This window comes from Microbacterium sp. I2 (assembly GCF_051364985.1).
Classification (GTDB): Bacteria; Actinomycetota; Actinomycetes; order Actinomycetales; family Microbacteriaceae; genus Microbacterium.
The window spans coordinates 1-225415 of record NZ_JBLWIH010000023.1; the positions used below are offsets into that span (position 1 = coordinate 1).

At 70.1% G+C, this 225415-nt stretch carries 209 protein-coding genes, 1 pseudogene and 1 riboswitch (1 of these 211 cut by a window edge); of the genes and pseudogenes, 135 read left to right on the top strand and 75 right to left on the bottom strand.

Annotation, left to right across the window (positions count from 1 at the left end):
* Positions 1-268: pseudogene (locus tag ACLKM7_RS16920) on the bottom strand (methylenetetrahydrofolate reductase); the annotation flags it as partial.
* Positions 269-551: 283 nt separating this feature from the next.
* On the opposite strand from ACLKM7_RS16920, the gene ACLKM7_RS16925 reads away from it, so the two are divergent.
* The 9 genes from ACLKM7_RS16925 (at position 552) to ACLKM7_RS16965 (ending at position 9401) form a co-directional block, all read left to right on the top strand.
* Entirely contained in the window at positions 552-1535 is a 984-nt protein-coding gene (locus ACLKM7_RS16925; protein ID WP_436448430.1) for an ABC transporter permease, read from the top strand.
* A complete protein-coding gene (locus ACLKM7_RS16930; RefSeq protein WP_436448432.1) occupies positions 1532-2491 on the top strand; it encodes an ABC transporter permease in 960 nt (319 codons plus the stop codon). Before ACLKM7_RS16925 ends, ACLKM7_RS16930 begins: the two co-directional genes overlap by 4 nt.
* Positions 2488-3384: an ABC transporter ATP-binding protein gene (locus ACLKM7_RS16935; protein WP_436448434.1), complete on the top strand. Its 897-nt coding sequence runs from the start codon at positions 2488-2490 to the stop codon at positions 3382-3384. The genes ACLKM7_RS16930 and ACLKM7_RS16935 overlap by 4 nt, the downstream gene beginning before the upstream one ends.
* Positions 3374-4150 carry an ABC transporter ATP-binding protein gene (locus tag ACLKM7_RS16940; protein WP_436448436.1) on the top strand — a complete coding sequence of 259 codons (777 nt, stop codon included), beginning with the start codon at positions 3374-3376 and terminating at the stop codon, positions 4148-4150. Before ACLKM7_RS16935 ends, ACLKM7_RS16940 begins: the two co-directional genes overlap by 11 nt.
* A gap of 57 nt (positions 4151-4207) precedes the next feature.
* The gene (locus ACLKM7_RS16945; protein WP_436448438.1) at positions 4208-5797 is read left to right on the top strand and encodes an ABC transporter substrate-binding protein; all 1590 of its coding nucleotides are present in this window, start codon (positions 4208-4210) and stop codon (positions 5795-5797) included.
* A gap of 174 nt (positions 5798-5971) precedes the next feature.
* Complete coding sequence (locus ACLKM7_RS16950; RefSeq protein WP_436448440.1) at positions 5972-6793, top strand: IclR family transcriptional regulator; 822 nt, start codon at positions 5972-5974, stop codon at positions 6791-6793.
* An 89-nt stretch (positions 6794-6882) separates the two neighbouring features.
* The gene (locus ACLKM7_RS16955; RefSeq protein ID WP_436448442.1) at positions 6883-7437 is read left to right on the top strand and encodes a UGSC family (seleno)protein; all 555 of its coding nucleotides are present in this window, start codon (positions 6883-6885) and stop codon (positions 7435-7437) included.
* Complete coding sequence (locus tag ACLKM7_RS16960; protein WP_436448444.1) at positions 7434-8471, top strand: hypothetical protein; 1038 nt, start codon at positions 7434-7436, stop codon at positions 8469-8471. Before ACLKM7_RS16955 ends, ACLKM7_RS16960 begins: the two co-directional genes overlap by 4 nt.
* An 87-nt stretch (positions 8472-8558) precedes the next feature.
* On the top strand, positions 8559-9401 hold the full coding sequence (locus ACLKM7_RS16965; RefSeq protein ID WP_436448446.1) for an SDR family NAD(P)-dependent oxidoreductase: 843 nt from the start codon (positions 8559-8561) through the stop codon (positions 9399-9401).
* Between the two features lie 20 nt (positions 9402-9421).
* On the opposite strand, the gene ACLKM7_RS16970 is transcribed toward ACLKM7_RS16965, so the two are convergent.
* On the bottom strand, positions 9422-9967 hold the full coding sequence (locus ACLKM7_RS16970) for a MarR family winged helix-turn-helix transcriptional regulator (RefSeq protein WP_436448448.1): 546 nt from the start codon (positions 9965-9967) through the stop codon (positions 9422-9424).
* Between the two features lie 90 nt (positions 9968-10057).
* Complete coding sequence (locus ACLKM7_RS16975; protein ID WP_436448450.1) at positions 10058-11548, bottom strand: aldehyde dehydrogenase family protein; 1491 nt, start codon at positions 11546-11548, stop codon at positions 10058-10060.
* A 207-nt stretch (positions 11549-11755) separates the two neighbouring features.
* On the opposite strand from ACLKM7_RS16975, the gene ACLKM7_RS16980 reads away from it, so the two are divergent.
* The 8 genes from ACLKM7_RS16980 (at position 11756) to ACLKM7_RS17015 (ending at position 20132) form a co-directional block, all read left to right on the top strand.
* The gene (locus tag ACLKM7_RS16980) at positions 11756-12631 is read left to right on the top strand and encodes a transketolase (RefSeq protein ID WP_436448452.1); all 876 of its coding nucleotides are present in this window, start codon (positions 11756-11758) and stop codon (positions 12629-12631) included.
* Positions 12631-13596 carry a transketolase family protein gene (locus tag ACLKM7_RS16985; RefSeq protein ID WP_436448454.1) on the top strand — a complete coding sequence of 322 codons (966 nt, stop codon included), beginning with the start codon at positions 12631-12633 and terminating at the stop codon, positions 13594-13596. The genes ACLKM7_RS16980 and ACLKM7_RS16985 overlap by 1 nt, the downstream gene beginning before the upstream one ends.
* Before the next feature lie 25 nt (positions 13597-13621).
* Positions 13622-14692 (top strand): zinc-dependent alcohol dehydrogenase, encoded by a 1071-nt coding sequence (locus tag ACLKM7_RS16990; RefSeq protein WP_436448456.1) that lies wholly within the window; start codon positions 13622-13624, stop codon positions 14690-14692.
* Complete coding sequence (locus tag ACLKM7_RS16995; RefSeq protein WP_436448458.1) at positions 14689-16245, top strand: sugar ABC transporter ATP-binding protein; 1557 nt, start codon at positions 14689-14691, stop codon at positions 16243-16245. The genes ACLKM7_RS16990 and ACLKM7_RS16995 overlap by 4 nt, the downstream gene beginning before the upstream one ends.
* A gap of 1 nt (position 16246) precedes the next feature.
* Complete coding sequence (locus ACLKM7_RS17000; RefSeq protein WP_168911952.1) at positions 16247-17239, top strand: ABC transporter permease; 993 nt, start codon at positions 16247-16249, stop codon at positions 17237-17239.
* 94 nt (positions 17240-17333) lie between these two features.
* On the top strand, positions 17334-18323 hold the full coding sequence (locus tag ACLKM7_RS17005) for a sugar ABC transporter substrate-binding protein (RefSeq protein ID WP_436448461.1): 990 nt from the start codon (positions 17334-17336) through the stop codon (positions 18321-18323).
* A gap of 88 nt (positions 18324-18411) precedes the next feature.
* A complete protein-coding gene (locus ACLKM7_RS17010) occupies positions 18412-19194 on the top strand; it encodes an SDR family NAD(P)-dependent oxidoreductase (RefSeq protein WP_436448463.1) in 783 nt (260 codons plus the stop codon).
* A 17-nt stretch (positions 19195-19211) separates the two neighbouring features.
* A complete protein-coding gene (locus ACLKM7_RS17015) occupies positions 19212-20132 on the top strand; it encodes a sugar phosphate isomerase/epimerase family protein (RefSeq protein WP_436448465.1) in 921 nt (306 codons plus the stop codon).
* 12 nt (positions 20133-20144) lie between these two features.
* Here ACLKM7_RS17015 and ACLKM7_RS17020 read toward each other — a convergent pair whose 3' ends face one another.
* Positions 20145-21071 carry a LysR family transcriptional regulator gene (locus tag ACLKM7_RS17020; protein WP_436448467.1) on the bottom strand — a complete coding sequence of 309 codons (927 nt, stop codon included), beginning with the start codon at positions 21069-21071 and terminating at the stop codon, positions 20145-20147.
* A gap of 155 nt (positions 21072-21226) precedes the next feature.
* Here ACLKM7_RS17020 and ACLKM7_RS17025 point away from each other — a divergent pair, with 155 nt between their 5' ends.
* From ACLKM7_RS17025 to ACLKM7_RS17045, 5 genes are read left to right on the top strand one after another with little or no spacing between them, the layout of a single operon-like run.
* Positions 21227-22231, top strand: a complete 1005-nt coding sequence (locus ACLKM7_RS17025; protein WP_436448469.1) for an ABC transporter substrate-binding protein — start codon at positions 21227-21229, stop codon at positions 22229-22231.
* Between the two features lie 15 nt (positions 22232-22246).
* Positions 22247-23092 (top strand): ABC transporter permease, encoded by an 846-nt coding sequence (locus ACLKM7_RS17030; RefSeq protein WP_436448471.1) that lies wholly within the window; start codon positions 22247-22249, stop codon positions 23090-23092.
* Positions 23089-23862: an ABC transporter permease gene (locus ACLKM7_RS17035; protein ID WP_436448473.1), complete on the top strand. Its 774-nt coding sequence runs from the start codon at positions 23089-23091 to the stop codon at positions 23860-23862. The genes ACLKM7_RS17030 and ACLKM7_RS17035 overlap by 4 nt, the downstream gene beginning before the upstream one ends.
* Before the next feature lie 17 nt (positions 23863-23879).
* A complete protein-coding gene (locus ACLKM7_RS17040) occupies positions 23880-24677 on the top strand; it encodes an ABC transporter ATP-binding protein (RefSeq protein ID WP_436448475.1) in 798 nt (265 codons plus the stop codon).
* A 46-nt stretch (positions 24678-24723) separates the two neighbouring features.
* Positions 24724-26370: a thiamine pyrophosphate-binding protein gene (locus ACLKM7_RS17045; protein ID WP_436448477.1), complete on the top strand. Its 1647-nt coding sequence runs from the start codon at positions 24724-24726 to the stop codon at positions 26368-26370.
* 44 nt (positions 26371-26414) lie between these two features.
* Here the strand turns inward: ACLKM7_RS17045 and ACLKM7_RS17050 are convergent, their stop codons facing one another.
* Positions 26415-27518 carry an epoxide hydrolase family protein gene (locus ACLKM7_RS17050; RefSeq protein WP_436448479.1) on the bottom strand — a complete coding sequence of 368 codons (1104 nt, stop codon included), beginning with the start codon at positions 27516-27518 and terminating at the stop codon, positions 26415-26417.
* 209 nt (positions 27519-27727) lie between these two features.
* Here ACLKM7_RS17050 and ACLKM7_RS17055 point away from each other — a divergent pair, with 209 nt between their 5' ends.
* The 8 genes from ACLKM7_RS17055 to ACLKM7_RS17090 all read left to right on the top strand — a co-directional run bounded on the left by ACLKM7_RS17055 (position 27728) and on the right by ACLKM7_RS17090 (position 33767).
* Positions 27728-28714 carry an ABC transporter substrate-binding protein gene (locus ACLKM7_RS17055; protein WP_436448481.1) on the top strand — a complete coding sequence of 329 codons (987 nt, stop codon included), beginning with the start codon at positions 27728-27730 and terminating at the stop codon, positions 28712-28714.
* A gap of 173 nt (positions 28715-28887) precedes the next feature.
* The gene (locus tag ACLKM7_RS17060) at positions 28888-29739 is read left to right on the top strand and encodes an ABC transporter permease (protein ID WP_436448483.1); all 852 of its coding nucleotides are present in this window, start codon (positions 28888-28890) and stop codon (positions 29737-29739) included.
* On the top strand, positions 29736-30560 hold the full coding sequence (locus tag ACLKM7_RS17065) for an ABC transporter permease (RefSeq protein WP_436448485.1): 825 nt from the start codon (positions 29736-29738) through the stop codon (positions 30558-30560). The genes ACLKM7_RS17060 and ACLKM7_RS17065 overlap by 4 nt, the downstream gene beginning before the upstream one ends.
* Positions 30553-31356: an ABC transporter ATP-binding protein gene (locus tag ACLKM7_RS17070; RefSeq protein ID WP_436448487.1), complete on the top strand. Its 804-nt coding sequence runs from the start codon at positions 30553-30555 to the stop codon at positions 31354-31356. The genes ACLKM7_RS17065 and ACLKM7_RS17070 overlap by 8 nt, the downstream gene beginning before the upstream one ends.
* Entirely contained in the window at positions 31353-32204 is an 852-nt protein-coding gene (locus tag ACLKM7_RS17075; RefSeq protein WP_436448489.1) for a PaaX family transcriptional regulator, read from the top strand. Before ACLKM7_RS17070 ends, ACLKM7_RS17075 begins: the two co-directional genes overlap by 4 nt.
* Positions 32205-32325: 121 nt before the next feature.
* On the top strand, positions 32326-32694 hold the full coding sequence (locus ACLKM7_RS17080; RefSeq protein ID WP_436448491.1) for an ArsR/SmtB family transcription factor: 369 nt from the start codon (positions 32326-32328) through the stop codon (positions 32692-32694).
* Between the two features lie 9 nt (positions 32695-32703).
* On the top strand, positions 32704-33207 hold the full coding sequence (locus tag ACLKM7_RS17085; RefSeq protein WP_436448493.1) for an SRPBCC family protein: 504 nt from the start codon (positions 32704-32706) through the stop codon (positions 33205-33207).
* Positions 33204-33767 (top strand): dihydrofolate reductase family protein, encoded by a 564-nt coding sequence (locus ACLKM7_RS17090; protein ID WP_436448495.1) that lies wholly within the window; start codon positions 33204-33206, stop codon positions 33765-33767. Before ACLKM7_RS17085 ends, ACLKM7_RS17090 begins: the two co-directional genes overlap by 4 nt.
* Before the next feature lie 119 nt (positions 33768-33886).
* On the opposite strand, the gene menE is transcribed toward ACLKM7_RS17090, so the two are convergent.
* From menE to ACLKM7_RS17110, 4 genes are read right to left on the bottom strand one after another with little or no spacing between them, the layout of a single operon-like run.
* Complete coding sequence (menE, locus tag ACLKM7_RS17095) at positions 33887-35407, bottom strand: o-succinylbenzoate--CoA ligase (protein ID WP_436448497.1); 1521 nt, start codon at positions 35405-35407, stop codon at positions 33887-33889.
* A gap of 39 nt (positions 35408-35446) precedes the next feature.
* Positions 35447-35899, bottom strand: coding sequence for a MaoC family dehydratase (locus ACLKM7_RS17100; RefSeq protein WP_436448499.1), 453 nt, complete (start codon positions 35897-35899; stop codon positions 35447-35449).
* A gap of 9 nt (positions 35900-35908) precedes the next feature.
* The gene (locus ACLKM7_RS17105) at positions 35909-36826 is read right to left on the bottom strand and encodes an amidohydrolase family protein (protein WP_436448501.1); all 918 of its coding nucleotides are present in this window, start codon (positions 36824-36826) and stop codon (positions 35909-35911) included.
* A gap of 25 nt (positions 36827-36851) precedes the next feature.
* Positions 36852-37784: an SDR family oxidoreductase gene (locus tag ACLKM7_RS17110; protein WP_436448503.1), complete on the bottom strand. Its 933-nt coding sequence runs from the start codon at positions 37782-37784 to the stop codon at positions 36852-36854.
* A 118-nt stretch (positions 37785-37902) separates the two neighbouring features.
* On the opposite strand from ACLKM7_RS17110, the gene ACLKM7_RS17115 reads away from it, so the two are divergent.
* The gene (locus tag ACLKM7_RS17115) at positions 37903-38364 is read left to right on the top strand and encodes a MarR family winged helix-turn-helix transcriptional regulator (RefSeq protein WP_436448504.1); all 462 of its coding nucleotides are present in this window, start codon (positions 37903-37905) and stop codon (positions 38362-38364) included.
* Between the two features lie 25 nt (positions 38365-38389).
* Here ACLKM7_RS17115 and ACLKM7_RS17120 read toward each other — a convergent pair whose 3' ends face one another.
* Positions 38390-39616: an MFS transporter gene (locus tag ACLKM7_RS17120; RefSeq protein WP_436448505.1), complete on the bottom strand. Its 1227-nt coding sequence runs from the start codon at positions 39614-39616 to the stop codon at positions 38390-38392.
* Between the two features lie 101 nt (positions 39617-39717).
* On the opposite strand from ACLKM7_RS17120, the gene ACLKM7_RS17125 reads away from it, so the two are divergent.
* Positions 39718-40920 carry an MFS transporter gene (locus tag ACLKM7_RS17125; protein ID WP_436448506.1) on the top strand — a complete coding sequence of 401 codons (1203 nt, stop codon included), beginning with the start codon at positions 39718-39720 and terminating at the stop codon, positions 40918-40920.
* A 31-nt stretch (positions 40921-40951) separates the two neighbouring features.
* On the opposite strand, the gene ACLKM7_RS17130 is transcribed toward ACLKM7_RS17125, so the two are convergent.
* Both ACLKM7_RS17130 and ACLKM7_RS17135 read right to left on the bottom strand, forming a co-directional pair.
* Positions 40952-42136 carry a 4-hydroxybenzoate 3-monooxygenase gene (locus ACLKM7_RS17130; protein WP_436448507.1) on the bottom strand — a complete coding sequence of 395 codons (1185 nt, stop codon included), beginning with the start codon at positions 42134-42136 and terminating at the stop codon, positions 40952-40954.
* Between the two features lie 259 nt (positions 42137-42395).
* Positions 42396-43148 (bottom strand): IclR family transcriptional regulator, encoded by a 753-nt coding sequence (locus tag ACLKM7_RS17135; RefSeq protein WP_436448508.1) that lies wholly within the window; start codon positions 43146-43148, stop codon positions 42396-42398.
* A 72-nt stretch (positions 43149-43220) separates the two neighbouring features.
* On the opposite strand from ACLKM7_RS17135, the gene ACLKM7_RS17140 reads away from it, so the two are divergent.
* From ACLKM7_RS17140 to ACLKM7_RS17190, 11 genes are all read left to right on the top strand, one after another.
* A complete protein-coding gene (locus tag ACLKM7_RS17140; RefSeq protein ID WP_436448509.1) occupies positions 43221-43979 on the top strand; it encodes an IclR family transcriptional regulator in 759 nt (252 codons plus the stop codon).
* Positions 43980-44941: 962 nt separating this feature from the next.
* Positions 44942-45808, top strand: coding sequence for a protocatechuate 3,4-dioxygenase subunit beta (gene pcaH, locus ACLKM7_RS17145; protein ID WP_436448510.1), 867 nt, complete (start codon positions 44942-44944; stop codon positions 45806-45808).
* Positions 45808-46380 carry a protocatechuate 3,4-dioxygenase subunit alpha gene (gene pcaG, locus ACLKM7_RS17150; protein WP_436448511.1) on the top strand — a complete coding sequence of 191 codons (573 nt, stop codon included), beginning with the start codon at positions 45808-45810 and terminating at the stop codon, positions 46378-46380. Before pcaH ends, pcaG begins: the two co-directional genes overlap by 1 nt.
* A gap of 22 nt (positions 46381-46402) precedes the next feature.
* Entirely contained in the window at positions 46403-47791 is a 1389-nt protein-coding gene (locus ACLKM7_RS17155; protein WP_436448512.1) for a lyase family protein, read from the top strand.
* A complete protein-coding gene (locus ACLKM7_RS17160; protein ID WP_436448513.1) occupies positions 47788-48579 on the top strand; it encodes an alpha/beta fold hydrolase in 792 nt (263 codons plus the stop codon). Before ACLKM7_RS17155 ends, ACLKM7_RS17160 begins: the two co-directional genes overlap by 4 nt.
* On the top strand, positions 48576-48974 hold the full coding sequence (pcaC, locus tag ACLKM7_RS17165; RefSeq protein ID WP_436448514.1) for a 4-carboxymuconolactone decarboxylase: 399 nt from the start codon (positions 48576-48578) through the stop codon (positions 48972-48974). Before ACLKM7_RS17160 ends, pcaC begins: the two co-directional genes overlap by 4 nt.
* A 454-nt stretch (positions 48975-49428) precedes the next feature.
* The gene (locus ACLKM7_RS17170; RefSeq protein ID WP_436448515.1) at positions 49429-50193 is read left to right on the top strand and encodes a 3-oxoacid CoA-transferase subunit A; all 765 of its coding nucleotides are present in this window, start codon (positions 49429-49431) and stop codon (positions 50191-50193) included.
* A gap of 17 nt (positions 50194-50210) precedes the next feature.
* The gene (locus tag ACLKM7_RS17175) at positions 50211-50882 is read left to right on the top strand and encodes a 3-oxoacid CoA-transferase subunit B (RefSeq protein WP_436448680.1); all 672 of its coding nucleotides are present in this window, start codon (positions 50211-50213) and stop codon (positions 50880-50882) included.
* 1 nt (position 50883) lies between these two features.
* Positions 50884-52053 carry a thiolase family protein gene (locus ACLKM7_RS17180; RefSeq protein ID WP_436448516.1) on the top strand — a complete coding sequence of 390 codons (1170 nt, stop codon included), beginning with the start codon at positions 50884-50886 and terminating at the stop codon, positions 52051-52053.
* A gap of 169 nt (positions 52054-52222) precedes the next feature.
* A complete protein-coding gene (locus tag ACLKM7_RS17185; RefSeq protein ID WP_436448517.1) occupies positions 52223-52834 on the top strand; it encodes a cyclodeaminase/cyclohydrolase family protein in 612 nt (203 codons plus the stop codon).
* 64 nt (positions 52835-52898) lie between these two features.
* On the top strand, positions 52899-53681 hold the full coding sequence (locus tag ACLKM7_RS17190; RefSeq protein WP_436448518.1) for an IclR family transcriptional regulator domain-containing protein: 783 nt from the start codon (positions 52899-52901) through the stop codon (positions 53679-53681).
* Between the two features lie 114 nt (positions 53682-53795).
* Here the strand turns inward: ACLKM7_RS17190 and purU are convergent, their stop codons facing one another.
* Both purU and ACLKM7_RS17200 read right to left on the bottom strand, forming a co-directional pair.
* Positions 53796-54671, bottom strand: a complete 876-nt coding sequence (gene purU, locus ACLKM7_RS17195) for a formyltetrahydrofolate deformylase (protein WP_436448519.1) — start codon at positions 54669-54671, stop codon at positions 53796-53798.
* A 36-nt stretch (positions 54672-54707) separates the two neighbouring features.
* Positions 54708-55094: a MerR family transcriptional regulator gene (locus tag ACLKM7_RS17200; protein ID WP_436448520.1), complete on the bottom strand. Its 387-nt coding sequence runs from the start codon at positions 55092-55094 to the stop codon at positions 54708-54710.
* A 61-nt stretch (positions 55095-55155) separates the two neighbouring features.
* Here ACLKM7_RS17200 and ACLKM7_RS17205 point away from each other — a divergent pair, with 61 nt between their 5' ends.
* A complete protein-coding gene (locus tag ACLKM7_RS17205) occupies positions 55156-56382 on the top strand; it encodes an MFS transporter (protein ID WP_436448521.1) in 1227 nt (408 codons plus the stop codon).
* Between the two features lie 12 nt (positions 56383-56394).
* On the opposite strand, the gene ACLKM7_RS17210 is transcribed toward ACLKM7_RS17205, so the two are convergent.
* Positions 56395-57345 (bottom strand): LysR family transcriptional regulator, encoded by a 951-nt coding sequence (locus ACLKM7_RS17210; RefSeq protein WP_436448522.1) that lies wholly within the window; start codon positions 57343-57345, stop codon positions 56395-56397.
* Positions 57346-57492: 147 nt separating this feature from the next.
* On the opposite strand from ACLKM7_RS17210, the gene ACLKM7_RS17215 reads away from it, so the two are divergent.
* From ACLKM7_RS17215 to ACLKM7_RS17230, 4 genes are all read left to right on the top strand, one after another.
* The gene (locus tag ACLKM7_RS17215) at positions 57493-58512 is read left to right on the top strand and encodes a VOC family protein (protein WP_436448523.1); all 1020 of its coding nucleotides are present in this window, start codon (positions 57493-57495) and stop codon (positions 58510-58512) included.
* A 64-nt stretch (positions 58513-58576) separates the two neighbouring features.
* A complete protein-coding gene (locus ACLKM7_RS17220) occupies positions 58577-59542 on the top strand; it encodes a fumarylacetoacetate hydrolase family protein (protein ID WP_436448524.1) in 966 nt (321 codons plus the stop codon).
* A gap of 50 nt (positions 59543-59592) precedes the next feature.
* Positions 59593-60729: an FAD-dependent oxidoreductase gene (locus ACLKM7_RS17225; RefSeq protein WP_436448525.1), complete on the top strand. Its 1137-nt coding sequence runs from the start codon at positions 59593-59595 to the stop codon at positions 60727-60729.
* Positions 60726-61751 carry an amidohydrolase family protein gene (locus tag ACLKM7_RS17230; RefSeq protein ID WP_436448526.1) on the top strand — a complete coding sequence of 342 codons (1026 nt, stop codon included), beginning with the start codon at positions 60726-60728 and terminating at the stop codon, positions 61749-61751. Before ACLKM7_RS17225 ends, ACLKM7_RS17230 begins: the two co-directional genes overlap by 4 nt.
* A 77-nt stretch (positions 61752-61828) precedes the next feature.
* Here the strand turns inward: ACLKM7_RS17230 and ACLKM7_RS17235 are convergent, their stop codons facing one another.
* The 3 genes from ACLKM7_RS17235 to ACLKM7_RS17245 all read right to left on the bottom strand — a co-directional run bounded on the left by ACLKM7_RS17235 (position 61829) and on the right by ACLKM7_RS17245 (position 66320).
* On the bottom strand, positions 61829-63061 hold the full coding sequence (locus ACLKM7_RS17235) for an MFS transporter (protein ID WP_436448527.1): 1233 nt from the start codon (positions 63059-63061) through the stop codon (positions 61829-61831).
* A 108-nt stretch (positions 63062-63169) separates the two neighbouring features.
* Entirely contained in the window at positions 63170-64792 is a 1623-nt protein-coding gene (locus tag ACLKM7_RS17240; RefSeq protein WP_436448528.1) for a peptide MFS transporter, read from the bottom strand.
* Positions 64793-64916: 124 nt separating this feature from the next.
* Complete coding sequence (locus ACLKM7_RS17245) at positions 64917-66320, bottom strand: MFS transporter (RefSeq protein ID WP_436448681.1); 1404 nt, start codon at positions 66318-66320, stop codon at positions 64917-64919.
* A 97-nt stretch (positions 66321-66417) separates the two neighbouring features.
* Between ACLKM7_RS17245 and ACLKM7_RS17250 the strand changes: the two genes are divergently transcribed.
* Complete coding sequence (locus ACLKM7_RS17250) at positions 66418-67131, top strand: GNAT family N-acetyltransferase (protein ID WP_436448529.1); 714 nt, start codon at positions 66418-66420, stop codon at positions 67129-67131.
* Between the two features lie 9 nt (positions 67132-67140).
* Here ACLKM7_RS17250 and ACLKM7_RS17255 read toward each other — a convergent pair whose 3' ends face one another.
* Together ACLKM7_RS17255 and ACLKM7_RS17260 are read right to left on the bottom strand one after the other, a co-directional pair.
* Positions 67141-67365, bottom strand: a complete 225-nt coding sequence (locus ACLKM7_RS17255; RefSeq protein ID WP_436448530.1) for a hypothetical protein — start codon at positions 67363-67365, stop codon at positions 67141-67143.
* A gap of 2 nt (positions 67366-67367) precedes the next feature.
* Entirely contained in the window at positions 67368-68174 is an 807-nt protein-coding gene (locus tag ACLKM7_RS17260; RefSeq protein WP_436448531.1) for an SDR family oxidoreductase, read from the bottom strand.
* 391 nt (positions 68175-68565) lie between these two features.
* Here ACLKM7_RS17260 and ACLKM7_RS17265 point away from each other — a divergent pair, with 391 nt between their 5' ends.
* The 9 genes from ACLKM7_RS17265 (at position 68566) to ACLKM7_RS17305 (ending at position 78306) form a co-directional block, all read left to right on the top strand.
* Positions 68566-69501 (top strand): cyclase family protein, encoded by a 936-nt coding sequence (locus tag ACLKM7_RS17265; RefSeq protein WP_436448532.1) that lies wholly within the window; start codon positions 68566-68568, stop codon positions 69499-69501.
* A 92-nt stretch (positions 69502-69593) separates the two neighbouring features.
* Positions 69594-69758 carry a hypothetical protein gene (locus ACLKM7_RS17270; RefSeq protein ID WP_436448533.1) on the top strand — a complete coding sequence of 55 codons (165 nt, stop codon included), beginning with the start codon at positions 69594-69596 and terminating at the stop codon, positions 69756-69758.
* Between the two features lie 304 nt (positions 69759-70062).
* Entirely contained in the window at positions 70063-71196 is a 1134-nt protein-coding gene (menC, locus tag ACLKM7_RS17275; RefSeq protein ID WP_436448534.1) for an o-succinylbenzoate synthase, read from the top strand.
* A gap of 123 nt (positions 71197-71319) precedes the next feature.
* Positions 71320-72234 (top strand): hypothetical protein, encoded by a 915-nt coding sequence (locus tag ACLKM7_RS17280; RefSeq protein ID WP_436448535.1) that lies wholly within the window; start codon positions 71320-71322, stop codon positions 72232-72234.
* Between the two features lie 92 nt (positions 72235-72326).
* Positions 72327-73679: an alpha-hydroxy-acid oxidizing protein gene (locus ACLKM7_RS17285; protein WP_436448536.1), complete on the top strand. Its 1353-nt coding sequence runs from the start codon at positions 72327-72329 to the stop codon at positions 73677-73679.
* 147 nt (positions 73680-73826) lie between these two features.
* Complete coding sequence (locus ACLKM7_RS17290) at positions 73827-75203, top strand: TrkH family potassium uptake protein (RefSeq protein ID WP_436448537.1); 1377 nt, start codon at positions 73827-73829, stop codon at positions 75201-75203.
* Positions 75196-75897 carry a potassium channel family protein gene (locus ACLKM7_RS17295; RefSeq protein WP_436448538.1) on the top strand — a complete coding sequence of 234 codons (702 nt, stop codon included), beginning with the start codon at positions 75196-75198 and terminating at the stop codon, positions 75895-75897. The genes ACLKM7_RS17290 and ACLKM7_RS17295 overlap by 8 nt, the downstream gene beginning before the upstream one ends.
* A 125-nt stretch (positions 75898-76022) precedes the next feature.
* Positions 76023-77408: a glycine--tRNA ligase gene (locus ACLKM7_RS17300; RefSeq protein WP_436448539.1), complete on the top strand. Its 1386-nt coding sequence runs from the start codon at positions 76023-76025 to the stop codon at positions 77406-77408.
* Between the two features lie 85 nt (positions 77409-77493).
* Complete coding sequence (locus tag ACLKM7_RS17305) at positions 77494-78306, top strand: VOC family protein (RefSeq protein ID WP_436448540.1); 813 nt, start codon at positions 77494-77496, stop codon at positions 78304-78306.
* 40 nt (positions 78307-78346) lie between these two features.
* On the opposite strand, the gene ACLKM7_RS17310 is transcribed toward ACLKM7_RS17305, so the two are convergent.
* The 4 genes from ACLKM7_RS17310 to ACLKM7_RS17325 form a co-directional block, all read right to left on the bottom strand.
* The gene (locus tag ACLKM7_RS17310; RefSeq protein WP_436448541.1) at positions 78347-79852 is read right to left on the bottom strand and encodes a flotillin family protein; all 1506 of its coding nucleotides are present in this window, start codon (positions 79850-79852) and stop codon (positions 78347-78349) included.
* 48 nt (positions 79853-79900) lie between these two features.
* Complete coding sequence (locus tag ACLKM7_RS17315; protein WP_436448542.1) at positions 79901-80368, bottom strand: NfeD family protein; 468 nt, start codon at positions 80366-80368, stop codon at positions 79901-79903.
* Between the two features lie 91 nt (positions 80369-80459).
* Positions 80460-80882, bottom strand: a complete 423-nt coding sequence (locus tag ACLKM7_RS17320; protein WP_436448543.1) for a DUF1801 domain-containing protein — start codon at positions 80880-80882, stop codon at positions 80460-80462.
* Complete coding sequence (locus ACLKM7_RS17325) at positions 80879-81451, bottom strand: HhH-GPD-type base excision DNA repair protein (RefSeq protein WP_436448544.1); 573 nt, start codon at positions 81449-81451, stop codon at positions 80879-80881. Before ACLKM7_RS17325 ends, ACLKM7_RS17320 begins: the two co-directional genes overlap by 4 nt.
* 106 nt (positions 81452-81557) lie before the next feature.
* Between ACLKM7_RS17325 and ACLKM7_RS17330 the strand changes: the two genes are divergently transcribed.
* The 11 genes from ACLKM7_RS17330 (at position 81558) to ACLKM7_RS17380 (ending at position 93955) form a co-directional block, all read left to right on the top strand.
* Positions 81558-83951: an FtsX-like permease family protein gene (locus ACLKM7_RS17330; protein ID WP_436448545.1), complete on the top strand. Its 2394-nt coding sequence runs from the start codon at positions 81558-81560 to the stop codon at positions 83949-83951.
* Positions 83948-86662, top strand: coding sequence for an FtsX-like permease family protein (locus tag ACLKM7_RS17335; protein ID WP_436448546.1), 2715 nt, complete (start codon positions 83948-83950; stop codon positions 86660-86662). The genes ACLKM7_RS17330 and ACLKM7_RS17335 overlap by 4 nt, the downstream gene beginning before the upstream one ends.
* A gap of 4 nt (positions 86663-86666) precedes the next feature.
* Entirely contained in the window at positions 86667-87620 is a 954-nt protein-coding gene (locus tag ACLKM7_RS17340) for an ABC transporter ATP-binding protein (protein ID WP_436448547.1), read from the top strand.
* Positions 87617-88435 carry an ABC transporter ATP-binding protein gene (locus tag ACLKM7_RS17345; RefSeq protein ID WP_436448548.1) on the top strand — a complete coding sequence of 273 codons (819 nt, stop codon included), beginning with the start codon at positions 87617-87619 and terminating at the stop codon, positions 88433-88435. The genes ACLKM7_RS17340 and ACLKM7_RS17345 overlap by 4 nt, the downstream gene beginning before the upstream one ends.
* Positions 88436-88483: 48 nt before the next feature.
* On the top strand, positions 88484-90052 hold the full coding sequence (locus tag ACLKM7_RS17350) for a protoporphyrinogen/coproporphyrinogen oxidase (RefSeq protein ID WP_436448549.1): 1569 nt from the start codon (positions 88484-88486) through the stop codon (positions 90050-90052).
* A gap of 101 nt (positions 90053-90153) precedes the next feature.
* Positions 90154-90540 carry a hypothetical protein gene (locus ACLKM7_RS17355; protein WP_168911887.1) on the top strand — a complete coding sequence of 129 codons (387 nt, stop codon included), beginning with the start codon at positions 90154-90156 and terminating at the stop codon, positions 90538-90540.
* Position 90541: 1 nt separating this feature from the next.
* A complete protein-coding gene (locus tag ACLKM7_RS17360; protein WP_436448550.1) occupies positions 90542-90943 on the top strand; it encodes a phage holin family protein in 402 nt (133 codons plus the stop codon).
* The gene (locus ACLKM7_RS17365) at positions 90933-91211 is read left to right on the top strand and encodes a hypothetical protein (protein WP_436448551.1); all 279 of its coding nucleotides are present in this window, start codon (positions 90933-90935) and stop codon (positions 91209-91211) included. Before ACLKM7_RS17360 ends, ACLKM7_RS17365 begins: the two co-directional genes overlap by 11 nt.
* A gap of 176 nt (positions 91212-91387) precedes the next feature.
* Positions 91388-92227, top strand: a complete 840-nt coding sequence (locus tag ACLKM7_RS17370; RefSeq protein ID WP_436448552.1) for a uroporphyrinogen-III synthase — start codon at positions 91388-91390, stop codon at positions 92225-92227.
* Entirely contained in the window at positions 92224-93210 is a 987-nt protein-coding gene (gene cofD, locus ACLKM7_RS17375; protein WP_436448553.1) for a 2-phospho-L-lactate transferase, read from the top strand. Before ACLKM7_RS17370 ends, cofD begins: the two co-directional genes overlap by 4 nt.
* 1 nt (position 93211) lies before the next feature.
* Entirely contained in the window at positions 93212-93955 is a 744-nt protein-coding gene (locus ACLKM7_RS17380) for a sulfite exporter TauE/SafE family protein (protein WP_436448554.1), read from the top strand.
* A gap of 22 nt (positions 93956-93977) precedes the next feature.
* Here ACLKM7_RS17380 and ACLKM7_RS17385 read toward each other — a convergent pair whose 3' ends face one another.
* The 5 genes from ACLKM7_RS17385 to cofG form a co-directional block, all read right to left on the bottom strand.
* Positions 93978-94409, bottom strand: a complete 432-nt coding sequence (locus ACLKM7_RS17385; RefSeq protein WP_436448555.1) for a cupin domain-containing protein — start codon at positions 94407-94409, stop codon at positions 93978-93980.
* Positions 94410-94494: 85 nt separating this feature from the next.
* On the bottom strand, positions 94495-95118 hold the full coding sequence (gene cofC / locus ACLKM7_RS17390) for a 2-phospho-L-lactate guanylyltransferase (RefSeq protein WP_436448556.1): 624 nt from the start codon (positions 95116-95118) through the stop codon (positions 94495-94497).
* Between the two features lie 119 nt (positions 95119-95237).
* Positions 95238-96251: a glucose-6-phosphate dehydrogenase (coenzyme-F420) gene (gene fgd / locus ACLKM7_RS17395; RefSeq protein WP_436448557.1), complete on the bottom strand. Its 1014-nt coding sequence runs from the start codon at positions 96249-96251 to the stop codon at positions 95238-95240.
* Positions 96248-97771: a flavin-containing monooxygenase gene (locus ACLKM7_RS17400; RefSeq protein WP_436448558.1), complete on the bottom strand. Its 1524-nt coding sequence runs from the start codon at positions 97769-97771 to the stop codon at positions 96248-96250. The genes fgd and ACLKM7_RS17400 overlap by 4 nt, the downstream gene beginning before the upstream one ends.
* Complete coding sequence (cofG, locus tag ACLKM7_RS17405) at positions 97768-100242, bottom strand: 7,8-didemethyl-8-hydroxy-5-deazariboflavin synthase CofG (protein ID WP_436448682.1); 2475 nt, start codon at positions 100240-100242, stop codon at positions 97768-97770. The genes ACLKM7_RS17400 and cofG overlap by 4 nt, the downstream gene beginning before the upstream one ends.
* Positions 100243-100354: 112 nt before the next feature.
* Here cofG and ACLKM7_RS17410 point away from each other — a divergent pair, with 112 nt between their 5' ends.
* Positions 100355-100819: a hypothetical protein gene (locus ACLKM7_RS17410; protein ID WP_436448559.1), complete on the top strand. Its 465-nt coding sequence runs from the start codon at positions 100355-100357 to the stop codon at positions 100817-100819.
* 12 nt (positions 100820-100831) lie between these two features.
* Here the strand turns inward: ACLKM7_RS17410 and ACLKM7_RS17415 are convergent, their stop codons facing one another.
* Together ACLKM7_RS17415 and ACLKM7_RS17420 are read right to left on the bottom strand one after the other, a co-directional pair.
* Positions 100832-101647 carry an ABC transporter permease gene (locus ACLKM7_RS17415; RefSeq protein ID WP_436448560.1) on the bottom strand — a complete coding sequence of 272 codons (816 nt, stop codon included), beginning with the start codon at positions 101645-101647 and terminating at the stop codon, positions 100832-100834.
* On the bottom strand, positions 101644-103542 hold the full coding sequence (locus ACLKM7_RS17420) for an ATP-binding cassette domain-containing protein (protein WP_436448561.1): 1899 nt from the start codon (positions 103540-103542) through the stop codon (positions 101644-101646). The genes ACLKM7_RS17415 and ACLKM7_RS17420 overlap by 4 nt, the downstream gene beginning before the upstream one ends.
* 223 nt (positions 103543-103765) lie before the next feature.
* Here ACLKM7_RS17420 and ACLKM7_RS17425 point away from each other — a divergent pair, with 223 nt between their 5' ends.
* The 4 genes from ACLKM7_RS17425 to ACLKM7_RS17440 all read left to right on the top strand — a co-directional run bounded on the left by ACLKM7_RS17425 (position 103766) and on the right by ACLKM7_RS17440 (position 107217).
* Positions 103766-104830: an enoyl-CoA hydratase/isomerase family protein gene (locus ACLKM7_RS17425; protein ID WP_436448562.1), complete on the top strand. Its 1065-nt coding sequence runs from the start codon at positions 103766-103768 to the stop codon at positions 104828-104830.
* Positions 104831-104835: 5 nt separating this feature from the next.
* A complete protein-coding gene (locus ACLKM7_RS17430) occupies positions 104836-105678 on the top strand; it encodes an LssY C-terminal domain-containing protein (protein ID WP_436448563.1) in 843 nt (280 codons plus the stop codon).
* Positions 105675-106214 carry a hypothetical protein gene (locus ACLKM7_RS17435; RefSeq protein ID WP_436448564.1) on the top strand — a complete coding sequence of 180 codons (540 nt, stop codon included), beginning with the start codon at positions 105675-105677 and terminating at the stop codon, positions 106212-106214. Before ACLKM7_RS17430 ends, ACLKM7_RS17435 begins: the two co-directional genes overlap by 4 nt.
* Positions 106215-106290: 76 nt before the next feature.
* The gene (locus ACLKM7_RS17440) at positions 106291-107217 is read left to right on the top strand and encodes a DnaJ domain-containing protein (RefSeq protein ID WP_436448565.1); all 927 of its coding nucleotides are present in this window, start codon (positions 106291-106293) and stop codon (positions 107215-107217) included.
* Positions 107218-107244: 27 nt separating this feature from the next.
* Here the strand turns inward: ACLKM7_RS17440 and ACLKM7_RS17445 are convergent, their stop codons facing one another.
* Complete coding sequence (locus ACLKM7_RS17445) at positions 107245-108879, bottom strand: D-alanyl-D-alanine carboxypeptidase (protein ID WP_436448566.1); 1635 nt, start codon at positions 108877-108879, stop codon at positions 107245-107247.
* Positions 108880-108917: 38 nt separating this feature from the next.
* Positions 108918-109027: riboswitch (TPP riboswitch) on the top strand.
* Here ACLKM7_RS17445 and ACLKM7_RS17450 point away from each other — a divergent pair.
* The 3 genes from ACLKM7_RS17450 to ACLKM7_RS17460 all read left to right on the top strand — a co-directional run bounded on the left by ACLKM7_RS17450 (position 109020) and on the right by ACLKM7_RS17460 (position 112062).
* On the top strand, positions 109020-109664 hold the full coding sequence (locus ACLKM7_RS17450; protein ID WP_436448567.1) for an ECF transporter S component: 645 nt from the start codon (positions 109020-109022) through the stop codon (positions 109662-109664). (Overlaps the previous riboswitch by 8 nt.)
* Before the next feature lie 2 nt (positions 109665-109666).
* Positions 109667-111271, top strand: coding sequence for an ABC transporter ATP-binding protein (locus ACLKM7_RS17455; protein ID WP_436448568.1), 1605 nt, complete (start codon positions 109667-109669; stop codon positions 111269-111271).
* The gene (locus ACLKM7_RS17460; protein ID WP_436448569.1) at positions 111268-112062 is read left to right on the top strand and encodes an energy-coupling factor transporter transmembrane component T family protein; all 795 of its coding nucleotides are present in this window, start codon (positions 111268-111270) and stop codon (positions 112060-112062) included. The genes ACLKM7_RS17455 and ACLKM7_RS17460 overlap by 4 nt, the downstream gene beginning before the upstream one ends.
* A gap of 26 nt (positions 112063-112088) precedes the next feature.
* On the opposite strand, the gene ACLKM7_RS17465 is transcribed toward ACLKM7_RS17460, so the two are convergent.
* The 3 genes from ACLKM7_RS17465 to ACLKM7_RS17475 all read right to left on the bottom strand — a co-directional run bounded on the left by ACLKM7_RS17465 (position 112089) and on the right by ACLKM7_RS17475 (position 113889).
* Positions 112089-112595, bottom strand: coding sequence for an SRPBCC family protein (locus tag ACLKM7_RS17465; RefSeq protein WP_436448570.1), 507 nt, complete (start codon positions 112593-112595; stop codon positions 112089-112091).
* Positions 112592-113317, bottom strand: coding sequence for a phosphotransferase (locus tag ACLKM7_RS17470; RefSeq protein WP_436448571.1), 726 nt, complete (start codon positions 113315-113317; stop codon positions 112592-112594). The genes ACLKM7_RS17465 and ACLKM7_RS17470 overlap by 4 nt, the downstream gene beginning before the upstream one ends.
* A 221-nt stretch (positions 113318-113538) precedes the next feature.
* Entirely contained in the window at positions 113539-113889 is a 351-nt protein-coding gene (locus tag ACLKM7_RS17475) for a DUF488 domain-containing protein (protein WP_436448572.1), read from the bottom strand.
* 262 nt (positions 113890-114151) lie between these two features.
* Here ACLKM7_RS17475 and ACLKM7_RS17480 point away from each other — a divergent pair, with 262 nt between their 5' ends.
* The 4 genes from ACLKM7_RS17480 (at position 114152) to ACLKM7_RS17495 (ending at position 117089) form a co-directional block, all read left to right on the top strand.
* Positions 114152-114913: an SDR family NAD(P)-dependent oxidoreductase gene (locus tag ACLKM7_RS17480; RefSeq protein ID WP_436448573.1), complete on the top strand. Its 762-nt coding sequence runs from the start codon at positions 114152-114154 to the stop codon at positions 114911-114913.
* 8 nt (positions 114914-114921) lie between these two features.
* A complete protein-coding gene (locus ACLKM7_RS17485; RefSeq protein ID WP_436448574.1) occupies positions 114922-115713 on the top strand; it encodes an enoyl-CoA hydratase/isomerase family protein in 792 nt (263 codons plus the stop codon).
* A 72-nt stretch (positions 115714-115785) separates the two neighbouring features.
* Positions 115786-116685 (top strand): SDR family oxidoreductase, encoded by a 900-nt coding sequence (locus ACLKM7_RS17490; protein WP_436448575.1) that lies wholly within the window; start codon positions 115786-115788, stop codon positions 116683-116685.
* A gap of 23 nt (positions 116686-116708) precedes the next feature.
* Positions 116709-117089 carry a VOC family protein gene (locus tag ACLKM7_RS17495; protein WP_436448576.1) on the top strand — a complete coding sequence of 127 codons (381 nt, stop codon included), beginning with the start codon at positions 116709-116711 and terminating at the stop codon, positions 117087-117089.
* A gap of 98 nt (positions 117090-117187) precedes the next feature.
* Here ACLKM7_RS17495 and ACLKM7_RS17500 read toward each other — a convergent pair whose 3' ends face one another.
* The 3 genes from ACLKM7_RS17500 to ACLKM7_RS17510 are packed head-to-tail and all read right to left on the bottom strand — an operon-like array spanning position 117188 to position 119236.
* Positions 117188-118081, bottom strand: a complete 894-nt coding sequence (locus ACLKM7_RS17500; RefSeq protein WP_436448577.1) for an HAD family hydrolase — start codon at positions 118079-118081, stop codon at positions 117188-117190.
* A 1-nt stretch (position 118082) separates the two neighbouring features.
* On the bottom strand, positions 118083-118718 hold the full coding sequence (locus ACLKM7_RS17505) for a LysE family translocator (RefSeq protein WP_436448578.1): 636 nt from the start codon (positions 118716-118718) through the stop codon (positions 118083-118085).
* A gap of 44 nt (positions 118719-118762) precedes the next feature.
* Entirely contained in the window at positions 118763-119236 is a 474-nt protein-coding gene (locus tag ACLKM7_RS17510) for a GNAT family N-acetyltransferase (RefSeq protein ID WP_436448579.1), read from the bottom strand.
* Positions 119237-119308: 72 nt separating this feature from the next.
* Between ACLKM7_RS17510 and rlmN the strand changes: the two genes are divergently transcribed.
* The 3 genes from rlmN (at position 119309) to ACLKM7_RS17525 (ending at position 124646) form a co-directional block, all read left to right on the top strand.
* A complete protein-coding gene (gene rlmN / locus ACLKM7_RS17515; protein ID WP_436448580.1) occupies positions 119309-120577 on the top strand; it encodes a 23S rRNA (adenine(2503)-C(2))-methyltransferase RlmN in 1269 nt (422 codons plus the stop codon).
* A 209-nt stretch (positions 120578-120786) separates the two neighbouring features.
* Entirely contained in the window at positions 120787-122520 is a 1734-nt protein-coding gene (locus tag ACLKM7_RS17520) for an ABC transporter ATP-binding protein (protein WP_436448581.1), read from the top strand.
* A 59-nt stretch (positions 122521-122579) separates the two neighbouring features.
* Positions 122580-124646, top strand: coding sequence for an ABC transporter ATP-binding protein (locus ACLKM7_RS17525; protein ID WP_436448683.1), 2067 nt, complete (start codon positions 122580-122582; stop codon positions 124644-124646).
* 113 nt (positions 124647-124759) lie between these two features.
* Here ACLKM7_RS17525 and ACLKM7_RS17530 read toward each other — a convergent pair whose 3' ends face one another.
* Complete coding sequence (locus ACLKM7_RS17530; RefSeq protein ID WP_436448582.1) at positions 124760-125677, bottom strand: LysR family transcriptional regulator; 918 nt, start codon at positions 125675-125677, stop codon at positions 124760-124762.
* Positions 125678-125773: 96 nt separating this feature from the next.
* Between ACLKM7_RS17530 and ACLKM7_RS17535 the strand changes: the two genes are divergently transcribed.
* From ACLKM7_RS17535 to ACLKM7_RS17550, 4 genes are all read left to right on the top strand, one after another.
* Complete coding sequence (locus tag ACLKM7_RS17535; protein ID WP_436448583.1) at positions 125774-126709, top strand: aldo/keto reductase; 936 nt, start codon at positions 125774-125776, stop codon at positions 126707-126709.
* A gap of 61 nt (positions 126710-126770) precedes the next feature.
* The gene (locus ACLKM7_RS17540) at positions 126771-127784 is read left to right on the top strand and encodes an aldo/keto reductase family protein (protein WP_436448584.1); all 1014 of its coding nucleotides are present in this window, start codon (positions 126771-126773) and stop codon (positions 127782-127784) included.
* Between the two features lie 6 nt (positions 127785-127790).
* The gene (locus ACLKM7_RS17545) at positions 127791-128270 is read left to right on the top strand and encodes an NUDIX domain-containing protein (protein WP_436448585.1); all 480 of its coding nucleotides are present in this window, start codon (positions 127791-127793) and stop codon (positions 128268-128270) included.
* A gap of 73 nt (positions 128271-128343) precedes the next feature.
* Positions 128344-128706, top strand: a complete 363-nt coding sequence (locus tag ACLKM7_RS17550; RefSeq protein WP_436448586.1) for a VOC family protein — start codon at positions 128344-128346, stop codon at positions 128704-128706.
* A 30-nt stretch (positions 128707-128736) separates the two neighbouring features.
* Here ACLKM7_RS17550 and ACLKM7_RS17555 read toward each other — a convergent pair whose 3' ends face one another.
* Genes ACLKM7_RS17555 through ACLKM7_RS17570 form a run of 4 tightly spaced genes read right to left on the bottom strand, consistent with a single transcriptional unit; the run spans position 128737 to position 132335 of the window.
* Positions 128737-129282 carry a ribonuclease H family protein gene (locus ACLKM7_RS17555; protein ID WP_436448587.1) on the bottom strand — a complete coding sequence of 182 codons (546 nt, stop codon included), beginning with the start codon at positions 129280-129282 and terminating at the stop codon, positions 128737-128739.
* Positions 129283-129291: 9 nt separating this feature from the next.
* Positions 129292-129756, bottom strand: coding sequence for a GbsR/MarR family transcriptional regulator (locus ACLKM7_RS17560; RefSeq protein ID WP_436448588.1), 465 nt, complete (start codon positions 129754-129756; stop codon positions 129292-129294).
* Positions 129757-129765: 9 nt separating this feature from the next.
* Positions 129766-131385, bottom strand: a complete 1620-nt coding sequence (locus ACLKM7_RS17565; RefSeq protein WP_436448589.1) for an ABC transporter permease — start codon at positions 131383-131385, stop codon at positions 129766-129768.
* Entirely contained in the window at positions 131382-132335 is a 954-nt protein-coding gene (locus tag ACLKM7_RS17570) for an ABC transporter ATP-binding protein (RefSeq protein ID WP_436448590.1), read from the bottom strand. The genes ACLKM7_RS17565 and ACLKM7_RS17570 overlap by 4 nt, the downstream gene beginning before the upstream one ends.
* A 176-nt stretch (positions 132336-132511) precedes the next feature.
* Between ACLKM7_RS17570 and ACLKM7_RS17575 the strand changes: the two genes are divergently transcribed.
* The 6 genes from ACLKM7_RS17575 (at position 132512) to ACLKM7_RS17600 (ending at position 138899) form a co-directional block, all read left to right on the top strand.
* Positions 132512-133165 carry a GntR family transcriptional regulator gene (locus ACLKM7_RS17575; protein ID WP_436448684.1) on the top strand — a complete coding sequence of 218 codons (654 nt, stop codon included), beginning with the start codon at positions 132512-132514 and terminating at the stop codon, positions 133163-133165.
* A gap of 13 nt (positions 133166-133178) precedes the next feature.
* A complete protein-coding gene (locus tag ACLKM7_RS17580) occupies positions 133179-134705 on the top strand; it encodes an MmgE/PrpD family protein (protein WP_436448591.1) in 1527 nt (508 codons plus the stop codon).
* Between the two features lie 160 nt (positions 134706-134865).
* Positions 134866-135768, top strand: coding sequence for a methylisocitrate lyase (prpB, locus tag ACLKM7_RS17585; protein ID WP_436448592.1), 903 nt, complete (start codon positions 134866-134868; stop codon positions 135766-135768).
* Positions 135769-135811: 43 nt separating this feature from the next.
* Entirely contained in the window at positions 135812-136996 is a 1185-nt protein-coding gene (locus tag ACLKM7_RS17590) for a bifunctional 2-methylcitrate synthase/citrate synthase (RefSeq protein ID WP_436448593.1), read from the top strand.
* 4 nt (positions 136997-137000) lie between these two features.
* Positions 137001-137456, top strand: coding sequence for a hotdog fold thioesterase (locus ACLKM7_RS17595; protein ID WP_436448594.1), 456 nt, complete (start codon positions 137001-137003; stop codon positions 137454-137456).
* Between the two features lie 261 nt (positions 137457-137717).
* Complete coding sequence (locus ACLKM7_RS17600) at positions 137718-138899, top strand: thiolase family protein (RefSeq protein WP_436448595.1); 1182 nt, start codon at positions 137718-137720, stop codon at positions 138897-138899.
* Positions 138900-139043: 144 nt separating this feature from the next.
* Here the strand turns inward: ACLKM7_RS17600 and ACLKM7_RS17605 are convergent, their stop codons facing one another.
* From ACLKM7_RS17605 to ACLKM7_RS17615, 3 genes are all read right to left on the bottom strand, one after another.
* Positions 139044-139892 carry an NmrA family NAD(P)-binding protein gene (locus ACLKM7_RS17605; protein WP_436448596.1) on the bottom strand — a complete coding sequence of 283 codons (849 nt, stop codon included), beginning with the start codon at positions 139890-139892 and terminating at the stop codon, positions 139044-139046.
* An 81-nt stretch (positions 139893-139973) separates the two neighbouring features.
* Positions 139974-140342: a bleomycin resistance protein gene (locus ACLKM7_RS17610; protein WP_436448597.1), complete on the bottom strand. Its 369-nt coding sequence runs from the start codon at positions 140340-140342 to the stop codon at positions 139974-139976.
* 86 nt (positions 140343-140428) lie between these two features.
* Positions 140429-140608 carry a hypothetical protein gene (locus ACLKM7_RS17615; protein ID WP_436448598.1) on the bottom strand — a complete coding sequence of 60 codons (180 nt, stop codon included), beginning with the start codon at positions 140606-140608 and terminating at the stop codon, positions 140429-140431.
* Between the two features lie 266 nt (positions 140609-140874).
* Here ACLKM7_RS17615 and ACLKM7_RS17620 point away from each other — a divergent pair, with 266 nt between their 5' ends.
* The 3 genes from ACLKM7_RS17620 to ACLKM7_RS17630 all read left to right on the top strand — a co-directional run bounded on the left by ACLKM7_RS17620 (position 140875) and on the right by ACLKM7_RS17630 (position 144360).
* On the top strand, positions 140875-141213 hold the full coding sequence (locus tag ACLKM7_RS17620; protein WP_436448599.1) for a YciI family protein: 339 nt from the start codon (positions 140875-140877) through the stop codon (positions 141211-141213).
* A gap of 145 nt (positions 141214-141358) precedes the next feature.
* The gene (locus ACLKM7_RS17625) at positions 141359-143695 is read left to right on the top strand and encodes a PEP/pyruvate-binding domain-containing protein (protein WP_436448600.1); all 2337 of its coding nucleotides are present in this window, start codon (positions 141359-141361) and stop codon (positions 143693-143695) included.
* Entirely contained in the window at positions 143692-144360 is a 669-nt protein-coding gene (locus ACLKM7_RS17630) for a TetR/AcrR family transcriptional regulator (RefSeq protein ID WP_436448601.1), read from the top strand. Before ACLKM7_RS17625 ends, ACLKM7_RS17630 begins: the two co-directional genes overlap by 4 nt.
* A gap of 59 nt (positions 144361-144419) precedes the next feature.
* Here the strand turns inward: ACLKM7_RS17630 and ACLKM7_RS17635 are convergent, their stop codons facing one another.
* The gene (locus tag ACLKM7_RS17635; RefSeq protein WP_436448602.1) at positions 144420-148412 is read right to left on the bottom strand and encodes a choice-of-anchor I family protein; all 3993 of its coding nucleotides are present in this window, start codon (positions 148410-148412) and stop codon (positions 144420-144422) included.
* 238 nt (positions 148413-148650) lie between these two features.
* Here ACLKM7_RS17635 and ACLKM7_RS17640 point away from each other — a divergent pair, with 238 nt between their 5' ends.
* Genes ACLKM7_RS17640 through ACLKM7_RS17650 form a run of 3 tightly spaced genes read left to right on the top strand, consistent with a single transcriptional unit; the run spans position 148651 to position 151549 of the window.
* A complete protein-coding gene (locus tag ACLKM7_RS17640) occupies positions 148651-149838 on the top strand; it encodes an acyl-CoA dehydrogenase family protein (RefSeq protein ID WP_436448685.1) in 1188 nt (395 codons plus the stop codon).
* Between the two features lie 26 nt (positions 149839-149864).
* Positions 149865-150776, top strand: coding sequence for a 3-hydroxyisobutyrate dehydrogenase (gene mmsB, locus ACLKM7_RS17645; protein ID WP_436448603.1), 912 nt, complete (start codon positions 149865-149867; stop codon positions 150774-150776).
* The gene (locus tag ACLKM7_RS17650) at positions 150773-151549 is read left to right on the top strand and encodes an enoyl-CoA hydratase (RefSeq protein WP_436448604.1); all 777 of its coding nucleotides are present in this window, start codon (positions 150773-150775) and stop codon (positions 151547-151549) included. Before mmsB ends, ACLKM7_RS17650 begins: the two co-directional genes overlap by 4 nt.
* Before the next feature lie 4 nt (positions 151550-151553).
* Here ACLKM7_RS17650 and ACLKM7_RS17655 read toward each other — a convergent pair whose 3' ends face one another.
* Positions 151554-152090 carry a MarR family winged helix-turn-helix transcriptional regulator gene (locus ACLKM7_RS17655; protein ID WP_436448605.1) on the bottom strand — a complete coding sequence of 179 codons (537 nt, stop codon included), beginning with the start codon at positions 152088-152090 and terminating at the stop codon, positions 151554-151556.
* Between the two features lie 90 nt (positions 152091-152180).
* Between ACLKM7_RS17655 and ACLKM7_RS17660 the strand changes: the two genes are divergently transcribed.
* The 6 genes from ACLKM7_RS17660 (at position 152181) to ACLKM7_RS17685 (ending at position 158833) form a co-directional block, all read left to right on the top strand.
* Positions 152181-152957 carry an electron transfer flavoprotein subunit beta/FixA family protein gene (locus ACLKM7_RS17660; protein ID WP_436448606.1) on the top strand — a complete coding sequence of 259 codons (777 nt, stop codon included), beginning with the start codon at positions 152181-152183 and terminating at the stop codon, positions 152955-152957.
* An 11-nt stretch (positions 152958-152968) separates the two neighbouring features.
* Positions 152969-153937, top strand: a complete 969-nt coding sequence (locus ACLKM7_RS17665; RefSeq protein WP_436448607.1) for an electron transfer flavoprotein subunit alpha/FixB family protein — start codon at positions 152969-152971, stop codon at positions 153935-153937.
* A 297-nt stretch (positions 153938-154234) separates the two neighbouring features.
* The gene (locus ACLKM7_RS17670) at positions 154235-155902 is read left to right on the top strand and encodes a cytochrome b/b6 domain-containing protein (protein ID WP_436448608.1); all 1668 of its coding nucleotides are present in this window, start codon (positions 154235-154237) and stop codon (positions 155900-155902) included.
* 98 nt (positions 155903-156000) lie between these two features.
* On the top strand, positions 156001-157293 hold the full coding sequence (locus tag ACLKM7_RS17675; protein ID WP_436448609.1) for a histidine kinase: 1293 nt from the start codon (positions 156001-156003) through the stop codon (positions 157291-157293).
* Entirely contained in the window at positions 157281-157958 is a 678-nt protein-coding gene (locus tag ACLKM7_RS17680) for a LuxR C-terminal-related transcriptional regulator (protein ID WP_436448610.1), read from the top strand. The genes ACLKM7_RS17675 and ACLKM7_RS17680 overlap by 13 nt, the downstream gene beginning before the upstream one ends.
* Complete coding sequence (locus ACLKM7_RS17685; protein WP_436448611.1) at positions 157955-158833, top strand: hypothetical protein; 879 nt, start codon at positions 157955-157957, stop codon at positions 158831-158833. The genes ACLKM7_RS17680 and ACLKM7_RS17685 overlap by 4 nt, the downstream gene beginning before the upstream one ends.
* A gap of 64 nt (positions 158834-158897) precedes the next feature.
* On the opposite strand, the gene ACLKM7_RS17690 is transcribed toward ACLKM7_RS17685, so the two are convergent.
* The 3 genes from ACLKM7_RS17690 to ACLKM7_RS17700 all read right to left on the bottom strand — a co-directional run bounded on the left by ACLKM7_RS17690 (position 158898) and on the right by ACLKM7_RS17700 (position 160993).
* Positions 158898-159587 carry a pentapeptide repeat-containing protein gene (locus ACLKM7_RS17690; protein WP_436448612.1) on the bottom strand — a complete coding sequence of 230 codons (690 nt, stop codon included), beginning with the start codon at positions 159585-159587 and terminating at the stop codon, positions 158898-158900.
* A gap of 10 nt (positions 159588-159597) precedes the next feature.
* A complete protein-coding gene (locus ACLKM7_RS17695) occupies positions 159598-160383 on the bottom strand; it encodes a coenzyme F420-0:L-glutamate ligase (protein WP_436448613.1) in 786 nt (261 codons plus the stop codon).
* A 103-nt stretch (positions 160384-160486) separates the two neighbouring features.
* On the bottom strand, positions 160487-160993 hold the full coding sequence (locus ACLKM7_RS17700) for an N-acetyltransferase family protein (protein WP_436448614.1): 507 nt from the start codon (positions 160991-160993) through the stop codon (positions 160487-160489).
* A gap of 172 nt (positions 160994-161165) precedes the next feature.
* Between ACLKM7_RS17700 and ACLKM7_RS17705 the strand changes: the two genes are divergently transcribed.
* The 3 genes from ACLKM7_RS17705 (at position 161166) to ACLKM7_RS17715 (ending at position 163902) form a co-directional block, all read left to right on the top strand.
* A complete protein-coding gene (locus tag ACLKM7_RS17705) occupies positions 161166-161726 on the top strand; it encodes a thioesterase family protein (protein ID WP_436448615.1) in 561 nt (186 codons plus the stop codon).
* A 119-nt stretch (positions 161727-161845) separates the two neighbouring features.
* Positions 161846-162418, top strand: coding sequence for a hypothetical protein (locus ACLKM7_RS17710; protein ID WP_436448616.1), 573 nt, complete (start codon positions 161846-161848; stop codon positions 162416-162418).
* Between the two features lie 47 nt (positions 162419-162465).
* Entirely contained in the window at positions 162466-163902 is a 1437-nt protein-coding gene (locus tag ACLKM7_RS17715; RefSeq protein WP_436448617.1) for a hypothetical protein, read from the top strand.
* On the opposite strand, the gene ACLKM7_RS17720 is transcribed toward ACLKM7_RS17715, so the two are convergent.
* Genes ACLKM7_RS17720 through ACLKM7_RS17730 form a run of 3 tightly spaced genes read right to left on the bottom strand, consistent with a single transcriptional unit; the run spans position 163806 to position 165656 of the window.
* The gene (locus ACLKM7_RS17720; RefSeq protein WP_436448618.1) at positions 163806-164318 is read right to left on the bottom strand and encodes a hypothetical protein; all 513 of its coding nucleotides are present in this window, start codon (positions 164316-164318) and stop codon (positions 163806-163808) included. The genes ACLKM7_RS17715 and ACLKM7_RS17720 overlap by 97 nt on opposite strands.
* Positions 164315-164998: a hypothetical protein gene (locus ACLKM7_RS17725; RefSeq protein ID WP_436448619.1), complete on the bottom strand. Its 684-nt coding sequence runs from the start codon at positions 164996-164998 to the stop codon at positions 164315-164317. The genes ACLKM7_RS17720 and ACLKM7_RS17725 overlap by 4 nt, the downstream gene beginning before the upstream one ends.
* Positions 164988-165656: a hypothetical protein gene (locus tag ACLKM7_RS17730; RefSeq protein ID WP_436448620.1), complete on the bottom strand. Its 669-nt coding sequence runs from the start codon at positions 165654-165656 to the stop codon at positions 164988-164990. The genes ACLKM7_RS17725 and ACLKM7_RS17730 overlap by 11 nt, the downstream gene beginning before the upstream one ends.
* A 70-nt stretch (positions 165657-165726) precedes the next feature.
* Here ACLKM7_RS17730 and ACLKM7_RS17735 point away from each other — a divergent pair, with 70 nt between their 5' ends.
* Positions 165727-169494 carry a proline dehydrogenase family protein gene (locus tag ACLKM7_RS17735; RefSeq protein WP_436448621.1) on the top strand — a complete coding sequence of 1256 codons (3768 nt, stop codon included), beginning with the start codon at positions 165727-165729 and terminating at the stop codon, positions 169492-169494.
* A 27-nt stretch (positions 169495-169521) separates the two neighbouring features.
* Here the strand turns inward: ACLKM7_RS17735 and ACLKM7_RS17740 are convergent, their stop codons facing one another.
* A complete protein-coding gene (locus ACLKM7_RS17740) occupies positions 169522-170550 on the bottom strand; it encodes a LacI family DNA-binding transcriptional regulator (protein WP_436448622.1) in 1029 nt (342 codons plus the stop codon).
* A 320-nt stretch (positions 170551-170870) separates the two neighbouring features.
* Here ACLKM7_RS17740 and ACLKM7_RS17745 point away from each other — a divergent pair, with 320 nt between their 5' ends.
* From ACLKM7_RS17745 to ACLKM7_RS17765, 5 genes are all read left to right on the top strand, one after another.
* The gene (locus ACLKM7_RS17745) at positions 170871-172235 is read left to right on the top strand and encodes an ABC transporter substrate-binding protein (RefSeq protein WP_436448623.1); all 1365 of its coding nucleotides are present in this window, start codon (positions 170871-170873) and stop codon (positions 172233-172235) included.
* Between the two features lie 73 nt (positions 172236-172308).
* Positions 172309-173238: a carbohydrate ABC transporter permease gene (locus ACLKM7_RS17750; protein ID WP_168911815.1), complete on the top strand. Its 930-nt coding sequence runs from the start codon at positions 172309-172311 to the stop codon at positions 173236-173238.
* Positions 173235-174161: a carbohydrate ABC transporter permease gene (locus ACLKM7_RS17755; protein ID WP_436448624.1), complete on the top strand. Its 927-nt coding sequence runs from the start codon at positions 173235-173237 to the stop codon at positions 174159-174161. Before ACLKM7_RS17750 ends, ACLKM7_RS17755 begins: the two co-directional genes overlap by 4 nt.
* Positions 174162-174210: 49 nt before the next feature.
* Positions 174211-175722: an alpha-N-arabinofuranosidase gene (locus ACLKM7_RS17760; protein ID WP_436448625.1), complete on the top strand. Its 1512-nt coding sequence runs from the start codon at positions 174211-174213 to the stop codon at positions 175720-175722.
* Positions 175723-175735: 13 nt separating this feature from the next.
* Entirely contained in the window at positions 175736-176752 is a 1017-nt protein-coding gene (locus ACLKM7_RS17765; RefSeq protein WP_436448626.1) for a LacI family DNA-binding transcriptional regulator, read from the top strand.
* 136 nt (positions 176753-176888) lie between these two features.
* Here ACLKM7_RS17765 and ACLKM7_RS17770 read toward each other — a convergent pair whose 3' ends face one another.
* Positions 176889-178388 (bottom strand): alpha/beta hydrolase, encoded by a 1500-nt coding sequence (locus ACLKM7_RS17770; protein ID WP_436448627.1) that lies wholly within the window; start codon positions 178386-178388, stop codon positions 176889-176891.
* 411 nt (positions 178389-178799) lie between these two features.
* On the opposite strand from ACLKM7_RS17770, the gene ACLKM7_RS17775 reads away from it, so the two are divergent.
* Positions 178800-181004, top strand: coding sequence for an alpha/beta hydrolase-fold protein (locus ACLKM7_RS17775; RefSeq protein WP_436448628.1), 2205 nt, complete (start codon positions 178800-178802; stop codon positions 181002-181004).
* 54 nt (positions 181005-181058) lie between these two features.
* Here ACLKM7_RS17775 and ACLKM7_RS17780 read toward each other — a convergent pair whose 3' ends face one another.
* Positions 181059-181619: a pyridoxine/pyridoxamine 5'-phosphate oxidase gene (locus tag ACLKM7_RS17780; RefSeq protein WP_436448629.1), complete on the bottom strand. Its 561-nt coding sequence runs from the start codon at positions 181617-181619 to the stop codon at positions 181059-181061.
* A gap of 132 nt (positions 181620-181751) precedes the next feature.
* Between ACLKM7_RS17780 and ACLKM7_RS17785 the strand changes: the two genes are divergently transcribed.
* From ACLKM7_RS17785 to rocD, 5 genes are all read left to right on the top strand, one after another.
* Positions 181752-182186 carry a hypothetical protein gene (locus tag ACLKM7_RS17785; protein ID WP_436448630.1) on the top strand — a complete coding sequence of 145 codons (435 nt, stop codon included), beginning with the start codon at positions 181752-181754 and terminating at the stop codon, positions 182184-182186.
* Positions 182186-182401: a helix-turn-helix transcriptional regulator gene (locus ACLKM7_RS17790; RefSeq protein ID WP_436448631.1), complete on the top strand. Its 216-nt coding sequence runs from the start codon at positions 182186-182188 to the stop codon at positions 182399-182401. The genes ACLKM7_RS17785 and ACLKM7_RS17790 overlap by 1 nt, the downstream gene beginning before the upstream one ends.
* Position 182402: 1 nt before the next feature.
* Positions 182403-183422, top strand: a complete 1020-nt coding sequence (locus tag ACLKM7_RS17795; RefSeq protein ID WP_436448632.1) for an NAD(P)-dependent alcohol dehydrogenase — start codon at positions 182403-182405, stop codon at positions 183420-183422.
* 161 nt (positions 183423-183583) lie between these two features.
* Positions 183584-184468, top strand: coding sequence for a dimethylargininase (gene ddaH, locus ACLKM7_RS17800; protein WP_436448633.1), 885 nt, complete (start codon positions 183584-183586; stop codon positions 184466-184468).
* 10 nt (positions 184469-184478) lie between these two features.
* Positions 184479-185705 carry an ornithine--oxo-acid transaminase gene (rocD, locus tag ACLKM7_RS17805; RefSeq protein WP_436448634.1) on the top strand — a complete coding sequence of 409 codons (1227 nt, stop codon included), beginning with the start codon at positions 184479-184481 and terminating at the stop codon, positions 185703-185705.
* Between the two features lie 43 nt (positions 185706-185748).
* Here rocD and ACLKM7_RS17810 read toward each other — a convergent pair whose 3' ends face one another.
* Both ACLKM7_RS17810 and ACLKM7_RS17815 read right to left on the bottom strand, forming a co-directional pair.
* Positions 185749-186441, bottom strand: coding sequence for a FadR/GntR family transcriptional regulator (locus ACLKM7_RS17810; protein WP_436448635.1), 693 nt, complete (start codon positions 186439-186441; stop codon positions 185749-185751).
* 95 nt (positions 186442-186536) lie between these two features.
* On the bottom strand, positions 186537-188282 hold the full coding sequence (locus ACLKM7_RS17815; protein ID WP_436448636.1) for a molybdopterin-dependent oxidoreductase: 1746 nt from the start codon (positions 188280-188282) through the stop codon (positions 186537-186539).
* 149 nt (positions 188283-188431) lie between these two features.
* Between ACLKM7_RS17815 and ACLKM7_RS17820 the strand changes: the two genes are divergently transcribed.
* From ACLKM7_RS17820 to ACLKM7_RS17835, 4 genes are all read left to right on the top strand, one after another.
* Complete coding sequence (locus ACLKM7_RS17820) at positions 188432-190126, top strand: circularly permuted type 2 ATP-grasp protein (protein ID WP_436448637.1); 1695 nt, start codon at positions 188432-188434, stop codon at positions 190124-190126.
* The gene (locus ACLKM7_RS17825) at positions 190120-191052 is read left to right on the top strand and encodes an alpha-E domain-containing protein (protein ID WP_168911803.1); all 933 of its coding nucleotides are present in this window, start codon (positions 190120-190122) and stop codon (positions 191050-191052) included. Before ACLKM7_RS17820 ends, ACLKM7_RS17825 begins: the two co-directional genes overlap by 7 nt.
* The gene (locus tag ACLKM7_RS17830) at positions 191049-191894 is read left to right on the top strand and encodes a transglutaminase family protein (protein ID WP_436448638.1); all 846 of its coding nucleotides are present in this window, start codon (positions 191049-191051) and stop codon (positions 191892-191894) included. Before ACLKM7_RS17825 ends, ACLKM7_RS17830 begins: the two co-directional genes overlap by 4 nt.
* Positions 191895-192051: 157 nt before the next feature.
* Entirely contained in the window at positions 192052-192198 is a 147-nt protein-coding gene (locus tag ACLKM7_RS17835) for a hypothetical protein (RefSeq protein ID WP_168911801.1), read from the top strand.
* 13 nt (positions 192199-192211) lie between these two features.
* Here ACLKM7_RS17835 and ACLKM7_RS17840 read toward each other — a convergent pair whose 3' ends face one another.
* Positions 192212-193213, bottom strand: a complete 1002-nt coding sequence (locus tag ACLKM7_RS17840; protein ID WP_436448639.1) for a LacI family DNA-binding transcriptional regulator — start codon at positions 193211-193213, stop codon at positions 192212-192214.
* Positions 193214-193371: 158 nt separating this feature from the next.
* Between ACLKM7_RS17840 and ACLKM7_RS17845 the strand changes: the two genes are divergently transcribed.
* Positions 193372-194766: a glycoside hydrolase family 5 protein gene (locus ACLKM7_RS17845; protein ID WP_436448640.1), complete on the top strand. Its 1395-nt coding sequence runs from the start codon at positions 193372-193374 to the stop codon at positions 194764-194766.
* A gap of 39 nt (positions 194767-194805) precedes the next feature.
* On the opposite strand, the gene ACLKM7_RS17850 is transcribed toward ACLKM7_RS17845, so the two are convergent.
* Positions 194806-196455 carry an MGH1-like glycoside hydrolase domain-containing protein gene (locus ACLKM7_RS17850; protein WP_436448641.1) on the bottom strand — a complete coding sequence of 550 codons (1650 nt, stop codon included), beginning with the start codon at positions 196453-196455 and terminating at the stop codon, positions 194806-194808.
* A gap of 113 nt (positions 196456-196568) precedes the next feature.
* Positions 196569-197888: an ABC transporter substrate-binding protein gene (locus tag ACLKM7_RS17855; RefSeq protein WP_436448642.1), complete on the bottom strand. Its 1320-nt coding sequence runs from the start codon at positions 197886-197888 to the stop codon at positions 196569-196571.
* A 297-nt stretch (positions 197889-198185) separates the two neighbouring features.
* Here ACLKM7_RS17855 and ACLKM7_RS17860 point away from each other — a divergent pair, with 297 nt between their 5' ends.
* Genes ACLKM7_RS17860 through ACLKM7_RS17870 form a run of 3 tightly spaced genes read left to right on the top strand, consistent with a single transcriptional unit; the run spans position 198186 to position 201491 of the window.
* Complete coding sequence (locus ACLKM7_RS17860; protein ID WP_436448643.1) at positions 198186-199127, top strand: carbohydrate ABC transporter permease; 942 nt, start codon at positions 198186-198188, stop codon at positions 199125-199127.
* Positions 199128-199173: 46 nt separating this feature from the next.
* Entirely contained in the window at positions 199174-200088 is a 915-nt protein-coding gene (locus ACLKM7_RS17865; protein WP_436448644.1) for a carbohydrate ABC transporter permease, read from the top strand.
* A gap of 11 nt (positions 200089-200099) precedes the next feature.
* Positions 200100-201491 carry a Gfo/Idh/MocA family protein gene (locus tag ACLKM7_RS17870; RefSeq protein ID WP_436448645.1) on the top strand — a complete coding sequence of 464 codons (1392 nt, stop codon included), beginning with the start codon at positions 200100-200102 and terminating at the stop codon, positions 201489-201491.
* On the opposite strand, the gene ACLKM7_RS17875 is transcribed toward ACLKM7_RS17870, so the two are convergent.
* The 5 genes from ACLKM7_RS17875 to ACLKM7_RS17895 form a co-directional block, all read right to left on the bottom strand.
* Positions 201467-203005 carry a rhamnulokinase gene (locus tag ACLKM7_RS17875; protein ID WP_436448646.1) on the bottom strand — a complete coding sequence of 513 codons (1539 nt, stop codon included), beginning with the start codon at positions 203003-203005 and terminating at the stop codon, positions 201467-201469. The two genes, ACLKM7_RS17870 and ACLKM7_RS17875, sit on opposite strands and share 25 nt — an antisense overlap.
* Positions 203002-205053 (bottom strand): bifunctional aldolase/short-chain dehydrogenase, encoded by a 2052-nt coding sequence (locus ACLKM7_RS17880; protein ID WP_436448647.1) that lies wholly within the window; start codon positions 205051-205053, stop codon positions 203002-203004. The genes ACLKM7_RS17875 and ACLKM7_RS17880 overlap by 4 nt, the downstream gene beginning before the upstream one ends.
* Positions 205050-205943 (bottom strand): alpha/beta hydrolase fold domain-containing protein, encoded by an 894-nt coding sequence (locus tag ACLKM7_RS17885; protein ID WP_436448648.1) that lies wholly within the window; start codon positions 205941-205943, stop codon positions 205050-205052. The genes ACLKM7_RS17880 and ACLKM7_RS17885 overlap by 4 nt, the downstream gene beginning before the upstream one ends.
* A 132-nt stretch (positions 205944-206075) precedes the next feature.
* Positions 206076-207242 (bottom strand): L-rhamnose isomerase, encoded by a 1167-nt coding sequence (rhaI, locus tag ACLKM7_RS17890; protein ID WP_436448649.1) that lies wholly within the window; start codon positions 207240-207242, stop codon positions 206076-206078.
* Complete coding sequence (locus ACLKM7_RS17895) at positions 207239-207610, bottom strand: L-rhamnose mutarotase (RefSeq protein WP_436448650.1); 372 nt, start codon at positions 207608-207610, stop codon at positions 207239-207241. Before ACLKM7_RS17895 ends, rhaI begins: the two co-directional genes overlap by 4 nt.
* 59 nt (positions 207611-207669) lie before the next feature.
* Between ACLKM7_RS17895 and ACLKM7_RS17900 the strand changes: the two genes are divergently transcribed.
* Positions 207670-208701: a LacI family DNA-binding transcriptional regulator gene (locus tag ACLKM7_RS17900; RefSeq protein WP_436448651.1), complete on the top strand. Its 1032-nt coding sequence runs from the start codon at positions 207670-207672 to the stop codon at positions 208699-208701.
* 470 nt (positions 208702-209171) lie between these two features.
* The gene (locus tag ACLKM7_RS17905) at positions 209172-212336 is read left to right on the top strand and encodes a glycoside hydrolase family 2 TIM barrel-domain containing protein (RefSeq protein ID WP_436448652.1); all 3165 of its coding nucleotides are present in this window, start codon (positions 209172-209174) and stop codon (positions 212334-212336) included.
* A 32-nt stretch (positions 212337-212368) separates the two neighbouring features.
* On the opposite strand, the gene ACLKM7_RS17910 is transcribed toward ACLKM7_RS17905, so the two are convergent.
* The 8 genes from ACLKM7_RS17910 to ACLKM7_RS17945 all read right to left on the bottom strand — a co-directional run bounded on the left by ACLKM7_RS17910 (position 212369) and on the right by ACLKM7_RS17945 (position 221728).
* Positions 212369-213025 (bottom strand): histidine phosphatase family protein, encoded by a 657-nt coding sequence (locus ACLKM7_RS17910; protein ID WP_436448653.1) that lies wholly within the window; start codon positions 213023-213025, stop codon positions 212369-212371.
* Positions 213026-213262: 237 nt separating this feature from the next.
* A complete protein-coding gene (locus tag ACLKM7_RS17915; protein ID WP_436448654.1) occupies positions 213263-213835 on the bottom strand; it encodes a YdeI/OmpD-associated family protein in 573 nt (190 codons plus the stop codon).
* A gap of 31 nt (positions 213836-213866) precedes the next feature.
* On the bottom strand, positions 213867-215459 hold the full coding sequence (locus tag ACLKM7_RS17920) for an HNH endonuclease (RefSeq protein WP_436448655.1): 1593 nt from the start codon (positions 215457-215459) through the stop codon (positions 213867-213869).
* A gap of 263 nt (positions 215460-215722) precedes the next feature.
* Positions 215723-216556, bottom strand: coding sequence for a MerR family transcriptional regulator (locus ACLKM7_RS17925; RefSeq protein WP_436448656.1), 834 nt, complete (start codon positions 216554-216556; stop codon positions 215723-215725).
* A 48-nt stretch (positions 216557-216604) separates the two neighbouring features.
* The gene (locus ACLKM7_RS17930) at positions 216605-217057 is read right to left on the bottom strand and encodes an NUDIX hydrolase (protein ID WP_436448657.1); all 453 of its coding nucleotides are present in this window, start codon (positions 217055-217057) and stop codon (positions 216605-216607) included.
* Between the two features lie 36 nt (positions 217058-217093).
* Positions 217094-218371, bottom strand: coding sequence for a four-carbon acid sugar kinase family protein (locus ACLKM7_RS17935; protein ID WP_436448658.1), 1278 nt, complete (start codon positions 218369-218371; stop codon positions 217094-217096).
* Positions 218364-219680 (bottom strand): RuBisCO large subunit C-terminal-like domain-containing protein, encoded by a 1317-nt coding sequence (locus tag ACLKM7_RS17940; protein ID WP_436448659.1) that lies wholly within the window; start codon positions 219678-219680, stop codon positions 218364-218366. Before ACLKM7_RS17940 ends, ACLKM7_RS17935 begins: the two co-directional genes overlap by 8 nt.
* Positions 219677-221728, bottom strand: coding sequence for a glycoside hydrolase family 127 protein (locus ACLKM7_RS17945; protein WP_436448660.1), 2052 nt, complete (start codon positions 221726-221728; stop codon positions 219677-219679). Before ACLKM7_RS17945 ends, ACLKM7_RS17940 begins: the two co-directional genes overlap by 4 nt.
* A gap of 155 nt (positions 221729-221883) precedes the next feature.
* Between ACLKM7_RS17945 and ACLKM7_RS17950 the strand changes: the two genes are divergently transcribed.
* The 4 genes from ACLKM7_RS17950 to ACLKM7_RS17965 form a co-directional block, all read left to right on the top strand.
* The gene (locus ACLKM7_RS17950; protein WP_436448661.1) at positions 221884-223224 is read left to right on the top strand and encodes an ABC transporter substrate-binding protein; all 1341 of its coding nucleotides are present in this window, start codon (positions 221884-221886) and stop codon (positions 223222-223224) included.
* Between the two features lie 72 nt (positions 223225-223296).
* A complete protein-coding gene (locus ACLKM7_RS17955; protein ID WP_168911786.1) occupies positions 223297-224178 on the top strand; it encodes a carbohydrate ABC transporter permease in 882 nt (293 codons plus the stop codon).
* Between the two features lies 1 nt (position 224179).
* On the top strand, positions 224180-225097 hold the full coding sequence (locus tag ACLKM7_RS17960) for a carbohydrate ABC transporter permease (protein WP_436448662.1): 918 nt from the start codon (positions 224180-224182) through the stop codon (positions 225095-225097).
* Positions 225098-225109: 12 nt separating this feature from the next.
* Positions 225110-225415, top strand: partial view of an aspartate/glutamate racemase family protein gene (locus ACLKM7_RS17965; protein WP_436448663.1) — the 5' portion only. The gene runs 357 nt beyond the window's last position; the window shows 306 of its 663 coding nt (coding positions 1-306); it begins with the start codon at positions 225110-225112; the stop codon falls past the right edge of the window.

The following is a 225415-nucleotide window of genomic DNA, read 5'->3' on the forward strand; positions in this document are numbered from 1 at the left end:
CCTCCTGCAGGCGGCCGAGGAACTCCTCCAGCTGGTCCTGCGACGCCAGCCGGCGCGCCGAGATGTGCGGCACCGGGATGAACCCGAGATCCTTCACGGCTTTGGACGCCGTGACCCGCATCTCGAGGTCCTCGTTGCCCAGGAACGTCACATTGATCTTCGTCCCCTGCGGGATGACGGATGCCGCTTCGTGCAGACCCGGGACATCCTTCCCCGTCATCTCCAACGAGAAGCCCTCGACCAAATCGACGGCTGCGGCCTTGTTCATTGCGGGTGCGATGTGCGCCACGTGCGGATCCTTCCGGCTGACAGGGGAGTGCGGCTCTGCGCTTCCAACAGGCACATTACCTATGGCCATAGGTAATGACAAGAGGGAATTCCGATCAAAAGAACCGGCGGATCGCCGGGCTTCCACAGCATGGAAGCGCGGGTTGAGCGGTGCGTCCCGGGTGGGGATGGTTGCTCGACGCGGGCCGGGATCCCACCGGAACGCGGCGGTGACGTCGCAGCAGAGGTCACCGTGACGACGATGTCGAGAGCGGAGAACGCCTGTGAAGTCCTACCTCCTTCACCTCGGCCGGCTACTGCTGTCGTCGGTCATCCTCTTCCTCGTCGTGATCACCGTGCTGTTCTTCCTGCTCGAGCTCGCGCCCGGCGACCCGGTGCAGTCGCTCGTGGGAGATGTGCCGATCTCGCCCGAGTTCCGCGCGCAGATCACGGCGGCCTATGGACTCGATCTGCCCGCGTGGCAGCGCTACTTCGCGTACATCGCGAACGTGCTCACAGGCAACCTGGGGTACTCGTTCGGCACGAACAACGAACCCGTGCTGGACCTCATCCTGAGCCGGGCCGGCAACACGCTCGCGCTCGCGGTGCCGGCGTTCATCCTGTCCACCGTCGGTGGCATCATCCTGGGCTCGATCGCCGCCCGCACCCGCCGTCGCTGGCTCGACGCCGGCATCTCGGGCGTCGCGGTCGGGCTCTTCTCGGTGCCGAGCTTCTGGTTCGGGATGCTCCTCATCATGGTCTTCTCGCTGACCCTGGGATGGTTCCCGACTCAGGGCAAGGCGCCGTACGGAGAATCGGGCATCGCGCTGCCGTACCTGGTGCTGCCGGTGATCACGATGGCCACGAGCGAGCTCGCCTACAAGACGCGCATCATGCGCTCGTCGATGATCGAGTCGCTCGGACAGGACTTCATCGACACCGCGCGCTCGAAGGGGCTCAATCCGCGGCGAGTGCTGTGGGGACACGCGCTGCCCAACGCGCTGCTGCCGATGGTCACCGTCGCGGGCTACAGCCTCGGCTTCATCTTCGCCGGCTCGACGCTGGTCGAGAGCGTCTTCGGCTGGCCGGGCATGGGGCTGCTGTTCGTCGACGCCATCAACTCGCAGAACAACATGGTCGTGCTGGGTGTGGCGATCGTGCTGACCGTGACCATCATCATCGTCAACTTCCTCACCGACATCGTGTACGGACTCGTCGATCCGCGTCTGCGAGCGAGGTTCACCCGGAAGGCAGGAGCGCCCGCATGACGACGCAGAACAGCATCGACCGCGACAGCATCGGCAGCGCTCCCGTCGACAGCGTCGAACTGCCCGACCTCGAGGCGCGCATCGACATCCCGGCCACCGAGCCCGTCGCCATCGCGGGCCGGCGCAGCCAGGCGTCGCCGTGGCGGGTCTTCTTCCGCAAGCCGTCGACGCTCTTCTTCGGCCCGCTGCTCGTGGTCATCGCACTCGTGTCGTTCGTCGGGCCGTTCTTCGTGGGCGACCCGGTCTCGACGGCGCACCCCGTGCTCGCGCCGCCGAGCCTGGAGTATCCGCTGGGCACGGATCAGCTGGGCCGCGACTACCTCGCCCGTGTCGTCTACGGCGGCCAGGTATCCCTGCTGGTGGGCTTCAGCGTCGCCTTCCTCTGCATGACGTTCGGGCTGCTGGTCGGCGGGCTCGCGGGTTACTACGGCGGCGCCATCGACACCGGCCTGGTCAAGATCGCCGAGTTCTTCCAGGTGCTGCCGGGGCTGGTGCTCGCGCTGGTGGCGGCCGCGCTGCTGGGCTCGAACATGCTCATCATCGTGTCGATCCTGGCCATCACGATGTGGCCGGGTGTCGGACGCATCGTGCGCGCCGAGGCGATGCGCATCTCGCAGCTCGGCTACGTCGAGTCGGCCAAGGCCGCCGGATTCAGCGGCGCGCGGATCATCTGGTCGGATGTCATCCCCAACGCGATGCCGCCCGTGCTGGTGGCGACGAGCATGACGGTCGGTCGCGCGATCCTCATCGAGTCGGGCCTGGCGTATCTCGGCATCGGCGATACCAACCGCCCGAGCTGGGGCGCGCTGCTGAACTCCGCGCAGTCCTACATGCAATCGGCCTGGTGGCTGGCGGTGTTCCCCGGTGCCCTCATCTTCTTGACCGTGCTGGCAGTCAACATGCTCGGCGACGGCATGAACGATTCCTTCAACCCGACGGCGGGGAGAGTCAAATGACCGCGACGGTTCCCACGCCCGAGCCCAACGCGCTGCTCGAGGTGACCGGGCTCCACGTTCGGCTGCCGACGGGACCGCGCAGCGAGGTCGAGGCCGTGACCCGCGTGGACCTCGTCGTCCGCGACGGCGAGCGAGTCGGGATCGTGGGCGAGTCCGGCTCGGGCAAGTCGGTGACCGGGCGTGCGATCGCGGGCCTGCTGCCCACATCACCCCGTGTGAAGGTGAGCGGCTCGATCCGCGTGCGCGGCAGCGAGATGGTCGGGGCTCCCCGCAGCGCATGGGACGAGGTGCGCCGGCGCACCGTGGGCATGGTGTTCCAGGACCCGCTCACGTTCCTCAACCCGACGATGAAGATCGGCCGGCAGGTCGCCGAGGCCGTGCGGGTTCGCGACGACGACGAACGGGCCGATATCGCGGGCGACGTGCACGGGCTCCTCGCCGCGGCCGGACTGGACCGCGTCGAGGACGTCGCCGCCCGGTTCCCGCACGAGCTCAGCGGCGGCATGCGCCAGCGCGTGCTCATCGCGATCGCACTGGCCAAGCGCCCCGACCTGATCATCGCCGATGAGCCCACCACTGCCCTGGACGCCACGGTGCAGAAGCGCGTGCTCGACACGCTCGATCAGGCTGTGTCAGGAGCCGGTGCGTCACTCGTGCTCATCTCGCACGATCTCGCCGTGGTGGCCGGCATGACCGACCGCATCTACGTGATGTACGACGGCTGCGTCGTCGAGGACGGCCCCACGTCCGAGGTGCTGCACGAGCCCCGGCATCCGTACACCCAAGCTCTGCTGCGGAGCGTCCGGAGTCTGACCGACGACGGCGTCGAGCTGTACTCCATCCCACCCGCGCTGCGGCGCGAGCTCACCGCGGAGGTGGCCCATGCTTCTTGAGGCCAAGAACGTCTCGAAGGTCTTCCGGGCCCGCCGAGGGGGCGGCGAGACGGTGGCGGTGAAGGATGCCACGCTCCGCGCCGAACCCGGACGGTTCATCGCGATCGTGGGTGAGAGCGGCAGCGGCAAGAGCACCCTGGGCCGGCTGCTGCTCAACCTGCTCGCGCCGACCAGCGGAACCGTCGAGCTCGACGGCGCGGCCGTCGCCGGCATGGATCGCCGCGAGGCGTTCGCCTATCGGCGGCAGGTGCAGGCAGTGCTGCAGGATCCGGCCGGCTCGCTCAATCCGCGCAAGCGGGTCGACGAGACCGTGGGTGAAGTCATCCGTCTGCACGGCATGGCGCGGGGACGCGCGGCGGTCCGCGACCGGGTCGCCGAGGTGCTCGAGCAGGTCGGCATGACACCCCCGGGGCGCTTCCTCGACCGCTACCCGCACGAGCTCTCGGGCGGTCAGCGCCAGCGGGTGCTCATCGCCCGCGCGATCGCGCTCAACCCCCGCATCATCGTCGCCGACGAGGCGGTGTCGGCCTTGGACGCTTCGGTGAAGGCCGGCGTGCTCAAGGTCATGCGCGACCTGCAGGACCGGCTCGGCGTCGGCTACGTCTTCATCACCCACGACCTCCCCGTCGTGCGCAAGGTCGCCGACGAGGTCTACGTCATGAAGGACGGCGAGATCGTCGAGCACAACACCAAAGCGGCGATCTTCGCCGCGCCGCAGCATCCGTACACCCGTGAGCTGCTCGCCGCCGCGCCGGTTCTCACCTGAACCCGGTCGCGCGGCATCCCACCCGAACAAACGACAGACGCAGAGAGGCGGACGACCGTGAAGAACAGGTACGCAAGGAGGACGATCGGGATCGTCGGGGCGCTCGCCGCGGCGGCACTGGTCATGTCGGGATGCACCGGCGGCAACGCCGACGCCGCCGGCGAGGAGAAGGTCTACGTGCAGGCGATCGGCGACGATCCGATGGGCCTCAACGCCCAGTTGGTCAGCGGCGCGGCCGCGTCGATGTTCAGCGCGCAGATCTTCGACACGCTCATCCGCATCGACGACGCCGGTGAACTGAGCCCCGGCCTCGCGGAGGAGTGGGAGCTCTCGGAGGACGGCCTCGAACTGACGCTGCATCTGCGTGACGGGGTGACGTGGCATGACGGCGAGCCGTTCACCGCCGAGGACGTCAAGTTCAACCTCGAAGAGATCGTAGAGCTGCAGACGTTCGGCGCCGCGCTGGCCGCACGCATCGCGGGCGTCGAGGTCGTCGACGAGACCACCGCCGTGGTGCGCTTCACGGAGGTGTTCGGGCCGGTGCTCGAGACGCTGGCGCAGCAGTTCATGATCCCGAAGCACATCTACGAGGGCACCGACTACGTCACCAACGAGGCCAACATGGAGCCGATCGGCACCGGCCCCATGGTGTTCGACTCGTACGAGTCGGGTCAGCAGGTGGTGCTGGTCAAGAACCCGGACTACTGGGAGGGCGAGGTGCAGGTCGACCGAGCCGTGTACCCGGTGATGACCGACCCGAACAGCCGGGCGTCGGCGCTCTTCGCCGGCGAGGTCGACCGCGCCGAGCTCGACCCGTCGCAGCAGAAGCGCGTGGAGCAGGATCCCGACCTCGAGCTGATGACCGAGGGCTTCTTCGCGCAGGCGATCACTGTCATGATGAACGGGCTCAGCCCCGAGCTGACCGACCCGACGGTGCGGGCCGCGGTGTTCGCGGCACTCGATCGCGAGGCCATCACCGACGTGGCGCTCTCGGGACTCGGCGAACCCACGACGGGCTTCTTCCCGCCGTCGCTGGAGTGGGCGCTCAACACCGACGTCGACTTCGAGCGGGACTTCCCGCGTGACATCGACGCGATCAACGAGGCCCTCGACGAAGCCGGGTTCCCACGAGGCGGCGACGGGCTGCGGTTCACGCTCGACGTGCGCTACATCTCGGAGCTGTCGGAGGTCGCGGCGACCGCCGAGATGGCGAAGTCGCAGCTCGAGGAGGTGGGCATCGGCCTGAACCTCGTCGGCACGTCGGCGAGCGTCTTCACCGAGAAGGTGTACACCACCAGCGAGTTCGATCTGTCGTTCCTGCGCTCGACGGTCGGCGCAGACCCCAGCACGGGCATCGTGCGCTGGTACGCCTGCAACCCGAACCGGGCCGCGGCATCCAACCCGTCGCAGATCTGCGACGAGCAGATCCAGGCGGCCGCCGACGGCGCACTGGGCACGACCGACCGCGCGCAGCGCGGTGAGCACCTGAAGGACCTGCAGCAGCGGGCGGGCGAGCTGATGTTCTACGCGCCCCTCAGCTGGTACTACGGGTCGTTCCCCACCGTGAGCAGCAAGCGCTGGGAGGGGCAGCTCGACGCCGTGTCCACCACCAACACGGTGCCCTGGACCACGATGACCCTCAAGTAGGGAGGCGAATCCGGATGCCGGCCGTGCGGTGCCTTCGTGCACCGTGCGGCCGGCATCCGTCCTTCCGGTCAGCGAAAGACTCGTGGATCCGGCCCGGCGCGCCGTTCTAACCTCGGGGCACGGTGATGCGGGGCTGCGCACCGCGGACCCGTGCGAGCGGCGGGAGGAGTCGGGATGTCGATGCAGACGGTGGACGGCGAGCACAAGCTGACCGCGGCGGGCCGGGTGCTGGCACTGCTCGGAGCCTTCGCGAAGGGCGACGGACGGCTCACGCTGTCAGAGATCAGCCGGCAGGCGGGGCTCTCGTTGTCGACGACCCACCGCCTGGTGCACGAAGTGCTCGCGTGGGAGGGGCTCGAGGTCGACGAGCGGGGAAGGTACCGCCTCGGGCCCAAGATCCTCGAGCTCGCCTCGTCTTCGACCGAGGGACTGCGACTGCGTGAGAAGACGCTGCCGTTCCTCACCGACCTGCATCGCCGCACCAACATGACGGTCCACCTCGCGGTGCGCGACGGCAGCGAGCTGATCTACCTCGAGGCGCTGCGGCCGCACGCCAACTACACCGGAGAGAACCGCATCGGCGGACGGCTGCCGATGCACGTCGGCGGCACGGGACTGACACTCCTCGCCTTCGCGCCCGACGACGTCGTCGACGAGTACCTCAGCCGGCCGCTGTGCCGCTACACGCCGCAGACGATCGTCGAGCCCGAGCGCCTGCGCGCCGTGCTCGACGACATCCGCCGGCAGCGGTACGCCATCACGCGCGGCCTGCTCACGACCCGCGCGGGATCCGTGGCCGCGCCGGTCTTCGGCCCCGACGGCGAGGTGTGTGCGGCGGTCGGGCTCGTGTGCCTGCTCGGACGGCACCAGCCCGAGGACTACGCCGGACTGGTGCGCGGCGCCGCCGCGCGGGCGTCGCACGCCCTGCTCGACCGCCCGGCCCCGCTCTCGCCCGGCGCGCAGGAGTTCCACCGGCGCCACGTCGCGCAGGCCTGAACCGTCTTCCGTCGCGCGGAAGCAGGGGGCGACCGCGGGCGGGAAGACGTCGCAGAGTGGTGAGCCACCACAAGACGCAGGAGGTCGCGATGACCATGACCATCATCGATCCCACCATCAGCAGCGCGCCGAGCCGTCGCGCCGGTCGTGCGCATCGCGCGCCCCGCCCGTCGGGTCTGGACGGGCTGCGTGTCGGGCTGCTCGAGAACACCAAGCGCAACGCCGCCGTCATCCTCGACGCGCTCGGCCGGGGCCTGGTCGAGCAGCACGGTGCCGCCTCGCTGGTGCGCCGCACGAAGAAGCAGTTCGCCCTGCCGCTGTCGGACGAGCTCCTCGACGACCTGCGCGCCAACTGCGACGTCGTCGTGATCGGAGTGGGGGACTGCGGGTCCTGCAGCGCGGCGGCCGTGGCCGACGGGATCGCGCTCGAGGCCGCCGGCGTGCCGACCGCGGTCATCTGCACCGACGCGTTCGAGGCGACGTCCCGCGCGATGGCCGACATCAAGGGCGACCCGGACTACCCCTTCGTGCTCACCGCGCACCCGGTCGCCAACCTCTCGCGACCCGAGATCGATGTTCGCGCCGGGGAACTCCTGGACGCGGCGGTGCAGCGCGTCACGCTGCGGCGCGAGGCCGTCGCGTGACCGCAGCGGCGCAGGAGCTCCTCGACCCCCAGGTCGCCGAGGCCGTCGCCGAGTACCTCTACGGCCGCGACTGGTCGGACGGGCTGCCGATCCTGCCCGCCACTCAAGTATCCATCGACCGCTTCCTCGCGCAGACGGACCGCGACCCGGACGAGGTCGTCGCACGGCACGCCGGGCTCGATCGCGCGGCGACCGTGCGCGACGTCGCCGTGCACGCCGTCATGGCCGGATGCCTGCCCGAGCACCTGCCCGTGGTTCTCGCGGCATGGGATGCCCTCTCGGCCGACCGCGCGGCGCGGGGCGGCGGCTGGCAGAGCACGAGCGGACCGGCGCCGCTGGTCGTGGTCAATGGGCCTGTCCGGTCCGACCTCGGCTTCAATGCGACCGCCGGCGTGCTCGGCCCGGGCTTCCGTGCCAACGCCACGATCCCGCGCGCGATCGGACTGACGGTGCGCAACGGATTCGGCATCCGTCCCCACGGGTTCGAACAGGCGACGCAGGGTCTTCCCGGCCGGTGGACGATGGGCATCGCCGAAGACGAGGAGAACAGCCCGTGGGAGCCGTTCTCGGTCGACGGCGGCCTCACGGCAGGCGAGAGCGCCGTGAGCGTGATGCTCGTGCGCACGTGCGAGTTCGTCGACAACCGGCACTTCACCGATCCGGTCGAAGTGCTGCGCGACTTCGCCGACACGATTCAGCGCTCGGGGTCGTGGATCTTCCGGCATTCCTCGGTCGGAATCGTGATGAATCCGGATCATGCCCGCATCTTCGCCGAGGCGGGGATGTCGAAGCGGGATGTGCGCGACTGGCTCGTGGCGAACTGCGGCAAGACCGAGCGCGAGCTCGCCGCGGTGGGCAAGGGCCTCAGCCGCCTGCCCGAAGGGCCTTTCGAGCCGGACCATTTCCATCCTGTGTTCGCGGACTCGCGGCCGGTCAACCTGCCGATCATCGTCGCGGGATCCCCGAACGCCGCGATGTCGATGGTGTTCCGCGTGTTCGGCGAGTGGTCCGGCCGCGCCTTCACGCCGCGCTGAACCGCCGCCTTCCGCGGGGCGAAATCGGCAGGACGGATGCCTCATCCCGTCGGCCAGAGTGGACCCGAGCACGAAGGAGTCCATTCGATGAGCACTGACCCGACCATGTGGGAGTTCCCCGTCACCGACGCGCTGGCGACCGCTGGACCGCCCTGGCTGACCGGCAAGGTCGCGGTCGTGGCCGGAGGCGGACTGAGCGGGCCCGAGGGCGGCGTGGGGTTCGCGATGGCGTGGCTGTACCACCGCAACGGGGCCGCGGTCGCGGTGCTCGATCGCGATGAGGCCGCCGCGCAGCGCACGGTCGACGGCATCCGCGAGGCCGGCGGAGAGGCCGAGGTCTTCGTGGTGAACATGATCGACGACGACGATGTCGCCCGCACGGTCGCGGCGGTGATCGAGCGCTTCGGGCGCATCGACGTGGTCGCCGACTCCATCGGGGGTGGCGGTGTCGAGGGCATCTTCGAGACGTCGGTCGACGCGTGGGATCTCGCAATGGAGGTCAACCTGAAGTCGGCGTGGTACCTGCTGCGTCACGCGCAGAAGCACATGACCTCGGGCGGCGCGGCGGTGCTGATCTCGTCCGGTGCGGCCGAGGGCCGCGGGCCGGGCCTGCCCTACAGCATCGCCAAGACCGCGCTCGAGAAGCTGACCACCGGCGCCGCCACGACCCTCGCGCCTCGCGGCATCCGCGTCAATTGCGTGCGCGTCGGCATGATCTGGGGCGCTTTCGCGGCCAAGGGCATGACACAGGAGCAGCGCGAGATCCGACGGCAGAACGTCGCCATGGGTGTCGAGGGAAACAACTGGGACATCGCGTCCGCCGCCCTCTTCCTCTCGACCGATCAGGCGCGCTGGGTGTCGGGCCAGATCCTCTCGGTCGACGGCGGCGGCATGGCGATGCGCAACTTCGGCCAGGCCGGCGCGAAGTAGCCCACCTTCTCGCGGGGTTGTCAGCGGGCGGGTTCGGCGACCGACTCCGCAGCCGCATCCTCGTCCGAGTCCTGTGCCACGCGTATGCGGTCGATCATCCGGCGAAGGAGCGCGTTCAGTTCAGCGATCTGCTCGGGTGTCAGCTCGTCGAGGATGATGTCCTGACCGCTCATCGAGATCGGCAGCATCGCGTCATGCATGCGCGCGCCGGCACTCGTGAGGAACATCGGACGTGAGCCGCGAGGACCGTCGACGAGCGTGATGAGGGCCCGCGCCGTGAGGGTGTAGACGCTCTTCGAGACCACGGCCTTGTTCACCCCGATGAACTCCGAGACCTCGGTGGCCGAAGCCCCCGGCCGGATCGCGAGTGCCGAGATCACCCGCCAGTCGTTCGTGCCGAGGCGGAACTGCCGTCGCAGTTCGTGGGATTCCCGCCAGACCAGGGCATTCGACAGAAGCGCGAGCAGCCGGGGTGTGAAGTTCTCGGGGTCGATGGTGTCTCCGAGCGGTTCCGTGACGAGGTCATCGTCGGCCCGGGCCGCAACCGGGGTGTCATCGGTGGCCATGGCGTCTCCTTCGTGTGACGAGTGTCTCAGACACGGCAGGATCCGGCCGAGAGCCTCGGCCGGATCCTGCCTGCCTGCGTGCGAACGGGGTCAGTGCGCCATGGCGGCGAGCGCCTCGGGATCGATGGTCGCGATGGAACGGGTGTCCTGGAACGCCCTGATGCCTTCGATGCCCTGCTCGCGCCCCATGCCGGACTGCTTCATGCCACCGAAAGGAGCCCGCAGGTCGCACCGCGTCGCCCCGTGGTCATTGACCCAGACGTAGCCGCACACCAGCTGCGAGCCGACGCGCTGTGCCGCGGCCGGCGACGCCGTCCACACCGAGCCGCCCAGCCCCGCCCAGGTGTCGTTGGCGGCGCTGACGGCTTCATCTTCGGTGTCGAACGGGAGGATCGGGATGACGGGGCCGAACTGCTCCTGCGTGACGACCCGCAACTGCGGGTCGGGGTCGATGACGATCGCCGGCCGAACGAAGTTCCCCTCCGCGAGCTCTCCGCCCGGGAGCTCGCCGAACTCGCGGACATCGGCTCCGGCATCCTTCGCCTCCTGGATGAGGTCCTGCACGAAGGCCTTCTGGACCGGCGAATGCAGTGGTCCCATCGTCGTGCCTTCATCGAGGCCGTAGCCGAGCACGGTCCGCTTCAGCCGGGCCGACAGCCCCGCGACCACGTCATCGACCCGGGAACGGTGCACGTACAGCCGCTTGGCGTTCATGCAGATCTGACCGGTCGTGTCGTAGACGGCGGCGAACAGCCGGTCCAGGTGAGCGTCGTCGAGGATCGCGTCCTCGAGGAGGACCGCGGCGTCGTTGCCTCCGAGCTCGAGAGTCACGCGGGTGAGCGTCTTCGACGCCATCTCCATCATCCGCTTGCCGCCGTTCACCGACCCGGTGAAGCACACCTTGGCCACATCGGGGTTCTGGATGAGGCCGGCCATGTGCTGATCTTCACCGGTGATGACGTTCAGCACGCCCGCAGGAAGCTTCTCGGCCACTCGCTGGGTGAGTCGGGCGGTGGCGAGCGGTGCCGAGGGCGGGGCCTTGACGATGACGGTGTTGCCCGCCAGAAGGGCGTGGGGGAGGGACGCCGCCAGGATCGCGATCGGCCAGTTGAACGGCACGATGATCGTGACGACCCCGAGGGATTGGTACGAGACCTCGGTCGACACCGGGATCGCGCCCGGCACCACCGGCAGGGTCTTGGAGTCGTCGACCTCGTCGGCGAGCATCAGGGCGAGGTTCCAGCGCAGTTCGAAGACGAGAGCGTCGACCCACGCCTCCATGCGCACCTTGCCGTTCTCCCGCGAGAGGATCGCGGCGTCCTCGTCCCGGTCGGCGGCGATCTCGGCGATGGCCTGGGCCATCTGCGCTGCGCGCTGTTGTGGTGCGAGCGCCGACCAGGCCGGATAGGCCGCCTTGGCTGCGGCGACCGCATCGGCGACGTCCTCCGCCGACGCGGCGGCGGCCTCTCCGACGATCACACCCTTCTTGCCCGGATCGGCGACGCGAAGCACGCCCGTCGTGAACCGCTCCTCCCCGCCGATGAACAAGCCCGTTCGCACTTCTGTCGCGATGTTCGACATCGTTCTGCACCTCTCTGTGAGCCGAGTCCGTGCGCGCAACCCGTGCGCATCACTTGTCAACAAGTTTACGTCCATTCCTGTTTACATGTAAAGCAGACCGTGCTACGTTCACTCGCAGCCTTCCGCTCCGGCGGAGGGGAACTGGTCGAATCCGACGCGCGGAAGCGTCGGATGAGGCATCCGTGTCATTCAATGAGGAGGCATGCGGTGAGTACGCAGACCCTGCACACCGGCGAGCGGCACAGCGTCGAGGAGCTGGAGGAACTCGCGTTCGAGTTGCGCGCGAAGCTCCTGCAGCTGTGCGGCACTTACGAGGGAGCGGTCCACATCGGCGGCGACCTGTCGGCAGCCGACATCTTCACGGCGCTGTTCGGCTACGGACTGCGCGTGGACCCCGACGACATCGCCAATCCTGAGCGCGATCGATTCGTCCTCAGCAAAGGGCACGCCGCGGTGTGCATGTACATCGCGATGGCCATCCGCGGGTTCTTCTCCTACGAAGGGATCGTCGAGACATACGGCCAGCTCGACAGCGCCTACGGCATGCACCCGTGCAAGGTGCAGCTGCCCGGCGTCGAGTGCTCGACCGGCTCGCTGGGCCACGGGCTGCCCCTCGCGGTCGGCATGGCGCTGAGCGCTCGCCACCGCGGCGACGACCACCGCGTCGTGTGCCTGCTCGGCGACGGTGAGACCGGGGAAGGCTCGGTCTGGGAGGCGGCGATGGCCGCCCGCAGCAACCGACTCGGCAACCTCGTCGCCTTCATCGACCGCAATCGGCAGCTGATGACGAGCTTCGCCGAGGAGCGGGTCGTCTTCGAGCCCTACCCCGACAAGTGGCGAGCATTCGGCTGGAACGTCGTCGAGATCGACGGCCACGACATGTCGCAGCTCGTCGCAGCGATCGATGCCCTCCCCGACACCGACAGCGACCGTCCCACCGTCGTCATCTGCGACACCGTCAAGGGCAAGGGCGTCGACTTCATGGAGCACAACCTCGCGTGGCATGCCGGTTCGCTGGGTGCCGCAGACCTCGAGCGCGCGATGGCGGCGCTCGAGGCATCCCGTCAGAAGGAGACCGTCTGATGCCCGTCACATTCACGTTCGGAGAGATGCTCTCGGCCCGATCCGTCATCGGCACGACGCTCGCCGAGCTCGGCGAGGAGCACGAGAACCTATGGGTGCTCACGCCCGACATCGGTGCGACGCTCGTCGAGTTCCGCGACCGGTTTCCCGATCGCTTCCTGGATGTCGGCCTCGCCGAACAGGTGTGCGTCGGCATCGCCGCGGGGCTCGCCTACGACGGGAACATCCCGGTGGTGTCGGGGATGCTGCCGTTCCTGAGCATGCGGGCGCTCGAGCAGGTGCGCACCGACGTCTGCTACCCGAACCTGCCGGTCAAGATCATCGGCACCCACGGCGGACTCGTCGGCAACGGCGGATCGACCCACTACGCGGTCGAGGACCTCGCCCTCATGTGCGCGCTCACCAACATGACGGTGACGTCGATCGGCGACCCGCTGATGGTGGGCGAGATCATCCGGCAGTCGATGACCATGCCGGGGCCGATCTACATCCGCCTGGCCGTGGGTAAGAAGGACAAGGTGCTCTATGAGCCCGGTGAGCACGATGTGCGCATCGGCAAGGGCATCGTCGCGCGCCCCGGTGAGGACGTGACCATCTTCACGCATGGCACGACGGTCGCCCAGGCGCTGGACGCGGCCGACGCCCTCGCTGAAGACGGGCGGGCGGTGCGGGTCGTCGACATGTTCACCCTCAAGCCGATCGACGAGGACCTCATCGTCCGCTGCGCCGAAGAGACCGACGGCCGGTTCGTGGTGCTCGAGGACCACCTCGCCTACGGCGGCCTGGCGACGCGTATCGCGGACGTCGTCGCCGACCGCGGCATCCGCCTCAAGGCCTTCGAACGGCTCGGCATCCCGCAGGTCTACGCCGGCTTCGGCGAGGACGAGCAGCTGCGAGACAAGCACGGCTACGGACTCGAAGCGACGATCGCGGCGGCTCGTCGCGCGATCGCCGCCACGGCGTGAGCCGCGGCCACGGTCAGGAGGAACGATGAGAACCGTCGCCGTCACCAGGATCGGCAGCCTGCGCGATCCGGACGAGACTACGCGCGGCCGGATCGGGGTCGTGGACTTCCCCGAGCAGCCGCTCGGCCCCGAGGACGTCCGCATCCGGGTCGCGTACTCCGCGATCTGCGGCTCGGACCCGCATCTGGCCGAGGGATTCTTCGGCACCGAGGTGCCCATCGGACTCGGCCACGAGCTGTCGGGGATCATCGAGGCGCTCGGAGAGCGCGCGACCCGCAACGGGCTGAAGGTCGGGGACCGGGTCGCAGGCAACTTCCTCCGCTTCTGCGGCACGTGCCGCCCGTGCCAGGCGGGCAAGCAGCAGTTCTGCGAGAACATCCAGGAGTACAACCGACCCGGCATGGCCGAGACGGTCACGTGGCACGAGTCGCAGGTCTACCGGCTGCCCGACGGCGTATCGCTGCCGCACGGCTGCCTGCTCGAGCCGACCTCTGTGGCGGTGCGCATCGCCGACAAGACGAACGTGCGCGTGGGCGACCGGGTCGCCATCTGCGGCGGCGGACCCATCGGCCAGCTCGCGCTGCAGGTGATGCGGATGCACGGAGCGACATCGCTCACGATGATCGAGCCGATCGAGGCCCGTCGCGAGATGGCCGCGCGCCACGGTGCCGAGCACGTCATCGACCCGGTCGCGGAAGACCAGCGCGCCCGGGCCGCCGAGATCACCGAGGGTGGTGGCTACGACGTCGTGATCGACGCGTCGGGCTCCACGCGTGCGGTCTCCGGCCTGCTCGACATCGCTGCCAAGGGAGCGACCGTCGTCTACGGAGCCATGTACCCGGAGCGTTTCGAACTGCCGCTGAACCTCTCGGACTACCTGTACCTCAAGGAGCTCACGCTCACCGGCGTCTTCGTGTCGCCGTACGCCTTCCCCCGCGCGCTGCAGATCCTGCCGCGCCTCGAGCTGGCCGAGCTGACCGCTGCCGTTTTCGACCTGGAAGACGCGGCCGCTGCCTTCGACGCGCACGTGAGCGGCCGGCATCCGAAGGTCCTCATCCGGTGCAACGACAGCGTGGACGAAGGGGTGGCGTCATGACGCTCGCCGAAGGGCGCCCGGAGGTGGCGGCATCCGTCTCCACCACGGCGCCGGCCCTCGAGGCGGTCGACATCGTCAAGAGCTTCGACGGCGTCCACGCGCTCAAGGGCGTGCGGCTCGCGGTCGCCCCGGGCGAGATCCACGCACTCCTCGGCGAGAACGGTGCCGGCAAATCGACGCTCATCAAGATCGTCACCGGCCTGTACGCGCCGGACTCGGGCGAGATCCGCCGTGAGGGCCACGCCGTCGGCTTCGCCAACGTGCGGGCGGCGCACCACGCCGGCATCGTGGCGCTGTACCAGGAGCTCTCGATCGTCCCGACGATCTCGGTCGCCGAGAACGTGCTGCTCGGCGAGCAGCTTCCGGGGCGCGCGGGGATCGTGGACGGCCGCGCGCTTCGCCGTCGCGCCAAGGAGCAGCTCGAACGGCTCAACCAGCGGATCTCGCTGCGCAAGCTCGCCGGCGACCTGTCGCCCGTACAGCAGACGATGGTCGCCGTGGCGCGTGCGCTGGCGACAGATGCCCGCGTGCTCATCCTCGACGAGCCGACCGCATCGCTCACCGACACCGAGATCCGCGAAGTGTTCGCCGTCCTGCGCTCGCTGCGGAACGAGGGAGTTGCGATCGTCTACGTGTCGCATCGCCTCGAGGAGGTCTTCGAGCTGTGCGACCGGCTCACGATCATGCGCAACGGCGAGACGATCGTGACGAAGGATGTCGCCGACACGACGATCGACGAGGTCATCTCGACGATGGTCGGCAGGTCGGCCGGATCGCTCTACCCCGAGCGGGGCACGGCGACCACCGACGTCGTGCTGACCGCCGAGCACCTCGAAGGCCGCCGCGTCAAAGACGTCTCGTTCACCGCGCACGCGGGCGAGGTGCTGGGCATCGGCGGACTCGCGGGCTCCGGTCGCAGCGAGCTGCTGCGCCTGCTCGCCGGAGCACAGCACTACCGCTCGGGCACCGTGACTATCGACGGTGCGCCGCTGCGTCGGCGCTCGCCGGTCGGGCGAGTGCTCGATGCCGGCGTCGCGCTCGTGCCCGAAGAGCGTCGCAGCCAGGGCGTGATGCTCGGGGCCTCGATCCAGGACAATGTCGCCCTCGCCAACATCGCCACGATCAGCCGTGCGGGCTGGGTCTCGGGCAGCCGGATCGCTGAGATCGCGAAGCGCGGCATGACCGATCTGCAGATCAAGGCCCGCAGTGCGAGGCAGCCGGTGGGGGAGCTGTCGGGCGGCAATCAGCAGAAGGTGGTCCTGGCGAAGATGCTCGCGCGACGGCCGAAGGTCCTGCTGATGGACGAGCCGACACGCGGCATCGACGTCGGGACCAAGGCGGAGATCTACCGCCTGATCCGTGAGCTCGCCGACAGCGGCACCGCCGTGATCGCCGTCAGTTCGGAGCTGCCGGAGCTCATCGGCATGAGCGATCGGATCCTCATCATGCACGAGGGCTCGATCGCCGGCGAGGTGCCGGCTGACGGCGCCGACGAAGAGCTCCTCCTCTCTTACGCGTATGGAAGGTCCCACGAACATGAGCAGGCAGAGTGACATGACCGTTGAGAAGGAATCGACGAGGACCGCTGCGGTCGTCGTCCAGCAGTCGTCGAGAACCGCCGGGCGGGTGCTGCTCAGCGGCGGCACCGTCGTCGCACTCATCCTGCTCGTGCTGTTCTTCTTCCTGATGCGGCCGGATTCGTTCCTGTCGTTCGTGAATGTGCGGAACATCCTGTACCAGGTCTCGATCCTCGCGATCATCGCCGGGGCGCAGACCATCGTCATGGTCGTGGGCGATTTCGACCTCTCGGTCGGGGCGACATCGAGCCTCGCCGGATCGGTCGCGGCCGCGCTCATGCTCGACGAGCACTCCGTGGGCGTCGCGATCCTCGCCGGTCTGGCCGTGGGGCTCGCCGTGGGACTGGTGAACGGCGTTCTGATCGCATACCTCAACCTGTCGGCATTCGTCGCGACGCTCGCCACGATGACCTCGGTGATCGGGTTGGCGTACCTGGTGACGGCGGGCACGACGCTGTTCGGGATGCCGCCCGAGTTCACGCAGCTCGGACAGGGGCGCCTGCTGACCATCCCGATGCCGGTGTACTTCGCGATCGCCATCTCGCTCGTCATCTGGGCCATGCTGCGCTTCACCACGGTCGGTCGTCGCTGGCACGCGATCGGCGGGAACGTCGAGGTCGCTCGGCTGTCGGGCGTGAACGTGCGCTTCGCGAGGTTGCTGGCGTTCACGCTCGCCGGCTTCGTGTCGGCGATCGGCGGCATCCTGCTCGCAGCGCGACTCGGCAGCGCCAGCGCCGAGCAGGGCGGCGACAACATGATGTTCTCGGTCGCCGCCGTCTTCCTCGGCATGACCGTCATCCGATCCGGAGCGGCCAACCTCGGCGGAACGATGATCGGCGTCGCGATCATCGGCGTCATGAGCAACGGGCTGAACATCCTCGGCGTCAACGCCTACGTGCAGCAGGTGGTGACCGGTCTCATCATCATCGCCGCCGTCACGCTGTCGTCCCTCAAGACGCGGGAGAGATAGCGGATCCCTCCCACGCCGACCATGCGGAGAGGCATCCGTACGGTCGCACACACCCAGTACCGCGATCACACAAACGACACAAAGGAGTAGTCACGTGCGTACCAGATTCAAGGTTGCGGCGGCCCTCGCCGCGGCGGCGGCAATCGCCCTGACCGGATGCTCGGGCGGGGACTCGGTCGGAGGGACCGGCGACGGCGACGAAGCACTCAAGGTCATCGCCTTCACCTCTGGCAACCAGACGCCGGTCGGTGCCTGGTGGGTCAAGGCGGTACAGGAGAAGGCCGACGAACTCGGCTGGGATCTGACGATGATCCAGGGTGACTTCGACTTCCAGAAGATGAACCCCGCGGTCGAGAGCGCGATCGGCCAGGGCGCGGACGTCATCCTCGACGGATACACAGACGTGTCTTCGATCGGCTCGATCGTCACGGCCGCTCAGGATGCCGGCATCCCGATCTTCTCGATCGATGCCGGCACGGAGCCGAGCGACGCGTTCGCCGTCAACATCACGACCGACCAGCAGCAGATCGTCGACCAGACGGTCGAGGCGCTCGACGAGTCGGTGGGCGGGCTGGACGGCAAGACGGTCATGGTCATCGGCCACGACCCGCACGCCGGCATCCGGATGCGGGCAGGGCTGGCCGTCGAGGCTCTCGAAGAGGCGGGCGCCACGGTCGTGGGCGGTGAACCGCAGCAGGTCACGAGCCCGGCGACGGGTCGCACCGAGGCGCTGAACTTCGTGTCGGACTATCTGTCAGCCAACCCCGATGGTCTCGACGCCGTGTGGGCCGGGTGGGACGACGCCGCGCTCGGCGCCGCGCAGGGCCTCGCCGAAGGGGGGTCGTCCGCGAAGGTGACGGGCGTCGACGCGTTGAGCGAGTCGATCGCCGCGATCGAGGCCGACGGCAACATGCTCGCCACGATCGAGCAGCCGTGGCCGAGCATCCTCGACCAGCTCGTGGAGCTGGTGCAGGCGTACGAGGCGGACGGGACGCTGCCGGACGAGAACTTCGTCGCCGTCGACGCGACACTCGTCACGAAAGACAACGCCGCCGAGATCACGCCGTCCGACAAGTTGGGCTGATCCGCGAGACGGCCTTCGTGGGAGAGGTGCTCCCACGAAGGCCGTCCCGACCAGCACCAGACACTCACCCACTACAAGGAGGAACACCATGCGTCTGCAAGGGAAAGTCGCGCTCATCACCGGCGGCGCGAGCGGAATCGGGCTCGCAACGGTACGCAAATTCGTCAGCGAAGGCGCGAAGGTGATGATCGCCGACATCAACCTCGAGCAGGCCGAGGCGGCGGCGGCCGAGATCGCCGGCGAGGGGCACGAGGGCTCCGTCGCCGCGGTGGGGGTGAACGTCTCGGAGTACCCGGAGGTCGAAGCGGCCGTCGCGCGCGCCGTCGAGGTGTTCGGCTCGCTCGACGTGATCTTCAACAACGCCGGCATCGCGGGGGGCAGGCCGCTGCTCGAGCACGACCCCGCGGTGGACTACGAGCCGATCATCCGCGTCGATCAGGACGGGGTGTACTACGGCATCCTCGCGGCCGGCCGGCAGTTCAAGCAGCAGGGAACCGGCGGCGTCATCATCAGCACGTCTTCGATCTACGGCGAGCAAGCCGCGGAGTTGTCGTTCACGTACAGCGCGGCCAAGGCCGCGGTGATCTCCTTCACCCGATCGGCGGCGTACGAGCTTGCCGAGTACGGCGTGCGCGCCGTCGCGATCACGCCGGGAAGAGTCGGTACGCCGATCATCAACCAGTTCAGCGAGGAGCTGAAGGCCACCTTCGCGGCCGAGCAGCTGCGCAACAAGCTCACGAGGCCCGAAGAGATCGCGGACGTCGTCGCGTTCCTCGCCTCCGATGAGGCGAACGCGATCAACGGCACGGTCGTGAGTGTCGACGACGGGTATTCGGTGTTCAAGCAGCGCCTGGATCTCCCGGTCTTCTGATGGCGGCGGATGAGCGCGTGAACCTCGATCTCGACCTGGACCTCGACGTGGCGTTCCACGTCAGCATCGCCCTGGCCGACGCGTCACCCGTCGCCCTCGCGCCGCTTCTGCACGAGCTGCGTGGGGCCGGCTATCGGCGCGCTGTGCTGCCGCCCATGAATCCGCAGGAGACGGATGCCGCCGGCCTGAGGCGCGTCTTCGACGAGGCGGACATCGTCCCCATCGCGATGACCGGTCAGCAGCCCGGCGCGGACGTCTCGTCAGAGGACTCCGCGGAGCGCCGGGCGGGAGCGGACGCTCTGCGCGCCGCGGTGGAGTTCGCCGCGGCGATCGGCGCCGACCAGCTCAACGGGGTGCCGTACGGGCTGTTCGGCCCACCGGGTGGGCCGACCCCCTTCGCCGCAGTGGAGCGCGCCGCGCGCGAGGTCGGCCTGGTCGCCGACGAGGCCGCCGCGCGAGGCATCACGATGACCTTCGAGGTGCTCAACCGATACGAGACGTCCGCTCTCAACACGGCGGCGCAGGCACTGGACTTCGTGGCTCTGAGCGGCTCGGATGATCTGCGCATCCACCTGGACACCTTCCACATGGCCGTCGAGGAGGCCGACATGTCGGCGGCGATCCGCGCCGCTCTGCCCAAGCTCGGATACCTCGAACTCGGCCAATCGGGCCGCGGATACCTCGGCTCGGGTGCGGTGGATATCCCGGCCGTGGTGCAGACCGCGATCGACGACGGCTACACGGGGCGCTGGGGGGTCGAAGCATTCTCCCGCGGGCTCGTGGGCGAGCCTGCGGCCGACATGCTCGCCATCTGGCGGGATCCGTTCGACGACGGTGTGGCTCTCGCGTCCGACGCGGTCCGCGTGATCAGGCGCGGCTGGGCCGAGAGCACCGCGGGTCGTCGCGCGCAGCGTCTGGCGCGCAGCGGCGCCGCCTGAGCGGGCCTGGAATCAGGGCGCGCTCGCGGCCGGCGGGGACCAGAACTGGCGCGGCGCCGACTTCACGGCCGCGACGACCGTCCGCTGGAACCAGCTCAGCGCCGGGCTCTCGTGACTGGTCGCCCGCGCGTAGAGACGCACCTCGATCGGCTCCAGCTCGACGGGGAGCCGGCGCGCGGCGAGAGGCCACGTCTGCACCCAGTTCTCGGCGAGGCTCGACGGGACGACTGCGACCCAGGGTCCGGCGTGCAGCAGGCCCGGGATGGTCGAGAAGTGGCCGACCACGAGGCTCGGGGAGTACCGCAGCCCGACGCGGTCGAGCGCGGTGCTGATGCCCGGCGCGGCGGAGTCGCCCGACGTCGCGAGATGCTGCGCATTCAGGAACGCCGCGCGCGGGACGCGTGTGTGGCGGGCGAGCGGATGCGAGTCCGACATGAGCAGCACATAGCGCTCGGATTTGAGGAGCTCGCCCACGAACTCGCCCGGCGGGGGCGTCGAGGCGATCGCGAGATCCACCTTGCCGCGAGAGAGCCATTCCGGCAGCGCCCGCACGTCCAGCGGCACCACTTCGAGCGTGATGCCCGGGCCGGTGCGGGCGAGCGCGTCGAGGATCGCGGGCAGGAAGCCGACCTCGCCCAGCTCGGAGAGGGCGAGCCGGAACCGATGCGTCGACGTACCGGGGTCGAACTCCGTGACTCCGGCGATCGCCGTCTCGATACGGGCGAGCGCAGCGTGGAGCTCCGGATAGAGGCTCTGAGCGGCCGGGGTGGCGCGCAGCACGCGGCCTTCGCGGCGGAACAGCGGGTCGCCGAGCTCGCGCCGCATCCGCGCCAGCGATTGACTCACCGCCGACTGCGTGACGAACAGCCGCTGCGCCGCTGCGGTCGCGGTCCCCGTCTCGTAGACGGCGACGAAGACTCTCAGCAGGTTGAGGTCCATGGGGAGGACACCGTTCGGTCTGACCAGTAGGCACTATAAGTGTCACTGATTGTAACTGTGACGAATGGTAAGCGCAGGTTCATCTCAACCTCGCAAGAATGGCACGAAGCCGGTCGGCGACGAGGCCACCGGCGTCGATCAAGGAGGCTCGACCGATGAAGACGCGTGAGATGTGGACCCGGCGGCTCGCAGGCCCTGCGCTGGTGGGAGCCGCGGCGGTCGGGCTGCTGGTCGGCTGTTCGTCGGATGCCGGGACCGCACCGTCGGAAGCCGCCGAGGCCGGCGCCGGGGGTGAGACCGAGGTCGTCGAAGTCGCGGTACTCCCGACCTCGAACATGGCCGCCGTGCACCTCGGCGTGCAGGAGGGCTTCTTCGCAGACGAAGGGCTCGAGCTCAACATGACCACGGTCGGCGGCGGCGCCGAGATGGTCGCCGGCCTTCAGGCGGGTTCGTTCGACTTCGTCGCCGTCGGCTACGTGCCGCTCTTCACCGCTGCGGCCAACGGACTGCCGCTCGTGATGATCTCGGCCAACGACGTCGGCGGCGCCACCGTCGAGGAGGAGTGGCAGACGGTCGTGGCGGGCGCCGACTCCGACGTGCAGTCCGTCGAGGATCTCGAGGGTGCCACGATCGGGGTGAACGCCCTCAAGGGCGTCGCCGAGGCGACGATCCGCGCGTCCCTGCAGCAGCAGGATGTCGACGATTCGACGGTCCAGTTCGTCGAGGTCCCCTTCTCAGAGGTCCCCGCCGCGGTCGCGAACGGGACGGTCGACGCTGCATTCGCCAGCGAGCCGTTCATCACGCAGACGCTCGCGGACGGGGGCCGCATCGTCGACACCCCGTCGTACAACCTGGGGGAGAACTTCCCGAACGGCGTGTGGGCGACCACGCGCGACCTGGTCGAGTCGTCTCCTGATGTCGTCGATCGATTCGCGCGGGCGATCGCCGCGTCGATCGACTACGCCACGGAGAATCCGGATGCCGTGCGTGAGATCCTGCCGACGTACACCGCGCTGACTCCTGAACTGGCCGGCGAGATCCGCCTTCCCATCTTCCGATCGGAGCTCGACCGGCCGCAGCTGGAGAACCTCAGCCAGCTGCTCGTCGACTTCGGAGTCATCGACGAAGCTCCGAACCTCGACGAGCTGACTCGCGACTGAGCCACCGTCGTGACTGTGTCCCCACCGCAGCCGCGGGCGAAGGACGACGTGCGCCCACTGCCCGGGCCCACGGAGGCAGGCCCCGTCGGCCGGGCATGGCGCGGGATCTCGTCGCTCGGTGGCGCCCTCGTGATCGTCCTGACGGTCGAGGTGCTGGCGCGGCTCGATGTGCTGCCGTCCCGGTACCTGCCGCCGCCGAGCGTCGTCCTGCTCCGCCTCTTCGAAGCGATGGGCGAGCCGGTGTTCTGGCAGGCCACCGCCATGACCGTGATCGGCTGGTTCCTCTCGCTCACGATCGCCACCCTGGTGGCGGTCCCGCTGGGTGTGCTGCTCGGCACGAGCGAGCTCGCCCACCGTGCGACCCGGCCGATCGTCGAGTTCCTGCGTCCGGTGCCCTCCGTCGCGCTGATTCCGCTGGTCTTCCTGCTCTTCCGGCCCGGCTCGATGGACGGGAAGGTCTTCCTCGCGGCATTCGCGGCGACGTGGCCGCTCCTCATCCAGGTGATCTACGGGGTCCGGGCGATCAACCCGATCCAGCTCGCGACAGCGCGATCCTTCCAGATCGGTCGCGTGCGCTCGTTCTTCCGCGTCGTGATCCCCGCCGCCACCCCGTACCTGGCGACCGGCCTGCGAATCGCGTCGTCGGTCGCACTCATCCTCACCGTCACCGGCGAGATCATCATGGGCGCACCCGGCATCGGGCTCGAGATCAACCGCGCACGCGAGGGTGGGGACGTCCCGCTGATGTACGCCTACGTGATCGTGGGCGGCGTGCTCGGTGTGGTGCTCAATCTGGTGTTCGCCGCCCTCGAGCGGAAGGTGCTGCACTGGCACGTCTCACAGCGGAGCACGCGACGATGAGGCTCAAGAACGGCGTCTACATCGCGGCCGAGGTGCTCACGCCCATCGTCGTGGTGCTCCTCGTCCTGTGGTTCACCAACGCGCAGTCGAACTTCTTCCTGCCGCCGCTGCAGGACGTCGTCGGCGCCTTCATCGACAACTGGCTCTTCACGCTCGTGCCCAGCGAACTCCTGCCGAGCCTCTTCCGGCTGTTCACGGGATACCTCATGGCAGTCGTGCTCGGCGTGGGCGTCGGCATCCTGATCGGCAAGGTGCCGGCGATCCGGCGCCAGGCGACCCCGGTGATCGAGTTCCTGCGCGCGATCCCGCCGCCCGCCCTCCTGCCGTTCACGCTGATCGCCTTCGGCACCGGTGACGAGGCGAAGATCATCCTGATCGCACTCGTGTGCGTCTGGCCGATCCTGCTGAACACCGTGGACGGGATCACCGGCGTGGACGCCACGCTGCGCGAGACCGGTGCCAGCTATCGGATCGGCCGCTGGGACACGCTGTGGCGCATCGACCTGCGCGCCGCCGGCCCGCAGATCTTCGCCGGCATGCGGGCGGCGCTGCCGCTGGCCCTCATCATCATGGTCATCAGCGAGATGGTGGGGGCGACCAACGGGGTCGGGTTCTTCATCGTCCAGTCGCAGCGGACCTTCGCGATCCCGGACATGTGGTCGGGCATCATCCTGCTCGGCATCCTCGGCTACACGCTCAACCTGCTCTTCACCCTCATCGAACGCGGCGTGCTCGCGTGGCACCGCGGCTCGCGTGCCGAGGCCCGTTGACCCAAGGAGGAACAACTGTGCTTGCTCTGAAGAACGTCTCCAAACGCTACGGGGATGCCGCAACGGGAACACTCGCGGTGAAGGACCTGACCTTCACCGTCGGTGAGAACGAGGTGGTCACGATCGTCGGTCCGTCAGGCTGCGGCAAGACGACCGTGCTGAAGCTGATGGCGGGCCTCCTCGAGCCCAGCAGCGGCAGCATCACCGTCGATGGGCAGGAGGTCGTCCGGCCCCCGGAAGCGGTCGCGCTCGTCTTCCAGGACTACGTCAACTCGCTCTACCCCTGGATGACCGTCGGGCAGAACGTCGAGTTCCCGCTCACGCGCAAGGTGCGCGATCGTGCCGCCCGCCGCGATCGCGTCACGACGGCGGTGGAGTCGGTCGGGCTCGCGGGCTTCGAGGACCGCTACCCCTGGCAGCTCTCCGGCGGGATGCAGCAGCGTGTGGCGATCGCCCGGGGGCTGGCGTACCAGCCGCAGATCCTGCTCATGGACGAGCCGTTCGGCGCGCTGGACGCCCAGACCCGCGCCGACCTGGAGGACCTCGTGCTGCAGGTGCGCAACGCCTTCAGGATCACGATCGTCTTCGTGACGCACGACATCGACGAGAGCGTCTATCTCGCGGACCGGGTCCTGGTGATGGGCCCGAGGCCGACCTTCATCGAAGCGGACCTCGCGGTGGACCTTCCGTCGCCGCGCGACCAGATCGAGACCAAGGAACTCAGCGAGTTCGCCCGCGTCCGCGGCGACGTCTATCGCCGCATCCGTCGCTCCAGCGAATTGATGCGCACCGGGAACACGCAGGCCGCGACGTGAAGGCGTCGTCGCCCAAGACCAGCCCACTTCGAGGAGGAGCAGAAGGATGACGGACACACTCACAGTCGGCGAGGCGGTCGGCAGAGTCCTCGCCGAGCGTGGCGTCGCGCACGTCTTCGGCGTCGTGGGCAGCGGGAACTTCATGGTCACGCACGGTCTCGTCGCGGCGGGTGTTCCCTTCACCGCGGCACGGCACGAGATGGGTGCGGCCTGCATGGCGGATGCCTACACCCGCCTGACCGATCGAGTCGCCGCGGTGAGCGTCCACCAGGGCTGCGGTCTCACCAACGCGATGACGGGGATCGGCGAGGCAGCCAAGTCGAACACGCCGATCCTGGTCATCTCCGGCGACGCCGCGGTGGGCGACACGATCGGCAACTTCGCGATCGACCAGGACGCCCTGGTCGCATCCGTGGGGGCAGTGCCTCGACGCATCCATTCGGCGAAGACCGCCGTCACCGACGCGGTCGCGGCCTACGACTACGCGGTGCGCCACCGCGCTGCCGTCGTACTCTCGCTGCCGGTCGATCTGCAGGCAGAGTCGTGCCCCGACATCCCGGAGATCGCCGCGCCGCCGCGAGTGATTCCGGCCGGCGCATCCACGGCAGGACTCTCCGAGCTGGTGGAGGTGCTCGCCCACGCCGAGCGCCCGGTGATCCTCGGCGGACGAGGCGCCCGTCACGCCGCGGCGGAACTGAGCGCTCTCGCGGCTCAGACGGGCGCGATCCTCGCACCGTCGGCGGCGGCGCGAGGTCTCTTCGCCCACGAGGAGTGGGGTCTGGACGTCATGGGCGGCTTCGCGAGTCCGGTGGCGAGGGAGTTGATCCGTGAGGCCGATGTGCTCGTGGCCTTCGGCGTCGCGCTCAACCAGTGGACCGCGCACCGCGGCACGCTGACCGTTCAGCCCACGCTGGTGCAGGTCGACGACCGACCAGGGGCGTTCGGCAAGCACCGCGACGTGACGTTCGGCGTCATGGGCGACACCGCCGCGGTGGCCGCTGCCGTCACGGAACTCCTCACGGCCCGCGGACCCGCGCGCGCGGGCTACCGCACGCCGCAGACGGCGGAGCGGCTGCAACGCGGCCGGTACTGGGTACAGGACCTTCCCGAAGAGCAGAAGCACGCGGATCGGATCGGACCCGCCGCGCTGAGCGCCGCCCTGGACGCCATGCTGCCGATGGAGCGCGTCGTCGTGCCCGACGGCGGGAATGTGAATCTGTACCCCGGCGCGTTCCTGCGCGTGCCGGATGAGCGGGGATTCGTCATGCCGCTGTCGTTCCAGTCGATCGGACTGGGGCTCGCCAACGGCATCGGGGCGGGCATCGCGCGCCCCGATCGCGTGGCGGTCGTGGGTACCGGAGACGGGTCGTTCCTGATGGGAGCGGTCGAGCTCGACACCGCCGTGCGTGCCGGGCTGGGCATGGTCGTCATCGTCTACAACGACGACGCATACGGCGCCGAGGTGCACCTCTTCGCGGATCAGCCCGAGAAGCACGGCATCGTGCGATTCCCCGAGACCGACATCGCGGCGGTCGCGCGCGGGTTCGGATGCGACGGCGTGACCGTGCGCACCCTCGGCGACCTCGGCGCGGTGCAGGACTGGCTCGACGGGCCGCGCGACCGCCCACTCGTGATCGACGCGAAGATCGCCGGCGACCCGTCGCCGCTCATGGCCGAGCACGCGATGCACTGAGCGCGCCCTCGGTGCTCGGCCGGCCGTAGCGAGGCGCGTGCCGCTCAGAGGGCGGAGTCGAGGAAGGCCGTCAGGTCCGCGGCCCACAGTTCCGGTTCCTCCCACGGGCCGAAGTGGCCACCCTGGGCGACGACGGTGAAATGCCGGACGTCGAAGAACCGCTCCGCGTACACGCGCGGGGGACAGGCGATGTCGTGACCGAAGAGGGTGAGTCCGGTCGGTGCCGACGGACGGCGCCCGTCATCCCTGCGCTCGAGCGCGCCCTCCCGGTAGTGGCGCGCCGCCGACCCGGCCGTCTGGGTGAACCAATAGAGCGAGACCCAGTCCGCGATCTCGCCAGGGCTGAATCTGCTGAAGACGTCGCCGGAGCAGTCGCTCCACGCGCGCAGCTTCTCGACGATCCACGAGGCCAGGCCGACCGGAGAGTCGTTGAGCGCGAAGGCCAGGGTCTGCGGCTTGGTGCGCTGCAGCGCCGCGTAGGCACCCTCGTCGGCGAACCAGGATGCCATGCCGTCCAGAAAGGCGCGTTCGGCTCGGGAGGCGGTCGCCGGGTCGACGGTGTAGCGATGCCAGGCGGGTACGTCGCCGAGGTGCAGAGCCGTGACCCGATCCGGGTGCCTCGCGGCGAGCGCTTCCGCGACGGTGCTGCCCAGGTCGGCGCCGTGCACGGCGAACTGGTCGATGCCCAGCGCGGACATGACCGCGGCGAATCGATCGGCGATCCGGCTCGGGCCGGCGCCAGGGTGGCGTGGACGGTCGGAGAACCCGAAGCCCGGGATCGAGGGGATCACGAGATCGAAACGGTCGGCCAGCAGCGGGATGGCCTTCTCGAACCTGGGGAATCCGTCCGGCCACCCGTGGACGAGCATGAGAGGGGTCCGCCCCGGCGTGCCCGCGCGCACCACGTGGATGTTCCCTCCGTCCGTCGGGACGAGGTACTGAGCGAACCCGTTCCACCGTGCCTGCGCTGTAGTCCAGTCGTACTCGTCCCGCCAGTAGGCCGCGACCTCGCGGAGCACGCCCGGCGGCGTGCCCCAGGACCAGTCCGGTGCTGCGCCGGTGACGTCGTCCGGCCAGCGGGTGCTCGACAGCCGCGCGCGGAGGTCGTCGATGGCCGGCTGGGGGACCTCGATGCGGAACGGGAGCACGGAGCCACCGTAGCGGTGACCGAGATGCGACCCGGGGCACACGCATCCGATATTCAACGATTTCATGACGGGCGTCACGAAACACTTGACAATCGTGAAGGTGTGGGCGCACGATGACTTCAGTCCGGCACGCCGCGGTGAGGACCCGACATACGTCGAGAGCACCCGGCGGCCGGTGAACCCGAGCACCGTCCCCGAGAGGCCCGTCAATGAAGAAGAGTCTTGCCGTCATCGGCGTCGTCGCAGCCGCCGCACTCGCCCTGAGCGGCTGCACCGATTCCGGTGCACCGACCAACACGTCCACCGCTGAGCCGGGCAACGACACCGGCGAGCTGACCAAGGTCCGCGTCGCCGCGCTTCCCATCGCCGAGACGGGGGCCCTGTGGGCCGCCATGGAGGAGGGGATCTTCGAGGAGCACGGACTCGAGATCGAGGTCGTGCCAGCACAGGGCGGCGCGAACGCCATCCCTGCGCTCATCAGCGGCGACATCCAGTTCGCCATCGGCCAGCCCTTCGGGCCGATCCGCGCCGACCTGCAGGATCTCGGCGTCGTCATCGTCGGCAACTACGCCAACAGCCTCGCCGAGGGTACCGACGTCAACGCTGTCGTGGCTCTGGGCGACTCGGGCATCACGCGCCCGGCCGACCTCGCCGGCAAGAAGGTGTCGGTCAACACGCTCGGCGCCGCGGGCGACCTCACCATCCGCAAGGCCGTGCAGGACGACGGCGGCGACCCGTCGACGATCGAGTTCGTCGAGGTGGCGTTCCCCGACGTGCCCGCTCAGCTCGAAGCCGGCACGATGGACGCCGCGTGGGCGCCCGACCCGTTCCGCGGCATGATCGTCGGCGCCGGTGGCGTCGAGGTCGTCTCGCCGTACCAGGCCACCATTCCCGGGCTGACGGTGCTCACGAGCATCACGACGCAGGCGCTCCTCGACGAGGATCCTGACCTGGTCGCGGCGTACTCCGAGGCGATGGCCGAGGCGCTCGAATGGGCTGCCGGCAACGAAGAGGCCGTGCGGGCCGCGATCGCGACGAACCTCGAGATCCCGGAGGAGGCCGCCGCCGGGATCACCCTGCCGGAGTTCACGTGGGACCTCGCCGACGCCGGCATCGAAGAACTCGGCGCACTGGCCGTCGAGTTCGAGTACATCGACGCCGAACCGGATTGGGACCGCCTGCTGCAGCAGCAGTAGGACCCACGGTCACCGGTCCCCACGCCCCCTCCAGGCGCCGCTGGCGCGTCGCCCGGAGCCTCCGGGCGCGTGGGCCCAGCTTCCCACCGCGACGCGGCGGGAAGCATCCGGTCGCCGTCCTCGCCCTCCCCGATCGCGCTCCCGACGTAGCGAAACCGAACGGATCCACCTTCATGGCCACCGCTGACGCTCCGATGATCGTCGTCACGAGACCCGAGCCTCTTCCCCACGGGCGCCGAGCCCGGCGCAACCGCGGCCTGCGCAAGCTCGCCCTCGGCGTCGCCGGCATCGCCGGGTTCCTCCTGATCTGGCAGCTGCTGCCGATGCTTGGGATCGTGAACCCGGCGTACTTCCCGACCGCGACCGAGACGATCGCGCAGCTGCTGGTCGAGTTCCGCGATCTGGAGTTCTGGCGCAACGTCGGCCGCACGCTGACCTCGTGGGGAATCGGACTGCTGATCGCAACGGTGCTCGCTGTCGTGCTGGGCACGATCATCGGGCTCGTGCCGTTCCTGCGGCGCGCGACCCACACCACGGTCGAGTTCCTGCGGCCGATCCCGTCGGTGGCGCTGATCCCGCTCGCGATCCTGATGTTCGGCTATCAGCTGCAGGCGGCGCTGCTGATCATCGTCTTCGCGAGCTTCTGGCAGGTGTTCATCCAGGTGCTCTACGGCGTGGCGGACGTGGATGCCGTCGCTCGCGACACGGCACGCAGTTTCGGGCTGTCGCGGGGTTCGCGCATCGTCAACCTGGTGTTCCCGACGGCACTGCCGTACCTCATGACCGGCCTGCGCCTGGCCGCCACCGTCGCACTGATCCTGGCCATCACGGCCGAGATGTTCATCAACGTCCCCGGTCTCGGCCGCGCGATCATGTTCGCGCGCGAAGCCGGCCAATGGACCACGGTCTACGCGCTGGTGATCGTGACCGGCATGCTGGGGCTGCTCGTCAACCTGGTGTTCCGCGCGATCGAGCGCCGTTCGCTGTCGTGGCACCAGTCGGTGCGAGGGGAGGAGGTCCTGTGACCCTCTACACGAGCACGGTGATCACCCCGCGCCGCCCGTCACGGGCGTGGGCGAAGTTCGGAGAGAACACCGCCTACGCCCTCGGCCTCCCGATTCTGCTCCTGGTGATCTGGGGGGTCTGGTCGTCGATCTCGCCGGCGCTGTTCTTTCCCAGCCCCCTCGTCATCGCCGAGGCCTTCGTCCAGACGTGGGTCGGGCCGGCATTCTTCGCCGACGTGCTGCCGAGCCTCGGACGCCTGGCGATCAGCATCGTGCTGGCCGTCGTGCTCGGCATCGCGGCGGGCACCGTCATCGGGCTGGTGCGCTGGCTGCGCGAACTGCTGGAGCCGATCTTCGAGTTCTTCCGGGCCGTTCCGCCGCCGGTGCTGATCCCCATCGTCGCGGTGCTCGTCGGTGCCAACGACACGATGAAGATCGTGGTGATGGTCACCGGTGCGGTGTGGCCGGTGCTGCTCAACACGATCGAGGGCGTGCGTGCCACCGACTCGGTCATGACCGAGACGGCGAGGTCCTTCGCGATCACACCGGGGGAGCGGCTGCGCTATCTCGTCCTTCCGTCGGCGAGCCCGCGCATCATGACGGGCGTGCGGCAGTGCCTGTCGATCGCGCTCATCCTCATGGTCATCTCGGAGATGTTCTTCTCCTCATCGGGACTCGGGTACCGGATCGTCTACTTCCAGCGCAACTACCTCATCGCCGAGATGTGGAGCGGCATCGTGCTGCTCGGACTCATCGGCGTGCTGCTCGCGGTGATCTTCGGATTCGCCGAGCGGCGTGTGCTGCGCTGGTACCACGGAATCAAGGAGGTCGAGCGTGCCTGAAGCGCTTCTCAAGGTCGAGCACCTGCGCAAGGTCTACGAGTCCTCGACGGGCAACGTCGAGGCGATCGGCGACATCAGCTTTCAGATGGATGCCGGTGAGCTCGTGGTGATCGTCGGTCCGTCGGGCTGCGGCAAGACCACTCTGCTCAAGTGCATCGCGGGGCTGCTGAAGCCCACCGACGGGCTGGTCGAGCTGGACGGCAAGCGCGTCACGGCACCGCCGCCGAACATGGCGCTGGTGTTCCAGGAGTACGGCCGCAGCCTCTACCCCTGGCTGACCGTGCGCGGCAACGTCGAGCTGCCGCTCAAGCACAAGAAGCTGTCGCGCACCGAGCGCGACCGGCTGATCGACGACGCGCTCACCGCGGTCGGCCTCGAACACGCCGCCCGCAGCTACCCGTGGCAGCTGTCGGGCGGGATGCAGCAGCGCGTCGCGATCGCGCGCGCCGTGGCGTACCAGCCCGAGGTGCTCATCATGGACGAGCCGTTCGCAGCGGTGGATGCGCAGACCCGTGCCGACCTCGAAGATCTCGTCCGCACGCTGCACCGAGAGCGTGGCATGTCGATCCTGTTCGTGACGCACGACATCGACGAGTCGGTCTATCTCGGTCAGCGCGTGGTGGTGCTGTCGAAGTCGCCGACGTGGGTGCAGGAAGACCTCGCGATCGACCTCGCTCCCGAGCGCGACCAGATCACCACGCGTGCCCTGCCGAGGTTCACCGAGCTGCGTACTCACGTGTACGAGCAGATCCAGCGGGCGAAGCGGGGCGAGGCCGTCCGCCCGGGTGCGGCGTGACCTTCTCCGTCGCATCGCAGATGCTGGGTGAGACGGATGCCGAGACCTCCGTGCTCACCCGCAAGCCGCGGCAGCTGCTGCTGGCCTTCTTCGGCGAGTACGTGTGCGACCGCTTCTTCGAGCCGCTGCGGGCGAGCGTCCTCATCGGGGCGCTCGAGAGCGCCGGCGTCGCGGCATCCGCGGTCCGCACGAATCTCGACCGCATGGTGCACAGCGGAATGCTCGAGCGGCGGCGGCTCGGCCGCGAGATCGGGTTCGAGCTGACCTCGCACGGCAGTGAAGTGCTGCGCGAGGCATCCGGTCGTGTCAACGGCCCCACTCCGTTCGAACCGCAGGGCGAGGGCTGGACGCTCGTCACGTACAGCGTGCCCGAGCACATGCGCACGCTGCGCCACCGACTGCGGGCGGCGCTCACCTGGTCGGGCTTCGCGGTGCTGCGAGACGGGTTGTGGATCGCCCCCGGCGCCGTCGATCTCGCGTCCGCCCTCGACGCGATCATCCCCGATCTGCCGCCCGGTTCGGTCAACGCGTTCGCCGCGTCCGAGCTCGACGGGTTCCCGATGGCGGAAGCCGTGCGCACGGCGTGGGATGTGGAGCGCATCCGCGACGCCCACCACGAGTTCATCGCGCACTGGGAACGCGAGGACGCGGCATCCGATCTTCCCCCGCTCACCACGCGGACGGTCCTGGTCGCCGACTGGCTCGCGCTGCTGCGCATCGATCCTCGCCTGCCCCGCCAGTACATGGGCGAGGACTGGCCATCCGACCGCTCCTATGAGCTGTTCACGCGCCGCCACCGCGAGTTCGCCTTCCCCGCCGTGCGCGACTTCGCCGCCCTCGTCGGGTAGTCGGCCTGGCGAGACCGTATCTCAGCGTGCAGTGAGGGAGGTGGACGGGACGACCTCCGGTTGACTCTGATCCCAGAGGGTCCTACATTTAACACATTTGTTAAATGTAGGAGTTGAGGTTATGGCGACTGATCAGCTGAGCACCGTCTTCGCGGCGCTGGCGGACCCAACGCGGCGGGCGATTCTCGCCGAGTTGAGCGAACGCGACGCCACGGTCACCGAGCTCACCGCGCCGCTTCCCATGTCCATGCCCGCGGTCTCCAGGCACCTGAAGGTTCTCGAGCACGCGTCACTGATCTCGCGCTCACGGGTCGGCAAGTGGCGCGCGTGCCGGATCGAGGCTGCGCCCCTGCGTGAGGCCGCCGACTGGATCGAGCGCTATCGGCGGTTCTGGGATGCGTCTCTGGATCGCCTCGACGCCCATCTGGCTGCAGTTCAGGCCGCCGAACGCGTATCGCATCGGATGGGTGTCGATGGGACTTCCTCCTGAGGAGCAAAAGTGAGCATCGAGTCTTCGCAGGTCTCCTTCTTCATGAGTCGCGTGTTCCACGCACCGCGTCAGCTCGTGTATCGCGCGTTCACCGACCCCGACCAATTGGCCGCGTGGTGGGGGCCCATCGGCAACTTGCTGCCGCGCGACGAGATCGAGGTGGACGTGCGACCCGGTGGCTTTCAACGGTGGACTGAGATTCGGGTCGCTGACCCCGAGGTCCGGACCCACGTGTATATCGACCTGACCGACGTCGCGAACGATGAGGTCCTTGAGGGTGTGATGCATGTGAGCGGCCGGCTCCCGGGTGGGTTCGAGCCGTTCGAGACGAGGTTTCGAATCGAGTTCCATGACGAGCCCGATGGTCTTACCCGGCTGGAGATTCGCCAGTGGCTTCCCGCCCACCTCGTGGCCCCCAGCAAGCAAGGGTGGTCCGAGGCATTTACCAAACTCGATGGCGTTCTGAACGACAGCCGGGCACACGCAACCGAGCGCCGAGGAGGCACTTCATGACGACACTGACCTACGCGACGAATGTGACCATCGACGGCTACATCGAGGATGAAAGCGGCAGGTTCGACTTCTTCCCCGTCGACGACGAGGTGTTCGCGGCCCACACAGACCTGATGCGGTCCGTCGGCACGCTCCTTTACGGGCGACGCCTGTACGAGGCAATGGCCGTCTGGGAGACCAACGCCGAACTCGCCGCGCACTCCACCCTATTCGCCGACTTCGCTGCAGCCTGGCGTACACCGAGAAAGATCGTCTATTCCAGGACGCTGACCGCCCCCGCCACCGCCAACACGCGGATCGAATCCGACTTCGACCCCGCCGCACTTCAGGAACTCAAAGCCACCGCCTCACAGGACCTTCTTATCGGAGGTCCGGACCTTGCGGCCCACGCGTTCCAGGCCGGGCTGGTGGACGAGGTCCACCTCTACGTCTTACCCATCGTGATCGGAGGCGGCAAGCCGGGCCTGCCTCCCGGAACGCGAGCGGATCTCGAACTCCTCGACGAGCACCGATTCGGCAACGGCGTAGTGCGGCTCCGCTACCGGACCCGGGAGTCCTGATTTCCGCGTAGCCGAGCGCAGCACACCGCCCAAGCCCCCGACCGCTCCGCTTCGATGGCGAAGCAGCATGTGCCACCTCCTGGGGGGCGAAGGCACCTTCTCGCCGGCGGTGACGGGTACTACTCGCTGAAGCGGGCGCGCAGGTCGGCCTTGCGCACCTTGCCCGAGGCCGTGCGGGGCAGATCCTCGACCACCACGACGTTCTTGGGCAGCTTGTAGCGGGCGAGCAGTCCGTCCAGGTGGGAGCGGACCTTCTCGGTGTCGACGTCGGCGCCCTCCGTGAGGGTGACGACGGCCCACGGCACCTCGCCCCACCGGTCGTCGGGCACACCCACGACGGCGACGCCCGAGATGCCCTCGATGTCGGAGATGAGGTTCTCGACCTCGGCGGGGTAGATGTTCTCGCCGCCCGAGATGATCATGTCCTTCAGCCGGTCGGCGATGTAGAGGTACCCGTCGGCATCCAGGTAGCCCAGGTCGCCCGAGCGGAACCACCCGTCGTCGGTGAAGGCCTCGGCCGTCGCCTCTGGCTGCCCGTGGTACCCGAGGAAGACGTTCGGACCCGTGATCTCGATCTCGCCCACGGTTCCGCGCGGGACCATGTCGCCGTGCTCGTCGGCGATCCGCACCTCCGTGAAGAAGTGCGGCAGACCGACGCTGCCCTGCTTCTCGCGGGTCATCGCGGGAGAGAGCGAGGTCGCGCCCGGCGAGGTCTCGGTCATGCCGTAGCCCTGCGAGAACGACAGCCCACGTTCCTCGTAGGCGTTCAGGATGCGCGTGGGCACGGCCGATCCGCCGCACGTGAGCTTCTGCAGCGTCGACAGGTCGGTGCGGGCCCAATCGGGATGGTCGGCCATCATCTGGTAGGTCGTCGGCACGCCGCTGAGCATCGTGACGCCGTGGTGCTGGATCAGCCCGAGCGCGCGGCCGGGCTCGAACCCCCTCTCGAGCACGAGCGTCGCGCCTTTGAGGATGACGGGCAGCGCGCCCATTCCGAGCGACGCGACGTGGAAGAGCGGCGAGATCATGAGCGACACGTCCGTCGAGACGACGTCGTAGTCCACGATGCAGTTCAGCGCGACCCAGGTGAGATTGCCGTGCGTGAGCACCGCGCCCTTGGGGCGTCCGGTGGTACCGGAGGTGTAGATGATCGCGGCCGGATCGTCGAGGTCGACGTCGGCGACGGTGTGACCGGCGGTCGCCTCGGCGACGAGCCGGGCGAGGCCCGGGCTCTCGGGGACGCCGTCTCCGGTCACGATGACCTGGGCGATCCGCCCGGCCTCGACGCCCGGCATCGCCCGGTCGAGGAACTCCGGGTCGAGGATCAGCGCTCGAGCGCCGGAGTCCACCAGCACGTGCCGCATCTCAGGGGCTGCGAGCCGCGTGTTGATCGGCACGAACACGGCGCCCAGCTGCGCCGCCGCGAACATGACCTGCAGGAACTGCGGGCTGTTCTCGCCGATGTAGGCGACGGCGTCGCCCTTGCCGATGCCGCGACGGGCGAGCACCGCGGCGACGCGGTCCGCGGCATCCGCGAACTGCCGATACGTCAGCTGGGCGCCGTCGAAGATGACGGCGGGCTTGTCGGGGTTGCGCAGTCGCCTTTTGGCGAGCCAGAAACCCAGTCCCTTGTTGTGCATCGTTGCGGGGTCCTCTCCCTCGAGGCGCGAGCGACGGTTTCAGGCGTAGAAGCGGTACACGCCTCGCGCCACGACCGCGGGCTTGTCGGCGCCCTCGATCTCGATGGTCTGGTCGACGGCGAACTGGTACCCGCCGCGGACCTCGGTGACCTCGGCGATGACCGCGTTCATCCGGACGCGCGCCCCCACCTTCACGGGGGAGACGAAGCGCACCTTGTCGAGTCCGTAGTTGACCTTGGTGCCGACGCCGGTCACGTCGAATAGCTCGGACCAGAACTTCACGGTGAGCGACAGCGAGAGATACCCGTGCGCGATCGGTCCGCCGAAAGGCCCGGACGCCGCGCGCTCGGGGTCGACGTGGATCCACTGGTGGTCGTCGGTGGCATCGGCGAAGAGGTTCACGCGGTCCTGCGTGACCTCGAGCCACTCCGACCAGCCGAGGTCGGTTCCGGCCATTCCGGCGACATCGGCGTAGGCGACGGTGGTGGTCATGGGATGTCCTTACTTCGTGGGGCGCGAGCCTTCGGGGGTGGCGGATGCCGTCAGCCCGAGCAGCCGCGCGGCGTTGGCCTTGAGGATGCCGGGCATGACCTCGGGCTTGAGCGTCGTCTGCTCGACGTCGCGTCGCCAGCGGTCGGGGGTGAGCAGCGGAAAGTCCGAGCCGAAGAGGACGCGGCTCTTGAGGTACGAGTTCGCCGCGCGTACGAGCTGCTCGGGGAAGTACTTGGGGCTCCAGCCCGAGAGGTCGATCCACGTGTTGTGCTTGTGCGTCGCCACCGAGAGTGCCTCGTCCTGCCATGGGACCGAGGGATGCGCCATGATGATCTGCAGCTCAGGGAACTGCGCGGCCACCGTGTCGAGCAGCATCGGGTTCGACAGGCCGAGACGGAAGCCCCGCCCGCCCGGCAGTCCGGCTCCGATCCCGGTCTGGCCGGTGTGGAACAGGGCGACGACGCCGGCCTGCTGCAGCACGGCGTAGAGCGGGAAGTGCGCCTCATCGGAAGGATCGAATCCCTGCACCGTCGGATGGAACTTGAAGCCGCGCACACCGTGATCTTCGACGAGGCGCCGCGCGTCGTCGATCGCCGACGACTTGCGGGGGTCGACCGAGCCGAACGGGATGAGCACGTCGTTGTTGCGGGCGGCGCCCTCGGCGACCTCGGCGCTCGAGATGGGCGCGTGCCCGAGGTTCGTCTCGGCGTCGACGGTGAACACGACCGCGGCCATGCGACGTTCCCGGTAGTACGCCGCGATCGAGTCGAGGTCGGGATTGGGTCCGTCGGTCGAGAAGTACTTCGCCGCCGCCGCGGTCAGATCGTCGGGCAACGATGCGTGGCCGTGCCCGTCGACCTCGATGTGCACGTGGACATCGATCGCCTCGATCGCATCGAGGTCGATGGCGGACTCGTACCGTGTCATGCGCGTCTCGTCTCGCTCCGCTCGCTCAACGACCGGTCGGCGCCGGGCGCTGCAGCTCCTCGGGCAGCGGAGGGAACTTCTCGCCAACGGTCTGCAGGTCTCCCAGGGCGTCGGCGAATCCGGTGGTGAGGTCGTCGTACGACCAGCCGCCGTCGCTGTAGGCGGTGGCGACGGGCTCGGGGTGCGACCACAGCTGCAGCCGGTCGCCGCCGATGCCGATGGCCTGACCGGTGACGGATGCCGCGGCATCCGATGCGAGGTAGGCGATGAGTCCTGCGACGTCGTCCGACGTGCCGAACCCGAGGTCGTGGCGGAAGAAGGCGGGCATGGGCTCGCCCTTCTCATCGGCCTCGACCGCGGCGGCGAAGTACGGGACGGTGGCCGTCATGGCGGTCGCGGCGACGGGGATGACCGCGTTGGCGGTGATGCCGGCCTTCTTCAGCTCGAGCGCCCACGTGCGGACCATGCCGACGATACCCGCCTTGGCGGCGGCGTAATTGGTCTGGCCGAAGTTGCCGCGCTGGCCGGTGGGGGAGCCGATGCAGACGATGCGGCCGGGGATCTCATTGGCGCGCATGTAGGTCGCCGCTTCCCGCACGCACGTGAAGGTGCCGCGAAGGTGCACGTTGATGACGGTGTCGAAGTCGTCGTCGCTCATCTTCCACAGCACGGTGTCGCGCAGGACGCCGGCGTTGGTGACGAGGATGTCGAGCCGCCCGTAGGTGTCGACCGCGGTCTGCACGAGCTGCTTCGCCGTCTCGGTCGGGCCGACCGGCGCGACGACGGCGACAGCCCTGCCGCCGACGGACTCGATCGAGGCGACCGCCTCAGCGGCAGTGGCCTCGTCCACGTCGTTGACGACGACCGCGGCACCCTGGCGGGCGAGTTCCTGCGCGTAGGCGAGGCCCAAGCCACGACCCGAGCCGGTGACGATGGCGACTTTGCCTTCGAGTGACATGCGTGACTCCCTTGTGTCCTGCGCAGTGCGTCCTGTCTACGTGTCGTGCCTATTGAAGTCGCGATGGTTGAGATTGTCAATCGTTTGCTTCATCCACGAAGTGGGCTACGATCTGTCCATGCCGAAACCCGCCGACGTCGCCGCGACCGGACTGCGCGCATCGGCGCTGACCGACGACCTGAGCTTCCTGCTCGCCCGCGCGAACGCGATCGCGCTCAGCGCCGGCAATGCCGCGCTCGCCGAACACGGGTTGAAGGCGCGTTCGTACTCGGTGCTCTCCCTCGCCGCCGACGGGGCAGGACCCTCGCAGCGCGAGCTCGCCGAGTTCCTCCGACTGGACCCGAGCCAGGTCGTGAGCCTCGTCGACGACCTGCAATCGCGCGGCCTCGTCGAGCGTCGCCCCGACCCCGCGGATCGGCGCGCCAACGTCGTCATCGCGACGGACGCCGGCCGCGCCCTGGCAGCGGCCGCGCGCGACTCTGCCCGATCGGCCGAGGAGCGCGTGCACGCGCAGCTGTCGGCCGACGAGCGTCAGACCCTCACCGACCTGCTGCGCGCTTTGGCGTTCCCCGACGCCTGAGGCCGCAGCATCCGTCCTCTCCGGGCTAGCGGCTGTCGAGGACGTACCGGTCGCGACCGGCGAAGAGGCCCACGACCGTCAGCACCACGAGCACCGCGAGCAAGAGCGACAGCGAAGCCGTCCAGCCGCCGGTGAGGCTGTGCAGCCAGCCGAATACGATCGGTCCCATCGCGGCGATGACGTAGCCGACCGACTGCGACATGCCCGAGAGGGCCGACGCCGCGTCGTGATCCCGCGCGCGCTGGGCCATCAGCGTGAGCGACATGCCGAGCGTCGCGCCGGAGGAGAGGCCGAGCAGCGGCGTCCAGACGAGGATCGCGTCGGGGGCGAGCATGAGTCCGGCGGCCCCGACGATCGCGAGCGACGGGATGAGCGCCGGCGCGAAGCGCTCGATCCGCCCGCGCAGCACCAGGGGGAGCAGCAGGGATCCAGCCAGCGAGAACAGCTGGTAGACCATCACGTCCACCCCGGCGACGACCTCGCTGCGCCCGGTCGACATCGAGATCGTGGCGAGCCATGTGACGAGCATGTAGAACATTGATGCCTGCAGTCCCATGTACGCGGCGACGAGCCAGGCCAGCGGATCGGTCCAGATGCCGGTGCGACCGTGCTGCGACGCCGACCGCGAGTGCGCCCGGCGCCCTCGGTGAGCCCACCACCACACCGCGATCGCGAACGGGAGCAGGATGCCGCCGGTCACGAGCAGTGCGATGCGCCAGCCCGCCGGATCCCCGCCCAGATCGATGTGCGAGATCGGCACGACGACCCCAGACGAGATCGCCCCGAACCCCGCGAGCAACGCCGTGTACAGGGCCGTGACGGCGGGCACGTGACCGGCGAAGTCGCGTTTGACCACCGACGGCATGAGCACGTTGATGATGGCGATCCCGATGCCGATGACAGCAGTGCCGATCCATAGGCTGACGACGGGTCCTGGCAGGGATCGCACCGCGGTGCCGGCCAGCAGCACCAGCAGCGACCACAACAGCACGCGCGGCTGCCCGAAGCGGCGGCTCAGATCATGTGCCAGCGGTGAGAACAGGGCCCAGGCGATGAGCGGTACGGCGGCCAGCACTCCGAGCGTCGAGACCGCCATTCCGGTGTCGGCGCCGATCTGGTCGATCAGCGGGCCGAGCCCGGTGATCGTGGGGCGCATGTTGGCGGCCACGAGGCACACCGCGGTGATCAGAAGCGCGGCCGAGGTCGCCCGCGATCCGGAGGGCGGCGGGATGATCCGCGACGGTGAGGCCATGGATACCGGACTATAGCCGAGCCCCTCGCCGTCACGTGCCGGGTTCTCGCTGAGCGGCAATGGCTCCGACCGACTGCACGCGCGCTCGATAGCCTGGCGCGATGCGACCGCCCAGCCGTGCCCCGCGCTCATGGCACGCCGTCGGCGTGACGCTCACGATCCTGCTCACGGCGGCCGTGCTGCGCTCGCCGATCGTCGCGGTCGCGCCCGTCGCCCGTGAGGTGGGCGCCGACCTCGGCGTCAGCGCCGGTGTCGTGGGTCTGCTCACGAGCATCCCCGTGCTGGCTTTCGCGGTGTGCGCTCCGCTCGCCGTCGTGCTGATCCGCCGCTGCGGTGCCGATCTCGCCCTGACGATCACCCTGGCGGGGTCGGTCGCGGGATGCCTGGTCCGCTCGTTCGGCGGCCTCGCCGCGGTCATGGTCGGGACCGCGATGATCGGCCTCTTCCTCACGATCGGCAACGTCGTGGTGCCGATCATCATCAAGCGCGAGTACCCGCCCGCCCGCGTGGCGTTCATGACGGGCGTCTACACGTCCGCGATAAATGTCGGCACGATGCTCGTCACGCTCACCACCGCGCCGCTTGCCGCCGCGACGGACTGGCGCGTCGCGATCGCGGTTTGGGGCGGCTTCGGGCTCGCGGCGCTCGCGACATGGATCGGGACCCTCGGTGTGAGGGCACTCGTGCCGACCGCGGCTCCCCGGGCGGCGGATTCGGCCGATGGCACGCGCTCGGCGGCCTGGGCGCCGTCGACCTGGTTCCTCGCGGTCGCGTTCGCCGGGCAGGGCTTCGCGTTCTACGCGACGACGGCGTGGCTGCCCTCGCTCCTGATGGACGAGGGGATGCCGGCGGCACAGGCGGGGGCCGTGGCATCCGTCTTCCAGCTCGCGGGCATCGCCGGTGCGCTCGGAATCCCGCTGTTCGCGCACCGCACTTCACTCGCCACCGGCGCCGTCGTCATCGGTGTCGCGTGGCTCGCGATCCCTCTCGGCTTCCTGTTCGCCCCCGGCGCCTGGGTGGTGTGGTGCATCGTCGGCGGCCTGGCGCAGGGCGCCGGCATCACGTGGGTGTTCATCATGCTCAACGCCCTCGGCGGCGACGAGCGCGCCGTCGCCGGCCGGTCGGGCACCGTGCAGGCGGTGGGCTACGCGGTGGGGGCGAGCGGTCCGATCGTGCTCGGGGCGCTGCATGAGGCGTCGGGCTCGTGGACCGCGCCGCTGCTCGTGCTGCTGGTGGCGGTGCTGACACTGCTCGTGGCCGGGAGGGCGGCGGCGCGACCGTTGTCGCGCGTGGCACCGCGATGAGTCGTCGGCGACTGTCGCGGCGGCGCCTCCGTCAGGAGAGCCCCTCGAGCGGCGAGCCGGTGTACGCCTCGGCGAGGTAGGTGCGGCCGGCTTCCGACTCGATGACAGAGCGCAGTTCGCCGAGCTGTCGCTGGCGGTCGAAGTCCGAGGCATCCGGTGCGACGTGGAGCATGTTCGTCATCCACCACGAGAAGTGCTGCGCCTTCCAGATGCGGTGGAGCGCCGTCTCGGGGAAGGCCTCGAGAAGGCGCTCGTCACTGTCGAGCAGCAGGGCCCGCAGTGCGCGTTCGAGCACGATGACATCGGCGACGGCGAGGTTCATGCCCTTCGCGCCGGTGGGTGGCACGGTGTGCGCGGCGTCGCCGATGAGCGCGACGCGACCCCGCAACAGCTCGTGCGCGACGAAGCTGCGGAACCGCAGCACATCGCGCTGGAAGATCCGGCCCTCCTTGAGCGTCGTGCCGGGCACGCGTTCCTGGAGCTGCTGCCACAGCTGCTCTTCGGTGAGGGCCTCGGGGTCGGCATCCGGATCGCACTGGAAGTACATCCGCTGCACCGTGGCGCTGCGCTGACTGATCAGGGCGAATCCGTTCGGCGAGTTCGAGTAGATGAGCTCGTCGGCGCTCGGCGGCGCCTCGCACAGGATCCCGAACCACGCGAACGGGTACTCGCGGAAGTAGCCGCCGGTGGGCGAGCCCGTGACCGCCTCGCGCACGACGCTGCGCGAGCCGTCGGCGCCGACCACGAAGTCGGCCTCGATCTCGAGACGCCGGCCCTCGGCATCCGTCGCGATGACTCGCGGGCGAGCGGATGCCGCGTCCTCGACGCGCTCGCCCGTCACGCCGAATCGCAGATCCTGGCCTTTGCCGAGGCGCACCGCAATGAGGTCCTTGAGCACTTCGTGCTGCGGGTAGAGCCAGACACCGCGGCCGACCAGGCTCGCGAAGTCGATGCGGTGGCCGGCTCCGGCGAAGCGCAGCTCGATGCCGTCGTGCCGGTTGCCCACGGTGCGCACGCGGCTCGAGGCGCCCGACGAGTCGAGGATCTCGACCGTGCCCTGCTCGAGGATGCCGGCACGGATGGTGGTCTCGATCTGTTCGCGCGTGCGCTGGTCGATCACGACCGACTCGATGCCGGCGTGGCCGAGCAGGTGCGACAGCAGCAGCCCGGCGGGTCCGGCGCCGACGATGGCGACACGGGTGCGGATCGTGGTCATGGCGTCTCCTTCGACGGATGCGGATGCTTCGGCCCAGTGTGCCCCGCGGGCACAGCATCGTCGGTCAGTTCCCGTTCAACGAGAAGCGAGGCCCGGCTCGGTCAGCGGTGGTGGCGGTTGAGAAACCATGCGCCGGTTGAGACATCACGACTGGCGCGGTTTCTCAACCTCGATGTGGTTTCTCAGCCTCTGTGTGGTTTCTCGACCTCGAGCGACGGGGACGGATGCCGCAGCTCGAGGTGCGCGCTGAGGCGCGCGGTCAGCGGCGGTCGGCGCGGAGTGCGAGCTCGATGTCGCGAGCAGCGGCGCGGAGGGCGGCGATCGCAGGCTCGGGCGCGGCCTCCCGAGGCAGCACGACCGACAAGGCGGCGACGACTTCTCCGGCGTCGCGGATCGGTACGGCCACGCCGGTCGAGACCGCCTCGATCCAGCCCGGCGCGACGGCGACACCGGCGCGGCGCACCTCGGCCAGGATGCGGCGCAGGCGTGCGGCATCCGTCACCGTCTCGGGCGAGACGGCGCGCAGCGGGCCCGCGAGCACCCGGTCGCGCAGCTCGCCGGGCGCGTGGGCCAGCAGCACGATGCCCGACGACGATGCGTGCAACGGCAGCCGGCCGGCCACGCGGGTGATGTTCGCGCCGGCGTCGGGGTGGGAGAGTCGTTCGAGGAAGAGCGCTTCGTCCTGCTCGAGCACCGCGAGCTGCGTGTGCTCGCGGACCAGCGCCTGCACCGCCTCCATGTGCGGCAGTGCCGCCTGGCGCAGGCGCAGCGCGGTCGATCCGCGCAGCGCGAGCTCCCACAGCCGCATCCCGAGGTGCACGCGCCGATCCTCGTCGCGTTCGAGCAGTCCCGCCGCCACGAGCTCGTCGACGATGCGGTGTGCCGTCGACGACGGCAGCCCAGCGCGGCGGCCGATCTCGGACGCCGACTGCATCGACCGTTCGGCGGTGAACGTCTCGAGCACGCGCACGATGCGGTCGGTCATCGAGTCGCCGGAGGGCGAGTTGGCCATGCGCCCACTGTGCCACGCCCCGCCGCGACCCCGCGCCCCGCCCGGGCCGGTAGCCTCGCACGGGGAGGAGCCATGGGCGAGGGCGAAGGCGTGCTGGAGCGCACGCTCCGCGTGCTCGGATGCTTCAGCGACGACGAGCCGGCGGTGACCGCCGCAGTGCTCGCCGAGCGGACCGGCCTGGCGTCGTCGACGCTGCATCGCTTGCTCGCCACGCTCGTCGCCGAGGGGCTGCTGTCGCGCGGGCCGGGGCACACGTACGCGATCGGGCCGCGGCTGTGGGAGCTCGGCGAGCTCTCGCCGCTGTCGCTTCGCCTGCGAGAGACCGCGCTGCCGCACATGGTGCGGCTGTACGAGGCGACGGGCGAGAACGTCCATCTGGCCGTGCTCGACGGCGCGACGCCCGAGACGACGAGCGCCCTGTACGTCGGCCGCCTCACCGGCCGGCAATCCATCCCCACGCTGAGCCGGATGGGCGGCCGTGGCCCGTTGCACACGACCGGCGTCGGCAAGGCGCTCCTGGCGACCCGCGACGAACCCTGGCTGGAGCGGTACTTCCGCGCGCCGCTGGAGCGCGAGACGGTCCACTCGATCACGACCGAGTCGCAGCTGCGCGCCGACATCGCGCGCACGCGGGCGGTCGGCTTCGCGACAACCCGCGAGGAGATGACGCTCGGCAACGTGTCGGTGGCCGCCGCCCTGCCGCGAGTGGAGGGCCTGCCGCCGATCGCCGTGGGCCTGGTGGTGCACCTGCAGCGCGCCGACGAGCGTCGGCTGGGTCCGCTCGTGGTGCAGGCCGCGAAGGACCTCCACCACGACCTGCGGCAAGGCTGACCGATCCAGGATGCTGGGCGCCCAGCATCCGGCACCGCCCGCGGCCTGCGAAAACACGGGCCCGTCGCGCGACACGCCGGGGTGAGGTGCCCGCCGCCGGCGTGTCGCCGTCTTCGACTGGTGTTTTCGCGCAGCGGTTGCCGCCGGGTGCCCCGCCCCGGCCCCGACACGCGGCACGCGGCACCCGGCACGCGCCCAGCATCCGGCACCGCCCGCGGCCTGCGAAAACACGGGCCCGTCGCGCGACACGCCGGGGTGAGGTGTCCGTCGCCGGCGTGTCGCCGTCTTCGACTGGTGTTTTCGCGCAGCGGTTGCCGCCGGGTGCCCCGCCCCGGCCCCGACACGCGGCACGCGGCACCCGGCACGCGCCCAGCATCCGGCACCGCCCGCGGCCTGCGAAAACACGGGCCCGTCGCGCGACACGCCGGGGTGAGGTGTCCGTCGCCGGCGTGTCGCCGTCTTCGACTGGTGTTTTCGCGCAGCGGTTGCCGCCGGGTGCCCCGCCCCGGCCCCGACACGCGGCACGCGGCACCCGGCACGCGCCCAGCATCCGGCACCGCCCGCGGCCTGCGAAAACACGGGCCCGTCGCGCGACACGCCGGGGTGAGGTGTCCGTCGCCGGCGTGTCGCCGTCTTCGACTGGTGTTTTCGCGCAGCGGTTGCCGCCGGGTGCCCCGCCCCGGCCCCGACACGCGGCACGCGGCACCCGGCACGCGCCCAGCATCCGGCACCGCCCGCGGCCTGCGAAAACACGGGCCCGTCGCGCGACACGCCGGGGTGAGGTGTCCGTCGCCGGCGTGTCGCCGTCTTCGGCTGGTGTTTTCGCACGGGGGTTGCCGACGGATGCTGGGCGCCCAGCATCCGGAATCCCACTGAGCGGGAATCCGCGATGCCGGTGCGAGGCCGCGGTGTCACGCTGGACACGACCGTTCCGTGGGAACACGTGTGTCGAAGGAGACCTCATGACCTCAGCCGAACCCGATCCCCGGGGCGAGGAGACGTTCTCGTCCTCGGTCGTGCTCGAGAAGGCGGCTGCGCCGGAATCGCTGCTGGCCTCGCCCGATCAGCTCACGCAGGGTGAGATCACGCAGGAGATCGTCGACTATCACGCCGCGGCGGCACGCCGCGAGGCGGCGGGCGAGAAGCTGAGCATCAGCCTGCACGACTTCCCCCCGTACCGGTCGACGCTGCTGCGCCACCCCACCAAGAACCCGAAGCTCGTCGACCCCGAGACCATCGAGCTGTGGTCGCCCGCCTTCGGGCAGCGCGACGTCGCGGCGCTCGAGTCCGACCTGACGCTCCAGCACACCGGCGAGCCGCAGGGTGAGCGCATGACGGTGGAGGGCCGTGTGCTCGACTCGTGGGGCCGCCCGGTCGCGAACCAGCTCGTCGAGATCTGGCAGGCGAACGCCGCCGGCCGCTACATCCACCAGCGCGACCAGCATCCGGCTCCGCTCGACCCGAACTTCACCGGCGCGGGTCGCACCGTCACCGATGACGACGGCTATTACAAGTTCACGACGATCAAGCCGGGCGCCTACCCGTGGAAGAACCACGTGAACGCGTGGCGGCCGGCGCACATCCATTTCTCGATCTTCGGCTCGGGATTCACCCAGCGCCTCGTGACGCAGATGTACTTCCCGGGCGACCCGCTGTTCCCGCTCGACCCGATCTACAACACGATCTGGCGCCAGAAGGACCGCGATCGCCTGATCGGCCTGTACGACCACGATCTGTCGGTGCCCGAGTTCTCGATGGGATACCGCTTCGACATCGTCGTCGACGGTCCGGATGCCACGTGGTTCGAGCCCGAGGAAGGGGAGCACTGATGGCTGCCAAGCGTGACCTGGGCCCGAAGACCCACGAGGCCACGGGCGGGCAGACCGTGGGGCCGTTCTTCGCGTTCGGCCTGGACTACCCGAAGAAGCACGAGGTCGTCTTCCCGCACAGCCCCGGCGCGATCGTGCTCGGCGGCACCGTGTTCGACGGTGCCGGAGCACCCATCCCCGACGCGGTCGTCGAGATCTGGAGCGCCGACGAGAACGGCAAGATCCCGCGGGCGCACGGTGCCTTCCGCCGGGACGACCACTCGTTCACGGGCTTCGGGCGCGCGGCGACCACCGACGTCGGCCGCTACGAGTTCTGGACCCGCAACCCCGGCTCGGTCGGCGGCGGCGCGCCGTTCTACTCGGTCGTGGTGTTCGCGCGCGGCCTGCCCGACAAGCTCGTGACGCGCATCTACCTGCCTGAGGACGAGGACCTGCTCGCGGCCGATCCGCTGCTGTCCTCGCTCGAGGTCGACGAGCGCGCTACGCTCGTCGCGACGCGCCTGCCGAACGGACACCTGCACCACGACATCCACCTGCAGGGCGAGAAGGAGACCGTGTTCCTTGCCTTCTGACGCATCCGCCGGCCCTCCCTCCGTGGGAGACGCCGGACTGCTGTCGCCGGTGACCGTGGGTCACGACGAGGCTGTGACGGATGCCGCGATCCTCGACGCGCTCGTGACCGCCGAGGTCGCGCTGGTCCGCGCGTACGGCGCAGCGGGCCTGGCGCCTGCCGAGGTGGTCGACGAGATCGAGACCGAATTCGGCTGGGCGGGCGAGCTGCGCGGATGCCGCGGTCACGGCGTCGACCTCGGTGCGCTCGTCACGGCGTCCGTGTCGGGGGGCAACCCCGTCATCCCGCTGGTGCGGGTGCTCAAGGACCGCGTCTCGGAACCGGCCCGCGTGTGGCTGCACCGCGGCGCGACGAGCCAGGACATCGTCGACTCCGCGCTCATGGTGATCGGCCGGCGCGCCGCGATCCAGGTGGCGGCGTCGTTGCGGCACACCGAGATCGCCCTGCGCGGCTTCGCGCGCTCGCGCCGCGACGAGGTCGGCGCAGCGCGCACCCTGACTCAGCACGCCGTGCCGACGACGATCGGCCTGCGCGCGGCGACGTGGCTGCGCGGCGTGCGGCGCGCCGCCGACCGGCTCGACGCCACGTGGCGGGAGCTGCCCGCCCAGCTCGGCGGCGCCGGCGGAACGCTCGCGTCGTTCGTCGAGATCGCGGGGACGGATGCCACGACCGCCCTTCCTGCGACCTTCGCGCACGAACTCGCCCTGGCGGCACCCGACGCCCCGTGGCACACGACGCGCTGGCCGGTGACCGAGCTCGGCGACGCCCTCGTGCAGGCGATCGATGCCGTCGGCGTCATCGCCGCCGACGTCGCGACGCTCAGCCGCACCGAGATCGGTGAACTCGCCGAGGGTGCGGCCGGTGGATCGTCGGCGATGCCGCAGAAGCAGAACCCCGCGGCATCCGTCCTCATCCGCTCCGCGGCCCTTCGGGCGCCGCAGCTCGGGGCCACCCTGCACCTCGCGTCGGCGCTCGCTGTCGACGAGCGCCCCGACGGCGCCTGGCACGCGGAGTGGCCGACGCTGCGCGAACTGCTGCGGCTCGCGCTCGGCGCCACCGCGAATGCTCAGCGCCTGGTCGCGGGGCTCCACGTCGACACCGTCGCGGTCGCCCGCAATCTGGCCGCCACGCACGGGCTCATCGTGGCCGAGCGGCTGTCGCTCGTGCTCGGTCCGCGGATCGGCGCCGACGGTGTTGCGGCCCTCGTCGCGGCGGCCGGAGCCGGACGGGACCTGCGGCAGCTGGTGGCCGCCCTGCCCGAGGCGGCGGATCTCGACGTCGACGCGCTCCTCGACCCCGCCGGGTACACCGGGCTGGCGGCGCAGCTGGTCGATGAAGCGGTTGCCAGGCGCAGCGCGAACATGGCCCAGAACCTGGACGCCGACCACGGCGACAGCGAGGAGGACGCATGACCAAGCCGTCGATCGCCCTCACGCCGCTCGGTCGCCCCGCCTCAGGGGCGGACGATGCGCCCCTCCTCGTGCTCGGCCCGTCGCTGGGCACATCGACGATCCTGTGGGAGGACGCCGTGCCGGCGCTCGCCCGCGAGTACAGGGTCGTCGCATGGGACCTACCGGGCCACGGTGCGTCCGCGCCGGCCACCGACTCCTTCACGGTCGCCGACCTCGCCGACGCCGTCGCCGAGGCGGTGGACGGGCCGTTCCTCTACGCCGGGGTCTCACTCGGCGGAGCGGTCGGACTCGCGCTCGCCCTGCGGCATCCGCATCGTGTGACAGCCGCCGCGATCCTCGCCTCCGGCGCGAAGCTCGGCGAAGCCGACGCCTGGCGCGAGCGCGCCGCACAGGTGCGCGCGCAATCGACGTCGAGCCTCATCGTGGCCTCGGCGCAGCGCTGGTTCGCCCCCGACTCGGTCGCGCGCCGTCCTGAGCTGTCAGGCCGGCTGCTGCACGCGCTGCAGGACGCCGACGACGAGAGCTATGCCCTGTGCTGCGAGGCGCTCGCCGCGTACGACGTGCGCGGCGGCCTCGGCCGCATCGAGGCTCCGGTCCTCGCGGTCTGGGGGACTCATGACGCGGTCGCGCCCGAGTCGAAGGCGGTCGAGATCGCGGACGGCGTCACCCGCGGCACGGTTCGCGAGATCCCGGATGCCGCGCACCTGCCGCCCGCCGAGCAGCCCGAGACCGTGGCATCCGTCCTCTTGGACTTCTTCGCTCAGCAACGACAGGGGACGAGCGCATGACCAGACCCGCCGGCGAAGGGCTCTCGGACGAGGAGCGCTACGACCAGGGCATGTCGGTGCGTCGCGAGGTGCTGTCGAACCAGCATGTCGATCGCGCGATCGCCGGCACCACCGCGCTGACCGCGGACTTCCAGGACTTCATCACCCGTGTCGCGTGGGGCGACATCTGGTCGCGGCCCGGCCTCGACCGTCGAGCCCGGTCGGTCTCCGTGATCACGGCGCTCATCGCGCACGGACACCACGAAGAGCTCGCGATGCACCTGCGAGCGGGTCTGCGCAACGGGCTCACGGTCGACGAGATCCGCGAGATCATCCTGCAGTCGGCGGTGTACTCCGGCGTCCCCGCCGCGAACACCGCCTTCCGCATCGCGAACGAGGTCTTCGCCGCCGAGTAACCCTGCGGCTGTGCCGCATGCCGCCGCCGCGCGGCCGCGCCGCCGCGCACCGCCGTCGCGAACGAGGTCTTCGCCGCCGAGTAACCCCGCGGCTGCAGCGCCTACCCGCCGCGCGTTCGCGCCCCCGCACCGCTGAGCCTCCGCCGGGCGTGCCGTTCTGCACCGGCCATCTCGCGCCGCCGTGCACCGCCGTCAACGAGATCAGGGGATTTCACCGTCGCAGGACGATTCGGGCGAAAACCTCCTACGCCGGTGAGATCCCCTGACCGGGCGACGGACGGTGGGCGACGGGCGGCGGGCGACGGACGGTGGGCGACGAGCGACGGGCGACGGACGGGCGGCGGGCGGCGGGCGGCGGGTCGCCGCGAAACTTCCGCAGAAGGATCGGGTCGAGTAGACTGCCCGTAGTGCGAACTGCTGTCCGCAGAGCGGACATATGAACATGGGAGTTGGTGTGATCGACAAGACCGTGGCATCCGTCGATGAAGCCGTCGCCGGCATCCAGGACGGCTCAACCGTCATGATCGGCGGCTTCGGGCGTGCCGGACAGCCGGTGGAGCTGATCGACGCACTCATCGCGCAGGGGGCGACCGACCTCACCGTGGTCAACAACAACGCAGGCAACGGCGACACCGGGCTGGCCGCGCTGCTGGCGAAGAAGCGCGTGCGCAAGATCCTGTGCTCATTCCCTCGCCAGCACGACTCGTGGGTCTTCGACGAGCTGTACCGCGCCGGCGAGATCGAGCTCGAGCTGGTGCCGCAGGGCAATCTGGCCGAACGGATCCGCGCCGCGGGCGCCGGCGTGGGGGCCTTCTTCTCGCCCACCGGCGTCGGCACCCAGCTCGCCGACGGCAAGGAGGAGCGCGTGATCGACGGTCGCACGTATGTGCTCGAGTACCCGATCAAGGCCGACGTCGCACTCATCAGCGCGCGGCAGGCCGACCGATGGGGCAACCTCGTCTACCGCGAGACCGCACGCAACTTCGGCCCGATCATGGCGTCCGCCGCGGCGACCACGATCGTGCAGGTCGACGAGATCGTTCCGCTCGGTGCGCTCGAGCCCGAGAACGTGGTGACGCCGGGCATCTTCGTGGATCGTGTCGTCGCGGTGGGCGAGCGGGCGTGGCTGCGCGCCGGCGAGTTCGTCGGCGGCGTCGACATCGAGGGGCGGCCGCTGGCGAGACCGGATGCCGCAGCCACAGCGGAGGTGGACCAGTGAGCATTCAGCAACCCGGCATGGCGGCGACCCGCATCACTCGTGAGCAGCTTGCCGCCCGTATCGCGGCCGACATTCCCGAGGGCTCGTACGTCAATCTCGGAATCGGCGCGCCCACGCTGGTGGCGAACTTCCTGCCGGACGACCTCGAGATCATCCTGCACACCGAGAACGGTCTGCTGGGGATGGGTCCGGCGCCCGAGCCGGAGCGGGTCGATCCCGACCTCATCAACGCCGGCAAGCAGCCCGTGACCGCGCTGCCCGGGGCGGCCTACTTCCACCACGCCGACTCGTTCGGCATGATGCGCGGCGGGCATCTGGATGTGTGCGTGCTCGGCGCGTTCCAGGTGTCCGAGCGCGGCGACCTCGCCAACTGGTCCACTGGCGCCCCGGGCGCGATCCCCGCCGTGGGTGGTGCGATGGATCTGGCGATCGGTGCGAAGAACGTCTACGTCATGACGGATCTGCTCACCAAGTCCGGTGAGTCCAAGCTCGTCCAGTCGTGCACGTATCCGCTGACCGGGGTGGGCTGCGTGACCCGGGTGTACACCGATCACGCGATCTTCGACGTGACACCCGACGGCTTCGCCGTGCGCGAAGCATTCGGCGACAACACCGTCGCATCACTGTCGGAGCTGACCGGCCTGGAACTGAGTCGAGCGGATGCCGCGGCATCCGCAGAGGAGAACTGACATGTCTGCCACCGTGATCTACGACGCCGTCCGCACACCGTTCGGTCGTGCCGGCGGAGCCCTGTCGGGCGTGCGTCCTGACGACCTCGCCGCCCTCGTCATGAAGGCGTCGGTCGAGCGGACCGGCCTTGATCCGGCCCGCATCGAGGAGGTCGTCTTCGGCGATGCCAATCAGGCCGGCGAAGACAACCGCAACGTCGCGCGCATGGGCGCCCTGCTGGCGGGGTTCCCGACGAGCGTCCCCGGCGTCACCGTGAACCGCCTGTGCGGGTCGAGCGTCGAAGCCGTCATCCAGGGCTCGCGCGCGATCGAGGCGGGCGACGCCGACATCGTGCTCGCGGGCGGCGTCGAGTCCATGAGCCGTGCACCGTTCGTCGTCGAGAAGTCGCCGAAGCCGTGGCCGGCCGTCGGCAATCAGACGTTGTGGAACACCTCGATCGGCTGGCGCATGGTCAACAAGGCGCTGCCGGCGGAGTGGACGATCTCGAACGGGCAGTCGGCCGAGAAGCTCGCCCAGATCTACGACATCTCACGCGAGGCGCAGGACGAGTTCTCGCTGCAGAGCCACACCCGTGCCGCACAGGCGTGGGCCGACGGGGTGTTCGCCGATGAGATCGTGCAGGTGCCCGGCGCCGAGCTGGGCCGCGACGAGGGCATCCGCGCCGACACGACGCTCGAGAAGCTCGCAGGGCTCAAGTCGCTGTTCGCCGCCGACGGCACCGTGACCGCCGGCAACTCGTCCTCGATCAACGACGGTGCGTCGGCCGTTCTCCTCGGCCGGGAGGGGGCGATGGATGCCGAGCCGCTGGCCCGCATCACGGGCCGCGGTGTCTTCGGCAACGACCCGGACGTCTTCGGGGTCGCGCCGGTCGAAGCCGCGAACCGTGCGCTCGCCCGCGCCGGCCGCACGTGGGCGGACGTCGACTTCGTCGAGCTCAACGAGGCGTTCGCGTCGCAGAGCCTCGCGTGCCTCAAGCTGTGGGCCGACCTGGATCCCGCGAAGCTCAACGTCCACGGCGGCGCGATCGCGATCGGGCATCCCCTGGGTGCTTCCGGCGGTCGCATCATCGGCCGCGCCGCCCACGAGCTCAAGCGCCGCGGCGGTGGCGTCGCCGTCGCGGCGATCTGCATCGGAGTGGGGCAAGGTCTCGCGGTCGTGCTCGAACGGTAGCCAGCAGCACCCGGCGCGTCGCGTACGTTCAACGCCGGGCGAGGGTGGGCCGCAGAATCTCCTGGTCCCGCACGCTCTGCGTCAAGCCCCACCTGCCTCGGGCTCCGCGACCGTAGGGTGACGGCATCCGTATCCCCACCGACGGAGCATGCCCACGCCGAGGAGCACCATGGCCGACGACGATCTCATCCCCGCCGCGACCCCGCTCGACGAGTGGCTCGACCGGCTCGCCGAGGGACACGGCGCCCCCGGCGGCGGCGCGGCGTGCGCGGTCATGACCGCGATTGCGGCGGCGCTGCTCGGTATGGTCGCCGCCTACACGCCGGACGAGCCGGACGCGGCGCGGGCGCGCGAACGCGTCGATCGCATTCGGCGGCAGGCGACCGCGGCCGCGGAGGCGGACGGCGTCCGTTCGGCGGGGTTCGGTGCGGCGCTCGCGATGGAAGACGGTCCAGAGCGTGAGAGCTCGGTGCGCGCAGCGACCGTCGAGGCGACGGGCTCCTCACTCGCGGTGGGAAAGATCGCGACGAACCTCGTCGAAGAGGTGCGACTGCTGGCCGAGGTCGGCAATCCGAACGTCGAGGCAGACCTGCTCGTCGCCGGCGAGGCGCTCGCGGCCGCGCTCGGCGGCGTCGTCGCGACGACCCGGGCAGACCTCGATCTGCTCGCGGGGCATCGGATCCCCGGCGACGGGCTGGATGACACGCTGGCCCGGGCCGAAGCGGAGCTGCGCGAGATCGCCGACGTCCGCGGAGAGCTCGTGCGGCTGCTCGCTCGGTGACGTCGATCGACGGCGCGATAGTCTCGCGTACGGACACCCGTTCCACCCGCGAGGAGCACGACGAGTGAGTGAAGCGCCCCAGTCGGCCCCCTCGGGCGATTTCGTGCAGTCGCTCGCCCGTGGGCTGGCGGTCATCCGGGCTTTCGACGCCGACCATGCCGAGCTCACACTGAGCGAGGTCGCGCGCCGCGCCGGCATCACTCGCCCGGCAGCCGGTCGATTCCTCCGCACGCTGGAGCAGCTGGGCTACGTCCGCGCCGACGAGCGGCGGTTCGCACTGACGCCTCGCGTGCTCGAGCTCGGTTTCAGCTACCTCAGCGCGGTCTCGATCCCCGAGATCGTGCAGCCGCACCTCGAGCGGCTCTCGCACGAGGTCGACGAGAGCGTCTCGGCCGCGGTGCTGGACGGCACCGACATCGTCTACATCGCTCGCGTCCCGACGCGGCGCATCATGAGCGTGCGCATCACGATCGGCACGAGGTTTCCCGCCTACGCGACGTCGATGGGGCGCGTCCTTCTTGCAGGGATGCCGGATGCTGCGCTCGATGCCTTGCTGACGGCACCCGCTCTGCCGTCCCTGACCGAGCGGACCGTCACCGATGCCGGCGCGCTGCGTGCCGAGCTCGCCCGCGTGCGCGAGCAGGGGTGGGCGCTGGTCGACGGGGAGCTCGAGCCGGGGCTGCGGTCGGTCGCGGCGCCCGTGCACGACCGGCGGGGCGAGGTCGCCGCCGCCGTCAACGTCTCGACCAGCGCGACGCGCGACAGCGTCGAGCATGTGCTCGACGCGTACCTGCCGAAGCTCCTCGCGACCTCGGCGGCGATCGACGCGGAGTTGCGCCTGGTGTGATCGCGCCCGTCTGAAGACCGAGCGCCGGATCGCACCGCTTCGGGTGGCGCAACGCGCGGGATCATTCGTCCCGATGCCGCGTGTCGTGACCCCCGAACGGTTGTCCGCGCCTGCTCAGAACACGATCGTGTGGTTGCCGTGGCGGATGACGCGATCCTCGGCGTGCCACAGCACCGCGCGCGAGAGCACTTGACGCTCGACGTCGGCACCGCGACGGGCGAGCTCGGCAGCAGAGTCGGCGTGCGTGACCCGCACGGTGTCCTGCTCGATGATCGGTCCCTCGTCGAGGTCGTCGGTCACATAGTGCGACGTCGCGCCGATCAGCTTCACCCCGCGCTGCTTCGCCTTCTTGTAGGGCTCGGCGCCGATGAAGGCCGGGAGGAACGAGTGGTGGATGTTGATCACCGGCACCCCGAGCTGCGCCAGGAAGTCGCCCGAGAGGATCTGCATGTACCGGGCCAGCACGACGAAGTCGACGTTTCCCTTCAGCAGCTCGACGATCTTCGCCTCGGACGCGGACTTGTCGGGTCCTGGAACCGACGGCACATGGAAGAACGGAACGCCGAACGAGCGCACGTCCTCGGCGGAGGTGGTGTGGTTCGAGATCACCATCGGGATGGTGACGGGCAGGTCGCCGCGGCGGTGCCGCCACAGCAGGTCGAGCAGGCAGTGGTCCTGCTGTGACGAGAGGATCGCCATGCGCTTGGGCACCGACTGGTCGGTGAGCGACCACTCGAGGTCGAAGTCACGGAGGGCCTTCGTGATCTCCGCCTCGATCGGCGGACGGTCCGCGGCGAACCCCGGCCGGTGGAAGACGACGCGCTGAAAGTAGGCGCCGCCCGTCGGGTCGTCGGAGTACTGGTCGAAGGCGACGATGTTGCCGCCGATCCGCGTGATCATGGCCGAGACCGCGGCGACGATCCCTGGTCGGTCGCTGCCGTGGACGATGAGGCAGGCGTGGTCGGCGAGCAGATTCGGTGACGCGGGCATTGTTCGATTCTGCCGTGTTCCGTGCGGGGGATGCCGTCAGGCAGCCGCCATGCGGCCGATGAGGTCGCCGTGGCGCGTGAGGCGGAGAAACTCGGCGACGGCGTCCCGGCTCTTCGTCAGGCAGGCGAGCCGTTCCTCGAGCGCGTGCAGTTCGGTGGCCAGCTCTTCGGCGAGCGCGAGAGAGCATTCCGGAGGGGCGGCCAGCCGGCATTGCTGCTCGATATCGAGCACCACCTTCGTCATCCGCGTCGAGAGGCCGGCCTGCACGAGACCGCGCACCTGCATCGCGCGTTCGACGTCGCTCTCGTCGTAGGCGCGGTAGCCGTTCGCCGACCGCGCCGACGAGAGGAGCCCCTGCTGTTCGTAGTACCGGAGCATGCGGGTGGGGATGCCGGTGCGCTCCGACAACTGTCCGATCTTCATGACTTCTCGTTTCGCGGAAGAGCTTGACATTGACATTAATGTCAAAGTTTAGCCTCGGGTCATGACCATGACAACGACGCCCATCGAGCAGGCGTCCTCTCCGCCACGCCTGCCCGTGCGCGCACTGCTCATCCTGAGTTTCGCCGTGCTCGTCACGGTGACCGCCGAGTCGCTGCCTGCGGGACTCATGCCCGAGATGTCTGCCGATCTGGGCGTCTCTCCGATGCAGATCGGACTGCTCATCTCGGTCTGGGCGCTCACCGTCATCGTGACCAGCATCCCGCTTGCGAAGGTGCTCTCTAGGGTGGACCGGCGCCTTGTCGTCGGGGGCTCGCTCGCGGTGTTCGCGCTGGCGACGATGGTCACGGCCCTCTCGCCGTCGTACCCCTTCACGTTCGCGCTGCGTATCGTGTCGGCAGCCGCGCACGGTGTGTTCTGGGCGGTCGTGATCGTGTATGCCAGTTCGCTGCTCGCGCCGTCCCACCTGGGGCGCGGTCTGGCTCTTGTGACGGCGGGCGGCACGGCCGCCACGGTCGCCGGTCTTCCCGCGGCCACACTCCTCGCGCAGGCGGTCGGCTGGCGGGCCGCGTTCGCCGTGCTCGGCGTGATCGCCCTGGTGATCGGCGTGATCGTGGTGCGATGGATGCCGCGCTACGCGCCCGGGACGGTATCGTCCGGCGAGCGCGCGGTGGTGTTGTGGCGCGACCCCTCGCTGCCGGCGCTGCTCGCGTTCGGGGCGGCGGCGGTCCTCATCGCGGTGGCGCAGTTCGCGTCGTTCACCTATATCCGTCCCTACCTCGAGGTGTCGGCCGCGATCGGCACCGAGTGGGCGGCGGGGCTCCTGTTCGCCTACGGCCTGGCGGGTATGGGAGGCGTCGTGGTCGCAGGGTTCCTGGCGGACCGGCTTCCGCGCAGCTCGCTGGTGGCGATTCTCGTCGCCTTCGCGGTGGCCTTTGCGCTGCTCACCGTCGCTGCCGGATCGCTGGCGGTCGTGATCAGCGCGCTCCTGGTGTGGGGCTTCGCGATCGGCGCGCTCTTCCCGCTTCTGCAGACGACACTCATGCGGGTCGCCACCGAACGCACCCGCACTCTCGCCAGCGCAGGAATCGTCGTGCTCTTCAACGTCGGCATCGCCGTGGGGCCCTGGCTCGGCGGGGTCATGGGCGGCGAGACCTCCCCCACGGTCACGACCGCCGTCTCGTCCGCTGCCATGGTGGTCGCGGCGATCTTCGGCGTGGTCGGCGTGCTTCTCGCGGGGCGGCGATTGGCCGTCACAGCGCGCGACTGACGGCCGCTCGCCTCACTGTGGAGGAGCGGTGACGTGGGCTCCGGCATCCACGATCCCTCCCGCCTCGACGAAGAGATCGCGCATCCACGCATGCTCGGGATCGCGACCGTGCACCGGATGCCACCACAGCGCGTTGGTCAGAGGCGTGGGTTCGAACGGCAGCCGCACGGTGCGCACCCCACCGGTGCGGAGCGCCAACGGTGCGATCGCGGTCTGGATGATCGCGATGCGAGACGTGCCCGCGACGAAGTGCGTCATCGACAGGAAGCTCTCGACGACGACCTCGATGCGCGGCTCGATGCCCAGCTGCTGCACCTGTCGTCCGGCTGAGGTGAACGCCGAACGGGACTGGTAGGTCATCGCCCACGGCAGCTCGGCCAGCTGCGTCATCGTCAGGGTGTCGCCGACGGCGTCGTTCGAATCCGCGACGAGGGCGACCCAGTCGTCGTGCCACAGATCCGCGTACGGAAGATCCGACAGCGGGCCGTGCGGAATGATGATGCCGTCAGCCGACCTCAGGCGCGCGGCGGCGTCGTCGACGATGGCGGGGTTGTGCAGCATGAACCGGAATCGCACGCCTGGTGCCCGCTGCGCGGCGAGCCTCGACACCACGCTGCCGACGGTCACGAAGCCGTAGTCCGACCCGTAGATCGAGAACTCGCGAGTGGACTCCTCGGGCGACCATGTCGCCTGGCTCTCGAACACCCTGCGGGTGGCTTCGAGTGCTGCCGCGGTGTGGTCGGCGAGGTGTACGGCGAACGGCGTCAGTTCATAGCTGTTGCCCCGGCGGGCCAGGATCGGATCGTTGAAGTGCGTCCGCAGGCGCGCCAGCGAGGCGCTCAGTGCCGGCTGGCTGAGATGCAGGCGCTCGGCTGCGCGTGTCACGCTGCGCTCGGTCAGCAGGGCGTCGAGCGCGACGAGCAGATTGAGGTCGAGGCGGGACAGAAGCGGTCGGTCGGACACGTCGGCGTGTTCCTCCGGGTCGGGCGCCGAGGACATAAACAGCGCTGATCGAGCATATAGCGGGAATCCGCTTTGCTGATAGATCGCGGACGATCACGATGGAAGGACAGGGCGCAGCTGTCCGTGTGGCTTCCGAAAGGATCGAAGATGATCAAACTCCTCTCCCACCTCTCATACGTGGCGATCACGTCGCCCGACGTCGAGGCGTCCGTTCGCTTCTACGAAGAGCAGGTCGGGCTCACCGTGGTCGACCGGATCGACGGCGCCGTCTACCTCCGCTGCTGGGGCGACTACTACGCGTACTCGGTCGTCGTCGTGCCGGGCGACGAGCCGTCTCTCGAGACCATGGCGTGGCGCACCTCGAGCCCCGAGGCGCTCGAAGAGGCGGCGAAGCGCATCGAGGCCGCGGGCGTGCAGGGCGAGTGGATCGAGAACGTGCCTCGCATCGGCCGCGCGTACCGGTTCATCGGACCCTTCGGCCATTCGATGACCCTCCACTGGGACGTCACGCGCCACCAGGCCTCGCCCGAGGCGGAATCGACCTATCCCGACCGCCCCGCGAAGCGCTCGAAGGTCGCCGGCGCCCCGCGCCAGCTCGACCACGTCACCATCGCGACGAGCGACGTCGACGCGTTCGTGCAGTGGTACGTCGACGTGCTCGGCTTCCGCTTCATGGCCCGCACGGTGCTCGACGAGGCCCCGATCTCGGTCTTCTCGGTGCTCACGACCAACGAGAAGTCGCACGATCTCGGCGTCGTCCTGGACGGATCGACCCGCGCCGGCCGCGTGAACCACTACGCATTCTGGGTCGACACCCGCGAGGAGCTGCTCATCGCCGCCGACGTGCTGATCGAGAACGGTACCCCCATCGAGTACGGCCCGTCGATCCACGGGATCGGCGAGCAGAACTTCCTCTACTACCGAGAGCCCTCGAGCCTGCGCATCGAGCTCAACACCGGCGGCTACCGCAACTACGTCCCCGACTGGGAGGCGAACACGTGGAAGCCGTCCCAGGGGTCGAACAACTTCTACCGCAACAGCAGCATGCCGATGTCGATGACCGAGTCCTTCCCTCCGGCCGACGGCCCGAGCGCGACCGAGGAGGGCGTGCCCGACGAGATCAAGGACGCCCTGTTCAATCCCTACGCCAAGCACGGCCAGGGCTGACAAGACCCGGCGGGGGCGGCTGGTCGACCGGCCACCCCCGCCGCACCACACTTCAGGAGATTCCATGACGACGACGTCGCACGGCCCGAACGCCCCCTTCGCCCTCGCCCGCTTCCGGCAGGGCGATTCGCTGCGTCTGGGCCTGGTCGCCCACGATCGCATCCGTCCCCTTTCGGACGAAGATCTCGGTGCGGCATCCCTCAATCACTTCCTGGCCGACCCGGCGTGGGACCGCCTGGCTGCTCTCGCGGAACAGGACGGGGAGTGGATGCCACTGGCCGACGTCACCTTGACGGCTCCGGTCGAGCCGCGCCAGGTGCTGCAGACCGGCGCGAACTATCGCCAGCACGTGATCGAACTGGTTGCCGCCAGCTTGACGAACAACACCGACCGCACCATCGACGAGGCGCGCGAGGCTGCGGCGAGGATGATGGACGAGCGCGCCGCTCACGGCGAGCCGTACTTCTTCATCGGCCTGCCCGCGTGCGTCGTCGGCGACGACGTGCCGCTCGCCTTGCCGGCCTACAGCGAGGTGCACGACTGGGAGCTCGAGCTCGCCGTCGTCATCGGCCGTGAGGCGTTCCGCGTCTCGCGCGGGGAAGCGCTCGGCCATGTCGCCGGATACACGATCGTCAACGACATCACGACGCGCGACCTGGTGTTCCGCAAGGACATGAAAGAGATCGGCACCGACTGGTACCGCGCGAAGAACGCACCCGGGTTCCTGCCGACGGGTCCTTTCCTCGTGCCCGCGCCGTTCGTCGACGGCTCGAACCTGAGCGTGCGTCTCGAACTGAACGGCGAGGTGATGCAGGATGCCTCCACCAGCGATCTGCTGTTCGACATCCCGGCGCTGGTCTCGGGGGCGTCGCAGACGATGCCACTGCTTCCCGGCGACATCCTTCTGACCGGCAGCCCGGCAGGCAACGGCCAGCATTGGAAGAGGTTCCTGCGCGACGGCGACGTGATGACCGGAACCATCGAAGGCCTCGGCACCCAGGTCGTCCGCTGCGTCACGGAGACCGGCTGACGCGCCGCCCCGCACGAAACGACATCCCGATAGAACAGAGAGGTTCTGACATGACCGCCGTACGCAAGGTCGCCGTCATCGGCGCGGGAGTCTCGGGTCTCGCCGCCGCCATCCAGCTCGCGAAGGCGGGCGTCGAGGTCGACGTCTTCGAGGCGAAGCCCGAACTCAGCGCGCTCGGCTCCGGCATCTCCCTGCAGGGCAACGCCCTGCGAGTCTTCGACGCCCTCGGAGCCTGGGGCGACATCCGCGCCGCCGGGTACCCGTTCGAGGGGCTCCACCTGCGGGCTCCCGGCCCAGACGCCCCGATCGTCGCGGAGCTGCCCGACGTCAAGACCGGCGGGCCGGACTACCCCGCGGGGATGGGGATGCCACGTCCCGCGCTCGCGCGGATCCTGCTGGCACACGCGCGGAATGCCGGCGCCGATGTGCGCTTCGGCACGAAGCTCACCGGCCTCGAGACCGGCACCGCGGACGCAGTCGAGGTGATCGTCGACGGCCGGAGCGCGGGCGATTACGACCTCGTGATCGGCGCCGACGGCCTGCACTCGACCGTGCGCGATCTCATCGGCATCGAGCAGAAACCGCAGCCGACAGGCATGGGCATCTGGCGCACGTTCGTGTCGCGCCCGGCCGAGGTCGTGCGCAGCGAGCTGTACTACGGCGGTCCGGTCTACATCGCCGGATACACGCCGACCGGTGAGGACACCATGTACGCGTTCCTCGTCGAGAAGGCGCAAGACCGCTTCGCCGTCTCGGACGAGGAAGCCACCCGCATCATGCTCGACGAGTCGCGCGCGTACGGCGGCCCGTGGAACTCCATTCGCGCCGACCTCGAGAAGGGCGCGCGCGCCCACTACACGTGGTTCACTCAGCACCTGGTGAGCGAGCCCTGGAACCGCGGCCGGGTGGTGATCATCGGGGATGCCGCGCACTCGTGCCCGCCGACGATCGCGCAGGGCGCAGCCCAAGGTCTCGAAGACGCCCTCGTCATCACCGAGCTGCTCACCTCGCGCGATGCCGTCGACCAGGAGCTGTGGAACGAGTTCCACGCACGGCGCCTGCCGCGTGCGACGGCCGTCGTCGAGGCATCCGTCCAGCTCGGTCAATGGCAGATCGACGGCAACCGGGATGCGGATGCCGGCGGCCTGATCTTCGGCATCGCGCAGAAGATGGCGCAGCCGGCATGAGCGACCGCACCATCGCCGGGGTGACCGACGTCCACGCCCACCTCCTGCTGCCCCCGGTCCACGCCGAAGTCGAGAAGCGCGCACCCGAGCTCGTCGCCGAAGCGGCGGACCTCGAACGTCGCCGCAACGGGATCGAGAGCATGAAGGTCTCGGGGCCGATGGTCAGTGCCCGCATCCCGGAGCTCACCGACGTGCGCGAGCGCCTCGCGTCGATGGATGCCCAGGGCGTCGAGAAGCAGTGGGTCAGCGTCTCGCCGAACCACTTCTACCCGTGGGCGCCGGAGGGTCTAGCCGTGTGGGTCGCTGGAGAGACGAACCGGCTCATCGCCGAGCACGTCGCCCAGGCGCCTGACCGCCTCGTCGGTCTCGGCGTCGTGCCGCTGCAGCATCCGTCCCGCATCGTCGAATACCTGGACGACGCGGTGCTCGGCCGCGGTCTCGCCGGCGTCGAGATCTCGTCGTTCGCCGGCGATGTCGAGCTGTCGGACGAACGGCTGGAGCCGTTCTGGGCGCGCGCGGCGGAGCTCGGCTGCGTCGTGTTCCTTCACCCCTTCGGCTGCACTCTCGACGAGCGGCTCGACCGGTTCTACCTGGCGAACACCGTGGGTCAGCCGGTCGAGAACGCTGTGGCGCTGTCGCACCTGATCTTCGCCGGCGTGCTCGACCGGCACCCGGGGCTGAAGATCGTGGCTGCGCACGGCGGCGGCTACCTGCCCACCGCGATCGGCCGTTCCGACCACGCGTGGCGTGTGCGGCCCGACGCGCAGGGCTGCGCGCACGAGCCGTCGAGCTACCTCGAGAAGATCTGGTTCGACACCGTCGTGCACGACGCGGGCGCGCTGCGGCATCTGATCGAGGTCGCGGGTGCGTCGCAGGTCGTTCTCGGCAGCGACTTCCCGTTCGACATGGGGCTGGATGACCCGGTGGCCTTCGTGCGCGCGGCGGGCCTGAGCGACGACGTGGCCGATCGCGTCCTCGCCGGCAATGCCGAGGCGCTGCTGCAGACCACTGTGCGCGCATGAGGCTCAAGCCGGACTGAGCTCCGCGGAACGAGAGAGGGCCGGATCCCGTCAACGGGATCCGGCCCTCTTCGTATGCCTCAGCGGGTGGCGGGCGCCGGCTTCGGGGCGCGCCGCATGGTGAGCGTGAGCACCACGGCGACGACGGCCGCCGCGATTCCGACCGCACCCACCGCTACGGGCAACGGGGCACCGGTCGCACCGGTGATCACGCCCATGATGATCGGGGTGACGAACTGGCCGAAGAAGAACGAGGCCGTCCACCAGCCGGTGGCGCGGCCGCGTTCCTCGAAGCGGGTGCGCGACACGACCCACGTGACCAGCGAGGGCAGCAGGATGCCGGAGCCGAAGCCCGCCACGATCGCGCCGATGAGCACGCCGGCGAACCCGCTGACGAGCCAGACGATGATCATGCCGGCCGCCTGCAGGCCGAACGCCACCGGAAGCAGCACGCCGATGCCGGCACGCGCGATACGCGGAAAGGTGAGCGCCGCAGCGGCCGTGGCCAGTGAGGCGATCGCCGAGACGAGCCCGATCGTGGCGGTGTCGTTCGCCGCGACGCCCGTCCCCACCACCAGGTAGCTCACCTCGATGATCATGACGTAGAACGTGAAGCCGCCGAACACGGTGACGAGGATCGGCAGGCCGAGGATGCGCCACGGCACCCGCGCTTTCTCGCCGGCAGCGATGTGCGCGTCCGTCGAGTCGCCGCGACCCGGTTCCCACAGCGCGAAGATCATGACGATCGCGATGGGAGCGGCGATCGCATAGATCCAGAACGGGGCGTGCCAGCCTGCCGAGCCGACGGCCCCGCCGATCGCGATGAAGACCGTCGCGCCCAGGGTGGTCGCGACCGTCTGCAGGCCGAGGTACTTGTTGCGCCGGCGTTCCTCGTGGAAGTAATCGACGATGAGCGTCGTGCAGACGGTCATGATGGCGGCTTCGAAGACGCCGACGAACGCGCGGCTGATGAGGATGCCGGTGAGGCTGTCGATCCACGCCGGCACAGTGCCCGCGATCGCGTACGCGAGCATGGCCACGATCAGCAGGTTCTTGCGCCCGAGCCGGTCGACGATCTGTCCGGCGAACGGCGCGAAGATCGCGATCATGAGAGCCGGGATCGCCACGATCATCGGCACCAGCACGTCGGCGCCCGGCTGATCGCCGAAGTGCTGCGAGAGCTGGGGCAGGACGGGCGTGATGAGGACCGACCCCATCACGGGCATGCAGCTGCCGGCCAGCAGGAGGGCTGCCTGCCAGGCTCCGGCGCGCCGGGCAGACGTCTTCTCGACGTCGAGAATGGGCTTCGTCATTGAATCTCCTTCGACTCACCCTCATTGAAGGGCGTCGAAGGGCATCAGCGAAGACCGATTAGGTTATCGCGCTCATCGATGCCGGTTATGGCCGGGCCGCGGCATCCGTCAGCGCACGCCCTTCATGAGCGCCAGCACCGGCTTGACCGAGAACCACAGCGCGATGCCGAGGCCGATCGCGATGAAGCCGAGGATCGTGAAGTACGGCACCTCGTTCTTCGGGTCGTAGAACTGGGCGAGCCAGCCGGCGATCGACGTGCCGAGCGCGACCGACAGGAAGTACAGCGCCACCATCTGCGTGTGGAAGCGCTGTGGCGCGAGCTTGGTCGATGCCGACAGCCCGACGGGCGAGATGAAGAGCTCGGCGATCGTGAACACCAGCAGGATGCCGACGATCGCGAGGAGAGGCGTGGAGTTCGCAGCGCCGTTCGCCCACGGGAGGAAGAGCAGGAACGCGATGCCCATGATGATGGCTCCGAGTGCGAACTTCACGGGGGTCGAGGGCTGACGCGTGCCCATCTTGGTCCAGATCGCGGCGAAGACGCCCGAGAGGATGATGACGAAGATCGGGTTGATCGAATTGACCCACGAGACCGGCATCTCCCACCCGAGGATGCTGCGGTTCAGCTGCTGGTCGGAGTAGATCGTCAGCACCGTGAACTGCTGCTGGTACAGCGACCAGAAGCCGACGTTCACGATGAACAGCGGAATGAAGGCGAAGACGCGTGAGCGCTCGACGGCGGTGATCGCGCGGGATGCCACGATGACCGCGAAGTACGCGACGGTCGCGCCGAGCGTGACGATGATCACGATGCCGGCGAGATTGTCGGCGCGGATGACTCCTATGAGAACCAGGGCAGCGATGACGATGAGCCCACCCACGGCGATGCCGACCACGAGCAGCCGGCGGTTCGCGGGCAGCGGGTTCGGCACGATCCGCGACGAGGCAGGAAGCTGCTTGCGGCCGAACGAGTACTGCAGCAGACCGAGCGCCATGCCGACGGCGGCCGCGGCGAAGCCGGCGTGGAAGCCGATCGACGACTGCAGGGCTCCGGTGACGATCGGGCCGAAGAACGCGCCGAGGTTGATGCCGAGGTAGAAGAGCGAGAAGCCGGCGTCTCGCCGCGGGTCCTTTTCGGCGTACAGCGTGCCCACGACCGAGGTGGCGTTCGCCTTGAGTCCGCCCGAGCCGACGGCCACGAGCACCAGACCGACGCCGAGGCCCCACACGTTCGGCAGCACCGCGAGCCCGATGTGGCCGAGCATGATGACGATCGCGCTGTAGAACAGCACGCGCTCCGAGCCCAGCAGGCGGTCGGCGACCCACGCGCCGAGGATCGTCGAGAGGTAGACGGTGCCGCCGTACGCGCCGACGATGCCGGTCGCGACGGCCTGATCGATCCCGAGACCGCCTTCGGCGACCGTGTAGTACATGTAGATGAGCAGGATGCCCTGCATGCCGTAGAAGCTGAACCGCTCCCACATCTCCACGCCGAACACGTGCGCGAGCGCCCACGGCTGGCCGAAGAACCTCGTGTCGTGGTCCGACTCGTCATCGACCGCCGTGGCGGTCGTGGCGGCGGCGTCGGTTCCGCTCGCCTCCGCGGCTCGCCGCCCGGCACGCGTCGACGCATACGGCTCGCCCGCCGCGGTGGCGCCCTCGGGCGGTCCCACCGGCATCTGCTCGGGCTCGCGCTCGTCGCGCCGATCCCCGTCGTCTCGCCGATTCATGCGCCGCTCCTGTCCCCCGTGACAATGACGTCAGGCTAGCGGCCGTATCCGCCCGGTGTCAGTACGCGGCTCGCCAGTCACGATCCGCGCCCGGGTGTGCAGCTGGTGCACGGTGATCGCGACGTCACTCGGGGAGGGACGGATGCCGCTCCTGCGGCGCTCGCCGGGAGGGGATGAACAGGGCGATGACCAGGGCGAGGATCGCAGCGGCGCCGCCCAGGATCAGCGACACCGTGAAGCCCGTCGACGTGGGAACCGGAACGCCCTCGAAGTCGATGGCGTAGCTGGCCAGCACCGCCCCGATGACGGCCGCCGCGGTGCTCGTTCCGAGCGAGCGGAACAATGCGTTCAGCCCGTTCGAGGCGCCGGTCTCGTTCTGCGGCACCGACCGCATGATGAGCATCGGCATCGAGGCGTAGCCGAAGCCGATGCCCGCGCCGATGAGGATGTTCGCGACGAGGAGATGCCACACCTCCGACGAGAACAGCAGTGTGAATCCGTACGCGACGATCAGTGAGAGCGCACCGAGCAGCAGCAGGAGCTTGGGTCCGGTGCGCTGGGCGATGCGCCCCGCGATCGGCGAGAGCACCATCATCACGATCCCCGAGGGCATGACCACGAGGCTCGCGGCCAGCAGCGAGAGGCCGAACCCGGCGCCGGTGGCGACGGGCAGTTCGAGCATCTGCGGGTACACGACGTTCGACGCGAACAGCGAGAAGCCCATCGCGACCGATGCGATATTGGTGAGCAGCACGGCGGGGCGTGCGGCGACCCGCAGGTCGAGCAGCGGCTCGGCGATGCGCAGCTCGAACCACCCCCACAACAGCAGCACGGCGAGGCCGCCGAGACCCGAGACCAGCACCGCGGGCGAGGTCCAGCCCCATTCGTTCCCACGTGAGATCGCCAGGAGGATCCCGACCAGACCCACGGCCAGCCCGCCCGCGCCGACGAAATCGAAGCGGCCCGCCGTACGCAGCACGCTCACCGGGACGATCCACAGCACCAGGCCGAACACCACGACGCCGAGCCCCGCCGACAGCCAGAAGATCATGTGCCAGTCGGCGCGCTCGGTCACCACGGCGCTGATCGGAAGGCCCAGCGCCCCGCCGACGCCGAGGGTCGCGCTCATGAACGCGATCGCGGAGTCCACATGGCTCTCGTGCAGCACGTCGCGCAGGATCGAGATGCCCAGCGGCACCACGCCGACGATGGCGCCTTGCAGAGTGCGCCCGACGATGATTCCGATGATGCCGGGCGAGAACGCGGCGATGACCGAGCCCACGACCATCACCGCGACGAGCACGAGCAGGATGCGGCGCTTGCCGTACATGTCGCCCAGGCGCCCCGAGATCGGCGTGATGACCGCCGCCGCGAGCAGCGTCGAGGTCACGACCCACGCGGTGTCTTCCCGGCTGGCGTCGAGCAGCTCGGGCAGCTTCGACTGGATCGGCACCATGAGCGTGAACATGAACGACGAGCACAGCCCCGCGATCGCCAGGACCGCCACGATCGCGCCCTGCCGCGGCATCCGGGTGAGTCGTCTTCTCGCGTCCTCATCCCGATCAGCCATCCGTCCAGGCTATCGGCGCCGCGAGGGAGGGGCTCTGCGGGTGCAGACTTGGGGGATGGGTGAGACAGCGACTCCGCCGGGCATCGGAATCCGTCCTCTCGACACCGTCGAGGAGGTGTTCCGCGCCTCCGAGGTGCTCGCCGAGGTGTGGGGCGGCGACCGCGGCGGCATGCCGCCGAACCTGCTGCGCGCCCTCGCCCACGCCGGCAACTACGCCGTCGGCCTCTACGACGGCGACCGCATGGTCGGGGCATCCGTCGCCTTCTTCGCGGCGCCCGCGACGCGCTCGATGCACAGCCACATCACCGGCGTGCTGCCCGACCACCAGTCGCAGGGGCTCGGCCGGGTGCTCAAACAGCACCAGCGCGAGTGGGCGCTGGCCCGCGAGGTGGGGCACATCACGTGGACCTTCGACCCGCTCGTCGCCCGCAACGCGCACTTCAACCTGCGCGTGCTGGGCACGCGCGTGACCGAGTACCTCGTGAACCACTACGGCCCGATGGACGACGGCGTCAACCGCGGCGACGAGACCGATCGCATCATGGTGTCGTGGGCTCTCGCGGCGCCTCCCGTGCCGACTCCCCCGGCCGAGCGCGTGGTCGCGTCGGTCGAGATTCCGCACGACATCGAGACACTCCGGAGGGAGGCGCCGACGGATGCCGCGGCCTGGCGCATCCGCGTGCGTGACGAGCTCGTCGCGCACCTGGCGCAGGGCCTGCGGATCGGCGGCTTCGACGACGCGCGCGGCTACCTGCTCGTGCGCGAGTAGGCGGCCGCTTCAGCCCTCCGGATCCTTCGTGGGATCGCCCGGCCGCACGTCGGCGTCGTCGCGGATGTCGATCCGCGTCACCCCGGGCCGATGCGTCACGTCGATCCGCGGGTCGGCATCGGATTCGACCGCGCCGGGAGCGGCCAGCAACTGGTCGCGGCGCTTCTCCTCGTGCGTCATGCCGGTCGTGTCGTCCGGCGCCTGATCCTTGCCGGTCTGTCGTTCGCTGTCCATCGTCATCCCTCTCGCCATGAGTCGTCCGTCAAGTGCGATCCCGCCTGCGGGCCCATCTGCAGCATCCCGCCGTCCACGCTCCAGCTCGCGCCCGTGACATAGCTCGCCGCGGGCGACGCGAGGAAGGCGATGACGGCCGCCACCTCTTCCGGCTTGCCGGGCCGGCCGAGCGGGATGCCGGGGCGATGGGTGTGCTCGGCATCCTCCGAGTCCATACGGTTGATGGGTGTAGCGATCTCGCCCGGTGCGACGGCGTTCGCCGTGACCCCGTGCTCGCCCAGCTCCTGCGCCATCGTCGCGATGAGCCCGCCCAGGCCGTGCTTGGCTGCGACATAGGCGGCCGAGCCGACGCGCGGCTGCGTCTCGTGCACGCTGGTGACGGCGATGAGCCGCCCGCCGCGGCCGGCGCGGACCATGTGCCGGGCGGCGGTCTGCAGCCCGGCGAATGCACCGTCGAGATTGAGCGCGACGATCTGCCGCCAGTCCGCGAGGCCGACATCGAGGAACGGCCCGCCCGATCCGCCGCCGGCGTTGTTGACGAACACGTCGATGCCGCCGAGGCGCTCGATCAGCTCGTCGAGGGTGGGGCCGACGCGGTCGAGGTCGGTCGCGTCGAACTGCGCCACCTCGGCCGTGCGCCCGCGTTCGCGGACGGCCTCTGCGGTGCGCTGGGCGCCCTCCTCGTCGGAGTGCCACGTGATGCCGACGTCCAGGCCTGCGTCGGCGAGAGCGAGCGCGGTCGCCTGGCCGATGCCGGAGTCCGAGGCGGTGACGATCGCGCGGCGGGGTGCGAAGTCGAAGGTCTCCATGGCCTCGACGTTAGGCGTGCCTCGCGCCCGTCGGCACGGGGTTGCCATCGCGCTCTCGAGGGGTTAACGGGCGAGGCCGCTCCGCTGGGCGTCGAGCGCCGCTCCGCTGGGCGTCGAGCGCCGCTCCGCTGGGCGTCGAGCGACGCTCCGCTGGGCGGACAGTCGTTCCGCCCGACTGAGATGCGCTGCTCCGCCGGCGGAGATCCACCGCTCCGCCCGGCGGAGAATGTCGCGGCCGGCGGAGAATCGCTGCTCCGCCCGGCGGAGATCCGCTGCTCCGCCCGGCGGAGGATGTCGCGGCCGGCGGAGGATTTCTGCCAGATCCTCCGGCATCGGCGCCATTGTCCGCCGGGCGGACGACCGCGGATCGCACGGCCCGTATTCTGACGCCATGCCGCAGACCCCCGCGCAGTACCGCGCCCACTTCGACTTCGACATCCGCTTCGCCAACGGCGGCGGACTCGTCGGCACGGGCTTCCGGCTCGACCTGCCCTCGGCCGACCTCGGCGAGGCCGAGGTCGCGACCCTCCTGATCCAGCATCTCGGGCTCGCGCTGGTGGACGACGTCGAGCTGCGTGGCCTGCGCATCGTCGAAGAGCCCCACCGCGGCAGCCGCGGGGTCGAGACGGCCCCGGATCGTGTGGGCACGGCCTCGCATCGCGTCGTCGATCTGAGCCACCCGATCCGCGCCGGGCTCGTGACCTACCCCGGGCTGCCCGCGCCGACCATCACCCCGCACCTGACTCGCGAGGATTCACGTGCGCGCTACGCGCCGGGCACGGAGTTCGCGATGGACGTGATCACGATGATCGGCAATACCGGGACGTACCTCGACTCTCCGTTCCACCGCTACGCGAAGGGCCCGGACCTTGCCGGTCTCGACCTGGCGTCGCTCGTCGGGCTGCGCACGGAGGTGTTCCACTTGGAGGACGCGTGGGACGCCGCGCGCCGAGGCATCCGTCCCGAGACACTGGCCGATCGTGACGTGCGGGGCGCTGCCGTGCTGCTGCACACCGGCTGGGACCGGTGGTTCGGGCAGCCGGAATACGGCACGGGAGCGCCGTTCCTGACCGGCGAGGCAGCGCAGTGGCTCATCGACGCGGGCGCCGTGCTCGTGGGCATCGACTCGCTCAACATCGACGACACCGAGTCCGGGGGCGAGCGGCCCGCGCACTCGCTGCTGCTGGGCGCCGGCGTCCACGTCGTGGAGCACCTGACGAACCTCGGCGAGCTGCCGCCGCGCGGTGCGCGCTTCACCGCCGCGCCGCCGCCCGTCGAGGGATTCGGCACGTTCCCGGTGCGCGCGTTCGCCGAGATCGACGGCTGACCAGCGGGCGGACGTTCACCGGGACGGCGCCGGGAATCCGGCTGAGCGCGCCACGCTCGAGCCGGGGCGACGACACCCACGCCGTCGACGACGTGCACGGCTCCGACGGCCTCGTCGTCACCAAACCGTCGGGTGGGCGATCCCCGCGCGAGGACCGGCTCGTGACGCGCGACGGGTCCGGCAGCGGTCCCGAGGTCGCCGACGCGCTGGACCTCAAGGTCAGCACTGCAGCGCGCAACGATCCGCGCTTGCGCTGAACCCGATCCGCTCCTGACGTATTTGGCGCCCGCGATGCCGCTCCTTCACTCCGAACAGAGGAGGAGCGCCATGCGCGAGCACATCGAGACACTGATCGCCTCTTGGGGCGGTGCCAACCGCGGAGCACGCGGCGTTCCGCGGCGGCGACGGCCCCGTCGCGCCCGGTCGACCTATGTGGGCGTCCCGCGCGAGGGGACCGGCGCGCGGTTCGCCCACTGACGCGTCGAATGGCGCACATTGCGGTCCCGGCCCTTACACCGGGACGAAGTGCGCGACTCGAACGGCCCGGCGTACGCTGACCGCATGCCCATCGCCCGGCCCGCTGCATCCGTCGCCCTCGAAGGATTCGAGCTGCGTGTGCTGCACCTGCCGCTCGTGTCGCCGTTCACGACGTCGTTCGGCACAGAGACGGTGCGTGAGGTCATCGTCGTGCGGGCCCTGACGTCCGACGGGGATGGCTGGGGCGAGATCGTCACGCAGGCCGGCCCGCTCTATTCGAGCGAGTACACGCAGGGAGCGTGGGACGTGGCGCTGCGGTTCCTCGCGCCCGCACTCCTGGATCGCACGCGTCTGGCGGCGGAGGACGTCGCCGGCGTGCTCGAGCCGTTCAAGGGGCACCGCATGGCGAAGGCCGGGCTCGAGCTGGCGGTCCTCGATGCCGCGCTGCGCGCCGAGGGGCGCGCGCTCGGCGAGTACCTGGGTGCGGTGCGCGATCGTGTGCCGAGCGGGGTGTCGGTTGGGATCCAGCACGATCCGGCGGCGCTCGTCGACACCGTCGGCCGCTATCTCGACGAGGGCTACGTCCGGATCAAGATCAAGATCAAGCCCGGACGGGACGTCGCCGACACCGCCGCCGTGCGCGATGCGTTCGGCACGATTCCGCTGCAGGTCGACGCGAACTCCGCCTACACGCTGGCGGATGCCGCGACCCTGGCCGAGCTCGACCGCTTCGACCTGATCCTGATCGAGCAACCGCTGCAGGAGGACGACCTCGTCGACCACGCCGAGCTCGCGCGGCGGCTGCGCACCCCGGTGTGCCTGGACGAGTCGATCGTGTCGGACAAGGCCGCGGCGGACGCGCTGGCGCTGGGCTCGGCATCCGTCATCAACATCAAGGCCGGGCGGGTGGGCGGCTACCTCGAGGCGGTGCGCATCCACGACCGCGCCCGTGACGCGGGCGTGCCGGTGTGGTGCGGCGGCATGCTCGAGACCGGGATCGGCCGCGCGGCGAACGCCGCCCTCGCCGCCCTGCCGGGCTTCACCCTGCCAGGCGATGTGTCGGCGTCGAGCCGCTTCTACACGCGCGACGTCATCACCGAGCCCGCGGTGCTCGAGGACGGCCATGTGCGCGTGCCGGCCGGCCCCGGCCTGGGCGTCGAGATCGACCCCGTCGCGCTGGAGGACTTCACCGTCGCGCGCGAGACCCTCACGCGGTAGCTCGTCGGAGCCCTCGTCATGTGCCTGAGTCGTCCGCAATTCAGTCTCCGCGCGGACAGGGTGCCGCGACACGCCGTCGGTGGGGTTCGTAGGCGTGCGAGGGGACTGAGTTGCGAACGGGGGATGCCGCGTGCCCGCGCGAGGCGCAGCGTCGCGGTGCTGCTCGCGGGCGCACTCCTGCTCGCCGGATGCGCGGTCGGCCCGACCGGGACGAACGGTACCCGGGGGGCTTCGGGGAGCCCCGATGCGACCTCTGGAGTCGCACCGACGCTGCCCGCCGGGGTCACCGTGGAGCTGGTGCAGCTGCGCGCCGATGTCGCGCCGCGACAGGCGCAGGTGCACGTGACGAACGGGTCGGACCAGACGCTGACGATCGGCGAGGTCCGCGTGGAGGATCCGCGGTTCGAGGGTCCTGCGACGCGGGTGGTCGCCGGCCGCACGAGCACGGTGCCCGCCGGGCGCAGCGTCGATGTGCGGGTGCAGCTGCCCGACGTCGACTGCTCGGCACCCGAGGACGGCGAGCCCGAGGTCATGCTCGAGCTGGATTCCGCTTCCGGAAGGGCCGAGATGACGGCATCCGCCACCGACCCGCTCGGTTTCGTCGCGCCGCTGCACGAGCGCGAATGCCGGGAAGAACGACTGACGGATGCCGCAGCCCTGGCATTCACCGGATTCCAGGAGTCGGCACCGGGCGAGGCGGCTGTACTCGAACTCACCGTGACACCGACGGGCGAGGGGGAGGCGACGATCGCCGGAGTGCAGGCCACGAACCTGCTCGACTTCGGGCCGGCGAGTGTCGACGGCGCGTATCCGCTAGACCTCTCCATCGCAGCGTCGGGCACCGAGCCGATCGTCGTGGAGCTGCCGCTCGTGCCGTTCCGCTGCGATCCGCACGCCGTGCAGGAGGACAAGCGCGGCACGATCTTCGACGTGCGCGTCGTCGTCGAGGGCGAGCCGGGCGAGATCGAGCTGTTCGTCGGTGACGAGCTGCGCGGCCGTATCCTGTCGTGGGTCGCCGCCTGGTGCGGCTTCGGCTGATTCCGCCCCCCACGCTCCTCGCGGAGGTCGCAGGGCTGAGCAGGGCAGGGCAGGGCAGAGCAGGGCGGCGGGGTGAGATCTAGGCTGTGCGCATGGCTCAGAGCAGCTCGGGGGGCAGCGTCGCCCCGCAGGATCCCGTCGCCACGTCGCGGGGCATCTCGCGCCGGACGCAATCCGAGATCTATCGCGCCGGCATCAGCGGCACCCGTCCTCGCGTGCCGGTCGATGCCGATGCGCTCGAGGCGGCGGCACGCAAAGCGCTCAGCCCCGAGGCGTTCGCGTACATCGCCGGGGGAGCGGGAGCCGAGCGCACCGTCGCAGCCAACCGGGCGGCGTTCGGTCGATGGCAGGTCTGGCCGCGTCCGCTCCGCGATGTCTCCGAGCGGGACCTGTCGACCGACCTCTTCGGGATCCGCCGCCCGACGCCGCTCCTGCTCGCGCCTCTTGGAGTCATGGAGCTCGCGCACGCCCGCGCGGACTTCGCGGTGGCGCGAGCCGCAGCATCCTTCGGCGTCCCGTACGTGCTGTCGAACCAGGCCTCGGTGCCCATGGAGGACGTGGCGGATGCCGCGCCCGCCGCGCCGCGCCTGTTCCAGCTGTACTGGTCGGCCTCGGACGAGCTCAACGCGTCGCTGCTGCGGCGGGCAGAGGCATCCGGATGCGAAGCCGTCGTCGTGACGCTCGACACGCACCTGCTCGGCTGGCGCACGCGCGATCTCGACCTGGCTCACCTGCCGTTCACGCGGGGACTCGGCATCGCCCAGTACACGAGCGATCCCGTCTTCCAGCAGCTCGTCCGTGAGCGGGTGAGATCGCAATCGGCGACCCCGACCGATCCCGCACCGGCGGTCAGGCTCACGCCCAGGACGGTGGTGGCCGGCGTGAGCATCGCCCGCAAGGGCGAGGCGCTGACCGGGTCGCGGAACGTCCGCGACAACCTGCGCTCGCCGTTGCCACGCGCCGCGGTCGAGACGTTCCTCGATGTCTTCTCTACGCCCGCGCTCACGTGGGACGACCTCGCGAAGGCGCGGCAGTGGACGAACCTCCCGATCCTGCTCAAAGGCATCGTGCATCCCGACGACGCGATCCGGGCGCTGGATGCCGGCATGGACGGCATCTGGATCTCGAACCACGGCGGGCGCCAGATCGACCAGTCCGTCCCGACGCTCGAGGTGCTGCCCACGATCGCCGACCGCGTCGCGGGGCGTGTGCCGATCGTGTTCGACTCCGGCGTGCGCCAGGGGTCCGACGTGTTCATCACGCTCGCGCTGGGCGCGACCGCCGTCGCCCTCGGCCGCCCCTACGCATACGGCCTGGCCCTCGCGGGAGAGGAGGGCGCGCGCGAGGTGGTGCGAAACGTCCTCGCCGAACTCGACATCACCCTGGGACTGTCGGGCCACACCTCGGTCGCAGAGCTCGGGCGCGAAGCGCTGCGCCCGGCGTGAGCCGCCCCCGCCCGCACCCCGCCGGTCGGGCGTGTCGCGCCGGGTTCCGCCACACCGTGTGGATTTCGTGAGGATGCCCGGGGCCGCGCCGTGAGGATTCCGTGAGGGCACGCCGGGTGCCATCTCTCGCGCACCTAACGTGTCGGAGTGACTCGTCCTGCTCCACCGCTGTCCGCTCGCCGGCGCGTCACTTTGCGACGGTTCCAGCCGAAGCCCGCCCAGGCGGTCGTGGCGGGCTTCGCCGCAGTCATCGCGGTGGGCACCGCGCTGCTCATGCTGCCGATCTCGCGGACGGGACCCGGCGGCGCGTCCTTCGTCGAGGCGCTGTTCACCGCGACGAGTGCCGTGTGCGTGACCGGATTGACGGTGGTCGACACTCCCGTGTACTGGACCGGCTTCGGCCAGGCGGTGATCCTGCTGCTCATTCAGCTCGGCGGGCTCGGCATCATGATCTTCGCGTCGCTGATCGGACTGATCCTTGCGCGCAAGCTGTCGGTCCGGTCGCGGCTGTATGCGGCGACAGAGGCGAAGGCGCCGGGTCTGGAGGACGTGCGCGGTATCGTCCGCGGCATCGTGCTGATCTCGCTGGCCATCGAGGCGGCCGTGTTCGCCCTGCTGTTCCTCCGGTTCTCGGTGAACTACGGGTACTCGGTCGGCGACGCCGCCTGGCACGGGCTGTTCCACGCCGTCTCGTCGTTCAACAACGCCGGCTTCGCGCTCTACAGCGACAACCTCATGCCTTTCGTCGCCGACCCGTTCATCTGCCTGCCGATCGCGGGCGCGGTCATCCTCGGCGGGCTGGGTTTTCCGGTGATCATGCAGTTGCGCAAGGAGTTCCGGCGCCCGCTGCACTGGGCGATGAACACGAAGATCGTGCTTGCCGCGACCGCATTCCTCCTCGTGGCGGGCACGGTGTACATCGGCGTCATCGAGTGGAGCAACCCGGCGACTCTCGGGCGGCTGGACCCGTGGGCGCGTGTGCTGGCGGCCTTCTTCCAATCCGTGCAGACCCGCACCGCCGGGTTCAACTCCGTCGACATCGGTGCGCTGCACGACGAGACGTGGCTCGGCATGGACGTGTTGATGTTCATCGGCGCGGGCCCCGCGAGCACCGCCGGCGGGATCAAGGTCACCACGTTCGCGGTCCTCTTCTTCATCATGCTCACCGAGCTGCGGGGCGAGGGGGCCGTCAACATCTTCGGCAAGCGCCTGTCGCGAGCCGTGCACCGGCAGGCGATCACCGTGGTGCTCATCGCCGTCGCGGCCGTGAGCGCCGGAACGGGCGCGATCATGCTGCTCTCCGGAGAGAACCTCGATCGTGCGCTCTTCGAGACGGTCTCGGCGTTCGGCACTGTCGGCCTGTCGACGGGCATCACCGCGGATCTGTCCGATCCCGCGCGGATCGTGCTCGTGCTCATGATGTTCCTCGGGCGGCTGGGGCCGCTCACCCTCGGATCGGCGATCGCGCTCCGCGAGCGCCGCATCCTCTACGAACTCCCGAAAGAGAGGCCCGCAATTGGGTAGGTTTTCGCACTTCGGTGCCATCGATCGGTCTCGGCGCGTCGCCGAGGCGGGCTCCGTCGCCGTGATCGGCCTCGGGCGGTTCGGACGTGCGCTCGCCCTCGAGCTGATGGCCGGTGGAACGGAGGTCCTCGGGATCGACCTCGACGAGGACCTCGTCCAGTCTCTCAACGGAGAGCTCACGCAAGTCGTTCGGGCTGACTCGACCAAGCGGGAGGCTCTCGAGCAGCTCGCGGTCGACGAGTTCGACCGCGTCGTCGTGGCCATCGGGGGCGACGTCTCGGCCTCGATCCTGACCTGCTCGGTGCTGCTGAGCATGGACATCCCGGCGATCTGGGCCAAGGCCGTGACCGACCAGCACGGGCTCATCCTCGAGCAGCTCGGGGTGCACAAGGTGATCTACCCCGAGAAGGACATGGGGCGCAAGGTCGCGCACCTGGTGCGCGGCGCCGCGCTCGACTTCATCGAGATCGCCCCCGGATACGCGATGGTCAAGGCGCCGGCGCCGTCGTCGATCCAGGATGCGCCGTTGGGCGAGACCGGCTTGCGGCGCAGCCACGGGGTCACCGTCGCGGCTTTCCAGCACGCCGGCGACCCGTGGGCCAACGCCGACAACCGCACCGTGCTGCACGCGGGCGACACGATCCTCGTCGTGGGCAAGACGCGCGACGCGGAGGCCTTCGCACAGCTTCTCTGAACCGATGGGCGGCCGCCGGCTCTGAGCGCCCCGGCGCGGGAGCACGACGCGGATAGAATCGACGGATGCCGCGCTCTCGGCATCCCGCACCTTCGTGCAGCCCCCACCCGACCATTGGAGCCACCGTGGCCGAGCAGTCCCGCCTCGACAAAGTCATCGCCCTCGCCCGTCACCGCGGGTTCGTGTTCCAAGCGGGTGAGATCTACGGCGGATCCCGGTCGGCATGGGATTACGGACCCCTCGGCACCGAGCTCAAGGAGAACATCCGCCGCCAGTGGTGGCAGACGTTCGTTCGCGGCCGCGGCGACATGGTCGGCCTCGACTCGTCGATCATCCTGCCCAAGCGCGTGTGGGAGGCATCCGGTCACGTCGCCACCTTCACCGACCCGCTGGTGGAGTGCCTGCAGTGCCACAAGCGGTTCCGCGCCGACAACCTGATCGAGGACTTCGAAGCGCGCAAGGGCCGCAAGGCCGAGAACGGACTCGCGGATGTCCCGTGCCCGAACTGCGGCACCAAGGGCCAGTACACCGAGCCGAAGGCGTTCTCGGGACTGGTGAAGACCTACCTCGGAGTCGTCGACGACGAGTCCGGCCTGTACTACCTGCGGCCCGAGACCGCGCAGGGCATCTTCGTGAACTTCGCGAACGTCCTCACCGCCTCGCGTAAGAAGCCCCCGTTCGGCATCGGCCAGGTCGGCAAGGCGTTCCGCAACGAGATCACGCCGGGAAACTTCATCTTCCGCACGCGCGAGTTCGAGCAGATGGAGATCGAGTTCTTCACCCCTCCGGCCGACGCCGACGAGTGGTTCAAGGCGTGGGTCGAGGACTGCTGGAACTGGTTCATCGACCTCGGCATCGACCCGGCCAACATGCGCCGTTACGACGTGCCCGAGGATGATCGCGCGCATTACTCGGCGGGCACGATCGACGTCGAGTACCGTTTCGGCTTCCCCGGCAAGGAGTGGGGCGAGCTCATGGGTGTCGCCAACCGCACCGACTACGACCTCTCCAGCCACGCCGAGGCGTCGGGCCAGTCGCTGTCGTACTTCGACCAGGCATCCGGCGAGAAGTACGTCCCGTACGTGATCGAGCCGTCGTTCGGGCTCACCCGCGCCATGATGGCGTTCCTCGTCGACGCGTACCACGAGGAGGAGGCGCCGAACGCGAAGGGCGGCACCGACACCCGTACGGTGCTCAAGCTGGATCCGCGCCTGGCTCCGGTCAAGGCGGCGATCCTGCCGCTGTCGCGCAACGAACAGCTGTCGCCCATCGCACGTGAGGTGGCAGAAGACCTGCGCGGCGAGTGGAACATCGACTTCGACGACGCCGGCGCGATCGGCCGCCGTTACCGTCGCCAGGATGAGATCGGCACGCCCTTCTGCGTCACGGTCGACTTCGACTCGCTCGACGACCGTGCCGTGACCGTGCGCGATCGCGACACGATGGGTCAGGAGCGCGTGCCGCTCGAGGGCCTGCACGCCTACCTCGCAGAGCGTCTGAAGGGGGCGTAGCGCCGCACGACGTTCGCCCACGCGACTCTTCCCGATGTCCCCGGTGCCGCCTAGGGTCGGAGGCGATCGGCGAGAGAAGGACGGCATGCCCGGCGAACAGCGCACCTACCCGACCGGCGTTCCGTGCTGGGTGGACGTCACCGCTTCCGACCTCGACGAGGCCACGCGTTTCTACGGCGGACTTTTCGGGTGGGAGTTCCACGACGCGACGCCGTCCGGTGCGTCTGGCGCGTATCTCATCGCGACGTTGGACGGTGAGGATGCCGCCGCTCTCGCATCCGGTGACGACGCGCGCTGGATGAGCTACATCGCGTGCGAGGACGCTGATGCGGCCGCCGACGCCGTCCTGCGCGCAGGCGGAGCCGTGCTCGAGGCGCCGGGCGACGCGGGCCCGGGCGGACGGATGGCGACATGCGCCGACCCGCAGGGCGCAGTGTTCCGGCTGTGGCAGCCCCACCGGCGCCCCGGGGCGCAGATCGTCAACGTTCCCGGTGCGTGGAACTTCAGCGACCTCCACGCCCCCGACCCGGCCGCGGCGCAACGGTTCTATCGCGAGGCCTTCGGATGGCAGGTCGACGCGGATCTCGGCGCCGGCATGTTCCGGCTGCCCGGATACGGCGACCACCTCGCCGCGACGATCGATCCTGATATCCACGAGAGGCAGGCGTTCGCGCCGCCCGGCTTCGCCGACGTGATCGCGGGGTTCACGCCGAGCGACGAGAACGCCCGCTGGTGGATCCGGTTCACGGTCGGCGACCGCGACGCGTCGGTCGCCGACGTCGAGCGGCTCGGTGGTCATGTGTTCTCGGCCACCGACACCGCCTGGACGCGAGAAGCGGTCGTCGCCGACCCCGGTGGCGCGCGGTTCATCCTCAGCCAGTACACCCCGCCCGAGTAACCGAGAGTCGCGCTGACCACGTCCCTCCGCTCGCACTCGGTCAGTCGGCGCCGAGCGCCCCCGCCGCCTTGGCCGCCGCCGTCTTGGCGCCGTCGCCGGCTACGGCCTCGACACCCGCCGCCTTCAGCGCGAAGGCCTGCATCAGGGTGTTGAGGTCGAGCCCGGTGAGGTTCTTCACGACCTCCGTGCCCTCGCCGAGCACCTTGCCGACCGTCTTGGTCATCTCGGACGCGCCATCGGTCGAGATGACCGTGAGCTTGTCGATCGAGGCGATCGGCTCGGCGGCGGCGCGCACGATGTCGGGAAGGCGCGAGATGATCTCCTGTGCGAGAGCGGCCTCGCCGTACTTCTGCAGCGCCATGGCCTTGGCATCCGTCGCCGCGGCCTCGGCGAGACCCTCCGCCTGGATCGCCGAAGCACGTGCCTCACCCTCCGCCTTGACACCGGCGGCCAGAGCGACCTGCTTGTCACGCTCGGCCTCACCCGAGAACCGCACCGCGGTCGCCGCCGCTTCGGCATCCTGCACGGCGGCCACCTTGTTCGCCTCGGCGATCTTGGTGCGCTTGTAGGCGTCGGCCTCGGTCGCGGCGTTCGCCGCGTCGCGCAGGGCCGTCGCGCGCTGCACCTCGGCGTAGGCCTCGGCCTCGGCGGGCTTGCGGATCTCGATGTCGAGTCGCTCCTGGGTCACCAGCGCCTGCTCGGTGAGCGCCTCACGCTCCTGCATGGCGACGAGCTTGTCCTGCTCGGCGGTGGCGAGCTGCCCGGACGCCTGCGCCTCGGCGTTCGCGCGGTCGGTCTCGGCCTTGATGATCGCCTGCTTCAGGCTCAGTGCCTTCTGGCGCTCGGCGATCTGCTCGGCGGCCTCGATGCGGGCGAACTCGCTGGCCCGGGCGGCCTCGGCCTCGCTGATCTCGGCGACCTGGCGGGCACGCGCGGCTTCGGCGCGGCCCAGGTTGGCGAGGTAGTCGCTCCCGGGCGTCGAGATGTCGCTGATGTTGAGCAGATCGACCTGCAGGCCCTGTTCCACGAGGTCGGTCTTGGTCTCGGCGACGACGCGGTCCGACAGGCCCTTGCGGTCCGAGATGATCTGCTCGATGGTCATGTCGCCGATGATCGAGCGGAGCGAGCCTTCGAGCGACTCCTTGATGATCTCGGTGAGGGCGCCCTGCTGCGACAGGAATCGCTGGGCCGCGCGGCGCACACCGTCCTCGGTGCCCGAGACCTTGAAGTTGATCGACGCCTTGATGGCGATCTTGATGCGGTTCTTGTCGACGCCCTCGACGGTGATGCCGATCTGGCGCTGCTCGAGAGAGATCGAGAAGCCCTGCTGAAGGATCGGCCACACGAACGTGCGTCCGCCGATCACGACCCGCTGGCCGGTGCCCGCTTCGCCGGGCGCGGGCCTGCCGGCACCGCGACCGACGATCACGAGCGCCTCGTTGGGTGGCACGCGCCGGATGCGGCGCGCGATGAAGGTGATGAGGCCGAGCACCGCGATGACGAGGGCGACGACGGCGATGACCTGGATGAGGGTCGAATCGAGCATGGGTGACCTTCCGGATGCCGGGGGCCCCGGCGGATCGAGGGGTGGAGGTTATTCGGCGACGACTTTGACGCGCGTGCCCGAGTGCTCGACGACGCGGATGCGGACGCCCTCGGGAATGGGGGCGTCCGAGTAGGCGAGGCGCCGTTCGACCTCGCCGGGCCCGTCGAGGCTCACCTCGCCGCCGGCGGGCGAGATGTCGGACCGTGAGACGCCGCTGAGGCCCAGCGCCGAGAGCGGGACGCCGTCGGACGAGCGCGTCAGCCTCTTCACGAAGAACACGGCGACGAGGTAGGCGAGCAGGGCCAGCACCGCCGCGAGGACGTAGGCCCACACGGTGTCGAGCCCAGCCGTGTACGTCAGGACGCCGGATGCCCCGAACACGACGGCCGCGACGCCCAGAGCGGTGCCCGAGATGGCGCCGTCGCCGATCTCGAAGTGGTCGAAGATGTCGCCGACGATGAGCGAGATCAGCAGGACGGCGAGGCCGATCCCACCGACGATGAGGAAGGGCAGCATGTGGACTCCACGGCGAGGGACGGGTGCCCCCACCCTATCGACGGGCGCCGCCGCCGTGCGGACCTGTGGAAAACGCGGTCCGCTGCGTCCGTCAATCCGTGACGGTGAAGGTGACGTTCTCGACGTCTCCCTCGAGGACTCGCCGATAGTCCTCCGCGATGATCTGCCGCAGGACTTCGGTGTCGACCGTCTCGAGATCCTTGAGGTACAGGCATCCGACGCCCGTCTCGTGCGGTCCGAGCCTCGCGAGCTGCGGCGTGTGCTCGGCGGTGCTGAGCAGGTACACGGTGGTCGCCTGTTTGCGCGGTGCGAACCCGGCGATGGGCGCGTCCCCTTCGGTGCCGGTCGGATACCGGTAATGGCACGAACCGAACCCGATGATCGTGCCCCACAGCTCGGGCTCGCGGCCGGTGAGCTCCGACATGAGGGCGATCATGGTCTCGGCATCCCGCTGCCGCTTCGCGGGCGCCACCCCCGCGACGAACGCGGCGACGCTGCCACCGGTCTTCTTCATGCCTTCTCCTTGGCGGCGGCCTTCATCGCGCGCTTGTGCTCGCGCACGAGAGCGAGCGACTCGGGCGACACGATGTCGGCGACGCTGCGATGCGAGCCGTCCTCGCCGTACGGAGCGGATGCCTCGCGCCATCCGTCGCCGGTGAAGCCGTACTGCTTGCCGAGCAGTGCCAGGAAGATCTTCGCCTTCTGCTCGCCGAAGCCCGGGAGCGCCTTGAGCCGCTTCAGCACGGTCGGCCCGTCCGGTTCGTCACGGCGCCAGATCGCGGCGGCGTCGCCCGCCCAGTCCTGTGCGATCGCGGCGCACAGCGCCTGCACGCGTCCGGCCATGGACCCCGGGAAGCGGTGCACCGCCGGGGTCGCCTTGAACAGCTCGCCGAACGCGTCCGGATCGAACGAGGCCAGCGCCGAAGCATCCAGCGTCCCTGCTCGCTCCGCGATCTTGAGCGGACCGGCGAACGCGGTCTCCATCGCGACCTGCTGATCCAGCAGCATGCCGATGAGCAGTGCGAGCGGGTCGTCGGTCAGCAGCTGATCGGCGGCGGCATCGCCCGTGATGTGCAGCGTCATGTGCCCAGTCTCGCACCGCCGCTGTGGGTAAGTCACGGCGCGCGAGGCGGTCGGATAAGTTGGCAGGATCACGTCAGCGCCCGACGACCCGCGGAGGACCGAGCCCATGCCCGATCGCCGCGCGCTCTCGTCGGCCCGCCTGCTCGCGGTCCGGGCGCGGGCACGGGCCGGACTGCTGGCCAGCGCCGCTGCGACCGTCGCCGTCGCGATCGCCACGGTGTGCCTCGTGCTCGCATGGCTCGCGCGGGCGGTCGCCGTCGCGGGTGATCCGCCGCCTCCCGGCGTGCCCCCCGAAGATGTCGCGGCCCAGGTCGAGGCGGGGGCCGGGGCGCTGGCATCCGCTTCGCCGGCCCTCGTACTCCTCGTCGTGATCCTCGCGGGAACGGCCGTCGCTCAGCTGGCGGGTCTCATCGCCGCCGCTCGCGAGCACGAGACGGCCACGATCCGCGCCCGTGGCTTCTCACGGGCGCAGGCGTGGCTGACGGATGCTGCAGAGGGCGTCGCCACCGCGCTCGCGGGCGCGGTGGCCGGCGTGGTCCTCGCCGTCGTCGTGGCCGTGCTCGCGGGTGCGGCTCCGGTCGACGTGCTCGCGCAGTGGGTGTGGGTGGTGGTGACCGCACTGACGCTTGCGGCGGTGTTCGCCGTCGCGCTGCGCCGCGGCGAGCGTCGGCGCACATCTGCCCGCGGTGCACGGACGACCGCGGTGGCGCTCGTGGTGCTGGTGCTCCTGGCCTCGGCGCTCGTCGTCTGGCAGCTGCCTCTCGCGCGCGGCGCCGGCTTCGATCCGATCGTCGCGGTCGCTCCCGCCGTGGTCCTCATGGCCGGTGCGATCGTCGCACTGGCGGTGTTCGGCGCAGCCGCTGTCGCCTGGTCGCGACCGGCCGCGGCGGCCCCGGGTCTGGAACCCGGCTACCCGGCGCGGCAGGTGGCCCGCCGCATCCCGATCTACGCCGCCGCGGTGGTGCTGGTGGCTCTCACCGTGGCACAGGCGGTGTTCACGTCCGCCTACGGTGCGACCTGGGAGACGATGACCACCGATTCCGCGGCGGTGCGGGCCGGCGCCGACCTTCGCGTCGACACCGCGCCTCAGGCGGTCGACCCCCAAGACGTCGCCGTCTCGGCCGACGTGGAGGGGGTGGATGCTGCGGCCTCCGCCCTCGTGACCCCGGTCGAGATCGGCTCCACCGAGGCCCAGCTCGTCGCGGTGCCCTCCGAGGCGATCGATCCCGTGGTCGCCTCGGCGGGCGGGCTCATCGACAAGGAGGCGCTCTCCGCAGCGGTCACCGCCCCGGCCACGGAGGTCGTCGCGTCCGAGCCGGTGCCGCTCGGCGATGCCGCGACGGGGCTGGCGGTCACCGCGACGCTGTTGTCCTCCTCGCAGACCGTCGGTGCCGTGGCGCTTCACGCGCTGCTGCTGGACGCCACCGGCACGCCCGAAGCGGTCTCGCTCGAGGGCGAGCTCGCCGTGGACGGCGACGGGGCGGTGACGCTCGCCGCTGAAGCCGAACTGCCTGCCGGTGCGACGCCGTGGCGTCTGGCCGCCGTCCTCGCCTCCACGAGTCCGAGCATCGGCGGAGCCGAGATCGTGGTGACGATCGCGGGGATCGAGGCGGTGGGCGCCGGTCCGCTCGAGATCGCGGGGCAGACCGTGCTCGACGGGGGCGGCGACGATGCGGTGGTGTGGCTCGGCGACGGCGGCGTCCTCGCCGACGCACCCGCGGTGGAGGATGCCGCGCTTCCTCCCGTGGCGGCGGCGGTCACCGCAACGCTCGCCTCGCGCCTCGGGATCGGAGTCGGCGACCCGGTGGAGTTCCGCTACGCCGGCACCGGACGCCAGGGCGCGGCCGTCGTCTCGTCGGTGGTGGAGGCGGTGCCCGGGGCATCCTCGGGGCTCGCGCTGTTCGTGCCGATGGAGACGCTCCTGACCTCGCAGCTGCAGCGCGGCACCTCCATCGTGCCGCCGGGCTCGGTGTGGGCCGCCGGCGCTCCGTCGGCCGACGACGAGCTGAGCGCCGCGCTGGGCGACCGCCCCGTCACGACATCCGCTCCGGGCGTCACCGCGAGCGTCGTCGGCGCTCTCGTTCCAGGGTGGTGGATCGCCACTGCGGGTTCCGCGGTGCTGTCGCTGGTCGCGGCGTTCGCGATCGTGCAGACGCTCGCCATCGCGCGGCGCCGCGAGCTCGGGGTGCTCCGCGCGCTGGGCGTCGGGCATGGGCGCCAGGCCGGCATGCGCGCGGCAGAGCTCGGCGGGGTGTTCGGCGCGGCCGTACTGCTCGGCGCCGCGGCCGGCGGGCTCGTGTCGTGGCTGATCGTCCCCGAACTCGTGCGCGCCGTGACCCCCGGCATCCTGTCGATCGTGGGCGGGGTGACGATCGCGTGGATCCCGCTCGCGGCGGCGGTCGCGGCGCTCATCGCCGGTCTCGCGGTGGTCGTGGCGGCCGCGGCGGCAGGCGTCGGGCGGACGGCGCGGTCGGCGACGGTGGGGGAGGAGTCCCGATGACTCGTCGCGTATCGACCCGCGCGCTCGTCGCACACCACCTGCGGTCCCGCGCAGGCGGCGGCGCGATCGTCGCGGCGCTCGTCCTCGTGCTCTCGCTCCTCGCGACGGCTGCGCCGATCGCGCTGGGACTGCTCGGGGATGCGGCGCTCCGCGATCGCCTGGACGGTGTGCCGGCGACGCAGCGCGATGTCGTGTCGAGTTCGGTCGGTCTTCCGCAGATCTCGGTCGTGAGCGATCCGCTCACGACCGAAGGGGTGTGGGGCGGGTTCCTCGAGGCTCTCGAGGACATCCGGGAGTCCGCGGATGAGCCTCTGCCAGAGCTCCTCGGGGAGTCGTACGCCATCAGCCGCACGTCCGAGCACGGCCTCGTCGAGGCGCGCACCCGCGAGTTGCGCGTGGCGTTCGCTCCGGGCTTCGAGGACCACGTCCGGGTCGTGGAGGGGCGCCTCGCCGAGCCGGCCGGAGGGTTCGGGAACTGGACCGAGGCCGAGACGTCGACGGCGCAGCTCGAGATCGTTCTCTCGGTCGCCACTGCGGCCGAGATGGATTGGGCCGTCGGCGAGACCCGATCCCTGCGCACCTTCTCCAACACCGTGGAGTTCGTCCTCACGGGCACCTTCGAGGGGGTCGACGCGTCGGGCGACTACTGGCAGCACGTCCCCTCGGTGCTCGAACCGAGCATCTTCGACGACGGCAACCGTCCCCGTGTCGTCACGGCGACGGCCTTCGCACACCCGGCATCGCTGCCGTACGCCTATCTGTTCTCCGCCTCCCAGACCACCGACACGTGGTATCCGCTCGACACCGACCGCATCGAGGCGCGGTCGGCGGCGCAGACCGCCGCGGCACTGAACAAGCTCACGGCCGTGTCGCACACGGTCGCCTCGTCGGCCGGCGGCCCGGCCGGCATCCTCGGCGTGAAGTTCGACGCCGACATCACCGGAGAGATCGAGCTCGCCCTGGCGCAGGAGGCCTCGACCGCAGGCGTGATCGCGATGCTGATCGCCGGACCGATCGGCGTCGCCGTCGCCGTGCTCATCCTGGGATGCCGGCTGATCCTCGAGAGCCGCCGTCCGAGCCTGCGTCTGCTGTCGGCTCGCGGAACGTCGATCGCCCAGTTGCGCGGGCTGCTCGCGATCGAGGGTGTGTTCGTCGGTGCACTCCCCGCGATCCTGGGCGCCGCTGTGGCAGTCGTGGGAGGCTTGCTCCTCTTCGGGGCCGCGCCGGGCCCGGCGGCCCTGATCCCCGCGCTGCTGCTCGCGCTCGCGCCGATCGGGATCCTCGCCGTGCTCGCCCCGTCGGTGGCCGAGCGTCAGGTGCGCACCGACCTCGGCCGCCGCGGCTCGCGGCTGCGACTCATCGTCGAGGGTGCGGTCACCGCGCTCGCGCTGGTCGCCCTCGTCCTCCTCTTCATCCGTGGCTACAGCGCCGGGGTCGATCCGCTGCTCGCCGCGACACCGCTCCTGCTCGCGCTGGTCGCCTGCCTGCTGACGCTGCGCCTGTACCCGATCCCGTTGCGAGCGGTGCTCGGACGAGCGCGCGCGTCGGCGGGGCTCGACTCCTTCCTCGGCTCGGCCCGCGCACTGCGCGAACCGTCGATCGGCCTCACCCCTGTGCTAGCGCTCGTGGTGGGCGTGTCGGTCGCGGTGTCTTCCGGCATCCTGCTGTCCGCCCTGCAGACCGGGATCACCGAGGCCTCGAACGCCCAAGTCGGCGCGGATGTGCGGGTCAGCGGCGCGAGCCTCACACGAGAGCAGCTCGACCAGGCGGCGACCGTCGACGGGGTCGACGCCGCCGCGGGCATCTCGGGCGCCGAACCCGAGACGCTCGACATCGGCGGCGTCAAGCGCGGCACGTCGGTGTTCGTCGTCGACGCGGCCGACCTGGCGGCCGTGCAGGGGGACGGGCCTGGACTGCTGCCTCCCGGCGTCTCGCTCGAGCCCGTCCCGTCGGGCCCCATGCCCATCGTCGTCTCCGGATCGGTCGCCGATCTCATCGACGGCTCGGACGAGGTCGACCTGGGCGGTGTCGCCGCGGAGGTCGTCGGAGTGACGCGGGGGCCGGTGCCCATCGGGACGAGGGAGAACTGGATCGCGATCGACTCCTCGTACGCCGAAGAGGTGCTCGGCCGGGATCCGTCCGACCGTACGCTCCTCGTCAGCCTTGCGCCGGGTGCATCGCGCGACACGGTCGAATCCGGCCTGCGGGCGATTCTCGGCGACGACGTCCGCGTCGACACCGCCGACGAGATCGCGGCCTCGATCCAGTCCGGCCCTGCCGTGCAGGGCGTGCGTGCGGCGCTGCTCGCGGCGACCGCCGTGGCCGCGCTCCTCAGTGCGCTCGCGATCGTCATGACGCTCACCCTCGCCGCCGCCCCCCGTGCGCGCGTGCTCGCGCTGCTGCGCACACTCGGCGCCCCCTCTCGGTCGGCCACGTCGCTCGCGCTCTGGGAGATCGGCCCGCCCGCCGCTGCCGCCGTGGTCGCCGGAACGGTGTTCGGAGCGCTCGTGCCTCTTGTCGTGCTGGCCGCCGTCGACCTGCGCCCGTTCACCGGTTCGTCCGTGGCGCCGGCGTACCAGGTGGACGGCGGGATGCTGGCGCTGACGCTGGGCGGCTTCATCGCGCTGGCCGTGCTGCTCACCGCGATCGCCTTGCTGGTGTCGCGCCGCATCCGTGCCGCGGGCGCACTGCGCACCGTGGAGGAAGGATAGGACCATGGCCGCTCTCCCAGACGCCGACATCCTGTGCGTGGATCTCGTGCGCATCTTCAAGGTGCAGGCCGCGAACGGCGCCGGCGTCGAGGTGCAGGCGCTGCAGGGGCTAAACCTGCGGATCGACCCCGGCGAGCTCGTCGCCGTCGTCGGCGCCTCGGGCTCGGGAAAGTCGACGCTCCTGTCGATCCTGTCGAGCCTGGACCAGCCCACCGCCGGGGTGGCGTGGGTCGCCGGGCACGACCTCCTGACCATGAAGGAGAAGGAGCGCGTGGCGTTCCGGCGCCGCAGCGTCGGGTTCGTGTGGCAGCAGACGTCGCGCAACCTGCTGCCCTACCTCTCGGCGAGCGAGAACGTCGCCGCGACGCTCGCGATCACGGGCGAGGCGAAGGGCGCGGCTGCGCGTCGTGCGAGGGTGGCCGAACTGCTCGACCTGCTCGAGGTCTCGCACTGCGCCGACCGCCGTCCGGCCGAGATGTCGGGCGGCGAGCAGCAGCGCGTCGCGATCGCGGTCGGCATCGCCAACCGCCCGCGCGTGCTCCTCGCCGACGAGCCCACCGGCGAACTCGACGACACCACCAGCGCGCACGTGCTGGAGGCGATGCGCTCGGTCAACCGCGAGCTCGGCGTGACGACCCTCATCGTCACGCACGACCCCGCGGTGTCGGAGCACGTCGCCCGCACCGTGCAGATCCGCGACGGGCGCACCTCCACCGAGGTGCTGCGTTCCACGAGACTCGACGAGCACGGCGCCGAGCATCACGTCGCCGAGGAGTACGCCGTGCTCGACCGCGTCGGCCGCCTGCAGCTCCCCGACGAGTTCGTGGCGGCGCTCGACCTTCGTGAACGCGTCCGACTCGCGCTCGAGCCCGACCACGTCGGTGTCTGGCCCGGCCAGCAGGCCCGGCCCGAGGCATCCGTCAGCCCGGAAGCACCGTCCACAGAGGAGCCGTCATGACCCTTGCCCTGCGCGGGGAGAAGCTGACCCGCACCTTCGCATCCGCTGCCGGCGAGGTGCACGCGTGCGTCGACATCGACATCGAGGTGGCCGCGGGCGAACTCGTCGTGGTGCGAGGCGCATCGGGCGCCGGAAAGACGACACTGCTGAACCTGCTGGGCGTTCTGGACCGGCCGACGTCGGGCAAGGTGTGGATCGGCGACGTCGAGACCACCGCGCTCGACGAGGACGCGCTCGCCGAGCTGCGCCGGGAACGGCTCGGCTTCGTCTTCCAGTCGTTCGGCCTCATCCCGATCCTCTCCGCCGCCGAGAACGTCGAGCTGCCGCTGCGCATCGTGAAGACGCCGGCCGCCGAGCGTGAGGAGCGCGTCGCCGAAGCACTGCGGCTCGTCGGTCTCGCCGATCACGCGGCGCAGCGCCCGACCGAGCTGTCGGGCGGCCAGCAGCAGCGCGTCGGCATCGCACGCGCCATCGCCGCGCGACCGCACGTGCTGATCGCGGACGAGCCGACCGGCCAGCTCGACTCCCGCACCGCCGCGACGGTCATGGACCTCATCGGCGAGCTCGTGCACTCGCAGGGTCTCGCGGCCATCGTCTCCACGCATGACCCGCTGCTGGTGCAGCGCGCCGATCGGGTCATCGAGCTGCACGACGGCCGCGTCACGTCGGTGGCCGGACCGCCGGCATCCGTCCCCGAATCGGCCGCTGTGGCAGGGACGGATGCCGCCGCCGAGCACGCGACGGTCTCCGAGGAGCTCCCGCACGCTCCCCTCACCCGCGCCGAGGCGCGCGAGCAGCGCCGCTCGGCCGACTGACGAGGCTGTGGTCTGCTCGCTCCGAGTGCCGCGGATACCGGTGGGAGGATGGATGCCGTGACCGGTGCGCCTGAACCCCTCGACGAACTGGTCACGCACGCACGCGAGACGCACGTCGTCGTGATCGGTGGCGGGATCGCAGGGCTGGTCGCCGCGTGGGAGTGCGCCAAGCTCGGGATGGGGGTGACCCTGGTCGAGGCATCCGGCGATCTCGGCGGTGTCGTCGGCGCGGCGGAGGTGGCGGGTCTCGAGCTCGAGACGGGCGCGACGTGCTTCTCGACGCGGGACGGCGTCGTGCGCCGGCTGGTCGAGGAGGTCGGCCCGGGTGCCGTCATCGTGCGCCCCGGCGATGACCACGAGTGGATCGCCGGCCTGCCGAAGGGCGGGGCCGCCCCGGTGCCCCGCGAGAACGTGCTCGGCATCCCCGCGAATCCGTGGGACGAGAGTGTGCGGAACGTGATCGGCTGGGGCGGTGCATGGCGCGCGTACCTCGACCGGCTGCGTCCGCCCATGACGATCGGCTCGCAGCGCAGCCTCGGCCGGCTGGTGCGGGGCCGCATGGGCACGCGGGTGCACGACCGCCTGGTCGCGCCGCTGAGCGTCGACCGCTTCGGGCTGGCGCCCGACGACGTCGATGTCGAGATCGCGGCACCCCGCCTCAACCCGGCTCTCACCCGCACCGGATCGCTGGGCGCCGCCGTCTCCGAACTGCGTCTCGGCGCCGACCAGGCACCCGCGATCGAGGGCATCGACGGCGGGATGCCGCGGCTCATCCACGCGCTGCGCGAGAAGCTCATCGAGCGCGGCGCCGACGTGCGCACCGGCACACGTGCCGTCGGGCTCGAGCGGTCTGACGCGCGCTGGACCGTGGAGCTCGAGTCGGACGACGCCGGTGCGGCGGACGTTCAGGGGGCAGGTGCTGCGGTTTCGGGCGTCGGGTTCCCGCGGGAGGTGCCCCTCGACGCGGCGAAGGGCGGCGCGCGGGCGGCCCTCGTCGCCGACGCGGTCGTGGTGGCGACCGATGAGGGGAGTGCACGGATGCTTCTCGCCGGCCTCCTTGCGGAAGAACCCGTCGAAGCGACAGTGCCCGCGGGCATCGCTCGCGAGGTCGTGACCCTGGTGGTGGACGCGCCCGAACTCGACGCGGCACCGCGCGGCGTGAACGTGCACGCGGTGCCGGGCTCGCATCGCGCCGTCGGGGTGGCCCACGACACCGCCCGATGGCAGTGGCTCGCACAGGCCGCCGGACAGGGGCGGCACGTGCTGCGGGTCGCCTTCGGCAGGCCCGAGGCTCCGCCCGCGACGGCGGATCTGGACGACGCGGATGCCGCGGAGCTGGCCCTCGCTGAGGCATCCGCTCTCCTCGGCGTGACCCTGGGCGCGGACCGCCTGATCGGCGCGCACCGCGCACGGTTCACGCTCGTGCCGCCCGCGTCGGCGCGTGGCCGACTCGACGCCGCGTCGGCAGCGCGGAGCCGGATCTCCCGCGCGGAGGGGGTCGCGGCCGTCGGCGCATGGCTGTCAGGAAGCGGGCTCGCGCAGGTCGTCGCCGACGCGCAGGATCAGGCCGATCGCCTACGCCGCGCGCTGCTCTTCGGAGCCGACGCGCGAGGGTGAGTGCGCTCTTTCCGCCCGTGTCAAGGGCGGATGCCGGAATCGGAATACAGGGCTACCCTGGGGAGATCGTCAGGTGCATCACCGAGTGTGAGGAGACCCCAATGAGGGGCAAAGCAGGACTCGTCGTCGGAATCGCCATCGGATACGTGCTCGGCACGCGCGCCGGCCGGGAACGCTATGAGCAGATCAAGGCCCAGTGGCTCAAGGTCTGGAACCTCGACCCGGTGCAGGAGCAGGTCGGCAAGGTCAAGGACTTCGCCAAGACGCAGGCGATGGCCCTTCCCTCCACGCTGTGGGACTCGGCAGTGAAGGTCGCGCAGGCCGCCGGTTCGAAGGGCACGCCCGGCCAGAAGCTGGATGCCGCGATCAAGGCCGGCGAGGAATCGGCCGACGACGTCGGCCAGGCCGCAAAGAAGTCGGCGTCGGCCGTGAAGGACGCCGTCGACGAGGCCGTGGACGACGCGTCCGACGGCCGTGGCGGAGCATGACATGACGACGCCGCGTGGATTCCGCGACCGCGCGGATGACAGCCTGCTGACGCTGCTCGGCGAGATCCCGGAACTCATCCGCAACCTCGTCATCGCCGAGATCGACGCCGCAAAGGTGTGGCTTGCACGCACCGCGAAGGACGGCGGCTGGGGCGCGCTGTGGGCGTTCGCCGCGCTGTTCGTGCTGTTCTGGTCGGTACCCGCACTGGGAACCTGGGCCATCGCCGGTCTTTCGTCATGGTGGCCGGTATGGCTGTCGGCGCTCGTCGTCTTCTTCGGGATGCTGATCGTCGCCGTCGTGCTGGCGCTCCTCGGCATCCTCCGCTTCCGCAAGATCGGCAAGCGCCAGAACCCCGCCCAGTCGATCGCCCAGGATGTGAAGGAGGTGCGCGATGAGCTCTGACGCGCCCGTGCCGGTGCCGCGCACCGCCGTGCCGATCGGCATCGCCGACCCAGTCGAACAGGCTCGCGCCGAGCTGAAGGCGGCGCTGGCTGCCATCGAAGAGAAGGCCAATGTGCCCAAGCGGCTCGGGATCGCCGTGGACGAGGGCGTGACCAAGGCTCGCGCGTTCCAGCGGCGCAACCCCGTCGCGGCCACCGCGGCGGTCGTCGTCGGCGCCCTGGCGATCGGCGCCGCCGTCTGGGGATTCGTCCGCCTGTACACACGCTGAACCCGCCCCCGATCACACCTTTCGCGATGAGGGGTATGCTCGGGAGGCGAGGCAGTGCAATGGTGCGTATGCTGCCGACGCGCGAACCCGATTCAATCGCGCTTCGGCTGCTCGAACGTCCTGGGCGGCCGACTGAGCACCACGAGAGTCGACCCCTTCATGAACACCGCTACCCAATGAACGCCGGCGTGCAGCATCCCACCGCCAAGCCCTTGACCGGCTGGCGCGTTCTCGTGCCCCGAGGCGGACCCTGGGGCGACGGCGTCGCCGCGTCCCTGCGGCGCCAGGGGGCGACCCCGGTGATCGCGCCGCTCATCAACTTCGCGCCCACGAACGACCAGGCCGCACTCGAGCAGTCGCTCGCGGATCTGGCCGCCGGAGCATTCGACTGGCTCACCGTCACGAGCGCGACGACCGTGGATGTGCTGTACGCCTACCGGGCGATCGTGCCGCCGAAGACGCGCATCGCCGCGGTCGGCGAGACGACCGCGGCCGCGCTGCTCGCGGTCGGCTATCGCGTGGACCTCGTCCCCGAGCAGGACAACTCCGCCGCCGGCATGGCCGAGCAGCTCATCGCCCTCGAGCCGGAGGCGCGTGACATCCTCACGCTGCGCAGCGAGATCGCCAAGCCCGTGCTCACCCGCAAGCTGTCCGACGCGGGGCACCGGGTGCGCAGCGTCGTGGCGTACCGCACCGTCGGCGTGCCGGTCACCGAGCGCATCGCCGAGGATGTGCGTTCCGGCCGCATCAACGCGATCCTCGTCACGAGCGGGTCGGTGGCAGAGCAGGTCCACGCGCAGTTCCCCGACGTGCCCGAGACGACGCTGATCGCGGCGATCGGGCCCCGTACCGCCAAGGATGCGAAGCGAGCCGGCCTCGAGGTGGACGTGGTCGCCCCGACGCAGACGGTGGACGCGCTGATCGATGCGGTCGCGACCTTCTCGCTGCCGCACGCGGCCGACGAGTTCGCCCCCCGCACCGGCGCGCTGCCGCTCCCGGGAGCCGACCGCCGTTGAGCCACCCGCCGCCCCGCGTCGTCGTGCTCGCCGGTGGCGTCGGCGGCTCGAAGTTCGTCCTCGGCGTGCGCAGCGCGCTGCGTGCCCGCGGCTGGGAAGACACGGCATCCGCCCTCACCGTCGTGGTCAACACCGGCGATGACATCTGGCTCTCGGGTGTGCGGCTGCAGCCCGACGTGGACTCCGTGACCTACGCGCTCGCCGGCGTCAACGACAGCGAGCGCGGCTGGGGCCGGCAGGGCGACAGCGAGCGCGTGAACCACGAACTCCAGCAATGGGGCGCCGGCTGGCCCTGGTTCACGCTCGGAGACCTGGACCTCGGCACCCACCTGGCTCGCACCGGATGGCTGAGGGAGGGGCTGACACCGACTGCCGTGCTGGAGCGGATGTCGCACCGCTGGGATCTGGGCGCGCGTCTGCTGCCGATGACCGACGCCGAGGTCGACACGCTCGTCGAGCTCGAAGACGGCGCGCGACTGCACTTCCAGGAGTGGTGGACACGGCACCGCGCGGCACTCGCGCCGGCCGGTTTCCACAACCCCGGGATAGACCGGGCGGCACCTGCTCCGGGCGTGCTCGAGGCCATCGCCGCGGCCGACGTGGTGCTCCTCGCGCCGTCGAACCCCGTCGTGTCGATCGGCCCGATCCTCGCGGTGCCCGGAACGCGCGACGCGCTTGCCCGGACCTCCGCCCGTGTCGTCGGGGTATCCCCGATCATCGGCGGCAAGGTTGTGCGGGGTATGGCTGACGTCTGCCTGACCGCTATAGGCGTCGAGACCTCCGCGGCCGCGGTCGCCGCGCACTACCGCGCACGCGATGCCGGGGGCCTGCTCGACGCGTGGCTCATCGCCGAGGAGGACGAGGCCTCCGCCGCCGACGTGGCCGGTCTCGGCATCCGTTCCGTCGTCACGCCGCTGTGGATGACGGATGCCGCGCGCTCCGCCGCCCTCGCCGAGACCGCGCTCGGCGCAGCCGACGTGTGACGTGCCCGAGCTGACCTGGTTCGCATGGGCGCTGCTCGCGCTCGCCGCGGTCATCGTGGGACTGTCCAAGACCGCCGTGCCCGGCGCCGGCACGCTCGCCGTGGCGATCTTCGCCGCCGTGCTGCCCGCGCGGCAATCCACCGGCACACTGCTGCTGCTCCTGATCGTCGCCGACCTGTTCGCGGTCACGATGTACCGTCGGCACGCGAACTGGCGGGCGCTGCTGCGCCTGGCTCCCGCCGTCGTGGCCGGCGTGCTGCTGGGTGTCGTGTTCCTCGCGTTCGCCGGCGACATCTGGGTCAAGCGGACGATCGGGGTGATTCTGATCCTCGTCATCGCGATCACCCTGCTGCGCCGCCGCTTCGGGGCAGGCGTGTCGGACGACGGGCCCCACCGCGTGGCCGCCGCGACCTATGGTGCGCTGGGCGGCTTCACGACGATGGTCGCCAACGCCGCCGGTCCCGTGATGTCGATGTACTTCCTGGCCGCGCGGTTCCCCGTGAAGGAGTTCCTCGGCACCGCCGCGTGGTTCTTCGCCATCGTCAATCTGTTCAAGGTGCCGTTCTCGATCGGGCTCGGCATCATCACGCCGCCCGGCCTGCTCCTGGACCTCGTGCTGGTGCCACTCGTGGTCGGCGGCGCGCTGGTCGGGCGGCGCCTGGCCGACCGGCTCGACCAGAAGCTCTTCGAACGGCTCGTCATCGGCTTCACCATCGTCGGAGCGGTGTACCTGCTCGTAGCCTGAGGGCACGCTTCGCGAACGGCGTTCAGTTCCAGGGGGAGGGGCGGTCCGGGTCGCGTTCGCCGTCGTCGGGCAGGTGCGGCAGTTCGGTGCCGCCCGCGCGGATGCACAGCCAGCGCAACTGCTCGGGGCTGTCGGGCACCGCGCGCCACGTGCGCCACACACCCTGGCCCACGCGGACCACCGTGCCGGGACCGACGTCGACGATGTCGTCGTCGAGCCCCATCTGGCCGCGGCCGGCGAGAAACACGTACAGCTCTTCGATGCGAGCGTGGCGGTGCCAGTAGCCGGCATCCTCGCCCGGTTCATAGGCGTTGGCCGTCATGCCGATGTACTGCATGGTGATGTCGTGGTCGACGACCCGCCGTCCGTCGCGCGAGCTGTCGGGCCGGAACCCGCCGTAGTGCTCCCGCCACTCGTCGAGGCCGCCCATCTCCAGCACCTGGTAGTCGCTCATCCCGCCAGGCTATCGGCGCGGCGGTCGGGACCGGCCGGGACGGCAGTTTCCCTCGTACGGATGGCGGACGGCGAACCGGCCCGTCTCAGGCGCCGAGCAGGGCAGCTGTTCGCGGGCCGAGCCCCAGCGCCCGGGCGACGTCGAGCTGGTCGGCCGTGTCGACGTCGCGACGCAGGGTCGAGGCATCCGCAATCTCGAGCGCCGTGCACCCGAGAGCGAGGTGCCGCACGAACGACCCCTCCCCGAACGACGACTGCCACGCCACGCCGGGCGCCGCGGTGACCAGGGTCGAGCCGGTGCCCTCGGCGTCGGCGACCACGGCGCGGGGGACGGATGCCGCGGCCCGCAGCGCGCCGGCGAGATCACGCGGTCGCAGCGCCGGGAGGTCGCCGAGGAGCGCCGCGCGGGGCATCCGTCCCGCCGGATCCATGGCCGCGATCCCGGTCGCTACCGCGGCGTCGAGTCCCCGGGGGTCGCCCTCGGGCACGAACCGCAGCGCCGGAATGGTGCCGGACTCACGGGCGAGCGCGGGGTCGTTCGTCACGACCACGACCTGCGCCACCGCCTCGCACGCCGTCGCGGCCTCGACGGTGTCGAGGGCGATCGCGTGCGCGAGCGCCGCGCGGTCGACGCCGGGCACGTCGAGGCGGGACTTGCCCCGGGCGGGCGGCTTCACGGGAACCACGACGATCCACCGCGTGTGCCGCAACTTCGCATCATCGCCCGACGGCGCTGCCGACGCGCCGGGATCCGCGTGGTGCGGCGCGCTGCGATCCGGAGTTACGGCACGCCGTACGCGTCCGAACAGCCCTCGCGGAACAGACCCGCTCACGCGCCGTACTTCGCGCGCAGTCGCGGCAGGATCTCTTCGCCGTACATGCGCAGGAAGGTGGCCTGGTCGTGACCGGGGTCGTGGAACACCAGGTGGCGGAACCCGTGATCGACGTACCAGCCGATGCGCTCGACGTGCTCGTCGGGATCGGTCGACACGATGAAGCGGGATGCTGCCCGCTCGATCGGCAGCTGCTCGCCGAGGCGCTGCATCTCGACCGGGTCGTCGACGCCCATCTTCTCGTCCGGCGTGAGCGCGAGGGGCGCCCAGAACCGGGTCTTCTCGCGAGCCGCCTCGAGGGAGTGGTCGAACGAGACCTTCACCTCGATGAGCGTGTCGATGTCGTCGCGCGTCCGGTCGGCCTTCGTCAGGCCCTCATCGAGCGCCGGCAGCAGCGTCTCGGTGTACAGCTCGGGCTTCTTGCCGGAGGTGGTGATGAAGCCGTCGGCGATGCGCCCGGCCAGCCGGGTCGCGGCCGGACCTGCGGCGCCGATGTAGATCCGCACCGGCTCGTCGAGCTTGTCGTAGATCGTGATGTTGCGCGCGGTGTAGTACGTGCCGTCGAACGTGACGCGGTCCTCCGACCACAGTCGCCGGATGAGCGCGAGCGCCTCCTTGAGCCGCTGGAACCGCTCCGGCGGATCGGGCCACGCCATCCCGAGATTCGCCTCGTTGAGCGCCTCGCCGGTGCCCACGCCCAGGATCACGCGCCCGGGGTACAGCACGCCGAGCGTCGCGAAGTCCTGCGCGACGACGGTCGGGTTGTAGCGGAAGGTCGGAGTCAGCACCGACGTTCCGATCAGCACCCTCGACGTCCTCGCCCCCAGCGCGCCGAGCCAAGGAACGGATGCCGGGGCGTGGCCGCCCTCGTGCAGCCAGGGCTGCAGGTGGTCGGAGATGAAGACCGAGTCGAAGCCCACCTCTTCGGCGAGAACGGCGTAGTCCAGGAGCTCGGTCGGGCCGAACTGCTCGGCGGAGGCCTTGTATCCGAAACGCAGCGGGACGGTCATGCGACTCCTTCGAGCGGGGCGCGCAGCGCCGAGGGGACGGGAAGCGGAACGGGGCCGGGCAGGAACTCCGAGCCGTCGGCCCGGGCCAGGCGCGCGCGGAACGCGTCGACAGTACCGGGCCACAGCAGGGTGAGGCGGCCCGAGCGTTCGTCGACGTACCAGTTGCGGCATCCGCCGGTCATCCAGGGGGTGGCTGCCGCGGCGGCGGCGATCTCGTCGGTGTAGGTGAGCTCGGCGACCGGGTCGACCCGCAGCACGCCGCCGACGGCGGCGCGGTTGTCTAGTACGCGGGCCACGTAGGCCGACTGCTCCTCGATCATGAGCACGGAGGAGGAGTGGCCGAGCGATGCGTTGGGCCCGTTGAGCACGAACAGGTTGGGGAACCCGGCGACGACGGTCGACGCGAACGACGTCATGCCGCCCGACCAGTGCGCCGCGAGCCGCTGACCGCCCTCGCCCACCACGAGCTCGGCGTACGGCTGCTGCGTCGAGGCGAACCCGGTCGCGAGCACGAGAGCGTCGACGTCGTGGCGGGTGCCGTCGGCGGCGATGAGCGTGGAGCCCTCGACCGCGGCCAGCGCGGTGGGAACGAGGGTGACGGCGTCGGAGGCGACGGCGGGGTAGAAGTCGTCCGACAGCAGCACGCGCTTGCACCCGAACGCGTAGCCGGGGGTGAGTGCCGCGCGCAGCGCCGGGTCGGTCACGTGCGCCTCGAGGTGGGCGAGTGCTTCCGCGGTGGCGCGGGCGGAGGCGACGGCATCCCCCGACCGCGAGGCGAAGCGCGCCTCGCCCTCGGCGTAGAGGTCGGCGCGCAGGCGCGCGAGCTCGTCAGGATGGGTGGCGAAGCGGTCCCGGTCGGCCGTGGAGTAGGCGGCGCCGCCGCGCGGCACGATCCACGCCGGGCTGCGCTGGAAGAGCGTCACGTGCGCCGCGTCGCGGGCGAGCTGCGGCACGATCTGCACGGCGCTCGCCCCGGTGCCCACGACGCCGACCCGCAGGCCGCCGAGATGGGCGTCGTGGTCCCAGCGCGCCGAGTGGAACAGCGGCCCCGGGAAGGTCTCGAGCCCGGTGATCTCGGGGATCGACGGCTCGGTCAGCCGGCCGCATGCCAGCACCAGCGCGTCCGCGACGACGTTGCCGGTCGAGGTCCCGATGCGCCACACCTCGTGCTCGGCATCCCAATCCGCCCAGTGCATCGCGGTGCCCAGGCGCAGGCGGTCGCCCAGCTGCTCCGTCTCGACGACGTGCTCGAGGTAGGCGTGGATCTCGTCTCCGCGTGCGAACGTGCCCGACCACGACGGGTTCGGGTGGGAGGCGAAGCCGTAGAGGTGCGACGGCACGTCGCACGCGACCCCGGGGTACGTGTTGTCGCGCCACGTGCCGCCGACGGAGGTGCCGCGCTCGAGCATGACGAAGTCGTCGCGGCCGGCGCGTCGCAACGCGATCGCCATGCCGATGCCGGCGAACCCCGCGCCGACGATCGCCACCTCGACGCGTGCCGTCGTTCCGGCGCCGGTCATCGCCATGCCGCCTTGCGGTCGGGCGCCGGCTCGCGGTAGTCGGTGGTGCGCTGGCGGAACGGCCGGAACAGGCGCCCCACGAGGGCCGCAGCATCCGTCACCGGCAGGACGAGGCCGTGCTCGATGCCCGCCTCGGGCTTCACACGACCGTCCAGCAGCGTGCCGCCGAGGTCGTCGCCGCCGGACTGCAGCAGGACGGCGGATGCCTCGCGCCCGACGCGCGTCCACGGGATCTGGATGTGCGGGATGCTGCCCGAGAGCAACAGCCGCGACACGGCCACCATCGCGCGATGCTCGTCGAGCGGCGCGCGCCCCGCGACGAGCGGAACGCCCCCCGCGGGCCGGGGCAGGGGGATCGGCACGAACTCCGTGAAGCCTCGCGTGTCGGACTGGATCGCGCGCAACCGGCGCAGATGCGCGATGCGCTCGGCGGCGGTCTCGACGTGGCCGTAGAACAGGACGCTGGTCGAGCGGAAGCCCGCGCGGTGCGCGGTGGTGATTCCTTCGATCCAGCGCTCGATCTCGAGGTCGCCGGGGGCGACGAGGCCGCGGACCCGTTCGCTCAGCACCTTGACACCCGTGCCCGGCACGGTGTCGACGCCGGCCTCGCGCAGGGCGGTGAGGGCGCCCTCGAGGCCGAGTCCGCCGCGGTCGGCGAGGTCCCGCACGTCCTGCGGGCGGTAGGCATGAAGGTGGATGCGCGGCGTGGCAGCCTTCACCGCACGGACGATGTCGAGGTAGCCGTCGGGGCTCTCCGTCGCCGGCAGCATGCCCTGCACGCACAGCTCCGTCGCGCCCAGCTCCCATGCGTCGGCCGCCACGGCGGCGACGTCGTCGATGGTGAAGGTCTCGGGGTCGGGGGAGGGCCCCGACCGCAGGCCGCTCGAGGTGAGGTTGCGGTTGACGACGAGGCTGACGGCCTCGCCGACGGTGTACCGGCGCACGTCGTCGGCCGCCGCGGCGAGTGCGTCCAGGTCATCGCCCGTCGCTTCGAGCAGCGCGACCCACTCCGCGTCGTCGAGGGCCAGCGGGTCGGCCGCCGCGGCCTCGGCGAGACGTCGCACCTCCGCCTCCCGTCGAGAATTCAGGAGATCCGGCGTGCCGGGCCCGCTCGACGGCCGGTCTGGCGGCGTGTCTCCTGTTCTCTCGACGTCCTGCCGTGAAAGCGCTGGGACGGATCGCGCAGGACCGGCGCCCGACGCCGCCGAACCGGCGATCCGGCCCGCGGCTTCGACGGCACCGACCTCGCCGACCGCGGCGAGACCCGTGGCCGGGTCCGCCAGGGCCGCGACGGCGGGTCGCAGGGCGGGGTCGATCCAGGTCTCGGCGTCGAGGACGAACCCGGGCTGCGCGGTGAGGCGCTCGCGCAGCTCGAAGCCCAGCTCGGTGGTCATGCGCGCGAGATCGTCGAGGTGCGGCCACGGACGCTCGGGGTTGACGTGGTCGGCGGTCAGCGGCGAGACCCCACCCCAGTCGTCGGCGCCGGCGCGCACGAGCAGCCCGAACTCGGTGGGATCCGAGAGATTCGGCGGCACCTGGATCCGCATGTGGGGGCCCATCACCAACCGGGCGACCGCGACGGCGGCGACGTACTCCCGCAGCTCGGCGTCGGGTGCGCCCTGCATCGCCGTGCGGGGCTTCGCGCGGAAGTTCTGCACGATGACCTCTTGCACATGCCCGTGCCGCTCGTGCGCCTCGCGGAGGGCGACGAGCGAGTCCGCCCGGTCGCGCAGCGTCTCGCCGATACCCACGAGGATCCCCGTCGTGAAGGGCACGCGCTCGCGCCCGGCGGCGTCGATCACCTCGAGACGCAGGTCGGGATCCTTGTCGGGCGAGCCGAAGTGCACCTGACCGGGCTCTTCGAAGAGCCGGCGCGACGTCGTCTCGAGCATCATGCCCATCGAGGGGGCCGTCGGACGCAGCATCCGGATCTCATCCGCGCTCATGACGCCCGGGTTCAGGTGCGCGAGCAGTCCCGTCTCAGCCGTCACGAGGCGGGCGATGTGGCCGACATAGTCGAGCGTCGATGCGAAGCCGTGCTCGTCGAGCCACGCGCGCGCCTCGGGCCAGCGGTCCTCCGGACGGTCGCCGAGGGTCAGCAGCACCTCTTTGCAGCCCATCGCCTGTCCCTGCCGCACGACGGCGAGCACCTGCTCGGGCGACATGTAGGCCGGCTTGTGCTTCTTGAGCAGCTGGCCGGGGGTGTCGACGAACACGCAGTAGTGGCACCGGTCGCGGCACAGCGTGGTCAGCGGCACGAAGACCTTGCGTGAGTACGTCAGGATCCCGGGGCGACCGGATGCCGCGAGCCCCGCGTCGCGGACGGCTCCGGCAAGCTCGAGCAGATGCTCGAAATCGGCACCCGAAACCCCCAGCAGCGTCTCGGCGTCCGCAGCTTCCAGACGCTCGCCCGCGGCAGCGCGCGCCAGTGCTTCGGCGGGTGCGGGGGTCATGGTGACGGAGGGAGACACGGCGGTCACCGATCCAGTCTCGCACCGCGCGCGCTGTCCGGGGTCGCGGATCGTTGCCCTCCTGTAAGCAAATCAGCCCGGATCGGCCCGGCAGCGCTGGCAGACTAGTGCCATGGTGACGCTGCTGCTCGACTCGACGCAGCTCGAGGTCGTGCTGTCGGGAGCCGAGCGCGCCATGGCATTCCGCAAGGGGAATGTGGCGATCGAGCGCTCCACCATCACGAAGGTGCAGCTGACCGAGGACGCCTGGACCTGGTTGCGCGGCGTTCCGAGCCCCGGCACGCACCTGAAGGGCGTCGTCGCGATGGGCACATGGCGGTCTGCCGGTGGCGACGATTTCGCCGTGATCCGCCGCCGTCGTCCGAGCGTCGTGATCGATCTCGAGGGCCACCCCGAGTTCCAGCGGGTCATCGTGACGACCCGTCACGGTCTCGCGCTCGTCCAGGCTCTGCGTCTGGAGGTGGACGAGGAACCGGCGGATGTCGCCGACATCGCGTCCGAGACCGGTTCGACGCCCACGGCCCCGGTGAAGAAGGCGCGGCCGCGCAAGGCGCCAGCGCCCGCGCCCGCCGTCTGACCCGGCCTTCGCTCAGCTGACGTCGCGTCGCCAGCTGAGCAGGTGTCCGAGGAGGATCAGCACGACGGCGTATGCGAGCAGGACCAGCGCGCCCAGCCACCACTCGAGCTGCACGAGCGAGCCCTCGGGCACGCCCATCAGGAACACGCTCGCGCCGACCAGGGCGTCGCTCGCGGCGCCCGGGAGGTATTGCGTGACATTCGCGAGACCGTCCACGAAGGAGGACGCTGCCCGCCCGATCGGCTCGAGGAATTGCGTGAACACCAGTACGCCGACGATCGCGCCCACCTGGTTGCGCACCAGTGCGCCGACCCCGATGCCGATGAGCGTCCAGAGGACGTAGGCGAGCAGCATCCGCCCGATCATCGCCCACGTGTCGACCGAGTCGAACCCGGTGTCGAGTCCGAACGCCGCGAGGAAGGCGGCCGACGCGCCGACGGAGGCGACGATGCCGATCGCACCGAACAGCGCGCCCATGAGCACGCCGACCGTGAGCTTCGCCGCGAGCACGCGGCCCCGGCGCGGAGTCGCGAGGAACGTGGGGGTCAGCGTCTTGTGGCGGAACTCGGTCGTCACCATGAGCGTGCCGATGAGCAGCGGGAAGACATAGCCCACCGCGGTCGCCGTGCTGTAGAGCACAGGGGCGAGGCCCTCCTCGGCCATCGGCGGTCCGTCGCCCAGAGCGCCTGTTGCGGCGGCGGCGAACACCCCGGCGAGCACCGACGCGGTGAAGCCGACGTACACGACGAGGACGATCGCGAGGATCCACCACAGCGATGTCGTGAACTGCTTGGTGGTCTCGGCACGCGTGGCCGCTGTGAGACTCATCGCTGCTCACCGCCTTCGGCGTCGTCGCGCTGGTCGTGCTCGGCACTGTCGGGGTCGGGGTCGGGGCCGGCATCGGGCGCCGGCTCGGGAGGGGATGCCTCGACACGTTCGCCCTCCGGGTCCTCCGATCCCTCGGGCTGCGGCGCCTCGGGCGCGGCCTCGGATTCGGGCTCGTGCTCCTGCGCGGCGCTGGGCTCGGGCTCGGGTTCGGCTCCCGGTTCAGGTCCGTTCGCGGATTCGGATCCGTCGGCGGGTACGGGCTCGGCCGCCGTCTCCGGTTCCGGCTCGGACTCGGCTTCCGCTGCGGGTCCGTCTGCGGGCTCGGTCGCGGCTTCGGGTTCTTCCGTGGGCTCGGCGCCGCCGCCTTCCGACGGCTCGGAGCCCGATTCCTCCTCGTCGTCGAACCGTCCGAAGAAGCGGTCCGCCTCGACATCGGATTCCGTCTTGACGTGGTTCTCCCACGGGCGCTCCGACGACAGCTCCTCGTCGATCTCGCCGAGGGCCTCGACGTCCTCGTCCGAGTCGGCCGGCAGGTCGTCCTGGGGGACGATATCGATGATTCCGGTGCTCGCGACGGCGAACGCCGCGTGCGCTTCCGCCGGAGGCGTGATTCCGGATGCCGCGTCCGCGGTGCCATCCGGATCGTCCGCGGGCTGGGGGACGGGCTCGGGCGACTCGGTCGCGGCGGGCTCCTGGTCTGCGGGCGTCTCTTCGCCCGCCGGCTCGCCCCGGGTGGCTTCGGTCGTCGGCGCGTCTTCGGGCTCGAGCTCTGGCCCGGCAACCGGGGCGGCTTCGGTCACCGGTTCGGGCTCGGGCTCCGACTCGGCGATCGGCGCGGCCTCGGTCTCCGGCTCGACGACCGGCACCTGCGAGGGTTCGCTGCTGGCCGCCGCGCCCTCGCCCGGCACCGGCTCCGTCTCTACCTCGGCCACCTGAGCCGGGGTCGTCACCGCCACGCCCGCCTCGACCATCGCGAGGCCGCCGGCGGCGCTGGCGTGGACGCGGGTGCCGTTGACCAGGTCGAGGAACACCTCTTCGAGCGCCGGCCCGCGCCGCTGCAGCGACGACAGCGCGACACCCGCCGCGGCCGCCGCGGCGCCGACGGCCACCGGATCCATCCCGCGCACCGTCAGGCCGGACCGCAGGACCTCGAACGTCACACCGGCGCGTTCGAGTGCGGCCGTGAGCGCTGCCCGGTCGGGGGCGTCCACCACCGTCGCGTGCTCGGTCGGGTCGGAGAGCTCGTCGATCGTTCCCTGGAACACCAGCTGACCGCGCGAGATGATCAAGAGGGCGTCGGCCGTCTGCTGAACCTCCGCCAGCTGGTGCGACGACACCAGGACGGTGCGCCCCTCACGTGCCAGCTGCTGCAGGAAGCCGCGCATCCATCGGATGCCTTCGGGGTCGAGTCCGTTCGCCGGTTCGTCGAGCACGAGCACGCTGGGATCGCCTAGCAGCGCGTACGCGAGCCCCAGGCGCTGCCGCATGCCGAGGGAGTATCCGCCGACCTTTCTGCCCGCGGCATCCGTCAATCCCACCAGCCCGAGCACCTCGTCGACGCGTGCCGTGCCGAGCCCCGCAGCTTGCGCGTAGATCCGCAGGTGGTTCGCCGCGGTGCGGCCGGGATGGAAGCTGGATGCCTCGAGAACGGCGCCGACGGAATGCAGGGGCTTTTCGATGCGGGAGTACGGCACTCCGCCGATCGTCGCCGTGCCGTCGGTCGCGCGCACCAGGCCGAGGAGGATCCGCAGGGTCGTGGTCTTGCCGGCGCCGTTCGGACCCAGGAATCCGGTGACGCGGCCGGGCTCGACGCGGGCGGTGAGCCCGGAGACAGCCGTGACGGCGCCGAAGCGCTTGGTGACGTTCGAGAACTCCAGCGACTGTCCGTGGGGCATGCCGAACCTCTCGTCATCGTGAGCCGATCCTCCCCATCATGGCGGAACACGCATGCACAGCGCGAGACGCGTCCTCCTGCCCCCGCTCCGCCGACCTTGTCGTTCTCCCGCCGACCGTGTCGTTCTGCCGGCGAGCATGCCGACACGCTCGGCGCGGAAACGGCAAGGTGGGCGCGGGAAGGACATGCTCGACGCGGAGAGGGAGGGCGGTAACGTGGCGCTCGTGACCGATGCCGACGCCGAGCCCACCGTCCTCGCCCGTGCGAGCGGGGGACTGGGACAACTCACGCTCAACCGCCCGCGAGCCATCAACGCGCTGGACCTCGGCATGATCCGGCTGGCGCACGAGGCGCTGGACGCGTGGGAGCACGACACCGAGGTCGACATCGTGCTGCTGGACGGCGCGGGCGAGCGCGGGCTGTGCGCCGGGGGCGACGTTCGGGGGCTCGCCGAGCGGGTCAACGGGGGGCGAGCCGAAGAGACGGCGCAGTTCTTCCGCGAGGAGTACGCCCTCAACGCGCGCATCGCCGAATACCCCAAGCCGTTCGTCGCCTTCGCCGACGGCATCACGATGGGCGGCGGCATCGGCGTCGCCGGGCACGCCGCGATCCGCATCGTCACCGAGCGCTCGCAGCTGGCGATGCCCGAGACCCGCATCGGCTTCACCCCCGACGTCGGCGGAACGTGGCTGCTCGCCCGTGCCCCGGGCCGGCTGGGCGAGTACCTGGGTCTGACGGGAGCGGTGATGGATGCCTCCGACGCCGTCTACGCCGGATTCGCCGACCATTTCGTGCCCTCAGAGAATCTGGACGGTCTGCGCGACGCCCTCGAGACGCGCGCCGACCCGTCGAGCCCGACCGAGCTCGTGCTGCTCTTCGACGAGACGCCGCCCCCGCCGAAACTGGCCAAGGCCCGCGTGTGGATCGACGACGCGTTCGCCGCAGACACCGTGGCCGAGATCGTCGAGCGCCTGCGGGCGCGGCCCGAGCCGGAGGCATCCGCCACCGCCGACCTGCTCGGCGAGCTGTCGCCCACCGGACTCGCCGTCACCCTCGCTTCGGTGCGCCGCTCGCGTGAGCTGCCCGGGCTGCGCGACGCGCTCGCGCAGGAGTACGGGCTCGTGATGTGGTTCGCGATGACCCAGCCCGACCTGCCCGAGGGCATTCGCGCGCAGGTCATCGACAAGGATCGTTCGCCGCGCTGGACCCCCGCGACCCTGGCGGAACTGGATCCGGATGCCGCGGCATCCGCTCTCGCCTTCCGGCCCGAGACGCCACTCTGGGACTGAACACGATGGACGACGAGAACCGCTCGCAGGCCCGCCGCCGCCGCGCGTACTCGGTCGGGATCGCGATCGACTGGTTCTTCTTCGTCTTCGCCGGCGTCGCAGCGCTGTGGCTGGCCTACCTGAGCCTCACCGAGACGTTCCACGTCGGCTGGTGGGGCCTTCCGTTCTTCGTCGCGTTCTGGATGCTGCTGGCGTACCTCGTGCTGCCGCGGCTGCACCGGATCCTCACCACGATCTACGTGCCCGACTACTTCATCGGCCGCACCCGCACGAGCGACGGGTTGCTCGGGGACCCGGTGAACCTCGCGTTCCTCGGCGAGGGCGAGCAGATCGAGACCGCGTTGCGCGAGGCGGGCTGGACGAAGGCCGATCCGGTGACGCTGGCGTCGTCATGGCGCATCATCACGTCGACCATCCGGCGGCGCAGCTATCACCAGGCCCCGGTCAGCCCGCTGTTCCTGTTCGGACGGCAGCAGGACTTCGCCTATCAGCAGGAGGTCGACGGCAACCCGGCGCAGCGCCATCACGTGCGGTTCTGGAAGTGCCCCGAGGGGTGGCTGCTGCCGGGCGGGCGCCGCGTCGACTGGCTCGCCGCGGGCACGTTCGATACCAGCGTCGGGCTGTCGCTGTTCACGCTGCAGGTGACGCACCGCATCGACGCCGACACCGACGTCGAGCGCGACCACATCGTGTCGTCGATCCGGGATGCCGATTCTCGCGTGGTCGTGGACGTCATCTCGGACTTCGCCACCGGCTATCACGCCCGCAACGGTGGAGGCGACAGCATCCGCACCGACGGCGACCTGCCGATCGTCGACGTGCGCGCGCTCTCTGTGGTGGACGCATGACCGGCGTGCCGGGCGGCCCGCCCGCCCCGCAGCCGGAGAAGCGCCCTGCGTACGAGCCGGCCGCGCGGCTGCTCACACCCACGGGCTTCGCCCCCGACATGACGCGGCCCGCCAGCACGGTCGCGGGCGCGGCGCTCGTGCTGCTGCGGGTTCTGGCGGGTGTCGCCGTGCTCGTCGGGATCGCCACCGGCTGGGACGCCCTGCTGTCCGACCCCGACTCGGTGCTGGACGGCTTCGACCCGAGCCCGGAAGGAAGCCAGGCGGCCCTGTGGTTCGTGCTCGCGGCGGGCGGCACTGTGCTGCTGGTCGATCTGCTGCTGGCGATCTTCGTGTTCCTCGGCCGCAACTGGGCGCGCGTGATCGTCATGGTGATCTCCGCGCTGTCGATCAGCACGTCGTTCATCGCGTGGTGGGCGCAGGGTCAGGAGATCGAGATCCACACCACGTTCTTGTCGCTGAGCCTCGACATCCTCGTGCTGCTCGCGCTGTCGAGCCGCAGCGCGGCCGCATACGCCCGGCGGCACGAGCGGCGCTGAGAGCCGCCCTATCGCAGGTGCCGTAATCTGAATCTCCGGCTGCGTGCGCGCGGCAGAGGGAGCCTGGGGAGGGTGCGTGTTCGACAGTCCGCTGTCCGCGTCGGCCTACGAGGTGCTCGCGGTCGAGCCCGGCGTCGACCACGAGACGCTGCGCAAGGCCTACCGCCTGCGGTTGCGCCAGACCCACCCCGACACAGGTGGTGACGCCGCCGTCTTCGTGCAGGTGCAACGGGCCTGGGAGCTCGTGGGCACACCCGAAGCGCGTGCCGCTTATGACCGAGGTCACGGGTTCGGCGATGAGCCGGCCCCGGAGTGGTCGGGCTGGCGACCGCCCGCCGCGCGCACCGACACCCGCCCCCGTGCGCGGTCGTACGGGCATCCCGGCGGCTGGCGGCGTGAGCGGTATCTCGACCTCGTCCGCGAATGGGTGGGCCGAGGGGTCGCGATCGATGACCCGTACGACCCTGCGCTGGTGCGCTCTGCTCCGCACCATCTGCGGCGCCTCCTCGCCGACGCGCTCGCCGAGGAGGCCACGGCGCGCGTCGTCGCCGACCTCGGCATGGGCTACACCGTGTGGCACGACGTCCTGGCGGCGCGGAGGGATGCCGACCCCGACGCCAAGATCGACCACATCGTGCTCGGTCCGAGCGGGCTGTACGGCATCCTGTCCGAGGATTTCGGTGGCCCGGTGCGTCTGCGCCGCGGCGAGTTCGTCGGCGACGGCGTTCCGGGTGCGCCCATCGCGGAGCTGCTGGCGAGCATGCGCTCGATCGCACGGGCGGCCGGCGTGCGGTTCAGTGGCGCGATCGTCGTGCTGCCCGACGAGGACGTGCTCGAGCCGATCGACGAGATCGGCAAGGTCCGCGGCGTGAGGGTCGCGATCGTCTCGCGCAGTGCACTGGCCACCGTGCTGCGCCGCGGAGTCACCGGCGCGCGCGACGTCGGCGGCAACGAGGTCTTCGACGTGCGCACCCGCCTGCAGCAGACCGTGCGCTTCGCCTGAGCGAGGTGCGGGAGCAGGCCCGGGGGCTCAGCCGTTGAGACCGAACAGGTCCAGCGGGTGCGTGAGGCGCCACCACGGCGACGGGTCGTCGATATCGTCCGCGAGCTGCAGCTCGACGCTGGTCTCGTCGAGCGGCCCGGTCACGGTGAGCGTGCCCACCGCGGCGCCCTCGTCGCGCTGATCGCCGAGGTCGTAGGTGGTGCCGACGGTGCCGGCACCGCTGTTCCACAGCACGACCGACGCGTCGCCGGCCGTGACGATGTCGGCCGCATCGCCCCACCTCGTCTCGACGCGCCCGGCGACCGTGCCGGCCGTCACCGACGGCTTGAGCTGCAGCTCCTGCTCGAGCTGAGAGTACAGAGCGCGGGATGCCGTGAGGCGGGCTTCGTCGTCGGGCTGACCGAGCACCGACGCGTACAGGCGGACCGTGGTGTCGCCGACGGTGATGTCTTTCGCCGACAGGAGGTTCCAGGCATCCAGCGTGCCCGTCTTGATCCCGACGACGCCCGGATCGGCGAGCAGGCCGTTGGTGTTCTCGACGAGCCCTGCGCCGGGAAGCTCGACCACGGGCTTCGCGACGATCTCGGCGATGACCGGGTTCGCCAGCGCCTTCTGGGCGAGGGAGATGAGAGCTTCGGGGCTGGCGGTGTTGCCTTCGTCCATGCCCGTGGGCTCGACGACGGTGACACCCGGCACGCCGTGGTTGGCGAGCCACGTGTTCGCCGCCGACGCGAAGACGGCGTCCGTCGGCCACAGGTTCTGGGCGAGGCGGTCGGCGTAGTTGTTCGCCGAGCCGATCAGCATGCCCTCGAGCATCTGGTACTGCGTGAGCGATCCCCCGACGGGGACGTCCAGCGCCGACTCGCCATCGCTGCGGTACTCCCAGTAGCGCGTGCGATCCGCGCCGGTGAAGCGGAACTCGGGGCCCTGTTCTCCCGCCGCGAGCGGCATCTCGTCGAGGACCACGAGGGCCGTGACGACCTTGGTGATGCTCGCCATCGCGTCGGCGTCGGGAGCGGATGCCGGGGCCCCCGCGATGCCGCCCACCGAGATCGCGGCGCTGCCCTCGGCCGGCCACACCGGCGCGGTCGGCGGAGCCGGGATCGGCTGCACTTCGATCGCGGCCACGGTCGGTGCGACCGCGTGCAGTGGCCACAGGAGCGTCGTGGCCGAATAGGCGCCCACGAGCCCCGCGATCACGAGCGTGGGGACGACCACTCCCGCCCGCAGCGGTGAGCGGCGAGGGGCGTCGGCGAGCAGGTCGGTGCCGACCTGCACGTACGGTGTCGAGGCCGCGCTGAGGTCGCCGGGAGCCGCGGTCCGGCCGATGGTCGTGTCGTCGACCCACGCGAGCGCGACCGGGTGCGCGGCGTCACCGGACGCCGCGGGCAGCGTGCCGACGGGCGGAGCCGTCGTGTACGGCACAGCGGCGACGGTCGATGTCTCGGGGACCGCGACGACCGGGGCGGTGCTGCTGGCCGGGGCCGCGGCATCCGGAATCGAAGCGTCGGTCGCCGAAGCGGCGGTCACCGAAGCGTCCGTCGCCGCGGCGCCGACGGTCAGGATGCCGCCTTCCGCGTCGGCGGGCGGGACCACCGGGACGTCACCGGTCTGCGTCCGTCGCGCACGGCGCGTCGGCGCAGGAGCGTCATCCACAGTCACCCGCTCAAGATACCTTGCCGTCGCAGAGGTATACTCATCGCCACAACCACGGGAGTCCGGTGAGCCGGGCTGAGAGGAAGCGATCCACGCTTCGACCGTCGAACCTGATCCGGATCATGCCGGCGCAGGGAGGAGTCCACATGCACGCGTCCACGTCCGCATCCGCAAGCCCCCGGACCGCTTCGGCGCCACCGTCCCGCTACCGCTGGCGCGTCGTCGACATCGTCGTCGCCGCGGTCCTCGGCGTCGCCCTCGGTCTCGTCTTCTGGGCCTGGAACACGGTGGGTTACGCCTGGTTCACCGCGATGGACGGCCTGACCCCGGGCCTCGGCGGCCTCGCCGTCGGGATCTGGCTGATCGGCGGCGTGATCGGCGGCCTCGTCATCCGCAAGCCGGGAGCCGCGCTGCTGGTCGAGGTGATCGCCGCGATCGTCTCGATGCTCATCGGCAACGTCTGGGGCGTGTCGACGCTGCTGTCGGGTCTGGTGCAGGGCTTCGGCGCAGAGCTGATCTTCGCCCTGTTCCTGTACCGGCGCTTCACGCTTCCGGTCGCGATGCTCGCCGGTGTCGGCGCCGCCGCCGGCGCCTGGGTGTTCGAGCTCTTCTACGGCAGCTCGCCCAACATCCTGAAGACCGCCGAGTTCAACGCCATCTACCTCGGCTCGCTCGTGGTGTCGGGCGCGGTGCTGGCGGGACTCGTCGGGTGGCTCGCGGTGCGTGCGCTCGCCGCGACGGGCGCTCTCAACCGCTTCGCGGTCGGCCGCGAGGCGCAACGAGAGGTCTGACGATGGCCCCCGCGCCGGCTCGGGACGCCGCGAGCGCGTCCGCTGCAGCCGCCGGCGCATCGGGTGGGGCCCCCGACCGCGTCGGCGCAGACGCGGCCTCGGGGCCCGCCGCCCGCGCGGGCTCACCGGCGACTCGCGAGTCCCGTCCCGCCCGCATCACCGCGGCCGGCTGGGGCTGGCGGTATGCCGGGCGCAGAGCAGCCGCCGTGCGCGACGTGTCGTTCACGATCGAGCCCGGCGAGCGCGTCCTGCTGCTCGGGGCCTCCGGTTCGGGCAAGTCGACGCTGCTCGCCGGGATCGCGGGACTCCTCGGCGGTGCGGACGAAGGCGACGAGGCCGGGTCGCTGCTCGTCGACGGTGCGCGTGCCGAAGCCCAGCGCGGGCGCGTCGGCCTGGTGCTGCAGGACCCCGACGCGGGCGTCGTGCTGTCGAAGGTCGGCGACGACGTCGCGTTCGGCTGCGAGAACCTCGGCGTACCGGCCGCCGACATCCCGGCGCGCGTCGCCGAGGCGCTGCGTGCGGTCGGCCTCGAGGTGCCGGCCTCGCGGCCGACCAAGGCCCTCTCGGGCGGGCAGAAGCAGCGCCTCGCGCTGGCCGGCGTCCTCGCGATGCGGCCCGGCGTGCTGCTGCTGGACGAACCGACCGCGAACCTCGACCCGGACGGCGTGCGCGAGGTGCGTGCCGGCGTCGAGCGCGCCGTGCGTGCGACGGGCGCCACCCTTGTCGTGATCGAGCATCGCACCGCGGTGTGGGCCGACCTCATGGACCGCGTGATCGTGGTCGGCGCCGACGGCGGGCTCCTCGCCGACGGTCCGCCCCACGACGTCTTCGCCCGGCACGGCGACGCGCTCGCCGCCGCGGGGGTGTGGGTCCCCGGTCGCCCGGTCGACCTGCCGGTGCTCGCGCCGGCCGGCGAGTCGCGCGACCCGGTGCTCGCGGCATCCGGTCTCTCGATCTCTCGCGACGGGCGCACGGTCGTACGGTCCGGGCTCGACGTGCGTGTGCCTCGCGCCACCGCGACCGTCGTGACAGGACCCAACGGCGCGGGCAAGTCGACGCTCGCGCTCACCCTCGCGGGATTGCTTCCCGAGGCGGCGGGAGAGGTCGTCGCGGCGCGCGAGTTGGCCGCCCGATCCGGCCGGCGTCCGTCGAACTGGCGCTCGCGCGAGCTGCTCACCCGCATCGGCACGGTCTTCCAGGAGCCGGAGCACCAGTTCCTCGCATCGACGGTGCGTGACGAGCTGGCGATCGGCCCGCGTTCGCGGGGCGTCGCGCCCGCCGCCGTCGAGGTGATCGTCGACGAGCTGCTCGAGCGCCTGCATCTGGCGCCGCTCGCCGCAGCCAACCCGTTCACCCTGTCGGGCGGCCAGAAGCGCCGGCTGTCGGTCGCGACGGTGCTCGCCGACGCGCCACCGGTGATCGTGCTCGACGAGCCGACGTTCGGCCAGGATCGCCGCGGATGGATCGAGCTCGTGAGACTCCTGCAGTCCGAAATCGCCGCCGGCACGTCCGTCGTCGCCGTCACGCACGACGAAGACGTGCTGCATCACCTCGGCGGGCACCGCATCGACCTCGGCGCCCCGGTCGCGACGGGCGTCGTGTCGTGACCGCCGTCGAGGCCCCGGTGCGGACGGAGCGAGCCGCGGCATGGCTCGACGGCGTCAACCCGGTGACCAAGATCGTGCTCGCGCTGCTGCTCTCGGTGCCGCTGCTGGCTTCGATCGACGTCACGAGCGCCCTCGTGGCCATCGCGCTGCAGCTGCTGTGCCTGCCGCTGACGGGGCTGGCGCCGGGAACCGTGATGAAGCGGATGCTGCCGATCCTGGTGTTCGCGCCGATCGCCGGCATCAGCATGCTGCTGTATGCGCAGCCCGGCGGCACCGTGTACTGGTCGTTCTGGTACGCCACCATCAGCGACGACTCGATCGCGCTCGCCGCGGCGGTGTGCGTGAGAGTGCTCGCCCTGGGCCTGCCGACGATCCTGCTGTTCGGCCGCACCGACCCCACCGAGCTCGCCGACGCCCTGGCGCAGGTGGCCAGGCTTCCGTCGCGGTTCGTGCTGGGGATCCTGGCCGGCACACGCACCCTCGGGCTGTTCCTCGACGACTGGCGCAGCATGGGCCTCGCACGCCGTGCGCGCGGAGTGGGCGACACCGGGGCGGTGCGCCGGTTCTTCTCGATGGCCTTCGTGCTCCTGGTCTTCGCGGTGCGCCGCGGCACGAAGCTCGCGATGGCAATGGAGGCCCGTGGGTTCGGCTCCGGCATCCCGCGAACGTGGTCCCGGCCGTCGCGCGTGGGCCTTCGCGATCTGGTGGCGCTCGGCGGCGGAGTCGCCATCATGGCGCTCGCGATCGGCGCCGCCGTCGCCGCCGGGACGTTCCGCTTCGTGTGGTCCTGACCGGTTCTCCCGCCCGTCCCCCAGGGTCAGTCGGCGGCGACGAGCTTCTCGTACGCGGGCTGCAGCGCGGGGAAGTAGTCGTCCCAGTTGACCGTGCCGGCGTCGAGCCCCGCCTGCACGGCCACGAGCCTGTCGAGGTAGTACTCCCAGCCCGGCCCGATCGTGCCGACGTCCTCACCGGGGTTCAGTCGCTGCCCGAAGGTCAGCACGGTGTCACCCGGCGCCTCCTCGGCCAGTTCGAACCACAGGTGCCACGCGCCGGCTCCCTGCGACGTGTCCCCGGCGAAGCGGCGGGGACGGTCGCACTCGAGGATCGTGTATTCCTCGGGCTCGGCATCCGGACTCTCCGACGTCATGAAGAAGGTGACGTGGCCGGTCTTCGGGTCGCCCTCCCACCGGCCGATCCAGCGTTCGAGCCGCTCGGACTCGGTCAGTTCGCGCCACACCTCGTCGGCCGAGGCGGGGAATCGGCGCAGGATCACCAGATGCGGCGCGTCGTCGATCTTGGTCACGGTCCCGGTGATGATGGTCATGTCGCGTTCCAGAGGTCTCGGTAGTACGACAGGCGCTCGCGGTCGGGTTCGACCCCGTACGCCTCGATGAGGGCGTCCTCCCATCCCTCGCCATAGTTCCACGCGGTCGACATCGACGCCACGGCGATGTCGGCCCACCGGTCGGCGACGCCCAGACCGCCCAGGTCGACGTGCCCGCTCCAGCGGCCGTCGTCGCCGATGAGCGTGTTCGGGCAGCAGGCATCCGCGTGGCACACCACGAGCCGTTCGACGGTCGGCGCCTCGCGCAGCGAATCCGGAACCCGGATGCCGCGCGCCGCGGCGCTGGCGATGCGCGAGGGCACCGACCACTCGAACGGGCAGTCCTCGACCGGCAGCGCGTCGTGCAGCGCCCGCAGTCCCGCGCCGACGGCGCGGACGGCGACCTCGGGCTCGGCCAGCCACCGGGGGTCGACGGCCGATGCACCCGGCAGGGCCGCCGTCACCAGCCACTCGTGCGTCGCGTCGGCGCCCGCCTCGAGCAGGCGCGGAACCCTCGCGAAGCGCGACGCCCAGGCCAGCCGGGCCGCCTCGCCGGCGAACGAGGTCTCGGCGTTGAGCGGGCCGTACTTGATGTAGCGCTCATCGTCGGCACGGAAGGTGAGCCCGCCGTAATCGTTGACCCACACCGGCTCGAGCCCGGCGCCACCGGCGAGGCGCCGCACCTGCTCGGGGACCGCGACGGCTTCGAGGGGAATCGACACGCCCTTCATCCTGCCGCCTTCTGAGCCCACCGGGCGCGTTTCGGCGACGCTGCTGCGGGCCGGTGCGTACCGTTGTCAGGATCGACGTCGCGCCAGCCTGCTCGGGGTGCGGAATTCCGCGGCTCCTCGCTTCACGAGGCCTCCTGAATCCTGCAAACGGCACAGCGGGTCGCGTGTACGACCCTGCGGCGCCGCAGGGCAGCGGACGAGGGTGCCGCGGGTCAGAGTCCGAGGGCGTCGCGCAGGAGGAGGGCGTGGTTGTGGTGCTCGTCGTGCACGCCGTACAGGAGCGTGGCGACGGGATGCCGCGCCAGTTCGTCGCGCAGCGACTCGAGCTCCGCTCGGGCCGGGCCGGCGAGCTCGGCGCGATAGGCGTCGGCGAAGGCATCCCACGGCAGGCCGTCTCGATGGAAGGCGCGGCGCAGCTCGGTCGAAGGGGCGACGTCCTTGGCCCACAGATCGAGCGCGGCCCGCTCCTTCGAGAGCCCGCGGGGCCACAGCCGGTCGACCAGCACGCGGAATCCGTCCGCCGGCGCCGGGTCGTCGTAGACCCGCTTGGTACGCAGCTCCATGCGCCCATCCAACCCGCTCGAAGGCGTACGCGCCACCGCGAGGGCGCCGCAAGCGTGACCGCCGGCAGGCCGGTTGGTGCGCGTGGGCGCCGGAGCCGGGATCTCGGCCCGATCAGACACATCGGGCCTGCACGCGGGCACGCTTCCGCCAGTGACCGCAGGGCGCGCAGTGGGTAGCGTGGGACCGCAGGCGCGCGACGACGCTGACATGGGACGCAGTTCCACGTATGGTGGAACGCGATATCAGTTCGAAGGAGAACACATGGATCTGGCGGATGCTTCGGCCCTCGTCACGGGCGGTGCGAGCGGCCTCGGCCTGGCCACAGCCCGCCGGCTCGCGGCGGCGGGCGCCTCGGTCACGATCGTCGACCTGCCCGCGTCAGCAGGTGCCGACGTCGCGGCGGAGCTCGGGGGAGCGTTCGCTCCGGCCGACGTCACGGATGCGGAGCAGGTGGCCTCCGCGGTCGCGACGGCCGCAGCATCCGGTTCCCTTCGCGTCGTGGTGAACTGCGCCGGCATCGCGCCGCCGGCCAAAGTCCTCGATCGTGAGGGCGTGCCGACGCCCCTTGCGGACTTCGAGCGGATCATCCGCGTGAACCTCGTCGGCACGTACAACGTCATCGCTCAGGCGTCGGCGGCGATGGCCCAGGCAGAACCGACCGCGGACGGCGACCGCGGTGTCATCGTCAGCACCGCGAGCGTCGCGGCCTTCGACGGGCAGATCGGGCAGCCGGCGTACGCCGCGAGCAAGGGCGGCGTGCACGCGATGACGCTCCCGATCGCACGCGAGCTCGCCCGCTACGGCATCCGCGTCGTGACGATCGCCCCGGGCATCATGGAGACTCCGATGCTGATGGGCCTGCCGCAGGCGGCGCAGGACTCGCTCGGACAGCAGGTGCCCTATCCGCAGCGTCTCGGCAAGCCCGACGAGTACGCGCGCCTGGTCATGTCGATCGTCGACAACGGCTACCTCAACGGCGAGACGATCCGGCTCGACGGAGCCATCCGGATGGCACCGAAGTAAGGAACCTCATGAGCGATTCGATTCTTCTGCACGTCGAGGGCGGCCTCGCGCGCGTGACGTTCAACCGCCCCGCTTACCTCAACGCGATGGACTTCGAGATGGGCTCGCGCTGGCGCGACGTGGCCCGCGAGATCACGTCGGACGCGTCGGTCGGGGCAGTGATCCTGGATGCCGCGGGCCCGGCGTTCTGCGCCGGCGGCGACGTGGTCGCCATGGCGACCACGGGCGCGTCCGGAGCGGACGTGACCGGTGCCGCGCACGTGATCCACCAGGGGATCCGCACGTTCGTGGAGTCCGACAAGCCGATCGTCGCGGCCGTGCAGGGCGCCGTCGCCGGCGGCGGACTCGGTCTGATGCTCACCGCCGACTACATCGTGGCCGCCGACAACTCCAAGTTCGTCAGCAAGTACGCCAACATCGGGCTCACTCCCGACCTCGGCGTCTCGACGCTGCTGCCGGCCGCGATCGGACAGCGCCGCGCGCTGCAGCTGCTGCTGCAGGATCGCACGCTCGATGCAGCGACGGCACTGGACTGGGGCCTGGTGGCCGAGGTGCTGCCGGCGGCCGACGTCGCCGCACGCGCCGAGGACGTCGCACGGTTCTGGCTCGACAATGCCACCGCGGCGTTCGGGCAGGCCAAGCGCCTGGTCCGCACCGGCGCCCACCGCTCGTTCGGCGAGAACCTCGACGACGAGGCCGCCTCGATCGGCGCGCGCTTCGAGACGGACGAGTCCCGTGCCCGCGTCGCGGCCTTCGCCGCGGCATCCGCCAAGTCCGCCGCCCGGTCGGCCGGTTCCTGAGCGCATGTCGCAGAAGCCCATGCGAACAGCCTCCGGATCCTGCTTTTCCGAGACATCACCCGAGGAGACACGATGAGCGACAAGCTCCCCACACCCCCTCCAGCCGCTGCTGGCGCGTCGCCCGGAGCCTCCGGGCGCGTGGGCCCACTCTCCGGCAAGACCATCCTGATGTCGGGCGGCAGCCGCGGCATCGGCCTCGCGATCGCGCTGCGCGCAGCGCGCGACGGCGCGAACGTCGCGCTGCTGGCCAAGACCGACACGCCGCATCCCAAGCTCGAGGGCACCGTGCACTCCGCGGCCGAGCAGATCCGCGCGGCAGGCGGCAAGGCGCTGCCGATCGTGGGTGACGTGCGCAACGACGACGACGTCACCGAGGCGGTGCTCAAGACCGAGGGCGAGTTCGGCGGCATCGACATCGTCGTCAACAACGCGTCGGTGATCGACCTCTCGCGCACGCTCGATCTCGACGCGAAGAAGTACGACCTCATGCAGGACGTCAACGTGCGCGGCACGTTCATGCTGAGCAGGGCGGCGATTCCGATCCTGAAGGATGCCGCGAACCCGCACATCCTCTCCCTCTCGCCGCCGCTCAACCTGTCGCCGAAGTGGCTGGGCGGTCACACGGGCTACACGCTGGCCAAGTACGGCATGACGATGGCGACGCTCGGGCTCGCCGCGGAGTTCGCCGCCGACGGGATCGCCGCGAACACGCTGTGGCCGCGTACGACCATCGCGACGGCCGCCGTGCAGTTCGCGCTCGGCGGCGACCGCATGATGAAGGTCAGCCGCACGCCGGAGATCTACGCGGATGCCGCGTACGAGGTGTTCACGCAGCCCGCGCGCGACTACACCGGGCAGACGCTCATCGTGGAGGACGTGCTCGAGGCGGCGGGCGTGACCGACTTCTCGGGGTACGCCGCGGTGCCCGGAACGCCCGACGATCAGCTCTTTCCCGACATCTTCCTCGACTGACGCGGGCGGCGTAGGGTGGCCGCATGGCGGTGCGGAGTCTGTTCCCCATCCTTCTGTCCCGGGATCTGCCGGGACTCGTGCGGTTCTACGAGAGCGCGCTGGACGGTCGCGTCGACTACCACTTCGGCAGCGGCGAGGGCGATGACTACGTCTCGCTGAAGATCGGGTCGGTGGCTCTGGGCATCGGGCGCGATCCGGACGCTCTGCCGCCGCTGGTCGGCGACCGCATCGCCCTGTGGTTCTACGTCGAGGACGTCGATGAGGCGTTCGCGGCGTGGCTGGCAGCGGGCGGGCGCGCCGAGCAGGAGCCCGCCGACATGCCGTGGGGGGAGCGCGTCGCGCAGGTGCGCGATCCCGACGGCAATCTGGTCAACCTCGGTTCCGAGGCAGCCGACGCCACCTGAGGTCGAGAAACCACGACGAGGCTGAGAAACACCCCGGCGTCTGGTTTCTCAGCCGGCGTGTGGTTTCTCAAACCGGCGGGTGTTCGCAGACAGCTGCCTCAGAGCAGTCCGAGGCGGTCGAACGCGTTCCAGACGCCGTCGTCGAGGACGGCGGTCGTGACGAAGTCGGCCATGTGCTTCAGCTCGTCGTGGGCGTTGCCCATCGCGACACTCGTGCCGCACACCTCGAACATCTCGACGTCGTTCCAGCTGTCGCCGATCGCGACCGCGTCCGCAGCATCCCGCCCCAGATGCGTCAGCAGCAGTTCGATCGCGGTCCCCTTGTTGGTGCCGCGCTCGCCGATCTCGCCGTTCGAGCCGCCGGGCAGCGGGATGCTTCCCGGCACGATGAGGAAGTCGTCGCCGAGCTCGGCGCGCAGCACTTCCAGTCCGTCGGCGTGATCGCTCACGAAGACGGCCTTGGCGATGCGCGAGAGATCGGCCTCCCCGACGCCCGGGAACTCCCGGTCGGCCAGGCCCGCGAGCGAGTCCTCGGGGCGAAGCCCGCGGGTCGCGTCACGATCGCGAAGCTCCTGCGCGTAAGAAGCCATGAGCTCGGCCATGTCGTCGCTCGCGTAGACGCCGTCGTGGGTCTGCAGGAAGAACCGGATGCCGCGGCTGCGCAGCACCGCGAGCATCCGGGCCGTGGCGGCCGGGCTCAGCGGCCGGTCCGCGATCACCGTGTCGCCCGCGGTCACGAGCGCTCCCGAGTTCGTGATGGCGCCGTCGAATCCGATCTCGGACACCCGCGGGTGGATGTCGAAGGCCGAGCGCCCCGTACTCAGATACACCTCGTGGCCCGCGGCACGGGCCGCGCGTACTGCCGCCCCGGTCGAGGGGGCGACGTGCGAGCCGTGCTCGAGGATCGTGCCGTCCACATCGAGGAAGACGATGCGCGGCCGGCCGTCGCCGCGCGGGGGCTCGCCAGGCGGGGTCGCGGGAGCAGTCGCCATGTCAGTGCTCGTTCCCGGTGAAGAGGAGGATGCCGCCCAGCCCGATCATGAGACCGCCTCCGGTCGCAGAGAGCGTCGAGATGCGACGCGGCGAGCGGCCGAACCATGAGCGGGCGCCGGCGGCGACGAGGGCCCACACGCCATCGGAGATCAGGGCGATGACGAAGAAGACCAGGCCGAGCTGCACCATCTGCAGGGGAACGGACCCTGCCGACAGGTCGACGAACTGCGGCAGCACCGCGACGAAGAAGGCGATCGTCTTAGGGTTCGTGATGCCGACGACGAAGCCCTCCGCGAGCTGCCGCAGGGCAGAGCGGGGTGCGGCCGCACCGGCGTCGGCAGCGGCGCGCCCGCGGTGGCGGATCGCCTGCACGCCGAGATAGATGAGGTAACCCGCCCCCGCGATCTTGAGGATCGTGAACAGCACCACCGACTGCGCGACGATGCCGCCGACGCCCAGTGCGACGAGCCCGATGACGGGGAGGAGTCCCAGCGCGTTGCCCAGAACGCTGAGCAGCCCGCCGACGCGACCGAGCGCGAGCGCGCGTCCGATCGTGAAGAGCACACTCGGCCCCGGGATCACGATCAGCACGACGGCGGCCAGTGTGAAGGCGAGCAGATTCTCGGGAGGGACCACGCACCGAGCCTAGCCGCGCGCCCCGGCGTGTGAGCCGGCCGCCTTCACGCGCGCAGGGGCTTGCGCAGGAAGACCTGCTCGATCCCGTCGTCGCCGGGAACCCGCTGCGTCTCGACGTAACCCTCGCGAAGGTACAGCCGCAGGTTCGCCTCGCTGAGCGACCCGGTGAAGAGCTCGGCCTCGGTCGCACCGAGTGCTGCGCCTCGCTCCTCGACGGCGGCGAGGAGCCGCGTGCCGATCCCGCGACCCTGCTGGTCCGGGGCGATCGTGAGGCGCCCGACCAGCAGCAGTTCGCCGTCGCGCCGAGCCCGGACGGCGCCGACGATGCGTGTGCCGTCCACCGCGACGCAGCCGAGGTTCTCGACCAGTTCGGCCTCGAGCTCGTCGAGGGTCTGCGTCAGCGGCGGCAGCTGCGGCGTGCAGTAGATCTGCGCCTCCTGCACGAAGGCGGCCCGCTGCAGGGTCAGCACTTCGCCCGCGTCGTCGGGCCGGATCGGTCGCACCGTCAGGTCATCCATCGATCCCACGCTACGCGAGCGGGCGACCTCCGGTCAGGCATCCGTCCAGGCGGGTCCCCTACCCTGGATCGCATGACCGAGTCCTCGCCCGTCCGCGCGACAAGCCCAGCCGTGCGCACCACGGGTCCCGGGAAGCAGGTGCGTCCCACGACCGAGGGATGGACGCAGAAGAAGGATGCCGAAGGCCGCCCGCTTCTCCAGTTCGCCAGCCCGAAGCGGGGCAAGCCTCCCGTTCACCTCGCCGACCTCACGCCCGAGCAGCGCGTGGCCCGCGTCACCGAGCTCGGGATGCCGGGCTTCCGGGCGAAGCAGCTCGAGAAGCACTACTTCCAGCACTGGACCCACGACCCGGCTGACATGACCGACCTTCCGGCGGCGGGCCGCGAGGAGTTCGTGCACGGCATGCTGCCGCCTCTGCTGACCGAGGTGCGACGCCTCGAGACCGACCGCGGCGACACGATCAAGTTCCTCTGGAAGCTGCACGACGGCGCGCTCGTCGAATCCGTGCTCATGCGCTATCCGGGACGCATCACACTGTGCGTGTCGAGTCAGGCAGGGTGCGGGATGAACTGCCCGTTCTGCGCGACAGGGCAGGCGGGGCTCACGCGCAACATGTCGGCTGCCGAGATCGTGGAGCAGATCGTCCGCGCCAACCGCCTCATCGCCGAGGGCGGCCTCGGCGACCCGCGTCGGGTCGGGCACGAGGGGGAGCGTGTCACCAACATCGTCTTCATGGGCATGGGCGAGCCGCTGGCCAACTACGCCCGCGTCATGCAGGCGGTGCGCGTCATGACCGACAAGCAGCATGGCCTCGGCATGAGCGCGCGCGGCATCACCGTGTCGACAGTGGGTCTTGTTCCGGCGATCACGAAGCTCGCGAACGAGGACATCCCGGTGACCTTCGCGCTGTCGCTGCACGCGCCCGACGACAAGCTGCGAGACGAGCTGATCCCGGTCAACTCGCGCTGGAAGGTCGACGAGGCACTGGATGCGGCCCGCGCGTACTTCGACAAGACCGGGCGCCGCGTGTCGATCGAGTACGCCCTCATCAAGGACATGAACGACCACGCGTGGCGCGCCGACCTCCTCGCCGAGAAGCTCAACGCACGAGGGCGGGGCTGGGTGCACGTGAACCCGATCCCCCTGAACCCCACGCCTGGTTCGATCTGGACCTCGTCCGACGTGCCGGTGCAGAACGAGTTCGTGCGTCGCCTGAACGACGCGGGCATCCCGACCACGCTGCGCGACACGCGCGGCAAGGAGATCGACGGAGCCTGCGGCCAGCTGGTCGCGACCGAGGACGATCAGGCCGTCGCCGCCGCGACGCCGCTCGAGGTCTGACGAGGACGGATGCCCGGTCAGCGGCATCCGCCTCTTCACATCACGCGATATATCGTGTTAGGGTATCCGGCGGGTGCCGGGTCTGCGGCATCCGGATTCCGTTCTTTCGCCCTCCGCGAACCCCCTGACGGAATGTCGCCGGCTTGTGGGAGGGTTTCCATCGGCCTCACCTCGCGCGCCCTCTGGCGCCCTCGCTCCGGGAGAAATCCGTGCTGGCAAAGCTCCTCGTCCGCTATCTCAAACCCTCCGGGTGGCTGCTGCTCGGCGTGCTCGTGTTCCAGTTCGCGTCGGCGCTCGCGATGCTCTACCTGCCGAACCTGAACGCCGACATCATCAACAACGGCCTGGTCCAGGGCGACACCCAGTACATCCTGAACACCGGCCTGCTCATGCTCGCCGTGTCGCTCGGGCAGATCGTGGCCTCGATCATCGCCACATGGTTCGCCGCCCGAGCCGCCATGCGCGCGGGGCGCGACCTGCGCGACGACATCTTCGCGCGGGTCTCGGGCTTCTCCGAGCGCGAGGTCACCGGGTTCGGCGCGGGATCGCTGATCACGCGCAACACCAATGACGTGCAGCAGGTGCAGATGCTCGCGATGATGTCGGCCACCTTCCTCGTGTCGGCGCCGCTGCTCGCGATCGGCGGCATCATCCTCGCGGTCACGCAGGGCCCGAGCCTGTCGTGGATCATCGCCGTCGCGGTACCGGTGCTGCTCATCGTCGCGGGCCTCATCATCGGCCGCATGGTGCCGCTCTTCCGCGCCTTCCAGGTCAAGCTGGACGGCGTGAACCGGGTGATGCGCGAACAGCTCACCGGCATCCGGGTCATCCGCGCCTTCGTGCGGGAGCCGATCGAGGAGGAGCGCTTCGGCGCGGCCAACACCGAGATCATGGTCGTCGGCCGCAAGGTCGGCTCGCTCTTCGTCGTGCTGTTCCCCGCGGTGATGCTGATCCTCAACGTCACGGTCATCGGCGTGATCTGGTTCGGCGGCATCCAGGTCGATGCGGGCGACATCCAGATCGGCACGCTGTTCGCCTTCATGCAGTACGTCATGATCATCCTGTCGGGCGTCATGATGGCCAGCTTCATGACCATGATGATCCCCCGCGCCGCGGTGTCGGCCGAGCGCATCGGCGAGGTGCTCGACACCCGCTCGACGCTCGACCGGCCCGCGGACGCGCAGGCCGACTTCCCCGAGCCCGGGGCGGTCGAGTTCCGCGACGTGGCGTTCACCTATCCCGGCGCGGAGCACCCGATCCTGTCGGCCATCAACTTCCGCGCAGCTCCGGGCGAGACGGTTGCGGTCGTCGGATCGACCGGTGCCGGCAAGACGACCCTGGTCTCGCTCATCCCGCGCCTGTTCGACGTGACCGACGGCGCAGTGCTCGTCGGCGGGGTCGATGTGCGCGAGGCCGACCTCGACGCGCTGTGGCGCTCGATCGGCCTGGTGCCTCAGCGGCCGTTCCTGTTCTCGGGCACCGTCGCATCGAACCTGCGGTTCGGCCGCGAGGAGGCGACGGATGCCGAGTTGTGGCACGCGCTCGAGATCGCTCAGGCGAGCGACTTCGTGGCGCAGATGGAGGGTGGTCTCGACGCGCGCATCGCGCAGGGCGGTACGAACGTCTCGGGCGGCCAGCGCCAGCGTCTCGCGATCGCCCGGGCGATCGTGCACAACCCCCGCGTTCTCGTGTTCGACGACTCGTTCTCGGCGCTCGACCTGACCACCGACGCGAGACTCAGGCAGGCGCTGTGGCGCGAACTGCCGCACGTGACCAAGATCGTGGTCGCGCAGCGCGTATCGACGATCACCGACGCCGACCGCATCGTCGTGCTCGACGACGGCGGGATCGTGGGTCTCGGAACGCACGAGCAACTGCTCGAGACGAGCCAGACCTATCGCGAGATCGTCGAATCCCAGCTCGGAGCGGAGGTCGCGCGATGAGCGACGACAAGAAGACCAGCCGCCCCGCTTCGCGCGGAGCACGCACACCCGTCGCCGGGATGGAGGCGGCCGTGGCCGAGCTCAGCCCCGAAGAGAAGCTCGAGCTCGAGCTCGCCGAGCAGGCCCGTCTCGCCGCCGACGACTGGAGCGGTGGCGTCGCCCCCGGCAAGGCCGCGAACTTCGGGACCTCGTTCCGCCGGCTGCTGGGGCTCCTCAAGCCGCACGCGTTCGCCCTCACCCTCGTGACGCTGCTGGGCGCGATCGGCGTGGTGCTCACCGTCGCCGCCCCGAAGGTGCTCGGCGAGGCGACGAACATCCTGTTCGAAGGCGTCGTGTCGGCGATGGCGCCCGCGGGCGCCACGAAGGAGCAGGTCGTGCAGGGGCTGGTCGACGCCGGCCAGCAGGATCTCGCCAACATCGTGTCGGCGATGCAGAACTTCGTGCCCGGTGCGGGAGTCGACTTCCTCGCGCTCAGCCGCGTGCTCCTGTTCGTGCTCGCGCTCTACTTCGCGTCGTCGCTGCTGATGTGGATCCAGGGCTATGTCATGAACGTCGTGATGGTCCGCGTGATGTGGCGCATGCGCGAGCAGGTCGAGGCCAAGGTCCACCGTCTGCCGCTGAGCTACTTCGACCGCGTCCAGCGCGGCGAGCTCATCTCGCGCGTCACGAACGACATCGACAACATCACGCAGATGATGCAGCAGTCGCTGTCGCAGGCACTCACGAGCGTGCTCACCGTGATCGGTGTGCTCATCATGATGCTGTCGATCTCGTGGCAGCTGACGCTCGTGGTGCTCGTGAGCTTCCCGCTCATGGGCGTGCTGTTCGGCGTCATCGGCCCGCGCTCGCAGAAGGCCTTCGGCATCCAGTGGCGCAAGGTCGGCCGTCTGAACGCCCGCGTCGAGGAGTCCTTCTCGGGTCACGCGCTCGTCAAGGTGTACGGCCGCGAGAAGAGCGCGCGCGAGGCGTTCCGCGTCGAGAACGAGGAGCTGTACCAGGCGTCGTTCAAGGCGCAGTTCCTGTCGAACATCATGCAGCCCGCGATGATGTTCATCGGCAACCTCACCTACGTCGGCATCGCGGTCTTCGGCGCGCTCATGGTCGCGGGTGGACAGCTGCGCCTCGGTGATGTGCAGGCGTTCATCCAGTACTCGCAGCAGTTCACCCAGCCGCTCGCACAACTCGGTGGCATGGCGGCCGTCGTGCAGTCCGGGACGGCTTCGGCCGAGCGGGTCTTCGAGCTGCTCGACGTTCCGGAGGAGGAGCCGGACGCCACGGACGCGCCGGCCCCCGTGGACGGCGACGGCACCATCGAGTTCCAGGACGTCGCGTTCGCGTACTCGCCCGACCGCCCGCTCATCCACGACCTGTCGTTCCGGGTCGAGCCCGGGCAGACAGTCGCGATCGTCGGCCCGACAGGTGCCGGCAAGACGACGCTCGTCAACCTCATCATGCGGTTCTACGAGCTCGACGGCGGGCGCATCCTCCTCAACGGCCAGGACATCGCGACGCTCACCCGCCGTGACATCCGCGCCAAGACCGGTATGGTCCTGCAGGATCCGTGGTTGTTCGCGGGTTCGATCCGCGAGAACATCCGCTACGGGCGCGCCGACGCGACGGACGACGAGATCCTGGCTGCGGCGCGCGCGACCTACGTCGACCGGTTCGTGCACTCCCTGCCCGACGGTTACGACACGCTCCTCGACGAGGACGCGTCGAACATCTCGGCCGGCGAGAAGCAGCTGATCACGATCGCGCGTGCGTTCGTGGCGCAGCCCTCGGTGCTGATCCTCGACGAGGCGACGAGCTCGGTCGACACCCGCACCGAGCTGCTCCTGCAGCACGCCATGGCGGCGCTGCGCGAGGGGCGCACGTCGTTCGTCATCGCGCACCGCCTGTCGACGATCCGCGACGCCGACCTCATTCTCGTGATGGAGAACGGCGGGATCGTCGAACAAGGCACGCACGACGAGCTCATCGCCGCCGGAGGGGCGTACTTCCGCCTCTACAATTCGCAGTTCGAGCAGGCGGCCACCGATCTCGACGAAGAGGCCCGCCTGGCCGAAGAGGCGGCGGGACAGCCCGCCGAGGGCGCTTCCGAGGACGAGGCCGCGACCGTCTCCTGACGCCGATCCCGCTGGTCCGCGCTTCACAGGTGTGAGACCAGCGGGATCGTCAGGCGGGCGGCGCGGGCCTGGGCGTCAGGGGAGGATCGCGGCAGGCGCGTGTGCTTGCGGGGTCAGTTCAGGGCAGCCTCCGCCACCAGCTCGGCATCGCGGGATTCCCGCTCCAGAGCGAGGATGTCGAGCAGCCGCCCGGCGGACGGATCGGCCGTGGGTGCCACGATCGCCGAGACCACCCATTGCGGTGTGGAGTCCTGGGGGAGTGAGATTCTGACCAGCCCCTCGGCCTGAGGCTTCGATGCCACGTGCTCGGGGACGAGCGCGATCCCCAGGCCGCGGTGGACGAGGTCGAGCAGCGTGTGCACGTCGTCGACTGCGCAGCGCACCCGCCGGCGCACGCCATGCGACGCGAACGCCGCATCGTTGAGCGACCGCACGCCCCACGCCGGGCGGAAGTCGACGAACTCCCGGTCCTTGAGCTGTGACCACGAGATCCGGCCCGACCCGGCCACGGGATCGTCGGGCGGCGTGAGCAGCACGAGCGGGCGGCGGCCGAGCTCCGTGGTGCGCACCGTCGAGACGTGCTCGGTCGTCGCGACGAACGCCACGTCGAGCTCGCCGCCCCGCACCTGCGCGGTCAGCTCGTGGGATCCCGCCTGCGTGAAGTTGATGTCCACGAGCGGATGCCGCCGGTGAAATCGCTCGAGCAGCGGAGGGACGTCAACGAACCCGAGGCACTGCTCGGCACCGACACGCAGGCTGCCCGACAGCTGGTGCGTCGCCCGGACCACGGCATCCCGCCCTGCGGCGGACTGCGCGAGCATGCCCCGCGCGTGCGGCAGCAGCGCCAGGCCCGCATCGGTCGGCACCACGCGGCGCGTGGTGCGCGAGAACAGGCTCGTTCCCAGCTCCTCCTCGAGGCCGCGGATCGCGGCCGACAGGCCGGACTGCGTGACACCGCAGATCGACGCGGCGCGTGTGAACTGCTGCTCGTCGGCGAGGGCGACGAAGTACTCCATCTGACGCAGATCCATTCATACACCCTACTTCTGAATCGCATGGTTCGCAGTTGTTGGACTTGTGGGGGCCCGCATGCCTAGGGTGAGAAGCCCACGACCTCAGGAGCACCAGTGAAGCGAATCCCCTTCGGTCCCGACGCAACCGAGGCGCCCAACGTCATCCTCGGCCTGATGCGCATCGCGCAGAAGACCGACGACGAAGTGCGCGAACTCGTGCGCACCGCCCGCGACTCCGGGATCGACTTCTTCGACCACGCCGACGTCTACGGCGGGCAGATCCACGGCTGCGAGCGCCGCTTCGCCGAGGCGATGCGTCTGACCTCGTCGGAACGCGAACAGATCACGATCCAGACCAAGGCGGGGATCGTCCGCGAAGGTCCCTACTTCGACTTCTCGTACGAGCACCTGATCCGCTCGGTCGAGGGATCGCTCGAAGCCCTGCAGACCGATTACATCGACATCCTCCTGTTGCACCGTCCGGACGCGCTGGTGGAGCCGCAGGAGGTCGCGCGGGCGTTCGACGAGCTCGAGCAGTCGGGCAAGGTGCGGGCATTCGGCGTCTCGAACCACACGCCCGGCCAGATCGCGCTGCTGAAGACCGCTGTGCGGCAGCCGCTCGTCGCGAACCAGCTGCAGCTGTCGATCACGCACGCGCCGATCATCGCGCAAGGCGTCGCGGCGAACATGGCCGGCCTCGACCAGTCCATGACCCTCGATGGCGGCGGGATCGTGGAGTACTGCCGCCGCGAGGGGATCACGATCCAGGCGTGGTCGCCGTTCCAATCCGGCTTCTTCACGGGAACATTCCTGGGGTCGCCCGACTATCCCGAGCTGAACGAGGTGATCGATCGCCTCGCAGCCGAGTACTCCGTGCCGCCGATCGCGATCGCGACCGCCTGGATCACCCGTCACCCCGCGAACATGCAGGTCGTGCTCGGCACCACGACACCCGAGCGCGTCGCCGGCGCCGCTCAGGGATCCGACATCCCGCTCACGCGCGCGCAGTGGTACGAACTCTTCCGCGCCGCGGGCTACCGCGTCCCTTGACGCCGCCGCTCACGCCGCGGCGCACACCAACCACCACCCCCTCGAAAGGAACGACTCTCGAATGGTCGAATATCGGTACCTCGGCAACAGCGGACTCAAGGTCTCGGAGATCACGTACGGCAACTGGGTGACCCACGGCTCGCAGGTCGAGAACGACGCCGCCGTCAAGACGGTGCATCGCGCCCTCGATCTCGGCATCACGAGCTTCGACACCGCCGACACCTACGCGAACACGGTCGCCGAGTCCGTGCTCGGCGAGGCCCTCAAGGGACAGCGTCGTGAGTCGCTCGAGATCTTCACCAAGGTGTACTGGCCGACCGGCCCGAAGGGCCCGAACGACACCGGGCTCAGCCGCAAGCACATCTTCGAGTCCATCAACGGCTCGCTCCGGCGACTGGGCACCGACTATGTCGAGCTCTACCAGGCGCACCGCTTCGACTACGAGACGCCGCTGGAAGAGACGATGCAGGCGTTCGCCGACGTGGTGCGGCAGGGCAAGGCGCTCTACATCGGCGTGTCGGAATGGACCGCCGAGCAGCTGCGCGAGGGTCACGCGCTGGCCAAGAGCTACGGCATCCAGCTCATCTCCAATCAGCCGCAGTACTCCGCGCTGTGGCGCGTGATCGAAGGCAAGGTCGTTCCGGCGTCGGAGGAGCTGGGCATCTCGCAGATCGTGTGGTCGCCGATGGCACAGGGCGTGCTCTCGGGCAAGTACCTGCCCGGCCAGCCGGCGCCGGCCGGATCGCGCGCGACCGACGAGAAGAGCGGCGCCAACTTCATCTCGCGCTTCATGCGCGACGAGGTGCTCGAGGCGGTCCAGAAGCTCAAGCCGGTCGCCGACCAGGCCGGTCTCACGATGGCGCAGCTGGCCATCGCGTGGGTGCTGCAGAACAAGAACGTGGCGGCGGCGCTGGTCGGGGCATCCCGGCCCGAGCAGCTGGACGACACGGTCAAGGCCTCCGGCGTGCGTCTGGATGCCGACACCATGGCGGCCATCGAGGCGGCGCTCGCACCCGTTGCCGTCACAGACGAGGAAGAGACCTACTCGGTCTCGCCCAAGACCCGCCCGGCCTGATCCGTCATGCCCACGACCAGCGCCGGCATCCTGCTCTACCGACTCGATCCGCAGCCCCGCGTGCTCATCGCACACATGGGCGGGCCGTATTGGGCGAGCAAGGATGCCGGTGCTTGGTCGATCCCCAAGGGCGAGTTCGCCGAGGGTGACGAGCCGGCACTGGATGCCGCCCGTCGGGAGTTCCGCGAAGAGCTCGGCGTCGACGCGCCCGAGGGGCCGTACGCCGAGCTCGGCACGTTCGCGTATTCGTCGGGCAAGCGGGTCACGGTGTTCGTCGCGGACGGCGCGGGGCTGTCGCTCGACGACCTGGAATTCGGCGAGTTCGAGCTGGAGTGGCCGCCGCGGTCGGGTCGTACCGCCTCCTTCCCCGAGGTCGACCGGGTGGAATGGATGCCGCTGCCCGAAGCGCGGGAGCGGCTCGTGAAGGGGCAGCGACCTGCGATCGACGCGCTCGAGGAACAGCTCGCCCAGGCGGGCGGCGCGTGACGTCGAGCCCTCTTGTGGCCACCGGCCCGGCGGACCAGACTGGCCGCGTCGGACCGCACGAGAGGACATCACGATGGCTCACGGCGACATCACGCACATCGACATCCCGGTCACCGACTTCGACAGGGCGAAGGGCTTCTACTCGCGACTGTTCGGCTGGGAGATCGCGGACATGCCCGGTTTCGAGGACTACCCCATGTGGCGGGCGCCGAACCAGATCTCGGGCGGAGCGCTCGCTCCGCGCGAAGACGGGTTCACTCAGCCGCGCTCCTACGTCGAGGTCGATTCGATCGACGACACGGTAGCCGCCGCGCGGGATGCGGGCGCCACCGTGCTCCGCGAGAAGAGCCAGATCTCGCCGACGAGCTGGTGGGCGGTCATCGCCGATCCCGACGAGAACGTGATCGGCTTGTACGAGGGAACCACCGAAGCCTGACGCCGGCGTCTGCAGCCGGCGGTCCGGGTGTCAGCGGCCGTTCTTCGGGCGCTCCGAGACGTCGATCTTCTCGTGCGCGCCGAGGGACGACCACGCACTCGTGATGCCCTTCGCGGCGTGCTCCGACGCTCGCACCGCTCGTTCGTCGGCCCACGCGTTCAAAACGTGGCCGGAATGGCCGCGGACGTGTTCGAGCACGACGTCGGGGAGCCCGGCGGCCCGCCGTGCGTCGCGGGCGACGATGAGCTGCTCGAGCAGGTCGACGTTCTTCGTGGGTGCCCCCGTCGACGTCTTCCAGCCGCGGCGACGGTGGCCGTCCATCCACTTCTCGTACGTGTCGATCGCGTACCGCGAGTCCGCCTGCACGACGAGGTGCGCCACGTCGGCGTGGTCTTCGATGGCCTTGAGCAGCCCGGTCAGCTCGCCGATGTTGTTCGTGCCCACGGGGATCGAGCCGGCCGCCCAGTGTCCGTCTTCGCCCACCCACGCCCAGCCGGTCGGTCCGGGGTTGCCCTTGCAGGCTCCGTCGGTGGCCACGGTGTAGGGCGCCTCTGAAAGGCCGGCTGCGTCGGTCACCTGACGAGGCTACCCGCGCCCGGCCCGCCATTCGTCCGCGAGACGCGGCATCCGCTCGGTGAGGTAGCGCAGGAAGTCGGCGACTTCACGCGCGCGGGCGACGGAGACCGGGGCATCCGCGTTCTCGTCGGCGATGCGGTCCATCTGCGTCGCGAGCGCGGCGTACAGCGGGGCGTTCGAGGTGATCATGCCGGCCCAGGCGTCGTCGACGAGGTCGTACCGGTCGCGCCGGTCGCCGGGCCGCGAGAGCCGCTGGATCAGCCGCATCGAGGTGAGGTACCGCACCGCCCCCGACACCGCCGCCGGCGAGACGCCGAGCCGCTCGGCGAGGTCGGCCGCCGTATACCCTTCGTCCGGTGAGCCGACCAGTGCCATCATGACGCGCGCGGGCATGCGCGCCATCCCCGCCGCCGTGAGCATGGCCGCGGCCTGTTCGGCTGCCTCGATTCCCGGATGATCCACGTCGCCCCCCATCGTTCGAATCTATCCGCCGGCGGTGAGCTCACGTCGTCGCATCAGGACGAGGGATGCGCCCACGCCGACTCCGACCGCGAGGATCAGCCAGCCGAGCCCCTGGAGGTCGACGTCATCCCCCTGCACGACCGGCGCCGAGGCCATCGGCGACAGCTGGGTGAGCCACTCCGGGAATCCGAAGATCGGGCCGAACATGCCCAGAACCATGCCGAGGATCACGAGGGTCCATCCGAGCGCGATGGTCAGGCGTGGTGCGAGCACGAAGGCGAGCGCCGTGAGCGCGAGGAAGACGGATGCTGCGGCCACCTGCCCGGCGCCGGTGATGAGCACGGTCCGCGCCAGCTGGTCGTCTCCGCCCTGGGAGGCCAGGCCGAGCAGGGATCCCGCGGCACCCGCGACGATCACGGCGACCAGTCCCACCAGTGCGACGGTGAGGTAGCCCGCGAGCCACCGGACCCGGCCGACGACAGCGGCCAGCACGACCTCCGCCGTACCGTGGGACTCCTCCTGGCGCGCGCGGCAGACGATCTGCACCGCGCAGCAGGCCGCGAGGATCCCGAGCATCGTGTAGAACGTCGTGATCGTGGCCTGCTGGAGGTCGCCCGAGCCCGAGATCTGCGCCAGTATCTGCTCGATCGCGGGGTTGTCGGCGCCGATCTCCTCGACCACTCCTGCGAGAGTGGTCGACAGCATCCCGACGAGCAGCCCGCCCACCGCCCAGCCGGCGATGCTTCCCCGGGTGAGGCGCCACACGAGACCCGTCGGCGTGGACAGGGTGGCAGGAGCGGTGACGCGTCCGCCGCGCTCGGCGACGAAGCTGCCGCCGAGATCGCGCGCGGTGGTCAGTGCGACAGAAACTCCGGCCAGCACGAACCCGAGCGCGAGGCACAGCCCGGCCGGCCACCATGCGTTCTCGTCGAACGCGCGGGTGTTCTCGGCCCAGCCGAACGGCGAGAGCCACGTCAGCCACGAACTCTGCATCCGGGTGAGGTCGTCGCTGGGCGTGCCGACCGCGTTGCCGATGCCGCAGATCACGAACGACACCAGCAGGGTCCACACCGACAGCGCGTTGGCGCCGCGCGACGTGCGGATGAGCTGCGCGGCGAAGAGTCCCACTCCGAGGAAGGCGACGCCGACCGAGCCGGTGGCGATCCCCACGAGGACCGAGCCCTCGATGTCGCTTCCGGTCAGCAGGAAGGCACCGGCGACGAGGGCGGCCAGGATCGCGTTGGCGAGGACTCCGTGCACGATGGTCGCCACGATCGGTGCCGTGCGTCCGGCCGGTGTCGCCGACACCAGCTCGGCTCGACCGGGCTCCTCCTCGGCCCGGGTGTGGCGTACGGCGAGGAACGAGCTCATGAAGGCGGCGAGCATCGCGAGCCACGGGAGGATGAGGAAGACCATCAACTCGCTCTGGCCGGTGCCCGAGGGCAATCCGCGGAAGAGCAGGATGACCGGGTTGGCCAGCGCCGTGGCGATGAGCGCCTGACGCTCCTGCGCCGTGCCGAAGGACTCGGCCACGCCGGTGAACGAGAGGTAGGCCAGAGCTGCTGTGCCCACGATCCACACCGCCAGCTGCCGCCAGTCGCGGCGGGCGCGCTGGCCGACGAGGACCCAGACCCGGTTCATCGTCCCGCCGCCGCGGATGGGGTCGGCGCGTCCGACGGCCCCGCCTCGCCGCCGAGTTCGTCGCCGTAGTGCCGCAGGAACAGCTCCTCGAGGGAAGGCGGGGCGATGCGCAGCCCCGCGACGGCGCGGTGGCCCAGCTCGGGGAGCATCGCCGCCACCGCGTCGCTGTCGACGGTGAACCGCACGCGCCCGTCCTCGGCCGAGACGTCGTGGGCGCCCGTGAGACCGGCCGCGACCGAGGCATCCGTCCCTTCGAACGACACCTCGGTGCGGGTGAGGTGGCGAAGGTCGGCGAGGGTTCCCGACTCGACGATGCGGCCCGCGCGGATGATCGAGACGCGATCGCACAGCTGCTCGACCTCCGACATGATGTGGCTCGAGAGCAGCACCGTCGCGCCCGCCGCGCGCACGCGGAGGATCTCGCGGCGGAACATGACGTCCATCAGCGGGTCCAGGCCGCTCGTCGGCTCGTCGAGGATGTAGAGGTCGGCCGGCACCGAGAACGCCGCGATGAGGGCGACCTTCTGCCGGTTGCCCTTGGAGTACGCCCGGCCCTTTTTGCGGGGATCGAACTGGAACGCCTCGACCAGCCGTTCGCGCTCGGCACGGTACGCGGAGTCGCGGCGCGAGACGCCGCGCAGGCGGGCCATGAGGTCGATCGCCTCGCCACCGGACAGGTTCGGCCAGACGCTCACATCGCCGGGCACGTAGGCGATGCGCCGGTGCAGCGCGACCGCGTCGCGCCACGGATCGGAACCGAAGACGGATGCCTCGCCGCCGGTCTTGCGCGCGAGTCCGAGCAGCACCCGGATCGTGGTCGACTTGCCGGCGCCGTTCGGACCGAGGAAACCGTGGATCTGCCCTTCGTCGACGGAGAGATCGAGCCCGTCGAGGGCGTGCACGCGGCCGTAGTGCTTGCGGAGTCCGCTCGTGCGGATGACGGTGGTCATGGCGCTGACGCTACATGAGATTCATGAAATTGTGAATATTCAATCCATGCTTCCGCCGCGGGCGGGCGCATTGCATGCCCCGATGTATACCTAAGGGCGAGAACTCTGTCTCGACTGGCGTCCAAGAGGCCTTTATGTATACACTGTCTGGGTTGTCGGCGAGGAGGTGCGTGACGGTGAGAGCCAGCGATCGCGCGTACGCGACACTCCTCGACGAGATCCAGTCGGGAATTCTGCGGCCTGGTGCCGTCCTCGGAGAGGTCGAGCAGGCCGCCCGGCTCGGCGTCAGCCGCACGCCCCTGCGCGAAGCGCTCGGCCGGCTCGCCGCCGACGGCCTGGTCGCGCAGCAGTCACCGCGCGTCACCGTGGTGACCGCGATCGATGCCGACGACATCCGCGAGATCTTCGAGGTGCGCCGCGCGCTCGAGGAATCCGCGGCCAGGCTCGCGGCGGAGCGCGGGGATGCCGCGGCCTTCGTGCAACTCGCCCACGAGTTCGCGCGGGTCGATCTCGACGGAGTCGGCGATGCGGCGGATGGGCGAGACTCGTACTACGGACTCATCGCGCGTTTCGATGCGTCGCTCGACGCCGCCGTCGCGAACGACTACCTCACCGCCGCGCTGCGCACCGTGCGCACCCATCTCGTCCGGGTGCGGCGACTCGCGCGTGACAATCCCAGCCGGCTCGCGGCATCCGTCGCCGAACACCGGCTGATCGCCGAGGCGATCGGTGCGCGCGACGCCGACCTCGCCGCCCACGCCACGCATGTGCACCTGCACAATGCCCTGGAGAGCATCCTGGGGGCGCTCACGAGCCCCCCGAACACCTGAAGTGAGGACCGCCATGACCGTCATCCACCACCTCCGCGTCCACCGCAGCGACGAGAACCTCGCACGCGAGGGGCAGCTCGCCTGGCACATCGCCGAGGTCGCCGCCGACCCGGTCGAGGTCGAGCCCGAGGTCGTCGACATGATCGTCAACCGTGTCATCGACAACGCGGCAGTGGCCGCGGCATCCCTCACCCGCGCGCCCGTGAGTGCCGCGCGCCAGCAGGCGCTCGATCACGCCGTGTCGGTCGGCGGCTCGGGGTCGACCGTGTTCGGGTGCGCCCTCGACCGCAAGACGAGCCCCGAATGGGCGGCCTGGGCGAACGGCGTGGCGGTGCGAGAGCTCGACTACCACGACACCTTCCTCGCGGCGGACTACTCGCACCCGGGCGACAACATCCCGCCGATCCTCGCTGTGGCGCAGCATGTGGGCGCGGACGGCGCGGCCCTCGTGCGCGGCCTCGCGACGGGATACGAGATCCAGATCGACCTCGTGCGCGCGATCTGCCTCCACAAGCACAAGATCGACCACGTCGCCCACCTCGGCCCGTCGGCGGCGGCCGGCATCGGCACGCTCCTCGGCCTCGATGTCGACACGATCTACCAGGCCGTCGGACAGGCCCTGCACACCACGACCGCGACCCGCCAGTCGCGCAAGGGCGAGATCTCGACCTGGAAGGCGCACGCCCCGGCCTTCGCGGGCAAGATGGCGGTCGAGGCGGTCGACCGCGCGATGCGCGGCGAGACGTCGCCCAGCCCGATCTACGAGGGCGAGGACGGCGTCGTGGCGTGGATGCTGGACGGACCGGATGCCTCGTACGACGTGCCGCTTCCCGCTGCCGGCGAGCCCAAGCGCGGAATCCTCGATTCGTACACGAAGGAGCACTCGGCCGAGTACCAGGCGCAGGCCTGGATCGACCTCGCGCGCAAGCTCGGCGAGGAACGGCCAGAGCTGCGCGACCCCGCGAACATCGAATCGATCGTGCTGCACACTTCGCACCACACTCACTACGTGATCGGCTCGGGCGCGAACGACCCGCAGAAGTACGACCCGACGGCCTCGCGCGAGACCCTCGACCACTCGATCCCGTACATCTTCGCGGTCGCGCTGCAGGACGGCGGGTGGCACCACGTCGATTCGTACACCCCCGAGCGCGCGGGGCGCGCCGACACGGTCGAGCTGTGGCACAAGGTGACGACGGCCGAGGACGAGGAGTGGACGCGTCGCTATCACTCCGACGACCCGAACGAGAAGGCGTTCGGCGGTCGCGTCGAGATCCGCCTGACCGACGGCTCGGTCATCGAGGACGAGATCGCCGTGGCCGATGCGCACCCGCTCGGGGCGCGGCCGTTCGCGCGCGAGGACTACATCCGCAAGTTCCGGATGCTCGCCGAACCGGTGCTGACCGCCGACGAGATCGAGCGCTTCCTCGACCTCGCACAGCGCCTGCCCGAGCTCACGCCCGAGGAGGTCCAGCAGCTGACGATCGTCGCGGACTTCGGGGTGCTCGCGGCGGCGCCCGCACCGAAGGGGCTGTTCTGATGCGCCGGGGCGGCTCGCGGCATCCGGAATCGATCCTCCTCCCGGCGGAAGATCGGAGGCTCCGCCCGGCGGAGAATCTCGGGGATGGCGGAGAATCTGGCGCGTGCGCTCCGAAATCCGCGCGGATCTCCGCCCGGCGGAACACGATGAGGAGCCTCTGATGCTGTACTCCACCGTCCCCGCGTACGAGAAGCGACGGCTGTTCCGCGAGCGGCTCGCGTCGGGAGAGCTGCTGCGATTCCCTGGCGCGTTCAATCCGCTGTCGGCCCGGCTCATCGAGCGCAAGGGGTTCGAGGGCGTGTACATCTCGGGGGCGGTGCTGTCGGCCGACCTGGGCCTGCCCGACATCGGGCTCACGACGCTGACCGAGGTCGCCGGGCGCGGCCAGCAGATCGCGCGCATGACCGACCTGCCTGCCATCATCGACGCCGACACCGGCTTCGGGGAGCCGATGAACGTCGCCCGCACGATCCAGACCCTCGAGGACGCCGGCATCGCCGGCACCCACATCGAGGATCAGGTCAATCCCAAGCGATGCGGGCACCTCGATGGCAAGGTCGTCGTCGATGAGGACACCGCGATCAAGCGGATCCGCGCTGCCGCAGATGCGCGCCGCGACCCGAACTTCCTCATCATGGCGCGCACCGACATCCGCGCGGTGGAGGGGATGGATGCCGCCATCCGGCGTGCGCAGGCGCTCGTGGACGCCGGCGCCGATGCCGTCTTCCCGGAGGCCATGCGATCGCTCGACGAGTTCGCAGCGATCCGCGCCGCGGTCGACGTGCCGATCCTCGCCAACATGACCGAGTTCGGCAAGTCGGACCTGTTCAGCGTCGACCAGCTGCGGGACGTCGGTGTCAACATCGTGATCTGGCCGGTCTCACTTCTGCGGATCGCGATGGGCGCGGCATCCCGTGCGCTCGATACGCTCGTGGAGGACGGGCACCTGACGTCCAGGCTCGGCGAGATGCAGCACCGCGCCGAGCTGTACGACCTCATCGACTACGAGCAGTACAACCACTTCGACCAGGACGTCTTCAACTTCACCGTTCCCGGTCGTTGAGCGAGGATCTCGCTCGACGACCGATCCCGACGAAGGGCACAACATGACCGACATCAAGAAGGGCCTGGCCGGCGTCGTCGTCGACTACACCGCGGTCTCGAAGGTCAACCCCGAGACGAACTCGCTGCTGTATCGCGGGTATCCGGTGCAGGAGCTCGCGTCGACGCAGCCGTTCGAGGCGGTGGCCTACCTGCTGTGGCACGGCGAGCTGCCCACGGACGTGCAGCTTCAGCACCTGCGCGCGACGGAGCGTTCGTACCGGCACCTTCCCGCCGACGTCCGCGCCGCGATCGACCTCGTGCCGCTGGACGCGCACCCGATGGACGAGGTGCGCACGGCCGTGAGCCTGATCGGGGCGCGCGACCTCGCGGGCACCGGGTCGGTGCTCGATGTCAGCGGCAACCCGGATGAGAACCTCGCGCGCAGCATCCGTCTGTTCGCGGTCCTGCCGGCCATCGTCGCGTACGGTCAGCGTCGTCGCCGGGGGCAGCAGCCGATCGCGCCGCGCGACGACCTCGGCTACTCGGCCAACTTCCTGTGGATGACGTTCGGCGAAGAGGCCGACGACGTCGTGGTCGACGCGTTCAACCGGTCGATGATCCTGTACGCCGAGCACTCCTTCAATGCCTCGACGTTCACGGGTCGCGTGATCGCCTCGACCCTCAGCGACCTGTACTCGGCCGTCGTGGGCGCGATCGGCGCCCTCAAGGGCCCCCTGCACGGCGGCGCGAACGAGGCAGTCCTGCACATCTTCGACGAGATCGGCTCGGCCGAGAACGTCGGGCCGTGGCTCGACGAGGCGCTCGCCCAGAAGCGCAAGATCATGGGCTTCGGGCACCGCGTCTACAAGCGCGGGGACTCGCGTGTGCCGACGATGAAGGCGGCGCTCGACACGCTCGTCGCGCACTACGACCGTCCCGAGGTGGCGGCGCTGTACGACGCCCTCGAGTCGCAGTTCGTCGAGCGCAAGGGGATCTACCCGAACCTCGACTATCCGTCAGGACCGGCCTACAACCTCATCGGCTTCGACACCCTCACCTTCACACCGCTGTTCGTCGCCGCCCGGGTGACCGGCTGGACGGCGCACATCATGGAGCAGCTGGCATCCAACGCCCTCATCCGGCCGCTGTCGGAGTACAACGGTCCCGACGAGCGTCACGTCGAGGGGTATGTTCCGGATGCCGCGACCGTGGCGGCAGCCGAGCGCGCCGAGGAGTCCGCGGGGTGATGTCGTGAGTCTGTGGCATGGCGACGTCGTGGGCGTCGATCTTCCCGCGATGGCATCGGGGACGCTCATCGAGAGCCTCGGGATCGAGATCGTCGAGATCCGCGACGACGCGCTGGTGGGACGGATGCCGGTGGACCGGCGCACCGTCCAGCCCGCGGGCGTGCTCCACGGCGGCGCCTCTGTGGCCCTCGCCGAGACGCTCGCCTCGTGGGCCGGGCACCTCGCGGTGGACCGCGAGCGATTCCACGTCGTCGGCCAGGAGATCAACGCCAACCACATCCGGCCGGTCTCGTCGGGCTGGGTGACGGCGACCGTCACGCCGGCGAACATCGGCCGTCGCGCCCACGTGTGGGAGATCCGCATCGCAGACGAGGCGGGACGCCTGGTCTGCATCTCGCGCTGCACGCTCGCGGTGATCGAACAGCGTTCGACCTACGCCACGCCTGACGCCCGCGGGTGATACTCCCGCTTCGCGCGCCCGCGCGCCCGCTCGCCCGCGGCGGCGAGTCGTTCGGGTGGCGCAACGCGCGGAATCGGCGTCGGGACTCCGCGTGTTCTGACACCCGAAGGGCGAGGTCCGGGCGGCCCGCGGCGTCGTCGTTCGGGTGGCGCAACACGCGGAATCGGCGTCGGGACTCCGCGTGTTCTGACACCCGAAGGGCGAGGTCCGGGCGGCCCGCGGCTCGAATCACCGTTCTAGGCTCGTGAGCAGGAGGTTGTCATGCGCGAAGCCGTCATCGTCGACGTCGTCCGAACCCCGTCCGGTCGTGGCAAGCCCGGCGGCGCCCTGAGCGGAGTGCATCCGGTGGACCTCGCCGCAGGTGTGCTGACCGGCCTGCTGGAGCGCAACGGGCTGGAGTCGCGCCAGATCGACGATGTGCTGATGGGATGCGTCAGCCAGATCGGCGACCAGGCCATGAACATCGGCCGCCAGGCGGTGCTCGCCGCCGGGTTCGACGAGTCCGTGCCGGCGACGACCATCGACCGGCAGTGCGGCTCGAGCCAGCAGGCCGCGCACTTCGCGGCGCAGGGCGTGATCGCCGGCGCCTACGACATCGTGATCGCCGGCGGCGTCGAGTCGATGAGCCGCGTGCCCCTCGGGTCATCTCGACAGGGCGGCTCCCTCGCGCCGGGCCTGGCCGCCCGCTACCCCGAGGGTCTCGTGAACCAGGGCGTGTCGGCCGAGCTCATCGCCGACAAGTGGCACCTGTCGCGCGAAGAGCTCGACTCGTTCTCGGCCGAGTCGCACCGACGGGCGGCGGATGCCTGGACCCACGGCCGCTTCGACTCCCAGGTGCTGCCGGTGCTGGCGCCGGGCTCGTCCGACGCCGTGGCGTTCGACGAGACGGTCCGCCCCGGCACGACGGCCGAAGGCCTCGCCGGCCTGAACCCCGCCTTCCGCACCGACGAGCTCGCCGCGCGGTTCCCCGGGCTCGACTGGCGCATCACCGCGGGCAGTTCGTCGCCGCTCACGGATGCGGCATCCGCGGTGCTCATCATGAGCGCCGAGAAGGCGGCGGAGCTCGGGCTCGAGCCGAGGGCCCGCTTCCACTCGTTCTCGGTCGTCGGCGACGATCCGCTGTTCATGCTGACGGGACCGATTCCGGCGACCCGGCGCATCCTCGAGCGCAGCGGACTGTCGATCGACGATCTCGACGCGTACGAGGTGAACGAGGCCTTCGCCTCGGTGCCGCTCGCGTGGGCGGCCGAGCTCGGCGCCGACCCGGCGAAGCTCAACCCGTGGGGCGGCGCGATCGCGCTCGGCCACGCCGTCGGCGCGTCGGGCACGCGTCTGCTCGGCACCCTCGTGGCCTACCTCGAGGCCAGCGGCGGGCGTTACGGTCTGCAGACCATGTGCGAGGGTGGCGGCATGGCGAACGCGACGATCATCGAGCGCCTGTAGTCACCGTTTCGAACGGCCCGCCAGGCGGCTGATTCCGCTCCGCCCGGCGGAGAGTCGTGCTCGCGGCGGAGCTTCTCGCCGTGATTCTCCGACGTCGCGGCGATTCTCCGCCCGGCGGGAGCGCCCCGGCGGCGGCCATGCGCGTCACAGGACCGATTTCACGTACTGCTCCAGGGTGGTCGAGCCTCGCCACGGCGCGTCGGGAAGCTCGGGCCCGTCGATCGTCAGACGGGTCATGCCCGCATACGAGCTCGCCGCGGCGGGGCTGAATCCGAGTGCGGTGAACGTCGCCTCGAGATCCTCCGGTGGGATCACCTCGAGCCGCACCTCGCGGTTCAGCTGCCGCGCCAAGACGCGCGCCACATCTGCCGCGGTGTAGCGTCGCGGACCCTCGACGTATCGGATGCCGATGTCGTCCACGTCCGAGACGAGGCGCTGCGCGGCCGCCTCGCCGACGTCCGCCGGTGCGACCATGGGCATGGTCAGATCCGCCGGCAGCATCGTCGGCAGCGCGCCGGACTCGCGAGCCGCATCGATGAGGCCGTTCCAGTTCGACATGTAGTACGCGCCGCGGTTCACCGCCGCCGGGATCTCCTGCTGCGCCAGGCCCCGCTCCATCCGCCACAGCGTGCCGAGGTCGCCGATGCGCTCGCCAGGCGCCGCGCCGTAGGTCGACACGGCGACGACCTTCTCGAGACCGCTTCCCTCGAGTGCATCGAGGATGTTGTCGACGGTCCGATGCTCCACCGCGTCGGTGTCTTCGGAAGGGTCCGCCGGCGGGTTGAGCAGCAGTGCCCGCCGCCCCATCCGGAACACATCGCGCAGGCCCCCCGCATCGTCGATGTCGGCCACCGCGATCGACGCGCCTCTGGCCCGCCAGGGCGCCGCCGACTGGGCGCTTCTCGTGACGATCGTCACGTCCTCGCCGTCTCGCAGCAGCGCGTCGGCCACGGCTGATCCGACCTGACCTGTTCCACCCATGATGACGAACATCTCCGCCTCCTCAGATCTGCTCCGTTCGCTCCCGCTCAGTCAACCGCGAGCCGGCGACATCGACGTGACGCCGGCTGCGGGTCAGAGCCGGCTGCCGACGCGCACGAGGTTGCCGTTGCGGTCGACGACGGCGAACTCGCGCATGCCGTAGTCCGTGTCGACCGGTGCTTCGATGCGGCTGCCGGTCGCGGCATCCGGAATCACCAGGCTCCGCCAGTCGACGAACAGCGACTGCGCGTCCTCGACGTAGAGGTAGCACATCGACGCGGTGCGGAGCGGATCGACGGACGGGTCCAGCGTGAAGTGCAGCTCGGCGTCGCCGCGGCCGATGATGAGGTACCCCCAGTCCTCGGGCGGCGCGCCGCGATTCTCGAAGCCGAGCGTCTCGTAGAACGTGAGCGTCTCGGACAGGTCGCGGCTGAGGAGGATGGGGACGGCGCGCTCGGTCACACGCGAAGACTACTGGCGTCCGCGCGCCGCGCGACAGGGCTTGACGCCGCACGCCGGCTCGGAGCCGGCCGCTCAGAGCACACCGCTCAGAAGGCGCTCAGGATCTGCGGACCGAAGACGACGGCGGCGGCGATCGCGACACCGGCGGCGCCGACGGCCGCGATCGCGAGAAAGAGGATGTTCCCTGCGATCGTCAGCAGAAGCGCGCCGCCCGCTGAGATCTCTCGGCGGCGAGCGAGGCGGATCGGCGAGGTTGTGGCGGTCATGTCTTCGACGCTACGGACGCGTTCCCGCTCGCGCGTCGGCCCCGAGGCCCATGCGGATCATCCTGCAGGATGATCCTCGCGCGGTCGAAACCGGCATGCGTGGCAGGAATCATCGGCAGCGGATGCTGGGACCGACCGCGTGAGGGACCGACCGCGTGAGCGAAGTACGAGAATTTCGTGAACGCGAAGTGTCGATCTGCGCGAGTGCCGTGCGACGGCCTTGGTGAGGGTGGCGTCCGGCTGCCCGGTACCGGAAGGATCAGACCATGAAGTTCATGATGTTCGTCGTCAGCGACGCCCAGCCCGACCAGCCGTCCGACGAGTCCGACATCGATCTGTGGGTCGACCCGCTCGACGCGTCGGGCAAGCGGATCATCGGCGAGATCCTCGCGCCGGGTGCGGAGTCCACCGTGGTGAAGGTGCGTGGCGGCAAGGTGCTCACGACCGCCGGGCCGTTCGCCGAGACCAGCGAGGTGATCCTGGGCTTCGACATCCTCGACGTCGCCGACCTCGACGAGGCGATCGAGATCGCCTCGCGCCACCCGATGGCCCGCAACGGGCAGCTCGAGCTGCGCGCTTTCGCGCCGTGGGACGAATCCGCCTGATGGACCCGCGAGACCCCCGGATGCCGGCATCCGGGGGTCTCGTCGCGCCGGGGTCGTGTGCACGCGCGGCCGGGTATAGATTGGTAGAGAACGTCGCGTTCTCTAAATGACTCGCGGGCACGCGGCGGATCGGGAAGGACTCCGCATGCCTCACGTCGCGCCGCTCGCTGCGTTCGGTCGCGAAGACCTGGCACTCGCCGGTGGCAAGGGAGCAGGCCTCGGTGAGCTCGTCCGGCTGGGCATGCCCGTGCCTCCCGGGTTCGTCGTGACCACCGAGGCGTACGGGTCGACCCGCGCCGCCTCGGCCGACCGGCAGGCGTACGAGAACGCTGTGATCCCGGGCGAACTCCGCGACGCGATCCTCGCGGCCTACGCCGAACTCGGTCGCGGCGCGGTCGCGGTGCGTTCCAGCGCGACCGCCGAGGACCTGCCCGGTGCCGCATTCGCCGGCCAGCAGGACACGTACCTCAATGTGCTCGGGGAGGCCGAGCTGCTCGACGCGGTCCGCCGGTGCTGGGCGTCGCTGTGGACCGACCGCGCGGTGGCGTATCGAGAGCGGCTCCGCATCGACCCGGCCGAGGTGCGCATCGCCGTGGTCGTGCAGCGGATGGTCGACGCCGACGCCGCGGGCGTGATGTTCACGGCGGATCCCGTCACCGGCGACCGCGAGAGCATCGTCGTCGAAGCCAGCCCCGGACTCGGCGAGGCTGTCGTGTCGGGCATCGTGACACCCGACCACTACGTCCTCGGTACCGACGGCTCGGTGCGCGAGTTCGTCGCCGGCCGGCGCGAAGTGGTGGTGCGGGCAGCGGCGAGCGGCGGAGTGGTCCACGAGACCCCGACGGATGCGGCATCCGTCGACCGTCTTCCCGATGACGTGCTCGCGGAGCTGGCCCGGCTCGGCACGGCCGTCGCGACGCATTTCGAGCGCCCGCAGGACATCGAGTGGGCGGTCGCGGCCGGCGGCGTGCACCTGCTGCAGGCTCGACCGATGACCGCCGTGCCGCCGCCGCCCCTCCCCGGGCGGCTGAACCCGCTGCGCCGGCGTCTGGCCACGGTGCTGCTGGAGCTGCTGCCGACGCGGCCGTATCCGATCGACATGACCACCTGGATCCCGTACGGTCCGGCGGGCCTCATGGCGAAGGTGACCGAGAGCATCGGGCTGCGTGGCGCGTTCGAAGGATTCCTGCGCGAGGAGGGGGGCGTCGTCTACCGGCTCGTGCCGCCCGAGCCGCGTCCGACGCTCCGGCTCATGCTCGCCCCGTTCCTCATCGCCCGCCGTGCGCGCCGCCACGACCCCGCGCGGTGGCGCGACGACCCGCGATACGCGTCGTTCCTCTCGCGGGTGCGGGAGCTCGCGGCGCGCGATGTCAGCCGGATGCCGTGGCACGAGCTGGTGCGGGTGCCGCGCGAGGCGCTCGCGCTGGTCGACCCGGTCGCAGATCTGCGCATCGACTACCTCCCCGGCTCCGGCGTGGCCATCGCGCGCCTCTTCCTCGTGCTGCGGCTCACCGGGCGCGGGCGGATGCTCGGCGATCTGCTGCTGGACGGCCGGACCCGCACCGAGCAGGTCACGCGGGAGCTGGAGGAGATCGCCGCGGAGGTGCGGTCGGATCCGGCGCTGGCAGCGCGGCTCGCGGCCGAGGAGCCCGCCGCCGTCCTGCCGGCGGTGCGGCAGCTCCCGGACTTCGCGGCCTTCCTCGCCGAGCACGGTCACCGGGAGTCGTCGTCACCGCTGCTGGTCACGGCGCCGACGTGGGGTGAGGCGCCCGAGACCGTGGTCGGGCTGATCAAGGTGCTCGCCACCACGCCGCCTTCGCGAGCCGAGCGACCACCGCTCGACGCGATGAGCCCACGGATGCGTCGGTGGATCGAGCGGGCGCGCGCGGGCACAGCGTTCCGCGAAGACACGCACTACGAGTTCACGCGGCCGTTGCCGATCCTGCGTCGCGCCCTGCTCGAGATCGGCGGGCGCCTGGTCGCCGAGGGCGTGCTCGATCGACCCGAGGACGTCTTCCACCTGCGACTCGAGGAGCTCGAGGCGGGGCCTGACGGCCGTCTTCGCGAGCTGGCGCGCACGAGGGCCGCGCGGCGAGACGAGCTCGTGGGCGTCCGCCTGATCGATCCGCGGGCGGTGTTTCCGGTGCGGGACTCCGGCGACGCGCTCCTCGCCGGCGAGCCGGCCAGCGGCGGCCGGGTCACCGGTCCGGTGCGGGTCATCCGCGGACCGGAGGAATTCGGGCGGCTCCGAACCGGTGACATCCTGGTGTGTCCGTACACCAATCCCTCGTGGACGCCGCTGTTCCAGCGCGCCGCCGCGGTCGTCGTCGACACCGGCGGGGTCTTGTCGCACGCGGCGATCGTGGCACGCGAGTACGGTATCCCCGCGATCATGGGTTCCGCGGTGGGCACCACGGTGCTGCACGACGGGCAAGTCGTCACCGTCGACGGCGACACCGGCCGTGTCGGGGAGGCCTCATGACGGCGGGGACGAATGATCTCGAGGCTCGCGCAGAGCGCGCACTCGATCCGGCGGCCGCGTCCGGACGCGGCGCGCCGGACCACCGCGCACAGCCCCGCAGACGGGGGTCCGCCCTCGAGACCGCGATTCTGGATGCTGCTCTCGAGGAGCTGGCCGAGCACGGCTACGCGGGGCTCACGATGGAGCGTGTGGCCGAACGCGCTCGCACCGGCAAGGCCTCGGTCTACCGGCGCTGGCCCTCGCGCATGGAACTGGCACTCGACGCCGTGCGCCACAGCATGGGCGACCCGGCCTCGCCACGTGACACCAGTACCTTGCGCGGCGACGTGCTCGCCCACCTCCGGCAGCACGCGCGGCTGCTCGACGGGGCGGCGGGCGAGGCCCTGAGGGGCCTGCTCAGCGATGCGCTGCGCGACCGGCACCGCATGCGTGAGCTCCGTCAGCGCTCGCAGGGCACCGGGCTGCGAGCCATGACCGAGATCGCGCGTCGCGCGGTCGAGCGGGGCGAGATCGATGCGGCCGCCGTGACACCGGCACGCCTGGAAGTCGCCCACTCGCTCCTGCGCCAGCGCTTCCTCTTCGACGGCGCCCCGCCTGATGACGTCGCGATCGTTCGCATCGTCGACGAGGTCGTGGTGCCGCTCTTCTCGGCGCGCGTTCCGTAGCCGGAACAGAAGAAGAGCCCGGATGCCGTGGCATCCGGGCTCCTCTCATCCGATGCGCATCAACCGCGCGCGACGGGCCGCCGGCGCATGATCACGAGCATGCCGCCCAGCACCACCAGGAGCGCCGCGATGAGCGCGATCGTCCAGGGCGCCTGCGCGCCCGTGACGGCCAGCTGTCCGGGCGCGACGACGGTCACCGACGCCGAGAGCGGCTCGAAGCCAGTCGACTCGATCACGAGCCGGTGCGCTCCCACCGGCAGATCCGAGGGAATCCGGACCGTGAACGACACGGTGCCGCTCGCGTCCGCCGCCGGGATGCCCTGCACGACGATCGGGTCGCTGAACAGCGTCGCGCTGATCTGCTGTCCGGGCTCGAGGCCCGACACCTTCACGGGGAGCGATCCGCCCTGCTCCACCGTGCCGGAACCCACATCGATCGTGGCCCAGTCGGCTCCCGGCCCCGGCGTGGGCTCGTCGCCGACCGTCAGCGGGACGGTGACCGTCGTGCCCGCGGCATCCGTCGTCAACGTCACCTCTGTGGCGCCGGCCGCGGTGCCAGCCGGCAGCGTGAGGGCGATGTCGGCCGACCCGTCGGCGACCGGGAACGTCCCGAGCACCTCGTCGCCGAGGCGTGCCTCGACCTCGGTGGCCTCCGGCGTGCCGCGGCTGGTCATGTTCAGCTTCGACACCGTGAACGAGAACTCGTCTCCCGGCTCGACCGAGTCGGGAACGCCCTGCACCTGCACCGCGTGCTTCGCGTACGCCGGCGCGACGGGCGTGCCGTCGGCCAGATAGTCGATCCACGCCTCGTAGTCGAGCAGGCCGGTGTCGACGTAGCCGCTGCCCTCGGTGAACGCGTGGAAGTTGTCTCCACCCGCTGCGAGGAACGACAGCGTGCCGATGCGGTACTCCGCGTCGGGGTCGAGCGGTGCACCGTCGATCGTGACCGACGTGATCCGGTCGCCTTCAGCGCGCTCGGCGTCGAAGGTGTAGGTCACGTTCTCCGACAGCCCGAGCTGCAGGTACGGGCGCGACGGGACGGTGCCGTCGGCCGCCCGCTGCCACTGCTGCTCGAGCAGGTCGGTGAACTGCGCGCCGGTGAGCGTGACGAGCGCCATGGTGTTGTTGAACGGCAGCACGGCGTTCGCCTGCGAGAACGAGATCTCACCGTCGGCGAGTCCGGGGATCGCAGTGGCGCCGAACTCGGCCTGAGTGTCCCACAGTTCCGAGCGCAGGCCGCCCGGGTTGGTCACGCCGATCTGGGCGCCGTCCGGCAGCGCCGACAGCGACGACCGGATGGACTCGGCGACGAGGTTGCCCAGCGCCGACTCCGAGGCACGGTCGTCTCGCGAACCCCCGGTCCACACGCCGTCCACGAACGAGCCGCCCGCGAAGGCGGTCGTGATGTCGTCCGAGACCTCGGCGACGCTCGTGTTGCCGACCTCGGCGGCGTTGGCCAGCGCCTCCTGCACGATCCCGCTGACTTCGGCCACCCGGGGGTATGCCGCGACGAGCTCTGCCGCCGGCGTCGTCGTGCGGGCGACGTTCTCCTCGCTGTGGGCGAGGACCTCTCCCGTCGCGCGGTCGAGCGTCAGCGTGATCTTGCCGATGCGGGCGCCGTACGAACCGGTCTGGACGATCGGGCGCGTCTTGTCGGTGCCGGGGATGGCGGCCGACCACGCGTACTCCTTGTGCGTGTGGCCGGTGAAGATCGCGTCGACCGAGGCGACGGTGTCTTCGACGATCGCCGCGAACACGCCGCCGGCTGCCACTTCCTCCTCGAGGGTGGCTCCATCCGGCGTGCCGGCACCCGCACCCTCGTGGTACATGGCCACGATGACGTCGGCTTCGCCGTTGGCGTCGTCTCCGTCGCTCAGCTTGCCGGCGACGCGGTTGACCGCCTCGACCGGGTCGCCGAAATCGAGATCGGCCACGCCGGCCGGCGACACCAGCGACGGGGTCTCGTCGGTGACGGCGCCGATGACGGCGACGGTCAGGCCCTCGGTCTCGAAGATGTCGTACTCGTCGAGTGCCGGGGTGTCGGTGCCCTTCTCGTAGACGTTCGCCCCGAGGTGGCTGAAGTCGGCCGCGGGCACGACGCGCTCCTCGAGGTCCTCGAAGCCCTGGTCGAACTCGTGGTTGCCGACCGCGGACGTCTGCAGCTCGAGCGCGTTGAGCACGTCGATGGTGGGCTGGTCCTTCGCGACCGACGACGCGAACAGCGATGCGCCGATGTTGTCGCCCGCCGACAGGAACAGCGATGGGCCGGCCGTGGCGGCGCGGAGCTCCTCCACCGTGCCGGCGAAGTTCACCGTGTTCGCGTCGATCCGGCCGTGGAAGTCGTTGATCCCGAGGAGCGTCAGCTCGACGGGCGCGAGCAGATCCTCGATCGCCCACAAGGTCGTGGTGCCCGACACCTCGTTGCCCACCGCCAGCAGGGGAGCGCCCGTCGCCGACGAGTCCGCCGGGATGAACGCCACGCCCTCGGGACCGAGGTCGCCCGCTGCGGCGACGCCGTCGTCCTCGGCAGAGACGGCGAGGTCGCGGTTGTTGACGTAGGTGACGAACGTGGCGTCGGTCGGCGAGGTGATGTCGAAGACCGCGATGCCGCTCACGCGCTCGAGGCCCACGAAGGCGTAGGTGCGGTCACCGACGGCCCCGATGGCGACGTTCTCGGGCTCGGGGCCCTTGGAGTCGCTGCGCGACTCGAGGTCGCTCGCGCCGTGGTCGGAGTTGAAGTTCGCCGGAGCAGCCGCGTGCGTGATCTGCTCGAGAGCGTCGCCCGAGTCCCACACCAGCTCTCCGTCGGTCGACCAGATCGAGAACGACCGGCCGCCGTACGAGTAGAGCTCGGAGTAGCAGCCCGCCTCCGTGTCGAATCCGTCCTCGATCGAGACGTTGAGGCGACCGAGGTCGGCGTCGCCGGTGAGACCCGCGAGCGGCTCGCACACCGGCCCCTGGCCGTCCTCGGCGAGGTCCTTCACACGCGACTCGTCGACGTACTCGCCCCATTCGCGGACGTCGCCCTCGTTCGCCGTGACGAGGTAGGTCTGCCCGCCGACCGAGTACGACTGGATGCCGTCGGGCATGTACATGCCCTTCAGGCCCGCGTAGGTGCGCACGTTGAAGGTCGGCGCGCCGTTCGGGTCCCGGTCGCTCGCGTCGAGCCCGGCGCCGTCGGCGCCGTGATCCTTGAAGCCGAGCGCGTGGACGTCGGTGACGGTGGCCGAGGCGAGGTCGACGACCGCCAGGGCGTTCGCCTCCTGCAGCGACACGTACGCGACATCGCCGTCGACGGTGACGTACTCGGGCTCGAGGTTGCGGCTGACCGGGTGGTCGTCACCGTGAGGCGTCGGGCCGAACACGCGCACGTCGTCGGGGAGCGGCTTGGAGCCGCCGGCCTCGAAGTCGTGGAAGGTGGCCGTCTTGACCGCCTCCTGGGCGGGGGCGGCGATGCCGCCGGGCAGTGCGACGACGCTGACGGACCCCTCCGGGTCGCTCGAGAAGTCGTCCGCCGGCTCGCCCTCGTTGGCGACGACGGCGTAGGCCCCGTCCTTGGCGACGGTCACCATGTCGGGCAGCGCGCCGACGACGACGGATCCCAGGACAGCGGAGGCCGCATCCTGCGCGTTCGCGTCGAAGAACACCAGCGTGCCGGGGTCGGTCTTCACCGGTGCCTCGAACGCGACGACGCCGAGGCCGTCCGCGCGCACGGCGACCGAGTTGGCCACGCCGGTGGAGCTCAGCTGGAACTCCTCGGTCATCGAGGTCGGGTTGCTGTAGTCGAGCACGCTCACCGAGCCCGCCTGCGCGTTGACGACGAAGAGGCGGTCGCCGTGGGCGGCGACGATCTCGGCCGCGCCCTCATCGAAGGCGCCGGTCTCGAACGTGCCGAGAGGCGCGATGGCGAGAGCGGCGTCCGCCGCGGAGTGCGTGACCGGATCGGGGACGATCGCCGCCGTGGCGGCGGTGAACGGCGTCAGCGCGAGTGCGCAGACGGCGGCCGTCGTCGTCGCGAATGCGACGAGTCGGCGAGGGGCGTGCGAAGGCATCGAGTTCCTCACGGGAGGGGGCGGGTGATGCGCGACAGAGTGCGCCCCCCGTGCCTACAGAGTGCGGGTGTCGCGGCGGTGAACGACGGGCGACGGAACGGTGCGTTCGCTGGCTGTCCTAGCAGATACATGGACGTCCATGTAAAATCGGATACAGTGCCGACGAGGGCACGAAGACAACGATCCGGATGCCGCACAACGGCGTCCGCGGATCGGCGAAGGAGCAACGGTGTCCACCATCAGCACACCCACGATCACCCCCGAGCTGACGACCGACGAGCGGTCAGCGATCCTCGACGCCGTGCGGGAGTTCGCGCAGACGGAGCTCGAACCGCACGCGCTGGAGTGGGACGCGGCATCCCACTTCCCTCGCGAGACGCTGCGCCGTGCCGGCGAACTGGGCCTCGGCGGTGTGTACGTGCGCGACGACCTCGGCGGGAGCGGGCTCTCGCGCTCCGATGCCGTCGCGATCTTCGAGCAGCTGGCGCAGGGCGACCCCGCGATCGCGGCCTACATCACGATTCACAACATGGTGGCGTGGATGATCGACACCTACGGCACCGAGCCGCAGCGACAGGAGTGGCTGCCGCTGCTGACGTCGATGGAGGGCTTCGGCAGCTATTGCCTCACCGAGCCGGGGGCGGGTTCGGATGCCGCCGCCATCACCACGAGCGCCATCCGGATCTCGGATGAGCACGGCGACGACGAGTTCGTGCTGACGGGCGTCAAGCAGTTCATCTCGGGTGCCGGCGAGGCATCCGTCTACATCGTCATGGCGCGCACCGGCGAACCGGGCGCCCGGGGGATCACCGCCTTCCTCGTGCCCGACGGCACGCCGGGCCTGTCCTTCGGCGCGCCGGAGCACAAGATGGGCTGGAACGCGCAGCCCACGCGCCAGGTGATCCTCGACGAGGTACGCGTGCCGGCCTCGAGCATCCTCGGTGGCGAGGGGCAGGGCTTCAAGATCGCGATGGCAGCGCTGGACGGCGGCCGCATCAACATCGCCGCGTGCTCGCTGGGAGGTGCGCAGTGGGCGCTGGACCGTGCGGTGCGCTACGTGCAGGAGCGCTTCACGTTCGGCGAGCCGCTCGCCGAGAAGCAGTCCGTCGTGTTCACGCTCGCCGACATGGCCACCGAGCTGCGGGCCGCGCGTGCGATGGTGCGCGATGCCGCGACCGCGCTCGACGCCAAGATCGCCGGATCCGATGTCGACGACGCGGCCGTGCAGTGCGCGATGGCCAAGCGCTTCGCGACCGACGCCGGGTTCCGCGTCGCGAACGAGGCCCTGCAGCTGCACGGCGGCTACGGGTACCTTCACGAGTACGGGATCGAGAAGGTCGTGCGAGACCTGCGCGTGCATCAGATCCTGGAAGGCACGAACGAGATCATGCGCGTCATCATCGGCCGGCAGCTGCTGGCCGGCTGACGCGCCGACGGACAAGGACGTCTGCAATGAGGATCGCATTCCTGGGGCTCGGGCACATGGGCCTGCCGATGGCGAAGAATCTGGCCGCGGCCGGGCACGAAGTGGTCGGCTTCGACGTGATGCCGGCCGCCGTCGAGGCCGCGCGAGAGGCGGGGCTGACCGGTGCGGATTCGGGGACGGATGCCGCGGGCGGCGCGTCGGTCGTGTTCACGATGTTCCAAACCGGCCAGCAGGTGCTCGACGCCTATCGCGGGGTCGACGGAGCCGACGGGCTGCTCAACGTGGCGGCATCCGGAACGCTCTTCGTCGACTGCTCGACGATCGCCGTCGACGACGCGCGGGCCGCGCACGAGCTCGCCGAAGCCGCGGGCCACCGTTCACTGGACGCCCCCGTATCGGGAGGCGTGGTCGGGGCCGAGAACGCCACGCTCGCGTTCATGGTGGGCGGGTCGGACGAGGACTTCGAGGCCGCGCGTCCGCTGCTCGAGGCGATGGGCCGTCGCGTGGTGCACTGCGGCGGCGCCGGCCTGGGCCAGGCCGCGAAGGTCTGCAACAACATGATCCTCGCTGTGTCGCAGATCGCGGTGGCCGAGGCGTTCGTCCTGGGCGAGAGGCTCGGGCTGTCGCACCAGGCGCTGTTCGATGTCGCCTCCAACGCGTCCGGCCAGTGCTGGGCACTCACGACCAACTGCCCGGTGCCGGGGCCGGTGCCTTCGAGCCCCGCCAACCGCGACTACCAGCCCGGGTTCGCGGGCGCCCTCATGAGCAAGGACCTGGGGCTGGCGGAGCACGCCGTGACATCGACGGGTGTCGAGGCGAGGATGGGGATGCTGGCGCGCGAGGTCTATCGCGAGTTCGCCGAGGGGCCGGGCGCCGGTCAGGACTTTTCGGGCATCATCAACACGATCCGCGCGCGGAGCGAGGAAGGCAGCCGATGACCGACTTCGAGACGATCCTCGTCGACACGCGGGGGAAGGTCGGGTGGATCACCCTCAACCGGCCCGACGCGCTGAACGCCCTGAACACGCAGGTCATGCACGAGGTCGTCGTCGCAGCGTCAGCGTTCGATGCCGACGAGGGGATCGGCGCGATCGTCGTCACCGGCTCGGAGCGCGCGTTCGCCGCGGGGGCTGACATCAAGGAGATGGAAGACAAGTCCGGGCTCGACATGGTCATGAGCGACCACTTCGGCGGCTGGGCGCAGTTCGCCGCAGTCCGCACGCCGGTGATCGCGGCCGTCTCGGGCTATGCGCTGGGCGGCGGGTGCGAGCTGGCGATGATGTGCGACATCATCATCGCCGCCGACACCGCGAAGTTCGGCCAACCCGAGATCACCCTGGGGGTCATCCCCGGCATGGGCGGGTCGCAGCGGCTCGTCCGCGCCGTCGGCGCCTACAAGGCCGCCGACCTGATCCTCACGGGCCGGATGATGGATGCCGCCGAGGCCGAGCGCTCCGGACTGGTCTCGCGCGTCGTGCCGGCCGCCGAGCTGCTCGACGAGGCGCAGAAGCTCGCCGCCGGCATCGCCGCGAAGTCGCTGCCGTCGCTGTTCGCGGCCAAGGCCGTGCTCGACGCGGCGCTGGAGAGTTCGCTGTCGGAGGGGCTGCGGCTCGAGCGCCACGTCTTCGCGTCGCTGTTCGACACCGCCGACCAGAAGGAGGGCATGGCTGCCTTCCGCGAGAAGCGTCCGCCCGAGTTCCAGGGACGGTGAGCGCTCAGAACGGCTCGGGCTGTGGCCGCGGGTCGGCGAAGTCGCCGGCGTCCTTGCGCAGCCGCGCGATGATCCGCACCAGCTCGGTCGTGTCTTCCTCCGCCAGGCCCGGCTGCTCGAACACCTCGGCGTTGAGCGCGGTCGTCGCCCGCTCCACCAGCGCCCGGCCCGGGTCGGTGAGGACGAGCATCGCCGCGCGCCCGTCGGTCGGATGCGGCTCACGCGCGACGAGCCCGTCGCGGGCGAGGCGGTCGACGGTGTTCGTGACGCTGGTCGGATGCACCTGGAGGCGCGCGATGGCGCTGGCCATCGGCATCCGTCCCTCGCGTGTGAAGCCGAGGAGGCGGAGCATCTCGTACCGCGCGAACGACAGGCCGAACGGCTTGAGCGTGGCGTCGATGCGCGCGAACATCAGCTGCTGCGCGCGGATGATCGAGGTGACGGCGGTCATGCCGGCGGCGGCCGATTCCCAGCCGTGCTCGATCCACTGGCGCTTGGCCTCGGCGATCGGATCGACCGGAAGACGCCTGGTTGCTGGCACGTGGACCTCCCGCATCCACCGTACCGGGCGGGCGGTTCGTCGGTCCTGCAGGCCGGGCTTTAGACTCGACGCCAGCGTGAGGAGATCGTCATGAAGATCGTCGTCCTGGTCAAGGAAGTCCCGGATACCTACGGGGATCGCAAGCTGTCGCTCGAAACGGGCCTGGCCGACCGCGCGGCGAGCGAGACGGTGCTCGACGAGATCGGGGAGCGTGCCCTCGAGGTCGCCCTGGCGTACGCCGACAAGACGCCCGGAACCGAGGTGGTCGTGCTGTCGATGACCCCCGAATCGGCTTCGGCCACCGTGCGCAAGGGGCTGGCGATGGGCGCTGCGTCGGCCGTGCAGGTGGTCGACGACGCTCTTCTCGGCGCCGACCTGGGCCTGACCGCGGAGGTGCTCGCGGCTGCCCTGAAGCGTGTCGGGTTCGACCTCGTGGTGGCGGGCAACCAGTCCACCGACGGCTCGGGCGGCGTCGTGCCGGCGATGGTCGCCGAGCTGCTCGATGTGCCGGCGGCGACGTACCTGAACTCGGTGGAGATCACCGATGCCGCCGTGAGCGGCGTGCGCGCCTCGGACGGCGCCACCATGCAGGTCTCAGCGCCGCTGCCCGCGGTCATCTCGATCACCGAGGCGCTGCCGGACGCGCGGTTCCCGAACTTCAAGGGCATCATGGCGGCGAAGAAGAAGCCGTTCGAGACGCTCTCGCTCGACGACCTCGGCATCGAGCCGCATGACCCGGATGCCTCGCGGTCGATCGTGATCGGGCTCACTGAGAAGCCGCCGCGCGAGGCGGGCGTGAAGATCGTCGACGAGGGCGATGCGGGCGAGAAGCTCGCCGAGTTCCTCGTGCAGAACCGGCTCGTGTGAGGGTGAGTGAGATGGCTGAATTCGCAGATGACTCGATCCTCGTGCTCCTCGAGACGACCCCCGCGGGAGGGCTTGCCAAGTCCGCGGCCGAGCTGCTGGGAGCGGCATCCCAGGTCGGGTCGCCGGTCGCACTGCTGATCGGCGACGCGGCGCTGGCGACGGATGCCGCTGCCCTGGGTGCGACGTCGGTGCTGGTGGCACCGCGCGTGGACGGCCTGACGGTTCCGGCTGCCGACGCGCTCACCGCCGCCGCGGCCCGCGTGCGGCCCGACGCGATCCTCGTGCCCCACTCGATCGAAGGCCGTGAGGTCGCCGGGCGCTACGCGGCGCGCACGCGCTCGGGCCTCGCGGTCGATGCCGTGGGCGTCTCGCGTGACGCCGAGGGCGTCGTGGCGCACCACTCGGTCTACGGCGGGTCGTACAACGTCGATGCGGCGGTGACGTGGGGCGCGCCCGTCATCACGATCCGGCTGGGGTCGGTGGATGCCCGTGCCGAGGCGGTCGCGCAGCCGACCGTGCACGAGCTGGACGTGCGGGCCTCAGGCCGCGCGGCGGCGACGGTGTCGTCCGTCGACGCGGCGGTCGTGGCATCATCGCGTCCCGAGCTGCGCGGAGCGGCGAAGGTCGTCTCCGGCGGTCGCGGACTCGGCTCGGAGGAGAAGTTCGCCCTCGTCGAGCAGCTGGCCGATGCGCTCGGGGCCGCCGTGGGCGCCTCGCGCGCCGCCGTCGACGCCGGCTACGTGCCCCAGACGTATCAGGTGGGCCAGACCGGCGTGTCGGTGTCGCCGCAGCTGTACGTCGCCCTCGGCATATCGGGCGCCATCCAGCACAAGGCCGGCATGCAGACGGCCAAGACCATCGTCGCGATCAACAAGGACGGGGATGCCCCGATCTTCGAGATCGCCGACTTCGGCGTGGTCGGCGACCTGTTCACCGTGGTGCCGCAGCTGATCGCGGCCCTCGAGGCGAAGAAGGCGTAGGGCGCTGTGGCCACGTTCGGTTCCTCGGTGCGCCGTGGCCTGCCGCGCCGCCCCGGTGGCGAGCCGTGGCCGCCGCCCGGCGAGGCGCCCCTCGCGGCCATGGTGCCTGCGGCTCAGGTGGCGCAACACGCGGGAGCGGATGCCGCGACTCCGCGTGTTGCGACCCCCGACCCCGCCGCGGCCGTGGTGCCTGCGGCGCAGGGGGCGAAACACGCGGGAGTGGGTTCCGCGCCTCCTTGTTTCGCGACCCCCGAACCCGCCGCGGCCGGGGTGCCTGCGGCGGCGCCTGCGGCTCAGGTGGCGCAACACGCGGGAGCGGATGCCGCGACTCCGCGTGTTGCGACCCCCGACCCCGCCGCGGCCGCGGTGCCTGCGGCTCAGGTGGCGCAACACGCGGGAACGGATGCCGCGACTCCGCGTGTTGCGACCCCCGAACCCGCCGCACCACCCATGCGCCGTGGCCTGCCGCGAGTGCCCGGCGGTGAGCCGTGGCCCCCGGCATCCGTCGCCGCTGCTCAGGTGGCGAAACGTACGACGTCTGCGCCCGCCGAGCCGCAGGGCGCGACCCCCGAGCGAGCCGTGCCCGTGGGCGAGGCTGCTCAGATGCCGGCACCTGGCACCGATGCCTCCCCGGAGGAGCAGGGCGTTCCGACTCGCGGAGCGGCTCCGGAGTGGCGAGGAACGAGCCGTATCGAAGGGCGCTCAACGACCGAGGTCGCCGCCGACGCGAAGGCGCTGCGGCGCGGACTCCCGCGCGTGGCCGGGGGCAAGCCATGGCCGCCGGCGGGCCTCGCACCCGTCGCGCGGACCGCACACGATGGCCCCGCGGCTGAGGTGGCGCAACACGCGGGAACGGATGTCGCGACCCCGCCTGTCGCGACCCCCGAACCGCCGACCGCCGGCGAGACGGTGGTGGCGGCATCCGTCGTCGCCCCGGCGGCAACCCAGTCAGGCGTGCCGCTGTCGACGCCGCTGCCCTTCACGCGGACCGTCTGGCCCGGACCGGCGGCACGTGAGGCGGCACCGCCCGCCGAGCCGAAGCGAATCGGGCCCTTCACGAAGCTCCAGTGGTCGGGCGCGGTCATCGTCGGTGGCGCGGGACTGCTGTACGCCGCCGGGATGGCGGTCGCCCTGGTGCGCTGGCTGCTGTCCACCCAGTGGGGCGTCGACTTCCTCGCGGCATACCCGGGGGAGTACCACCTGCCCGAGACGGCACCCGTCGGGTTCCCCGCCTGGCTCGGCTGGCAGCACTTCTTCAACGTGTTCCTGATGGTGCTGATCATCCGGTCGGGCCTGCGCGTGCGCACCGAGAAGCGTCCGACCGTGTTCTGGTCGCCACGCAGCAACAATCGCCGCAAGATCAGCCTCACCCTGTGGTTCCACCAGTCGCTCGACATCCTGTGGGTGGTCAACGGCGTGATCTTCGTCGTGCTGCTGTTCCTCACTGGGCAGTGGATGCGGATCGTGCCGACCAGCTGGGAGGTCTTCCCCAACGCCCTGTCCGCGACGCTGCAGTACGTGTCGCTCGATTGGCCGACCGAGAACGGCTGGGTGAACTACAACTCGCTCCAGCAGCTCGCCTACTTCGCCACGGTGTTCCTCGCGGCCCCGCTGGCCATCATCACCGGCGTGCGCATGTCGGGCATCTGGCCCAAGAACGCCAAAGCGCTCAACAAGGCCTATCCGGTGGAGTGGGCGCGCGCCGTGCACTTCCCGGTGATGCTCTACTTCGTGCTGTTCATCTTCGTGCACGTCGTGCTGGTCTTCGCGACCGGGGCGCTGCGCAACCTCAATCACATGTACGCGGCGCAGGGGTCTGCCGACCCCGACGCGTACGCGATGAACTGGACCGGGTTCTGGATCTTCGCGGTCTCGATCCTGGTGATCGCGGCGGCGTGGGTCGCCGCTCGCCCGCTGGTGCTCGCTCCCATCGCGCGGTTGTTCGGCAAGGTCTCGGGCCGCTGACCAACGCGGCACCGCGGGAGCTGTCTGGGGGATAACCCGAAGGCAGGTCTCGGGCTGACTCAGGGGCGCACGAGACGCGAGCGCCCTACCGTGAGGGTATGAGTTCCGACACCTCCACCTCAGCGCCGCCCTCCGCGCCGCCCGTCACGTCGCCGTCCACGGCCACGCCCGCCCGGGTCGCCGGCGCGATCGCACAGCTGGCTGCCCTCGGCGTCGTCGGACCCGTGATCTTCACCGTGCTGGCCACGATGCTGGCACTGGGCATCGGCCTGCTCGCGGTCCTCGGCATCGGCCTGCTCTTCCTCGTCGCCCTCGCCTACCTGATCTTCGCGCTGGGCTGGCTGGAGGCGGCCCGCGTCGACGGGCTGTACGAGTTCGGCCTGCCGCCCCGCCGCCTGCGGGTCAGCGGTCGTCCCGGGTTCGGAGGCTTCCTGCGGACCCTGTGGCTGCAGGCCATCGATCCGCTGAGCTGGCGCGCGGTCGCCAATGCGGCGATCGCGACCGTGCTGGGCTGGCTCGTGCTGGTTCTCATCGGCTTCGCCGCCTCCGGCGTCGTGCTGGTGTTCGCGCCGTTGTTCGCGGAAGACGGCGGCATCACCCTCGCCCAGACCGACATCGCCGTACCTCTCGCATGGGCGGTGCCCGTCGGCCTGCTCTCGGCGCTGGTCGGCACCGCCGGCGTCATCGGCCTCGGCATCCTGCATGGAGTCCTTTCGCGGGCGATCATGGTCCCCTCCCAGGAGGCGCAGCTCGCCGAAGCGGCGCGCACCTCGAGCGTGCAGCGCGAAGGCGCCGTGCGCGCCGCCGACGTCGAGCGCACCCGCCTCGAGCGCGACCTGCACGACGGCGTCCAGCCGCGGCTCGTGTCCGTCGGCATGACACTGGGCCTCGCGCAGCAGAAGATCGATTCGGATCCGGATGCCGCCAAGGCCCTCGTGGCCGAGGCCCACACTTCCACGAAGGCCGCCATCACTGAACTGCGGCAGCTGGCCCGCGGCATCCACACCGCCGTCCTCGACGATCGGGGTCTCGACGCAGCCCTCTCGGCGCTCGCCGGCCGCTCGGTGGTGCCGGTTCACCTCGACGTGCGCATGGAGGGCCGGTGCAGCCGGGATACCGAGGCCGCCGCATACTTCACGATCGCCGAGGCGCTCACCAACGCCGCCAAGCACGCCCGCGCGACCGAATGCCGTGTCGTGGTGCGGCTGCGCGAGCCGGGCACGCTGTGGGCGCGAGTCGAAGACAACGGCATCGGCGGGGCCACGGTCATGCCCGGCGGCGGTCTCGACGGCATCATCAACCGCGTCGTCGCGGCCGGAGGCCAGGCCAGAATCGACAGCCCGGTCGGCGGCCCGACGTCGGTGGAGGTGAGCATTCCGTGCGCATCCTGATCTGCGAGGACTCCGCGCTGCTGCGCGAGGGGCTGGTCCGCGTGCTCGAGGACGTCGGACACACCGTCGTCGCCGCGCTCGCCGACGCTTCCCGGCTCGACGAGACAGCCGACCAGACCTCACCCGATCTGTGCATCCTCGACGTCCGCCTGCCGCCGACGTGGACCGACGAAGGCATCCGTGCCGCACTCGCGCTGCGCAGCCGCCATCCCGCCCTGGCGCTCCTCGTGCTCTCGCAGTACGTCGAGGAGCGCTACGCGGCCGACCTCATCGCCGCCAGCGCCGGATCGCTCGGCTACCTGCTGAAGGACCGCGTGGCCGACGTGTCGGACTTCCTCGAGGCCGTCGATCGTATCGCGGGCGGCGCGACGGTGCTGGATCCCGAGGTCGTCGCCCAGCTGCTCAGCCGGCGGGCGCGCGACACCCGGATGCAGCGGCTGACCGACCGCGAGGCATCCGTTCTCGCCCTCATCGCCGAAGGCCGGTCGAACCAGGCCATCGCACGATCGCTGCACGTGAGCGAAGGCAGCGTCGAGAAGCACATCACCGCGGTGTTCCAGAAGCTCGGGCTCGAGCCCGACGAATCCGGCAACCGCCGAGTGCTCGCCGCACTCGCCCACATCGAACACGGCGGGATCCCGCCGCAGACAGGAGCAGACCGATGAGCATCGCCACCCCGCCGCCGGCACCGCCCGCACCCCCGGCGCCGCCGACCCATAACCCACCGACGCAGAACCCGCCGAACCAGCCCGCGAGCGAGTCGTCGCGCGTGGTCGCGATCGTCGTCATCGTGGTGGGCGCCGTGATCCTACTGGGCGCGATCGTGTCGTCGGTGCTGGGCACGTGGGCCGCGGCGTCCGTCCACACCACCTCGCGCACCGTGGCCGTCGACGGCGTCACCGAACTGGACGTGCAGGTCGACGCCGGCGACATGCGGGTCGAGTTCGCCGACATCGACCATGCCGAGCTCGAAGTGCGCAGCGCGTGGGGCATCGACCGCTGGACGCTCGTGCGCGACGGTGGCGAGCTCATGGTCGCCTCTCCGAACGGCTGGTTCAACGGCTGGTTCGGCGGCTGGTTCGGCGGCAACGGGAGCGCGGTCCTTCGCCTGCCGCAGTCGCTCGAGGGGATGGATGCCGACCTCGGGCTCGCCGCAGGAGACCTGACCGTCGACGGCTCGTTCGACGAGCTGGACCTGCAGGTCGACGCGGGGAGCGCCGAGGTCTCGGGCTCCGCCAACAGCGTCGAGGCGCATCTGAGTGCGGGGCGCGCCGAGCTGGTGCTCGACGACGTGGGCGAGGCGCAGGTCACCGTGAACGCCGGCTCACTGGAGGCTGCCTTCTCCGGCAGCGCCCCTGACGAGCTCGTCGCCGAGGTCAACGCCGGGTCGCTTCGCCTGGTGGTGCCGGACGGCGAGTACGACGTGAGCTCGGAGGTGGCTGCCGGCGACTTCGACAACCGCATCGGCAGCGTGCCCGGCGCCGCCCACACCATCCGGGTCACGGTCTCGGCCGGCGACGCGGTACTGCGGGCGCAGTAATCCGGCGCCCGGTCGCGCCATCGTCCCCCTGCCGGTCTCGGCGGGGGGACGTCTGCGCTGCTGATCAGTCCTCGACGAGGATGCCGGTCAGCTCCGCGAGCGCGGGTGCCATGAGGTGCAGCTGCTCGCGCGAGATGGTCGCACCGCGCAGGCCGGCCATTTCGACGACCTCGAGCACCTCGGCGGCTCGCAGATCGACGTCGGTGAGCCTCGCTCCGCTGACGTTGAGGGCACCGACCCGGGTGCCCGGGAACGCGACGCGGCGGGCTGTCGCCTCGAGCAGGTCGAGCTCGTCGATGGTGCAGTCGACGAACGCGACGTCGAGCAGCTCCGCGCCGCGAAGGTTGACGAACCCGAGCTTGCAGCGCGTGAAGCGGATGCCCCGCCACGTCGTGTCGAACGCCTCGAACGATCCGAACCGGCTGTCGCGGATCTCGACATCGCGCAGCCCCGACCGCGCGGCGCTGACCACCGGCGCATCGAGGCCGTCGAGCACGGACTCGACGATCCGCGCCCCGCGAAGCGTCCACGAGCCGACGGTCGCCCCAGTGATGCGGCATCCGTCGACCGTGTCGCCCGTGCCGAGGGGCCACTCGTCGATCGCGAGACCTGTGTACTCCGTGGCCTCGAACAGCCCGCGCTCGAACGCCGCGGCGTCGCCGGGGGTGAGGTCGCCCAGCAGCGACTCGTCGAAGTCGAAGGCCGGTGCCTGCGGTCCGCGGGATCCTCGGGCTCTCGCCGCACGCGCGTTCATGCCGAGCACACTACGGGGCGCGTCCGACGTCGGCGGCCCGTCCGGCCGCGAATCCTTCGGCATACGCCTCGTCGGCGCCGAGCCGGAACATGTCGCGCTCGAGCGCGCGGACGATCGACCGCGCGCCGGGCAGGTCGAGCGGCCCGACGAGGTCGGCCCGTCCTCGCACGACGGCGACCGGCAGCCGCGCGGCCTTGCCCTTGACCAGGTCTGCTGCGGCCGCCAGCTCGTCGGCGACGCACGGCATGGTCACCACGAGAGGACGGCCCTCGGCATCCGTCGCCCCTCGCAGGTCTTCGAAGACGTGCACGCCGCCCGCGCCGATGGCGTGATCGGTCTGGCCCTCGCGCCACGCGCGGCCGAGGGTGTCCGAGACGATCACGCCCACCTCGACGCCGAGGCGTTCGCGCAGGCCGGCGGCGATCGCGCGCGCCGAGGCGTCGGGGTCCTCGGGCAGCAGCAGGACGGTGCCCTCGGGGGTGTTCGATGCGTCCACGCCGGCCGCGGCCGACACGATGCCCAGGCGGTTCTGCACGATCCGCGTCGTCGAGCCGGTCGGAAACGTGCGGGATGCCACGACCCGCACCGTCTCGGCGGTGATGGCGTCTTCGCGGTCGTCGGCGACGACGAATCGACCCTCGGCCTTCGACACGATCTTCGAGGTCACAACGAGGATGTCGCCGTCGGCGAGCCCACCCTCAGCCGCACGCGCGATCACGTCGACGAGATCCGTGCCCGCGGCGATCTCGGGGATGCCGTGCAGGGGCCAGATGCTGAGGGGAGGGCGAGGCTGCATCCGTCCAGTCTCGTGGATGCGCGGCGCTTGTCGCCGCGACAACCGGATCGAGAACGACGAAGGGCGTGTCCGGCGAACCGGACACGCCCCGTCGGAGGGAGGATCAGCGCACGAAGCGCACTTCGGTGAGCGTCTCGCCGAGGAAGGGCTCGGTGTGCGACGCGCCGTCGAGCGTGAACCCGTTGCGCGTGTAGAACCGGTGCGCGCGGGGGTTGTCTTCGGCGACCCACAGGTAAAGCGGCTCGCTGTCGGCCACGACCGCGTCGAAGAGCTTCTGGCCGATGCCGGTGCCGTGGTACGCGTCGAGCAGGTAGATGAAGTACAGCTCGCGGAACCGCGGAGCGTCACGGTCACGGGCGGGACCCGAGCCGGCGAATCCGACGATCTCGCCGTTGACGAGCGCGGCGAACATCTTGAACTCGGGGCCCTGGGCGGCCCAGTGGGTCCACAGCTCGGCCATGCGCTTGGGTGAGACCGCCTCGAGGGCGGCCTTGCTGATGAGGTGGTCGTACGTCTCGTGCCAGCACGTGGCGTGCACGCGGCCGAGAGCCTCGGCGTCGACGTCTCGCACCGGACGGACGACGATGTCGGTCTGGAGTTCGGCTTCCATGGGCCAGACTCTACGCGCGTCGCCGCGAGACGGGAAATCGTCCCAACGACCCGTGAACGAGCGATGACGAGCGGATGCCGCGAGCCCGCGTCTGTGCTCACGCCCCCGCCGGGCTGTCGGCATCCCACAATCGAATCGGCACATCGCGCGAGCGTCGCTACCATCGCACATCGTGAACGTGATCTGGCGGACCCTGCTCGTGATGATCACCGCGCGGCGTCGCGCGAAGCGCCAGGGCAGGCTCGGGCCGACCGAGATCGGGCGAGTGCGGCTGACGACGCTGCCGACCGACATCGATCTGCTGCGGCACATGAACAACGGCCGCTACCTGTCACTGTTCGACCTCGGCCGATGGGATCTGCTCGTGCGGACCGGCCTGTGGGACGTCATGCAGCGCCGCGGCTGGTATGCCGTCGTCTCGAGCGAGACCGTGACGTTCCGCAAGTCCCTGAACCTGTGGCAGCGGTTCGACGTCGAGTCGCGTCTGATCGGGCACGACGACAAGGCCATCTACCTCGAGCACCGCGCCGTGGTCGAGGGCGAGGTGTACGCCCGCGCGATCATCCGCGCCCGCATGCTCAAGCGCTCCGGCGGCACGCTGTCGCACGAGGAGCTGTTCGCGGCAGTGGGGCGCCCCGAGGGCATCCCCGAGGTCGATGAGTGGGTGCACGACTGGGCTGCGGCATCCGCCCTTCCGCCCACTCGCGCAGACGCCCCGAGCATCTGGAACTGATGCCCGCGTAGCGCACGAAGACGCGCGCCGCAAGCCGTTTGCCGCGCACCTGCGGGGTGCGGTTGCCTGACGTCGAAGCGCCGGCCACCCGTCCGGCGCCGGAACCGAAGGAGTGCGCCGTGGACACGACCACCCTCATCTGGATCATCGTCGGCATCGCCGTCCTGCTCGTCATCGTCGTCGTCGCACTGGTGATGACGGCGCGCAGCCGCCGCGAGCGGCGGGTCGAGCATCAGCACGACCGCGCCGAGAAGCTGCGCGAGGACGCGCGCTCGACCGAACTCGAAGCGCGAGAGCACGAAGCCGAAGTCGCCCGCGCTCGCGCCGAAGCCGCATCGGCGACCGCCGCCGCCGAGGCGGCCCGCGCCCGCGCCGCCGAAGCGTCCATCGACGCCGAACGCCGCGCGGGCACGATCGACGAGCACCAGGCCGACGCCGAGAAGCTGCGCGCCGAGCAGGCCGAGAAGCTGCGGAAGGCCGACGACGTCGACCCGTACGTGGCGGACGGACGAACGGATGCCGCAGCCGGCGGCCCGTCGGCGGGCATATCCGGCAACACCCTGCGCGACGTGCGCGACGACGGCTCGGCGCGAAGCGACGGCACCGTCCACGGCGACGCGACGCGCGACGAAGTGGCTGCGGACGAGGTCGTCGACCCTGCGGACCGCCCGCGCCGCGCCGACGGCACTTGAGCCGCGTGATCGTGCGCTGAAGCGGCGGGGACCGCTACCGTGAACACGTGATCGCGGTCCTCCAGGTCGCCGGCCGCCTGCTGTGGCGGCACTGGCCGGCACTCCTCGCCTGGTATCTCGGCGCCATCCTGGCGCGCTACGCCATCATCGAGTTCGCGGGCTTCGTCGGCGCGTACAACGCGGTCGCGGGGTCGTTGCTGTTGCCTCTCGCGATCCTCGCGCGCCTCATCGCGCTCGTCGCGATGTTCCTGGTCCTCCGCGACGGCATGCGCCAGCTCACCGCCATCGCTCCGCTCACGACCGACCCTGCGACGCGCCGGCGCGAGTTCCTCGACGCGCTGATGACAGGAATCCTTCCGTTCTTCGCGTTCTATGCCGCGTGGGGATACCTGCGCGAGGACGCGGTCGCGTACACGGCCCGGGTGCTCGAGGTCGACGCCGAACTGGGGTGGCAGCAACTGGCGGCCGAGCTCGCAGGCGAGGAGGGTGCGGCGACGCAGATCGCCGGCGACGGGCAGGTCGGCGAGCTGGCCATCACGCCGATCACGATCGCGATCGTCGTCATCGCCTTCGCGCTGCGGTGGCTGTGGAGGCGGCACCGCGAGAGGCTGCCGCGCTGGACGGGGGGCTTCGCGGCCTACCTTGAAGCGCTGTGGGTCTACTACACGGTCACCGTCATCGGTCTGGCCCTCGGCATGGTGACGTCCTGGGTGGGCTCGCGCCAGGCGATGGTGTGGCTCGCCGACTTCCGCGAGGCGATCACCGCCGGCTTCGCGCCGCTCGCGTGGATCTGGGAGGGCGTGGAGTGGTTCCTCGGCGAGGCGGGCGGCATCATCCTGCTCCCCGTCGCCTGGCTCACGATCTCGGGCGTCGTTTACGGCCAGGCGGTCGCGCCCCGCGCGGTGGCGACCGAGAACCTCGGCGGCGAGGTCGGCCGCCGCATCCGTTCCCGCTACCGGTCCTTGCCGCAGCGCCTGCGCGCGCGGCTCGCCGACATCTGGAGCGACCTGGTCGGCCGCTTCACGCCGATCGGGCGGGCGTTCGTGCTCATGTGGAGGGCTGGGCCGGTGCTGATCGGTGGCTTCGTGCTGCTCTACACACTGCTGCTCGGACTGCAGGGTCTGCTGGAGTGGGCGATCCCGCGCGCCGTCGGACCACAGGACCTCGCCGACTTCTGGATCGTGAACGACCAGCTCATCTTCCTCATCGCCCCACTGCTGATCGAGCCGATCCGCATCGCCCTCGTCGCGGGCGGCTATGACGCGGTGATCGGCAAGCTGCGCACGCGCGAGGCCGAGGCGGCCGAGATCGAGGCGAAGACGCAGACGGATGCCGCAGCGTCCGCCTCACCGGAGGGCTCCGTTACCGTGCCCTCGGTCGGCCCGGCTCAGGGTGCGACGACGGCGCTCACGAACTCCGGATACGATCCCGCGGAGCCGAACTCGACGGCGAACGGTCCCGACGCGTCTTCGGGCACCAAGTAGTCCAGTTCGATCTCGTAAGGCGCCGTTGCCTCGTCGTCGCAATAGGTCCAGCGGTCCACGTCCCACTCGCGCCCCAGATCGTCCCGAGGCGCCCACTCCCGCCGCGCGCCGTCGACTTCCTTCAGAACGAAGGGGGAGCATGCGATCGCCGGATCGCCCGGATCGATCTGCAGGGTGACGGTGATGACCCGCGCGTCCTTCGGGGCATCCGGCAACTCGGTGAACTCCGCCGAGACCGGCCCCACGAGCGCATCGGCGTATCGGACGGACTCGCCGGGCGCCACTGTGATCGGCTCGGTGGCTGTGCCCTGCCGGATCCCGGCCCACTCGTTCCACGACATCGTCAGCGCCGCGGCCGGAATGAGCACCGCGAGCGCACCCAGCGCGATCGCGTTGGACCGCCACCACCCCGTCACGGATTCACCCAGCCCGTCTCGATCAGTTCTGCGTCGTCCACGAACGGCACCTCGGCCAGATCGAATGACAGGACGATCATCGAGTCGAGCCGCACGTCGGTGGCAAGCGCGAGTTCGAGTCTGGCCGCTCCCGCCGTCAGGTCCTCCGGAAGTTCGAACGCGAGGCTCCCGGTCTGGGCGATGCCCGCGGTCAACGCTGCGTCGAGAAGGGAGTCCGGACGATCGCTCGCGCTGAACTGGACCCCATCGATCTGCACCATCGCGTGCGAGATGACTCCGCCCTCAGAGATGAGGGATTCGGCTTGCAGATCCACCACGAGCCAGTTGCCCTCCGCCGCCCAGCCGTCTGCGCTCACCGCGGCCGCTCGCCGGACGTCGGTGATCGTCACGGCGAGATTGCGTCCGACGGCGGACTCGTCGACCGTCGCGGCGATGATGAACGGTGCTTGCGCCTGCTCCTCGCCCGGGGTCACCAGGGCGACGAACCAGGCTGCGACGATGAGGCCGGCGCCGATCGCCCATGCCGCCCACCCGGGCAGGCGGCTCGTCGGTGCGACGGGCGCAAGGGCCGGCCCGTCGGCCGACGTCGCGTCGGCACCGGCCATCGCGTCCGCAGGCGGTTCCGGCCCGGTGGCCGAAACGCCCGGCTCGGCCGCGCTCGTCCCGGTTTCAGCCGTCATCGCCGGCCTCCTCCGGTTCGGCGCCGGCGCCGACGTCCTCGATCTCGAGGGTCATCGTCGCCTCTGCCACGGGATCGGTCCACGTCTGGCCTGTCATGACGAACGAGCCGGTGTACAGGGTCAGCTCGCGCAGTGTCACCGTCAGCTCGTCGCCGGCCGCATAGTCGTCAGCGTCGACCGCCCACGTGTACACGAGCTCAGCCGGCACACCGGGCTGCAGTTCGGGGCCGGTGGTCGCGTCGTCCAGCCGCGCGACCGACGATTCCGCCTCGGCGTCCACACCCCGAACGACGAATGATTCACCGATGCCCTCGGGCCCCGCCCCCTGAGGCTCGTCCCATGTGTTCTCGACGTCGACGATGAGCGCCAGCACGCGCTGTCCTTCCTCGGGGGAGACGCCGGAGCCGGGGAGCTCGTCGATGAGCACCGCTCGCTTGACCGTCAACGACCGCTGGTCCGTCACATGGGCGTCGCCGGGTTCGAGCTGTGCGAGTTCGGGCGACGCTGCCGTCGCGAGGCCTCCGAAGGCCGCCGTCGCCGCGAGGAAGGCGGCCGTCGCGACGCCCGCGAACCATCGCGTGGGCACCCTGTCGGTGGCCGCGCGGATCCACTCGAAACGGCGCCGGGGCACGGGTGCGGCATCGGGCGACTCGGACACGAGCACAGCCTACGGCGAGTTGCCCGCGGCATCCGGAATCCGAACCGCTCCGAGACCATAGGCTGGTGGCATGGTGACCGACCCTTACGAGGGGGACACCGACCGTCCGGCCCCCGACGACGACCTCGCCGCCCATGCCGTGACGCTGGCGCAGCGGTGGATCACCGAAAGCGCCGAGGTCGACGTGGACCCCGCAGCCGAGCGACTCGCCGGCGTGCTCAAAGACCCGAACGGCCTGCCGTTCACGATCGGGTTCGTCGACGGGGTGATGCGCCCCGAGAGTCTGTCGGCCGCGGCATCCCAGCTTCATCGCATCGCGCCGCTCGTGCCGGAGTTCCTGCCGTGGTACCTGCGCGGCGCCGTGCGCGTGGGCGGCAGTGTCGCCCCGGTGCTGCCGTCGCCTGTCGTGCCGATCGCGCGGCGCGTGCTGCGCGAGATGGTCGGGCATCTCGTCGTCGACGCCCGGCCCGAGAAGCTCAGCCCGGCGATCGCTGCGATCCGCGAGAGCGGCGCGCGGCTCAACCTCAATCTGCTCGGCGAGGCAGTGCTGGGCGAGCAGGAGGCGCTGCGCCGGCTCGACGGCATCCATGACCTCATCCGCCGCCCCGACGTGGACTACGTGTCGGTCAAGGTCTCTGCCATCGCGAGCCACATCTCGATGTGGGCGTTCGACGAGGTCGTCGACAAGGTCGTCGACCGGCTGCTGCCGCTGTACCTCTCGGCGGCGAGCGATCGCACCTTCATCAATCTCGACATGGAGGAGTACCGCGACCTCGACCTGACCATCGCGGTGTTCACCCGCATCCTCGAGGACCCCCGCCTGCGCGACCTCGAAGCCGGCATCGTGCTGCAGGCCTACCTGCCGGACGCCCTGCCCGCGCTGCAGGAGCTGACCGCGTGGGCGCGCACTCGCGTCGCCGACGGCGCAGCGCGCATCAAGGTGCGGCTCGTGAAGGGCGCGAACCTCGCGATGGAGCGAGTGGATGCTGTCATGCACGGCTGGTCGCTCGCGACCTACGACGCGAAGATCGACTCCGACGCGAACTACGTGCGATGCCTCGACTTCGCGCTGCGGCCGGAGAACACCGCGGCGGTGCGCATCGGCGTCGCCGGTCACAACCTGTTCGACATCGCGTACGCCTGGCTGCTCGCCGGGCGCACCGGCGTGCGGCGGGATGTCGAGTTCGAGATGCTGTTGGGGATGGCTCAGGGCCAGGTCGCCGCGGTGTCGCGCGAGGTCGGGCACGTGCTGCTGTACGTGCCGGTCGTGCGCCCCGACGAGTTCGACGTCGCCATCAGCTACCTCGTGCGGCGCCTGGAGGAGAACGCCTCGAGCGAGAACTTCCTCTCGGCGGCGTTCGACCTCGCCGAGGACCCGGCGATGTTCGAGCGTGAACGCGACCGGTTCCTCGCGTCGCTCGCGCGTGCGGGCGACGCCACGCTGCCGACCGGACCCCGGCGCACGCAGGACCGCACCGTCGGGCCTGGCGATTCACCGCGAGCGCGGGCGCGGCTGCTGCGCGGCGGCGTCCCCGAGGAGGACGCCGGACTGACGCAGGCGGTGATCGGCATCGCCCGATCCGCCGTCGCGGTCGACTCCACCATCGACACCGGCGCCGACACCGCGCCGGTCGTGCCGTCGGTCGAGGAACAGGTCTTCGCCGGCGAGGCCTTCGTCGAGACCGCGGTGTTCGCGCCGCGCGAGACGGCCGCCCGCCGCGCCGGCGCACCGGGCTTCCGCAACACCGCCGACACCGACCCGGCTCTGCCGGCGAATCGGGAATGGGCCCGCGGCATCCTGTCCCGCATCGACGTGTCCCGCGCAGGCGACGCGACCATCGCGGCCGCACGGGTGACCGGCGAGCCCGAGCTGCAGCAGATCGTGGCACGGGTGAGGGATGCCGCGGCCGCATGGGGCGCGACCCCTGCCGCGGATCGCGCCGCGGTGCTGGCCGAAGCCGCGCACGCCCTAGAGGCGCGCCGCGGCGAGCTGATCGAGGTCGCGGCCTCCGAGACGGGCAAGGTCTTCGCCGAGGCCGACATCGAGGTGAGCGAAGCCATCGACTTCGCGAACTACTACGCCGCCACCGCGCGCGAACTCGACCGGGTGAGCGGTGCGGTCTTCGAGCCGGCGCGGCTGACCGTCGTGACTCCGCCCTGGAACTTCCCGATCGCCATTCCGGCCGGCGGCGTGCTCGCGGCGCTCGCGGCGGGCTCGGGCGTCGTGTTCAAGCCCGCGCCACAGGCCCGTCGCTGCGCGGCGGTGGTCGCCGAGGCGCTGTGGCAGGCAGGAGTGCCACGCGATGTGCTGGCTCTCGTCGACATCGACGAGGGCGGCCTCGGGCAGGCGCTCATCTCGCATCCTGCCGTCGATCGCGTCATCCTCACGGGGTCGTGGGAGACAGCGGCGCTGTTCCGGTCGTGGCGCCCCGACCTGCCGCTGCTCGCAGAGACCAGCGGCAAGAACGCGATGATCGTCATGCCGTCGGCCGACCTCGATCTGGCGGCGTCCGATCTCGTCAAGAGCGCGTTCGGCCACGCCGGGCAGAAGTGCTCGGCCGCTTCGCTCGCGATCCTCGTCGGACCCGTCGGGCACTCCCGTCGGTTCGCGCGGCAGCTGGTCGACGCGGCCACGTCGCTGCGCGTCGGTCCGCCGACCGACCCGCTCGCCGAGGTGGGACCCGTCATCGAACCGCCGCGCGGCAAGCTGGAGTGGGCGCTGTCGACCCTCGACGAGGGCGAGAAGTGGCTCATCGAGCCCCGCCGCCTCGACGCCGATCCCGAGCTCACGGGGCGACTGTGGTCACCGGGCATCCGCACCGGCGTGCAGCCGGGATCGCGCTTCCACCATGAGGAGTTCTTCGGGCCGGTGCTCGGCGTCATGCACGCCTCGTCGCTGCCGCACGCGATCGAGCTGCAGAACGCCGTCGCGTACGGACTGACGGCGGGCCTCTACACGCAGAATCCCGATGACCTCGCCTTGTGGCTGGACCGAGTCGAGGCGGGCAACCTCTACGTCAACCGGGGCATCACGGGTGCCATCGTGCAGCGGCAGCCGTTCGGCGGCTGGAAGCGGTCATCGGTCGGACCCGGTACGAAGGCCGGCGGACCGAATTACCTCGCCGGCCTCGGGCGGTGGCGCGCGACATCCGGCGGCGCGGCATCGGCGACCCTGCACTTGCGAGGACTCGACTCGCGCATCGCCGCGATCATCGAGGCCGCGCAGCCATCACTGGACTATGAGGCGTTCGAGTGGCTGCGGCGGGGTGCGCTGTCGGACGCGATCGCGTGGGACCGCGAGTTCGGCCAGGTCAAGGATGTCTCGGGACTGGGCATCGAGCGCAACCTCTTCCGCTATCGCCCGGTCCCGTCGGTCGGCCTGCGGGCCACCGGGGATGCGACCTGGCAGGCGGTGCTGCGGACCGTCGTCGCCGGCGTCCGGGCAGGCTCGGCCCTGACGCTGAGCGCGCCGGTCGGCCTGCCGGCCGCCGTGCGGCGGGTGCTGAGCGACCTCGGCGTCGACGTGTTCGTCGAGACCGACGCGCAGTGGCTCGAGCGGATCACCGCGACGGATGCCGGCATCCTGGCTGCCACGGCCGACGGCGTTCCCGCTCGCCGGCCGACGCGCGTGCGGCTGATCGGCTCTGCAGAGGCGGTCGCTGCGCTCCACGGGCAGTTCTCGCGCGCGGCCGGGGGCGACCCCGATCTGGCCGTCTACGACAACGACGTGACGACCGCGGGACGTCTGGAACTGCTGCCGTTCCTGCGCGAGCAGTCGGTGACGATCACCGCGCACCGCTTCGGCAACCCGGATCCGTGGTCGGAGGCCGTCATCTAGCGACTCGGGGCCCCGGTCTGCCCCGGACTACTCGTCGTCGGCGCTCGCGAACCCGGTCGACTCGCGAGCGACGATGCGGAAGTCGGGCTTGAACGTCTCGGGTGGGCGTCGCTCGCCCTTCTCGTTGATCCGCTCGATGAGCCGGTCGACCGCGATCGCGGCGATCTCGTCCCGGCCGGGGTCGACCGTGGACATCGAGGGCACCGAGTACCTGCTCTCGTCGATGTTGTCGAAGCCGATGACGGCGACGTCGTCCGGAACGGTGATGCCCTCTTCGCGGAGGGCGCGCAGCACACCGAGGCCGAGCGTGTCGCTGAGTGCGAAGACCGCGTCGAACGCGACGCCCTCGCGAACCATGAGGTGGACCGCCGCTGCACCGCCGGCGCGGTTCCACCGCGACATCTCCGTCGTGCGCACGAGCGTCGGATCGAGCTCGATCCCCGCCTGCTCGAGGGCGCGCAGGTAGCCCTTCAGACGCAGGTTGGCCGAGCTGGGCTCTTCGCCGCCGTGAAGATCGGCGCCCACGAGTGCGATGCGCCGCCGGCCGATCGACAGAAGATGCTCCACGGCAGCCTGCGCCGACGACATGTTGTGCATCGTGACGTGGTCGGTCGGGCCGCCGAAGATCCGCTCGCCGAGGAGCACGAGGGGTCCGTCGACGGACAGAGCTGCGGCATCCTCCTGGCCGAGGCTGACGGGGCTGAACAACAGCCCGTCGAGGAACCGGGGCCGGCTGCTCGCCACGGCCTGCAGTTCGGCGTCGCGATGACCGCTGGTCTGCTCCACCATGACCCCCAGCCCGCGCTTCTCGGCGGCGCGGATGATGGCGTCGGCGAGCTCGGCGAAGTAGTTCTCGCGAAGTGAGGGGACGGCCAGTCCGATGACTCCCGTGCGACCCGATCGCAGACCGCGTGCAGAGAGGTTGGGTCGGTAGTCGAGCTGCTCGATGGCTTCGATCACCCGATCGCGCGTGCCTGGACGCACATGCGGATAGTCGTTGATGACGTTCGAGACCGTCTTGATCGAGACGCCCGCCACCCGGGCGACGTCGTGCATCGTCGGTCCCATCGACGTTCCCGCTTTCCCCTGTGGATGTCTCACTCTACTGCGCCCGCCGTCCACATCGCGGTGGCGGGCGGGTTCCCTCGCCGAACATCATCCGACGAATCTACATCGTTGCAATGCGAAGTTTCGCGACCGCCTCAGGATTTTTCGGAATGGTCTTGACAGTGGCGTGCGCCCGGTGGGAAGGTGTCTGCAAATGTTGTTCTACAACGTTGTAGACCGAACCCGAGTTTCGGCCCGCTTCCCGAGCGGCTGACTCTCGCGACGGTCGCGCACCGACGAAGAAGTCCCGCAATCGAAAGGAAACTCCAGTGAAGACGAAGCACGTCCTTACTGCGGTCACGACGCTCGCCATGCTCGGCGCCCTCGCCGCCTGCTCGCCCGGGGGCGACGGTGGCAACGCCGATGGTGGTGGCGGCGACGCCGCGACGAACTGCACCAACACGATCCCCAAGGAAGACCTGCCTGTCGTCACCATGTGGGCGTGGTATCCCAACATGGAGCTCGTCGTCGACAACTTCAACGAGCAGAACGACGAAGTCCAGGTCTGCTGGACGAACGCCGGCGCCGGAGGCGACGCGTACGACAAGTTCCAGACCGCCATCTCGGCAGGCAGCGGCGCGCCCGACGTCATGATGGTCGAGGCGGACCGCATCGCGACCTTCCAGGCTCAAGAGGCCCTCGTCGAGCTGAACGACCTCGGTTACGAGGACGTGAAGGACAACTTCAGCGAGGGCGCATGGAAGGACGTCTCGGTCGGCGAGGGGATCTACGGCGCTCCGGTCGATGGCGGCCCGATGGGCATGATCTACCGCACTGACATCTTCGAGCAGTACGGCGTCACTCCGCCGACGACGTGGGAGGAGTTCGAGACGACGGCGCAGGCAGTGAAGGATGCCGGCGGCCCGGTGTTCGCAAGCTTCGCCGCGAACCAGCCCGCAGCGACCACTGCGCTGATGTACCAGAACGGCGCACAGCCGTTCGAGTACGACCCCGCCAACGAGGGCGAGATCGGGATCAACCTCAACAGCCCCGAGATCAAGGAGGTCCTCGACTACTGGGGCGGCCTCGTCGAGAAGGGTCTCGTCGGCACCGAGGACCAGTTCACCCCCGAGTACATCGCGGGCGTCATCGGCGGCGACTACTCCACGTACCTCTCTGCCGCGTGGGCCCCTGGCTACCTGCAGGGCGCGGGCGTGGGCGAGGGTGCGGACGCCGGCGTCTGGGCGGTCGCTCCGATGCCGCAGTGGGATGCGAACAGCCCCATCGCGATCAACTGGGGCGGCTCGGCGTTCTCGGTGTCGAGCCAGGCGAGCGACCCCGAGCTGGCCGCCAAGGTCGCGTTCGGCGTCTACGCGGACCAGGCCTCGCTGGATGACGGCTGGCAGAACCAGATCATCTTCCCGCTGAACGTCGACGTGCTCGAGTCGCCGGAGTTCCTCGACTACGAGGTGCCCTTCTTCGACGGCCAGCAGGCCAACAAGGAGGTGTACGTGCCAGCGGCGAACGCCTACGAGGGCATGACCTACACGCCGATCGGGCAGTTCTACTACTCGCAGCTCACGGAGCAGATCGCCCGTATCAACGAGGGTTCCGCAACCGGCTCGGAAGCCGCGGACGCCCTGCAGGAAGCGGTCGTGGCTTACGCGGAGGAACAGGGGTTCACCGTCAAGTGACCTGAATGCCAGGGGCCGGTCCGTGCTCACGCGGGCCGGCCCTCGGCCATCCCTTCACCTACCCGGAGAAATCATGACTGCCTCAACAGCAAGTCCCCTGACGAAGAAGGGGCACCGGCGCTCGACCAACGCACGCCAGAATCGCACCGGCTGGCTCTTCGTCGGTCCGTTCGCGATCGTCTTCCTGGCCTTCCTCGTGCTGCCGATCGGCTTCGCCCTCTACTTGAGCCTGTTCCAGAAGTCGCTGATCGGCGGGACGCGGTTCGTCCTGTTCGGCAACTACGCCAAGGCGTTCACCGACCCGTCCTTCCTCGATGGCGTGTGGTTCGTCATCCGCTTCTCGCTGGTGCTCATCCCGCTGCAGATGGCGGTCTCGCTCGCGATCGCTCTGATGCTCGACATCGTCGTCTCGCGCTTCGCACGGTTCTCGCGCCTCATGATCTTCATGCCGTACGCGATCCCGACAGTCATCGGCGCCCTGATGTGGGGGTTCCTGTACAGCGACAACTTCGGTCCGCTCGCGGAGCTCTTCGAAACATTCGGCGCGACGGCCCCTGATTTCCTGAGTCGCGGCCTGATCTTCTACGGACTGCTCAACATCGTCACGTGGCAATGGGCCGGCTACTACATGATCATCCTGTACGCCGCGCTGCAGGGCATCGATCCGACCCTGTACGAAGCGGCGCGCATAGACGGCGCATCGCAGTGGCAGATCGTCCTGCGGATCAAGATCCCGCTGCTGGCACCGGCGCTCCTGCTGATCCTCGTCTTCGCCCTCATCGGCACACTGCAGTTCTTCAACGAGCCGAAGATCCTCCAACAGCTCGCCGCGGGAGCCATCCCCGACGATTTCACCCCGAACATGTACGCCTATCAGCAGGCCTTCTCGCTGGCGAACTACAACTACGGCTCGGCGATCTCGTTCGCCCTGGGCGCTGTCGTGTTCCTCTGCGTGTACATCTTCCTGTTCGCCACTCGCAAGCGAGGGAGCATCTTCTCATGAGCGTCACACCCACCGAGCGCATCGTCACGCGCCGGACGTCGGGCAACCTCATCGAGCGCAGGCGGGCCCCCCGGACCCGCGGACGCATCTCGCTGAACATCGTGCTGGCATTGCTGATGATCTACTTCCTCATCCCCTTCTGGTGGGTCATCGTGAACAGCTCGAAGAGCTCGGCCGGCCTGTTCGGAGGCGGAAGCTCGCTCTGGTTCGCCTCCGACATCAACTACGTCCAGAACTTCATCGATCTGTTCACCTACGGCGGCGGGATCTACGCGCGCTGGCTCGGGAACTCCGCCCTGTACGCGATCGTGGGCGGCGTCGGGGCGACGGTGCTGTCGGTGCTCGCCGGCTACGGCTTCGCGAAGTACCGCTTCGCGGGGCGCAGCCTTTCGTTCGCCATCCTGCTCGGCGCCGTGATGGTGCCCACGACGGCGCTCGTGATCCCGACGTTCGTGCTCTTCGCACAGGTCGGCTGGACCAACACGATCTGGGCCGTGATCCTGCCGTCGCTGCTCAATCCGTTCGGCGTGTACCTCATGAACGTCTACGCGCGCGATTCGGTGCCCGACGAGCTCCTGGACGCCGCCCGCGTCGACGGAGCAGGGGAGTTCCGCTCCTTCTTCGTGGTGGCGCTGCCCCTCCTGCGCCCGGCGATCGTGACGGTGCTGCTGCTGTCTGTCGTGGCGTCGTGGAACAACTACTTCCTCCCGCTCGTCATGCTGTCCGACAACCGCCTCTTCCCCGTGACCGTGGGCATCGGGTTGTGGCAGTCCACGGCATCGACGTACGGCGCGGCGGGCGGGCAGAGCCTGTGGAGCATCATCGTGCTCGGCTCTCTCGTCTCGGTGATCCCGCTGATCATCGCCTTCCTGACGCTGCAGAAGTACTGGCAGGGCGGGCTCGCGATCGGAAGCCTCAAGTGAGCCGGCCCGCCCACCCTCGTCCCCGTTCCGTCTGCCCTGGAAGAGAAGCATGATCCGCGCACACCTCACCATCGATCCGCACTTCGAGGTCGGAGTCGTCAATCGGCGCCTCTTCGGCTCGTTCGTCGAGCACCTCGGCCGCTGCGTGTACGACGGCATCCATGAACCGTCGCACCCGACGGCCGACGAGCACGGCTTCCGCGCCGATGTGGTCGAGCTCGTCAAGGAGCTCGGTGTCTCGACCATCCGGTACCCCGGCGGCAACTTCGTCTCGGGCTACCGCTGGGAGGACGGCATCGGACCTCGCGAGGAACGGCCACGGCGACTGGATCTGGCCTGGCACTCGACCGAGACGAATGAGATCGGGCTCGACGAGTTCGCGACGTGGCTGGAGAAGGTCGACGCCGAGATGATGTACGCGGTCAATCTCGGAACCCGCGGTGTGCTGGACGCTCTCGATGTGCTCGAGTACGCCAATCACCGCTCCGGGACGCGCTTGTCGGATCAGCGGGTCGCCAACGGGCACCCCGAGCCCCACAACATCCGGATGTGGTGCCTCGGCAATGAGATGGACGGTCCGTGGCAGCTCGGCCACAGCACGGCCGAGGAGTACGCACAGCTCGCCGGAGCGACGGCGAGCGCCATGCGGCAGATCGACCCCGACCTCGAGCTCGTGGTCTGCGGCAGCTCGAGCGCGCAGATGCCGACGTTCGGGGAGTGGGAACGGGTCGTCCTCGAGAAGACGTACGACAACGTCGACTACATCTCGTGCCACGCCTACTACGAGCCCAAGGGCGAGGATTACGGGAGCTTCCTGGCTTCCGCCGTCAACATGGATCGCTTCATCGAGGCCGTCGTGGCGACGGCCGACCACGTCAAGGCGGTCCGGGGCAGCGACAAGTCCATCAACATCTCGTTCGACGAGTGGAACGTCTGGTACCAGTCCCGCTACCAGGAGGTGGAGCGGATCACGGATGTCGACAACTGGCCCGTCGCACCGCGCCTGCTCGAGAACTCCTATTCGGTGATGGATGCCGTCGTCTTCGGCAACCTGATGATCTCGCTCATCCGCCATGCCGATCGGGTCACGGCGGCGAGCCTGGCTCAGCTGGTCAACGTCATCGCGCCGATCATGACGGAGCCGGGCGGGCCGGCCTGGCGCCAGACCACCTTCTTCCCCTTCTCGCTCACCTCCACGCACGCGCGGGACGTCGCACTCGAGCTGAAACTCGACAGTCCCACCTACGACACCGAGCTCTACGGCGCCGTCCCGCTCGTGGACGCCGTGGCGACGCACGACGCGAACGGCGGCGGCACCACGGTCTTCGCCGTCAACCGGAGCCTGACCGATGAGGTGACGCTCGAGATCGACACCCTCGCCCTCGGCGGCGTCTCGCGGGCGGAGGCCACGTCGGTCTTCGACGACGACATCCATGCGGCGAACACGCTCGAGGACCCTGACCGTGTGCGACCGAGGCAGAACACGTCGGTCGACATCGGCGAGGGGACCGTTCACATCACCCTTCCCCCCGTCTCGTGGACGGTGCTGACGCTCGAGTGATGCGGGGGGCGACATGACTCGCAATCAGCGGGTGACCCTCAAAGAGATCGCAGCCCAGACCGGGGTGTCGATGACGACGATCTCGAAGGTGCTCAACGGCGCCTCCGACGTCTCGTCCGCGACGCGGGCGCTGGTCGAGGACAGCCTCCGCACGAACGGGTATCGCCGGCGAAAGAGCAGGAAGCGACGCGAGTACATCGAAGTCGTCCTGCACGAACTCGACGGCGACTGGGCACTGGCGATCATCGAAGGCGTCCGAGAGAGCGCGGCCGACGTCGGACTCGCGATCACTCTCTCCGTGACGGGTGATCGACAGGCCCCCGGTCCGGAGTGGCTCGACTCCGTCGTGCGCCGCGGGCCGACCGGCATCATCCTGCTCTTCGCCGGCATCTCGCCTGTGCAGCGAGCGATGCTCGATGCGCGCGGCATCCCGTTCGTCATCATCGATCCCGCCGGCGACCCGGCGCCCGGCATCCCCTCTGTCGGTTCGGCCAACTGGTCGGGCGGGCTGGCTGCCACAAGGCACCTGCTCGAGCTCGGCCATCGCCGCATCGCTGCTATCACGGGTCCCGAGGACGTCATGTGCGCACTCGCGCGCCTGGACGGGTACCGCGCGGCGATGACATCCGCGGGGCTCGAGATCGAGCCCGGGTGGATCCGGTACGGCGACTTCCGGCGAGAAGGCGGGGAGCGGCACGCCAGGGATCTGCTGCGGCTGCCGCATCCGCCGACGGCGATCTTCGCGGGGAACGACCTGCAGGCGCTGGGAGTCCTGCATGCGGCCCAGGCGATGGGCGTCGACGTGCCCCGCGACCTGGCGGTCGTCGGCTTCGACGACCTTGCGATCGCCGGACTGGCCAGCCCCCGGCTGACGACGATTCATCAGCCGCTGCGCGAGATGGCGGAGCAGGCCACCCGCATGGTGCTCCAGCTCCTCGATGACGTGCCGCCCGCGGTCACGCGGATCGAGCTCGCGACGCGCCTCGTGGAGCGGGACTCGACAGCCCCGCCACCCGCGATCGGCGTCTAGCCCCGCGATCGGCGTCTCGCACAGGGACGACGGATGCCTCGATCCGACTCATGCGTCGGATCGAGGCATCCGTCATTTCCTGCCCACCCGAAGAGGGCTGTCGGAACGCGTCCTCGCAGCCCCCTTCAGCGGGAGGTCACTCCAGCCAGTGGCTCAGGTTGGACGTGATCTGGGCGGCCAGCGCTGTGAGCCCGGTCGCCTGCTCCGCGGTCACCTTGCCGGCTGCCTGGAACTCGCTCACCTGCGTGACGTAGCCATCCAGCACCTCGAGGGCACCGGTGCTGTCTCCCTTGACGACGAGCTTCAGCGCCTGCTCGAGCTTGACCGTGAGGGCGTTCTTGTTGCCCCCGTTCAGGCCCGTCGCCGCGACGTTGGCCTTCAGCTGCCCGATCTCGTCCTGGATGAACGCCTCGGGGTGCCAGAGATAGTCACGTGCCCAGATCGAGAACAGCTGGTTCCAGGCGTTGAAGTCGTGCGCACCGGCGACCGTCGTGTTCTCGATGAACCCGACGTTGTCGAGGTTCGCCACCGTGTTCGGGTTGGGAAGACCGAAGTCCCAAGCGCCGCCGCCGAAGTGGATGTACGGGTAGAGCAGGTCCGGCGTCGAAGCGGGGACGCTCGCGCCGCCGCTCCAGGGGCCGTAGTACCCGAACTGGTCGGCATCGTCTCGGATCAGGTTCTGGGTCACGGCGGAACCGGCCGACAGGCCCGCGAAGGCCCGGTCGATCGCGTCGGTCGAGACGTTGTAGTTGGCCTCGACGAACGGGATCACGACGTTGCGCAGGTTGGGGTACGCGTCGCCGAGGACAGCCTGGCTCCCGACCGGTCCGAGGGAGTTCGTGTTCGTGGTGATGACGACCGCGGGCTCGGTGGTTCCGTCATCGAGCAGGTTGTCCATGATGACCGGGACGTTGCCCATGTTCATCCAGTCGGACTGGTCCTGACCGCCCCCGTGCTGCATGTAGATCGTCCGGTACGGCTCAGCGCGGTCGGGGTCGTAGTCCGGCGGCAGGTACACCCCGATGGTGCGCGGGATGGTGCCGCCCAGCGGGGGCAGACCCGGGACCTCGACGTAGCTCCACGCGCCCTTCGCGGAGTCCTCACGGGGAAGCTCGATCTGGCGCGCGGCGAGGGGCTCGAAGTTCTGCTTCTCGGCGTCGTAAGGCACGAACACCTTGTTGAACGCACGCCGTGCCGTGCCGGTGATCCCGTCCGGCGCGAAGATCGGCGAGTTCGCCGGGTCGGCGACCCAGTTGTTCGTGTTGTTGTCGACGTAGAACCAGTACTGGTTCGCGCCGGCCGCGAGCGGCACGTCGATCTCCCAGTAGCCGTTCCCGACGTTGGTCATCTGGACGTCGTAGCCGCCGCCGCCGCGCATGAGGCCGGGCTGATACTGCGACGGCTGGTAGACCGTCGGGTCCGTCAGGTCGGCCCAGTTGCGCAGCAGGATGTCGGCGACGAAGCGCACGCTCGTCGCGTCGGGGTTGTAGTACACGAAGTGCCCCGTGTAGCCCGTCGGCGAGCTCGGGTCCGCGTAGACGGTCGGCCCCGGTGTCGGATCCGCGGCCTGGGCGGTCAGCGGCACGGTGCCGAGCACCATGACCGCAGCCAGCCCGAGAGCCGTGAAGGGCTTCACGAGCTGATGGCGCCGACGGGCGACGACCGCACCCGGGGCCTCCCCAGTGTGATTACTCCGTTGGAAAACGCTCATTGCTGTTCCTCCTTGAATAGCCGTCGTGCGCCTCGACGCGGGCTCCGACGTCGCCAGGCTAGCCACGGTTTACGACGTTGTAAAGAGAATGTTTACGACGTTGTAAATCGGTGCGCATCCGGACGGCTGAGTCCGGACGGTGTGGAGTGACAACGTTGCATATTGCCTCTTGACCGCTCGTCCAGACCTTGCCAGAGTGTCGGCGTACGGCAATTTACGACGTTGTAAATGAAGGTGGTGCCGCAACGTCGTGAATCGTCTTCCACCTCTCCGGCCCGCGGGCGATCGATCGCTCGTCGAGCCGGTCTACTCACACGAGACGAGGAATCGATGGTTATGACATCCGAGATCCGGCGTACGCGCCGGTTCGGGAGAACGCGAGGACCGGTCGCCCTGCTGACGGCCGCGCTTCTGGCGCTCGCAGGCCTCACGGCAGCAGCGCCCGCCGCCGCGGCCGACCCCTGGATCGCGGTTCAGGACGACGGATACCTCCGCATCGCGGTGCCCAACGCCGCGGTCGAGACCGCAGTGGGTCCGGTGTCGCAGGTGGTCGTCGAGGGCAACTTCGGTCCGTCCCACAACTGGGCCCAGATCGGCCTGCAGCGCAGCGGGGCCAACTGGACGGCCACATACGGGCCCTTCGAGCCCGGCCTGTACTACTACCAGGTCACGGGCGACGACAGCAAGGTCCTCAAGGACACGAGCAACCCGACCAGCGTCGGTTCGGAGCCGGAGTGGAGCACCTTCTTCATCCCGGGCGAATCGGCGGCTCTGCTGGCGGATGCCCCGGAAGCGGCGGGCAGCATCGAGACGCTCACCTACGACAGCACCGTCGCGGGCGAGCAGCGTGAGGCGCTCGTGTGGGTGCCCCCGACGCACGCCGACCGGGGCAAGAAGCTGCCGGTCCTCTACCTGCAGCACGGCGGTGGTCAGGGCCATCGCGACTGGGTCGACGTGGGCCGCGCCGAGCAGATCCTCGACAACCTGTGGCTGTCGGGGCAGATCCAGGACATGCTCGTCGTGATGGGCAACGGCAACGTGCCGGACTTCACCACCGAGCTGCTCGAGAACATCGTTCCCGCGGTCGAGAGCACCTACAACGTGTCGCCATCGAAGAACCACCGCGCGCTCGCCGGCCTGTCGATGGGCGGCGGTCAGTCGTTCGCAGTGCTTCGCGATCACCCGGGCGAGTTCGAGTCCGTCGGGATCTTCGGTTCCGGAAGCATGTTCGAGCAGATCGGCGACCTGGACGCCAAGACGGTGTCCCGGATCAACGACCGCACCGACCTGGTCCGCATCTACGTCGGCAACAAGACGGACTCCGCGTACAACCGTGTCTTCGACTCGCTGCAGAAGTTCGACGCCGCGGGACTCGAGTACCAGTTCGACGGCGTCAATCCGGATGCCGGGCACAACTGGAACGCGTGGCAGGAGAACCTCATCGACTTCGCTCCGCGGCTGTTCACGGACGCCCCGTCGGACCCCGCGATGAGCGAGGGGCACACGGCCCTCACCGAGCGGTTCGAGCCTCCGGCGCCGGGCACCACGCCCACCCCGTGGCTCAGCGAGGACGGATTCGTCACCTTCGAGACCACGACCGACTTCGCGGATGCCGAGTACGTCTCGGTGTGGGCGAACTGGGCTCCGGGCGGAAGCTGGCTGCGTGTGGAGATGAACAAGGTCGGCGACCGTTGGCGCGCGACCGTCGGACCGCTCGAGGAGAAGTTCTACCACTACCGGCTCATCGTCGATCGCCAGTCGGTGAAGGACACGTCCAACCCCACCAAGGTGACGTCCGAGCCCGCGTGGAGCACGTTCCTCGTCCCGGGTGAGGGATCACGGCTGCTCGCGGACGTTCCCGAAGGCCAGGGCGGCGATCTCGAGGTCATGACGTACCAGAGCACGGTGGCCGGTCAGGAGCGCAGCGCCTACGTGTGGACCCCGCCGGGGTACGACCCCGAGCGTGCCGAGCCCTACCCGGTGTTCGTGCTCAACCACGGCGGCGGGCAGAGCTGGACCGACTGGGTCGAGGTCGGGCGCGCGCGTCAGATCCTCGACAACCTGTCGATCGACGGCGCGATCGAGCCGATGGTCGTCGTGATGCCGAACGGCAACGTCAGCAACTACCCGAGGGAGCTGCTCGAGAACGTCATCCCCGTGACGGAGGAGCGCTACAACATCAGCAGCGATCCCCTCGATCGGGCGCTCGCGGGCCTGTCAGCCGGTGGTGCGCGCACGGTCTCGGTCCTGAAGGCGCACCCCGGTGAGTTCGCATGGATCGGCACCTTTGCAGCGGGCTTCGGCGGCACGGCTGGTGTGGATGCCGCGGCCATCAACGCCGGAACCGAGTTGTACCGGCTCTACACGGGTGACATCACCGACTTCACCTACGGTTCGGTGATCAACTCCCTGCCGGTGCTGGATCAGCTGGGCATCGAGTACGAGTTCAACGGCGTGACCGTCGGACCGCACGGATGGGATGTGTGGCAGCAGAACCTGATCGACTTCGCCCCGCGCCTGTTCCAGGACGGCGCCGAGTAGGAGATCACGCGACGGCGCACCGGCGCTCCCGTGGGGGAGCGCCGGTGCGTCGTTTCAGGCCTGAGGTCGTACGATCTTCCATCCGTCGCCTGCGCGGTCATAGGCGAGCCGCAGGTGGCGACGGTCGGGGGAGCCCTGCCAGAACTCGATGTGGTCGGGCACGACGCGCCACAGCACCCACTCGCCGTCGGGCAGGGTCGCGCGCACCTCGGCGGGGCGGCGCGCAAGATCTGCAGCGCTCTCTTCCGGCTCGGCTTCGACGACGGCGCCTCGTACGCGGACGGCGCGCATCTGCGGCTGCCACCAGAACGACAGCGCCGCGGCGGGAGCGGCTGCGAGCTGCTGTCCCTTTTCGCTCGAGCGCTCCGAGGCGAAGGCCCAGCCTTCCGGGCCGACGTCCTTGAGAATGAGCACCCGGGCGTCCGGCATCCCGTTCGCGTCCACCGTCGCGACCGTCATGGCGAGAGGCTCGGCGATACCCGCGTCCAGCGCGATCGAGAGCCACTGCAGGAAGAGCTCTTCCGGCGTGGGTGGCAGCTCGGCGAGGTCGAGCGGTGGAGGGGAGCCGACCAGCGAGGGAACGGCACGGAGCATCGCAGCGGTGTCGGAGGTCATGCGGCCATCGTTCCACGCTCCGGGAGCCGGCACCGGGCTGACGGCATCCGGGCGTGTAAAAAATTCTTGACACAACGCGCAACGGCGGGATATCGTCCGTGTCAAGAATCTTTTACTCGAAAGGTCAGGCCGATGGTCTATGAAGAGCGCAACCTGTGGTCGAGCCTGATCGCGACGTTCATCGCGATGACGGCGTACGTGGTCGTCGTGCTGCAGCAGGCGGGTGGCGGTCCGCTCACCGAGGTCGACTGGGTGCCGATCATGCTGTGGACGATCGGCGGGAGCATCGTCGGCGCCATCGTCCTGAGCATCGTGTGGGGCATGCTCGCCGGCCTCAAGAATCCCGACGAGGTGGGCAAGTCGGATCAGCGCGATCGTGACATCTCGCACATGTCGACGCGGGTCGGCCAAGCGTTCATGGTGATCGCCGGGCTCGGAGTCCTCGTGCTGTGCGCCTTCGAGGCGGACTGGTTCTGGATCGCCAACACGATGTTCTTCGGCTTCGCCGTCTCCTTCGCCGTGGGCGGCATCGCCAGCGTGATCGCCTACCGGCGAGGCCTCGTCTGATGGTCAAGCCCACGCGCGTGACCAATTCCATCCGGTCGCTGAGGGAGTCCGCCGGGCTCACGCAGGCCGATCTCGCGGGGCGCATCGGCGTCACGCGCCAGACCCTCATCGCGATCGAGCAGGGCAAGTACTCGCCCACGCTCGAGCTCGCCTTCCAGATCTCCCGCGTCTTCGGGGCCGGCCTCGACGACGTCTTCCAGTACCCGGAGGAATGACATGACCGCACACGCTCAGACCGAGACCCGCACGATGCCCGCGTGGCGCCAGGACCGTTACGGCGAGCCCGACGCCGTCGTGTTCGAAGAGGCTGCCGTGCCCACCCCGGGCCGGGACGAGGTGCTGCTGCGCCCGCGCGTCACGGCCCTCAACAACGGCGACGTGCGGGTGATGCGGGGCGAGCCCCGGCTCGTGCGTGCGGCGTTCGGGCTGCGCCGTCCGAAGCAGCCGGTGCGCGGGATGGATGTCGCCGCCACCGTCGTCGCGATCGGTGACGGAGTCACGGGGTTCGCGGTCGGCGACGAGGTCTTCACGGAGCTCCCCGGTGGCGGCGGGCTGGCGCGCTTCGCACTCGCTCCGGCGAAGCGCCTCGCGCGGCGGCCGGCCGACCTCGCCCCGGAGCTCGCGGCGACGCTTCCGATCGCCGGCGGCACGGCGTGGCAGGCGCTCGACCTGGCCGGCGTCGGCGGGTCCACTCGACGTGTGCTCGTGATCGGCGCCTCGGGCGGTGTGGGCACCTTCGCCGTGCAGCTCGCCGCCTTGCGCGGAGCAGAGGTGTGGGCGCTGTGCGGTGACCGCAACCGTGCGCTCGTCGAGGGGCTCGGCGCCACCCGCTCGTTCGACTACCGGCAGGTGCAGCCCGGCTCGCCGGAGCTTGCGCCGGGCTCGTTCGACGCTGTCATCGACATCGCAGGAACAGCGCCGCTGCGCACCCTCCAGAACCTCGTACGGGATGGCGGCACGGTCGCGCTGGTCGCGGGAGAGGGTGGTCGCATCCTCGGGCCGATGGGCCGGATCCTCCGGGCGGCGCTGATGTCGATCGGCTCGCGGCGGCCTTTGCGCGCGTTCGTGGCGGCGACCGATACCGGCGTGCTGACGCAGCTCGCCGCGCACGTCGTGGCCGGCCGCGTCCGTCCGGTCATCGAGCGGACATTCCCGTTCGACCAGGCACGCGCCGCCCTCGCGCACGTCGCCGCCGGCCACACGGCGGGCAAGGTGGTGGTGACCGCGGCCGACTGAGCCGAGGCATCCGGCGCGCGCATTCCCAGGAGGTGCACAGGCATCGTGAGAGAATGAGTGCGGCGTGCCCGAATCGCACCCTTCCCCGCAGCGCATGAGCGGCGGGTCGAAGGGCCGCCGGGCCTCTGGACAGCGTCCGCCGCACGTTCGCAAGGAGACAGATGTCCACCCACGACACCGCGCCCGGCGCCTCGACCACCACCGCCACCGGAGCGGCGCGGATCCAGCAGCACCGCCGCTACCTCATGTGCCGTCCCGAGCACTTCACGGTGAGCTACACGATCAATCCGTGGATGGAGCCGGCGAACCCGACCGACACCGCGCTCGCGGTGCAGCAGTGGCAGAAGCTGTACGACACCTACATCGAGCTGGGCCACGAAGTGCACCTGATCGACCCGATCGAGGGTCTGCCCGACATGGTCTACACCGCCAACGGCGGGTTCGTCATCGACAACGTCGCGTACGGCGCCAAGTTCCGGTTCCAGGAGCGCGTGCCCGAGGGCCCCGCCTTCATGGAGTGGTTCCGGGCGAACGGGTTCGAGGTCGCCGAGCCGGTCGAGGTGAACGAGGGGGAGGGCGACTTCCTGCTCGTCGGCGACACGATCCTCGCCGGCACCGGGTTCCGCTCCACCGGTGACAGCCACCGCGAGCTCGCAGATGTCTTCGGCAAGGAGGTCGTGAGCCTCAACCTGGTCGATCCGCGCTTCTACCACCTCGACACCGCCATCTCCGTCCTCGACCCCGTCGAGGGCCCAGGCGGCGTGGAGCGTGCGAACATCGCCTACCTGCCGGGCGCGTTCGACGAGCGCAGCCAGGCGATCCTCGCCGAGCGCTACCCCGACGCCATCCGCGTAGCCGACGCCGACGGGGCCGTCTTCGGCCTCAACTCGGCCAGCGACGGCCTCAACGTGATCATCTCGCCGCGCGCGAAGGGCTTCGAGGCCCAGCTGCGTGAGCGCGGCTACAACCCCGTGCTGGTCGACCTGTCCGAGCTGCTGCTCGGCGGCGGCGGCATCAAGTGCTGCACCCTCGAGCTGCGGCGCTGACAGGAGCATCATGACCCCCTCGCACGCCACCCTCGACACCGCGATGATCCGCATCATCGCCGGCGAAGAAGAGCACGTCGCACACAACTACCACCCGCTTCCCGTCGTGATCTCACGCGGCGAGGGCGCGTGGGTGACGGATGTCGAGGGCAAGCGGTACCTCGATCTGCTGTCGGCCTACTCCGCGCTCAACTTCGGACACGGGCATCCGGCTCTCCTCGCCGCCGCGCAAGAGCAGCTGAACCGACTGACACTCACCAGCCGCGCATACCACAACGACCGGCTCGGCCCCTTCGCCGCCGCGCTCGCCGCGCTGTGCGGCAAGGAGCTCGTGCTGCCCATGAACACCGGCGCCGAGGCGGTCGAGACCGCTATCAAGGTCGCGCGGGCGTGGGGCTACCGCGTGAAGGGGATCACTCCGGATGCCGCGGCCATCGTCGTCGCGCACGGCAACTTCCACGGCCGCACGACGACGATCGTCGGATTCAGCGACGACCCTGATGCGCGTGGCGACTTCGGCCCGTTCGCGCCGGGCTTCGTCGGCGTGCCTTTCGGCGATGCCGCCGCGATCGAAGCGGCGATCACGCCCGAGACCGCCGCCGTCCTCATCGAGCCCATCCAGGGCGAGGCCGGCGTCGTGCTGCCTCCCGAGGGGTATCTCCGCGCCGTCCGCGAGATCTGCACCGCTCACAACGTCCTGATGATCGCCGACGAGATCCAGTCCGGGCTCGGCCGCGTGGGCGAGACCTTCGCGTGCGACCGCGAGGGCGTGGTGCCCGACGTGTATCTGCTCGGCAAGGCGCTGGGCGGCGGCATCCTTCCCCTCTCCGCCGTCGTCGCCGACCGCGACGTGCTCGGTGTCATCCGGCCCGGCGAGCACGGGTCGACGTTCGGCGGCAACCCGCTGGCGGCGGCCGTCGGCCTGCGCGTGGTCGAGATGCTGCAGAGCGGCGAGTTCCAGGGTCGTGCGAAGCTCCTCGGCGAGCACCTCGAGTCCAAGCTCGGCGAGCTCGTCGGCCACGGCGTGACCGCCGTGCGCGTGGCGGGGCTGTGGGCAGGCGTCGACATCGACCCGGTCATCGGCACGGGGCGCGAAGTCGCGGAGCGGCTCATCGCGCGCGGCGTCCTCGTTAAGGACACGCACGGGCAGACGATCCGCATCGCGCCGCCGCTGGTGGTGCGGGCGACCGAGCTCGACTGGGCCGTCGAGCAGCTGCGCGTGGTGCTCGCGGGCTGACACACCAGCAGACTTGTCCGTCGGTCCGGAACGGTGCTGCCGTTCAGGAAGGCTTCGAGGCCGAGGCCATGCCCCCCGCCACCTCGAAGTGACGCCGCATCGCCAGGCGGGCGGCATCCGGATCATGCGCTGCGATCGCATCGACGATCTCGGCATGGGCGCGATCGAACGCCTCCCCGGTGCTTCCGGGCGAGACCGACAATCGGCGCGTACGCATGTCCTGCTGGAGGGATCGCCGCAGTCCCTCCTGCAGCAGTTCCAGGATGGGGTTGTCGATGATCCGCAGCAGCCGGCGGTGGAAGTCCGCATCGGCCGCGTGGACCATGGCCAGATCTCCGAGGGCCTCGCCGGTCACCATGCGATCGACAGAGTCGCGCAGCCCGGCGATCTGCTGGTCGGTGGCCCGGCGTGCGGCCGTCTCGGCCACCGCTGCCTCGATCAGCTCGCGGGAGTCGGCGACGTGCGCGTCGGTGAGATATCCGAGCGAATGCGCGATCCCGAAGTACGTCCGCACGAAGCCGAAGGAAGGCGTCTCGAGGTACGTCCCGCGCCCTTGCGTGCGGTGGAGGAACCCGAGACGCTCCAGCACCGCGAGCTGCTCGCGCAGCGTCCCGCGGCTCATGCCGAGGGCGTCGCCCAGCTCACGTTCGGGTGGCAGGCGTCGCCTGCCGGTCTCCTCGTCGATGATCGAATGATCGAGCAGACGCGCGACGAGCGTCTCGAGCGGATCAGGCACAGTTCCTCCCCACGAGGCCAGGGGGCAGGCCCTCCCCAGGAACTGAACCCCACCCGCATCGTACACCGCCGACTTTTGCCTGGTCAGACCAAATCTCAGAACACCTCGACGTGCCTTTCGTGCCAACCGGTCGCGCCGTCCGGAGCGGGTGATGCGCGCGTCGGAGTCTGTCGCTCGCCGTCCTTGCCGGTGGCACGGCAGCGGATCAGATGCGCCCCCGCTTCGGCCGTCCACGGCATGCTCCACTGCACCCACGTGTCATCCGAGATGGCGCTGGCCAGCGTCGCCTCCTGCCACGGTCCGTCGTCCACCTGCACCTCGACTCCGGCGACCCCGATCCCTTGGTGCCACGCGACACCCGCGATCACCGTCTCGCCGGCGCTCAGACCCTGGGCCTTGCGGGGAACGTCGATGCGCGACTGCAGCTTGATCGGCCCGCGTTCGGACCACCCGCGATCGGTCCAGTACGCCCGCGCGCGGTCGAAGCGGGTGACCTCGAGCTCGACCACCCATTTGGTGGCCGACACGTACCCGTAGAGGCCGGGAACCACCATGCGCGCCGGGAAGCCGTGCTCCAGCGGCAGCGGTTCGCCGTTCATCCCGACCGCGAGGACCGCATCACGGGCGTCGGTGAGCGCCTCGAGGGGAGTGGATGCCGTGAACCCGTCGATCGACCGCGACAGCACCATGTCGGCGTCCGCGTCGGGCCGCGCCCGCGCGAGGAGCTCGCGCACGGGATAGCCGAGCCACAGCGCGCTGCCGATGAGCGTGCCGCCGACCTCGTTCGACACGCACGCGAGGGTCGTCCAGCTCTCCTGCAGCGGAAGCGCGAGCAGCTCGTCCCACGTGAGCTCGAACTCTTCGGCGACCATGCCGTGCACGCGCAGCCGCCAGTCCGCAGGATCGACCTCGGGCACGATGAGTGCGGTGTCGATGCGGTAGAACCGGTCGTTCGGGGTCACCACGCGCGCCAGTCCGGGGATCCCCAGCTCGGCCGCCGGCGGGACGGGGGACGCCTCGGTCGCCGCGGCCGGCAGCCGCAGCGCTCTCCGCGCCGCGGTCACTCCGGCCGATGCGGTGCTCCGGATGCCGCCGACCGCCGCCGCGAGGATACCGGCCACAGCGGCGGCTCCCGCCCATGCGAAGAACGCGCGACGGCTCGGCCGCGATCTCGGATCCGCTGCCGCGGCCCCGGGTTCGGACGCGCCGCCTGTGGCCTCGGCGGAGCGGGGTGTCGTGGCATCCGTCCGCTCCCGCGGATCCGATTCCGAGGCAGGGCCCGTGTCGGCGGCGTCCGAGGTGACGCCGGTGGTCGTGACGCCGGTGGTCGTGACGGTGGCGGAGGTCGTGGTCGCGGTGCGTTGCAGCGATCGGATGAGCAGCCACAGCGTCGTCGCGGCGACGGCACCCGCCACGGCGGCCGGGGCCCACGCGAGCGGGCCGGCGGCGGGTCGCGTGGCCGCGATGACCGCCCCGCCGACGCCGAGGCCGGCGGCGACGATGACGCCCCACGGGGGCGTCCGCGCCTGCAGCCACCCGGCCAGTGCCGCCACGCCCAGCATGACGATGGCGATGCCCACCACGAGCGCGATCTTGTCGGCGGTGCCGAACAGCGCGATCGCGGCATCCTTCGCCCACGTCGGTGCGATGTCGATCAGGGCCGAGCCGATGGCAGCGACAGGACTGGATGCCGGAGCCAGAAGTCCGGCCGCCAGCTCACCGATCCCCGCCCCGAGCACGACAGCGGCCACCCCCGCGACCCACGTCAGGGGTGCCGCGATGCCGGACGAGGCCCGTGACGAGCGCTCGGCAGGAGCTCGTCGTCGCGCTGAGACGGTCACAGGTAGAGGCTACGCGCGCGCGGCGTCCGTGGCGGCGGCTACCGATGACGAAACGGTGACGCTCGGAGTGAGGAGTGATGCGCCCGGCGTCCGTCCGGCCATCGATGCCGGAAATCCCCCCGCAACACACCCCGCATTAGGCTCGTCGCATGGGTGATCTGTTCGACGGCTACGGCTCCACGCTGGCGCCGCGCAAGACCCCGTCGGGCATCCCCGCGTTCGACGAGATGTTCGGGGCGCCGGCCCATCCCGGCGCGGCGGCGGAATCGCGTGCCGCCTATCGGGAGCTCTATCAGGCCCTCGCGCAGATGACGCAGGAGGAGCTTCGGGGTCGCACCGATTCGCTCGCCAGCTCGTACCTGGCCCAGGGAGTCACGTTCGACTTCGCCGGCGAGGAACGACCCTTCCCGCTGGACGCCGTGCCCCGCGTGATCGCGTACGACGAGTGGTCGCGCATCGAGGCCGGCGTCAAGCAGCGGGTGCGCGCACTCGAGGCATTCCTCGACGACGCGTACGGGCGCCAGCACTGCGTGCGCGACGAGGTGCTGCCGGCCCGGTTGATCTCGAGTTCGCAGTACTTCTACCGTCAGGCCGCCGGCATCCAGTCCGCCAACGGCGTGCGCATCCAGGTCTCGGGCATCGACCTGATCCGCGACGAGCACGGTGAGATGCGCGTGCTCGAAGACAACGTGCGCGTGCCGTCGGGCGTGAGCTACGTCATCTCGAACCGTCGCGTCATGGCGCAGACCCTCCCCGAGCTGTTCGTGTCGATGCGCGTGCGGCCGGTCGGCGACTACCCCAACAAGCTGCTCGCCGCGCTGCGTGCTTCGGCGCCGGCCGGCATCGAAGACCCCAACGTGGTGGTGCTGACGCCCGGCGTCTACAACTCCGCCTACTTCGAGCACACGCTGCTGGCCCGCCTCATGGGCGTCGAGCTCGTCGAGGGCCGCGACCTGCTGTGCGTCGGCGGCAAGGTGTTCATGCGCACGACCCGCGGCCCGAAGCGGGTCGATGTGATCTACCGCCGGGTCGATGACGAGTTCCTCGATCCGCTGCAGTTCCGCGCCGATTCGATGCTCGGGGCGCCGGGGCTCATGCTGGCGGCCCGTCTGGGCAACGTCACCATCGCCAACGCGGTCGGCAACGGCGTGGCCGACGACAAGCTGCTCTACACCTACGTGCCCGAGCTGATCCGCTATTACCTGGCCGAGGAGCCGATCCTCAAGAACGTCGACACGTGGCGGCTCGAAGACCCCGGTGCGCTCGAAGAGGTGCTCGACCGCCTCGACGAGCTCGTGGTCAAGCCTGTGGACGGCTCGGGTGGCAAGGGGCTGGTGGTGGGGCCGGATGCCTCGCCCGCAGAACTCGAGAGGCTCCGCCAGCGACTGCTCGCGGATCCGCGCGGCTGGATCGCGCAGCCGGTGGTCATGCTGTCGACGATCCCGACCCTCGTCGAGGACGGCATGCGACCGCGGCACGCCGACCTGCGCCCGTTCGCCGTCAACGACGGCGAGGACGTGTGGGTGCTTCCCGGCGGGCTGACCCGCGTCGCACTTCCCGAGGGGCAGCTGGTGGTCAACTCCAGCCAGGGCGGCGGCTCGAAGGACACGTGGGTCATCGGCGGATCCGCACCCGCACACGTCGAATACGGGCAGGGTCAGGGCGTGTCGGGGCTGGTCGCCGACCAGGCCGCGACCGTGACCGCCGCCATCCCGATCGTCTACGACGCCCAGTCCGAGCCGACGCACTCGCCCCACGACAGGCCGCGCACGCCGGTCGAGCAGGCCGAGCAGCAGCAGCAAGCACAGCGTTCGCCCCGAGCCGCCGAGGACACCTCATGTTGAGCCGCATCGCGGAGTCCCTGTTCTGGATCGGGCGCTACATCGAGCGCAGCGACGGCACCGCCCGCATCCTCGACGTGCACCTGCAGCTGCTGCTCGAAGACCCGTGGATCGACGAGGACACCGCGTGCCGGTCGCTGCTGAGCGTCATGGGCTCGCTGCCGCCCGAGGGCGTCGACCAGGTGCGCCGCGAAGACGTGCTTTCGCGACTGGCCGTGGACCGGATGAACCCGTCGAGCATCGCGTACGCCCTCACGGCAGCGCGAGAGAATGCCCGCCGGGCACGCGAGATCGTCTCGACCGAGCTGTGGGAGACCCTCAACACCACGAACGCCCGGATGCCACGGCGCCTGCAGAACGACCGCGTGCACGAGTTCTTCCAATGGGTGCGTGAGCGGGCGGCGCTCGCGGTCGGCATCGTGGACTCGTCGACGAGTCGTGACGAAGCGTGGCAGTTCTTCACGCTCGGACGCAGCATCGAGCGCGCCGACATGACAGCCCGTCTGCTGGCGACGCGATCCCTGACCGAGGTGTCCGGCCCCTCCTGGACGACCATCCTGCGGTCTTGCGGCGCGTACGAGGCGTATCTGCGGACGTACCGCGGCATGCCGAGCGCACGCAACGCGGCGGAGTTCCTGCTGCTGGACCGGCTGTTCCCGCGCTCGATCATCTACTCGATCCAGCGCGCCGAAGAGTGCATGAGCGCGATCGATCCGCGCGCCGACCGGGTGGGCCACTCCAACACCGTGCTGCGCGCGCTCGGGCAGATCCGCAACGACCTCGAGTACCGGCCGATCTCCGAGATCCTCAACGAGCTTCCCCAGCACATGCAGCGCGTGCAGACCGTCACCCGCGAGGCATCGGAGGCGATCCGCGGCCGCTTTTTCCCGACGCAGGCCGAGCCCAGCTGGATCGGAGAGATCTCATGAAACGCCTCCGTATCGAGCATCAGACGGGGTTCTCGTACCAGGGCGACGCGACCGCGTCGTACAACGAGGCGCGGATGCTCCCGGTCTCGACCGACAGCCAGTTCGTGCTCAACGCCTCACTCGACATCGAGCCGTCGACGTCGGTCAACCAGTACGTCGACTACTTCGGCACCCGTGTCTCCGCCTTCGACGTGCTCTCGCCCCACTCCGCGCTCACGATCACGGCGCGGTCCCTGGTCGAGGTGAGGCCGCGGCCCCTCGAGCACATCGACCTGTCGTGGGACGCCCTCGCCCGCGAGGCGAGGCGCTCGATCGAGACCGTCGAGCAGCTGACGCAGACCGGCCGCACCCGCCCGCATCCCGAGGTCGCAGAACTCGCGCGTGCGATCGCCTCCCAGCACGACCGGCCCGGCCCGGCCGCCCACGCGATCGCGGTGGCCGTCGGCGACGCCGTCGAGTACATGCACGGCATCACCGGCGTGCACTCCACGGCGAGCGAGGCATGGGAGGCGCGCAAGGGCGTGTGTCAGGACATCGCCCACATCACTCTCGGCGCCCTGCGGGAGGTCGGCATCCCGGCCCGTTACGTCTCGGGATACCTCCACCCGCGTCCGTCGGCAGAGGTCGGCGTCGCGGTCACCGGCGAGTCGCACGCGTGGGTCGAATGGTTCGCGGGGGAGTGGCAGGGCTTCGACCCGACGAACAACATCGAGATCGGCGACCGGCACGTCCTGGTCGGCCGCGGCCGCGACTACAGCGATGTGCCGCCGCTGCGCGGGGTGTACGCCGGCCCGTTCAAGAGCAGCCTCCACGTGAAGGTCACGATCACGCGCGAGGCCTGACTGCCGATTCCGAAATCGGACAATCCGCCCATTCCCGGATCGTCCGCGGTATGAGCATCCGGAAAGAACGCACATCTCCGGTTCTCGGATGGCCGCGCGGCGAGACGGGGCGACCGTCCATCTGTCGCGGATGACGCGATCGATCTACGGTGGGGTCATGGACGAGCGCCGAGCCGAAGACCAGCCTGTCGAGGCCGACAACCCGACCGGCGGCGACGAGACGACCGAGGATCAGCTCGAGGCCGACAATCCGGTCGAGGAAGACACCCTCAAGACGCTGGACCCCGACAGCCCGCCCGCCTGAACGGGCACCGGCGTCACGCGCGCGGTGCCGCCGTCGAGCGGCGCACCTCCAGTCGCGGCTGGAAGACCACGTCGTGCTCGGGCGTCGAGCCCTCGATGAGCGACCGCATCCGTCCCCACGCCAGCGCGCCGAGAACCTCGTGCGGTACGGACGCCGTCGTGAGCGAGGGCGACATGAAACGGGCGAAGGGGATGTCGTCGAATCCGGTGACCGACATGTCGTCGGGCACGCTGACGCCCCGCTCGACGAGCCCGTGGACCAGGCCGACTGCGACGAGGTCGTTGAACGCGAGGGCGGCGGTGGCGCGGGTGCGCAGCAGCGCGCCGACGGCCGCGAGTCCGTGCTCGCTCCCGGCTCCGCCGGGAACACGCTCGACGGTGACGCCCTTCACCGACTCCTGGAAGTCGGCGAGGCCACGCAGCCGCTTCTCGTTGGCGACCCCGGCCGGGCCTTCGACGTAGGCGAGACGGCGGTGCCCGAGCGAGTACAGGTGCCGGGCGAGCGCCTCGAAACCGCCACGGGAGTCGACCGACAGAGTAGGAGCGGTGACCGACGAGCTCGAGCGGTTCATCAGCACGACGGGACCGAGCGTCTCGGTGGCGCGCACGAGCGCGTCTTCGGCCATGCGCGGCGCGCACAGCACCAGTGCATCGCACCGGCGGCGGATCTCGGCCGCGAGAAGCGGCTCGTCGTCGGCCGACTCGGCGGAGTCGGCGACCAGCACGCGATAGCCCTCCTCGCCGGCAGCCTTGCTCAGCCCGGACAGCACTGCCTGGAACGAGGGGTTGGCGAGGTCGGGCACCAGGAAGCCGATGGCGTTCGTCTGACCGAGTGCGAAGCTGCGCGCCAGATGGTTCGGCGAGTAGTCGAGTTCGCGAGCGGATGCCCGCACGCGCTCTGCGATCTTGGGCTCGCCCAGGAAGCGGTCGTTCATGACCCGCGACACGGTGGCAGGCGAGACGCCGGCGTGCTGCGCGACCTCGGCGATCGTCGTCGCCCTGGTGCGTCTGACCACGCGTGCCCCTTTCCCGTCGCGGACGATTCCGCTCGCCGCATCCGCGTCCCCATCCTATGGGTGCGAAACCGCTTTCAGCCGTAATCACGACGAAGTTGACGTGAGGTCGCGTCCAATCCCTAGCCATCGGAGAAAGCGATTTCTTGTATCGTGAGTCCATGACCGATCTCGACTTCCTCGCCGTCCGCGGAACCTCGCTGGCAGATGCGGCCGGCCCGATCCGGCTGACCGGCGTCGGCCTCGGGGGCTGGATGAACATGGAGAACTTCATCACCGGGTATCCCGGCAACGAAGAGGCGATCCGGCGGCTGATGCGGGATCGCATGGGGCGCGAGGCGTACGACGCCTTCTTCGAAGCGTTCATGACGGATTTCTTCGGCGAAGCGGATGCTGCGCACCTGGCCTCGCTCGGACTCAACAGCGTGCGCATCCCGTTCAACTACCGGCACTTCGAGGACGACGCCGCGCCGTTCGAGCTCAAGGAGGAGGGCTTCGCGCGTCTGGACCGCGTCGTGAGCCTGCTCGCACGCCACGGCATCTACTCGATCCTCGACCTGCACGCACTGCCTGGCCGGCAGAACCAGCACTGGCACAGCGACAACCCGACGCACGTCGCGGAGTTCTGGAACCAGCGGCACTTCCAGGATCGCGTGGTGCACCTGTGGGAGGCGCTCGCCGACCGGTTCAAGGACCGGCCCGAGGTCGCCGGCTACAACCCGATCAACGAGCCGAGCGACCCGACCGGCGAGGTGCTGCCCGCCTTCTACGAGCGGCTCGAGCGGGCGATCCGTGCCGTCGATCCTCGGCACGTGCTGTTCCTCGACGGCAACAAGTACTCGACCGACTTCTCGTTCCTCGACGCACGGGCCGAGCCGATGGAGAACACGGTCTACACCGCCCACGACTACGCGTTGCCGGGCATAACGAGTGCGACCGCGTATCCCGGTGTCACGCGCGGAGAATATTTCGATCGCACCGTGGTGGAGCAGACCTTCCTGCGCCGCACCGAGTACATGCGGCGCACCGGGACGCCGATCTGGATCGGCGAGTTCGGGCCGGTGTACTCCGCCGATCGGTCACAGGATCCATGGCGACTGCGCCTGCTGCAGGACCAGCTCGAGATCTACCGAGAGCACGGCGCCAGCTGGGCGCTGTGGACCTACAAGGACATCGGATTGCAGGGGCTCATGACGATCTCGCCCGAGAGTCCCTACCTCGGTCTCATCGGCGACCTCGTCGAGAAGAAGCAGCGTCTCGGCGTGGATTCGTGGGGTGGATCGGATGCCGGCATCCGAGAGGTGATCGACCCCATCGACGCGCTCTTCGACCGCGAGTTTCCCGGGTACTCCCCGTACCCGTGGGGCCGGCAGCCGCACATCGCCGTGCTGGTGCGGCACATCCTGCTGGCCGAGCCGCTGGCCGAGCAGTTCGCCGATCGGTTCCGCGGCATCGATCCCGTGCGGGCGCGCGAGCTTGCGGCATCCTTCCGCTTCGACGCGTGCGAGGAGCGAGCCGGGCTGTCGGAGGTGCTCCGTGCGCATCTGCGCGAGTGAGGGCGGGTCTCTGCGACCCTCGTCGTCGCGGGGCTCGGTTCAGTACTGCGGCGGGGTGAATCCGGGCGATACACGCTCGACGAGTCGACCCGAGTCCAGGACCGCCGCGTCGTTGGGCCCGGGCGAGAGGGCCAGGTTCGCGGCATCCGTCCGCAGGTCGCCCGCCACCGCTGCGGGCGACAGCCCCACCACTCTCGTGAGGGCGCCGGCGGAGTCGGCCACCACTCGCCAGCCTCGCGGGAACTCCAGCCACACGTCCCCGTCGCGGTATACGCAGACGGTGGTGTCATCCGCCGCGAGCTCGTAGCGGATGCCGCGGACCACGCGCGCCGCCGCCACCGCGAGTGCCGACTGCCCGTGCTCGAGCCGCGTCGGCGCGAGGCCGCTGAACCACACCTCGCCGTCGGGACGGGGGAGGATGCCGCAGTCGCGCTCGAGGGCGTCGAGCAGCCAGAGCATCGCCGGGGAGTACTTCTCGGTGTATCCCGCATCGCCCGACCACGGGTCGAGGCACTGCGGAAAGCGGTCGTGCTCCGCGACGGCGCCGAGCACACTGCGGTGCACGAGGGCGAGCTCGGCGACACGGTCGTGGGCTTCGAACGCGTGCGCGGCGCGCACGAGCGTGAGGAAGTTCACCGGCCCAGCCCACGAGTTGCGCGTATGGTCGCCGTCGAAGCGAGGATCGTCCATGGCGATCGAGGTGAATCCGGCCTGCGACAGGAAGCGGCGGGTGTTCATCAGGTGGCGCTCGAGAGCCTGTGCGAAAATGCTGTCGTCGCCGATCTCGCACGCGAGCACCCGCAGCAGCACATCGGAGTTCAGCCGCAGGTGCGACCCGTCGGGCAGCCGGTCGTAGAAGAGTCCGTCGGACTCGTCGAAGCACTGCGCGAACAGGGCGGTCCGGGATGCCTCGGCCTTCGCGTGCCACGGCTCGGAACCCTCGCCGAGCTCTGTCGCGATCAGCGCCAGGTACGACCGCTGCGCCGCGACGTTCGCCGTCAGATCGGGGGCGACGAACGGCAGGCGGGGCACCTCGGCGTCGTAGCGAGCCGCGTCGCCCTCGAAGCAGCGGTCGGGAATGTGCCAGAAGCGGGGAGAAAGGTCGTGCCCTGTATCGAAGGTGCAGAACGCCTCGACGGCGCCGGTGCGCCGGGTGTCGCGGTGCTCGGCGAGCCACGCGTCGTTGCGCGCCATCGCCCCGTACATGCGGGCGAGATAGTCGCGGTCGGGTTCCCCATCGGCCGCAGTCAGCAGGTAGTGGTTCCAGACGCCGCGCGCCAACGGCGTGACGGTCTGGATCTGCGAGTACGCCGGGCCGGTGTCGGTCACCTTGTACGGCAGCAGGCCGTCGGTGCGCTGATGTTCGGCGAAGAGCAGATGGGTCGTGCGCGTGACCGAAGGCGCGAACCGGTCGAGCAGCTCCGCGCTGATGGTGGCGGTGCTCTCGAGCCATGCGCCGTGGTAGACGCCACCCTCGTGCAGCGCCGGGGCGCCGAGCATCGGGTGCACGCAGTCGGCCAGCTCTGTGAGGGCGCGATGCCAGCGCTCCTCCAGACCGCCGCCGATCGCCGCGAACGCGACGCCCCGCCGCTCGAGATCATCGTGCAGCGGATGCCCGGCGGCGATGCCCGCCCGCGAGAGCGGGTCGCTCGCGCGCAGCCGGGCGAGCGCGTCGTCGATCGCGGTCATGTGTGCCTCCGTCGTAGCGGTCCCAGCGTGGCGCATCGCGGCGCCGGTGCGGCCCGCATCGCCAGTGTGGGCGGCCCCGCACCGCGGAGCCGCCCACGATCCTGGTTCTTCGATCAGTCTGACGCCAGCGACGCCGACAGCTCGTCGACCCACTGCTGCGCGCCGTCCGCCACCGAGGTGTTGCCGAAGAGGATGTCGGATTCGATGCGCTGCGACAGCTCGTTGAGGATCGCACCGCCGGCGGGCTGCGGCGGGGCGACGACACCCACATCGAGCACCGTCTGCAGGTATTCCGCAGCCTGCGCGTCCGCCGGTGCGAGCAGCGGCTCGACGACCGCGAGGGTATCGGGATTGAACGGCAGTCCGCGGTTGGCGAGGATGATCTCCGCCGCCTCGGGCTGGTTCAGGAGCCAGTCCACGAGCAGAGCGGCCGCTTCCGGATGCTCGGTGCCCGACGCGATCGCCCAGAACTGCGAGGGCAGCACGGCCACTCCCGACAGGTCGGTCGAGGTCGGTGGGGTGAGGATCTCGACCTCGCCGCCGGCGCCCGCAGCATATGTGGCGATCTGGTTGCTGTAGGCGAAGCTCATGGCTGCCTTGCCGGTGCCGAAGAGGGTGAGGTCGGGCGTGACGTTCCAGTGCTCGACGATCACCGACGGGTCGGGCAAGCCGCCGCCGGCGACGAGCTCCTCCTCCATCTCGTACCAGGACTGGATCGTCTCGGAGTCGACCGCCAGCTCGCCGTCCCAGTCGTAGATGCCGGTCTCGACGTACTGCGCGACGTAGGTGCCGAGGATGTCCTGGATGCGCAGATCCAGCCCGACGATGCCGTCGCCCGCGTTCGCCGAGATCTCGTCGGCGATCTCGACGAAGTCCTCCCACGTCCACGAGCTGTCGGGCAGTTCGACGCCGGCCTGCTCGAAGATGGCGGGGTTGACGAGCACGCCGATGGCGTTGCCTCCGGTCGGCAGGCCATAGAGGGTGTCATCGACGATCGCGTTGGTCAGCGTGAAGTCCGGGTAGTTGTCGGTGGGCAGCTGTTCGCTCACGGTCGAGAGGTCCAGGAGCGCGCCCGCGGCGCCGTACTCCTGCGGCTTCGCGCCACCGAGCGCGAAGACATCCGGGGCCGTGCCCGACGCGAAGTCGGTCGCGAGGCGATTGAAGAGGTCGTCGGGCGCGCCGACGGGCTCTTCGACGACCGTGATGTTCGGGTACTCCTCCTCGAACAGGTCGATGGCCTCGGCCATGATCGCCGAGCGCTCGTCGTTGCCCCACCACGCGATGTGAAGCTCGATCTCCTCATCGGGGTCGAAACCCTCGGAGGAAGACGGCGGCGTCTGGCCGCCGGCCGCGCAGCCCGCCAGTGCGAGCGTCGCGACAAGGGTCGTTCCGAGGGCGGCACGCACCCTGGCTGATCGTGCATAACGCGTCATTGCGCCTCTTTCGTCTCGTGTCGGGTGCCCACCGGGATCGGCGGCACGTCGCCTCGAACGCAGGACCCGTCGAGGCTCGGTATGAAACCGCTTTCTCGGAAAGTAGCAAAGGGTGGAGACCGTGTCAATTGTTGTTGTGGCCTCGTTATCAACGCATCGGCTGTGTCGATGTCGGTCAGGTGTGGCGTGAATTGGCGGATGCGGGGGTGTTTGACGCGAGCGCGATCTTCAGGTGATACTGACCCGAGGTGAAAGCGGTTTCTCTGCTGTAGCCACCATCGTGACAAGGAGGTCTCCGTGAGCAGCATCGGCGAGTTGCGCCAGATCGCCATCCAGGCGCGGCGCACGAAGGGCGGGGTGCGTTCGAAGAATCCCGACAACAAGGCGGGCTATCTCTTCCTCGCGCCGTGGCTGGTGGGCCTGGTCGTGTTCACGATCGGCCCCATGATCGCTTCGCTGTTCCTCGCGTTCACGGACTACAACCTGCTGCAGCCGCCGCAGTTCTCGGGCTTCGACAACATCGCCGAGATGGCGGGCGACGCGCGGCTCTGGAACTCGCTGCGCGTGACCCTCACCTACGTGGTCGTGTCGGTGCCGCTCCAGCTGGCACTGGCACTCGCCGTAGCCGTGCTGCTGGATCGCGGCATGCGCGGACTGGCGTTCTACCGGTCGATCTTCTACCTGCCCAGCCTCCTCGGCGGCTCCGTCGCCATCGCCATCCTGTGGCGCCAGGTCTTCGGCAAGGACGGCATCGTCAACGAGTTCCTCGCGTGGTTCGGAATCGAGGGTCCCGGGTGGATCTCGCATCCCGACTACGCGCTGGCGACGATCATCATCCTGCACGTGTGGACGTTCGGGTCGCCGATGGTGATCTTCCTGGCGGGTCTACGCCAGATCCCCGACATGTACTACGAGGCCGCGCAGGTCGACGGCGCCGGTCGCGTGCGGCGGTTCTTCTCGATCACGATGCCGCTGCTGACGCCGATCATCTTCTTCAACCTGGTGCTGCAGATCATCTTCGCGTTCCAGTCGTTCACGCAGGCCTACATCGTCTCGGGCGGCACCGGTGGGCCGTCCGACTCGACGATGTTCTTCACCCTGTACCTCTACAAAGAGGCGTTCACCGAGCTGAACATGGGCTACGCGTCGGCGATGGCGTGGTTCCTTCTCATCGTGATCGCCGGATTCACGGCGTTCAATTTCTGGCTCTCGAAGTTCTGGGTCTTCTATGACGACTGAACTGCAGCCGACAGCATCCGCCGCACTTCCCGAAGGACGTTCCGTCATGACCGCACTCGAAGAAGCCCCGACCCCGATCGCGCCGCCGCCGTCCGTCGACGAGTACGAACGACGCCGGCGTCGCCACCGTCGCGCCGACGCGGTGCGGTCGCTGTTCAAGCACGCCGGACTGATCGTGCTCTCGCTGCTCATGATCTACCCGCTCATCTGGCTGGTGGTGTCGTCGCTCAAGCCCAACAGCGAGATCTTCACCGACCTCGGCATCTTCACCACCGATCTGACGCTCGAGAACTACGTGCACGGGTGGACCTCGCAGCAGCTGCCGTTCGGGCACTTCCTGATGAACTCCACGATCCTCGTGATCGGCGCGATCATCGGAAACCTGGTCTCGTGCTCGCTCGCCGCCTACGCGTTCGCACGCCTGAAGTTCTGGGGGCGCAACGCGTGGTTCGCGGTCATGCTGGGCACGATCATGCTGCCGTTCCACGTCGTGCTGGTTCCGCAGTTCATCATCTTCCGCGAGCTGGGCTGGCTCGAGACCTTCCTGCCTCTCATCGTCCCGAAGTTCCTCGCGATGGACGCGTTCTTCATCTTCCTGATGGTGCAGTTCATCCGCGGCCTGCCGAAGGAGATCTTCGAGGCCGCGCGGATCGACGGAGCGGGACACCTGCGCATCTTCGGGCAGGTGACGCTGCCGCTCATGGTGCCCGCCCTCGCGACGACGGCGATCTTCACGTTCATCTGGACCTGGGGCGACTTCTTCGGCCCGCTGATCTATCTGCGCACGCGTGAGAACTTCCCCGTGTCGGTGGCGCTCAAGGGCTTCATCGATGCGCAGTCGTCGTCGAACTACGGCGCGATGTTCGCGATGTCGGTGGTCTCGCTCATCCCTCTCTTCCTCGCGTTCCTTCTCGGCCAGCGCTATCTGGTCAAGGGCTTCGCGACCACCGGCATCAAGTGAGCAGGCATTTCATGAGCAACGACGGGCACCTTCGACGAACCCGCTACGCGATCGTCGGCACCGGCAGCCGCGCCGAGATGTACCTCGACGCGATCACCGGACCACACGCCGACGTGGCGGAGCTGGTCGCGTGGTCGGACACGAACGAGGGCCGGCTGGACTGGTACGACGCGCGTCTGCGGGATCGCGGTGTCACTTCGCCCGCCCGCTTCGCGCCGGCCGAGCTGGGTGAGGCGATCGCCCGGCACGGTATCGACCGCGTGATCGTGACCTCTCCGGACTGGACCCATGATCGCCACGTCGTCACGGCGCTCGAGGCCGGGGCGGACGCGGTCGTCGAGAAGCCGCTCACGACGACCGCCGACGGCGTGAGCGCAATCGCGGATGCCGTCGCGCGTACCGGCCGCGACGTCACGGTGACATTCAACTACCGCTATTCGCCGCGCAACTCCGCGCTCAAGCGGGTGGTGAGCTCCGGCGAGATCGGCGAGGTCACCTCGGTGCACTTCGAGTGGGTGCTCGACACGTCGCACGGAGCGGACTACTTCCGTCGCTGGCACCGTGACAAGGACCGCTCCGGGGGTCTGCTCATCCACAAGGCCTCGCACCACTTCGACCTCGTCAACTGGTGGCTCGGCGACACCCCGACGCGCGTCTTCGCCAGTGGCGGTCTGCGCTTCTACGGGGCCGAGAACGCCGCCCGCCGCGGGCTCGGGCCGCGTCCGGCGCGCGGCTCCGACGACTCGCCGCTGCGCGACGCGTTCAGCCTCGACCTGCGCGACGACCCGCAGCTGCGGGGGCTCTACCTCGAGCAGGAGTCGTACGACGGGTACCTGCGCGACCGCGACGTCTTCGACGCCGGCATCACGATCGAAGACAACCTGTCGCTCGTCGTGGATTATGCCGCCGGCGCGTCGATGTCATACGCGCTCAATGCCCACTCGCCGTGGGAGGGGTACACCGTCGCGGTCAACGGGACCCGAGGCCGGGCGGAGCTCACCGTGGTGGAACGCGGCGAGGTGCTGCTCGCGGCATCCGGTCGTCCCACCGCCATCGTCGATCCGAGCGCCCGGCCCGACCACGTCGACGGCAGCGCCGGCCGGCCGGTCGGCGAGTCGCTGGTGGTGCAGAACCATTTCGACCGCGCCCGGCACGTGCCGATCCCGGCGGGCGACGGCGGCCACGGCGGCGGCGACGCGCGCCTGCTCGCCGAGGTGTTCCGCGGTGTGGGCGAGGACCCGCTGGGCCACGCGGCGACGTGGCGAGACGGCGTCGCCGCCGTCGCCGTCGGCCTGGCGGGCAACCGGTCGCTCGATACGGGGAACGCCGTGCGGGTGAGCGAGCTCGCCCTGGGAATCGAACTCGGCGCCCCGTCGGCTCAGCTGTCGGTGCGGGGCTCGTAGCGCACGGGGGCGGTGGCGCCTGCGACCACGCGCCGGAGATCCTCGAGCGTCGCGTCGGGGCCGAACCAGCCGTGGGCGCGTGCCTGTACGAGCACGTTGCCGAGGGCCGTGGCCTCGACCGGACCCGCCAGGACCGGCAGTGCGGAGCGGTCGGCCGTCGCCTGGCACAGGAGTCGGTTCAGCGCGCCGCCGCCGACGATGTGGATCACGTCGATGTCGCGAGCGGTGAGCCGGCCCGCGGTGGAGACGGCATCCGCGAACGCCTGCGCGATGCTCTCGACGATCGTGCGTGCGAACGCCGGCCGTGACGCGGGCACGGCGGCGCCGGACTCCTCGATGACCGCCGCGATGCGTGCCGGCATATCGCCGGGTGCGGCCAGCCGTGCGTCGTTGGCATCGAACAGGGGGACGGTGCCGTCCACAGCGGTCGCGGCATCCAGCAATTGTGGAAGATCGATCGGCGCGCCGTCCTCGGCCTCCCACGTCCGCACCGATTCGCTCAGCAGCCACAGCCCCGTCACGTTGTGGAGGAAACGGACCCGTCCGTCGACGCCACCCTCGTTGGTGAAGTTCGCCTCGCGCGCGGCGTCGGTCACGACGGGCTCGTCGAGTTCGACACCGACGAGGCCCCACGTGCCGCAGGAGATGTACGCCGCGTTCGGCGTGCTCAGCGGCACGGCGACCACCGCCGAGGCGGTGTCGTGCGAGCCGACGGCGATGACGTCGATCGCTGCGCCGACGCGCTCGCGGGCTTCGCCGCGGAGCCTACCGAGCCGCGTGCCGGGGTCGACGAGTTGTGGCAGGGCGATCCCCGCGGCCCCTCCACTCGCCGTCCCCACGGCCCCTCCACTCGCCGCTGGCGCGTCGAGCGGAGCCTCCGGCCGCGTGGGCCCAGACGCGTCGAGCGGAGCCTCCGGTCGCGTGGGCCCAACCGGGATCCCGAGTCGCGCCGCGAGCTCGCGGTCCCATTCCCCGCTGGCGACATCGACGAGTCCGGTGGTGGAGGCGTTCGTGCGCTCGGCCACCCTCGCCCCGGTCAGCAGGAACGCCACCAGGTCGGGGATGAGGAGGGCGATCTCTGCATCGGCCAGGCGCCTGTCGACGGCGTACTGGTAGAGCGTGTTGAACGGCAGGAACTGCAGCCCGTTGCGGCGGTAGAGCTCCTCGAACGGCACCTTCGCGTGCACCGTCTCGACCCCGCGCGCGGTGCGGTCGTCCCGGTAGTGGAACGGCTCTGCGAGCAGCTCGTCGCCGTGCACGAGGCCGTAGTCCACCGCCCACGAGTCGATGCCGATGCTCGCGATCCCCGGTTCCCGGCGCACGGCCTCGGCCAGCCCGTCGATCACGTGACGGTACAGCGCTGTGAAGTCCCAGTGCAGCCCGTCCGGCCCCGCGACGGGACCGTTCGGGAATCGCGCCACCTGCTCGAGCCGCAGCATCCCGTCCTCGACATAGCCGAGCATGACGCGGCCGCTGGTGGCGCCGAGATCGACCGCCGCGACGACCTTCGTCATCGCAGGAAGGCGGCCGCGACGCCGGAGTCGACGGGGATGTGCAGACCCGTCGTGCGCGAGAGTTCGGGGCCGGTGAGCACGTACACCGCGTCGGCGACGTTCTCGGGCACGACCTCGCGCTTGAGGATGGTGCGGTTGGCGTAGAACTGGCCGAGGTCCTCTTCCTTGACGCCGTAGGTCGCGGCGCGGTTGGCGCCCCAGCCCGAGGCGAAGATGCCGGAGCCGCGCACGACCCCGTCGGGGTTGATGCCGTTCACCCGCACGCCGTGCTCGCCGAGCTCGACCGCGAGCAGCCTCACCTGGTGGGCCTGATCGGCCTTGGTCGCCGAGTACGCGATGTTGTTCGGGCCGGCGAAGACCGAGTTCTTCGACGAGATGTAGACGACGTCGCCGCCCATGCCCTGCTCGATGAGCGCCTTCGCGGCGGCCTTGGCCACCAGGAACGAGCCCTTGGCCATGACGTCGTGCTGCAGGTCCCAGTCCTTCTCGGTCGTCTCCAGCAGCGGCTTCGACAGCGACAGCCCGGCGTTGTTGACGACGAGGTCGATCCCGCCGAACGCGAGCACGGTGGCGTCGATCGCGGCCTGCACGCCCTCGGCGTCGGCGACGTTCGCGGCGACGCCGATCGCGACATCCGTGCCGCCCAGCTCCGCCGCGGCGGCCTGCGCCTTCTCGAGGTCCAGGTCGGCGACGACCACGCACGCACCCTCGGCGGCGAGGCGCGTGGCGATGGCCTTGCCGATTCCGGACGCCGCGCCCGTGACGAACGCGATGCGGCCCTGGTGCGACTTCGGCTTGGGCATCCGCTGCAGCTTCGCTTCTTCGAGCGCCCAGTACTCGATGCGGAACTTCTCGGCATCCGAGATGGGGGAGTAGGTCGACAGCGCCTCGGCGCCGCGCATCACGTTGATCGCGTTGACGTAGAACTCGCCGGCCACGCGCGCGGTCTGCTTGTTGGCGCCGTACGAGAACATGCCCACACCCGGGACGAGGACGATGAGCGGGTCGGCGCCGCGGATGGCCGGGCTGCCGGCGGTCGCGTGGGCGTCGTAGTACGCCTGGTAGTCGGCGCGGTACTGCTCGTGCAGCTCCTTCAGGCGGGTGACGGATGCCTCGACCGTCGCGTCGGCGGCGAGGTCGAGGATCAGCGGCTTGACCTTGGTGCGCAGGAAGTGATCGGGGCAGCTGGTGCCCAGCTCGGCCAGCGCGGGCGCCTTCTCGGAGGCGAGGAAGTCCAGCACCTCGGACGAGTCGGTGAAGTGGCCCACCATCGGCTTGTCGGTCGAGGCGAGGCCGCGGATGGTCGGTGCCAGAGCCGCCGCCTTCGCACGGCGCTCCGCTTCGGGAAGGGCTTCGAAGCCGGCGCGGACTCCGCCGAACGGTTCGGCCTTGCCGTTGGCGGCGATGTACGCGGCGGCGGTCTCGATGATCCACAGCGAGTTGCGCTCGGACTCCTCGGAGGTGTCGCCCCACGCGGTGATGCCGTGGCCGCCGAGGATGCAGCCGATCGCCTGCGGGTTCTGCGCCTTGATCTCGGCGATGTCCAGGCCCAGCTGGAAGCCGGGGCGGCGCCAGGGCACCCACACGACCTTGTCGCCGAAGATGGTGCCGGTGAGCTCCTCGCCGTCGGCGGCCGTGGCGATCGCGATGCCCGAGTCGGGGTGCAGGTGATCCACGTGCGCCGCGTCGACGAGGCCGTGCATGGCGGTGTCGATCGATGGGGCCGCGCCGCCCTTGCCGTGCAGGCAGTAATCGAACGCGGCGACCATCTCGTCCTCACGCTCGACCCCGGGGTAGACGTCGACGAGGGCGCGCATGCGGTCCAGGCGCAGCACCGCGAGGCCCCCGGGCCTGAGGGTGCCGAGGTCGCCGCCCGAGCCCTTCACCCACAGCAGCTCCACGGGCTCACCCGTGACCGGATCGGTGTCGGTGCCCTTGGCCGACGTGTTGCCGCCGGCGTAATTGGTGTTCTTCGGGTCGGCGCCGAGGCGGTTCGACCGCGCGATCAGGTCCCTGACGGCCTGGTTACTGTCGGCCTGGTTGCTCATGATGTGGTTCCTTCGGGGGTCGCTGAGGCGAGGAGGGGTGTCGGGGAAGCGGGGGCGAGGGCGCTCAGGCGTGCGGCGAGGCGGTCGATCGAGACGGATGCCGCAGGCTCGTGCGGCCGGTTGAGATGACCGTGCTCGGTGCCCGGCTCGGTGACGACCTCGATCGTGCGCCCGGCGGCGCGCAGCGTCGCGGCGAACGCCTCGCCCGAGACGCGGAGCTCGTCCGCCTCGCCGTTGACCATGAGCGTGGGCGGGAACTGGACGAGGTCGACCGGGCGAGCAAGGCCAGGGACGGCGCCCAACGGTGCGTGCTCGACCGGGACGCCGAGGTAGTTCTCGTACATGCCGCGAACCACGTCGGGGCCGAAGCGGTCGGCCTCGGGATTCGCGTCGAGCAGTGCGCGCAACGCCGCGTCGGGTGCCGGTTGCACGGCCAGCAGCGTCGGGTAGGCGAGGATCACGAGAGCGGGAAGCCGCTCGGCGCGTCTCTCGATCAGCCGGAGCATCGCCCCGGCGGCGAGATTGCCACCAGCGCTGGTGCCGCCCAGGGCCAGCCGGTCACGGTCGATGCGCAGCCGATCGGCGTTCTCGAGCGTCCACGACCACGCCGCGAGCACGTCGTCGGAGGCCGCGGGGTAGTGGTGTCCGCGTCGCGCCGGAGTCGCGGCATCCTGTCCCGCTTCTTCCGGAATCGGCGCGAGACGGTAGTCGACCGAGATCACGGTGGTCCCGCGTGCCGAGAGCCGACGCGCGACCCAGTCGGACTCGGGCATGTCGATGTCGCCGAACGCGAAGGCGCCGCCGTGCGCCCATACCAGGCCCGTACCGTTCGGCTCGCGGGCGGGGTAGACCCGCACGAGTCCGTCGGCTGCGGAGTACGGCTCACTCATCTGTCGATCCTTCGTCTGATCCCCTGCGGCATTCTGCGGGTCGGGCCCGCAGACCGCGAGAGGGGAGCGGAGGTGGTGGTGCACCGGGGGCGCGAGGATCGGCATCCCGCGCCCCCGGTGGGTCTTGTGGAGTTACGCGCCCCAGCCGGCCTGGGTGCCGCCGACGCGGTCGGTCCCGATCCGGGACTGGTAGCCGGATGCCGCATAAGCGGCCATCGGGTCGGCGGCGAGGCCGCGCGACTCACGCCATTCGGCGAGTGCGGGGCGCACGTCGGTGTAGAACGCGTCCATGAACACCGCGTTGGCGGCGAGCACGTCGTTCGCCGCCTGAGCGGCGTCGAGAGCGGCGCGGTCCACGAGCAGGGCGCGCGCTGTCATCTCCTGCACGTTGAGCACCGAACGGATCTGGCCGGGGATCTTGTCTTCGATGTTGTGGCACTGGTCGAGCATGAACGCCACGTCGGGGTTGTTCAGCCCGCCGCCGCGCACGACCTCGAAGATGATGCGGAACAGCTGGAACGGGTCGGCCGCACCCACGATGAGGTCGTCGTCGGCGTAGAAGCGCGAGTTGAAGTCGAACGAGCCGAGCTTTCCGAGGCGCAGCAGCTGCATGACGATGAACTCGATGTTGGTTCCCGGTGCGTGGTGGCCGGTGTCGAGGCACACCATCGCGCGCTCGCCGAGGGCCGCGACCTGGGCGTACGACGTGCCCCAGTCCGGCACATCCGTGTGGTAGAACGCCGGCTCGAAGAACTTGTACTCGAGAACGAGCCGCTGCTCGTCCGACAGGCGCGCGTAGATCTGCTGCAGCGAATCTGCGAGGCGGTCCTGGCGGGCGCGCATGTCGTTCTGGCCTGGGTAGTTCGAGCCCTCGGCCAGCCAGATCTTGAGGTCGCGCGAGCCGGTCGCGTTCATGATGTCGATGCACTCGAAGTGGTGGTCGATCGCCTTCCGGCGGATGCGGTCGTCGGCGTGGGTGAGCGCGCCGAACTTGTAGTCCTCGTCCTGGAAGGTGTTCGAGTTGATGGTGCCGAGCGCGACCCCGTGGTCTTCGGCGTGGCGCCGGAGCTCGTCGTAGGAGTCGACCTTGTCCCACGGGATGTGCAGCGCGACGCTCGGGGCCAGTGCCGTGTACTTGTTCACTTGGGCGGCGTCGGCGATCTTCTCGAACGGGTCGCGCGGTGTGCCGGGCGTGGTGAACACCCGGAACCGCGTGCCGGAGTTTCCGAACGCCCAGCTGGGCAGCTCGATGCCCTGGCCTTCGAGCTGCGTGAGGATCTCTGGGGACAGCGTCGTCATGATGGGGTGCTCTCTTCGTGGGGCGCGCGCGCCGCGGCAGCGGCGAGCTGGTCGTCGAGGTGGAAGATCTCGGTGAGAGGTGGGGCCGCCTGATCGGGGCGGCCGTCGAGGCCGACGAAGAAGCGGCTCATCTCGGCCTCCCAGCGGGCGGCGACGGGAGATGCCGCGAGGTAGGCCTGCGCAGCCGCGTCGTCCTCGGTCTCGTAGTAGCCGACGAGACGGCCGCCTTCGCCGAGGAAGAGCGAGTAGTTGCGGCGGCCCGCGGCAGCGATCTCGGCGAGCATTTCGGGCCACACCGGAGTGTGCCGGGCGATGTACTCGTCGAGCAGCTCCGGCGCGACCTGCAGCTGGAAGCAGACTCTCGTCATCGAATGTCCTTGCATCGGTTGATGAATCGTTTCAAACCTTAGCCGGTATGTATCGTTTCATGCAAGCAGAGCAAGGGGATGCCGTGGTCGTGAGCGTTCGGGATGTCGCGGCTGCGGCATCCGTCTCGGTCGGCACCGTCTCGAACGTGCTCAACCGGCCCGCGAAGGTCGCCCCCGCGACGGTCGAGCGCGTGCAGCGTGCGATCGACGAGCTGGGCTTCGTGCGCAACGACGCGGCGCGTCAGCTGCGCGCCGGCCGCAGTCGCACGATCGCACTCGTGGTGCTCGACGCGGGCAACCCCTTCTTCGCGGAGGTCGCGCGGGGCGCCGAGGATCGGGCGGCAGAGGCAGGCATGAGCGTGCTGCTCGGCAACAGCGACGAGCGTGCCGAGCGCGAGCACGCGTACCTCGACCTGTTCCGGGAGCAGCGTGTGAACGGGGTGCTCGTAACCCCCGTCGACGGCGACCTGGAACGGTTGGAACGCTTGCGCAGCGGAGGCGTTCAGGTGATCCTCGTGGACCACGAGGACCCGGCCGGCGGCTTCGCCTCGGTGTCGGTCGACGATGTCGAGGGCGGCTACCTCGCGGTGTCGCACCTGCTGTCGATCGGGCGCCGGCGGATCGCCTACGTGTGCGGACCGCTCACATTCCGGCAGGTCGCGGATCGTCTCGAGGGCGCGCGGCGAGCCGTGGCCGAGATACCGGATGCCACGCTCGAGGTCGTCGAGATGCCCGCGCTCTCGGTGCTGCAAGGTCGTGCCGCCGGTGAGACCCTGCGCGTGCGGCCGGCGGCGGAGCGTCCGGATGCCGTCTTCGCCGCGAACGACCTCCTCGCCGTGGGAGCGCTGCAGGCGTTCACCCTGATGGGTGACGTGCAGGTGCCCGGCGACATCGCCCTCATCGGATACGACGACATCGACTTCGCGTCGGCGACCGTGGTGCCGCTCAGCTCGATCCGCCAGCCCGCCCATCTGATCGGGCACACCGCGGTGGAACTTCTGCTGAGCGAGCTCGACGAAGAGGACGGCGGCCACGAGCGGACGGTGCGCTTCCGGCCCGAGCTGGTGGTGCGGGAGTCGACCGCCGGCTGAGCGCGCATGCGCTGATCGGGCGTTGAGGTGGCGCTTTGTGTGGCTTCGTCGTGTGCCCCTGAGGTGCGCGGCCGGAGGCTGATTCGGGTTCGGGGGGCGAAATGTGTGGCGCCATGTCTGGCGTCGTCGTGTGCCACCTGAGGTGCGCGGCCGGAGGCGGGTTCGGGTTCAGGGGTCGCAATGTGTGGCTTCGTCGTGCGCGTTGCGGCGTGTCGTGCCACCTGAATGCGCGGCCGGAGGCGGATTCGGGTTCGGGGGGCGCAAGGTGTGGTTTCGTCGTGTGCGTTGCGGCGTGTCGTGCCACCTGAATGCGCGGGCTGGGGCGGATTCGGGTTCGGGGGGCGCAAGGTGTGGTTGCGTCGTGTGCGTTGCGGCGTGTCGTGCCACCTGAATGACAGCGGCGCCGTGATGTGTTGCGCCGGGCCCTCGAGGCTCGATTAGACTGCACGGACATTCGGACGGGAATGAATATGCAGACTTCGATTGCTCGCGTCGCCGGATCGGCGGCGCATTCTTCGCCGGGTGCTCTCGACGAGTCGCGGCATGGCGGCCGCTACTGGGAGAGCACCGCGCCCGGCGCCGGCCGGCGGGCGCCGCGTGCCGATGCAGTGAGCGACGCGCGCACGCAGAGCCTGAACGGCACCTGGCGCTTCCGTCTCTCGCCGACTGCGGCGGGAACAGGCGACGCCTGGCTGGCCGACGGCTTCGACGACGCGTCGTGGGATGCGATGCCGGTGCCCTCGCACTGGGTGCTCGAGCAGTTCACGCCGCTCGCGGGCGGCCCCGCGCGCCGCATGCTCGGCACCGAGGAGGGGCCGCTCTACACGAACACCGCGTACCCGATCCCTCTCGATGCGCCCCACGTGCCGGCCGAGAACCCGACGGGCGACTATCGCCTCGTCTTCGATGTCGCCGGAGACTTCGGCCCCGCCGTGCTGCGGTTCCAGGGGGTCGACTCCTGCGCGAAGGTGTGGCTCAACGGTGAAGAGCTCGGCTGGTCGATGGGCAGCCGGCTGCCGTTCGAGTTCGACGCCCCCGTTCGCGCCGGACGCAACGTGCTGTGCGTGCGCGTGCACCGCTGGTCGTCGGGCACGTACCTCGAGGACCAGGACATGTGGTGGCTCCCAGGCATCTTCCGAGACGTCGAGCTGCTCTCGCGCCCCGACGATGCGATCGACGACCACTTCGTGCACGCCGACTTCGACGCGGCGACGGGGATGGGAACGCTGAGAGTGGATGCCTCCACCCGGGCGATCGTCGAGATCCCCGAGCTCGGCATCCGCATGCCCGCCGGCGAAGCCGTCACCGTGCCGGTGCAGCCGTGGAGCGCCGAGAGCCCGCGGCTGTATCGCGGCGCGCTCACCTCGGCGGGGGAGTCGGTCGAGCTCGTCGTCGGCTTCCGGCGCGTGGAGATCGTCGACGGCGTCCTGATGGGTAACGGCCGCCCGGTCACTTTCCACGGCGTCAATCGCCACGAGCATCACCCCGACACCGGGCGCGCGCTCGATCGCGAGACGATGATCCGCGACATCGTGATGATGAAGCGTGCCAACATCGACGCGGTGCGCACCAGCCACTACCCGCCGCATCCCGAGTTCCTCCGGCTGTGCGACGAGTACGGACTGTGGGTGGTGGTCGAGGTCGACCTCGAGACGCACGGATTCATCTACGCCGGATGGGAGGGCAATCCGCCCGCCGAGCCCGCGTGGCGCGATGCGCTCATGGACCGCCTGCGCCGCACCGTCGAGCGAGACAAGAACCGCCCGAGCGTGGTGGTGTGGTCGCTCGCGAACGAGAGCATGACCGGCGACACGTTCGGCGAGATGCGCCGGTGGCTCGATCGGCGCGACCCGTCGCGCCCCGTGCTGTACGAGCGCGACCCCAGCTATAAGGACTCGGACTTCTACTCGCTCATGTACCCCTCGCTCGAGCTGCTCGAGAAGATCGGTCGCCGCGAAGAGCCGGGCGGCGGACGCCTCAGCATGCACGGCATGGTCGTCGACGAGTCCGGCGTCGCGCCGTTGCCCGAGGGAGTCACCGAGTCCGACGAGATGCGCCGCCGCCGACTGCCGTTCCTGCTCGTGGAGTATGCGCACGCCATGGGCAACGGTCCGGGGTCGCTGCAGGACTACTGGCGCATCATCCACGCGCACGAGCGCCTGTGCGGTGCATTCGTGTGGGAGTGGATCGATCACGGGTTCTCGGCGACGACGGCCGACGGCATCCCGTTCACGATGCACGGCGACGACGTCGACTACGATCCGCGCGGCGGCCGCTTCAGCCTGCACGGGCTGGTGTTCAGCGATCGCACCCCGACGCCGGGGCTGCTCGAGCTGGCGAAGGCGCACGAGCCGATCTCGATCGAGGTGCTCGATCGCTCGGTGTACATAGTGAACAACCGACATTATGTGGATACGGCGGATGTGGTGTTCCGGTGGGTGGTGGAGGCCGACGGCGCCCGGTTCGCGGGTGGCGTGCTCGACGTTCCGCCGGTGACGGCAGGCGAGTCGGTCGAGATCGCGATTCCGGATGCCGCGACCGCCGTCCACGGTCACCCCGACTCCGTGCTGACCGTGGAGGCGGCGCTCGCCGCCGACGCCAGCTGGGCGCCCGCCGGGCACGTGCTGGCCTGGGGTCAGCGGCTGCTCGAGGACTCCTCGACGACCGGCGTCGGCGCCTCGCGCTCTGCCCCTGTCGAGGCCGAGAAACCGCATGCCGGTTCACAAACCAGCGGACGCGGGGTTTCTCAACCTCGGCGTGGTTTATCAGCGGATGCGGCGGGCCGCGCGCCGACCGAGGGCGAACCCGTGCATGTTGGCGCGGGTGAGTTCGACGGCACGACAGGGAAGCTCGTGCGACTGGGCGACCTCGAGATCGACGGGCCGGTGCTCGACCTGTACCGGGCGCCGACAGAGAACGACCACGGCCAGGGAGCGCTCAACGACCTGGCGTCGGTGTGGCGCAAGACCGCGCTCGACCGGCTTCTGCACCGCGTCGACGCCGTCGGGGCCGATGGCGACCGGCTGGTCGTCCGCGGTCGGACCGCACCGCGCACTCATCCCCATGGCGTCGACTGGACGATGAGCTGGACGCCCGACGGTGACGGCCTCACGCTCGACGTCGCCGTCGATTTTGTCGGACCGTGGGCCGACACCCCGTACATGCATCGCGACATCTGGGTGCCGAGGCTCGGACTGCTGTTCGCGCTCCCGGGCGCGGCCGACCGGGTGACGTGGTTCGGCCGCGGTCCCGGCGAGACGTACGTCGACTCGCACGCCGGCTCGCGCCTCGGTCGGTTCTCGCGTGGCATCGACGAGCTGCAGGTGTCGTACCCGGTCCCACAGGAGAACGGGAACCACGTCCAGACGCGCTGGCTCGAGGTGGACGGCGAACGGATGCCGTCGCTCCGCGTCGACGGCCTTCCCGAGTTCGACTTCACGGCGCGACGATGGACATCGCACGACCTCGCACGAGCCGACAAGCCGCACGAGCTCGTGGACTCCGGCCGAGTCTGGCTGAACATCGATCACGCGCAACAGGGCCTGGGCTCGGCATCCGTCGGCCCCGCGCTTCCCGAGCAGTACCGCATCCCGCGCGAGCGCACGTCATGGAGTGTCCGGCTCTCGACGCGCTGAGGGCGCGCGACGCCGTACCTCGACCCGGTCGGTCAGGATTCCGAGGGCTCGAGGGGCAGCTCGAGACCGTAGTTCCATGACAGGATGGCGGGCTGTTCGCGGTAGAAGCCCAGAACCGACACCGAACCCGCGTCCAGCGTGAGCTGCGCGCCGAATCGCGGCGCCAACCGCAGGAAGACGGCCGTCAGGATGCGCAGAAGGTGCCCGTGCGCGACGAGTGCGACATCGCCGTCCGCCATCGCGGGCAGCACGCGTGTGAGCACGCGCGAGGCTCGCGCGGCGACTTCTTCCACCGTTTCGCCGGGCGTGTTCCCGCGGACCACGCCATGGGTGAACGCGCTCCAGTTGTAGCCGAGTTCGTGACGGATGTCGTGGGTCGTGCGCCCCTCGTAACCGCCGTAGTCCCACTCGACCAGGAGCGGATCGACCTCTGCACGCAGGCCGGCCAGCTCTGCGGTTCGCCGCGCACGCTGCAGCGGCGAGGTCAGCACGAGCGAGAAGTCGTAGCCGGCGACGAGCCGGCCGGCATTGCCGGCGAGGTTCTCGCCACGAGGCGTGAGCGGGATGTCGGTGAGGCCGGTGTGCCGACCTTCTCTCGACCATTCCGTCTCGCCGTGGCGAAGGAGCACCAGCTTCCCCGAGGGATGGTCAGGGGCAGGGCGATCGGGCAGCTGATCAGCGGTGGCCACATCGCAACCGTAGTGTCTCGTCGCGGCGGCGCTGCGACCCCGCGTCGGCACACGCCTCACCGCCGCGTCTGGGGTGTCTGACAGAGCCTCCCACCATCGCTCCGCACCTCGTTGGAGAGAAGCGGCGGGCGCGCCTGAAGGCCGGCACCCCGCCGCGATCGTCGTCGGCGACACCGTCGGATCGGCGCGAGCGCATGATTCTGCCCGGGCTCACCATCGGCTGCGGCAGCCCGCGGCTCAGTGGATGCTTTCGCCTCGTTTGAGCATCTCGACGTACTCCGCGACGCGTCGGGCGCGCGATTCCGGCCGTTTGAGGTTGGCCACGCGGAAAGACATCGCGAATCGGTTCTGCGCCGACTGAGACGCGTACGCTTCGGCGAGCGCGGGATCTGCGTCCAGGGCTTGCTGAAGCTCCACGGGGATCTCGCCGTCGCGTTGCCGATACGCGTTGTCCCATCGTCCGTCAGCCTTCGCGCGTTCGATCTCGTGTTGACCCTCGGGACGCATGCGACCTTCTTCGATCAGCCGCGTGACGTGACCGATGTTGACTTTCGACCACACGCTTCGCGGTCGCCGTGGCGTGAAGGTCTGTAGGAAGTAGTCGGCATCCAGGGAGGACGACTGCCCATCGATCCACCCGAAGCACAGTGCGACATCGAGAGCTTCGGCGTACGTGATCCCGGGTTCGGTCGATGCCTTCTTCCGCAGGCGCAGTCGCACCCCGTTCGGGTCGGGATTCGCGTCCAGCCAGGCTTCCCACTCCGAGACCGTGTCCACCTGCAGTTCCGGCTTGTTCGTGCGGTTGGCCATGAGGGGAGGATAGCTCTGCGGCGACCCGGTGCTAGGCGGCTGGGCGGAATCTTCGAGGAGGCGGCTGCAGGTCGCCCCAGGCATAGCGTCGCGCGAGGCGGGCGGGTAGCGCACGGGGTTCGCCACCGTCCGGCGGATGAAGCACGAAGTCGTTCTTGCCGTCACGGGTGATGCGCCACTCGCCGTGATGGAGCTGCATATGGTGCCAACGACAGAGCAGGATGCCGCGGTCGATATCGGTGCGGCCGCCTTCGCTGTACGGATCGATGTGATGCGCTTCGCAGTAGGAGGCAGGTCGATCGCAGTCCCTCCACCGGCACCCGCCGTCGCGGACGGCGAGAGCAACGCGCTGTTTCGACGAGAAAAGGCGTGCCTCGCGTCCGAGGTCCAGCGGGTTGCCCCGCTCGTCGAGCGTGCATGTCATCGTGCCGGTGTCACAGGCCTGTCGTGCGACCAGCCAGCCCGGGAGCGTCGTGTCGGTGTCTTCGAGGAGCGCAACGGCCGCGCGGCCTTCGGTCGCGTCGGCGAGTACTTCGGCCGTCGCGACGATGCGGATTCCCGCCCTCCGCGTGCCGAAGACGGTCTCCGCATCGGCGAGTGCTCCGGCGCGGAGCACGTCGAGCATCAGGTCGTATGCGAGCTGGTCGTTGGTGCGCGGGTCGGTGGCGAGCTCCTCGGCGCGGGCCTTCTCGTCGGGGTCGACGAATCGCGGGCCGCCGCGGCGGGGGCGCAGGGCGGTGTCGATGATGGACTCGATCCACGCGCCGCCCTCGTCTTCGAACGTGAAGCTGCCGTGACGGATGCCGTCGTGATCGGTCCACCGGCGGAACGAGCGTGCTTCGAAGCGCTGCTCGAGCCGGAGCTCGGCACCTGCCGGATCCAGCAGATCGCGAATCGTGCGCGCCGCCGACGCCAGCTCTTCGACGGTGCGCTGCGAGGCCTCGTCGATGAGTTGACCGGCAGCCGTCTCCCATGCCGTCCTCACCTCGGTAGCCCGGCCCGCCGTCACAGCGGCTTCCGACGCGCCGTCGGTCGTCGGATCGTCCGTTGCCCGCACGTCGTCGACGGGCGGTTCGCCCAGTCCGCGGTAGATCGCGTCGTGCTGCGCCGAGGTGAGCGCCCCCGTCATCAGCGCCTCACCGAGCACCGCATGCCAGGGTCGCCGGGCAGTTCCGGCCTGCCCGGCCGTGGGCGCTCCCGCATCCGTCTCCTCGTCGACCGACGCCTGCCCCTCGGCCCTCGCATCATGGTCGGCGAAGTCACCTGCTTCAACGGGCACCAGCCCCGCCGCGAGGGCTTCGCCGAGCCGCACCTGCTTGGCCGCGTCTGCGCGGGTCGACCCGGTGAGGTCCTGGATCAGCGACACGGTCGAGCGGTGCCCGCGCTTCTGCGCCAAGCCGCTGTGTCCGGCGTCACGGGTAGAACGGGAGGCCACTGCGCCTGATCCGGCGATCCGCACGCACTCTCCGCCACGCACGAGCACGCTGGCGTGCTCGATGAGCGCCAGCACATCCTCATCGGTGATCTGCTGCACGACGCCGGGGACATCGACGGCCTCGACATCGTCTCCCACCACTGTGCGCATCGCATCCAGCGCTGCCTGCAGTTCGGAGAAGAATGCCATACTTCATTATGCCGCCGGCCTCCGACATTCGTGCTTATGAGCGACAAGACTGATCTCGCGAGCCCGATCACCCGACCGCCGACCCCCGACCCGCGACCAAGCGGGCGTCGGCTGCGCAGCATGCGGGCGCCGACGATGACGACGACTACACCCTCGCGAAGACCGACTTCTCAGATGACGCCCCAGCGCGCATGCGGTGGACGCCGCGCGCACCCGGGTGAACCACGGACACGCTCGGCGTTCTCACCGCAGCGAAGCTGACCTCACGCCTTCTCGACCGGAACCTGCAGTTCGGTCACCCAGTCGGGTCCCGGTTCGTGCCCGTCGGCCTCCACGTAGACCTCGCGACAGGGTCCGGTCATTCGGTAGCCCTCGTCGATGACACGGCCCATCAGGCGTGACCACGACTCGCCGATGCCTGACATGTCGCCTCGATGGAGGAGTGTCGCCATGGTCTCGACCGCGGGCAGCGTGACGACGTCGTAGCCGTCCCCGGGCTGCGGCTCGGGTTCGGCGACGTAGGACACGTGGACGGCGAGGTCGTCCGAATCCGGTACGGGCTCGTACCAGAAGATGCCCGGCTCGATGATCTGCCGGCCGGCAGCCTCGAGTGCATCATCGAGTCCCGTGATGATGGTCCCGACGACCGGACTGACGTTCTCGGGGCCGCCCCCAGGGGCGATTCCCGATGCGGCGTAGACGGTGACGGCGTCGACGCGGCGGTATTGCACGGTCTCTGACATGGCGGTGCTTCCTTCCAGGAGGGAGAGACGCCGGTCGATGCGCTCCAGGCGTGCGGTGTCCGCGTCGATCGCTGCCACCAGCTCGGCCCGCCGCTTCGCGAGCACGTGACGGATCCGGCTCTCGTCGTCGGAATCCAGCGCTGAGGCGATATCGTCGAGGCCGACGCCGAGTTCCCGCAGCTCGACGATCCGCAGCAGCCGGGGCAGTTGGGTGCTCGCGTATCTGCGATAACCCGAGTGCGGATCGACGTGCGCCGGAATCAGCAGGCCGATCGCGTCGTAGTGACGCAGCATCCGCACACTGACGCGCCCGAAGGCGGCGAACTCTCCGATGGTGTACATGGTGCTGGCCACGTTCGACCATGACACAGTGTCACGGTCAAGCACAGGGGCGCGACTGGATCAGAACCCGAACGACAACAGGCTCGACGCCCGTCCGTCACGGATCGCCTGGAGGGCGAGCTTCTCGTAGTCGGGCACCCGCTCAGGCAGTGCGTCGAGGTCGAACCATGCGAGCTCGGCGCACTTGTGCGGTTCGAGGATCTGGGGCTCGCCCGTCCACGAATCGCACGTGAAGAACCAGTCGACCCGCTGCTCGCGCGGTCGGGCGGTGCCGTCGGTGCGCTGCATCACCGTGGAGGCCTTCAAGCCTGCGGGCTCGACGATGACGCCGAGCTCCTCTCGCGACTCACGGATCGCAGCGTCCACGGCCGTCTCGCCGAGCTCGATGTGGCCGGCGGCGCCGGCGGTCCAGTACCCGTCCATATAGCCGGTGTTCTGGCGCAGCTGCAGCAGCACCGCGCCCGAGCGCAGCAGGAAGACATACGAGGCGGGCACGAGAGAGACGCGGGTCATGGCGGAGAACCCTACAGCCTGCTCGCCCGGTCGCCCTCAGGCCCCGAGCGCCGCCACGTCGGTGAACAGCGTGTCGGCGCCGACCTGGCCGCCCTTCAGCACCAGCTCCAGTCCGTCGACGGCGGAGTCGGACGCTTGGGCCCGCAGCAGCACGACATTGCCCCAGGGGTTCGCCGCGATCGAGAGCGACGCCACGCCGAGCAGTCGCGTGACGCGGCTGGACGTGTCGCCGCCGCAGACGATGACGCGACGGGTCACGCCTTCCCGGACGGCGATGGCGACGACGGATGCCGCGGCCTCCGCGATCGCCTCGAGCACGCGTCCCGCCGCGGCCGAGCTCGTGTCGGCGTCGTCCGAGGTCAGCACCACTCCGCGTCCGGACCTCAACGCGGCGACGACCTCGTCGATCGTCGACCCCAGGTCTGCGGCGCCGAGCGGCAGGGGCAGGACGAGCCAGCCGGCGGCGGCCGCGGCATCCGCCTGCCGTCTCGTCTGCGCGGAACGGCTGCCCGACACGACCAGGACCGGGCCGGACGCGGGTGTCGACGTCGGAAGCGCGGCAGCCTCGCCGGGTGACGCCGCCGCGATGCCGTGCGACAGTCCGCCCGAGCCGATGGCGAAGATCGGCGAGGGCAGCGCCTTCAGCGCCGTTCCCACCGTCACGAGGTGCTCGTCGGTGAGCGCATCGAGGACGAGCGCCGCCTCGGGCGTGTCGCGCAGGCGGGCCGCCAAGTCGCCGTAGGCGACGAGGGACACCGAGCCGAGGGGGAGCGAGGTCTGGCGGCCCACGTGGACGGCGAGGTCGGCCTCGGTCATCGGCGTCGACGGATGCGTCGACATCGTCGGCTGCCGGTCGAGGCGGTAGACGACACCCCGCTCCGCGGCGAAGTGCTGCCCGAACACGGTGTAGCGGCCGAAGTCCGGCTGCGCGAAGAGCATCGGCACCGGGCGGTCGCCGAAGACCTCACGCCCGAGCTCGATGACCCGGCCGAGGCTGCCGACCGTCGGGGCCGAATCGGCCGTCGAACACGCCTTGTACTGAACGATCCGGGGTGAGAGGCGCTGGAACGCCTCGAGCACCGGGCGCAGTTCGGCGTCCATGGCGTCCGGATCCAGCGAGCGCGAGATGCCCGCCACCCCCACCACATCGACCTCTGACGCGGCGCGGCGCAGGGCCGCGGCATCCGGAATCGCCGTGAATAGCCGCCCCGTCCACCCGCGCCGTGCGAACTGCAGCAGCGCGTCGACACTCCCGGTGAAGTCGTCGCCGTAGAACGCGACGACCTCGCCGGAGCGACGGGCGGGTTCAGACACGGACGGGCCCGAACAGCTCGGTCGCGCGGCGTAGGGCGGCCGAGCGCTCGATGGCGACGTCGACGGTCTCGCCCTGGGCCGCCGAGGCCCACGCATCGCGCATGCTCGCGACTCCGGCTGCCGCGCCATCGGGATGACCGTGGATGCCGCCACCGGCGAGCACGAGCAGGTCGGTCGTCCCCACCGCGGCGTACGTCGCGTGCGCGAGGCCGCCCCACTGCCCCGACGACAGCACGGGGACCGTGGGTGTGAGGCCGAGCAGCGGCTCGCGGACCGCGGCGATGGAGTCGAGCACCTGGTCGTCCGTCTCGTAGAACTTGTTGCTGATGCCGTTGGTGTGCAGGTGGTCGGCGCCCGCGAGGCGCGCGAGCTTCTGCCACGCACGGAACCCTATCCCCAGCTGGTCCGAGCGGCCGAACGCCCCGAACATCGCGCGATGCCCGTGGATCGGCACGGCGGTGTGATGGCGCAGGAACTCGAGCCCCGCGATACCGACGAGGTTGATGCACGCCATGACGCACGTGCCCCCCGCCTCGACGACGAGATCGTGGTTGGCCTCGAGGCGCCCGATGTCGTCGGTGATATTGAAGGCGTACATCGGTTTGCGGCCGGTGCGGTCGGCGTAGCGTTCGAGCACCGGCATGACCGCCTTCACGCGCTCGGCCAGAGGAGCGCTCGGGCCGTTGCCCTGCAGCTCGTCGTCTTTGATGAAGTCGATGCCGGCTTCGGCGAGCTCGCCCACCACCTCGGCGAGGTCGTCGGGGGAGAGACCGATGCTGGGCTTGACGATCGTGCCGATCATGGCGCCCTCGGATCGGCCCATCAGGCGGCGTGTGCCCTCGACCCCGAACGCCGGGCCGGCGTAGCGCTCGGCGAACGCCGGCGGCAGGTCGATGTCGACCAGCTTGATCGCTGAGAGCTCTTTGATCTCGAAGAGGTTGCCGGCGACGGCGGCGAGCAGATTCGGCAGCGACGGCCCGAAGTTGTCGAGCGGGAACCGCAGGCGCATGACTGCGCGGCGTCGCTGCGACGGATCACCCACGGCTCCGGGCAGCGGGGACGATCCCGTCAGCGGCACCTCTTCGATGGACTCCACCTGGGCCGCGAAACGGGCCCGCAGGTCGTCGGACTCGCGCTCGACGCGCACGAACGTGCCGGTGGACTGCTCGCCGGCGAGAACCTCTGCGGCATGCCGCAGCGGAAGCGAGGTCTCGATGACGTAGGTCGCGAAGACGTGCTGACCGGTCAGCCCGCCGCCGGTCAGCCCGCCGCCCGTCAGCCCGCTGCCCGTCAGACCAGCGCCACTCATCGCCACACCAGGGGGAGCCAGACCGACATCTCGCCCGCACCCCGGTTGCCCCATGCGTAATAGGGCACGAGGCGCACGGTCGCCGTGCCGAGCTCGGTGTCGGCGAGGTCGTCGTAGAGCGCGTCGTCGTCGGCGCCGGGCAGGACGGCGATCTCGGTCTCGAGTGCGATCACGCGGTGGCCCGCGATCTCGGACTCGATCGGAGTGAAGGTCGCGCCGCGGCGCAGCGCCGCCTGCTCGAGCACGACGCCGTCAGGAAGATCCGCGCTCTCGAGGCTGTAGACCACGGGTCCGCGGCGCACGGCGACCTGGTTCGTCGCCTCCTCGGCGAGGCGGTGGGCGCGCAGGACGTGGACCGGCATGGGGAGCGTGAGCTGGATGACATCGCCCTCGCGCCACTCGCGGTCGATCCGCGTGTAGGTGCCCGGGGCGGTGACCTCCACCGCGTCGCCGTTGACGGTGAGCGTCGCGCCCGACGACCAGCCGGGAATGCGGAGGTGAAGCGGGATGCTCCCCACGCCCTCTCCACGCATCGCTGGCCCGCTGCGCGGAGCCTCGGGGCGCGTGGGCCCACCTGATGCAGTCTCGACGGTCCAGGTGATGGTCTCGCTCCACGGATAGTCGCCGTCTTCCCGCAGCGCGAGGGTACGACCGTCCTCGGTCGCGACGTCGACGCGGCCCCCGCCGTAGAGGTGCAGGTACAGTCCGTCGTCGCCGAGCGACGCGGCGCGCTCGTGGAACCGCGCCAGGGTGCGCGCGATGTTCGGCGGGCAGCAGAAGCAGCTGAGGTACGACTCCCGCAGGCGCTCATCCGAGGGCGGCGGCTCGGGCGTCGGATGGATCGCCGTGTCGCCCGGCCGGCGCAGGGGGTAGGGCAGGTCACGCACCTGGCGGAGGGGGTTGGTGTAGAAGTAGTCCGACCCGGCGAGGCTGATGCTCGAGAGCAAGCTGTTGAAGGCGATCTGCTCGATGACGTCGGCATACTTCGCGTCGCCCGTGAGCGACAGCATCCGTTCGCTCCAGAAGATCATGCCGATGTTGGCGCACGATTCGTTGTGCGCGGTGGTCTGCGGCAGCTGGTACGCGCGGCCGTACGCCTGGTGCACGCGGCTGATCTGGTCCTGCCACGGCGAGCCGTCGGGCGAGGCGCCGTCGTAGAGCGCGCCGCAGCCGCCCGTGATGTAGAGCTTCGTGTCGATCACGTCGTGCCAGAGTCGCTCGAGCACCCCGACCAGCTCGGTATCGCCGTTCTCGACGACGAGATCGGCAAGTCCCGCGTAGAGGTAGTTCGCGCGCACGGCGTGCCCGGCCACCACGGTCTGCTCGCGCACCGGGAGGCGATCCTGGTTGTCGTCGCCGCCTTGGAACTCGTCGCGCACGCGCACGAAGGCCTCGGCCAGGCGCAGGTAGCGCTCGTCGCCGGTGGCGCGGTACAGCTCGATCACCGCCATGTAGTGCGAGGGGCAGATGGCGCTGCGCGCGAGCTCGACGGGCTTGTTGGTGGCGAGGTCCTCGAGGAACGATGCGGCCTTACGCGCCGCGTCGAGCAGCGTGGTGGAGCCGGTCACCTCGTAGTGGCGGACCCCGGCGGTGATGAGATGGCCGAGGTTGTACGTCTCGAAGTGGAAGCGGTCGGCGAGCGCCAGGGCGTCCTCCTGGTTGCGCGCCGAGATGATCGTCGGTGTGTGAAGGTAGCCGTCGTCGCGCTGCACCGAGGCGATGAGCGAGGCGATCTCTTCGATGCGCGCCCCGAGCTCGGGGTCCGGATCGGTCTCGAGCCGCGCGATCGCTGCTTCGAGCCACTTGTAGAAGTCGCCGTCCATGAAGGGCGGTCCCTCGTGGCTGCCCTGCTCGAGTCCCGCGGCGATGCGGAAGTTCGCCAGTCCGGGGCTGACGGCTGAGTCGCTGAGCGACGACCAGATCTGCGGAATCGTGACGTCCCGGGTGCGATCGTGCACCTCGCCCCAGAAGCCGCTGGTCCACCGCGCGCTGTCGGCGCCGAGGGGTCGCAGACGGGCGTGGGCCCGCAGCGCTGTCGTGGCGGTCATGAGGGTGTTCCTTCCGAGTGGCGTCAGGTCACTGTAGTCACGATTTGAGCATGAAGTGAATAGAATTTCAACACTGAGTGTTGACACACCTTGCAATGGTGCCTACTGTCGTGCTCGTACCTTTCACCCGCATGGCCGTCGTCAAGGAGGACGCTATGAACACCCGCAGCAGCAACCGCCGCCGCACCCTCGCCGCAGTCGGCATCGCTCTGGCCGCCGTCATGCCCCTCGCGGCGTGCGCCGGCGGCTCCGGCGGCACCGGCTCCGGAGGCGAGGGTGGCTCCGGCGGCTCCGATCCCGAAGCCTTCACCGTCATGACCGCCAACGAGAACCCGGTTCTCGAAGAGCAGCTCGACGCGCTCGCCGCAGGCGCCTGCGAGGCCGAGAACGAGGCGCTCCCGCTCGAGCACCAGAAGGTCGCACAGGCAGACACCGTGCAGAAGGTCACGCTGCTGGCCAGCCAGGATGCGCTCCCGACCCACACCATCGCCGGCACTGCGCTGATCCGCCCCGACGGCGACCTGGGCGCTGCCGGGCTCGTGGGCGATCTGAAGGCCGCGCTCGAGGGCGCCGACGCGTGGGACAACGTTCTTCCGGCCGCGGCATCCACCGTCGAGCAGGTCTACGGCGGCTTCGTCTCGATGCCGTACCAGTACAACATCGAGGGCATCTTCTACAACAAGCAGATCTTCGCCGACAACGGCCTCGAAGAGCCGCAGACGTGGGACGAGCTCGTCGAAGCATCCGCCGCGCTGCAGGATGCGGGCGTGGTGCCGATGACCGAGGCGGGCGCAAACGGATGGCCCCTCACCCGCATCATGGGCATGTACATCTTCCGCAACATCGGCCCTGACGCGATGGCCGCAATCCGCGACGGCGATGCGAAGCTCACCGACCCCGAGTACGTCGCCGGCGCACAGGCGCTCGCCGACTACGCCGAGGCGGGCTACTTCGGCGAGGGCTTCTCGACGCGCGACGGCGACACATCGTCCAACATGTTCCTCACCGGCGACGCGGCGATGACCTACGACGGCACGTGGCTGCTCAGCGCGATCAACGACCCCGACCGCAACCAGATCGGCGGCGAGAACGTCGGCTTCATGCCCTTCCCGGCTGTCGATGGCGGCGAAGGCTCGATCGACCAGTACCCGGCCAACGCGGGCGCGCCGATGATCGTCAACGCCAAGGAGTTCGGCCCGAAGGTCACCGACTGGATCAGCTGCATCGCCGAGAACTACGGCCAGCAGGCGCTCCAGGACGCGGGTGTCATCTCCGGCTTCGCCGTCAACGGCGAGGTGACCGACATCTCGGAGAACACCGTCGAGATCCAGGAGCGCATCGCCGGGATCGAAGAGACGACGCTGTGGTTCGAGGCCCTCTTCGACCCGAAGAGCAACTCGCTCGCCTCGACCAACGTGACGCTTCTCACGACGGGCCAGATGAGCCCTGAGGACTACATGGCCGAGCTGCAGGCGAGCATCGAAGCCAACGGCTGATCCGGATCTGAACCGCCGGCCTCCCGGGCCTAGGCTCGGGAGGCCGGTCCTTCGAAAGAAAGCCCCCGCCTGATGAACTCGATCTTCGGCGATCGCAAGACGATCATCATCTTGCTGGCACCCGCCCTCCTGCTCTACACGCTCCTCAAGGTCGTTCCGGTCCTCTGGTCGTTCGGCCTGTCGTTCTTCGAGGGCAACACCCTCCGCGGTTTCGACTGGGTCGGGCTCGAGAACTTCGCCACGTTCTTCACCGACGGGGCGGCGCTGCAGTCGATGTGGGTCAGCGTCTTCTTCGCGATCGTCGCGACGATCGGCCAGGTCGCGCTGGGGTACGGACTGGCGCTGCTGTACGTCTTCGTCCTGCGCAAGGGATCGTCGTTCATCCGCACGATCGTGTTCTTCCCCGCGATCCTGCCGACCGTCGCCGTCGCGCTGCTGTTCAAGAGCTTCGTCGCCGTGGGCGACAACCAGGGTCCCGTCAACGACATCATCAACTTCTTCGGCGGCGAGAGCGTCGAAGTGCTCGCCTCGACGGTGGGCACCATGTCGACCGCGATCGTCATGACCCTGTGGGGATCGATGGGCTTCTACGCGATCCTGCTGTACGCGGGGCTGCTCGACATCCCCGAAGAGATCATCGAGTCGGCTCGACTCGACGGCGCGAACGGTCTGAAGCTGGTGCGGCACATCGTGCTGCCGCTGTCGCTCCCGATCCTGTTGTCGTCGATCATCTTCAGCCTCAACGCCACCCTCAAGGTGTTCGACAGCCTGCTCGCCCTCAACGGCGGCGGACCGGGTACCTCCACGGCGCCGCTCACCCTGTACATGTACCGCACGGCGTTCGAATACGCCGAGTACGGCTACGGCTCGACCATCGCACTCGTGCTGACGCTGCTGTGCCTGGTGTTCACGCTGGCGATCTTCCGATCCTCGCGACGGAAGGCGGAGGTCTGACATGACGACGACGATGACGAAGGATGCTCCGGCCACGGTCGCCGTGCCGACCCGGCGCAAGCCCGCCCGCACCCCGGCACGCCGCAAGGCGCTGCGGCTGGTGCGGCGGATCCCGGTGTGGATCCTGGTCGCGGTGCTGATGGTGGTCGTGCTGTACCCGCAGGTGTGGATGGTGCTCGGCTCGTTCAAGACACAGGCCGAGTTCCTGTCGAACCCCGCGCTGTCGCTGCCCGAGACGTGGCAGTTCGACAACTACATCTCGGCGCTGACCAACGGCAACGTGGGCCAGAACTACCTCAACAGCATCATCGTGACCATCCCGTCGGTGCTGCTGATCGTCTTCATCGGTGTCGCGGCCGGCTACGCGCTCGAGGTCATGATCTGGAAGGGGCGCAACGGCACCCTCCTGTACATCCTCGCGGGCATCATGGTGCCCGGTCAGATGATCCTGGTGCCCCTGTTCATCGTCTACTTCCGCATGGGCATCACCGACTCGCTGCTGCCGCTGATCATCACGTACACCGTGATGGGCCTGCCGCTGACGACGTTCCTCATGGCGACGTACTTCCGCTCGGTGCCGCGCGAGATCTTCGAGGCGGCGACGGTCGACGGCTCCGGTCCGCTGCGGTCCTTCTTCGTGATCGGCGTGCCGATGATGAAGAACGCGATCCTGACCGTCGGCCTCGTGCAGTTCTTCAGTGTCTGGAACGACCTGCTCATCGCACTGACGTTCACGACGCGTCCCGAACTCGCGACGATCCAGGTCGGCCTGCTGAGTCTCAGCGACGAGTACGGCTCGACGCAGTACGGACCGCTGTTCGCGGCAGTCAGCATCAACATCGTGGTGCTGCTGATCGTCTTCCTCGCCCTGAACAAGAAGATCATGGCCGGTATGGCCGGCGGCGCCCTGAAGGGCTGAGAGGCTGTTCCCATGACAAAGGCCGCACCGCGCATCGCTTTTCTCCACACCGGAGCGGTGGTGATCCCGCCGGTGTCCGACCTCGCGCGTGAGCACCTTGCCGGCGCCACGACCGTCAACTACCTCGATGACAAGATCGTGGCCGATCTCGGCGACCCGCAGCGTGCGGCATCCGTCCCCGAGCGCCTCATCGACCTCGCTAGGGCCGCCCAGAGCGCCGGAGTCGACGTCGTCATGCTCACGTGCTCGTCGATCTCGCATCTGGCTGCACCCACGGCCGAGGCGGTCGGCATCCCGGTGCTGCGCATCGATGAGGCG

Coding starts and splice junctions, on each gene's coding strand:
- ACLKM7_RS16930 (WP_436448432.1), top strand. CDS start 1,532: ATGACGACGCAGAACAGCATCGACCGCGACAGCATCGGCAGCGCTCCC.
- ACLKM7_RS16935 (WP_436448434.1), top strand. CDS start 2,488: ATGACCGCGACGGTTCCCACGCCCGAGCCCAACGCGCTGCTCGAGGTG.
- ACLKM7_RS16940 (WP_436448436.1), top strand. CDS start 3,374: ATGCTTCTTGAGGCCAAGAACGTCTCGAAGGTCTTCCGGGCCCGCCGA.
- ACLKM7_RS16950 (WP_436448440.1), top strand. CDS start 5,972: ATGTCGATGCAGACGGTGGACGGCGAGCACAAGCTGACCGCGGCGGGC.
- ACLKM7_RS16955 (WP_436448442.1), top strand. CDS start 6,883: ATGACCATGACCATCATCGATCCCACCATCAGCAGCGCGCCGAGCCGT.
- ACLKM7_RS16965 (WP_436448446.1), top strand. CDS start 8,559: ATGAGCACTGACCCGACCATGTGGGAGTTCCCCGTCACCGACGCGCTG.
- ACLKM7_RS16970 (WP_436448448.1), bottom strand. CDS start 9,967: ATGGCCACCGATGACACCCCGGTTGCGGCCCGGGCCGACGATGACCTC.
- ACLKM7_RS16975 (WP_436448450.1), bottom strand. CDS start 11,548: ATGTCGAACATCGCGACAGAAGTGCGAACGGGCTTGTTCATCGGCGGG.
- ACLKM7_RS16985 (WP_436448454.1), top strand. CDS start 12,631: ATGCCCGTCACATTCACGTTCGGAGAGATGCTCTCGGCCCGATCCGTC.
- ACLKM7_RS16990 (WP_436448456.1), top strand. CDS start 13,622: ATGAGAACCGTCGCCGTCACCAGGATCGGCAGCCTGCGCGATCCGGAC.
- ACLKM7_RS16995 (WP_436448458.1), top strand. CDS start 14,689: ATGACGCTCGCCGAAGGGCGCCCGGAGGTGGCGGCATCCGTCTCCACC.
- ACLKM7_RS17000 (WP_168911952.1), top strand. CDS start 16,247: ATGACCGTTGAGAAGGAATCGACGAGGACCGCTGCGGTCGTCGTCCAG.
- ACLKM7_RS17010 (WP_436448463.1), top strand. CDS start 18,412: ATGCGTCTGCAAGGGAAAGTCGCGCTCATCACCGGCGGCGCGAGCGGA.
- ACLKM7_RS17020 (WP_436448467.1), bottom strand. CDS start 21,071: ATGGACCTCAACCTGCTGAGAGTCTTCGTCGCCGTCTACGAGACGGGG.
- ACLKM7_RS17025 (WP_436448469.1), top strand. CDS start 21,227: ATGAAGACGCGTGAGATGTGGACCCGGCGGCTCGCAGGCCCTGCGCTG.
- ACLKM7_RS17035 (WP_436448473.1), top strand. CDS start 23,089: ATGAGGCTCAAGAACGGCGTCTACATCGCGGCCGAGGTGCTCACGCCC.
- ACLKM7_RS17045 (WP_436448477.1), top strand. CDS start 24,724: ATGACGGACACACTCACAGTCGGCGAGGCGGTCGGCAGAGTCCTCGCC.
- ACLKM7_RS17055 (WP_436448481.1), top strand. CDS start 27,728: ATGAAGAAGAGTCTTGCCGTCATCGGCGTCGTCGCAGCCGCCGCACTC.
- ACLKM7_RS17060 (WP_436448483.1), top strand. CDS start 28,888: ATGGCCACCGCTGACGCTCCGATGATCGTCGTCACGAGACCCGAGCCT.
- ACLKM7_RS17080 (WP_436448491.1), top strand. CDS start 32,326: ATGGCGACTGATCAGCTGAGCACCGTCTTCGCGGCGCTGGCGGACCCA.
- ACLKM7_RS17090 (WP_436448495.1), top strand. CDS start 33,204: ATGACGACACTGACCTACGCGACGAATGTGACCATCGACGGCTACATC.
- menE (WP_436448497.1), bottom strand. CDS start 35,407: ATGCACAACAAGGGACTGGGTTTCTGGCTCGCCAAAAGGCGACTGCGC.
- ACLKM7_RS17100 (WP_436448499.1), bottom strand. CDS start 35,899: ATGACCACCACCGTCGCCTACGCCGATGTCGCCGGAATGGCCGGAACC.
- ACLKM7_RS17105 (WP_436448501.1), bottom strand. CDS start 36,826: ATGACACGGTACGAGTCCGCCATCGACCTCGATGCGATCGAGGCGATC.
- ACLKM7_RS17110 (WP_436448503.1), bottom strand. CDS start 37,784: ATGTCACTCGAAGGCAAAGTCGCCATCGTCACCGGCTCGGGTCGTGGC.
- ACLKM7_RS17115 (WP_436448504.1), top strand. CDS start 37,903: ATGCCGAAACCCGCCGACGTCGCCGCGACCGGACTGCGCGCATCGGCG.
- ACLKM7_RS17120 (WP_436448505.1), bottom strand. CDS start 39,616: ATGGCCTCACCGTCGCGGATCATCCCGCCGCCCTCCGGATCGCGGGCG.
- ACLKM7_RS17125 (WP_436448506.1), top strand. CDS start 39,718: ATGCGACCGCCCAGCCGTGCCCCGCGCTCATGGCACGCCGTCGGCGTG.
- ACLKM7_RS17130 (WP_436448507.1), bottom strand. CDS start 42,136: ATGACCACGATCCGCACCCGTGTCGCCATCGTCGGCGCCGGACCCGCC.
- ACLKM7_RS17135 (WP_436448508.1), bottom strand. CDS start 43,148: ATGGCCAACTCGCCCTCCGGCGACTCGATGACCGACCGCATCGTGCGC.
- ACLKM7_RS17140 (WP_436448509.1), top strand. CDS start 43,221: ATGGGCGAGGGCGAAGGCGTGCTGGAGCGCACGCTCCGCGTGCTCGGA.
- pcaH (WP_436448510.1), top strand. CDS start 44,942: ATGACCTCAGCCGAACCCGATCCCCGGGGCGAGGAGACGTTCTCGTCC.
- pcaG (WP_436448511.1), top strand. CDS start 45,808: ATGGCTGCCAAGCGTGACCTGGGCCCGAAGACCCACGAGGCCACGGGC.
- ACLKM7_RS17160 (WP_436448513.1), top strand. CDS start 47,788: ATGACCAAGCCGTCGATCGCCCTCACGCCGCTCGGTCGCCCCGCCTCA.
- pcaC (WP_436448514.1), top strand. CDS start 48,576: ATGACCAGACCCGCCGGCGAAGGGCTCTCGGACGAGGAGCGCTACGAC.
- ACLKM7_RS17175 (WP_436448680.1), top strand. CDS start 50,211: ATGGCGGCGACCCGCATCACTCGTGAGCAGCTTGCCGCCCGTATCGCG.
- ACLKM7_RS17180 (WP_436448516.1), top strand. CDS start 50,884: ATGTCTGCCACCGTGATCTACGACGCCGTCCGCACACCGTTCGGTCGT.
- ACLKM7_RS17185 (WP_436448517.1), top strand. CDS start 52,223: ATGGCCGACGACGATCTCATCCCCGCCGCGACCCCGCTCGACGAGTGG.
- purU (WP_436448519.1), bottom strand. CDS start 54,671: ATGCCCGCGTCACCGAATCTGCTCGCCGACCACGCCTGCCTCATCGTC.
- ACLKM7_RS17200 (WP_436448520.1), bottom strand. CDS start 55,094: ATGAAGATCGGACAGTTGTCGGAGCGCACCGGCATCCCCACCCGCATG.
- ACLKM7_RS17205 (WP_436448521.1), top strand. CDS start 55,156: ATGACCATGACAACGACGCCCATCGAGCAGGCGTCCTCTCCGCCACGC.
- ACLKM7_RS17215 (WP_436448523.1), top strand. CDS start 57,493: ATGATCAAACTCCTCTCCCACCTCTCATACGTGGCGATCACGTCGCCC.
- ACLKM7_RS17220 (WP_436448524.1), top strand. CDS start 58,577: ATGACGACGACGTCGCACGGCCCGAACGCCCCCTTCGCCCTCGCCCGC.
- ACLKM7_RS17225 (WP_436448525.1), top strand. CDS start 59,593: ATGACCGCCGTACGCAAGGTCGCCGTCATCGGCGCGGGAGTCTCGGGT.
- ACLKM7_RS17230 (WP_436448526.1), top strand. CDS start 60,726: ATGAGCGACCGCACCATCGCCGGGGTGACCGACGTCCACGCCCACCTC.
- ACLKM7_RS17235 (WP_436448527.1), bottom strand. CDS start 63,061: ATGACGAAGCCCATTCTCGACGTCGAGAAGACGTCTGCCCGGCGCGCC.
- ACLKM7_RS17240 (WP_436448528.1), bottom strand. CDS start 64,792: ATGAATCGGCGAGACGACGGGGATCGGCGCGACGAGCGCGAGCCCGAG.
- ACLKM7_RS17245 (WP_436448681.1), bottom strand. CDS start 66,320: ATGCCGCGGCAGGGCGCGATCGTGGCGGTCCTGGCGATCGCGGGGCTG.
- ACLKM7_RS17250 (WP_436448529.1), top strand. CDS start 66,418: ATGGGTGAGACAGCGACTCCGCCGGGCATCGGAATCCGTCCTCTCGAC.
- ACLKM7_RS17255 (WP_436448530.1), bottom strand. CDS start 67,365: ATGGACAGCGAACGACAGACCGGCAAGGATCAGGCGCCGGACGACACG.
- ACLKM7_RS17260 (WP_436448531.1), bottom strand. CDS start 68,174: ATGGAGACCTTCGACTTCGCACCCCGCCGCGCGATCGTCACCGCCTCG.
- ACLKM7_RS17265 (WP_436448532.1), top strand. CDS start 68,566: ATGCCGCAGACCCCCGCGCAGTACCGCGCCCACTTCGACTTCGACATC.
- menC (WP_436448534.1), top strand. CDS start 70,063: ATGCCCATCGCCCGGCCCGCTGCATCCGTCGCCCTCGAAGGATTCGAG.
- ACLKM7_RS17280 (WP_436448535.1), top strand. CDS start 71,320: ATGCCGCGTGCCCGCGCGAGGCGCAGCGTCGCGGTGCTGCTCGCGGGC.
- ACLKM7_RS17285 (WP_436448536.1), top strand. CDS start 72,327: ATGGCTCAGAGCAGCTCGGGGGGCAGCGTCGCCCCGCAGGATCCCGTC.
- ACLKM7_RS17305 (WP_436448540.1), top strand. CDS start 77,494: ATGCCCGGCGAACAGCGCACCTACCCGACCGGCGTTCCGTGCTGGGTG.
- ACLKM7_RS17310 (WP_436448541.1), bottom strand. CDS start 79,852: ATGCTCGATTCGACCCTCATCCAGGTCATCGCCGTCGTCGCCCTCGTC.
- ACLKM7_RS17315 (WP_436448542.1), bottom strand. CDS start 80,368: ATGCTGCCCTTCCTCATCGTCGGTGGGATCGGCCTCGCCGTCCTGCTG.
- ACLKM7_RS17320 (WP_436448543.1), bottom strand. CDS start 80,882: ATGAAGAAGACCGGTGGCAGCGTCGCCGCGTTCGTCGCGGGGGTGGCG.
- ACLKM7_RS17325 (WP_436448544.1), bottom strand. CDS start 81,451: ATGACGCTGCACATCACGGGCGATGCCGCCGCCGATCAGCTGCTGACC.
- ACLKM7_RS17330 (WP_436448545.1), top strand. CDS start 81,558: ATGCCCGATCGCCGCGCGCTCTCGTCGGCCCGCCTGCTCGCGGTCCGG.
- ACLKM7_RS17335 (WP_436448546.1), top strand. CDS start 83,948: ATGACTCGTCGCGTATCGACCCGCGCGCTCGTCGCACACCACCTGCGG.
- ACLKM7_RS17340 (WP_436448547.1), top strand. CDS start 86,667: ATGGCCGCTCTCCCAGACGCCGACATCCTGTGCGTGGATCTCGTGCGC.
- ACLKM7_RS17345 (WP_436448548.1), top strand. CDS start 87,617: ATGACCCTTGCCCTGCGCGGGGAGAAGCTGACCCGCACCTTCGCATCC.
- ACLKM7_RS17350 (WP_436448549.1), top strand. CDS start 88,484: ATGGATGCCGTGACCGGTGCGCCTGAACCCCTCGACGAACTGGTCACG.
- ACLKM7_RS17355 (WP_168911887.1), top strand. CDS start 90,154: ATGAGGGGCAAAGCAGGACTCGTCGTCGGAATCGCCATCGGATACGTG.
- ACLKM7_RS17360 (WP_436448550.1), top strand. CDS start 90,542: ATGACGACGCCGCGTGGATTCCGCGACCGCGCGGATGACAGCCTGCTG.
- ACLKM7_RS17365 (WP_436448551.1), top strand. CDS start 90,933: ATGAGCTCTGACGCGCCCGTGCCGGTGCCGCGCACCGCCGTGCCGATC.
- ACLKM7_RS17370 (WP_436448552.1), top strand. CDS start 91,388: ATGAACGCCGGCGTGCAGCATCCCACCGCCAAGCCCTTGACCGGCTGG.
- ACLKM7_RS17385 (WP_436448555.1), bottom strand. CDS start 94,409: ATGAGCGACTACCAGGTGCTGGAGATGGGCGGCCTCGACGAGTGGCGG.
- fgd (WP_436448557.1), bottom strand. CDS start 96,251: ATGACCGTCCCGCTGCGTTTCGGATACAAGGCCTCCGCCGAGCAGTTC.
- ACLKM7_RS17400 (WP_436448558.1), bottom strand. CDS start 97,771: ATGACCGGCGCCGGAACGACGGCACGCGTCGAGGTGGCGATCGTCGGC.
- ACLKM7_RS17410 (WP_436448559.1), top strand. CDS start 100,355: ATGGTGACGCTGCTGCTCGACTCGACGCAGCTCGAGGTCGTGCTGTCG.
- ACLKM7_RS17415 (WP_436448560.1), bottom strand. CDS start 101,647: ATGAGTCTCACAGCGGCCACGCGTGCCGAGACCACCAAGCAGTTCACG.
- ACLKM7_RS17420 (WP_436448561.1), bottom strand. CDS start 103,542: ATGCCCCACGGACAGTCGCTGGAGTTCTCGAACGTCACCAAGCGCTTC.
- ACLKM7_RS17430 (WP_436448563.1), top strand. CDS start 104,836: ATGGACGACGAGAACCGCTCGCAGGCCCGCCGCCGCCGCGCGTACTCG.
- ACLKM7_RS17435 (WP_436448564.1), top strand. CDS start 105,675: ATGACCGGCGTGCCGGGCGGCCCGCCCGCCCCGCAGCCGGAGAAGCGC.
- ACLKM7_RS17450 (WP_436448567.1), top strand. CDS start 109,020: ATGCACGCGTCCACGTCCGCATCCGCAAGCCCCCGGACCGCTTCGGCG.
- ACLKM7_RS17455 (WP_436448568.1), top strand. CDS start 109,667: ATGGCCCCCGCGCCGGCTCGGGACGCCGCGAGCGCGTCCGCTGCAGCC.
- ACLKM7_RS17465 (WP_436448570.1), bottom strand. CDS start 112,595: ATGACCATCATCACCGGGACCGTGACCAAGATCGACGACGCGCCGCAT.
- ACLKM7_RS17475 (WP_436448572.1), bottom strand. CDS start 113,889: ATGGAGCTGCGTACCAAGCGGGTCTACGACGACCCGGCGCCGGCGGAC.
- ACLKM7_RS17480 (WP_436448573.1), top strand. CDS start 114,152: ATGGATCTGGCGGATGCTTCGGCCCTCGTCACGGGCGGTGCGAGCGGC.
- ACLKM7_RS17485 (WP_436448574.1), top strand. CDS start 114,922: ATGAGCGATTCGATTCTTCTGCACGTCGAGGGCGGCCTCGCGCGCGTG.
- ACLKM7_RS17490 (WP_436448575.1), top strand. CDS start 115,786: ATGAGCGACAAGCTCCCCACACCCCCTCCAGCCGCTGCTGGCGCGTCG.
- ACLKM7_RS17495 (WP_436448576.1), top strand. CDS start 116,709: ATGGCGGTGCGGAGTCTGTTCCCCATCCTTCTGTCCCGGGATCTGCCG.
- ACLKM7_RS17500 (WP_436448577.1), bottom strand. CDS start 118,081: ATGGCGACTGCTCCCGCGACCCCGCCTGGCGAGCCCCCGCGCGGCGAC.
- ACLKM7_RS17510 (WP_436448579.1), bottom strand. CDS start 119,236: ATGGATGACCTGACGGTGCGACCGATCCGGCCCGACGACGCGGGCGAA.
- rlmN (WP_436448580.1), top strand. CDS start 119,309: ATGACCGAGTCCTCGCCCGTCCGCGCGACAAGCCCAGCCGTGCGCACC.
- ACLKM7_RS17525 (WP_436448683.1), top strand. CDS start 122,580: ATGGAGGCGGCCGTGGCCGAGCTCAGCCCCGAAGAGAAGCTCGAGCTC.
- ACLKM7_RS17530 (WP_436448582.1), bottom strand. CDS start 125,677: ATGGATCTGCGTCAGATGGAGTACTTCGTCGCCCTCGCCGACGAGCAG.
- ACLKM7_RS17540 (WP_436448584.1), top strand. CDS start 126,771: ATGGTCGAATATCGGTACCTCGGCAACAGCGGACTCAAGGTCTCGGAG.
- ACLKM7_RS17545 (WP_436448585.1), top strand. CDS start 127,791: ATGCCCACGACCAGCGCCGGCATCCTGCTCTACCGACTCGATCCGCAG.
- ACLKM7_RS17550 (WP_436448586.1), top strand. CDS start 128,344: ATGGCTCACGGCGACATCACGCACATCGACATCCCGGTCACCGACTTC.
- ACLKM7_RS17560 (WP_436448588.1), bottom strand. CDS start 129,756: ATGGGGGGCGACGTGGATCATCCGGGAATCGAGGCAGCCGAACAGGCC.
- ACLKM7_RS17565 (WP_436448589.1), bottom strand. CDS start 131,385: ATGAACCGGGTCTGGGTCCTCGTCGGCCAGCGCGCCCGCCGCGACTGG.
- ACLKM7_RS17570 (WP_436448590.1), bottom strand. CDS start 132,335: ATGACCACCGTCATCCGCACGAGCGGACTCCGCAAGCACTACGGCCGC.
- ACLKM7_RS17580 (WP_436448591.1), top strand. CDS start 133,179: ATGACCGTCATCCACCACCTCCGCGTCCACCGCAGCGACGAGAACCTC.
- prpB (WP_436448592.1), top strand. CDS start 134,866: ATGCTGTACTCCACCGTCCCCGCGTACGAGAAGCGACGGCTGTTCCGC.
- ACLKM7_RS17590 (WP_436448593.1), top strand. CDS start 135,812: ATGACCGACATCAAGAAGGGCCTGGCCGGCGTCGTCGTCGACTACACC.
- ACLKM7_RS17600 (WP_436448595.1), top strand. CDS start 137,718: ATGCGCGAAGCCGTCATCGTCGACGTCGTCCGAACCCCGTCCGGTCGT.
- ACLKM7_RS17605 (WP_436448596.1), bottom strand. CDS start 139,892: ATGTTCGTCATCATGGGTGGAACAGGTCAGGTCGGATCAGCCGTGGCC.
- ACLKM7_RS17615 (WP_436448598.1), bottom strand. CDS start 140,608: ATGACCGCCACAACCTCGCCGATCCGCCTCGCTCGCCGCCGAGAGATC.
- ACLKM7_RS17620 (WP_436448599.1), top strand. CDS start 140,875: ATGAAGTTCATGATGTTCGTCGTCAGCGACGCCCAGCCCGACCAGCCG.
- ACLKM7_RS17625 (WP_436448600.1), top strand. CDS start 141,359: ATGCCTCACGTCGCGCCGCTCGCTGCGTTCGGTCGCGAAGACCTGGCA.
- ACLKM7_RS17630 (WP_436448601.1), top strand. CDS start 143,692: ATGACGGCGGGGACGAATGATCTCGAGGCTCGCGCAGAGCGCGCACTC.
- ACLKM7_RS17635 (WP_436448602.1), bottom strand. CDS start 148,412: ATGCCTTCGCACGCCCCTCGCCGACTCGTCGCATTCGCGACGACGACG.
- mmsB (WP_436448603.1), top strand. CDS start 149,865: ATGAGGATCGCATTCCTGGGGCTCGGGCACATGGGCCTGCCGATGGCG.
- ACLKM7_RS17650 (WP_436448604.1), top strand. CDS start 150,773: ATGACCGACTTCGAGACGATCCTCGTCGACACGCGGGGGAAGGTCGGG.
- ACLKM7_RS17660 (WP_436448606.1), top strand. CDS start 152,181: ATGAAGATCGTCGTCCTGGTCAAGGAAGTCCCGGATACCTACGGGGAT.
- ACLKM7_RS17665 (WP_436448607.1), top strand. CDS start 152,969: ATGGCTGAATTCGCAGATGACTCGATCCTCGTGCTCCTCGAGACGACC.
- ACLKM7_RS17675 (WP_436448609.1), top strand. CDS start 156,001: ATGAGTTCCGACACCTCCACCTCAGCGCCGCCCTCCGCGCCGCCCGTC.
- ACLKM7_RS17685 (WP_436448611.1), top strand. CDS start 157,955: ATGAGCATCGCCACCCCGCCGCCGGCACCGCCCGCACCCCCGGCGCCG.
- ACLKM7_RS17690 (WP_436448612.1), bottom strand. CDS start 159,587: ATGAACGCGCGTGCGGCGAGAGCCCGAGGATCCCGCGGACCGCAGGCA.
- ACLKM7_RS17695 (WP_436448613.1), bottom strand. CDS start 160,383: ATGCAGCCTCGCCCTCCCCTCAGCATCTGGCCCCTGCACGGCATCCCC.
- ACLKM7_RS17700 (WP_436448614.1), bottom strand. CDS start 160,993: ATGGAAGCCGAACTCCAGACCGACATCGTCGTCCGTCCGGTGCGAGAC.
- ACLKM7_RS17725 (WP_436448619.1), bottom strand. CDS start 164,998: ATGACGGCTGAAACCGGGACGAGCGCGGCCGAGCCGGGCGTTTCGGCC.
- ACLKM7_RS17735 (WP_436448621.1), top strand. CDS start 165,727: ATGGTGACCGACCCTTACGAGGGGGACACCGACCGTCCGGCCCCCGAC.
- ACLKM7_RS17740 (WP_436448622.1), bottom strand. CDS start 170,550: ATGCACGACGTCGCCCGGGTGGCGGGCGTCTCGATCAAGACGGTCTCG.
- ACLKM7_RS17750 (WP_168911815.1), top strand. CDS start 172,309: ATGACTGCCTCAACAGCAAGTCCCCTGACGAAGAAGGGGCACCGGCGC.
- ACLKM7_RS17755 (WP_436448624.1), top strand. CDS start 173,235: ATGAGCGTCACACCCACCGAGCGCATCGTCACGCGCCGGACGTCGGGC.
- ACLKM7_RS17760 (WP_436448625.1), top strand. CDS start 174,211: ATGATCCGCGCACACCTCACCATCGATCCGCACTTCGAGGTCGGAGTC.
- ACLKM7_RS17765 (WP_436448626.1), top strand. CDS start 175,736: ATGACTCGCAATCAGCGGGTGACCCTCAAAGAGATCGCAGCCCAGACC.
- ACLKM7_RS17775 (WP_436448628.1), top strand. CDS start 178,800: ATGACATCCGAGATCCGGCGTACGCGCCGGTTCGGGAGAACGCGAGGA.
- ACLKM7_RS17780 (WP_436448629.1), bottom strand. CDS start 181,619: ATGACCTCCGACACCGCTGCGATGCTCCGTGCCGTTCCCTCGCTGGTC.
- ACLKM7_RS17785 (WP_436448630.1), top strand. CDS start 181,752: ATGGTCTATGAAGAGCGCAACCTGTGGTCGAGCCTGATCGCGACGTTC.
- ACLKM7_RS17790 (WP_436448631.1), top strand. CDS start 182,186: ATGGTCAAGCCCACGCGCGTGACCAATTCCATCCGGTCGCTGAGGGAG.
- ACLKM7_RS17795 (WP_436448632.1), top strand. CDS start 182,403: ATGACCGCACACGCTCAGACCGAGACCCGCACGATGCCCGCGTGGCGC.
- ddaH (WP_436448633.1), top strand. CDS start 183,584: ATGTCCACCCACGACACCGCGCCCGGCGCCTCGACCACCACCGCCACC.
- rocD (WP_436448634.1), top strand. CDS start 184,479: ATGACCCCCTCGCACGCCACCCTCGACACCGCGATGATCCGCATCATC.
- ACLKM7_RS17820 (WP_436448637.1), top strand. CDS start 188,432: ATGGGTGATCTGTTCGACGGCTACGGCTCCACGCTGGCGCCGCGCAAG.
- ACLKM7_RS17825 (WP_168911803.1), top strand. CDS start 190,120: ATGTTGAGCCGCATCGCGGAGTCCCTGTTCTGGATCGGGCGCTACATC.
- ACLKM7_RS17830 (WP_436448638.1), top strand. CDS start 191,049: ATGAAACGCCTCCGTATCGAGCATCAGACGGGGTTCTCGTACCAGGGC.
- ACLKM7_RS17835 (WP_168911801.1), top strand. CDS start 192,052: ATGGACGAGCGCCGAGCCGAAGACCAGCCTGTCGAGGCCGACAACCCG.
- ACLKM7_RS17845 (WP_436448640.1), top strand. CDS start 193,372: ATGACCGATCTCGACTTCCTCGCCGTCCGCGGAACCTCGCTGGCAGAT.
- ACLKM7_RS17850 (WP_436448641.1), bottom strand. CDS start 196,455: ATGACCGCGATCGACGACGCGCTCGCCCGGCTGCGCGCGAGCGACCCG.
- ACLKM7_RS17855 (WP_436448642.1), bottom strand. CDS start 197,888: ATGACGCGTTATGCACGATCAGCCAGGGTGCGTGCCGCCCTCGGAACG.
- ACLKM7_RS17865 (WP_436448644.1), top strand. CDS start 199,174: ATGACCGCACTCGAAGAAGCCCCGACCCCGATCGCGCCGCCGCCGTCC.
- ACLKM7_RS17870 (WP_436448645.1), top strand. CDS start 200,100: ATGAGCAACGACGGGCACCTTCGACGAACCCGCTACGCGATCGTCGGC.
- ACLKM7_RS17875 (WP_436448646.1), bottom strand. CDS start 203,005: ATGACGAAGGTCGTCGCGGCGGTCGATCTCGGCGCCACCAGCGGCCGC.
- ACLKM7_RS17880 (WP_436448647.1), bottom strand. CDS start 205,053: ATGAGCAACCAGGCCGACAGTAACCAGGCCGTCAGGGACCTGATCGCG.
- ACLKM7_RS17885 (WP_436448648.1), bottom strand. CDS start 205,943: ATGAGTGAGCCGTACTCCGCAGCCGACGGACTCGTGCGGGTCTACCCC.
- rhaI (WP_436448649.1), bottom strand. CDS start 207,242: ATGACGACGCTGTCCCCAGAGATCCTCACGCAGCTCGAAGGCCAGGGC.
- ACLKM7_RS17895 (WP_436448650.1), bottom strand. CDS start 207,610: ATGACGAGAGTCTGCTTCCAGCTGCAGGTCGCGCCGGAGCTGCTCGAC.
- ACLKM7_RS17900 (WP_436448651.1), top strand. CDS start 207,670: ATGCAAGCAGAGCAAGGGGATGCCGTGGTCGTGAGCGTTCGGGATGTC.
- ACLKM7_RS17905 (WP_436448652.1), top strand. CDS start 209,172: ATGCAGACTTCGATTGCTCGCGTCGCCGGATCGGCGGCGCATTCTTCG.
- ACLKM7_RS17915 (WP_436448654.1), bottom strand. CDS start 213,835: ATGGCCAACCGCACGAACAAGCCGGAACTGCAGGTGGACACGGTCTCG.
- ACLKM7_RS17920 (WP_436448655.1), bottom strand. CDS start 215,459: ATGGCATTCTTCTCCGAACTGCAGGCAGCGCTGGATGCGATGCGCACA.
- ACLKM7_RS17930 (WP_436448657.1), bottom strand. CDS start 217,057: ATGACCCGCGTCTCTCTCGTGCCCGCCTCGTATGTCTTCCTGCTGCGC.
- ACLKM7_RS17940 (WP_436448659.1), bottom strand. CDS start 219,680: ATGAGTGGCGCTGGTCTGACGGGCAGCGGGCTGACGGGCGGCGGGCTG.
- ACLKM7_RS17945 (WP_436448660.1), bottom strand. CDS start 221,728: ATGACCGCCACGACAGCGCTGCGGGCCCACGCCCGTCTGCGACCCCTC.
- ACLKM7_RS17950 (WP_436448661.1), top strand. CDS start 221,884: ATGAACACCCGCAGCAGCAACCGCCGCCGCACCCTCGCCGCAGTCGGC.
- ACLKM7_RS17955 (WP_168911786.1), top strand. CDS start 223,297: ATGAACTCGATCTTCGGCGATCGCAAGACGATCATCATCTTGCTGGCA.
- ACLKM7_RS17960 (WP_436448662.1), top strand. CDS start 224,180: ATGACGACGACGATGACGAAGGATGCTCCGGCCACGGTCGCCGTGCCG.